Raw genomic sequence first — 230,686 nt, forward strand, 5'->3', positions numbered from 1 at the left:
AACCAATCTCGGCAACTTCAATATTGATTACACAGGCATTCAAGTTACCGAGGAAAAAAATGAAGTCGTTCAAAAACAACTTCGTTTCCAGCCTAGCAGCCACCATGGTCACATAATGAGAATCGATGCGGATACGAAAACAGGATCGGTGACAATCAAGCGACTAAAGTAATAGAATAGTCCTCTAGAGAACTGAAATAGCGCTTAAAGGATGTTGAATATGAGATGGATTATTGGAATTTTAATTAATGCGGTCTTATTTATTGCCTTGGCAGGTTATTTTGAGAATTCCTTCTATATTGAAAGTATTGGTGCGGCCATTGGCGCCAGCTTTATGCTCGCCATTCTTAATATTTTGGTGAAGCCCATTTTAATCATTTTAACTTTGCCTATTACGATTATCACCCTTGGTTTATTTTTGTTTGTCATCAATGGGGTAACGCTCCTTATAACAGAGGCACTCATGGGTGAGGCATTTCAAATAAATGGACTGGGAATGGCCATTCTCATTTCAGCAATCATGTCGATTATTAATCTCGTGATTCAAAATGTTATTTATGATAAGAAGAAAACAAGAAACTGAGCGACATCGTCATTTCATCATACAAAGAAGGACCATACTTTAAAGGGCGCAGCAAAAAATAAACGGATCTTATCAGATAAGTATATACTTTCCAGAAAATAGCACAGCTAAACTACATGAAACTGGATGACATATATGATTTTAGCAATCAAAAGAGCCAAACTAATTAGTATCAATTGTTTGGCTCTTACGATTTTGTATTATTTTATTTCACTTAAAAAATAAGGTGGGGTAAAAGTATCAACTCCTAACGAATTAAACTTAACAGAACATATTTTTAGTCTTTGCAAAACTGGTATTTTTACAACTCTTAAAAAATAGTCATTGTGCTTGTATTAAGGGTTAAATTGTATTATATTTAGTTTGTAATTAATCAATAAATAAACATAAATGAATGGGTGTAAAATATGGCAAGACCTAAAAAGGGAAATCGTAAGGAAGATATTCTTGAAGCGGGATTGGAAGTATTTGCAATAAAAGGATACTATAATACAACAACTGCACATATAGCAGAAAAAGCGGGAATATCACAGCCGTATGTATTTAAATTTTTTAGAACAAAAGAAGAGCTATTTATTGCAGCCTTAGATCGTGCGTTTGATAGAATCATTCAAACTTTTAAAAATGTTGAATCGAGCTCAGAACAACTCGTTAACAAGATGATCGAAGCTTATGAAGAACTGTCTACATTACATCCTAATGAAATTGCTTTGCAGGTAATTGGAATTTCCGTAACAGAAGAAGCAATACAGGAAGCTGCAAAGAATGGTCTGGCCCGTATAAGAAGTTACACTTTAGAAAGGTTTAACTCAGCTGGAATAAAAAATGCCGAAAGAGAAGTAACTACTTTTCTAGCTAGAGGGATGTTATGTAATATCTCCTATTTCTTAGATTTCCCTGAACTTATTGATAAAAATAAATAATCAAATGAAGTTGGTTATTTATGTAATAAATAGTTATTGATTGATTAATAATTAATTAATGGGGGTGAAAAGATGAAATTAAAAAGTTTTGATTATGTTTCTATCACAATTATTCTTATTTGCATCATTAGTTGGTGGGGTTAAAGAGTTATTGTGAAGTATTTTTTATGAGGAGGTGAGAATGATGAACGGAAATAAAAAAGAATCTTCTCTTTCCCCTTTGTCCATTGGACTAGGAATTACAGCTATAGTGATTGTCTTGTTTACGTTATGGGACTAACGTATTAATATTAGTTAGTGATTAATCAATAATTAATGAGCGAATCCTCTATATTATTAGGAGTAGCAGGTTAACTTATTGTTTTTCAACATTACTGGATAATATAAAAATTAATTAATCACTAACTTTGTACTGAAAATAGAACTGAAAGATTGAGAGGAGTTAATCTTATGAACCATTTAATTGTGTATGCTCATCCAAGAAAAGAAAGTTTTAACCATGCCATTCTGGAAGCTACCATCCGAGGTATTCGCCAAAAGGGACATGAATATGTAGTACGCGATTTGTACGCGATGAAGTTTCAACCAGTCGCAAGCAGCAGTGAAATTTTGGGTGGCATCGGCGAGGATATTGAACAGGAGCATCATTATCTGAAGTGGGCAGACGTCATCATTTTCATCTATCCGATCTGGTGGACAGGACTGCCTGCAATCGTCAAAGGCTATATTGACCGTGTCTTTACTTATGGGTTTGCCTACCGTTACGTGAATGGTGAACAAATGGGAATGCTGAAAGGAAAAAAAGCCTTAATCTTTAACACGCAAGGAAAATCGCATGCCCAATATGCGGCCATCGGCATGGATAATGCACTATTGTTGACTTCTGACACAGGTATATTTGAATACTGCGGCATAGAAGTGCTGCAACATGTTTTTTTCGAGTCTGTACCGAGCTCCGACAAGGCGACACGTATAGCTTGGCTGGATCAAATCGAGGTGATGGCAAGTCAATTATAAGTGATATTTTTATATGATTATCAAGAGCCATCTTTTAAACTTGGTTTAAACAGTATAAGTTTCTTGTCCCGAGTTGAGGAAAAGAACTGGTGCTGTTTACAGAAACAGCTAAGTATCTAAGATGGCTTTATTATGTAGTGAGTTAGTGAATAGGTGCTTTAGTCTAAGAGCAATCTTCAGCAATCAAGCGCGATTGTTGAATAAAACTTTATTTTACCAGCCACAACAGGACGGGGTATGTGTGTTGGAAGTATTTAATTTAAGTGACTTATTATTACCTTGACATTTCCTTATTTCGGGTAATGTTAGCTTCGCTGGTACTACCCCTAGTATGGATGTAGTGTTTTTTTGGGGAAAAGTTGCTCATATTGAAAAAGAACTCCAAGTTGCAACGGTGTTCCTTTTCAGCTTGCCTATGAGTTCATGTAAGTGAGCTCTTATTCCTCGCTAAAATCCAAATTAACCGGTTCCTTGGGCAATATTTCGGTTGTTAGCATATTAACCGTCTGCCCAGACTTTCCCTTTTCCATATAGTAATACACCAAAGCTAAATGGCCTTAGTTCAATATTCTTGGAACTAAGGCCATTAAGTCGTTTCGGGATTTTTCAAGACCATAGAAATTATGTATTCATCTATAGTCTAGCGTTTTATGTCTACGATTTTTATACTTAAACTGATGTGAAAAAAGAAGCTTCTCATGAGACAAATGAATTTTTTTAAAAAATCTGTCTACCGTAAGGGCATATCATCGTAATTTAATACCGGTTTTTTGAAATATTCCCTATAATTAGGTGACGCTTATTTAGATAACATATGGTTGAGTTGCTCTTCTTTTAATTCGAGAACGTTAACTACAGAGGGATCTAGATAACTGTTATATTCAACTGTATCCACTTCATATATATATTTTGGCGAAACTATATATAATAATTGATTGCTTTTAGAAGACATTTCTGATTCGATAGTGATCTCTTCATTGGGGTGGATAGTTATATCTTCCTTAAATGGTTTTCCATTTACAGTTATATTCGTAAATTCTAAGTGATGATTTTCAATTTGGAGATCTTTAAGGATGATATCTGATTCGGAATTATTTTTGATGCTATTTCTATATACATCAGAGGTATCAAAACTAAGAAAATGTACATCGCTTTGAGTTAGTAAATCATTCCTTTCAAGAGAAATAACTTTAAGTCTACCTATGTCATAATTTTTTGTTTTACCATTATTGTAAGAAATAATCACTTCGTTAATAATTTCTTCTGTATTTTCGTTAATGGAGCAATCCACTTCAATAGTAAAGATTTTTTTTCCTTGAAATTTTTCATTTGAAGTTGTTATGTTAAAACTATTAATCTCTAGCTGTTCGGTATTTTTAAAGTCTATTGACAATATATTCTCTTGAAGTTCTTTAATCGAATGCCCACTTATCCCTATCAAATTAATAATAAGTTGATTTTCCGGAACCGTATATAAAACACCATCCCACTCACCAAGATATAACTCTTCGTTATCACGATTAGTTATATAATAATATATAAAGATGCTAATAAATATGAGGCATAAAATAGTTATAATCGATATTTTTTTCATTTCATTAATCACCTTGCTATTTTGTCTTTTACTATAAAAGTAGAGGTCAAGAACAAAATTATTTTAGAGTCAATCTATTAAGTTATTGATATTGAAGACCTAAGATGGTTGTTATAGGCTCGTAAGCATTAGTGTAGGAAATTTCAGGATCTCTACCTAAGTATTCCTTAGTTATTTTGATTCTCTTGTTATACTGATCTGCATATTGAGCTACTCTAGCTCTACTTCCCTTGCTTTTATCGATGCTAAAAGTATAATTGGCAGAATAACTTCGTGATACAGAAACGGTTAAATTAAATTGTGATTTTGCCTTTTCTCTTATATCTGCAGTAACTCCACTTGAAAACGTCAAGGTCTTTGTTATTGTAGTTCCGTATTGGATTGTTTTTGCATCCGCAGTATATACCCAGTTAGTTTTTCCTGCTACAAAAACATTGTTCTGACGAGTTGTACTTACAAGTGATAATTTTGGTGGCTGAGCTATACAAGCTATACACTCTGGTTGAATTATGTCTTCATTTTTACTATCTAATAACTTTTCTTCTTCCCCATCATCAAATTGTGAATAATATAACTCTAATCCCTCTTCTGAATTGTAAACATCTTCTGAAACAGTATATGCAGAAACAGAAGGCACAATGATGCTAGTAAGTAGAATTAACGCAATAAATGTCATTAATGATTTTAACTTCAAATGTATATGCTCCTCTCAAAGAAAATATTATTTTGAACTTGACCTCTATCGAATAAATTCTACAAAATATGATCAATTCCTTCCTTTTTTTAGAAAAATTCCAAAAATTAAACAATTTTTGATTGTTAAGTAAATTTAACAGTCTAATGTCTTTTTATAATCAATCGAAGCACTTAAGAAAAAACCGTCTCTGAGATCACGTCATAACCATTCCTTTTTAAAAGAGCCGCGGTAACTCCGTTTCCAGCTATTTTCTCACCGTTAAAATGTCCGTTATAGATATTGGTACTGCCACAGGATGGGCTGTTTTCTTTTAGAACAATCATTGTTGCCCCCAGTTGTTGTGCCCTCTCTAGTGCTAAATAGGCACCTTTAATAAACGCTTCGGTGACATCCGAGCCCGATTGGGAGACTACTTTTGCCCTTCCGTCGAGCACATCTTCACCGCTGCCTCCGATAATTTCAGCAGGTTCCCTTGGGGTGGACAAACCGCCAAGTAGTTCGGGACAGACAGTGATCGCTTCCTTTTTCATTACTAATTCGCTAATCCGTTCGTTTAAACAATGTGTACCGTTGTATCTTACTTCTAATCCAGCTAAACAGGAACTGACTAAAATCATGATTCAAGTCCTCCATTACCTATAGTTAACGTTATTCTATCACATAAAAAGACCAAACCACCCGGTGATTTGATCCTTTGTCTGAGCTATTTTTCCGTTATCATACTTGCTTGAAAGCCCTCATCCTTTAACTTCATCATCAAATTTTCCGCTGTTTCCTTTTCAGAGAAAGGCCCGGCTACAATTTTATAGATTGGTGAGGGATTGCTTTTCTTTTCTGGAGCGGGAATGGCCACTTCCGGCTTTAATTGAAGCTGGTATTGTTCTCGCAAACCTTTGGCAATTGCCTCAGCACACGTTTTTCGATATAAATTTGAACGAAGGAGCTTAAGATCTTCTTTGTTTGTCATGAAGCCGCATTCTACCAATATGGCAGTCATTTTAGTTGCACGAAGCACATGGAAGTTGGCTCCTTTAACTCCCCGGTCTCGCAGTCCGGTTGCAACAACAAGATTTTTTTGCACCTTTTCGGCAAGTGCTGAGGCGATTTGGGGCTTCGACGTATAAATGTATGTTTCGATCCCGCTAACATCGTTCCATCCAGTCCCATAAGCATTGGCATGGATTGAAACAAAGCAGTCGACTGCTAATCGATTCGCTTTGTCAGTCCTTTCCAGAAGTGAAACATCCTTTGTGTCAGAGTGGGAAAAATAAATAATGACATCTTTATACGTTTCTAAAATAGCTTTCGTTTCATTTGCTACAACTCTGTTAAATTCATACTCTCGCATCCCATCGGGACTTCTTTTACCTGGTGTATTATAGCCGTGGCCTGCGTCCAACATTACTTTCATTGGTCCTTCGCTCCTTGTCTCCGGTAAAATTTCATTACATCCACGTACAATGTAGATTTATTCATTCTTATCATATGTTTAAGGATAAAAAAAGGAGATGCTACATTAATTTTATGCGAACGAATTTGGTTATTCGAAAAAAAGTGCTAAAATAGAGTGAAACTTTAACATCAACCAATATATATTGAGAAAAAATGATAGAGATAATCCATCAAGGAGGAGTTCCATTTGCAGAAGGTACGGACGAAGGATGTTATAGATAAGTTTAAGCTGGAGTTAATTAGTGGGGAAGAGGGGATCAATCGTCCTATAACGATGACCGATATTTCTAGACCGGGGCTTGAACTTGCTGGTTTTTTTGATTACTATCCTGCCGAGCGCGTGCAGCTGCTTGGAAAAACAGAATTAAAGTTTATTCAAAAACTCGATCCTGACATTCGTGCAGAGCGATTGGAACGTTTATGCACGGATATTACACCAGCGATTGTCGTAACAAGAGATTTACCTGTTCCTGATGAATTGATTGAAGCGTCGGAACGGGAGGCGGTTCCTGTTTTGCGCTCAAAATTTAAGACAACTCGTTTCTCTAGTCGTCTAACAAATTTTCTTGAAACAAGGCTTGCTCCGACAACAGCAGTTCACGGTGTCCTCATTGATATTTATGGTGTCGGGGTTCTCATTACCGGTAAAAGCGGTGTAGGAAAAAGCGAAACGGCATTGGAACTTGTCAAAAGAGGACATCGTCTTGTCGCGGATGACTGCGTGGAAATTCGCCAAGAAGATGATGATACATTGGTCGGAAATTCTCCAGAGCTTATTGAACACTTGCTTGAGATTCGTGGATTGGGAATTATCAATGTGATGACCCTTTTTGGAGCAGGTGCTGTTCGAAATTATAAAAAAATTTCACTCGTTATTCATTTAGAGCTTTGGGATCAAACAAAGCAATATGATCGTTTAGGCCTTGATGAGGAAACAATGCGAATTATTGATACATCCGTTACGAAGCTGACTGTTCCGGTTCGACCTGGGCGTAACTTAGCTGTAATCATTGAAGTGGCGGCGATGAACTTTCGCCTCAAAAAAATGGGTGTGAATGCAGCAGAACAATTTGCCAGTCGATTATCTGATGTTATCGAGGACGGAGATGTAGAGGATAGATAAAGAAATAGCTAAAGGAGAGAGTTAGATGGAAGAAAATATACAACCACTTGACCCAATTGCATTTTCACTCGGTCCGATCACTGTTCATTGGTATGGCATTATTATCGGGCTAGGCTTAGCTTTAGCACTTATTATTGCGATGAGAGAAGGTGAGAAGAGGGGCCTGCAAAAGGATTTATTTCCGGACTTAATGCTGTGGGCGATTCCGATTGCAATTATTTCAGCGCGCCTATACTATGTCATCTTTGAATGGGATTATTATGTTCAGAATCCGGGTGACATTATTAAAATTTGGAATGGTGGAATTGCGATCCATGGAGCGCTAATTGGTTCCGTCGTGACAGCTTATATATTCGCGAAGAAAAGAAATTTATCATTTTGGAAAATTGCTGATATTGCGGCGCCAAGTATTATTCTCGGTCAAGCAATCGGGCGCTGGGGAAATTTTATGAACCAGGAGGCCCATGGTGAGGAAGTAACACGTTCTTTTTTAGAAGGCTTGCATTTACCGGACTTTATCATTAATCAAATGTACATAAATGGTACCTATTACCATCCGACTTTTTTATACGAATCAGTATGGAACTTTTTAGGCTTTATTCTGCTAATATTGTTGAGAAGAGTTAATTTGCGTCGGGGCGAAATGTTCTTAACGTATGTTATTTGGTATTCCGTCGGCAGATTTTTTGTGGAAGGGATGCGAACAGACAGCTTAATGCTTACAGAGAGCTTGCGGATGGCGCAAACAATCTCGATTGCCCTTATTATTGGAGCAATTGCCATTTTGATTTATAGAAGAACGAAAGGGCATGCAAGGGAAAGATATTTGGATCAATCGGTTTCGTGATCAGGAGTTCTAAGAAAGAGGAGAAGGATTATGATAGTTCAATCGCTAACGAAAGGTTTAAAGGTCGGGCTGCAGACAGTGTGGTCGCTAGGAAAAATAATTTTTCCGGTCACATTGATTGTGACCGTTCTTCAGCATACGCCAATTCTTCCTTGGCTGAGCAAATTGCTCGCCCCGTTAATGAGTATATTTGGACTCTCCGGTGATGCGGCGATCCCCTTAGTGATCGGTAATTTTCTCAATTTATATGCAGCAATTGGAGCGATCCTTACGCTCGATTTAACAGTGAAAGAGGTTTTTATTATTGCTGTTATGCTATCCTTTTCCCATAATATGCTAGTGGAGTCAAGCGTCGTGACAAGGGTTGGAGTGAAGCTCTGGATTGCCCTTGTCGTTCGCATTGGGCTTGCACTGATAGCGGCGATTGTGATTAATCTTGTCTGGAAAGGCGGGGACCAGCTTGCACAGTATGGTCTTATTCAGGCATCGGAACAAGAAACGGTATCTGGAATATGGGGCATCGCTGTTGATGCGGTGCAAAAGGCAGGGCTTGGCATCCTTCAGCTTGCTATCATCGTCCTACCGTTAATGATCGTCATACAAATATTAAAGGATTTAAAATGGCTCGATAAGTTTTCAAAATGGATGGCACCGTTCACCCGAGTGGTAGGAATGAAACCAAATACGTCTACTACTCTAGCTGCTGGTCTTTTATTTGGCTTGGCTTATGGTGCGGGTGTAATGATTCAGGCTGTAAAAGAAGATGGGGTAAGCAAGAAGGATGCAACGCTTGCTGTTATTTTTTTAGGAGCCTGCCATGCGGTAGTAGAGGATACGCTTATTTTTGCCCCATTAGGAATTCCTATTTTGCCACTGTTGCTTATTCGTTTAGCAATGGCAGTCCTCCTAACGGCGGTCGTGGCATTTTATTGGAATCGACTAGAGATTGCGCGCAGAAAGGAAACCACATATGAATTCTAAGATCACAACATTATTATTTGATTTAGACGGGACATTAATCGATACAAATGAGCTAATTATTCAATCATTTTTACACACTTTAGAGCAATATTATCCAGGAGCTTATAAAAGGGAAGATGTTCTGCCTTTTATGGGGCCAACTTTAACGGAAACGTTCGCTTCGATGAATGCGGAAAAAGTGGAAGAAATGACTAATGTATATCGAACTTTCAATATTGCCCATCATGACGACCTTGTGACTGAATTTGAAGGCGTGCGAGAAACGGTTGCTGTCCTTAAAGAAAAGGGATTTAAATTGGGGATTGTTACAACAAAGCGCTTAGCAGTCGTAGAAAAAGGGCTACGATTAACAAAGCTTGAGAGCTATTTTGACGTCGTTGTTGCTCTTGATCATGTTACAAAGGCTAAGCCCGATCCAGAGCCCATTGTAAAGGCGCTGGCTCAGCTTGATTCTATACCAGAAGAAGCGATGATGATCGGCGATAATTTTCACGATATTGTCGGTGGGAAAAATGCTGGCACAAAAACTGCTGGTGTAGCATGGTCATTAAAAGGCAAGGCTTTCTTGGAACAGTATGATCCGGATTTTATGCTTGAGCATATGAGTGATTTATTTGAAATATTAGGAGTAAATGAGCATGCGTAAAACGACCCGTTATCCTGTCGAAGGAGCCAATTCCTTATGGCATGTCTATAAAACGGTTCCCTTTTGGAAGGTTGTGAAAAATTTCATCGTCATCCAATTAGCGCGCTATACCCCTTTTCTCGGAATGAAAAATTGGCTTTATCGAACTTTTTTACGCATGAAGGTTGGGGAGGAAACTTCTTTTGCTTTAATGGTTATGCTCGATGTTATGTTCCCAGAGAAGATCAGTGTTGGGAGAAATACAGTCATTGGCTACAATACAACGATTTTAGCTCATGAATATTTGATTAAAGAGTACCGTCTCGGTGAAGTCCATATCGGAAGCGAAGTGATGATCGGCGCTAATTCTACCATTCTGCCAGGAGTGACAATTGGAGATGGTGCCTTTGTCTCAGCAGGGACACTCGTTCATAAGGATGTTCCGGCGGGAGCCTTCGTTGGTGGAAACCCGATGAAGGTCATCTATACAAAGGATGAACTGGCCGAGAGATGGGCAGACGATCCAATTTACGGGAAGCAGCAAAAGTAGAAAAATGGTGTTCCGCACGTAGATCGATAAAACGTAATAAAGACCAATAAAATTAAATTTAGACCGATATCCGTCCAAACGACTTGTGCTGCATTTATCTTACCTCTAAAAAAGTGGTAACTTTCGTGCGAGAAGAGGTATTTCTAGTTATTTGCGCCAAAATTTTAGAGGAGTTTGTCTGTTTCGCCGGTAAATTGGTAAAAGCGCCGATAAATTTGATTTTTCGCCGATATAATCAAAAAAGCGCCGATATATTTCAGTTTTCGCCGATATATCAATTAAACCGCCGATATATGCCTTTTCAGGTAAAATTGACAAGACTCCACCAGCAGGTTGTATGGCTTAACCTGCTGAAATTCGACAAGAAGATGTCCTTTTTAAAGGGACATCTATTTTTTTCCTCTTTTCTCTCCTCTTTTAATCATTTGAACAATCACGTGTTGACGTGAAGGGACAGGAGGAGTAAACTACATATAACTTCAATTTGATAATACATTAGCGAACTAAAGCATCAGGAGCAAAAAGGTGGGAATGGGATGAGTCAACTGTTTATGTTTGAGAAGCCTTTGGGAATGCGAGATACCTTGCCTGAACTATATGAAGCAAAAAGTCAGGTGCAGGATGCGATTGAATCGGAAATGAAATTATGGGGCTATCAGTTTATGGATACGCCTGCGTTAGAATATTACGATACAGTTGGAACAGCATCAGCGATATTAGATCAACAGCTTTTTAAGCTTCTTGATAATCAAGGCCATACGTTAGTTTTGCGTCCAGAAATGACGACGCCGATTGCGAGAGTTGCAGCTTCCAAGTTATTGCAGGAGAATCTTCCATTAAGGCTTGCCTATTCAGCCAGTGTATTCCGCGCACAGCAGCGTGAAGGTGGAAGACCTGCGGAATTTGAACAAATTGGTGTTGAAGCCATTGCAGATGAGTCTGTCAGTGCTGATGGGGAAGTAATTGCTTTAATGGTGTCAGCTTTACGGGAAGCAGGCATTAAAAGCTTTCAAATTTCGGTAGGCCATATTGCTTTTGTGCAAGAATTGTTTCTGCAAATTCTAGGAACTGAGGAACGGGCACAAGCATTAACAAAATTTTTATACGAAAAAAATTTTGTTGGCTATCGAGAACATGTGAAGAGTTTAAATCTATCCTCGATCGATAAGCAGCGTCTATTGGATTTTTTGAAGCTTAGAGGCGGTGAAGAGGTAATAGAACGAGCGCTTTGTTTAATTGAAAACGAAAAAGGAAGAGAAGCGATTCAGAAGCTGAAACAACTGTGGGATATTGTCGTTGATTACGGTGAACAAGCCAATTTGAAACTCGATTTAACGCTCGTTAGTCATATGAGTTATTATACGGGGATTTTGTTTGAGGTTTATGCTGATAAGGTTGGATTCCCAATTGGAAATGGGGGAAGATACAATCTCCTCCTTGAGAAATTTGGCAAAACAACGGGAGCGACAGGTTTTGCCTTGAGATTGGATCGTATCCTTGAGGCGTTGGGAGAACTGAAAAAAGAGGTCACGACCGAGTGTGTTTTATTTAGCGGGGAAAGGCGCAAGGAAGCTTTTCAACTGGCTAAAGCTAAGCGAGGACAAGGAATTAAGACCCTTTTACAGGATATTCAAGGGGTTCGAAATATTGATGAATTTACCGGCCAATTCGCTGAAGTAACCTTTTTAATAGGAAAGGCTGGAAAGGGGTCGTGAAAATGGAAGATTTGATCACAATCGCCATGCCGAAGGGGAGAATTTTTGAGGAGGCAGCAGAGCTGTTGCGTCAAGCTGGTTATCAGCTACCACCTGAATTTGAGGATTCACGAAAGTTGATTATTGATGTGGAGAAAGAAGGTTTTCGCTTTATTCTTGCAAAGCCGATGGATGTACCTACCTATGTGGAGCATGGGGTTGCTGATTTGGGAATTGCCGGGAAGGACGTTATGCTCGAAGAGGAAAGAGATGTTTATGAATTGCTAGATTTAAATATTAGTGAATGCTATTTAGCGGTCGCAGGACTGCCGAATACGAAAATGAATGATGTTGCACCAAAGGTTGCGACGAAGTATCCAAATGTTGCTGCGCGTTATTTCAGAGAGCAAGGGGAGCAGGTAGAAATTATCAAGCTGAATGGTTCGATTGAGCTTGCCCCTCTAATTGGTCTCGCCGATCGCATTGTTGATATCGTTTCAACTGGGAGAACTCTTATTGAAAATGGCCTTGTCGAGTATGAACGAATGATGACTATCACATCGCGCTTAATTGTTAATCCAGTTAGCTATCGTATGAAGGACGAGCAAGTGAATGAACTGGTTGAAAGAATTGCCGAAGTCATTGAACGAAAAGGCTAGAGTGCTAGAGAAAGGAAGTAGCAGGATGAAAATAAAAAGAGTGTCTGAGTTTGTTTCTATTAAAAGGACCGTTGAAAACGGAACGGACGAACAGCTTCTTGCTGTCAAAGCAATCATCGGAAATGTAAAAAAAGACGGAGATTCAGCTATCCGCATCTATACACAACAGTTTGATGGAGCTTCTCTGGAGTCTTTTACTGTTACAGTTGACGAAATGGCTGAAGCCTATGGGGATATCGATAAAGAAATGGTTTTGATCATGCAGGAAGCTGCTGAAAACATTCGCTCTTATCATCAAAAGCAATTGCGCTCATCGTGGATGACGACAGAAGAAAATGGAACAATTCTTGGTCAAAAGATAACGCCACTTGATTCGGTTGGTGTGTACGTACCAGGAGGAACAGCTGCATATCCCTCTTCGGTATTAATGAATGTTATGCCTGCTAAAGTTGCGGGAGTCGAACGAATCGTTATGGTGACACCGCCGAATCAAAATGGGAAAATTCCAGCAGCTGTTTTGGTTGCCGCTCACCTAGCAGGAGTGAAGGAAATTTATAAAATTGGCGGAGCTCAGGCAATTGCCGCTCTTGCCTACGGGACAGAGACAATTCGTCCTGTCGATAAGATTACCGGCCCTGGAAATATATTTGTAGCTCTTGCGAAGCGTGAAGTCTATGGAGATGTTGATATTGACATGATCGCCGGGCCAAGCGAGATTGCCATTCTTGCGGACGATATGGCGAGAGCAAATGAGGTGGCGGCTGATTTATTATCACAAGCGGAGCATGATGAACGTGCTTCAAGCGTGCTGGTCACAACCTCTGAATCATTGGCGCAAAAAGTAGCGGCAGAAGTGGCAAAACAGCTTGCTGAGCTGCCAAGAAAGGACATCGCTGCTAAAGCGATTGCTGACTTTGGGGCGATCTATCTTGCCCGTGACATGAATGAGGCTGTAAAAGCGGTCAATGAGTTAGCGCCAGAGCATCTTGAAGTAATCACAGAAAATCCTATGGAATTGCTAGGTAAAATTAAGCATGCAGGGGCTATTTTTATCGGACGGTTCAGCTCTGAGCCGGTCGGCGACTATTTTGCGGGAACGAATCATGTTTTACCGACAAATGGAACAGCAAGGTTTTCGAGTCCTTTAAGTGTGGAAGATTTTCAAAAAAAATCGAGCATCATTATGTATAGTGAGGCAGCACTAAAAGAAAATGGGGCAAAAATTGCCACTTTTGCAAGAGAAGAGGGGCTGGAAGCACATGCTCGTGCTGTGGAGGAACGTCTGAAATAATGGAGGCGAATGAAAAAATGGACAGAATTTCAAATATTACGCGTAAAACGAATGAAACGAATATTGAGCTTGCTTTAAACATAGATGGACAGGGAATTTCTAAGCTTGAAACAGGCGTCCCTTTTATGAGTCATATGCTTGATTTATTTACGAAACATGGGCAGTTTGATTTACATATCCAAGCTGACGGTGATACAGAAGTCGATGATCACCATACAACGGAGGATATTGGGATTTGTCTCGGACAGGTATTAAAGGAAGCGCTCGGTGACAAAAAAGGGATTAAACGTTATGGAAATGCATTTGTGCCAATGGATGAAGCTCTTGCTCAAGTGGTCGTTGATTTAAGCAATCGTCCTCACTTAGAAATGCGGGCAGAATTTCCAAGTCAAAAGGTGGGAACATTTGATACAGAGCTTGTCCACGAATTTCTGTGGAAGCTTGCGCTAGAAGCAAGAATGAATTTACATGTGATCGTTCATTATGGTCAAAATACACACCATATCATTGAAGCGATTTTTAAAGCTTTAGGAAGGGCATTGGATGAAGCAACTACCATTGATCCGAGAATAAAAGGAATACCCTCGACAAAGGGGATGTTATAAATGATCGGCATTATTGATTATGGAATGGGTAATTTATTCAGTGTCAGCAAAGCGATGGAGCGGCTTGGAGTCGAATATTTTGTATCCGAGGATAGAAAGGAGTTAGCAGGGGCAGATGCTCTTATTTTACCAGGAGTCGGCTCTTTTAAAGATGCGATGGAGCGTTTAAATGAGACGGGTTTATCCGAAATGGTAAAACAGTATGCCGGTTCGGGAAAGCCAATGCTTGGCATTTGCTTAGGCATGCAGCTTTTATTTGCGCAGAGTGAAGAAAATGGGCTGACTGATGGGTTGGCGCTTCTTCCTGGAAAAGTGATTCGTTTTTCAGGGGAAAAAGCTGGCACGCCTTATAAAGTACCCCATATGGGCTGGAATCGCTTGCGTTTTATTAATAAGTCTCCGATTATCAGCGGAATTAGCGAGGATTTTGTTTATTTTGTCCATTCTTATTATGTCAGTACAGAGGAGCGTAAGGTTGTGATTGCTGACTGTGAATATGATGTCGACGTTCCGGCAGTGGTAGGTAAAGGCAATGTGTATGGGATGCAGTTCCACCCTGAAAAAAGTGGGGGCCTTGGCATGAGTTTGCTGCAAAATTTTATACAATTAGCGAAGGAAAGGACGATCCAGTCATGACTTTTATAATATACCCAGCAATCGATATGCGCGGTGGGAAATGCGTTCGACTCCTTCAAGGGGATTACGACAAAGAAACGATATATGGAGATTCGCCATTTAAGATGGCGCAACGGTTTGTTGAGCAAGGTGCCGCCTGGATTCATATGGTCGATTTAGATGGGGCAAAGGACGGCAAACGGATAAATGACCCGTTTGTACTAGAGGCAGCAAGGCTGAAAGTAAGGGTGCAAATAGGAGGTGGAATTCGCTCGGAATCAGATATCGTTCATTATCTTGAGAACGGCGTGGAACGGGTGATTATCGGAAGTGTGGCGATTTCCAATCCTGAATTTGCGATCGAAATGGTGAGAAAATATGGGCGCCAGATTGTGATCGGGCTTGATGCTAAAAACGGTTTTGTGGCAACACATGGATGGCTGCACACTTCAGAAATGAGGGCGGTCGATGTCGGAAAAAAATTTGCCGATGCTGGTGCGGAAACATTTATATTTACCGATATTGCCACTGATGGAATGTTATCAGGTCCCAATCTTGCTGCCGTTAATGAATTGGCACTAGAAACGAAAAAGGAAGTCATTGCCTCAGGAGGCGTGAGTCAGTTAGCAGATTTAGCTGCTTTAAAGGAATATGAAAAAAACGGGGTGCGCGGCGCAATTGTAGGCAAAGCACTTTATGAAGGAAAGTTTTCCGTGATAGAGGCTTTGCGGGAGGTGCAAAATTAGATGCTGACGAAAAGAATTATCCCTTGTCTTGATGTGAAAGAAGGGCGGGTTGTAAAAGGAATTCAATTTGTGGAGCTTCGCGATGCAGGGGATCCCGTAGAATTGGCGCGATTTTATGATCAACAAGGGGCAGACGAGCTTGTCTTTTTAGATATTTCTGCTTCCCATGAAGGAAGAAAAACAATGGTTGAGGTTGTAAACGAGGTCGCTTCAGAATTGGCTATTCCTTTTACAGTAGGGGGCGGCATCAATTCCTTAGCGGATATGAAACGGATGTTGCGAGCTGGAGCGGACAAAGTTTCATTGAATACGGCCGCTGTTTTGCGTCCTTCACTTATTACGGAGGGAGCGAGTTTTTTTGGTGCTCAATGCATGGTTGTGGCGATTGATGCAAAATTTGATCCGGAGCTTGGTTCATGGAGAGTTTATACTCATGGTGGAAGAAAAGCGACTGATTACGAGGTCATTGCCTGGGCGAAGGAAGCGGTACGTCTTGGTGCAGGAGAAATCCTGCTAACGAGTATGGATTGCGATGGTGAGAAGGATGGCTTTGATCTGGCCCTGACGAGAGCTGTCAGTGAAGCAGTCACTGTTCCAGTCATTGCCTCTGGAGGAGCAGGAAATGCAGCGCATTTTGTCGCAGCTTTTCGGGACGGATTAGCAGATGCCGCCTTGGCTGCTTCTATTTTTCATTATAAAGAAACATCGGTAGAAGAGGTAAAGACATTTTTAAAAAGTGAAGGTGTGAATGTGAGATGAATATCGATAACTTAAAGTTTGATGACGCAGGCCTCATTCCAGCAATCGTTCAGGACGCCATGACAAAGGAAGTTCTCACCCTTGCTTATATGAACCGGGAGTCTTTAAAGAAATCAATAGAAACGAAGGAAACGTGGTTTTTCAGTCGCTCCCGTCAGGAGTTGTGGCATAAGGGGGGAACGAGCGGAAACACGCAGACGATTACGGAGATTAAATTTGATTGTGATCAAGATGCTCTCGTCGTTCTTGTTGAACCGAAAGGACCGGCATGCCATAACGGGACTACAAGCTGCTTTGCTGAAAGTTTGTATGGAGTAACGCATGAGCCCTCTAGCACTCTTGCGGACTATCAAATTTTACACTCCCTTCAGGAAGTCATTCATCAGCGGGAAAAGGCACGTCCAGAGGGAGCTTATACGACGTACCTATTTGAAAAAGGCGTTGATAAAATTCTTAAAAAAGTGGGCGAAGAGTCGGCAGAAGTCATTATCGCAGCAAAAAATCGTGATACTGAAGAGCTGAAATGGGAAGCAGCTGACTTGATGTATCATTTGCTCGTTTTGCTGGAAGAACAAAAGCTCCCTTTTACAGAAGTATTAAAGGTCCTTCGCAAACGGCACGAAGGGACGGATAAATAGGTAAAAAAGAGCAAAGTAGGTCTCCTATTTATCATTCTTATCTACAAGATTTTCAGTCTGTTTTTCAATTACATCGACATATAACTATATTACTAATATAACAATGAGCAAATTATTATTTGAAAAAGGGAATTCAAGGGAGAAGAACTCATAATCTGTAAATTTTGGCAGTGCCTGTGAGGGATAAGTCTGGTAAACACCTTACCAAAAGGCTCGTTTGTATGATATACTTCTTTGGTATATCTTGAGATAGATGGAGGATTTCATGAGTAAAGACTCTAAAGCAACAAAAACAACAGGAACATTGCTGTCGTTCACTCCGACTGGTGAGTATTATTTTGCAAAAGGATTAAAGGCTTACCAACGTCGAGATCATCATAAGGCAATAAAATATTTAGAGCGTGCGATGGAACTTGAGCCAGGGGAACCGATGATTGCTTGTCAATTGGCGATTATTTTATCAGAAAATGCTCAGTATACAGAAGCTAATCGTCTCCTTCATATGATTTTGGAGGAATGGGATGAGCAGATGATCGAATGTCACTATTTTCTTGCCAATAATTACGCCCATCTCGGTTTATTTAAAGATGCGTTCAACCACGCTTCATTATATATGCAGTTAGAAGGGGATGGGGAGTTCGCAGAGGATGCGGAAGATTTGTTGGACCTTTTAATGCTTGAAGGTGAAGAATTGGAAGAGGATTTGTATGAGCAGGATGACTTAATTTCGAAGCAGGAGGAAGCAAGGGAACTGCTTGAAACAGGAGAATTTCAAAAAGCAGCAGTCCTTCTTAAAGAAGTGATTGAGAAGTTTCCAGAATATTGGTCTGCTTACAATAATCTTGCATTGGCTTATTATTATTTAGGAGAGCCGCAGAAAGCGGATCGCATCCTAGATGAAGTATTAGAGAAAAATCACGGCAATTTGCACGCTCTTTGCAACAAAGCGGTGTTTGCTTGCTACGAGAACGATTGGTATTCCGTGAAAAAATATAAAGAGGTTTTAGAAAAAATTAAGCCATTATCCTCGGAGCATCAATTTAAGCTTGGTACGACGTTTGCATTAATCGGCGATTACGAAATGGCCTATTCTTGGCTAAAAAGGCTTTATAAGCAGGGATTTGAAGGGGAGGGTCCTTTTTACTATTGGCTTTCATATTCTGCTTATTATACAGGAAGATTGCAAACGGCTGAAAAGAGCTGGCTGCGGGTTATTCAAATGAATCCGGAAAAAGAAGGTCAAGAGCCGTGGAATAATGAAACAAAACTCTATACTGGAGAAGCGATCAAAAAACAACTAGCAAGTGAACAACTGGAAGAAAGGCTTTTTGGGCTATTTTTAACATCGCTATCAGATGATAAAGAAGAGCTTCTGTCATCATACACTGGCACGACAACCTTAGAAAATGAATATGTACAGTACCTTTTTAAAGAGGAAGGTCGTGCCCCGCTAGCACATAATATAGCTAGTCAATTTTACAGCTTTCATCACCCTACAGATGAAGCTGATCTGTATAAGATGTGGTTTTCGATTGCAAGTGTGATGACTGAAAATCCATCTCTTCCGAAAAATGAGAAAGCCTATGCTTCCGCTGTCGATTATGTTTGGAGAAAGCTTCGTCAAGAAAGAATTTCTCAGCAAGCACTGGCAGAGCAATATGGCTTGTCTGTTACGACGATGAAAAAATACGTAAAAATTGTTACCCAGCTATTGGAGGAATTAAATCGGGCCTAAGGGACCGATTTTTTTCTATTTTCGAATCTCGGCTGACCTTGTTACCTCAGTTTGCATAGAAGAAATTGAGCATAAATATGGACGATGCCGCCATTATTTTATAGGATATGGTTAGTTAGGAAATACTATTCATGTTAATGGGATGCTACTTAAAGGAGTGGGATACTACTATGTCTGATGAAAAAATATATGATGTTATTATTATTGGTGCCGGACCGGCGGGAATGACCGCTGCTGTTTATACATCTCGTGCTAATCTTTCCACGTTGATGATTGAGAGGGGAATTCCTGGTGGTCAAATGGCGAATACGGAAGAAGTGGAGAATTATCCTGGCTATGACCACATTTTAGGGCCAGATTTATCAACGAAAATGTTCGATCACGCGAAGAAATTTGGGGCTGAATATGCCTATGGGGATATTAAAGAAGTGATCGATGGAGAAGAATACAAAACAATAAAAGCAGGTTCGAAAGAATATAAAGCTCGTGCTGTCATCATTTCTGCCGGAGCTGAGTATAAAAAAATCGGCATTCCTGGCGAAAAAGAGCTTGGTGGACGGGGAGTCTCTTACTGTGCTGTCTGTGACGGTGCGTTCTTTAAAGAAAAGGAATTATTAGTAGTTGGGGGCGGTGATTCGGCCGTTGAGGAAGGCGTTTATTTAACTCGCTTTGCTTCAAAGGTGACAATCGTGCATCGCCGTGACGAATTAAGAGCACAAAAAATCCTTCAACAACGTGCTTTTGATAATGAAAAAATTGATTTCATTTGGAATCATACAGTGAAGGAAATCCATGAGAAAGATGGGAAAGTCGGCAGTGTCACCCTTGTTTCAACAGAAGACGGAGCAGAGCGAGAGTTCAAGACAGACGGTGTTTTTGTCTACATTGGCATGATTCCTTTATCAAAGCCATTTGAAAACCTCGGAATTACAAATGAGAATGGCTATATTGTGACAAATGAAAAAATGGAGACAAGTGTGCCGGGAATTTTTGCCGCTGGGGATATCCGCGAAAAAATGCTTCGCCAAATTGTTACCGCCACTGGGGACGGAAGTATTGCAGCCCAAAGTGCACAGCATTATGTAGAAGAGTTGCAGGAATCTTTAAAAGCAAAAGCATAATACGGACTTTTGGGGAAAAATGGGGTTAATGGCGTTTCTTTCTTTTTAACAAACAAAAAAATCGCTATAACTTACCAAATGCGTCAGAATTTACAAAACGTTACTCCCTTTTAATTCTATTGTAACAGTAGTGAAATAAACATTCGTTATGATAAGAATAGAAATTGACCCCCTTTTAAAATATATACACTTGGACGGCACAAGGAAACTTGTGCTCTTTTTTTTTATTTGGCTTTGTTTTATGTGATTTTTTTCGATCATGATTCCATGAAAATGAAATCAGAGGATCGTTCAATGGAGCTTTTATCACTAAAACAATGCCTTAAATGTGACATGTTGCTTGTCTTTTTTGTTTGAGAACCCCTATTCATTGTGGGGATTTGTTAAAAATAGTATAATCAAGTGAAGGGATTGGATTGAGTAATTTTCACAGAGGTTGAGGGAAATTCATAATGATGTGGTGTGAAGTCAGAGGTGGAAAAAATGCAGCGGGTTACTAATTGTGTACTTTTAAAAGACAATAAAGTGTTGTTATTACAAAAGCCGAAACGAGGATGGTGGGTTGCGCCAGGTGGGAAAATGGAACCGGGTGAATCAGTCCGTGATTCCTGTATTCGTGAATTTAGAGAAGAAACAGGCATTTACTTAAAAAACCCTCATCTTAAGGGGATTTTTACCTTTATTATGAAGGATGGAGATCAGGTCTTATCGGAGTGGATGATGTTTACTTTTTTTGCGGAGAATGCAGATGGAATTCATTTAGAGGAATCGGAAGAGGGCAAGCTAGCATGGCATCCTCTTGAGGAAATCAAAAAATTACCAATGGCAGAGGGAGATTATCATATATTGGATTATATGGTGCAAGGGCAAGGGATTATTTACGGCACCTTTACTTATACAGAGGATTTTAAACTTCTGCAATACCGCTTAGACCCAAGCTAAAAGGAGAAATGGCACTATCCTTTTTAGCATTCTCAGCATATTTTATTAGAAATCGTGCTGGTCATTCCCTTCAACCGTTGTGAAATTTACTCAAAATTAATTCTATCGAAGTTAAGTAAAACTTTGTAGAAAACATAATCTATACGAGATAAACCTGAAAAATAGACTTACCATAACTACAAACGGCACTCGATTGAAAGAAGTGAATGGGGGAATGTATATGAGTACCGGAGCAGTTAATGATACACAAATGGTCATTATTACGGGAATGTCAGGTGCAGGAAAAACAGTTGCGATTCAAAGCTTTGAAGATCTTGGCTTTTTTTGTGTAGACAATTTACCGCCAACATTATTGCCTAAGTTTCTTGAACTAATGAAAGATTCGGGCAGCAAAATGAACAAGGTTGCCTTGGTGATGGATTTGAGGGGAAGAGAATTCTTTGACCATTTGTTTAGAGCGCTAGATGAACTAGCAGAAACCTCTTGGGTGGCGCCACAAATCTTGTTCTTAGATGCGGATGACAGCTGCCTCGTTCGAAGATATAAAGAAACTAGAAGATCCCATCCTCTTGCTCCATCAGGTTTGCCTCTTGAAGGAATTCAGTTAGAAAGAGAGCTGTTAGAAGAGTTAAAAGGGAGAGCTCAAATCATCTATAATACTTCAAAACTAAAGCCGAAGGAACTGCGTGAACGGATTATCCAAGAATTCTCTGCCAATAAAAAGTCAACTTTTACTGTCAATGTTATGTCTTTCGGATTTAAGCATGGGATTCCCATCGATGCAGATTTAGTTTTTGACGTACGTTTTCTACCCAACCCTCATTATATCGACCATATGCGGCCGAAGACGGGACTTGATGAAGAGGTTTACAACTATGTTTTAAAGTGGAATGAGACGAATAAGTTTTTAGAAAAGGTTACGAGCTTACTAAGCTTTATGCTCCCTCATTATAAACGCGAAGGAAAATCACAGCTTGTGATTGCAATTGGCTGTACAGGTGGACAGCACCGTTCTGTTGCCTTAACGGAATACCTGGCTCGTTACTTTGAAAAGGACTACCATACTCGTGCTTCTCACCGAGATATTGAAAGGAGAAAGGAAAAAACAACATGACCAAAAACGGACAGCCCAAAATTGTCATCATCGGAGGCGGAACCGGCTTGCCTGTGTTATTAAGAGGATTGAAAAAGTATCCCCTTGATATAACGGCTGTCGTGACAGTAGCCGATGACGGAGGAAGCTCTGGACGTTTAAGGGATGATTTGGATATCCCTCCACCAGGTGATATCCGCAATGTTTTAGCAGCCTTATCCGACGTAGAGCCACTGATTGAAGAGATGTTTCAGCATCGTTTTAAGACGTCAAATGAACTTTCAGGCCATTCTCTTGGCAACCTGATTCTCGCTGCCATGACATCGATTACAGGTAATTTTGTTCATGCAATCCAAGAAATGAGTAAAGTGTTAAATGTAAATGGACGGGTCTTGCCGGCGGCTGCCGAAAGTGTGATTCTGCATGCAGAAATGGAGGATGGAACGATTGTCTCAGGTGAGTCTAAAATTCCTTATTCAGGAAAGAGAATAAAGCGTGTTTTTTTAACTCCAGAGATTGCCCATCCATTGCCAGAGACAGTTCATGCGATTAGACAGGCGGACTTGATTATTATTGGTCCTGGCAGTCTGTATACGAGCATTTTGCCTAATCTTCTCGTACCTAAATTGGGACAAGAAATATGCCGAGCTAGGGCGAAGAAAGTATATATATGCAATCTTATGACCCAAGCAGGGGAAACATTAGATTATACGGCAAGCGACCATGTAAAAGCTTTATATGATCATATGAAGAGCAGATTTTTAGACACGATTTTAGTGAATAGTGAAAACATCCCGAGCTCGATTTTAGAGCGTTATAGCGAGGAGTATTCAAAGCCTGTTCACTTCGATTTTACTCAATTATATGAACTGGGGCTTGAAGTAGTGCAAGGCGAGATCATGACCTTGGAGAATGGTGTCATTCGCCATGATACGAAAGAAGTCGCCAATATTTTATATTCAATCTTATTAAATGAAACCAAAAAGAGATTTAAAGCGTAAATAAGTGAATCCGTGTTGATTCAGTTTGTTGTGCTTTAGGGGGTATAGGGATGTCATTCGCTTCAGAAACAAAGAAGGAGCTAACAAACTTAGAATTAAAGGATTGTTGTGGCAAGGCTGAATTATCAGCCCTGATTCGAATGAATGGCTCCTTATCCTTCTCCAATCGTAAGCTTGTTGTAGATGTTCAAACGGAAAACGCTGCCATTGCTAGAAGAATTTACACATTACTGAAGAAAAATTACAATGCACAAGTCGAATTATTAGTTCGAAAGAAAATGCGGCTCAAAAAGAATAATGTGTATATCGTAAGGCTTTCACAGCAAGCGAAAGAAATATTAGAGGATTTAAAAATTCTTCAAGAAGGGTTCGTATTTGCCCATGATATTTCCAAGGAATTAGTGAAAAAGAAGTGCTGCAAGCGCTCCTATCTCCGTGGTTCATTTCTTGCCGGAGGTTCTGTTAATAATCCGGAGACGTCTTCCTACCATTTAGAGATCGCTTCTTTGTACAAGGAACATAATGATGCCTTATGTGAATTAATGAATTCCTTTGAGTTAAACAGCAAAACATTAGAACGGAAAAAAGGCTATATCACCTATTTAAAGGAAGCGGAAAAAATTACGGAGTATTTAAATATCATCGGTGCTCATAATGCATTGTTAAAATTTGAGGACATCCGCATCGTACGAGATATGAGAAATTCCGTTAATCGTCTAGTTAATTGTGAAACAGCGAATTTGAATAAAACGATTGGAGCAGCGTTAAGGCAAGTGGAAAATATTCGTTTCATTCAAGAAACAGTCGGCTTAGATATTCTGCCAGATAAATTACGAGAAATTGCTGAACTGCGAGTTGCCTATCAAGATGTTACGTTAAAAGAACTGGGAGAAATGGTTTCGGGCGGTCAAATCAGTAAATCCGGCATTAACCATCGTCTTAGAAAAATTGACGAAATTGCTGAAAAGCTAAGAGCTGGTGAACCAATTCAATAAATGTTGAAGTTCATTTTTATATAGAGAAAAAAAGAGAGAGACTTTTCAGGGAGGAAGAAGGATATGGTAGAGAAAAAAGTCGAAGTCAAATTAAAGACGGGGTTGCAGGCACGTCCAGCTGCCTTGTTTGTCCAAGAAGCTACACGTTTCTCATCAGATATCTACATCGAAAAAGACGGCAAGCAAGTCAATGCTAAAAGCATTATGGGGCTTATGAGCCTCGCCATTAATTCCGGCGCAAATATTACCCTAATCGCTGAAGGCAGCGACGAACAAGAGGCGCTAGAAGCACTCGCCACATACGTGCAACAGGATTAAACACTTGATTGAGGGGTCTAAATAACGGAAAGAAGCTGCAAGAAGCGATGCTGACGGCAGCTTCTTTTTTGTGCAGCGGGCAGAAAATTAAACCGGCGAATCTCTGCAGCACAAGCACCCTGTCCCTGCTTTATCGCTCCCACAGCTCCCTTTACAATCCTATTTTCCGCCTGACGGAGCATTAATTAGTATTTGATTATGCGGAGAAAAGAATCGGAGTGTGTCTTGATGGAGCGTTCATGAGGATGTAATTAAGCGGAAAGTATCGGAGTGTGTCCTCATGAGGTGTTCAAGAGGACAAGAAAAGAGAAAAAAGGGAAAATGGTGTCCGCATGAGGTGTTCATGAGGACAGGAAAAGGGAAAAAGGGGAAAATCGTGTCCGCATGGAGCGTTCATGAGGACAGGAAAAGGGAAAAAAGGGAAGAGCGTGTCCGCATGGAGCGTTCATGAGGACAGAAAAAGAGGAAAAAGGGAAAATGGTGTCTGCATGAGTCGTTCATGAGGACAGGAAAAGGGAAAAAAGGGAAGAGCGTGTCCGCATGGAGCGTTCATGAGGACAGGAAAAGAGAAAAAAGGGAAAATGGTGTCCGCATGGAGCGTTTATGAGGACAAAAAAGAGGAAAAAAAGGGAAAACTCGTGTCCGCATGGAAAGGGAGAAGGGCTAATAGCGTCTGCTCCCTATCATGCAAAAAGCTGAAACGGCTTGAATACAAGACATTTTAGAAAGAATCATATATGAGGTTTTTATCAACGCATAAAAAAGACTGTTTCCATCAAGCGTAGTTTTAAATCGCTTAATGGAAACAGTCTTTCAATTACAAAGTTATTTTTTTTCGTTTAATGTGTTGCGAGTAATGATATGGTCTACTAGGCCGTATTCTTTAGCTTTTTCAGCAGTCATGAAGTTGTCGCGATCCGTATCCTTCGCGATAACATCAAGCGGTTGACCTGTACGCTCAGATAGAATCGTATTAAGTTTTTCACGAAGGAATAAAATGCGTTTTGCTGCAATCTCGATTTCCGTTGCTTGCCCTTGAGCACCACCAAGCGGTTGGTGAATCATGACTTCAGCGTTTGGAAGAGCGTAACGCTTACCTTTTTCACCAGCTGCTAATAGGAAAGCACCCATGGAAGCAGCCATACCGATACAAATTGTTTGCACATTAGGCTTTAAATACTGCATCGTATCATAAATCGCCATACCAGCAGTGATACTGCCACCTGGGCTGTTAATGTAAAGAGTGATATCCTTTTCAGGGTTTTCAGCTTCTAAGAAAAGTAATTGAGCAACAATGGAGTTAGCGACATTATCATCAATCGCACTTCCAAGCATAATGATGCGATCTTTTAAAAGGCGGGAATAAATGTCATACGCACGTTCACCACGATTAGTCTGTTCAATAACTGTAGGGATCAAATTCATTTTATGTTCCTCCTTTAAATGGTTATAAATTCTGTCAGAGAATCTGTAAAAACAAAAGTATGCACCTTTAAGACAAATACTACTGTTATGTAAGTTATGATACACTGATAGTCAAAAAAGGTCAAACAATTCGATTGGATCTTGAGCAAGATTTCTTCGACTTTTTTCACCATTAAAAAATATGTATTGTCCACTTCTCATCATAACCAAACTGAAATGATTTAAACACAACGGATTGTAAGGGCGATGAGAATTTTCTCACTTGAAAAACAGGCAGACATGGCATATAATAGGGAAGCGTCCAAAATTGGCGCATCGTTAATTTGCCCTCGTGGTGCAACGGATAGCACGTAAGATTCCGGTTCTTAAAATGGGGGTTCGATTCCCTCCGAGGGCGTACTGTATGTTTTAGAGAGTTAGATTAAAAAGCGTCAATCCCAATAGTATCAAGGGATTGACGCTTTTTTGCTTTTTGTGGAATCCTAATAAAAACATGAGTTTTCGAAATCATTTTGTATTTTTTGCATTTTTTCCATTTGATTTTTAAGCTTCAATCAGTTGTTCGGGTGAATAATACATCCAGTATTTATTTCACTGCTTATAAATTTTGATGGTGTTTGAAAAGAATTATGAAATAAAAAAATAGAGGAACTACCTCTATCCATTAATAAAACAAGTAATAAGGTTGATTTGCATAATAGGCATAACAATCAGGTCTACAGTTACAAAGTCTTGGTCTGCCAAGATCGTCATAACAAGTGTCGCAGCACCATTGCATGAAATGGTGGTGTAAAGGATGAACAAAAACCACAAGCAATCACCTCAATATATTTAATAGTTAATTAATTTTATGAATTTATTGAGGATCAAGTACTGTAGGTTCAAGCCTGTTTACAGAAAATCCGATAAAAATTAATAACACTCAGCGTTGGGTTCAATCGGTAATTGATCTGCTATTTTGGGTTCTACACAACAATGACGAAGCTAAACTTGTCTTTCGAAAATTATTTCCATCGTCAGACCTGACCAGCTGCAGCATAAGGAGGACTTATTAGTTATTTTTAGCCTCCAACTTTCCTTTGCATCGTTATGGATAATTGTATGGTCATCCTCTTTCTGTTTTCCAGTTGACTCACCTACATGTATAGCAAATTTATAAAAAATTACTTCTCACTGATGTTTACTAAAAAGCTTACTGACCCTATCGAAGTTTATTCGAACATGAGATGCTTATTTAATAAACATAATGAAAAAAGTTATATAGGTATAAATGCAATGTCAAGTATGAAAAGAATTGTCCTTGCTACGGCACAGATCATTCCAAGAAAATCCTTTTCAAAGGATATAAGCCGAGTTTTTATAACAAAGGTAAGCAAGGAGTTTCGCTATAGACACAAAATACAAAACTAAAATCCACCAATAAGCTTTATTTGATATAAAATTATTATTAACAAACTGGCCAGTTTTACGGAGGGATAACATGAAAAGAACTCTTTACTCTTTTTGTATAAAAGGGGATGTGAATGCAGCTTACGACTATTTACAAAACATAAATTCTAACAAAGAAACAGAAAAATTAAAGCAGAAATACTACAACCGCTTTTATTCAGGTAAACCAATCTTTCGATATAAGACAAAGGATACTTGGATTAAAAGTGTTATAAAGACTTATAACGAATATTTTATTTTCGTGTTAACGAATAAAAAAAGTAGAGTTGAAGCAGAGGAATCTTTGAGGGAAAACTTATTAAAACTACTATTAAACTACAATGGCGCAAAGGACATAGATTCCATTGAAGCTAGGCTAGCTCAGGAATTTAAATTAAGAGGGTATTATTTTTTAGGAGGAATTACCCCACCTTTTAGAGGTCCATACATATGGGGGAAAGAAGAAATCGTTGAGTATGAAGTAAATCTACCAGATAGGACGAAAAAAGTTAAAGTTCATTTTATGTCTGATTTTATCATGCTGAGTTGGTTGCATTTTGCCACATTTGGAGGTAGATCTGCTGGAGGCTGGGCAACCAATAACGGCTTATTTTGTGTAAAAGAGAGATATGAAAAGATTTTAAATAAGCCTGATTTTACTATCTCTTATCTTGCTCATGAAGCTCAACACTTAGCTGATTATGAGGATTATCCATCCCTATGCTCTAGAGATTTAGAATATCGAGCTAAGCTTGTTGAACTTATTTATCATCCTTTAAATCATAAAATTTTGATGAAAAAGTTTATAATGGATGCTGATAATAATAGGACTAACCCTCATCCATATGCAAACTTTATCATTTGTAATAATCTGTCACAGATGATATTTAATCAAAATCAAATGAGTGATCCGAAAGAATGGGCTAAAGTGGACCCAAATACACTTAGTTGCTGTGCAACGGAATTACTTCAAAAACACACAGACTCCTTAAATAATAAAGGAAAACAACAAGTGGTAAGTATCATATAATGATATTTGTGTCACAGTACGAAGATGTTATGCCGGAAATATAAAGTTGTCAAAATAGCAAGAGAGCGAAAGCGTTGTTCCCTTGTGGATTTTTACCAAAGTTCCCAACAATAAAAGCTTGTGGCACCACATGCATTAGGTGTAATTGTTGAGGGTGTAGCTGTAGAAGCAGGGACACTAGATGAGAAAGATGCAAGAAGAGTTAGTGCAAGACCAATTTTAATTAAGCTTTTTTTCATGAAATTGGTGACGATTTGCAAAAGGACCTTAAATCGAAAGAGGGAATAATATGACTTCAAAAATTATCTTTGCATCCAATAAACTAGGTACATTAGAAGATCAACAAATACAGGATATGCTAAGTAAGTTCAATTTGGGGAAGCTTGTTTCTTTTAAAAAAACTGACCATGGAGCAATGGGGCAAACACTGTTTGTAACATCGAATAAAGGAAATTATGTTTTTAAAGGGAACCCACTTTATGAAGGCCAATTGATAGAGGAAAGATACTTTATTAAAGAAATGGATAAGCGAACTGATACCGTTGTTCCAGCCCCTTACATCATTGATGACTCGAATGAGATTTTCGGCTGGAGTTATGCGATTATGCCAAAATTAAAGGGAGAGCATTTAAATTCCGAAATATTGAAAAATAGTCTAAAAAAAGAAGATAAATTAAAGATAGCTGAATCAATAGCTGAAACACTACGTTCATTTCACGAGTGGAGGGTTAATGAATGTGGAGAACTAAATGTTCAAGATTTTACTATTACTCCGTTTAGAGATTCTTATCCAAAATGGCTTTTTAATAGAATTCGCTACTGGTTAGACGATGCGAAAAAGTACTCAAAAATTTCCAATCAAGATATAGCTTGGGTGGAAAAATTATTAGTTGATTCTGAGGAAAACTTTAAGGCATTTTCCAGCCCTACATTCGTAATGGGGGACTTTAAACCAGGGAATTTTTTAGTAGATGGTGTGGATGACTGGAAAGTAAGTGGTGTTTTTGATTTTACGAATTCTTATTTTGCAGACCCTATTTCAGATCTAATCAAAATGATAACCTATTATACAGATAACGATGAAGAGGAACTAGCAAAACATTTAGTGGACACGTATTTTAATAAGGTGGAAAATAGGGAAGATATAATGAAAAGATTAAAAGTACATATGCTTCATCAAAGGTTATTAGATTGGGGGAGCGCAAAAGCGACGAAAATGGTGACGTGGGATGATGATTTACCATTTTTTATGTGGGTCAAAACATATACGGATTTGATCGAAAATATCGTAGAATAATGAATAGATGCCCTGTAATCGAATAAATGCACATGAATGTTATCTTATTGACTTGAAAAGAAAATAAGTAAACAAAAGGGGCTTTTCGACAGCCCCAAATGTGCGCTATCAAACTATTACAAAAACCACTCGATGCTTCCCAGTCGTTCCTTCAGCAGTGCAAATCCATCGACTTTATGCTTGTGAGTGAGCTCTAATCGGTAGCTGGCAAACTCCTCGGTAACGACAAAATGATCAGCAATATCGGAGATCAATACGGGTTCACTAACAGCAGCTGCATACACTTGCTTTAAAAAAATGGCAGGCATGAGCAAATAAGCGGCCATTCTTTTTGCTTGGTTTTCCATTTTTGAGATAGAATGCTTGTCCAAATTTAATTGTGAAGCATAATGTGAATAGCAGTGGCAAAATTCCTCAGCGAGCAGTATTTTTTTCTCGACAGCGTCTAACTCTGAGCTTATATAAATAATCCCTCTTCTTGCCTTTGGCTTCGGAATGGAAAAGGCTCTCAGATGTTTAATCGCATCAAAGTCTATTTGCGGCTCCAAAAATTCAGAACTTAAAGGTTTCACTGAGACACCGTGTCTCCAGCAAATATCATATATGTCGATTTCATCGGGACTCTGATAATTAAAGTGGGAAAGCACCTTATTAGCACGTTGTTCCCAGTCATCAGTCTTTGTGATGCCATTCGTTAGTTGCATATATTCAACCCCTTAAATTTGAAAAACAGTTCATTTTTACCATAAATAGTTAAAAAGATACACGACCACTAGATCGTGTTAATCATCGATGTCACCAAACCCTTCTCCATATTCTTCTGCGTCGTCTTCAAGAAACATTTTTTTCATTTTGTAAAGCTTTATGAGCTCTTTGACTTTTCCTTCTGGATCTGAAGCGAGTTCATTGAAAAGGATCGGATGCTTCTTTAATTCGGCAAAAACTCGGAGTTCGTCCTGAGATAAGTTTAGCTCTTGACCAGCGACATTAGCGTTTGGCAGTCCGATAATCTTCTTTTTATCAATATCTAAAATATTTTCCAAGCTTTTCATTTGTTCTGCTGTTACATAGACATGGCCTCGTTTAAATTCTAAATATTGCTCGTCAGACATATTTAATTCGTCTCTAATCTTTGTGTAGTCAATAGCTTTTTCTTCAATAAAATTTTGTAGCTTCTTTGCAGCTTCCCGATTTAAAAAATATTTTTCTTCATCTCTACCCAGTAAATGGTCTGTGGTAACTCCATAAAAATCAGCAATTTTTTGTAGAGTCACATAATCTGGCTGTCTTTTATTTATTTCGTAGTGGGCATATGTACCACGACTTAGATGAAGCCTCTTAGACAGTTCTTCTTGGGACAGTCCGCGTTGATTCCGCAACCTTTTTAATCTATCTCCAAGCATCGATATTCCTCATTTCTGCATCAATTACCATGATTGTAGCAAATGGCTACAAAAAAAGCAATGCGATAAAGGGTCTTGACTGTAGCGAAACGCTACTGTATATTAAAAATCACTTAGTAGCAAAACGCTACAATCAAGGGAGGTGTGCTGAAAAGTCATAAAGAGTTAGCTCATCTTGATTTAATCACGAGTTGCAGCCTCAATGGAACTCGCTTTTTTTAAAATGGAAATGTAGCGAATTAGAACAATTTATGAGCGCTTTTAGGAACATCAATGTCAGCATGACGGCAAACGTGCTTGGGTGAAGGTGAGGGGAGAACGTTTTTTGAAAATAATCTTTGTCAACTGGGAATTTAAACAAAAAAGCGCACATGGAAAGAAACATGGTTTCCTATTATAAAAATTTTTTTAGGAGTGGTTTCATGCAGAATTGGACTGATAAATTAATCCAGGAATACGCTGAAGGGAAGCGACAGTTGAATAAGCTTCATAAAAAATTGAATAGTGAGGTACCTGAAGAAAGTGAGAAGAGAAAGATTGTGAGCGGCATGATCGAGGATATGGATTTTGTCATTGAATGGCTCGAGACCGGGAGACAACCGGGAATCATGCGTGGAGTCGACAAAAGAAGCATCTATCAAAAGCATTCTCTAGAAAGCATGGATATTATTCCGGATATTGCAGAACAATTAACAGCAAATGATAAGCCTTTGAGCATTCCGGCAGAGCAAAAAAAGGTGCTGATTGAAATTCTATCATCATTTTCATTACGTGAAAGGCAGTGCTATATCCTCCATGTGGCACAGGGATTGAGCATGCAAGAAATTGCTGAAGAAATTGGCTTAAAAAAGAGAACCGTGCAACAGTATATTGATCGGGCAAAAAAGAAAGTGGAGCAAATGGTTCCATGACGTACAAGTTGACGTACAAAGTCACTATTTATGAAAGGGTTAATAAATGGACGATTTTCTCTCGCTCACTTTTTCAAAAAAACGATGAAGTGATCGCCGTATCAAAGTGAGGTGGCATTGTACGGTCATTATGTGGACTAACTATCGATTGCGTTATTTTGGAGGCAGAGTTTCGAACATTTATTTGTTGCTCAATCTTTATGAATGACAGGAAAGGGTGATTTCTCGCGAGAATCAGCAGAGATTGTTTTAATAGGGATTTGCCCTTAATGACTGCTTCGGCAAATGAATAGATTAATAGAATACTAATCTTTTCAAAAGCACGACTTTCGTCATTTTAGCATTTATGGACGTTAACTATTAAAGCTGACCGTGGACGTAACCACGTAAAATAATCGTAGTCATGGGAGGCAAAGGATATGAAAAGAGGATTTCTTAAAGGTCTAGATCTTGAGAGGGCACAAATCGATTCCATTATGGCCGAATATGGAAAAATGGTTACTTTTTATAAGAGTAAGCTAAAGGAGCTGCAAAGGCGCTATGATGAAGATGAGAGAAGCTTTGAGGCAAAGCTGGAAGAAGTTCAACTAGTGCATGCTTTAAAGCTTGCTCTTAAAGGCAAGGTACATGATGCTGAACTTGTCATTGATCTCATCGACAAAGCAAAAATTGAATTAAGTGATGATGGGATCATCTCTAAAGGACTTGATGAGCAGATCAAAGAGCTGCAAAAATCAAAGTCCTTTTTGTTTGTACCTTAATTCCATTCTACACAGACTGGCGGAACGATACGGAAATGAAAAGGTTACGCTCAATATCGATTTTGAAAGCAGTGACAGCCGAAGCATGATGCGGTTCACATGGAAAATTGAATAATAATTTTACGCGGTAATGTCAAGCTCTGTATGTTGAGAAATGTTGCAGCAGATTACGAGATTTGAGAGTGCTGGCTAAAGTTCTCTCTGTCAATGGGTTGGACTTTAAAAAATCTATGGACGGGCATCGTATTAAGACGTTAATGAAGTGTTTTGCGAATGCTCAGTGCCAGCTATGTTGCAGAACAAGCATTCTGTGGCAAAGGAACAAAATTTTAAAGCTTTATGGAGGGCTATAGCGATGCAGTTAAATGACGTAATAGATGCGATAGTGATGAAGCTGCACAATCGCTTTGGTGATGAGTACCCGATTCACACTGAGGGAGAGTCTGAAAGCATTGAGGGGCCTGCTTTTTTTATGGCTCCTTTAGAGATCACGGTGACTAAAAGGATGGGAAATCGCTATTTTGTTACTCTTCCTTTTGACATTCGCTATTTTGCTTCGGGGAATAGGGAGGCATATGCCATACTGGCAAGACTGTGGACAGAAATGGAATTCATTACTTGCCCGAATGGTGATTTACTTCGTGGAACGAAGATATCCGCTCGTATAGAGAATGGCGCTCTACATTTTTTTATTAATTATGATTACCATATTTTAAAAGTAATGGAGCCAGAGGATGCGATGCAAGGACTATCAGTAGAAGGCTCCATAAGAGGTGAATAAGATTGGCAAATAAACATTCAAGTAAAGCTGCTACATTTTCAAAAACGCAAATTCTCTCATCTGTAAAGTTCAAAGAGCGAAGGGATTTATTAACAGTGCTCCTAAAAGATGAGCACAAATATTCGCTCAAGGAAGTGCATGAAGAAATGGAAAAATTTATGAAGAAGAGGGTGAAGTAGATGGCATTAGGTGGCGGAACATTTACATTGCAAAATAAGGTGCTTCCTGGTTCATATATTAATTTTATTAGTGCGGCTAGAGCATCATCGACTTTATCAGAACGGGGAGTCGCTGCATTTCCCATTTTGCTGGACTGGGGGGTGGAAAGAGAAATCTTTACTGTTAAGGCAAAGGATTTAGAAAGACATTCTTTGAGGATGTTTGGATATCCATATGATCATGAAAAATTAAAGGGGATTAGAGATTTATTCCGCAATAGCCATACGGCCTATTTGTATAGATTGAATTCAGGTACTAAGGCCGCAAATACTTTTGCTACAGCATTATATGGTGGAATTAGAGGAAATTCCTTAAAAACGGTAATTACTGTTAATCTTGATGATCCTGAAAAATTCGATGTTACAACATTACTTGACGCGACAGTAGTAGATACCCAAACGGTAGCAACAATGGACGAGTTAACCGCCAATGAATATGTTGAGTGGAAAAGAGATGCGGAACTGGCGGAAACAGCGGGTACTCCATTTACTGGGGGGAGCAATGGCGCAGAGCCGACTGGTGAAGTATATCAACAATTTTTGGACACGATTGAATCGCACCAATTTAATGCATTAGGATGCCCGGCAAGGGATCCTATGATCAAGTCATTATTCGTCGCTTTTACAAAGAGAATGAGAGATAAAGTAGGGGCGAAGTTTCAAACTGTGGTATATCGTTCGCCAGCAGATTATGAAGGGGTCATATCTGTTGAAAACCAAGTGCTAGAAGAAGGTGTTCCGGAACAATCCTTAGTTTATTGGGTTACCGGAGCAGCGGCAGGCTGTGCTGTAAACCAGTCTAATACGAATAAGCGCTATGACGGGGAATATATGGTTGATGTCCCTTTTACCCAACAGGCTTTAGAGGATGCTTTGCGGGCGGGAAAATTTGTTTTTCACAAGGTTGGAGACGAGATTCGTGTCCTTGAAGACATTAACTCCCTTACAACTTATACCGATGAGAAGAACAGTGATTTTAGCAGCAACCAGACCATCCGTGTCTTGGATCAAATTGCTAATGATATCGCTGTGCTTTTCAATAATAAATATCTGGGGAAAATTCCAAACAATGAATCAGGAAGGGTCTCATTTTGGAACGATGTTGTGAGTCACCATAAAGAACTCGAAACATTGCAGGCCATTGAAAATTTCAATGCCGACGATGTACTCGTAAGTCAAGGTGAAGGAAAGAAAGCTGTTGTTGTCAGTGATAGGGTAACGGTTGTTAATTCAATGAGTCAATTATATATGACGGTAACAGTATATTAAGAAGGGAGTGTTGTAAATTATGGCTCAAGCAATGAATGCTAAAGATGCAGTAAGTGCTTCTCTTGCAGAATGTTATGTAATAATTGAGGGAAATCGTTATAATTTCATGCAAGCAATTAATCTTGAAGCGTCAATCGAAAAACAAAAAAGCGAGGTGCCGATTTTAGGGCGTACCGGCAAAGGCAATAAATCAACTGGTTGGATCGGGAGTGGTTCTGCTACCTTCCATTACAATACATCTATTTTCCGTGAACTCCTTTACCGGTTTAAAGAAACGGGTGAAGATATTTATTTTGATATCCAAGTAACGAATGAGGATCCAACTTCTTCTGTCGGCCGGCAAACGGTTATTCTTAAGGATTGCAATATTGACGGGGGGATCATTACCAAGTTTGATGCAGATGCAGAGTACTTGGATGAGGAAATGGAATTTACATTTGACGACTTTGAAATTCCGGAAAAGTTCAATTTGCTTACGGGTATGTAATGAAGTTCGGAGCCTACTTAAGTAGGCTCTTTGATTAATAAAAAGGAATGGTGAAAAATATGAGCAGCTTACAAGCTTTTTTTGCACAGAACGTAGAAAAATCAACAGTGAAAGACGTAATAGTGTCGACACGATTTAAAGGGGAGGATGGACAACCCATTAAGTGGAAGGTGGCCCCGGTTACGGCAGATGAGGATGCTGCTTATCGAAAGAGCGCAACAAAGCGCGTTCCGTTACCCGGCAAGAAAAATGTTTACCAGCCTGAGACGGACTATGATTTATACGTACTAAAGTTAACGGCTGCTTGTGTGAAATTTCCCGATTTGCATAATGTCGACTTACAAAACAGCTATGGCGTCATGGGTGCCGAGAATTTACTTAAAAAAATGCTCCTTCCTGGTGAATATGCAGAGTTAACAAAGGTTATTCAGGAAGTTAATAATTTTGATGTTTCGATGGACGATTTGGTGGAAGAGGCAAAAAACTAATAGAAGACGGCGACTCCGAGGCGAATGTTGCACATTACTGTTTACACAAGCTTAAGAAGTGGCCGTCTGAATATATAAGCTTGCCTAAAGAAGAAAAGGCCTTTGTCATCGCTTCAGTGCAAGTAAAAATTGATGCGGAGAAAAAGCAGCAGAAGGAGGCGGAGAGAAAGGGCAAACGGCGGCGTAAAAGATAAAACATTAAAATTTAAGGAAGGCTGCTCTATTCAACACAAAAAGAATATATTTGAAATTTACGCTAAAGTATGCTGATTATGTATCCTTCTCATTTTGCATTTACATGTTTCAATAAACATGATGGCAGTTAGATAACTCATTGACTCCATCTAAGTTTAATGAGAAGGTCATCGATTGACCATTGCTCCGGATTATATTGGTGATAATAACATTTTATTTTTGAGCTGTAAGAGATGTTTTATGTACTGGATTAAAAGGGTTAGATCTTCAAGTACAAACAGGGTTCCGGAGAACAGAAACAGGAATCATAAATTTAAATGAATGTAAGGAGCCTTTTTATGTGGCTTTTTATTTTGCGAAAAAGGTGGTGAAACGAGTGGCGACAATTAGAACAACCATCCAAGTACAGGACAGCATGTCACAAGCGCTTCGATCGATGAGCAGTACTATGCAAATGGTTATGACTGGTTTTGAACATTTGCATCGCTCATCGAGTAATGCAGTTGATACCACGGCGATACAATCTGCAAGGCTTAGTTTATCTTTAGTAGAGTCTGTCTTCGATAATATAGAACAACGCATTCAAGAGACAAATCAGCAACAACAGGAGCTTAATCATAATATGGAAGAAGGAACTAATGCTGCGAACGGATTTCTGACAAAGATTGGCGCGATCGCAGGTAAGTATCTATCCTTTCAAACAGCGGGCGATATCATCCAATTATCTGACACAATGGCAGATTCAACTGCTAGACTTCAACGAATGAACGATGGGTTGCAAACGACTAAAGAATTACAACGAATGATATTTGACTCTGCACAACGAGCGAATCGTTCTTATCTTGATACAGCAGCAACGGTCTCGAAGTTAGGAATGATCGCTGGAAAATCCTTTTCAAATAACGAAGAGATGATTCTATTTACTGAGTTGATGAATAAGAATTTTGCGATTGGTGGTGCGAGCATTCAAGAGCAAACGGCTGCGATGAATCAGTTGATAAATGCGATGGCTGAAGGTAAATTGCAAGGAAATGAATATAGTTCCATCATGGCAAACGCACCGCTCTTGGCACAGGCAATAGAGGAACAAATAAGCAAAGTGGACCCCGGAGGAAGTATGAAAGAGTGGGCTGCTGAAGGAAAACTTACGGCAGATCTGATTAAAGGTGCCTTATTTACTGCAGCCGATGACATTAATGAAAAGTACGAGTCCATGCCGCTAACATTTTCGCAAATATGGACCAATTTCAAAAATGAAGCATTGTGGGCATTCCAAGGGATATTGGAAAATTTGAATAATATTGCCAATAGTGACCGTTTTAAAGGTTTTGTTGATGGGCTTGTACAGTCTTTGTATGTGCTCGCAGAGGTGATTTCGTATGCTTTTCAATTTATTGTTGGAATTGGTGCTATTATCTATGATAATTGGGCGATCATTGGTCCAATTGTTTTTGGGATAGTCGGGGCATTAAGTGTGCTTATCGGTTATATGATGATCGTAAGAACATGGGCAATGTTTGTGGCTGCTGCTTTATGGATGTGGAATCTGATCATGGCGGCGAACCCTTTAAGTCTCGTAATTGCGAGCATCGTTCTCTTAATTGGCCTCTTTTTCGCTTTAATCGGGGCAATCAATATGAGCGCTGGAACTTCTTTAAGTGCAGCTGGAATGATCGCAGGGGCTTTCGCGGTGTTGGGCGCCTTTATTTTTAATATTGTTGCCTATTTATTGAACCTTTTTATGTCCTTTGCAGAATTTTTCGTGAATGTATGGAGGCATCCGATTTATTCTGTAAAAAAATTGTTTGCAAATATGGTGATGAATGTATTGGATATGGGGATATCAATGACGAAAGGCTGGGATCGTTTTGCAACTAGTTTTGTAAATGCCATTATCGACGCTGTGAATGGTGCGATTAGAGCTTGGAACTGGTTTATTGACTTACTCCCAGATAGTGTTACAGGAGCTCTTGGACTTTCTAAAGGGACAGAGTTTAAGCATCGAACATCAATAACAAGTGATTTAGAAGGTTTTAAATCTAAAATTAAAAATTGGGTTGGAGAAGCACCGTCAGATTATTGGGAAGCACCAAAAATGAACATGAAATCAATTGGCGGAGCTTGGGACGCAGGATATTCATGGGGATCGAATTTATTTAAATTTAAAGCCTCAGATGATGATGATAAGAAATCTGCAGGAGATAAAATGCAGGATTTATTTACTGGCATGGACGGCATCAAAGATTCAGTAAATAACACGGATATATCTGGAAAAGATACAGCTGGCAATACAAAAAGGATGGCTGAATCAATGGATATGGCAGAAGAGGATCTCAAGTATTTGAGAGACTTGGCGGAACGAGAAGTCATTAACCGCTTTACTACGGCTGAAATTAAAGTCGATATGAGCGGCATGAGCAATCACATCAATAATGAGATGGATCTGGATGGAGTAGTAAGTTATCTCGAAGGAAAAGTCTATGAAACGATGACCATTGCCGCAGAGGGGGAACATCATTAATGTACACTGTATATTTAGACGGTGTGCAGTTACCCGTAACACCGTCAGAAATGGACATGCAAATCAACAATCAAAATAAAACGATTTCTCTCATCAATGATGGCGAAGTGAATATTTTAAAAACAGCCGGTCTGACGGACATTTCCTTTACTGCCTTGATTCCTCAAGTATTATACCCATTTGCAGTGTATAAGGATGGATTCAAAGACGCGGCTTTTTTTCTGGACAAGATTGAAAAGTTGAAGGTTGATAAAAAGCCGTTTCAGTTTATTGTTTCTAGGGTATCTCCTGCAGGGAATTTGTTGTTTGATACAAATATGAGTGTTTCGATTGAGGAATATTCAATCAATGAGAATGCCGATAATGGCTTAGACTTAGAGATTGATATTGATTTAAAACAATATCGTGCCTACGGAACCAAAAAAGCGGTGATTAAGCAAGCGACAGCGGCGAAGAAGACCGTTAAGGCAACAAGCAGTCGTCCAACAAACAAAACCCCACCTAAGATCCATACAGTCGTTCGTGGAGACACCTTGTGGGCGTTGTGTAAAAAGTATTTAGGAAATGGGGCAAGATACCCTGAAATCGCCAAGCTTAATAAAATTCCCAACCCCAATCTGATTTATCCTGGGCAGGTGATTAAGTTTGGCTAATGTCGAGATTGCAATTCAAAATGGTCAAAACATATATTATCCTGCGGTGGAAGAAGGTGTCACGTGGGAAACGGAGCGAAAGGGAGTACCGGGAAAGGTTGTCTTTACAGTTTTGAAGGATGCGAACATCGCTTTTCAAGAAGGAAATGCCGTCATGATTAAAGTAGATGGAACCAAGTTGTTTTACGGCTTTGTTTTTCAGAAAAAGAGAGATAAGCAACAACATATAGAAGTAACAGCCTATGACCAGCTGCGCTATTTTAAAAACAAAGATACCTATGTTTACAGTAATAAAAGGCTGGACGAATTGATTAGGATGATTGCATCTGACTTTCGTCTCAATGTCGGAACTGTTGAAAATACAGGTTTTAAGATTCCAAGTCGCGTTGAGCAAAATAAAACCTTATTTGATATTGTGCAAACAGCCCACGACATTACTTTAGAAAATCGCAAAAAGATGTATGTTCTTTACGACGATTACGGTAAGCTCACGCTTAAAAATATCGAGTCGATGAAACTCGATCTTCTAATCGATGAAGAGTCAGGAGAGAACTTTGATTACTCTTCTTCCATTGATGGTGAGACATATAACAAAATTAAGCTTTCCTATGAGAATGAAAAGACGGGAAAGCGCGAAATCTATATCGCGCAGCATTCAAAAAATATGAATGATTGGGGCGTGCTGCAGTACTTTGACACGATTAAAGAAGGAGTCAATGGAAAGGCGAAAGCAGATGCGCTTCTCCAGCTTTACAATCAAAAGACTCGGAATTTAACGATTAAAAAAGCCTTTGGCGATCTACGGGTGAGAGGTGGTTCTGCCGTAGTTGTCGGTCTCAATCTTGGCGATATCATTGTTCAAAAATACATGATGGTGGAGAAAGTGAAACATACCTTTGAAGAAAGCGAGCATTGGATGGATTTGACGTTAAGGGGTGGTGAGTTTATTGCCTAGTCTTGTTGAACTGATTCAGAAAATTGCCAAGCGAGCAGTGGAGGAAGCCCAACCAACATCGATTGAATATGGGACCGTAGTAAGTGCGAATCCTTTAAAGATAAGCCTTGAACAAAAACTCACGTTAGATTCAACGCACCTTATCTTAACTAACAACGTCAAGGATTTTGAGGTAGAAATGACGGTGGATGGCGTCCGAAAAAAGTACACCGTCCACAATCAATTGAAAAATGGCGATAAAGTAATTCTGTTTAGGCAGCAGGGAGGGCAAAAATTTGTTGTCTTGGACAAGGTGGTGACGACATGATTCCGGTTGTAAATGATGACTTAGTAAACGATTTTGAACTTGAACAGGAGCCAAGTAGAACGTACAAGCTTCACTTAGAGAAAAAACGTATTTCCGGATATATCGATAACTTGGAAGCAGTCAAACAAGCGGTCTATGTCATCTTAAATACGGAGCGCTATGAATATCTTATTTATTCATGGGATTTCGGGGTTGAACTCAACGATTTATATGGCCAGCCAATTGCGTTTGTTATACCAGAATTAAAAAGAAGAATTACCGAAGCATTGACACAGGATGATCGGATCGAGAGTGTTGATGCTTTTCATTTTGAGACGAGTAAGGGGAAAGTGCATGCTACCTTTACTGTCCATTCCAGTTTTGGAGACTTTGAAGCAGATCGTGTGGTGAATATTTAATGTATGAGGAGATTACCTATGAGGATTTGCTTCAGCAAAAGCTGGATCAAATCGATGCGGATATTGATAAACGAGAGGGTTCCATTGTCTATAATGCATTAGCTGGTAATTCGGTTGAAGCGCAGCTGCTTTATATTGCTTTGGATTCCATCCTAAACGAAACCTTTGCGGAAACAGCGACACGGGAAAACTTAATTAAGCGGGCAGCCGAAAGAGGTCTCACTCCGGAACCGGCAACAAGAGCTAGGTTGAAAGGTATATTTAATATCGATGTGCCGATTGGTAGCCGATTTTCTTTAGATGACATGAATTATGAAGTAATAGAGAGGATTTCACAAGGAGAATTTGTTCTTGAGTGTGAAACGTTCGGGAATGAAGGGAATCTCTATTTAGGTCCGTTAGTGCCAATTGATTATATCGACGGCCTTACTTCTGCCGAATTAACGGAGGTTCTTATTCCTGGAGAAGATGAAGAAGAAACCGAAGCATTGCGGAGACGGTATTTCAACTCCTTTAACTCACAGGCCTTTGGTGGAAATCGACAAGACTATAAAGATAAGGTCAATAGTTTGCAAGGTGTTGGCGGCGTGAAGGTGTATCGGGCGTGGAATGGCGGTGGTACGGTCAAACTGGTGGTGATTAATTCCCTTTTTCAGAAACCTTCCCAAACCTTGATTGATACGCTACAAAAAACGATTGACCCTATCGGGGAGCAAGGTGAGGGCGTCGGACTTGCCCCTATGGATCATGTCGTTACTGTGTTCGGGGTAGATGAGTCCACAATCAATATTGCTTCAAACATCACGTATCAAGATGGATGGTCTTGGCCGGAGGTTGAACCCTATGTGCTTGAAACGATAGATAGTTATTTTGCCAGTTTAAATGAAACATGGGCTGAGCAGGACGCGCTTGTTGTGCGAATCAGCCAAATCGAAACGCGCCTGTTGAATATCCCGGGAATCATTGATATTGCAGACACGACACTCAATGGAGAGCAGGAAAACATTGTTCTGCACCCTGATGCCATTCCGATAAGAGGTGTGGTAAATGGATAGAGATATTGATGTATTAAGCTATCTGCCACCTGTTTTACGAGAATTTAAAGAGAATCAAGAGATTGCGAAGGTGGAGAATCCACAGATTGTGCGATTATGGCAAGCAACTGAGCAAGCCATGAATGACCAATTTATCGAAACGTCAACAGAGTATGGAGTAAGCCGTAGAGAACGCATGCTTCATATCTTCCCAGCGGGGACGGATACTTTGGAAACGCGTAAATTTCGCCTGCTTACTCGATATAATGAGCAGGCGCCATACACACGAAGGGTATTGCGTAATTTAATGAACTCTCTTTGCGGGGAGGACGGATACACCTTATCGATCGACGTCGCCCAAAAGGTGATTAGTGTAAGGGTAGAACTTACAGTAAGAGGAATGTTTGATGCGGTTGTGGACATGCTTGAGCGCATTACGCCCGTTAACATGGTGATGGATGTTCAGCTACGTTTCAACCAGCAAAGTAATCTCTCAAAGTATACGCATGCTCAGTTGTCTCAATATACGCATGACCAACTTAGGAATGAGGTGATTTAATGGCGACACACACACCGAATTACGACTTAATAAAGCCGGCTCCGGATGACTTTTACAATGTAGCCGACCAAAATGAGAATATGGATAAGATTGATTCGGCTTTGAAAGGGGTTAGTGATGACCTTACATCACAGCAAGCTGATTATATGTACCAAGTACCCAACATAGTCGGCACACAGATACGCATCAATAAATTGTCCAACACCAATCGCTTGTTTTTCCGGTTAGATGACAATTTAACTGGAAACATTACCATCTCAACGGATGGCGGAGCAACATCAAAGCCATTGCAGGACATAGATGGAAGCCAAATAACGCAACTTGATAAAGGATTCGTGGAGGTGGTAGCTGACGCGAATTTTTTTATTTTGCGGAATAGGGGGTTAGGTGGTGCGGACAAGCAGGCGTTAATTGATATTGTTAACGAAGCGGAACGTAATGAAAGTGATGTTAAAAGTAATTTAATTAATGTCATTAATGAGAAGGTTGGAAGCACGTTGCTGCCTAATGCTCCTTGGATAGAGATTCAGAATGCGATTGGTGGGATGACGAATAAACGGTGGGCGACAGGTGCGGTTATGGCATCAACTGGTAATAATGCGATCACGGTAACAGGTTTGGACTTTAAGCCATCTATCGTAATTGCAAAAGCTAAAATAGTACCAACAAGCGTATATGACAAATATAATGATGTATCTTTACACGCAGATTTAACGGTATATGGCGCATCCCATCCAGCATCGTTTTGCACTAATATTATCGGTAATGTTAGTAGTCCTTCAAATATGTTTACACCTTATGATGATGGGTTTTATATTAGGGTCGGGGATTTAAAAGAGTACGTATGGATCGCATTCGAATAGAAAGGAGGTAAACCATGCCTTTAGATAATACAGCATCCATAAAAGACATTATTACCTCCTTGCAAAATTTGGAGGGTATCAATGCAAAAGCAGAGTTAGCAAGTGTTATCGGCAGTCCAGTGACGGATGAGGATACCATGTCAACGATGGTTAATCAGATACAGACTTCGAAAAATGAACTTGCAGGGAAAATTGGTGAAGGCACAGAGGGAACAGAGCCGTTGCAGTCGCTTGTTGATAAAGTGTTTGTTGGAAAGAAGTGGGCGAATGGATTAACTCCAACTACAGGATCTGGAGTTTTTGAGATAGCAAGGAATACAGCAACAGTAACGATGAATAAATTCATTTTTGAAGGATTATCATTCAGGCCAAGCTTTATTGTAGCAAAAATCTTTGATGGTAGTATTAAGACATCGATTACAACTTATTTAGTTGGTGGAGATACTTACTATCAAGATACTGTTAAAGTAGCTACATTTATTGATGGGAGTTCAACTGAAACTACTTTTAACTTAAAAGTTGGAGTGCGAGATGCTTATGTTTCAGCAAGTGGATTTTGTTTGCCTGTTTTATATGCAGGAACAGTTGAATGGTATGCATATGCATAAATAAAGGAGGGATAGAAATGGGACAAACACTAATCGTCCATGATGAAAAAGGCTATATACTGTCAGTTATTAACGGACAGCCAGAGCCAAGAGAACCACAAGGAGCGCCCTTTTTATGGGTGGACATCCCCGAAGGTAAACGATTAAAGATTACTGATGGAATCGGTGTAGATGTATCAGTAACACCGCCACAAGCAATATTAGAGGATATACCACCAAGTGAGACTGAATTAATAAAAGAAGAAAACTTAACCCTTAAACTAGCGATTGCGGAGTTGGCAGAAACTCAAGAACAAGCTAAACTTGAAACGCAATTAGCACTTGCTGAATTAGCAGAATCTTTACATGGAGGCGATGAATAATGGTAAAAGTTTATTGCGATTTAATCAACGCTGGATTGCGCGTAATCGACCAGGTACCATTATTGTGGCGAGAAGATGTTCGTTCAGAATTAGAAAATGAAGGATAAGACGCAGCATAAGCTAGCGTTATTTTTATGCCTAAATATCAGTATGCCCCGAACCGATCGGGGCTATTTATTTTGAATCCGGAGAGTGAGACATGTTTAATTTAACAGAAGTTTTTCAAAAAATGCTTTCGAATCATAGTATTAGCTTTGGATTTATCGCTGCATCTATTGGAGCATTTGTAGATGTGATGTTAAATGCCAAAGGGTTTATTGACTTACATGCGTATATCACAGCCATTTTGCTGATTATCATCGCACTTGATTTTACAGTAGGAGTAAGAGCAGCTAAGAAAAATGGAAAGTATCAAAGTAATAAAGGCATTGATGCAGTCATTCGAGATGGAATCATATTAGCTGTAGTGGCAGTTGGATGGATAATTGACCAGATGTTAGGTACAGGTGCATTTGTCTTTAGTGTTCTTGCACTTGCGTTTACCTATCATAATTTCCAATCGTTTTGTGCGAACTTATATGTCCTTGGATGGGACAAATATTTTCCAATGTGGGCATTTAAGATTTTAGAGTCAGAGATTACAGCGAAGGTAAGAAAATATACGGAAAAGGGAGTTGGAAAGTGATGGGGCAAGTAACTGAATGCGTAGTGTGTGGAAAGGAAATCGAATGGAATCAGGAACTATTTGTTAAAGGCGAACATGGGGAGCCAGTTTGCTCCGAATGCGAGGAGGAAAAATAGTGCTTAAAATTTTTATCGATCCGGGGCACGGAGGAACCGATCCAGGAGCTACGGCAAATGGATTATTAGAAAAGTATCTTACCTTAGCAATTTCTTTAAAAATAAAATCCTTATTGTCTCAATATGAAAATGTTCAGGTTAAATTAAGCCGTGAGACAGATAAATATCTGTCCTTATCGGAACGTGCAAGGATGGCCAATGCTTGGGGAGCCGATTATTTTATGTCCATCCACATTAACGCAGGCGGCGGTACAGGATTTGAAACGTTTGTCCATACCAATGCGAGTAGCGTGTCAGTTGCTAATCAAAACGTAATTCATCCCGAAATCTTAAGTTCTTTGGATTTTAGGGACAGAGGTAAAAAACGTGCTAATTACGCAGTGTTACGTGAGACGAAGATGCCTGCCATCCTCACGGAGAATGGCTTTATCGACAATGCAAGTGATGCTGCAAAATTAAAACAATCAGACTACATCGATAAAATTGCTCAAGGTCATGTGAATGGTCTTGCTTTTGGACTTAAGAAAAAGTCGCAATCGACACAACCGAAGAAACAACCAAATACACCTGAAAGGAAGTTGAGCGGAATGAAACCAAACTGGAAAGATTGGCAATGGAAAGAAGCTGCAGAAATCTACAAAAAAGCAAGAGTAAAGGGTATTCTTTCATCTGATGAATGGGAAAAGAAAGCTGCAGCTAAAAATCTGACGTTTGATGAGATTGAGTTTCTAAATCTTGTGGTAAACGGACGATTATGATTAAAGGAAAACTTGAAAATGCAAAATAAAAAAGACTTCTGCAAGTTAATATCCTGAATGTAAATCTGCCTTTTCATGATATTTTTAGAAAAGGCTACAAATTTTTAATATCAATTTTTAGGAACCTTTAGTATAAGCTAATTTATTCGAGCAAAAAAGAGCCCTGTCATTAGCCAGGGGCTTTTTAAATGTTGTTCTTGTTACGAATCACTTTTTCGACTGCGCTTTGATATATATAGATCACAACGGCTAACATGATAGTGAGAAATGAATACATAGTAGGACTCATTTTCTTAAATTTAAAAAAGCCTATTTTTTTCCACATTCCAGCAAATGGGAAAGCGTTAATAAAATCAAATATCGTGTTTACTAATAAATATAACGGAAAGGAACCATAGGTTAGCTTAAAAACCCATAGAGTGGCAACAAAATGTGCGCCAAGTATATATGTAAAATCAATCGGAACATTTGGAGTTAGTGGATTTTTATTTCTCCACCATTTTTTTTTATTTGCAATTACGCTAAGTATAATCATGCATAAATTAGCCAAACTTGCTGCTGGAAAAAAGCGGATAAATGCTTTTTTACCTAGTATTGGAACAGTTAACCATGGAAGAAATAACATGCATAAAGCAGCAACCTTTTTTTTATCCATAAAATTTAGCCCCTTTTTGATCTAAATTCTATAAATATGTTGCCGCAGTTTTATTAAAGTATGCATCTTATATAAGGAGTTATCTATATCTGCCCTTGAGACCTATGAGACATTTTTCCAATAAGCCTTCATAGCTCCCCAATGAGTAAAACATGAAGTGGATAAAGCTTTTATCTCTTCTTGTTTTATAAATTTTATATGTCACCTGTTTAATCTATCTTCCATGTAAAAAACGAGCTTACAGAATTTTAATTAGTAATTGGAGTAATGATTATTAATATTTTATTTTTCGCTCTTTTGTTCTACATGAAAATCGATCCCCCTAAACAGAAAACCCCCTCAACATTAATGAAGGGATCTTTCAAAAATTAGTTCAAAATAGGCAGCTGAACCATAACCCTTGGTTGAAGGAGCAAATATTTGGATGAATCTCCAGCCTTCTGCTGCATGTTTATGAATCACATCTTGGTAATCTTCTTTCGGTTTGCTTTCAAACATACTCATACCTAGGTCAACCTTAACAAATTTATATTCGTACATTCGTTTTACCTCTCGATTATTAGTTCATTTATGGAGCGGAAGGATTGTGTTTTTAAGCTAATGGAGATTGAGATAAAAATAGGGTTCTTATTGTTTATTTTTAGGACGGTCAAAATACAATGTCACGAAAACACAAATGGCGATTGGAACCCAGAGGATTAAATCCATATATACACATCCTTATTTATAGCGTATATAATATATATCGATTAGGAACAGAAAAAGTTTCATTTATTAAAAAAACATGGTGGAAGACAGTGATATTCTGATAATATAAACTTTTCAAAAGGAAGATTTAAGTGAAGAATAAATTTTCAATTGGAGAAATGGCCAAGCTTCATAATACGATAAGTTTCATTATTTGACTCAACCTCTCATCTCAACATAATAATATTTCAATTCACCAATCCCCACTATTTAAGGTAAAATAACAGTAAGGGGGGATATGAGATGGATTTGAAGCCTGGTTTATGGCAGCAGCAAACTTTGAAGTTGACGATGACGCAAGAATTATCTCAGGCGATTGCCTTATTGCAATATTCCACACAAGAGCTGACTTCTTTTTTGGAAGAAAAGGCGAATGAGAATCCCCTGTTAAAAATTGAATCTGAACATGTTCGGACGATGGATCCACGGAAGGATCGTTCTAAGAGAACGACGATGAAGGTGGAGAAGGATAAGCAAAGCTGGATCGAACAGATTGGAACAGATAATAAATCATTGGACACGTATTTATTGTCGCAAATAAATATAAAGCAAGTCGATGAACAAAAACGACTTATTATTCAAGAAATGATTTTTTACATTGATGCAAATGGCTATCTTTGTGCGACAGTAGATGAAATTGCTGAAGATTTGCGCAGTACAAATGAGGAAGTAGCATGGTGTTTAAGTATTTTACAAAGTTTAGAGCCGGCTGGAATTGGAGCAAGGGATTTAAAGGAATGCTTGTTGCTGCAACTGCAAAGGCTTGAAAAAAGAGATGAATTGGCAGAAACCATTGTGAAGGAGCATTTTGCGCTTTTTGCTGAAAAAAAGTGGAAGGAGCTTGGAAGGCTTTTAGCGGTTACACCCGGAGAGATTCAGCAAGTGTTTGATTTTATTCAAACATTGAATCCGCGACCAGCGCTTGCTTTTCAGAATGATAAAGCGATTTATATAACACCGGATGTAGTGGTAAAGCGTGAGGGAGAGGCGTTCGCGATTAGTATTTTTGATGAGGTACTGCCTAAAGTAAGCTTTAATGAGGAGTATTATAAGCAATTTTCTTCCTATAAAGACAAGCAGGTCAATCGCTTTTTGCAAGAAAAACAGCAGGATTATTTTTGGATTGTCAAGGCGTTGGAACAGCGAAAAGAAACGCTCACAAAAGTAGCGATAAAAATTGTAGAAAAGCAGCATGACTTTTTTATGAAGGGGCCAGCCTATTTAAAGCCGATGACAATGAAGGATATAGCTGAGGAGATCGGTGTCCACGAATCAACGGTCAGCCGCGCTGTAAGGGAAAAATATGCACAAACTCCATTTGGTTTATGTGAATTGAAGTATTTCTTTTCAAGCACGATCCAAACAACTTCCAGTGAAAATGCCTCGTCACAACAAGTAAAGGACATTATCTCGAAGCTCGTCGCCGAAGAAAATAAGCAAAAGCCGTTGTCCGATCAAGAAATTGTCAAAGAGCTCAACAGCAAGCACGGAATAGTCGTCTCTAGAAGAACGATTGCAAAATATCGCGATCAATTGAGCATTCCTTCTTCTTCAAAAAGAAAGCGCTATGAAATATGAAAATTATGAAAATAAGGGGATTAAGGTGAAAACAATTGTAAAACTATACACAAGAAATGGCTGTCATCTTTGTGAGAAAGCGAAGGCGATTCTTTTAAAATTGAAAGAGAGATATGATTTTCATTATATTGAAGCCGATATTGACAGCAGTGACGAGTTGACGGAAAAGTACGGAATCATGATTCCAGTAGTAGAAATTAATGGAGAAGAGATTCAGTTTGGGCAAATTGATGAACTTTTTGTTGAACAAGTATTAAGGAAAAATAATTCAAGCTATTTAAGTTGAAATCTCAGATCACCTCTGCTAAAATGAAAGCGTGGCAAGGGTGATTTTTTTTGACTCAAGCGGGACATTATATGTCCATAGGGGACAAAAAAAGACCACTCGAAAAAAAGGAGCAAATCATGAAATATTCATTGATTGACATTCAAAAAAGATTATTACCTGATTTACTTCCTGTTATGCAAAGAAGATTCGACATCTTGCAGTACATAAGTTTGATGGAGCCGGTTGGGAGAAGGAGTTTATCCGTAAGCTTAGGGATAACGGAAAGAATTCTCCGGGCTGAGGTTTCGCTGCTGAAAGAGCAGAATCTTATTCGTATCGCTAACGTGGGGATGAGCTTAACTACTGAAGGAAAAAAGGTATTAGAGGGACTCACGAATACGATGAGAGAGCTTAAAGGTCTGAATTCATTGGAGATTCAAGTGAAGAAAAGCCTTGGTGTGGGAAAAGTCATCATTGTATCAGGAAATAGCGATGATTCCCCTTGGGTCAAAAGTGAATTGGGCAGGGCATGTGCCATTTGTATGAAAGGCATACTTGCAGGAGAAAATATTATTGCTGTTACTGGGGGTACGACCATGGCTGCTGTTGCAGAAATGTTGACTCCTGAATTAAGCAAGGAAATGGTTTTTGTCCCTGCAAGAGGTGGGATTGGCGAAGATGTACAAAATCAAGCTAACACCATTTGTGCGAAGATGGCTGAAAGAACACAGGCCAAACACCGTGTTCTCTATGTTCCTGATCAGGTAAGCAGTGAAATGTATCAAACGATTGTGAAAGAACCGCTTATTCATGACGTACTAACCTTAATTAAATCAGCTAACATTGTTTTGCACGGGATTGGAGATGCTATTACAATGGCGGAACGTCGAAAGACAAGTCCTGAGGATCTGGCGAAGCTGATTGAACGTAAAGCAGTTAGTGAGGCATTCGGTTATTACTTTAATGAAGCGGGGGAAATCGTTCATAAAGTCCATACAATTGGAATGCAGCTGGACGATTTAGCAAATGTTGAACATGTCATTGCGGTAGCTGGAGGAGCTTCGAAGGCAAAAGCGATTCGCTCCTATATGAAGCAAGTGCGGCCAAATACGATTTTAATAACGGATGAGGGCGCAGCAAAGGAATTATTGAATATGTAAATTTCACAATGTGAATTTTACTTAATCGGGCTAAAATTTTAGCCTAATTTATAAATTTGAGGAGGAAAAAATAATGGCAGTAAAAGTTGGTATTAATGGTTTTGGTAGAATAGGTCGTAACGTATTACGTGCAGCTTTAAAAAATCCTAATGTTGAGATTGTAGCAGTTAATGACTTAACTGATGCAAACATGCTTGCGCACCTTTTAAAATATGATTCCGTACACGGAATTCTTAACGAAGAAGTTTCTGTTGACGGAGATTCTTTAGTAGTAGGCGGCCACAAGATTAAAGTTCTTGCTGAACGCGATCCGGCTCAACTTGGCTGGGGCGACCTAGGCGTTGAAGTCGTTGTTGAATCTACTGGTCGTTTCACAAAGCGTGTAGACGCTGCGAAACATTTAGAAGCAGGTGCAAAGAAAGTAGTTATCTCTGCTCCAGCATCTGATGAAGATATTACAATCGTTATGGGTGTTAACCATGATAAGTACGATGCAGCAAACCATCATGTGATCTCTAACGCATCTTGTACGACAAACTGTTTAGCTCCATTCGCTAAAGTTCTTAACGATAACTTCGGCATTAAGCGTGGTATGATGACAACTGTTCACTCATACACAAACGACCAACAAATTCTTGATTTACCGCATAAAGATTACCGTCGTGCACGTGCAGCTGCTGAAAACATCATTCCTACAACAACTGGTGCTGCAAAAGCTGTATCTTTAGTATTACCTGAATTAAAAGGTAAATTAAACGGTGGAGCAATGCGTGTTCCAACTCCAAACGTTTCTTTAGTAGATTTAGTTGCTGAGCTTGATAAAGACGTAACGGTTGAAGAAGTAAATGCTAAGCTTAAAGAAGCTGCTGAAGGCGAATTAAAAGGAATTCTTGGTTACAGCGAAGAGCCACTAGTATCTGGTGACTACAACGGTAACCCTAATTCTTCAACAATCGACGCTCTTTCTACAATGGTAATGGAAGGCAGCATGGTAAAAGTGATCTCTTGGTATGACAATGAGTCTGGTTACTCTCACCGTGTTGTAGACCTAGTAGATTATCTTGCACAAAAAGGTCTATAATTTAACCATTTTTTCATAAAGTTCTTGTCAAAATGAATTGGATATTCACATTTGTAGTCTATAATGGTAAGGGAAAGGGTGCATAAATTTTCCACCATTTGTGCATGGCTATAAAGTGTTAATAGGCCGAATAACGAAAAAGCGGGGAGCGGGGAAGATTCCCCCTCTCCTTTTTCTATGTAATCCCCGATAACAAGGAGGTCTCAAAATGAACAAGAAGAGTGTCAAGGATATTGATTTAAAAGGGAAACGCGTTTTTTGCCGAGTGGATTTTAACGTGCCGATGAAAGATGGGCAAATTACCGATGAAACTCGCATTAAAGCGGCGCTTCCGACGATTCAGTACTTGGTTAATGCAGGTGCGAAGGTCCTGTTAGCGAGTCATTTAGGTCGTCCAAAAGGTCAAGTCGTCGAAGAGCTGCGCTTAACTCCAGTAGCGAAGCGTTTGTCTGAATTGCTTGGCAAAGAAGTAAAGAAAACGGACGAAGCTTATGGTGAAGCAGTTCAAGCTGAAGTAGCAAAGTTGAACGAGGGCGATGTTCTTCTTCTTGAAAATGTTCGCTTCTATCCTGGTGAAGAAAAAAATGATCCGGAATTAGCGAAAAGCTTTGCTGAGCTAGCAGATGTGTACGTCAATGACGCATTTGGTGCTGCTCACCGTGCTCATGCTTCTACCGAAGGAATCGCACACCATTTGCCAGCAGTTTCAGGCCTCCTAATGGAAAAAGAATTAGACGTACTTGGTAAAGCGTTGTCTAATCCTGAAAGACCTTTTACAGCGATTATTGGCGGAGCGAAGGTTAAAGACAAAATCGGTGTCATTGATAATCTTTTAGAAAAAGTGGATAACTTAATTATTGGCGGAGGGCTTGCTTACACATTTGTAAAGGCTCAAGGCCATGAGGTTGGGAAATCTCTTTTAGAAGCGGATAAGATTGAGCTAGCGAAAGAGTTCATGAAAAAGGCTGAAGATAAGGGCGTTAAATTTTTAATGCCAGTTGATGTGATCGTAGCAGATGACTTTTCTGAGGATGCTAATACAAAGGTTGTTCCAATTGAAGAAATTCCTGCAGACTGGGAAGCACTTGATATCGGACCAAAGACAAGTGAACTTTATGCAAAAGTGATTGAAGACTCAAAGCTTGTCATTTGGAACGGACCGATGGGTGTATTTGAATTGAATAAATTCGCTGGTGGTACAAGAGCGGTAGCAGAAAGCTTAGCTGAAGCAAACGATACATATTCTGTAATTGGTGGAGGCGACTCTGCAGCTGCAGTTGAAAAATTCCATCTTGCGGATCGCATGAGCCATATTTCTACAGGCGGTGGCGCTTCCTTAGAATTTATGGAAGGGAAAGAGCTGCCGGGTGTTGTTGCTCTTAATGATAAATAAGAGGGCTCTTCTCTTGTTGCTATTTAAAGAAAATTAGTTCGATCTGGAGAGTCGATTCGAGAGCTTCAAATCAATCTTTAGCGTTAAAATCGGCTACTGAGTGTTTATGAAAATAGCCAATAAGTTGAAAGGATGAATTCTTTTGCGTAAACCAATTATTGCAGGAAACTGGAAAATGCATAAAACGCTCTCTGAAGCGAAAAGCTTTTTGGAGGAAGTAAAAGGCTTAGTGCCAGCAAAAGAAAAAGTGGACTCTGTTATTTGTGCACCTGCGTTATTTTTAGATAGTTTAGTTGAACTTTCGAAGGAATATGATGTGGAAATTGGTGCTCAAAACATGCACTTTGAAGAAAGCGGTGCTTATACAGGCGAAATCAGTCCTGTGGCCTTAGCTGATCTAGGCGTAAAATATGTCATTCTTGGACATTCAGAACGTCGTGAAATGTTCAATGAAACCGATGATGCTGTAAACAAGAAAACATTAGCTGCGTTCAAGCATCAGTTAACACCAATTGTTTGCTGTGGTGAAACATTAGAAGAGCGTGAAAATGGGCAAACAAATGAGCTTGTTGGAAATCAGGTGAAACAAGCGTTAGTTGGGTTAACGGTAGAGCAAGTGAAGCAAACGGTTATCGCCTATGAGCCAATTTGGGCAATTGGAACAGGTAAATCTTCGACTGCAGAGGATGCCAACGAAGTATGTGCGCATATCCGCACCGTTGTCGCTGAACAATTTTCTCAAGATGTGGCGAATGCTGTCCGCATTCAATACGGCGGTAGCGTAAAGCCTGCTAATATTAAAGAGTATATGGCACAGCCTGATATTGATGGGGCCCTCGTTGGGGGAGCAAGCTTAGAAGCAAGCTCATTCCTTCAATTATTGGAGGCAGGCCAATATGAGTAAAGCACCTGTAGCATTAATTATTTTGGACGGGTTTGCTTGTCGTGATGAGGTAAAAGGGAATGCCGTTGCTCAAGCAAACAAGCCCAATTTTGATCGGCTTTGGAAGCAATTCCCCCATTCTCATTTAACGGCTTCTGGTGAGGCTGTTGGTTTGCCTGATGGGCAAATGGGGAACTCGGAAGTAGGGCACTTAAACATAGGGGCTGGACGAATCGTCTACCAAAGCTTAACTCGCGTAAATTTGGCCATTCGCAACGGAGAATTCGGCGAAAATGAAACCTTTAATGATGCGATTAACCATGTGAAAAAAAATGGCACAAGTCTTCATCTTTTCGGGTTGCTTTCTGATGGCGGAGTGCACAGCCATATTCAGCACATGTATGCTTTGCTAAAGCTAGCGGCAGATAAGGGAGTAGAAAAGGTGTATGTTCACGGCTTTTTAGATGGCCGTGATGTTGGACCACAAACGGCACCTACATACATTAAGGAAGCTCTCGAAAAAATGAAAGAGTATGGAGTCGGTGAGTTCGCAACGATTTCTGGTCGTTACTACTCTATGGACCGCGATAAGCGCTGGGAGCGGGTTGAAAAATCATACCGAGCCATGGTGTATGGTGAAGGTCCAAGCTATACGGACCCATTACAATTAATCGAGGATTCTTATGAAAAGGGAATCTACGACGAATTCGTTCTTCCTTCTGTGATCACAAAGGATAATGGCGAGCCGGTCGCAACGATTGAGGATAATGACGCTGTGATTTTCTATAATTTCCGTCCTGACCGTGCGATTCAAATTTCCAATACGTTCACGAACAAGGATTTCCGTTCTTTTGATCGTGGACCGAAGCATCCGCATAACCTTCATTTTGTTTGTTTGACTCATTTTAGTGAAACAGTAGATGGTTATGTTGCATTTAAACCAACAAACTTAGATAATACTCTTGGTGAAGTGTTATCGCAAAACGGGCTGAAGCAGCTTCGTATTGCCGAAACAGAGAAATATCCCCATGTAACGTTCTTTATGAGTGGAGGGCGTGAAGCGGAATTTCCTGGTGAAAAGCGCATCTTAATCGATTCACCAAAGGTTGCTACATATGATTTGAAGCCAGAAATGAGCGCGTATGAAGTAACAGATGCTTTATTGGCTGAAATTGAAGCTGACAGTGTTGATGCGATTATTTTAAACTTTGCGAACCCTGACATGGTAGGGCATTCTGGAATGCTTGAGCCAACGATTAAAGCTGTGGAAACAGTTGATGAGTGTCTTGGTCGCATCATGGATTTAATTTTACAAAAGGGCGGCGCCGCGATTATTACGGCTGACCACGGAAATGCCGATGAAGTCATTACGATGGAAGGCAATCCGATGACTGCCCACACGACTAACCCCGTTCCGGTTATTGTGACGAAGGAAGGATTAGAGCTTCGTAACGATGGTATTCTTGGAGACTTAGCTCCAACGATGCTTGATTTATTGAATTTGCAAAAACCTGCCGAAATGACTGGTACGAGCTTAATTAAAAAATAACTTTTTTAGGAGAGATGAATATGCCTTATATCCAACATGTATATGCACGTGAAGTGCTAGATAGCCGTGGTAATCCAACTGTAGAAGTAGAAGTATTAACTGAATCTGGTGCGTTTGGTCGCGCTTTAGTACCATCTGGTGCTTCAACTGGTGAATACGAAGCCGTTGAGCTTCGTGACGGTGACAAGTCACGTTACCTTGGCAAGGGAGTTCAAAAAGCAGTGGATAATGTGAACAACATTATTGCTGAGGAATTAATTGGTTTAGATGTAACAGACCAAGTGGGCATTGACCGTTTAATGATCGAATTGGATGGTACTGAAAACAAAGGAAAGCTAGGAGCAAACGCCATTCTTGGCGTATCTATGGCTTGTGCTCATGCAGCAGCAGATTTCGTAGGTCTTCCATTATACCGTTACCTTGGCGGCTTCAATGCGAAGCAATTACCAACTCCAATGATGAACATCATCAACGGTGGTTCTCATGCTGATAACAACGTTGATTTCCAAGAGTTCATGATTTTACCTGTTGGTGCGCCAACTTTCAAAGAAGCAATCCGTATGGGTGCTGAAGTATTCCACGCATTGAAAAAAGTTTTATCTGGCAAAGGTTTAAATACTGCTGTTGGTGACGAAGGTGGATTCGCGCCAAACCTTGGTTCTAACCGTGAAGCACTTGAAGTTATTATCGAAGCAATCAAAGCTGCTGGCTATGAGCCAGGAAAAGATATCTACCTTGGTATGGACGTTGCTTCTTCTGAATTCTTCAACAAAGAAACGAAGAAGTATGACCTAGCTGGTGAAGGCCGCACAGGCTTAACTTCAGCTGAAATGGTTTCTTTCTATGAAGAGCTAGTAAATGAATTCCCAATCATCTCAATCGAAGACGGTTTAGATGAAAACGACTGGGAAGGTCACAAACTATTAACTGAGCGCATCGGCGGCAAGGTTCAATTAGTTGGAGATGACTTATTCGTAACGAATACGAAGAAGCTTGCTCAAGGGATTGAACAAGGCGTCGGTAACTCAATCCTTATCAAGGTTAACCAAATCGGTACCCTTACTGAAACCTTTGATGCAATCGAAATGGCAAAGCGCGCTGGTTACACAGCAGTTGTCTCACACCGTTCTGGTGAAACAGAAGACGCGACAATCGCTGACATCGCCGTTGCGACAAACGCTGGTCAAATCAAAACAGGTTCCATGTCTCGTACAGACCGTATCGCGAAGTACAACCAATTACTACGCATCGAAGACGAGCTTGGCGATTTAGCTATCTATGATGGGTTAAAGAGCTTTTATAATTTGAAGAAGTAAAATTTGATGAGGCGATCCCTTTGGAGGGACCGCCTTTTTGGTGGGTTTTTGTGCTATTTAGACGTTTCGCCGATATATTGATTTTTTCGCCGATAAAACCTATTTTTCGCCGATATATTCTGATTTTCGCCGATAAAACTTATTTTTCGCCGATATATTTAAATAATCGCCGATATATCTATTTACGCAGTCTTTAGTTTCAAGGTTTGAGATACTTTCTACCTTTATTAGCTCCTTTTGTTGGTAGGTTCAAAGATTTTAATAGTCTTTTTGCAGTATCCTCGGACTCCAAATGCACAAAATCTCGAAATTGTTTATTGGTTATGGACGCACCGAACAAATGAAAATAATCCTCTACAGCAGAGACATGCGCATTTTTGTCTTTTGTTCTACACTCGCTGCAAAACCATGTCCTGTTTTTCCTTATCATAGGTATCCGTTCGCATTGTGGACACCGGACTCCAGTTAAAATTTCACTCTTCCTCAGCCTGTACTTCTCCAGTGCATCAAATTCCTCTTCCACATGACTTTTTAACAGCCGTTTGCCTAAATTTCGTACCTCTTTTGGATCAAATAATTCAGTTTGGAACATGCGATCTGCTTCAGCTATTTTATCCAATAAACTATGCCCATGAATGACTTTTTTCAGAGCTTGGCGGTTCTGTGGATTTGTTTTCACGATCGTGGAGGGATTACTAATGACGACAAAGTAATCGGTAGGTAGAGAAATGTTACGGGAGTGAAAAAAACTTTTTAATTGCTGCTGATGCCATTTTGCTTGAGAGATGGGATCTTGAAAGCCTTCTTCTTTTTCGTTTGCGATGCGGATCATTTGATTGAAGGAGTCATCGAAGAAAAGCGTTCCGAAGAAGTTTTTACATTCGAGGATGAGGGCGAAGCGCGTTGTGAGGAGAAGGTGATCCATTTGAAAATGGGACTTTCCACTAGGGAGACGGAGAGAATGAAAGAGATAAAACTTTTTATCTGGTAAAAAATTAAGGTAGTAGGCGACAGCTTTTTCTCCTCGATACCCTTTTAAGAAACGGGCATAGTCCGCTTCAATTTCGGAATATTTTGGGTGGGATTCGTGTAGCCGTCGGAGCAAGCATTCAAGAGCAACAACTTTAGCGGGGATCATCAATTTTTTAATCTGCAATAGCAACACTCCTTTTTATTAAAGTATTCGCCAACTGGATTTAAACTCCTCTATTGTTCAAAAATTTAAAGTATGATAAAATATAAGATACTGTGAAATGTTCGTTTCAGGAGGTGGACTTCATGCATACTCTATTTATTACATTATTAGTTATTGTATCAATTGCTTTAATTGCTGTCGTACTTTTACAATCAGGAAAAAGTGCAGGCCTTTCAGGTGCCATCTCTGGTGGAGCGGAGCAGCTTTTTGGAAAGCAAAAGGCACGTGGACTTGATTTAATTCTCCACCGCGCTACCATCATTTTATCTGTGTTATTTTTCATTTTAACATTTGTTGTCGCTTATTTAGGAGTTTAGAAATATTTAAAACCTGACCATCAACAAGTTGGTCAGGTTTTTTCGTGGGGTTCAACGTTGGGGTTAAAGCTCGACGCTTTGCTTGGTGGCTTAACCTCAGCGGATAGCAAAAAAATATTTACGATTAGCACGACATATATGCGATGTTCCGTTTAGTATTGCTCAAATCGTCGAAAGCGCATAGTTGCCAGGAGTAGGCATAATATCGTTAAAGCACTTGTTGTTAAAATGACGGTTAAGCTATTCTCTAACAGCTTTCCGTCCATTAGGATGGCGGCAGCATGTGCCCTGAGATTGGTTGGACTCCAGGCGGTAAATTTGCTGAAAAGGTTGCTTATAACGGAAAGCCCGCCTACGGTCAAAACACTAACTGCTGCGATTCCGCTTGCAGACTTGAGCAGCGTACCGGTTAAAATCGTTACAGAGATGAGAAAAATGATCCAAAGACTATAGATGAGAAAGCTAGAGAAGAGGAATTCCCATCTGACTGGCTCAAATAACAGGTTTGTGTAATAAAAGGTAAGCCCGTAGCTTAATACAAACGCAATAAGAGCAATCAATATTTGACCTGTCCATTTGCTAGCTATATATTGAAAGGCAGAAACTGGGCGAACCATAACGAGTGTTAACGCTCTGCTTTGGCGTTCATTTGCGATCACACCCATAGCTGCAAGAACGAAGAGCAATGAGCCGACCGTTCCGAATTGACTTAAAGTAGCTGCTAAAACTTCTGAGCCCGGAGGAGTAGGAATTTCGATCACGGTGCCTTCAGGTAGATTTCCCGCGCTTTCCAAAATTTGTGGCATATAATAGGTCGTGATTGGCTGTGAGATGCCGATTATCATAAAGGCAATCGGAAGCCAAATCCATTTTCCGTTTCGGAAGTTTTCCATTAATTCTTTCTGTAGTAGTGTTATAAATGTTCTCATTGGTTCATCACCTTCATATAAGCGTCCTCTAGGGAATCCTGCAAACGTTCAAAATGTACAAGGGTGCGCTTTTTTTCCATAAGTCTTTGCAAGAGTAGATTGGTGTCAAAAGCAGGGGCTGGAAAAAGGGTTACCGTGCTTGTGTCAATATACTCAACCATGACAAGATCCTCGAATACATTTTCCAAGCTTTCTGCTGTTTTAATTTGAACGGCCGAGGAGGCCTGACTATTTTTGAGCGAGTCTAAGCTTCCGTCCCACATAATGCTTCCTTCTTTCAGGATCATGACCGAATCGCAAACTTGCTCGGCGTCATGAAGAACATGGGTTGAAAAAAGAATGGTCATTTCGCGCTTTAATTTGCTTAAAATTTCAAGAACGTCTCGTCTGCCATTGGGATCTAGAGCGGATACAGGTTCATCCAAAATTAAAAGATCTGGCTCATGCAAGAGTGCCTGAGCAAGTCCAAGCCTTTGCTTCATCCCACCTGAAAAACCACCGATCCTTTTGTTTCGAACATCTTTTAAACTGACGAATTCTAGCGTCTCCGTAATTTTGTCTTCAAGCTTTAATTTTGAGAGCTGTGATAGCTTTCCGGCAAATTGTAAAAATTCTTTGGCAGTCATCCATGGAAAAAAAGTAGGATGCTGAGGAAGAAAGCCAATTCGCTGTCTGAAATCGGTAGATGCAGCTTTAGCAAATTGGATTTTCCCAGAAGTGGGAGCTAGTAATCCCGCTAGCATTTGCAAGGTCGTTGTTTTACCGGCTCCATTTGGACCGAGTAGTGCTACACATGTCCCTCTTTCGATTTGAAAAGAGATTCCTTTAACTGCCTGATGTTGTTTATATGTTTTCGTTAAGTTCTGAATATTAACTAGCATGATTTTGGCTCCTATTCTATTCTTTTTTTGGTCCTATAATGAAATAGAGTATCGGTCCAAAGATGCTAATGGAGACAATGATCATACACCACATCCATTTCGGCCCGGTCGTTTCCTCCTGTTTGAGACAGTTCACTAAAGCTGCAATTGCAAGGATCGCTTGTAAAATTAGCAAGGGCGTCACAATAGCCCAGTTGATTTCTCCCATTTTAATCACTCCTATTTTGTTTTCTTTTGTTAGGAAGGATGACGAATAAGAAATAGAACACGGTTGGCATCGGGATTTGGATGAGCCCCCATATTCCCCAAAACCATGGATAGCTTCTTCTTTTTTTGGCGTCAATAAAGAGCAGAATGCTTTGTGCTAAAACGAAAGGTAAGAGTAATAACAAGATGAATAATGTTTGTTCATTCATGATAAAATTCTTCCTTCCGAAGGGTCTTTTTTAAAAAGAAGAAAAGTATGGGGGCTCCAATGAGTGCAACAATTTGTGTCAGAATAAAAATGACAGGTGCTTTAAGTACAGCCACCGTGAAGATGCTCAAAATAAACAGTGCAGTCAAAATAAAGAGACTTAGTTCTTTGCGGAATGCTCTCCTTTGTTCCATTTTGGCGATGATCAGCTGTTCTTTAAGCTCATGAGTGGACGGAGTCGAATGGTTGCTAAGTTTATCGAGCTGCTCCCAGTCTTCTTTTAACTGTGTGAAGCGTTCTTTTTCATTCATCGTTCCCACTCCTTTCGTAAACGTTGTATTCCAATGTGGACCCTTGATTTGACGGTGCCTGTACGAATGCCAAGCATCCTGCCAATCTCTTCATAGGTATAGCCATAGTAATGGTGAAGTAAGATAGGTGTTCTCACATCCGCATCGAGTTGGTTGAAATCTGTAAAAGTGTCACTCCACTCAACAGCTCTAGAATTGGCGACCCAGCTTAACTGACGTGAGAGGCTTCGTTCGATACGGTCTATCTTTTTCCGTTCTCTTTCTTGCTTGCGGATAGCATCAATGTAGAGACGGGATGCAATCGAAATCAACCATGTTGAAAATTTTGCTTTCCCTTTAAAGGAAGAAAGATTGGTATAACATTTAATCATCGTTTCTTGAGCCAGTTCTTTGCTTGCTTCTTCGTTTAAGGTAAGCTTTAGTAAGTATTTAAATAAAAAAGAATAATGCCGATGAAAAAGAAGGGCGAATGCCTCGTCGTTTCCCAGCTTTGCTTTGTGTATGAGGGATATATCATCATCTTGCTCCACGTAGATGCCTCCTTTCTGTCTGCACATCTATAAGACGATGGATTCTTCTCTTGCGTTCATTTTTTTTTCAAATTTATTTCATCATGGCATAGATTCACCCAAAAAACGAATCTTGCTTTGCGCTAATAAGAACGAGTCACCATGCTAAACCTGAGTCCTTTCAGTGGATTGAACCGACTTCGATTGTTTAAACTAAGAGAGGAATGTTTGTGATAAAGGAGTATACACATATGAAAATTTCTCAACCAAAGCCCTTTCTATTTGAAAGAGGAAAAAGAGCAGTTTTATTTTTACATGGTTTTACCGGAAATAGTGCTGATTGCCGTATGATGGCTCGTTTCCTTGAAAAAAAAGGTTATACTTGTTATGGACCGCAATATAAGGGGCATGGTGTTCCGCCAGAAGAACTTGTCCATACTGGACCAGATGATTGGTGGCAGGACGTCATGGAAGGATATCATTTTTTAAAAAATAAAGGCTACAATGAAATGGCCGTTGTGGGGCTTTCACTAGGTGGCGTATTTTCTTTGAAATTGGGTTACACTGAGCATATTAAAGGAATTGTACCGATGTGTGCACCGATGTTTCTTAAGAGTGAAGAAGTCATGTACAAAGGAGTTCTAGAATACGCCCGCGAGTATAAAGAGCGGGAAGGAAAATCAGCGCAACAAATCGAGGAAGAGATGGAACAATTCCAAAAGACGCCAATGAAGACGTTAAAGGCGCTGCAAGAATTGATTGCTGAAGTCAGAAAGAACATCGATATGATCTACGCACCAACTTTTGTTGTCCAAGCACGCCATGACAAAATGATCAACACGGAAAGTGCTAATATTATCTATAACGAAATAGAATCGCCAGAAAAAGAAATCAAGTGGTATGAAGAATCTGGTCATGTTATTACCTTTGATAAAGAGAAGGATCAGCTTCATGAGGATGTGTTCAGGTTTCTAGAATCACTAGATTGGGAAGAATAATGATAAGAGGAGGGATATAATGGATGATCCGATAAAGCAGCATATAGACAAGCTTCTTCATTATATGGAGGATGAAGCGTATAAGCCACTGACCGTTCAGGAGTTGGAATCTGCGTTTGGAATTGCCGATTCTACTGAGTTTAAAGAATTTGTCAAAGCCCTTGTGATTATGGAAGAAAAGGGTCTGGTCGTACGGACGCGCAGCAATCGCTACGGTCTTCCTGGAAAGATGAACTTGATCCGTGGAAAGCTGACAGGCCATGCGAAGGGATTTGCCTTTGTTATTCCTGATGAACCAGGACTGGATGATATTTTTATTCCACCGAATGAGACGAATAACGCTGTTCACGGTGATACTGTTTTGGCAAGAGTATCAACAGAAACCTCCGGTCAAAGACGTGAAGGAACGATCGTGCGAATCATTGAGCGTGGGATTAAACAAATTGTTGGTACATATACCGAGAGCAAGCATTTTGGCTTTGTCATCCCCGATGATCAAAAATTTGCCAGTGATGTCTTCATTCCGAAGGCTGCTTCGAAGGGAGCAGTAGAAGGCCATAAAGTGGTCGTCAAAATAACGACGTATCCCGAAGGAAGAAAAAGTGCGGAAGGAGAAGTAATTGAAATTCTTGGTCATAAAAATGATCCAGGAGTCGATATTCTTTCTGTCATCCATAAGCACGGGCTTCCCGGGCCATTTCCAGATGATGTCATCGAGCAAGCAAATGAAACTCCTGACTCTATCGATGAAGAAGAGATAAAAAATCGTCGCGACTTGCGAGACGAAATGATCGTCACAATTGATGGTGCAGATGCAAAGGATTTAGATGATGCCGTAACTGTGACAAAGTTGGATAACGGAAACTTCAAGCTTGGCGTTCATATTGCCGATGTTAGCTATTATGTGGAAGAGGGTTCCCCGATTGATAGGGAGGCAGCTGATCGTGGGACAAGTGTCTATTTAGTAGACCGCGTCATTCCGATGATTCCGCACCGTCTATCAAATGGAATTTGTTCTCTCAACCCAAAAGTGGATCGGTTGACACTATCATGTGAAATGGAAATATCGCCTGATGGTCAAGTCGTGAATCATGAGATTTTTCAAAGTGTCATTAAGACGACGGAACGGATGACGTATAGTGATGTGAACAAAATTTTAACAGACAAAGATGAAGAACTGATCGAACGCTACAAGCCGTTAGTGCCAATGTTTGAACTTATGGAGGAGTTGGCACAAATTTTACGCGATAAAAGGATGCATCGTGGAGCGATCGACTTCGATTTTAAAGAAGCAAAGGTTCTTGTCGATGAGGATGGGAAGCCAACAGATGTCGTTCTGCGTGAACGTTCCGTTGCTGAACGCCTCATTGAAGAATTCATGCTTTGTGCAAACGAAACGGTGGCCGAGCATTTCCACTGGCTCGATGTTCCATTTATTTATCGCGTTCATGAGGACCCGAAAGAGGATAAGCTGAGAAGATTCTTTGAGTTTATTACGAATTTTGGCTACATTGTCAAGGGAACGGCTAATTCGGTTCATCCTCGCGCATTGCAGGAAATCATTGAAGAGGTGCAAGGGAAACCGGAGGAAATGGTTGTCTCTACCGTGATGCTACGTTCAATGCAAAAGGCAAAATATGATCCGGAGAGCTTAGGTCATTATGGCTTGTCGACTGAATTCTATACGCACTTCACATCGCCGATTCGCCGCTATCCTGATACGATTGTCCACCGTTTGATTCGTACCTATTTAATCGAAGGAAAAATGGATCAGGCAACCCGCGAAAAGTGGGATGCACAGCTGCCAGAAATCGCTGAGCATACTTCGAAAATGGAACGCCGAGCAGTGGATGCGGAGCGGGAAACAGACGAGCTGAAAAAAGCGGAGTACATGGAAGATAAAATTGGACAAGAATATGACGGAATTATCAGCTCCGTCACCAATTTTGGCATGTTTGTCGAGCTCCCGAACACGATTGAGGGACTTGTCCATGTTAGCTATATGACCGATGATTATTATCGTTATGATGAGCGTCATTATGCGATGATTGGAGAAAGAACCGGCAACGTATACCGCATTGGTGATGAAATTACCGTTCGTGTTGTCAAAGTGGACAAGGATGAGCGTTCGATCGATTTTGAAATAGTCGGTATGAAAGGAACTCGACCAAGACGTCCAGAAGAAGGCGCTCGCAAGGTTTTCAAAACAGGAAGCTCTGAAAAGAAACCACGCAAGGGCTCTGGAAAACCAGATGGACAAAGAAAGAAGAAAAAGCATTACGAAAATGCGCCAAAAGCCAAGCGGAAAAAGAAAAAGTAAGGGGAAGGAGCCAATTAATTGGCTCCTTTTCCGGTTGATTTTGTGGATATCGGCGATTTTTTTTATTATATCGGCGAAAAATGAGATTTATCGGCGATTTTTGCAATATATCGGCGAAAACCGTGTTTTATCAGCGAAAAAATGAGTAAATCGACGAACCCCATTTTTCCGCCTCGCATTTGAGACTGCGCCGCTTTTTTGTTAAAATAAAGAGCAGTATGTTAGGGGGAAATCATATGCCTAAAGGCGCCGGTAAGGTTATTGCCCAAAATAAAAAAGCGTATCACGATTATTTTATCGAAGAAACCTTTGAAGCAGGAATTGTATTGCAGGGCACGGAAATTAAGTCGATTCGTGCAGGAAGAGTCAATCTGAAAGACTCCTACGCTCAAATTAAAAACGGAGAAATGTTTTTAATGGGAATGCACATCAGCCCATACGAGCAAGGCAATCGTTATAATCACGATCCGCTTCGCACAAGAAAGCTACTGCTTCATAAAAAGGAAATTAATAAGCTAATCGGGGAAACGAAGGAAGCTGGGTATTCGATTGTTCCCGTTAAGCTTTATTTAAAAAATGGTTATGCGAAAGTATTGATTGGTCTTGCTAAGGGTAAGAAAAAGTTTGATAAACGTGAGGACTTAAAAAAGAAGGAAGCCAAGCGTGATATTGAGCGTGCGTTCCGCGAAAGACAAAAGATGTAAGGTTAGTCAAAACATTTTTTACAGAACCTTACAATTGATTTAGAGCATGTTTGTGATATAATAATAACTGTCACCAAGAGTGACGCAAACTGATAGCTCATCTATTTCGAGCATTCCGTTTCATTCCAGCGTCTTGTTTGTGTGAAAGACCACAAGCAGACATTTAATGTTTAGCGCAGGCTCAGGAACAATCCGTCCGAAGGTTTAACAACAAACCTTCATGTCGGTGCACGTGCCGAGAAAGGGAGCCTTCCGCTTCTCTAACATGGGGACGCTACGGATTCGACAGGGGTAGTTCGAGCTTAGGTTGCGAGTCGCGGGGATCGGCCGCGTACCAACGTCAAAGCCAATAACTGGCAAACAACAAAACAACTTCGCTTTTGCTGCTTAATTAGCGCATAGCGGTTCGCCCCTCCATCGCCCATGTGGTAGGGTAGCGGACTCAACTTTAGTGGGCTACGCCGGATCCCACCGTCTGAGGGAGAAGGAAGAGAATAACCAGACTAGCTGACCGGGCGCCAGTCGATAGGCAGATGGCTCAGCGAAACACGAATATATCGACTACACTCGTAGATGCTTAAGTGCCGATATCTTTGGACGTGGGTTCGACTCCCACCGTCTCCACCAAATACATATTTGGTGGTTTTTTATTTTGTTTCGTGTGACTTGAACCATAATTTTGCCGTTTTGGCAACGATATGCTTCAATATACTCTAGGTAAAATTATGCTTCAATAAAGATAAAGTTTTCGGAATAACTGTAGTGTTGCTTAAAGCATAGGTGACAAACTTAAGCTTTAAAAAAAATAACAAGATTATTTACTTTCTTTATATTATAGATATAAGTATTACCTTTTCTGTAATTGCAATGTATATTTTTAATGAATATCACTATCATAAAATGAGTATTGCAAATTAATCATCTCTCCTTAAATGATATTTTTGAAGGGAGATGATTTTTAATTTGGAAAATTATAATAATGTTATTTTCAGATTGTGAAGAAATGTACTTACGCTTACGGGCAGAAAAGTTAAATAAGGCGAACATTAAAAAAGTTACTCCTGATTTTAATAGTGGATTAGTAAAAAAATAAATATTTTAATTATCATCTTGATACATAGTTAAAATTTCTTCCGCTTGTTTACGTAATCCCACAATTAATTCCTTTGGTTCTAAAATTCGTGCGTGACTTCCCAGTCTTAAAAATAGTGATGTTATAAAATTAAGTTCACCTCTATCTATGATTGTATCTATATATCCAGTTCCATCTTCGTGCGTGACTACAAAGCCCTCAAAATAAGGAACACTTTTACATTGACGGATACCTTCCATAGTTAAATGCACATGCAGTCGAATTGGGTTTTTTATTTCAATAAAGTTGAACCATTCTTTTAAATTCATGAATTCATCTTCGTTTTCTTCAGTTGATAAAATGGAAAGAATACGATCTACACGATACAGTAATATTTTTTTCTTATGATAATCGTAAGCAGGCAAATACCATAATCCATCATGGGCATATACACCGATAGGACGGATGTGTTTTTTCCTTATACCTGATTTAGATTCATATTGAATGTGTAAATTTCTATTCTCAATAGAATACTTTAAAACATCGTTTAAAAGGGGGGTATCAATCGTTCTTTTGGGGTTCCAAAAAGCAATATAAGACCGAATTTTATCTATTTTTATTTTAGCTTCACTCTGGAGTGAACTATATAATTTATGTTCGACCGAGGAAATTTCAGTATCAAATGGCAAGTTTCGATAGTAATTTAGAGATTGAAAAGCATAGAAAATAGAAACAGCTTCTTCTTCTGTAAATAAAATTGGAGGAAGAAATCTACTCGTTAATACTGTATACCCACCATTACGTCCTTGTTCTGAGTAAATGGGCAATCCCATATCAGATAGATCTAATATGTATCTGTGTACAGTACGAATGGATATATGAAATTCATCAGCTATTTCTTGTGCAGTAAACTTTTTCTTAGTCGTAACAAACATAAGAATATCTAACAGACGCTTGGCTTTTGACATTTTTTTCACCTTTTTCATTTAATCATGTCATTACTTGTCATGTTTTACGTATAGTATAGTTTATACCTTATGATTTTAGCAATTAGGGGAAATTCTATAAGATAAAAGGAGATAAAAATATGACAATTAACGAGAGAGCAAGAAGAGTGATTTTAGATTTAGCAGTTACTTTAGATGGATTTATTGAAGGGCCGAATGGAGAAGTTGACTGGTGCATTATGGACCCTGATATGGATTTCAATAAATTTTTGAATCAAATTGATACTATACTATATGGTAGAAAAAGCTATGATATATGGGGGCAATATATTCCAAGAAATGAAGACTCGGATACCGATAAAGAAATGTGGAGATTGGTTCATAGCAAAGAGAAGTATGTGTTTTCCAGAACACAAAAGGAAACTGATAATCGAGCGATATTAATAAATGATAACATTGTGGAAGCAGTTAATAAATTAAAGAAAAATCCTGGTAGGGACATCTGGCTATATGGTGGATCAAGTCTTATTACAACTTTTATCAATTTGGGACTTGTTGATGAATTTAGATTATCTGTTCATCCAATTATTTTGGGAGAAGGAAAACCTTTATTTATAGATATAAACAAGAGAATAAATCTACAAATAGTTGAAACCAAAAAGTTTTCTTCTGGCGTTGTTCAATTAACTTATAGATTGAATTAAACAAAGGGTACATTTCAATGAGTTTATTGTCACTTTGTTCTACTAAAGGGTGCTTTAGTTGAAGAAAACCAACATATAAAGTTAAACGCTTAGGTGTTTGAATACCCTAAGCGTTTTCGTGTTCTAAATATACTTTGCCTTTTAGATGATAGTTACAAGTACCTCTTTTTTAGCTACAACATTTCTGTTTTTTACGATTCTAACAGTCATTGAGTGGATTCCTTTATATACAGTTCCTTCCCAATGGAAGCTACCTTCGTAATATTGGTATTTGGTTGAATGCCCTAAGTCGTTAATATCTTGCTCCTCGTCACTCTTGTTGTTAACCTTCCACACAATTTCATACGGAGCAGGAACATTATGAACAGCTTCAAATAATAAACTACATCTTTTCGGACTAAGCCTTTCGTTTTTTCTATTAGTTCTATAAGTAAGTTTGGTAGATTTGGTTTGGTTATATAGTTCGTATCTAACATCCAAAACGTTAGCAAGAGGGTATTGTGCTTTCTGTTGTAGTAGATTTAGAAATTTTTTCAGGAGCCCAATATCATGGTTAAAAAATTTCTTCCATGCTTTTTTTCCTTTTTCAACTGTACACTCATCTTCAAATAGAACAGCTAGATAAGAAAGTTTGTCATCTAGATAGTCTATTCATCTCGTTACCTTTTTTGTGATTTTCTTTTGGTGTCAAAGAAAGGGATGGCTTTTAGGGTTGTTTACATTATTGGATAAGTTAATGCTATGCTTAATAGCAACCACGTAGATTGACTTATCATCTCTCTCATTGTTGGGAACATAACTTTCATTTACCAATGTAGATAGAATAACTTCTCCTGGCAAACTCCAATTAACGGGAACGAGAAAACATCTTTAAAAGTCGAATGATTCTCCTCATTTGATTTTTCTATACAGTTACACTTTCATCATCTTCATTTGGGCTTTTATCTCTAATTTGCTGATTAAAATAATCCCTAATACCTCTGGGATGTCTCGAAGTCCATGAAGGTCCTGCGTGTTCAAAAACAAAAACCTCGTCTTCATCGTTTTCTTTGTATCTTCTATACACAGCAAAATCTATGTGATACCCAGCTTGATATTGAACTCTTACTGCATTCTTTAGGGCTATCGATCAGTAAGAAATCATCGAACATCATAAAGGCAATATATGGGCAGAAAGTGTGCAAGGAAAAGGAACTACTATTTTCTTTACTTTGCCCATTGTAAATATTTTAAAAGTGATTCATTAAAAGTAATATATGACTACGAAGAATTTGAAAGAGGGTACTTGGTAAGAAATAAACGAAAATAAAAGACAAGGCATAAATAGATATGAAAAGGCATTTGCTTTAAAACGCAAGTGCTATTTTATTTGTAAATCACTCTAATTATTTTTCGAGTAAAACCTCCTCCATAGGATCATTTTTTGCGCAGTACAACGATACTATGCAATAAGAGAGGATAGTCCACAATCTGGCATGATGATTACGGAAAGCCAATAGCCTAATTCCTCGGTAAAATTGGAGGATTAGGCTATTTCAATTCAATCTCTCTAAAAATTTTCTATTGGTAAAAGCGTTGACAGCAAGTGGTAATTTCCGTGGCAACTGATGGTACAAAACATGGCAGAGGTGATAAATCAATTAATTTGTAAATGTTTAATAAAGTGCGAAAAATATCAATTGAATCGTAGGATTGTAGCATATCATTTCCTAAAATAGGGAATCATAATTCTTCTTAGAGCTACTAAATACAAAGGTTTGTATTCCCATCAGTAAAAAATCAACTGGAATTTTTATCTACAACTTTAAAAAGCCCTTTTGGATTGCTTTATATAGAAGGTTTGGAAAAGATATGGTTCATAATCGAAAAAAATATAAGTCAAGTCACAATTTTGTATGTGACGTAAAGCATAAAATTTCCGTTTGGAAACTTTATGCTTTATTTTTTAACAAGTGTAGTGGACTACCATTTTATACACAGTATTTTGGAGTATGATTCCTGTTCTAAATATAGATGGGAATTAAATTTTGTTTATATTAGAAACGGATAAGCAGAAAATAAAGAGTTTTTTATAATTGCCTAGTAAAAGTAGTTCGAGTCATTGTATTATTTAAAACAAATAATGGACAGAAATAAAGTAATATAAGAAATTGAGTTTGGTCGTACCTCTTAAGTATTAAATATTTCCTCTATTCGAGGAAAATCATTATACCCAAATGATTATGGAAACGCTTTACAATAAAAATAAAGAAGGGAGGGGACTAATGTGAATGCTCGACAACAACAGATATTAAAGGTGCTACTTGAAGGGAAACCCGTTACGGGTGATCAGTTAGCACTAAACATTCAAGTAACCTCTCGAACAATTCGAAGTGATTTAAAAGAAATTGATCAACTGTTAACTGATGCTGGTGCAAGAATCAACTCGGTTAGAAGCCAAGGATATCAGCTAGAAGTACACGATGAAGAGAAATTTAAACATTTCATAACAAAATTCATAGATATAGATGAGAATTTCCCGATTGAACCTGAAGATAGAGTTCATTTCTTGGTAAAAAAATTTCTTCTAACCCCGAACTATTTAAAGGTTGAAGATCTGGCTGATGAACTATATGTAAGCAGATCTACTTTGAAAAATGATATAAAGGATGTCAAAGTTGTCTTACAGCAATACAGTTTGAATTTAGCTCAGAGGCCTAAGTATGGGTTAAAACTTACAGGAACTGAAAGAAATATACGTTTTGCTATCTCAGAGTTACTGCTTCAACGTCCTATAACGGTTAAAGATGATTTGGAGCATCAATCGTGGCTGTTACCAGAAGAAAACATGGAGCTAATTCATGAATCAGCATTAAAGGAGCTAAAATCTTTTAATCTCAACTTATCGGATATTGCTTTGCATAATTTAGTTGTACATATTGCCATCGCCTGTAAGCGAATAGAAAATAATCAATATGTAGAAAGTTTGAATGGGATTGAAGATGATATCCGAACTAAGAAAGAGTATGAGGTAGCAGAAAGAATTATAAAAAGTATAGAGGAACAGTTAAACGTTACATTCCCTGATGTGGAGATTTTATATGTAGCCATGCATTTATTAGGGACAAGGCTGCTATTGGATAAAAATCAGTCGGATTTATTTAATAGCTTTGACCATGATATTTTAAAAACAGTAAAGCGTTTGATAACTCAAATTGAGGAACAGCTAAGTCTAGGTATTTCAGAGGATAAAGAATTATTTGCAGCAATTGCACTTCACTTAAAGCCTGCAATCCATCGTTTTAAACATCATATGAACATACGAAACCCAATGCTAGAAGCGATAAAAGTAAATTACCCCGTCGCCTTTGATGCTGGAATTTTAGCTGGAAAAGTTATTGAAGAAGACTTTGACATTGAAATCAATGAAAATGAAGTTGGTTACATTGCATTACACATTGGTGCGGCTATTGAGAGAACTAAGTTAAATACAAAACCTAAAAGATGTCTGATTGTATGCACAACAGGGCTTGGTAGTTCACAACTATTACTGTATAAAATGCGGGCGAAATTCGGTAACAAATTGACGATTATAGGTGTCACCGAATTACATAACCTTTCAAAATACAGGGAAGATGATATCGATCTTATTGTTAGTACAGTTCCGTTACCTGAAACGATAACGATCCCTCACTTAGTAATAAGTACGCTGCTAGGGGATAATGAACTTACTAAATTGGAACAAATAATTGGGAATCACAGAATTTCTGTCATTGATAAATATTTAAAAGAAGATTTAATTTATACCCATCTAACTTGTGAAACTCCTGAAGAAGTAATTGAGTATTTAGGTAATGAACTTATTCGAAAAGGAATAACTGAACAAGGGATCGTACAAACCGTATTGGAAAGAGAGCGTGCTGCTTCAACAAGTTATGGTAACCTTGTAGCAATCCCACATCCATTACAGGCTAAATCTCCTCATACGTTTTGGACGATAGCAACTTTAGAAAAGCCGATTGATTGGGGTAAAAACAAAGTGCAGTTTGTGTGCTTACTTCATGTTGCTTATGAAAATAAAGAAGAGTTAAAACCGATGTATGATATTTTATTTAGATTTATTGATGACCATGATATTGTCCAACAACTTATATCGGCGCAAAATCCGTCTGCAATTATAAATATTATTAAGAGAATGTAGTTTCATTACTACATCTTTTTTTTGTAAACCTATAACTAATTTATGTATAAGATCTTTCCATTCTATATGGAAAAAGGTTGGCTTTAGATGAAAACGTTTTAGTTGTATAGTTTTGTTAAGGAACAAAGTTAACAAAGAAGAAGGTGCTAATTTGGAAAATCAAGAGATCATTATGGGGATAATCATTCATGGTGGTAATGCGAGAAGTTCTGCTATGAGGGCAATTGCAGAAGCCAAAAATGGAAATTTTGAAGCTGCAGAAAAGTTGATGGAAGAATCTAAAGCAGAGCTAAACAAAGCTCACCGTGTTCAGACGGATTTGATTCAAGCAGAATCACGTGGTGAAAAAACTGAAATCTCATTACTTATGGTTCATGCACAAGATCATTTCATGAATGCTATGACTGTTAGAGAGTTGTCAGTAGAAATCATTGAGTTAATAAAAAAACTTTAAATTTGTAGGAGGAAAATAAGATGAAGAATATTTTATTAGTTTGTGCTGCAGGAATGTCTACGAGCATGCTTGTAAACAAAATGGAACAAGCAGCAATAAACAGTAATGAAGAAGTTACTATTAGAGCTACCTCCGGTGGGGATATACAAAAATACATTGGTGAAGCAGATGTTCTATTATTGGGTCCCCAAGTTTCATATTTAAAAAGTGACTACAAAAAACAATATGAATCACAAGGTATTCCGGTAGAAGTAATTAATAGTGTTGATTATGGAACAATGAATGGCAAAAAAGTTCTTGATTGGGCATTAGAATTGATAAATTCTAAATAAAGTTTTCAAAGTATTCTTTTATTTTATAGATTTTTTTAAAAAGAAAGGAGTGTAATTATGAGTGCACGAACAGAAGCTATACAAGGGAATTTACAACGTATAGCAGGAAAAATCGGAGAAAATAAGTATTTAAAATCAGTATCAGAAGGCTTGCTTCTAGCATTACCGGCTATCATTATAGGTGCTCTCTCGACTTTAATAGCAAATATTAACTTGGAAGCGTACCAAAAATTTATTACAGAAACAGGCTTGAAGTCCGTATTATCTCTACCTTCTTCTGTTACTATATCAATCATTGCATTATATGCTGTATTTTGTATAGCCTACAGGCTTGCGTCCTTATTTAATCATGACGGGGTAGTTGCTGGTATTATTTCATTAATTTGTTTCTTGGCAGTTACACCTTTTGCGACTTTAGATGAAGCAAGCGTGATACCAGTGAAATTCCTTGGTGCTCAAGGACTTTTTGTTGCAATTATAGTAGGATTGTTATCTGCTAGACTCTACGTATATATTGTGGATCATAACTGGACGATAAAAATGCCTGCAGGAGTGCCACCAACTGTAGAAAAAACATTTGCAGGATTGTTACCTGGTATCGTAATCGTAGTAATCTTTACTATTATAAGTGGTTTGTTTAGGTTAACAAGTTTTGAAAGTGCGCACGAATTTGTTTATTCATTCATCCAAGCTCCGCTTCTAAATCTTGGTGGTGGTTTCTGGTCAATGGTAATACTCGTATTAGTTATCCATACGCTCTGGCTTTTTGGTATCCACGGTACTTTATCTATTTTGCCAATTCTGTATGGAGTATGGATACCTCTTGGATTAGAAAATTTAGAAGCAATTGCAGCTGGGAATCCACCAGAAAACATTGTAAACACAGGGTTCTTAATTGTAGTCGTTATTATTGGTGGAGCTGGTGCTACGCTATCCCTTGGCTTACTTCTAACATTTTTTACTAAGAGTCAAAGATATAAAACTTTAGGTAAGTTAGCTTTACCACCTGTAATTTTCGGTATCAACGAGCCACTTATCTTTGGTTTACCTATTGTTCTAAACCCTTATATGGTTGTACCATTTATTGTTGCTCCTTTAACGAATGCAATTATTTCCTATATATTGATGGACATTGGAATCTTCCCATTAGTTAACGGACTTCATATCCCACTAGGTACTCCAGTGTTTGTAAATTCTGTTTTGGCAGGCTCCGCATTTTTAATTATATTGCAAATTATTTTAATTGTATTAAATATGTTGATTTACTATCCATTCGTAAAATTATTAGATAAAAAGGCTTTAGAAGAAGAACATACAAATCCAGCATAATTAGAAAATATTAAATTATTATCATAGACTTAAAATATATTGGGGTGTGTGTGCGTGGTGAATACAAGTAGAACGTTTCCAAAGGATTTCCTTTGGGGTGGTGCTATTGCAGCGAATCAAGCTGAAGGTGCTTGGAACGTGGATGGTAAAGGTGTTTCAATCGCTGATGTAGTAAGAGGTGGGATAATCTCAGGAGTGGCTGATAAAGAGATTGATTCAAATAAGTATTATGCAAGCCATGAAGCGATAGATTTTTACCACAAATATAAACAAGATATAGCATTGTTTAAAGAAATGGGTTTTACTTTATTCAGAACATCGATTAACTGGACCAGGATTTTTCCGAATGGAGATGAAAAAGAACCTAATGAAGCTGGTTTAGTATTCTATGACAACTTATTCGACGAGTTAATAAAAAATGGTATCATGCCTATGGTAACTATATCTCACTATGAAACACCAATTCATTTAGTTAATGAGTATGGTGGGTGGGAGAGCCGGAAATTAATTGATTTCTTTAGTCGATATTGTGAAGTAATCTTTAAGCGATATAAAGATAAAGTAAAATACTGGATGACATTCAATGAAGTAAACAATATGCATAAAATCCCTTTCGCTGCCGGAGCATGTCGAATTGAAGACGGACCAAATAAGTTACAAAGAGTTTATCAAGCAAGTCATCATATGTTCGTGGCAAATGCCATGGCTGTTAAATTGGCTAAAAAAATCATGCCTGAAAATGAAGTTGGATGTATGCTTTCTTTAAGTGCTTTCTATCCAAATACGTGTCACCCAGACGATGTTTTTGGTGCGTATGAATATAGAAGAAGATCTTTATTCTTTTCTGATGTAATGTTACGAGGGAAATACCCATCTTATATAAATAGGATTTTAAAAGAATATAAGATTAAGATTGAAAAAGAAGAGAATGATGAAGAACTGATAAAAGATCATACGTGTTCATTTTTAGCATTTAGTTATTATTTAACTTCTACTTATAAAGCTGGTACTCCTATCTTTGAATCAACTGGTGGAAGTATGGGATACGAGAACCCTTACCTAATTATTTCAGATTTTGGATGGCCGATTGATCCAAAAGGATTAAGGTATGTATGTAATGAACTATATGATAGGTATCAAAAACCATTGTTTGTTGTTGAAAATGGTTTGGGAGCCAAAGACACAATATCTGAAGATGGCAAGATACATGATAATTATAGAATCGAATATGTAAAAAAGCACTTAATCGAGTTACATGAAGCCATTGAAGATGGTTGTGAGATTTTAGGATACACTTACTGGGGACCTATCGATATCGTTAGTGCAGGTACTGGTCAAATGCAAAAAAGATATGGTTTTATATATGTAGATAAAGATGATGAAGGTAAAGGGACTTTGGAGAGAATGAAGAAGGATAGTTTTGACTGGTACAAAAAAGTAATAGAATCAAACGGTGAGGAACTATATAGCTAATAATTAAGTGGTGGTCACGAACGCTCATCTAATAATGATGTTTCGGGGGCAACCACTCATAATAGGCATATTGAACCATATTAAAAACTCATTGAGGAGAGACAGAAATGGTAAAATTAGTATTAACTATAATAGATGAAACAGGAATTCATGCACGCCCCGCGACTTTATTAGTAAATAAAGCAGGTTCCTTTCAATCTGATATTACAGTTGATTTTGATGGGAAATCAGCAAATCTCAAATCAATTATGGGTGTTATGTCATTAGGTATTCCTGTAAATGCTAAAATCACAATTAAGGCTGAAGGTTCAGATGAACAAGAGGCAATTGACACGATTTATGAAGTACTAAAAAAAGAAGGAATAGCTATTAAAAATTAAATGTAATCAGGTATAAAATAAAGGATATAAAAAGGCACCTTCGGTATGATTAATTTAAAATTCGAGGAGGTGCCCTCGTTTGAAAGAGTGGTCAATCAGCCTATTAAATAAGTGTATTGGCTAAGAGTGGCCCTTCTATTGATTTTTTATTTTAAAGTAATGAACCACTATTTTTGCCAAATAATGTAGCAACTTTCAGTTTAATAATTCTTCTTATTTTGAGCAAAAAAGATAAAACATAATCAAAGTGATCCATCCATTTGGACAAACGTATTGATAAAGAAACCAGCCACCAATTGTATCAATAGCTTCAGTTTCTATATTAGTTACAAGTGAATGGTGAACATCCTTAAGGATAAAATGCTCCTCACTTGCTTTGCAAATCTCCGGGATTTCATCTTCCTCACAAATTTTTCTAAAATATCTTCAACTGTTACCAATCCTAATATGACGCCATACTCATCGATTAAAATAGCGATATGTGTGCGTTCTTCTTGCATTTTTAGAACATTCTATTGTTGATTCTTTTGTCATATCTCAAGGCATGCAAATAGGGGATTAATCGTTTTTGATTTTTTTAGTGGCCATTTTAACAATTGGAATAAAACTAACAACGTTATTTCGATTAGAAATTAGTGCTTTGCTTCATAATGGCAAGGCATTTTGGATCTACTTTATGAAACTTTGCACAACTTTTAATCGTATATGATTTATAAAATAGTAACGGAGGGAGTGTTTATATGTCAGATCCATTTTTTATGGATGATACGATGTTTCAAATCGTCCCTATTTTTATAGCAGTTATTTTTGTAATCGTTATCGGTGGTATTTTGTTTTCCGTTTTCAAAGGGATTGGACAGTGGCAAAAAAATGAACAGTCTCCAAAGCTAAACGTGCAAGCTCTAGTTAAATCAAAAAGAGCGGATGTTTCCGGTAGTTCAAATATGCATCTTGATCAAGATCACCACATTCATTCATCAAACACACATACGACATATTTCGTTACTTTCGAGTTCGAAAGTGGTGATCGTTCGGAGTTCCATGTTTCTGGTAAAGAGTATGGTTTACTTTCTGAAGGGGATATTGGGATATTAAACTTTCAAGGCACTCGATATTTAGGCTTCGAGAGGGAAAAATGAAGAAAGAGAAATTTTAATAAATCGAAATCTCGCAAAAAATGCTCTCTTCAGCTATCATGTTTTTTATGAAAAATTAGACCAGCGTTAGGGAACGCTGGTGCTTTAATGTAGCTGGAAATTTTTTAAAACGAATTTTAAATTTTAGTAATTTGGCTATTATTTAGCAAACAGTTCTTTGTTATTCCAGTTTCAAAGGTTTATATAAATATGTGATTTAAAAACATCTCGTCATCATTTTAGTGGGAGATATTTTTTTATTTTACGCTGTTTTCATAATGATTGTTTCTAGAATCGAAATGGGATTTCCTCAAATAATATTTGCTTCAATCATTTCTATTTCAAGTTATTACTTAATGATAGTTGGTCAAAATCTGATGTTCAGTGTAGACTCTCTATACTTTTTTCATCATCAATGGATTGTAACCTTTAGTCCACCGGTAAAGGAGGAAATATAGTGTCAGTAGATGCAATTGTAAGACGCTAAAGTTAAGATAAATAAGAGGTGAAATGTTATGTTTAATTTATTGATTGTACTTGGAATGATTGTTTGTATATGGCAATTTTCCTTGGCGAAAAAAAGGAAAGCAAGGACTTCTTTATTTATCGTAATTTTAACCGGTATGATAGTGGTGTTCATGATTTTAGGCATGCTGGCTGTTCTGAAATCATTTGTCATTGTAATTGCCATTATTTTATCGATATTATTTATGTGGGCATTAATAAAGAGGTAAGGGATGCTGGAATTAAAAAAGTTGGGGCCGGCTTCAATCTCTTTTGATTTTTCAAAAATAGGAATCTACCGTATTGACAAATTTGAATAACATAGTTAGAATCAGTAACAATTAATATCTGCATAACGAAGATTTGTTTAAAACATTTCGGAGTATAAGAACAAAGGCTATGATAAGAAAGAGTAGCAATCATGTAAACAGACAGAAAGTGACCGGTTGATGAGAGGTGCATGTTGAACGATTGTGAATACATCTTGGAGCTGTATACCGAACAGGAAACAAAGAATTGTTGATAACCAGCCCAATTACGAAATTGAACGGCAGTAATATTATAGCGCTCACTTTTTAAGTTAGCGTCTTATTTGTGCTACCTTGTAAGTCCGCTATGGGTGTTAGGATATGAAATTATGAACGTCTGAGGTGACGTAAAATTTCAAATCTATAGTTGGACTAACGAGGAGTAAGGAGCGAATTTATATTCTCCCATTTGTAAATTGCTAGATTCAATTCGTCTCCTTGAATCGTAATCTTCGTTGTTTCGCAATATTGAGCACCTAGTTTTTCATAAAACAATCGGGATTTATTGTCTTCCAATACCTCTACAAATATTTTTTTGTAGCCAAGTTTTTTGAAGTGCTCAGATAATTTGCCAACAAGCTTTTTTCCAATCCCTTTTCCTTGGTATTCTTCGAGAATGTAGATGGCGGTCAAATCCCCTGAATGCTCAATAAGATTGGATTCTCTTTTTCCTCCGTCAGCAAATCCTACTATTTGGCCATCATCATTTTCTGCTACAACTACATAATTATCCAGTCGTTGTATATTTTCGATCCAGGATTCAGTTCTTTTTTTATAAGACAGTTGTTCAAGAAAGACATCGGAGACGATTCCTTTGTAAGTGGTTCTCCAGCTATCAACATACACTTTCGCTATGCCTTCAGCATCGGACAATGTTGCTTCCCGAATGATCATCATAAAAACCCCTCTCTTTTTAGGATAAAAAAACACAAAAGGCCTGTCGCCTCTAAAGAGACGATAGGCCTTACCTAACGTGGTACCACTCTTTTTCGTTTGCCAAAACAAAAGTAAACCTTCTCATCAATTTATAACGGATTTGCTCCGTTTAGACCTACATGTCAGTCTAACCACTCCTAGGCGAGTTGGGGAAGCTCATTGACTGCCTTTCAGCAACCGGCAGTTTTCTGGACAATTCACCTTCCTTACTACTCCTAATCATTGTGTTGTGATATGAAAATCTTTTATTTACAGTAACAAAATTACAATTATTTTGTCAATTAAGTAGCATTAAATGAAAAAGGGGATCTTCATGATTCGCCTTTCAATAAGCGTTTCAAATGTTGAAGCCAATTATCGGAAAGTGATGGATTAGTGATTAATTGCTGAAGTGCCTCTTCATCTACGATTTGCCGAAAATAGATTTGATGTGCCTTATATACGGTTACCTCATCTTCATTTCTGGAAATGATGCTGATGCTGTCGTCGGAACGAACTTTTCCTTCTTTAAGAACTTTACCAAAATACCCTGTGTAACCAGTTTCTATCATTTTTTTGAATTGCTTCTCCATACCGGTTCTTCTGTCAATGGTTTTACACGGCACACGACCTTCTGTAATTTGGACAGTCGCTTCACCGATTTGAAGGATATCACCAATACAGATGGTACGTTCATCTAATCCGGAAATCGTAATGTTTTCTCCAAATGCGGCTGAGTCTAGAGTTTTCCCATAATCAGCTTCCCAAAAGGAATAGTGCTCAGCAGGATAAAAGCAAACGGCACGATCAAGGCCACCATGGTTAACTAAATCTGCCACACCATCACCGATAAATCCTTCCTTCATTAAATAAGCTTCTTTTACCATTTCCTTTTGAATGGCCGTGTTCAATACCTTCTCCTCTGAACCGTAACGCATCTCTTTTGGTTTTCCAATGGCAAGGTTAATAAGTTGGATAGTTTGTGTTTGCATGCATTTGTGTCACCTTTCTTAATAATGTTATCGTTTTGTTGGAGACGATAAGCCTTATGTTGAACTAACTGGCGTTTGTACAAAGGTGAGAATGAACCTTTGCTATCGTTTTGTTAACCATGATCTTCTAGTATTGAAGAGTAAAATTAAAAACTGCTGGAATGAAAAAGCTGTTGATCAGATTAGTTCAGCTCCTTAATTGTTGCACCATATTATTACGAGCTCTTTGATGGGGAGCTATCGATTTCCCCATTCACATATCGCACTTAATACAGGGATATATGATCTCCTATCATTCTACTTTAAGAGGTCTTATTAAATATCAATCTTTTTACAAGGCAATTTTTTTCTAATGGTTTTAACTGATCGGTTAAAACCTTTTGGGTAATTGATTAAAATATCGTACTCTATTGTTTTGACAGGATCCTTGACTAAGAAAATAGAATGATCCCTTTCCATTTTCACCTGCAACCTGCATGAAAATTTATTTCCTGTATTTATAGTTTACCAAAGGCTGTCCCTCCAAAATAGGCATAAAAATGTGGATTTCCCACAATTTTATGCATTATTTCTTAAATATTACCGCTTATTATAATAGAAAATGGTTTTGTTAAATAGAAGTGTTGTTAAAATGATTACAAAATTCAAAAATTATTTGATTTAGAATTTACAATATATTGAAATCTGTTATAATGACATTCGAAAGGTTAAATTTGGATTTTGAGTAAAAAAAAGGAGGTATTATTAGTGAAGAAAAAATTGTTTAGTAGTTTAGCAGCTGTACTTGGTCTATGTTTAGTGTTTAGTGTTAGTGTATTTGCCAACCAAGATGAAAGTGATTCAAATAATAGTACAGAGAATGTCGTAGCTGCTGCTGTTCCTACATGTATTTTTACTGTACCTAATGGTCCACTTACCGCTGGGCAAAGATATGATTTTAAAGTTGGAACAACATCGACCAATGGGCCGCATGTATTTTATTTTACTCCAGGTGATGGGACTTCAAGACAACGCTATGATGGTAGGGGGGGTGAACAGAATAGAATTTTCTACCATAGCTATCCAGGCTATCAGTATCAAAAATCTTATACTGCAAGTGCTCAAACCCAAGATCAGTTAAATATCTCACGTGTAGTTAGTAAGAGTATCATCGTAAAAGCATGGTAAAAATGGAGAACTACCAATATTTTTTACTCTGATTTTTATTGAATCAGAGTATTATTTTATATTGAGGGGAATGCCATGAAAATCACTCTTTCTAAAAAAAGGAAAATAATGCAATTGATTTTTCTATTATTTATCATTTTTATTCTATTATCTTGCTCGATGTTCTCATTAAATTCTGCAAATAAGACTATACAACAGGATATTTATGATTTCTCAAGAGGCGATTACGATATTTTGCTACGCCCAAGGAATAGTCAAACTCCAATCGAGAAAAAATTAGGGCTAGTGGAAGAAAATTATTTAGGTGTTGGCGATGGTGGGATTTCTATTGAACAATGGGAGAGTGTAAAGAATCGAGAAGACGTTGAAGTGGCAGCACCAGTTGCGGCAATTGGACTTTATACCGCCAGTGCCATTAACTATTCTTTACCTGAAAGAGGCGACTCGGTCCGATATACAGTAAAATATTCGACGACAGATGGAGTCAATACTTATGATTTAGGAGAGACATATACGGCCTACTCATTTCTAGATCCTAATAGGTTTTCTGATTACTCTACTATAACCGATGATTCACTAGTCAATGTATTTTGGGGAGAGTATCCGTCATTTCTTTTTCCACTAACTTATCATCAAGTAGTAGCAATAGATGTAGAAGAAGAGAAAAAATTGACCGGCGAGGATTATTCAAAGCTAGAAGTGAGTTCTTCAGGGTTAAACCCTGATTTTGATGAAATTCCAATCCTCGGATTAAAAGATGCCAATGTTCCATTAAAAGCTTCGATAAAGATTGAAAACATTGACCTAAGTGAGGATGATATACGGGAGCTCAAGCATAAATATAAAATTGATTCAGATAATGGTGTTGGCTTTGAGGCATTGTCATATCGGGATAAAGAATTACATACCCAATTAATGAAAGAAATGGCTGAAAAAACATCAATCTCGACAGAAATATATGAACTGGATTTTTCGAAAGCAATATCTCCATTCTATGATAATTATTTGTATGCGGATAAGGATTACCATTTGTTGAATTATGAGGAGCATCCAACAGGGGAAGAAATGTGGGGTACCATTGACTCTGGTAGTCAAAAGACCTATTATAGCGTTGGTCCTGTTAATTATCAATTTTCAGGTAATGAAATATCCATTAAACAAATTGGAAAAGATGAGAAATCAGATATCCCTCTTTATCGTGATATACAAAAAGAAATCAATTTTGTTACTGAAGGTCCAAATGTGATAGAGGGTGAGGGACTTTACTTTAAACATGTCGGATATTTTGAAGTAGATCAACATGAAGAGGAATTAGCCGCATCCCCACTAGGTATATATGGGATTCATCCTACCTATTTAGCTAAAGACAAGGAAACTCTTTTACAACCTACATCATTGCCAGGGAGTTTTATTACAACTCCGGCACATGGACTCATCTCTATAAATTGGGCAGAACGATTGAAAACAGATACGCCTATTGATGCCATTAGAGTCAGAGTAGCTGATATTTCTGGATACGATAAATCTGCAGCCGATAAAATTAAAAATATGGCTGCGGAATTTGAATCTGAGGGATTCACAGTTGATATTGTTGCAGGTGCATCCAATCAATCATTGACCATTAATGTAGAAGGAATTGGTGAGGTTATTCAACCTTGGACAACCTTGGGCGCAGCAGATACAATTCTAAAAAGCTGGGATATTAGCAAAATTATTCTAGTTACTTTTTTTATGATGGTTAGTCTTGTCTATATCATTTTTAGTTTCTCGAACTTAATAAAGTCTCGTCGAAATGATGAATTACTTCTAATGAGCTTTGGATGGAAGAAAGAGCACATTAAAAGACTGCGCTTTAATGAGTGGTCTCTGATATTAGGCAGCCCCTTTATGTTAGCTTTTATTATGATGTTAGTGGCTAGTTTTATTATGAAAGAAACCTTATTAATTATTAGTTTAGTTATTGTTTTCATTATCGTTTGCTTATCTATGTTTCTAATTGAAAAAGTTCACAAATTAAATGTCAAACAGGAGTACTCTCCTGCGAGAAACGGGACAATTACTTGGAAAAACACTTGGTATTATCGCAGTCATATTACTTTTTCCATGTTTCAAACCTGTATAATGACAATTGTCTCAATATTTTTAACATTAGTAATGGTACTGCAAGAAAAGCAAACTACGCAAACGACGTTAGGTATATATGTCCATGGACAAATGGAGTGGTTTTATAGTGTCTTGCTAATTTTTCTTTATTCGCTAACCATTTTAACCTTGATAGAATCATTGCTTTCCCTATGGCAACAACGCTCAGATGAAATAAACACTTTCCATCATATTGGATGGAATAAAAAACAATTGTACAGTTTTTATTTAAAAGAAGTAGCGTTATGGTCAGGAATATCTGTTTTTATAGGTGTCCTTATAAGTGTAATTAGCTATCAAATATTATTTGGTAGGATCGAAGATTCACTAATATGGGTCGGAGGAATTGCGGTCATGCTTTTCACCATAATTTTATTAGTTTCTTTGTTCGTATTGTCCAATGTCCTCCATAAGTCAATTAATCTTGGATATAAGAAGGTGCGCTAAATGCAATTAAATGTGGTGAATCTAAATAAAACGTATAAAACAGCAAGCGGAGAAATTCAAATATTAAAAGATATTACATTTAATCTGGAAGAAGGTGAGTGGATCACCATTTTAGGTAGATCGGGCTCAGGTAAAACGACATTACTACAATGTTTGGCAGGTCTCCTCCCCCCGGATGAAGGGAGCCAGATACAATTTAGTAATATATCCATAAGTGAAGCAAATGAAGATGAACTGCAAAATTATAGACAAAAATATTTAGGGTTTATCTATCAAGATTTTAAATTATTTCCTCAATTTAATTGCTTATTGAACGTCATGCTACCTTTGCTTCCTTTTGAGAACAAGAATAAAGTGAAAGAAAAGGCTCTTCATCTTCTTGAAAAAGTAAATTTATCTGATCGATTAGAACATTTTCCATCACAACTTTCAGGAGGTGAGAAACAAAGAATAGCAATTGCAAGAGCGCTTATAAACGACCCGAAACTATTAATTTGCGATGAACCGACTGGTAATCTAGATGAACGAAGTCGAGATGAAGTCATTCAACTCATAGTAGATTTGAATAAAGATGGTACAAGTGTCGTTTTAGTAACACATGATCGAGAATTAATGAATTTGGGACAACAAATATTAGAATTGAATTGAGAAAAGAACGTACTATCATGCGATCAAAGCGCTCGTAACCGAGATTGCTACGGTCAAACACATACATGTAGTCCTTGTTCCTCTACCCTGATTTCAAGCTGACCTTGATCGTGTTCTGTTGCTTTTGTTATGCCTGCCTTTTCAGAGGCGGATTCGCTTTTTTATAATGAAAATGTAAATTTATACCTGCTTTTGTTTTACGGAACTTAGCACAGCTATATTTGGTCAAATTAAGTAGTAATGATAAGGACTAATAATTTTTAAAGCATTACAGGTTTTGTGTTTAGTGTTTTGGGATGAACTTGCTCTAGTAAATAAAAAAAAGCCAATGAAATAAATCTGATGGCAGGGTTATAGGTAAAGGTCAACTTGGTGAACAAACATTAACTATTATGAGTGAATTTTGAAAAAATAATGTTGCATATTGAAAAAGGAAGGTTTAACGTCAATGGTTGGAGTTAAGGCTACCTCGCTTCGCTTGGTTGCCTTTCATATGATGATGGATGCTACATCCATCATCATATGAAAAGGATATTTGCTATCCTCCACTATCCGATATGAACTCCTATTCTTTTATACTTATGTGTTAGTAGTATTTTTGCGGAAATCTCAAAGCATCTATAACCAAAAGCATTTCGCTTTATGACTTTTGTCAGGTTATTGATCCTTTCTAAAAATCCATTTAAATAGTTATAGACAAAACTATTTAGGATTTCAGTCTGCCAGTTCCTAAAGGTTTGTATCGCCCTACTTATTTTTGGTAGACCAGTTTCTTCCACTCGTTTGATGTTGCCAGTATAGGCTAAGAAGGTAGAGTGGGCGTCTAGTGACACAAAAGCATATTAAATAAGAAAATAATGGGGAAGATAAAGAAAATGAGTGAATTATTTTTACACAAATGTAAAGTCATATGAGTTGGTGGGGATAAATCATTGAGAACAAAATACAATCATTTACTTTTATTATGTTTCTTTAGTTTGGCTTTTTTTATCTTTTTAGCAATGGTATATGATTCTGATTTCGTAGAAAATATTGATCTACAACTAATAAAGAGTATTCAAGGGTTAGAACATCCAACATTCACTTATATCATGAAGTTTTTAAGCTATATCGGTGATAAAGTTCGAGTAATTGTGATTTCAATTATTATCGTATTGATTTTATATAAGGTATTTCATCAACGAATTGAAATCATTCTCTTTATTATAGTCCTAGTTGGTTCCGCGATTTTAAATGTGCTACTTAAATTTTTTTTTCAAAGAGAACGACCTAACTTTTATAGAATGATTGTTCAAGATGGGTACAGTTTTCCTAGCGGACATGCAATGGCAGCACTATCCTTGTATGGCATTATTACCTTTTTGTTATGGAGACATATTCCTAAGGAAAGCGGCCGAATCATCTTGATCTGTACTAGTACTTTATTTATTACCCTTATTGGAATAAGTCGTATTTACTTAGGGGTGCACTATCCAAGTGATATTGTCGGTGCCTATTTAATAAGTGGGAGCTGGCTTCTTCTCACAATATGGGGATTTATTCAAGTAAAGGGAAAAGATTGAGTGTTTTTTTGAGATGGTGTCCTTTCCAGGCGAACTCCTAAGTTTTGTCAGAAAAAAGAGGATGATCTTGTTTAGCTTTCGATTGCCTTGAGAAATGAAACCTTAACTAAAGAATGAATTTCAGGGAGAAGTATTACCGAATGGGAATCGTCTTAACTCCGAAGTAGAATCATGGATTCCAGTAAATTAAAACCACTAGTTCGAAATGAACTGGTGGTTTTAAATTAGAGTCGTCAACTTGTAAGCCATAAATATATTTGCAGTCATTTTGCGGGGCTATTGGTCGTGTATTTTGATAGTCGCCAGTGAAGAATCATCCTTGGTATCTTTCCTTCTGAAGTTACCATATTTTATTGACATCGATTTTTTTGTCCTCACTTATTCAATGACAAATGTAACTATCGGGGGAGAATGGACTTTGGAATAATGGAGGTAATAAGTTAAGAAAGGATGAACAATATGATGATTGCTTCTATGCAAGGTGTTGTGAAAAGGTATGGATCACAGCTTGTACTGGATTATATAGATTTAGATATTCAAGAAGGAGAAATTATCGGTTTGCTTGGTCCGAACGGAGCGGGAAAAACAACATTAATTCAGACGTTAACCGGAATTACTGCTTTTGAACGGGGGAAAGTGGAGCTTTTTGGACAAACAGAAAATCCGTTTTCCAATCAAAATAAGGAAAAAATAGGTTTAGTTACGCAGGAAATTACGGTATTTGAAGAATTAACAGCAAAGGAGAACTTGCAATTTTTTGCAGGGGTTTATGGGTTAAAAGGAGAAGAAAAGAAAAAAAGAGTAGCAGAGGCATTGGAATTTGTTGGTTTGGCAGATAAGGGAGGAAAGATGCCAACAAAGTTTTCTGGTGGAATGAAGCGTAGATTAAATATTGCTTGTGCCCTGACACATCGACCAAAACTATTGATTATGGATGAACCGACGGTCGGAATTGATCCCCAGTCAAGAAATTATATTTTAGAAGCGGTAAAAAAATTGAGAGATAGTGGTACGACGATTTTATATACAACCCACTATATGGAGGAAGTTCAATCCATTGCTACTAGAGTGGTGATTATGGACCAAGGTCAAATTATTAAGGAAGGTACAGTAAATGAACTCATTCAAACGGTACAGCACGAAGAAAAAGTGAAAATGGATGTGACTGATCCTGAAAGTGTCCCCATTCATAGCTTAGAGAAGATAGCTGGAGTTAAAAAGGTTATCGTATCTGGAAGCCAAATCACCGTTATTTCAGCTGTTCATTCGGGCAATTTAGACCGGATTATCTCCATTGTGAAGGAGTATGCAGGGGTGCTTGGAATCCAGGCTGATAAACCTAATCTTGAAGACGTCTTTCTAACATTAACTGGAAAGCATTTAAGAGACAAGGGGGGAGAATAATGCGGGTACTTTCAACCGTGAAATTTACGGCATTAAGAATGTTGAGAAGCTACATTGTTTTATTACTCCTGCTTGTCGTTCCCATCATTTTACTTACAGTATTTTCTTTTATCCTTTCAGGAGCTGTCCCAGAATCAGGGGTCCCATATATTAACGAAACTTCAATGACTCAGGTACTTGTTTTTCAGTTGTTTGGCGGTTCAATTGTCATGTCCCTTATCTACAATGATCTATTTACAGAAAATAAAATAAGAATGTATGCTTTACCTTTTAATCAAACAATGTATGCTTTTTCGATTATGATGTGTGGTGCGTTATTTTCCACTCTATTAGGCGCTCTACTAATGGTTTATTCTCAATTTGTTCTAGGTGTAATATGGCAGAATTGGCTGTGGATGATTTATATTATTTCCTTGATGGCGGTTTTATCGATCATTGTTTGCTTGATTTTCACGTTCTCAGTAAAAAATTTCAAAATTGCTGAACGATTAAGTGAAGTGTATGGGATTGGTTTTGTAGTTTTAGCTGGGTTATTTTTCCCGATGCCCGAAAATGGCTTTTTCGATTTTTTAGGGTCATATGGAAATCCATTGACTTTATCGATGGGTGCAATTCGCGATATGGGAGAATCTAATATCGGTGATGCTTGGTTCCAAGCGAATATTCTCTTAGGAGCAATTATCATCTTATTTGTGGTGATGCTCATTTTAGGGAGGAGGAAAATAGGGTGACCATTTTTAAATTTGCTTTAAAAAGAAGTTTCAGTAACACAACTAATATAATTTTTCTTACCCTTTTCCCGATCGCTTGTATTTTTTTGCCGAATGGAGAAGAGTGGCCTTTTCTTCCTTATGGTTATCAGTATTTTGGCTTGTTAATTTTATTTGTCGGCATACGATTGGCAACCATTATTCTTGAGGATCGCGAAAAAGGCGTGGTTAAACGTTTAGCCGTAGCTCCAATAAGTCATTTTCAGTATTTAAGTCAAAATTTACTGGCTTATTCAATAATTCTAATTCTGCAATGTATTATTGTTGTATATGGTGGTGTCCTTCTTGGAAAAGAGCTTTATCAGCCAGACAGGCTTTTACTGCTATATATCTCCTTTAGTTTTGTCTCGCTAGCTCTTGCTTTGGCATGGATTTCAATTTACCGTAAGAAAGATGTAGCTTTTCTCGTTTATATGTCTTTCATTTTTATTGTGGTGATATTAGGAGGATTAATGATTCCAATCGAGATATTTCCCGATTTATTAAAGCGGATTGCAGTTATATTCCCAACCTATTGGCTGGCTGAAGGTTTAAAATGGATTGTTTTTAGTGAAGAGATCCTCGATTTTTTATTGATTAATGGGGTGCTATGGCTTTATACCATTGTATTTGTCATTGTGGGAAGTATAAGAAAAATTAATTAAAGAGGTTGATAAGGATGAAAAAGCGAATGGAACCGCTTCTATTTGTAAATAGCTGGCGTTTTTTAATGATGGGTGCCTTTATTCATTTATGGGTGCTAGGCGACTCACAGATTAGTTCATTTATCCTTATCCTCCTGCTCCTGCTTATGACTTGTCTACGCTGGCGTTTTGCATTGCCAGTTTGGTTTGTACTAGTAGATATTCTTATTTGTTTTTTCTATTTTCCATATACGGATATCGCTTATTACGGTTTCGCATTGCCTATTTTTGAACTTGCTTTAAAGGGAAAAGGCTTGTTTTCTCTTTTCCTATGCGCAGGTGTATTTTTTGCACAGGCATCATCATCCTTCTTATTTTGGTTTTTTTTCCAGGCATTCTTCTTTGGAGTCTTTTCATTTATTTTCTTGAAAAATCAAGAAATGTATAGGGTAGACATAGATGAGCAACGTAAGGTTCGGTACGAACTGGAACGAATAAAAATAGATTTGCTGGAAGCGAATCAATCGGTTTCCCATCAGGCGGAACTAATGGAAAGATATCGGATAGCAAGAGAACTTCATGATCACTTAGGACATGATTTAACAGGTGCAACACTCGCCTTACAAGCTTATCAATATGTTCAGGAACCGGAAGAAGCCAAGAAAATTCTTCAGGAGGTTAAAAATCGTTTAGAGCGTAGTACGAAAAGTTTAAGGGAAACTGTCCATAATATGACACCAATGACACGAATCGGTGTGGAAAGCTTAGAGAGCGTTGTGCGGAATTTCCAACAAAAGGATATTGAGTTTAAAAGGTCAGGAAATATGCTCTTGGTTCCGGCTCATATATGGAGTCTGTTAGAATCGTGTGTGAAAGAAACTTTAACGAATGTTGCCAAACATAGTAATGCTACAAAGGTTGAAGTGGATTTACAGGTGACAGAATCGATTGTGCGTCTATCAATCAAGGATAATGGCACAGCTAAAAAGCTGAGCCATACAGGAAGTGGGTTAAGAAGTTTGCAAATGCGCTCCCGCTCCATGGGAGGCAGCTTATCTATCAGTCATGAAAATGGCTTTTTAGTCGTTTGTGTTATTCCTTTGGATAAGGAGATGTTAAATGGATGAAGGTTTTAATTGTAGATGACGATCCGCTTGTTTGTCAAAGCTTACAGTTACTGCTTGGAAAGGAACATGATTTGGAAGTCATTCATATAGCAGTGAATGGACAAGAAGCGATGGAATTATGCCAAAATGAACAACCGGATGTTATTTTAATGGATATACAAATGCCAGTTGTCAATGGAATTGAAAGTACAAAAAGAATAAAAGAACAATGGCCTTCTATCCAAATTATGATGTTAACGACGTTTCGGGATGAGAAGAATATTAGATTGGCATTAAAAGCGGGAGCGGCAGGGTACTTGCTAAAATCGGCATCAATTGAAAACATGGCTCAGCAAATTAGGGCATTAAAAGCAGGCTCCACAATATTATTGGATGCAGATGTTTTAAAAACAATTACGGAACCAGAAAAAGCAGCCTTGGAAGGTTTAACGGAACGAGAGACGGATATCGTAGAGCTAATAGCTCAGGGATTTTCGAATAAGGAAATAGCTGAACAGCTTTTTTTGAGTGTTGGAACTGTCCGAAATATGCTATCTGTTATTTTAGACAAATTAGAATTTCGTGATAGAACACAGTTAGCCATTTATTACTGGCAAAGGAAACAGGAGTGAAAAAAGGGAAATGAGTTAGGGTGATAGAGATGTCCTTTAGCGGCACTGATGCCTCATAGCCTGCGGTTTGGAAGTAGGAAAGAGACAGTCTCAGGTTATATAATAGCCCTCGAGTCAGTCTCTTTTCCTGAATTGTCATTTTAAGTAATTGATGGGAATAAGCTTTAAGCGTTCAAGCAACTAAGGGATCACAAGTTAAATTCCAAAGTGATATCCTGTTTTTTTAGCAGGTTTTGCATCTTTTTATTTAGATAGAGATATACTTTCCGGTAACAGATTGTGAATTTTCTTTTAACTCTTTCGGAGTTCCAGTAGCAATAACTTCTCCACCTTCAATTCCACCGTTTGGTCCCATGTCAATTATATAGTCGCTTGAAGAAATCATTGGAATATTGTGCTCGACAATAATCACTGAATTGCCTGCATCTACTAGACGATTTAGCAATTCGTGCAGATGTGTAATATCTGAAGTGTGGAGCCCGCTCGTTGGTTCATCTAGTAAATAGAGTGTGTGTCCTTTTTGAGAACCGCTTAATTCTTTTGCCAGTTTCAGGCGCTGCCCTTCACCGCCAGATAAGGTGGTAAGCTGCTGTCCCAAAGTAAGGTATCCCAAGCCAACATCGACAAGTAAGTTTAATCTTGTTTGCGCTTTTTTCCCAGTTATATGCTTTAGCGCATCTTCCACATTCATTTCTAAAAAGTCTGAGATCGTATATCCATTAACTGTTATCTCCAGCACTTCTTCTTTAAATCGTTTGCCTTTACATTCTGGACAAGTTACTTGTGTATTGGAAAGAAAATGTAGATCAACGTCCACTTTCCCCATTCCTTCACAGCGATCGCAGCGTCCCCCAGTTGTGTTGAATGAGAAAAATTTAGCTGTGAGTCCCAGTTTTTTAGCATGCTCTTGCTCGGCAAAGAGCTTGCGCAAATCCGTATAGATATCGAGATAAGTGGCAACATTAGACCGTGCCATACGAACCAGTGGACTTTGTCCAATATTAATAATTGAATCGATTTCTTCCATTCCGGAAATGCTGTCACACCCTTCTTGAGTGGCTAAAACATCGAAAATTAATGTCGACTTTCCTGAGCCTGAAACACCCGTTATAGCTGTGAGGGTTTCAAGAGGCAGGTCAACAGAAACTCGTTTCAAATTGTGCTTTGTAGCATTGTTGATTGTTAATGCTTTCCCATTTCCTTTACGAGCTTTGGAAGGTAAGGTAATATCTTTTCCAAGAGTGCGACCAGTGATGGAGTTTGGATTTTTCATAAGATCTGAGGTCGTTCCAACCCCTATAATCTCACCCCCAAGTCGTCCAGCACCTGGACCAATATCAATTAAATGATCCGCTGCTTCCATGACCGTTTCGTCGTGCTCAATAACAAGAACGGTGTTTCCTAGATCACGTAAACTTTTCATGACAGCAATTAATCCATCTGTATCGCGGGGGTGCAATCCAGCTGTTGGTTCATCTAAAATATATAGTACACCGGTTAATCCGGAGCCTAAGATTGAGGCAAGGCGTAATCTTTGTGCTTCTCCCCCTGATAAAGTGATGGCTTGCCGATCCAGTGTTAAATAGCCTAGTCCGACTTGTAAAATTCGGGCAAGTCGTTCATGTAAATCATGTAGAACAGTGGCTAAAATCTCATCTTCCTCGTGAGCAAATAGTTCACTGGTGTTTTGTACCCAACGTAAAAGTTCATTTAAGGGAAGAAGTGAAAGTTCGGGCAATCTTTTTTTGTTTACACGAACGGAACGAATCTCTTCGAGCAATCGTTCACCGTGACAGTCTGGACAAGTTTCGGATTTAAAAAAATCTGCCACTTGTGAACTTTCTCCATTTTCTTTATAGGAACGCCACATAGCACCTAATACTCCAGCAAATTTTCCTTTTGCAACAGTTTTTGGTGGTTTGATATTAGGAAAGTGACGTGTGAAGCGTTCATCCTCAGCACCATAGTAAAGAAAGTCCAGCTCTATTTCTGAGAAGTCCTTGATAGGTTTGTCCGCAGTAATAGATAAGCCGTAGTACTCGCTTCCAGCAGTAACCACATTTGTATTGTATTCTCCCCATGAACCAGTCCAAATGCTTACTCCTTCATTAATTAATGATTTATCTGGATTAAAGAGTCGTTTTAAGTCAATTTCCTTTGCAACACCTAATCCCGAACAAGTAGGGCAGGCACCGGAAGGTTTATTGAATGAGAAATCAGCACGTGTCAACCGGTTGTGGGCTTTCTGACAGTTTTCACACACTATAATTTTCTCATCTGCCCCGATTGGTAGTGAAGGCAGGGTTTTACCACAAGCTGAGCATGGACGCTCACCTTTCTGTTCAAAGAGCTTCCGCAAGTAAGAATAGAGATCAGTTACGGTTCCAACTGTTGAGCGAGGATTACGATTGGTTACATGTTGACCAATTGCAATGGAGGGGGAGAGACCGCTGATTCGTTCAACCTTTGGCCGTTCAAATACATCAGTTGATAGCCCACTTGATTCTAAAAATTGACGATTACATTCACGTTCCAATATATCAAAAGCAAGGGTTGATTTTCCAGAACCGGATGGTCCAGTAATGACCACCAGTTGATTTCTGGGAATATCCAAAGTAATATTTTTTAAATTATTTTCTTGTGCTCCTTCAATACGAATGGTCTCTAACATATAAATATCCTCCTATTCTATTTTTTTTAAAAGCTGAGGTTGTCCTCATGAACCCAGTATGAGGACAGGCTTAGCACAGAATTCCTTTAATGGAGAACTCTTTCTTTTTTTTGGGAACTTCAGGCTAGAGCGGTGTGTACCAAAAGTTAAACTTGGCACTGCTTTTTGAAAACTTGAGGAAAAACGAATTTTTTGAGAAGCCGCAATACTTTTGGGACTTTCCCACGAATTTTGGCTCATTGCGTATGAAATCAAGGTTTCACACTGCTGATAGGTCCAAAAATCATCACCGACATATATTGAGGTCTTTTTAAAAAGGAAGTTGTACACATAGTTGCTGCTGGGTGCTATATCAGCTTTGGACCTGCTCTTCCATCATACAACTTTGATGCAATCCCCCTACTTTTAGTGAATGTGCAATTGTTCTGATAGGAGAAGATTTTTAAAAGTTTAGCATGTTCTTGAAGGTTGTACTTTAAGGGTGAATTAGGGATAATGAAGAGTAAAGGGATGGTGTATAGGGATGAAGGGTATTGAAATAGCGAGGCTTTGTAATGTGTCAACAAGCACGTTGAAGCATTATGAAGAATGGGGGCTTGTTCCAGAAGTACCCAGAGCTGAAAATGGCTATCGAAAGTATACAAACATCCATGCAGCTTATTTTCAATGTATTGTAAAGATGAATATTGGTTTTGGGATGAAGTTCGTTCGAGAGATCATGCCGTCGATTCAAAAAGGAGAAGTTATGCAGGTTCTGTGGAGAATTAACGAGGTCCAAACTCTGCTACAAAAGGAAAGACATCAAGCAGAACAAGTTGTAGAGATGCTCGATGTGGAGGAAGTTGAATGGTTTCAGCGAAGTCGTAAGAAAAAGGATTATTATACGATTGGGGAAGTAGCAGAAATTGCGGGGATAGCAGCATCAGCCATTCGGCATTGGGAGCTGGAGGAGCTTATTCATCCTATTCGTCATCAAGAGAGCGGGTATCGCTTGTATTCACCAGCAGATGTCAGACGAATCCTCATTATTCGAACAGTTTCTCGTGCCGCGTGGTCATTGGATATTGTTAGAGAAGTATTATCTGAAACAGAAAATCAACATCTTAAACGGGCAAAAGAAATGGCTATTCACTCATTGGAATATATTGATCAAAAGTTGATTGCCCGTATGAAAGCGATCACTGCTTTAAATGAGCTATTGGATCTCGTCTCAAATGAGGAAGATATCTGGAATGAAGAGCCGCGTGGATATATGGATAAGTTATTTTAAGAAATATGTTATTGCTCATTGCTGCAAAAACTTTCACCATTAGGACCGGAAAACGACTTTTTTATTTTGTGAGGAATATTGTTCAAGAACCATGTCGTTTGGCTGGTAAGAATCAAAGTTCGTAGGAGTCATTCCCTTCGATTATCTGTAGGAGTAGTTGTTTAGATGCACTTTCAGTATTATAAAAGATCCCATTACGAACGTACAAATTTCGGGATATTACGAACCAAAAAAGACCGGGGGTTTGACCCGGCTTTTTTGGATAGCGATAAGCACTAAGGAAAAAGGCTTTAATTTAACGTCGCAGGAACAATTCGAACTTTCATTGTTCCGAAGGTGCGTGCGCTTTTCTTACATTGATTGTTATTGTGTTGAGAAAATATATTCAATGTCATCCAACATGATATTGGCTGCTAGTACACCGCCAGCTGTGTTCCAGATAATGTCACTTACTTTATGGGCATTTCCTTTCTTGACAACTTCTAGGTTTTTCCATAACGGATCGTTTGTCCATTCTTCTTCGACCGCAACGGAATCTGCATAAGTGAAGTAGAATAGAACATCTGCATCCATTTCAGGGATTAATTCTTTATCTACCTCTACGGCAAAGTTCCCCATTTTATTGTTTTCAGTAAATAATTTTGCTTGATGGGCTGCTCGTTTAAAGCCAATTTGCTCAAAGATCACACCTGAGAAAGAATCCGTGTAGTAAATACGAGTTGGACGAGAACTAAAACGTATAACCGAAACTTCTTGATTTACCTTATCACCAAGCGCAGTTTTTAATTTTTCAACTTTATGATCATACTGAGCCAATATTTCTTCTCCTTTTTTATCTAAATTTAGTGCCTTTGCATATAATTCAAAGTTTATTTTCCAATCACCTGCTAAATCTTCTGAAAAAACAGTTGGTGCAATAGCTTTTAATTGCTCATAAATTGCTTCTTGGCGAATTTTATTGCCGATAATTAAATCAGGCTTTAGTTTGGCGATTTTTTCAATATTTACTTCGTTTTCATCTCCAACAACCTCAACGCCTTCCATATCGGCACTGATGTGTTCGTACCAAGGATCCTGCCCCCATGACATCACGGCTCCCACTGGCTTAACTCCAAGTGCCAATAATGCTTCCGTACCTTCATTTGTTAAAATAACAACGCGTTCTGGTGTTGCCGGTATTTCTGTTGTTTCCATGGCGTGTTTTACTGAATAACTAGTATCTTTTGTTTTCGTTGCTTCTTCAGGTTTATTTGCAGCTTCTTCGTTGGTATTTCCACAACCTGCTAATAAAAAAAGTGATAGAATGGTAAAAATCGGTACTAATAACCTGAATTTCCTTTTCAATTCTTTCCCTCCCGGTGCAAAATAAATGAATTTGATAATCATTATCAATTAGTATGGCTGTTTTTATTCTACTTGAAGGAAGAATTGCAGTCAATAACACATTGAAAATAATTATCATTATCATTGACTGAGTTTTTAATATCTTCTAAACTAGCAATATAAATAATTAGGATGGACAGTCAAATGAATGGGATATTTGAATGGAAGAATTTAGGTAAAGTTGCAGTGGCAATCGTTTTTCTCGCTTTATTTATTGGGATGAGTATTATTTTAGGTTATACAGATACATCGATTCAATTGGCTTACGAAGCCTTTACATCATTTGATGGAAGGAATGAGCATTTAATCATTCAATCGGTTCGTTTGCCAAGAGCATTAATTGCAGCTTGTGTAGGTGCTTCTCTTGCAATAGCAGGAGTTTATATGCAAACTCTGACTAAAAATCCTTTAGCATCTCCTGGAATATTAGGAATAAATGCAGGAGCTAGCTTTGCAGTAGTTTTTGTTCTCTCTTTTTTTGAAGTTTCAAGCCTTAACATCTTTACTTGGGTGGCTTTTTTAGGTGCAGCTATTGCAGCAATGGTGGTTTATTTTGTAGGCGGAGTTGGTAGAAAAGGATTAACCCCAATGAAAATAACTCTTGCTGGAGCTGCAGTTACAGCGTTGTTTTCTTCTTTTACTCAAGGGATTTTGGTAACAAATGAAGCTGCACTTGATGAAGTGTTGTTTTGGCTTTCCGGATCTATTCAAGGGAGAAAGCTTGAATATTTAACATCTGTATTCCCTTATTTATTGGTCGGCTGGACAATGGCGCTTGTTGTGGCTCCAATGATGAATGTCGTTGCTATGGGTGATGATATAGCTAAAGGGCTGGGATTAAAAGTTGGATTGCTAAAGCTAACGGTAGGGATAATAGTGATATTACTTGCGGGTGGATCCGTCGCTATTGCAGGGCCAATTGGATTTATTGGAATCGTTATTCCGCACATTGCTCGACGTTTAATAGGTAACGATCATCGTTGGTTAATCCCTTTTGCAGGCCTATTAGGAGGAGTGCTCTTATTAGCTGCTGATATAGGTGCTAGATACATTGTAATGCCTCAAGAAGTTCCTGTAGGAGTGATGACTGCTCTTTTTGGCACTCCGTATTTTATTTATATTGCAAGAAAGGGGTTTAACAAGGGATGAAGGGATATCGAAGTGTTCGCTTAGGTAAGGATCAGGTGTCCCTACTATTAGACAAAAACACGATAGTAAAGTTAGTCATTCTAATTATTTTCACTTTCGGCATTTTCATTGTAAGCGCTAGTTTGGGTGACCTTAGAATCCACCCGTTAACAGTGGTTAATCTCCTGTTTTGGGGGAGCGGAACAGAGCTGGAACAACTCGTAATCTATCAGTTTCGATTACCACGAATATTTGCTTCAATGTTGGTTGGAATGGGATTAGCGGTAGCGGGAGGAATTCTCCAAGGAATAATCCGCAATCATTTAGCTGCTCCAGATACAATTGGAATAACTGCGGGAGCGGGCATGTCAGTAATGATTTTTTTATGGCTTTTTAGTGATGAAAATTATTCGTTAATGGTTAGTATAAAATGGTTGCCCGTTGCAGCATTTATAGGAGCTTTGTTAGTGGCCATTTTTGTCTATTTTTTATCATGGAAGGATGGAGTAACCCCTGTACGACTTATACTTATCGGAATAGGTGTTTCCGCTCTGATGCAAGCTGGTACAACAATATTTATGGTTTTAGGTCCAGTCTATATGGCAAGCCAGGCGAATATTTGGATTACTGGTAGTGTAAATAGTGTAACTTGGTCAGACGTTCGTGTGCTTCTGCCAGTGACAATTGTATTGTTGATGATAGCATTTATTTCGGCACGCAATGTTAATGTTCAATCACTTGGTGAAGATATTGCAACAGGGGTTGGAAGTCGGGTTCAGCGCCAACGTTTTATACTTCTCCTTATTAGTACGGGTTTAGTAGGAACTGCAGTTGCTTTTGCTGGAGGAATTGGATTTGTGGGACTTATGGCACCTCATATTGCCCGAAAGCTAGTCGGTTCTTCGTTCGGTTCATTATTACCTGTTGCAGCTTTAGTAGGTGCTATTCTCGTAATGTTAGCGGATTTAATGGGTAGAACATTATTTTTACCATCTGTCGTACCAGCAGGTGTATTTACGGCCACTTTAGGTGCTCCCTATTTTATATACCTTCTAATGAAAACTAAAAATAGTTAATTGCTGGAGGAAGTAATGATGACAAGTATTTTGCAGACGGAAAAGCTTACTCTTTCATACGGTGATACAATTATTATTAAAGAGTTAAACTTAACGATTCCGAAAGGTGAAATTACAATATTTATTGGTGGCAATGGGTGTGGGAAATCTACGCTCCTGCGTTCCATTGCCCGTCTTTTGAAGCCTGAAGAAGGAATGGTATTGCTTGACGGTAAAAACATTGCAAAGTTACCAACAAAGGAAGTGGCTAAAAAATTATCAATACTGCCACAGGCACCAGATTCTCCAGAAGGACTTTCCGTTTTGCAGTTAGTAAAACAAGGGAGGTATCCATATCAAAATTGGGTGAAGCAATGGACAAAAGAAGATGAATGGCATGTAATGAATGCTCTTGCTTCAACTTCTTTAATCGAATTTAAGGATAAGGCCATTGACGAGTTATCAGGGGGACAAAGACAAAGGGCATGGATTGCCATGACATTGGCACAAAACACTGATATTATATTGCTGGATGAACCAACAACTTATTTAGATATGGCGCATCAAATTGATATCCTCGACCTTTTGTACGACTTGAATGAGAAAGAGAAAAGAACGATCGTGATGGTATTACATGATATTAACTTGGCTTGTCGCTATGCGCATAACCTGGTGGCGATACGTAATCAACAGATTATTGCACAGGGAAAACCTAATGATATTGTGAATGCTAAACTTGTTCAACACGTTTTTGATATGCAGTGTGTGGTTACAGTTGATCCTATTGTAGGGACACCGCTTTGTATCCCGTACGGGAAAAGTCGCTCCAAGGTTAATTTTAAAGCAAATTGAAGTTTGCTGAAAAGAAACTGAAAATGAGCAATTTTTATTTTGTTTTAACCTAATATTAGGGGAACCTTGATATATGATGTTATGAAATTATGTCATTTGAAAGTGCTTAATCTTCCATTGTAACAGTTTCCCCAGAAGAGAGTGCCATGGTAATATTATCTGTCACAAGCTTAAAAACAAAATTTCTGGTAAAAAGAAGGGCACTTGTTAGCAGAGAGAGATCATTTTTAAAAATTTCAACCATTAGGACTAGATTCACTGTCAGCAATACAATAATCGCTATGTCACTTTCACCTTTGAATAGTTACTGGTGGATGGTATTTAAATTTGGTTTACCTCTGCTACTCCGAGGGCGAATTGCTTCCAGAGAGTGCTTTCTACACATTCTTTCTGAAGGTGGTCGCATTCAACAATGAGAACAACTTCTGAATTTTTCCGTTTTAATAAAAACTGTTTCCGTTGAGAAATTTTTTTCATAAATAAATCAATGATGAAACCTATCAAGAATCCGCTTCCTGCTCCGATTAACCCCCAAATAATGGGTCCCCATTCGAGTTCAAACCCTTTGCTGGCGCCTACTGTTGAAAAGAGAAAAGCCAGTATCATTCCTTTTGAGATGAGAGAAACTCCGTCAGAATGATGAATGCTGTCAAATATCCTGCGCTCCTCTGTTCTATTGTTTAAAGGAACAGCTAAAATGTTTGTGATTCCGTATTCCTCCAATTCTGTCATTGCCAGCTCAAGATAGGTTGAATGTTCAAAAGTGGCAAAAATGAGCACGTTATTCACCCTGCTTCCTTTCTGTAAACTAAATCTATATTTTTGATAATGACTTCTTAAATATTTCCTTTGCTCATATTCAAATAATTTATTGTTTTCGACAGTGCTTACATAAGAATCAAAAATCGTAAAAAAATAGAAAGAAGGTAAATATAAAAGCCATTGAGCATCGAGAACCGCATTTGACTTATCAAGATTTCCATTTAGTAAGTAAATAAGTGCTTCGAGGAAATGCGAGTAATACATAAAAACAGCAGTCCAAATAAGTGTAAAACCAGCGAGGATAATTCTGTGTGCGTAAAGTTGACCCACGCTGGGAATAGTCATTGACCAAAGGAGCGCCATTATAGGATTCCTTTTATCCAGATAGTTAATTTCAAAGGCTCCTATTGAAAATGAATTAAACCGAGCATCCTCTCTTTTGGCAAGGGTATAAATATTATTCAAATCCACAGTGGTGCGGTAACTGTCCAGATTGCAAAAAGATACACAGGTATATACATTAGAACCATTTTTAAATCCAATACTTCTTTTGCTGCATCAAAGTTACCTGTGAATGAATAAACCATGGCTTGATTTAGCCTTGTTGCCTGGTTGATATAGATTTCCCATATAAATAAAGAAAAAGCTCTAAAATACTTATTTAAGAGAAAGTGTCCAAATCCAGGGAATGCAATGGACCACATGGCTATAGTCCAAGGGTTCCTTAAATGAATCTGTGTTGTTCCAAAAATACTTACATAAGCCTTATAGCGCCTTGACTTGTTTGTATTTTGGAAATTTTCCATGCTGTTCCTCCAATAATTTTTTATGAAGGTAGTATCTGCTTTTAGTCTCAGATTTATCCTTTTTAAAGGATTTGGTTATGAAGCGGTGGGAGGGGATTATGATTGAACGAAACGGTTTTTTAGGAAATCTTTTTTTGGTGGAGAATTATTCTTCAACTTTTAAGTAATACTAACCTAAAAAATATTTAGGAGGGTTGTACTTGAACTCGGAAAAAAAACAAGCAAATATTGAGTTATCTTGTACGGAGATTGGTGGTCTCTGGGGCGTTTATTTTCAAGAAAGCATGAGTTCTTGTTTTCTTACATATTTTTTGCATCACCTACAAGATAAAGAAATCATTCCACTCGTAAAAGAATCACTGCAAATTTCACAAACTCGATTAGAAAAAATAAAAGAAATCTTCCTTGTAGAAAATTTCCCTGTACCTTCCGCTTTTTCAGAGGGAGATTTAAATTTGGCTGCACCTCCATTATTTCATGACATATTTGCCTTAAGCTATGTTTATATGATGAATCGGTTAGGAATGATTAATTTTAGTTTTACTGCTTCAAACAACGTGCGTCTCGATGTCCTTGATTTTTTTACCGAATGTATACATACTTCGACTGAACTGTTTGGGAGAGCGGTTAAGATGATGCTGTCAAAAGGTATTTATGATCGTCCACCTAAAATGAACTATCCGAAAGAAATTGAGTTTGTGAAAAAGGAGTCCTTTCTTTCGGGGATTATTGGAGATAAACGCCCTCTAAATGCAATAGAACTATCTGAAATTTTCTTTAATATCGAACGTAATTACTTTTCCGTCCTAATCATGCTTGGATTTGCTCAAGTAGTAAAAGACAAAAATTTAAAAAAACATATTCTTAAAGGCAAAGATGTTAGTGAAAAACAGATCTCACTTTTCAATAAGTTACTGATGCAAGAAGAGCTTCTTGGAACGGTGACAGTAAGTATGGAAGTAACAGATTCCACTTTGTCACCGTTCTCAGACAAACTCATTTTTTCAATGATTAATATTTTGAATTCAGTAGATATTAGCTTAATCTCACATGCAATGTCAGTAACAATGAGAACAGACCTTACAGCCCAATATAGCAAAATCATTGCGGAGGTAATGCTTTACGCCAAAGAAACATTTGATATTGTCGTCGAGAGGCAATGGATGGAACAACCTCCACTTGTAACGAATAGAAAGATGTTGATTCGTAACAATAATAATTAGCTGATTTGTGAGAAGTAATATTGTGAGGTATTATGCGTGGATCCTTCAATCATGAAGGATCATTTTTCTTGCGCTTGTTTTTAAAAATGGGCTTTGTGAAATAGAATTGTTGTTAAAATGATTTTGGGCTCATTGCATGGAATCAAAGAGAAAATGAGCCAAAAATCAACACCGATATATAACAGAGCCTAAAAATTAAATAACTAAAAAAGCATGCTGCGGTTTTCGGCGCAATTTCAATCTGAAAAATACTGCTCCTGTAACGGAATACAACAAAAAATGGAATCAGAGTGAAAAATCTTGTTAATGAAGATTATATTTCATATAATAAAACTATAACGTTTTAGTTTAGGAGGAATTATTTTGGGGCTGAAAAATTAAAAATTGGTGAATTAGCTGAAAGAACAAATGTTACAAAGAGGACAATTGATTATTATACACATCTTGGATTATTGGAAGCGGAACGTTCTCCTTCTAATTATCGATATTATAACCACTCATCTATTGATCGAGTTCATTTTATTGAAAAGCGAAAAAAAGAAGGGTTATCTTTAGAGGAAATTAAGCAAGAAATTATTGAGACTCGCTCACAAGAGGTTGATGTATTAGAGTTAAGATCGAAAATGACGGATTTGGAAAAGGAAGTTTCGGGCATTCTTACTCATCTTGAAAAAACAGATCAAAAAAAATGTGGGGAAATTAAAGAGAAAATTTCTCGCGAGAGCTTGTCTCTAATTCAAACATTGCTTTTATTTCTAAGCTAGAACCATCGTTAATATAGTTAGATGGAACGTTCTGTTTTTATCTTCATCAAGAGGTAATGATTTGATGCCATAAAACAATTGAGACTGTTTTACTATTTTTGGAGGTGAATCCCTCAGGGAGAGGGAAATAATTGGACATATACACGATTTCAAACATTTTTTTATTGATAATTTTACTTGCGTTGACGGCATTCTTTGTTGCTGTTGAATTTGCCGTTGTGAAAATCCGAATGTCAAGGATTGATCAATTGATAGCAGAAGGGAACAAGAAAGCTGTAGTAGCAAAGAAGGTTGTTACGGATCTTGATTATTATTTATCTGCCTGTCAGCTGGGGATTACGGTTACGGCATTAGGACTTGGTGCTTTTAGTAAGCCCTTTGTGAAACAATTGATGTATCCTGTGTTTGATTGGTTAAATGTATCTGATGGAATTGCTTCAGTCATTTCATATGGGGTATCACTGGCTGTAGTCACATATCTTCACGTCGTAATAGGAGAAATGGCACCAAAAACACTTGCGATTGAGTTTTCTGAGAAAGCAACGCTGCTTCTAGCGGGTCCACTATATTGGTTTGGAAAGATTATGTATCCGTTTATCCAAATTTTGAATGGTACATCTCGAGTACTCCTACGCATGGTTGGTGTTCCGGCAGCAGCACATGAGCAGGCTTATTCGGAAGAAGAACTTAAAATTATTATGGCTCAAAGCTTCCAGGGTGGGGAAATTGACCAGACCGAGCTGAATTATATAGAAAATGTTTTCTCTTTTGATGAGCGTGTTGCAAAAGATATTATGGTACCGAGAACAGATCTTGTTACGATTGATAAAGATATGAGCTATGAAGAAATTATTAAAATTCTGGATGAACATAACTATACACGTTACCCAGTTGTTGAAAATGGCGATAAGGATCGGATTATTGGAATTGTCAATGCTAAGAAAATGTTGAGTCATATCGTTGCTGGTAGAAAAAGTAAGCTTGAAGAATTTATCCTTGATGTACCACATGTGGTTGAGGCAACAAGTATTCAGGACATCTTTTTAAAAATGCAACAGGCCCAGGTTCATATGACTGTTGTCATGGATGAATATGGTGGAACAGCTGGTGTTATAACACTTGAGGATGTTTTGGAAGAGCTTGTCGGTGAAATACGGGATGAATTTGATGGAGATGAGGTAGCAGATATTCGTTCGGCTGGCGAGAATAAGTATATCATCAATGGCCGTGTACTCCTTTCTGAGCTTGAAGAAAAGTTCGGTTTGGAATTTGAAGATAGCGAAGATCTTGATACAATTGCCGGCTGGATTCAGTTGAAAAATCTCGATGTTGTAGAAAAAGGTGATGAAATCGTACATGGCCGCAATGTTTGGACAGTCGATCAAGTGGATAACTATCAAATAAGACAGGTTATTTTTCATCTGAATAATGAGCAAGAATTAGCTGAAGAGAAGAAAGCTTCTCTACCATTAACGGAAACATCTTGGAGGTGAATCCCTCGGGGAGAGGGAAATAATTGGACGAATTGATAATGTTAAATTTATTTTTGATTGCACTATTCATCCTGCTAACAGCATTCTTTGTTGGAGCGGAATTCGCCATTTTAAAGGTTAGAATGTCTAGAATCGATCAATTGATCGCTGAAGGAAATAAGAAGGCAAAGTTAGCAAAGAAAGTAGCAAAGGAACTGGATTATTATTTATCTGCTTGTCAGTTGGGAATTACCATTACAGCTCTTGTATTGGGTGCTTTAGGTGAACCAACTGTACAAAAAATATTACAGCCTTTGTTTGAAGAGTTTCAAGTCCCAACAGCAGTTGCTACGATGCTTTCATATTTCATTGCATTGTCTATAGTTTCACTTCTGCACGTTGTTATTGGTGAGCTTGCACCGAAAACATTAGCTATCCAATACGCAGAAAAAATGACGTTATTATTGGCGCCGCCGCTTTATTGGTTTGGCTTAGTTATGGGACCGGTCATTCGGCTCCTAAACGGATCTGCCAGACAGCTTCTTAAATTATTTGGTGTGAAGCCATCCGGTCACGATTCGGTTCATTCTGAGGAAGAGTTGAAGCTGATTGTTGCTCAGAGTTATGAAGGTGGAGAAATCAATCAAACAGAGCTTGCGTATTTAAAGAATATTTTCGCATTTGATGAAAGACAGCTAAAGGATATTATGATTCCCAAGGCTGATATGATTACGCTTGAAAAGCATCAATCCGTAGATGATATGATTGAAGTGATTGATAAGTATGATTACACACGTTATCCAATAAATGATCTGAGTAATCAAGCAGACGATTTTATAGGATTTATCAATACGAAGGAAATGCTTACAAGTATTGCTGCTGGAAGGAATGGTAAGATTGATGATTTCATCCACGAGATTCCACGGTTCAAGCAATCAATTTCAATTAAGGATGTTTTTCTCAAGATGCAGCAAACCCGTACACACATGGCTATTGTGACGGATGAAAAGGGTGTTTGTGTTGGTCTTGTTACGATGGAAGACATTTTATCTGAAATTGTTGGGGAAATAAGGGATGAATTAGATGGAAATGAAATGTTGGCAACAACAAGTTAACGATTAACGATAAGAAGTGAGAATTCAGGAAAAGAGACTGACTCAATTTGATCGCTCCCTTCGAGGAAGACAGATTAAAAATAAAAATCTGTTTTGCCTTCGAGGGAGCTTTTATGTGCTCAATCATAACAGCTAATCAAAATGATGATTGGGCTTGAGAGTTAAGAAACATGTTTAAACAAGAACGGGCCATTTAAAGAATTTTCAGGAGCTGCAGAGGAGACATCAAAAGAAACTAAACGGCTTTAGTCCCTTGAAATATGGGCTAAAGCCACTTTTACACTTTGTATTCGTCCGCTGACTAGCTATAAGTTATTGTGCTTTAACTTTTCTTCTTTTTACAATTAGCCATATGATGAACAGTGCAATTGGTATTAACAAATAGTTGGCATATTGTCCAAATAATTCACCAGCCTTTTCCCATTGAGGTCCAAGACTGTAGCCTAAATAAACATAAATCGCTGTAACTGGGAGCATGGCTAAGTACGTATAAAAAATAAATTTCCACACGTTCATTTTCGCTATTCCACACGGAATTGAAATAGCTGTTCGAACACCTGGAACAAATCGCCCTAAAAAGGCAACACTCCCACCATATTTTTCGAAAAATTGATCTGATTTATCCATATGCTCATCTTTTATGAAGAAATATTTTCCAAATTTTAATATGGCCACTCGGCCACCGTAACGACCTAATGCATATAAAGTAAGCGGACCAAGTACTCCACCGATTGAACCTGCAAAAATCGCTCCAAATAAATTCATTTCTCCTTCATATACCCAATAACCAGCTAACGGTAGAACAAGTTCAGCTGGGACAAATTCAAATGTTAACGCAAGCATTATGCCAAAATATGATAGATCCTTAAAAGCCTCCATCATTTGTAAAATCAGAGCTTCCAATGAGGACTACCTCCTTTACACAATATTATAACTTAGGAAAAAAGCATATATATACTCTAAACAGAGAAAATCCTCCTTCATTTGCATAGGTTAGAGAGAATCACAAGGCTGAACTATTAGAAAGGAGATCACTTAGATTTATTATTACTGTAATGGTAGTCAAAGAATACTTTGTTGCTTTGAAACAATGACGTTTCATTAAAAGGGCAAAATATTGGAAGCATACCATTATTTCATATTTTAAATTTCCGTTTACCGTTAGTGTAGTAAAATTAAAAAGAAAAAAGGGCAGTGATTGGAGACGTCCCTTTAACCATATTCTAATAAAACTCCCAAATTTTAATTTTACTATCTTTTTCATTCCTCCTTTATTCTTTAAGTTTCAATATTTTTCTTAAATACCTGTTTATGTGATTACGAGAAAGTTCGTCAAAGGTGCCTTATACGTTTTTTAAAATTTCTTAAACACAAACAGGGTACCTTTATATTGAATCTCTTTTTCATTAATAAAGTCAATTAAAAACTAATCATGGCTAAATAAATCTGATTATGTTCCCTGATCCATGACAGTTTTTTAGCTTTTCATTGTCAAATTTGTAGTGTTGCTGACAATGATTCTTAAAAGATATTAAAAAAGGGATTACCAAAAAATCAGAGGATTCTGCATATTGATCCCCTGATAGTAATCTCTTGTTTTAAAAAACGACTTGAATGGATACATTAGCCAAAAGATCGTTTTCCTTTAAACGTCCTACGGACTTCCTAAAATGGTTATTTATTCTTTTGAATTTTGGATAATTCATTATGTATCTTATCTATTTTCCTGCTTAATTCCAGTACTTTTTTGTTATCTAATCCAAATATCTTTCCCAGCTTATTCATTTCTTTTCTAAGCATTTCAAATTCTTCCAGTAATTTTTTCTGATCCATGTTTGCTATGTTCCTTTCTTGGTAATAACATGTTCTAACCACGTGTAAAAGGAAAATTCCAATAAGTGCTGTGATAAACTTGACAAGATCTAATGATTTTTTCCTTTTCTTTTTATTATAATACAAAAATAGTCCTTACAAGAACAGAAATAGTAATATTGTCACTAAAAATGCCTGCACAGACTTCTCATGATTGTCTAAAATTTGGTTAAAGTGAAGGTGTTTTATTATGTATAATAATGATGTATCAACTGCAAAGTCACTTGGTTTCAGGATACGTGAGTTGAGAAAGCTACGTAAAATGACACAAGAGCAATTAGCGGAAGCAATCGATTCAACAGGAAGTTATGTAGGTCGTTTGGAACGTGGAGAAACGAATGTGCAATTACATACGCTAGAGAAAATAGCTGAGGCGTTAGAGGTTAATGTATCCGCTTTATTTGATGAGGAGCTGCAACAGGTCTTCAAGAATGAAGTGATTAGGGAAACGGTATTACTTATGTCAGAGCAGAATGAAAGCCGTCAAAAGAAAGCTCTGAATATCTTAAAGGAACTATACAAACCTGATTCCTAATGTGGCAGCGGAACTTAAAACAGTTTAAATAAGGAAAGGATGGTCTTTTTTGATAAGTACTATCCTTTCCTTATTTTAGTGTAACAAAACTTGTTCTTTTTATTCGAACACTCTGGATTCTATTACCATCCACTAAGCCATTCTCAGAAATAAGCAATCAAAGAAAGAAGGAATTTCAGCTGAAAAAAGAGAAGAATAATCTATAAAAATAAGAAAAGGAAAGAGGCTATTATGGAGAGAGAAAGTGTTATAGTGAGTTATTTTCAGTCTTGGATCAACAAGGACAGTTCAAAATTAACCGAGATATTCTCTGCAGATATTACTTACATTGAATGTTATGGTCCTGAATATCAGGGAGTTGAAATGATTAAGAGATGGTTCCATGATTGGAATCAAAAAGGTACTGTATTGCAGTGGGACATAAAACAATTTATCCATCAAGACAATGTAACTGCTGTTGAATGGTATTTTAAGTGTGAGTATATGGGAAATGTCAGTGATTTTGATGGGGTTTCATTAATAGAATTTGACCAAGACAACCGTATTGTCAACGTAAAAGAATTCCAATCAGAACTTCCGCATTATTGTCCTTACGAGTAATGTGGACAAGATAGGAATGATTACCATAAGCAGAGCTTAAAGATAAAATCTCTCTTTTTTATAAAGAAAATTTTTCCAGTTTTTGAGTGTGTTGAAAGAGGGAAAGGGGAATAAATGGATAAAATAAATAATCTCGAATTGAAACATTTTGCACACGAGTATATGGATGCACCTGAATGCTTTTGAGCTACCTGAAGAGCAAGCTCAATTTACATCGCTGCCAAACTGTTATCACGAAGTAACAGATGGTCAATACCGGATTGTTATTCTTAAAGTCCAAAAGCCAGTAGGCTTCTTTTTATTACATTCCACCAATAGAGTAAAGGAATATTCAGAGAACCCACATGCTATGCTGCTGACTGCGTTGTCCATCAACTTTGTTGACCAAGGAAAAGGCTATGGAAAAGGTGCGATGTCACTATTAAAAGAGTTTGTTAGTAAGGAATTCCCGAGCTGTAACGAAATTGTTCTTGCTGTTAACCACAAAAATATAGCTGCTCAGCAAATGTATCGTAAAGTTGGTTTTCAAGATACAGGAAAAAGGAAAACTGGCCCGATTGGTAAGCAGTTTATTATGATGAGTTTAAGGGTGTAATATTAAAAGGCTATTTAGCTATTGAGAGCTGAAAAAGACTGTCTGTGCTAAGCAAATGCACCTCAATTTGTAACGACTGTTGTTCGATAAAGGTGTAAAAAAGATTTACTAAAAGTTTTTTGATTCTATGCTGTTAAGCAGCAGCTAGAAGAAAAAATGTTCTGATTCATGACAATATTGCCGAAGTACAACGACCTATAATAATGCTCTTACCCGTTCTTTAACCTCAAACGGCAATGGCTGGTTTAAGGCTTGTTTAAAGATTTCAGGATGCTTGACACCTGTTTTTTTTAAGAAATCTTCAATAAGTAGTGCTTTATACTGCTTATTAGGAATAAGCCAATATAAAATATACCAATCTTCTAGTGAGCAGAGCGGGATACTTACTCCATTTATAGTCTTGCTATCGACGATTGAATGGGTATTGAAAGCAATTTTATAGATGCCCTCGTGATGTTGAATGGCAAATCCCCCCATTACATCAACATCCATATTTTCAATTAGATATTTGGAGAAAGAGGTTGTTCGAAAGGGGTCAGAACTCACGGCTTCCTTACACTGTCCGATGGTTGATAACATTTGATTCAATTTATATGTGCTGTTTTCCTCTACCAAAATATCAATATCATTTGGATTGTCCTCTAGATTATAAAAACTTAGTAAGAGTGAGCCACCAAGTCCCCATGTTATCTTCTGATCATTTATTTTGCCACCAATAGCTGTTAACGCATTTAACATGTCAATTCTCCTAACAATTTTTTCAATATTTTTATATATAATATAACATCCTAAGATGAGTCTCTTGTACAAAGAAGGCATATTTTTAAAAAAAGTACAGCGAATTTAAGCCTTCATTCTTGTAAGTAATAGGATAATTCCAGATCTATATTAGTTGTTGTTGACAAAATACGACGTGTGTTGACAAAATGTCAACATGGAGATATATTGGTCAAAGAAAGTAGATGAAGGGAATAAGAGACAATGGTTAAGGTTAATAGAGATGATGATGAACTGTGCGAGCTATTAAAAGAGATGCTGGAAGAGCGCTCATGGTCACTGCGAAAATTGAGTGAACGAACAGTGATTGATAAAGCAACGATTTCCAAAATATTGAATGGCAAAAGAAAGGCAAACCTTAACCATTTGCAAAGGTTTGCCGATTGTTTTGAAGTCCCATTACATAAGTTGCTTAAGGCTGCTGGGTATGAAGTTGAAAAGAAAGATAGCAAAGTGTTTTCCGAGTACCATGCCTTTTTGAAAACAATGAAGCCTTTCTTTGAAGAGAATCAATTACCGAAGAAAAATTTAACTGTAGAAGATATTCAACAAGAATTAGCAAAATATGAACAATTTGCGCAAACAAAAGAGGGAGAAAAGACGATTGTTAATGGATTCGCAGAAAAGCTAAAAAAGGTCGATAGTATCGGATCAGCTATTAATCATCTGAAAGATTTTTATGAAAAATTCCGATTGAAAAAAGGGTCGGTTAAAGAACTTTCGTTGATGGGGGGAGCTTTGCTCTACTTTATTTTAACTATAGACTGCATCCCGGATTATTTATTCCCAATTGGCTATGTGGATGATGCGATTGCAGTTCAGGTTGTAGTAACAATATTAAAAAAATAGCGAATAATAGATCAAGATTTTCATAGACAATAGCAAGAGCGAAAGGAGAGAGTATGGAACGAAAAGAGCCACAAATTGATTCACAACTATTATTTATTTTGTTCGGAATATTTATTTTTAGTTTGGTTGTTGTTTATAGCGCTTCAGGTCAGTACCAGGCAGATGATCCATTTTATTTCGTCAAGAGGCAAGTGGTTTGGTATATTATTGGTTTTATTGCTATGACAGTAGTGATGCACTTTGATTACGAGTTGTTAGAAAAATGGGCTCTCCCATTATATGCAGTCGGAATGGGGTTATTGTTGTTAGTTCATTTTTTTGGAACATTTAAAAATGGTTCGCAACGCTGGATCAGCTTCGGCCTCTTTGAACTTCAGCCGTCAGAGTTTATGAAGATCTTTTTAGTCCTTTTGCTAGCTTATTATTTAAGTAGAGTGGGGGAAAAAAGTTTAACGTTTATACAAAGCATTCCAATAACTTTTAAGTTACTCTCTTTCACGATGGTCCCCTTTTTTCTCATCTTAATTCAGCCTGATTTAGGTTCTGCACTAGTAATTGCTGCTGTCCTATTTACATTAATTGGTGTCTCCGCTATTTCCTATAAAATAACGCTCCTTTTATTATCTGGATTTGCCGCTTTAATTACCTGTTTAGTTTACCTGCATAATCATTTCTTTGATATTTTCATTAAGATCATTAAACCGCATCAACTTGAAAGAATATACGGCTGGTTAAGCCCGGATCATTTTTCGTCGAGCTATGGTTATCAGTTGACTCAATCTATGCTTGGGATTGGTTCAGGACAAATGACGGGTTCAGGGTTTAATCAGGGTAGCCAAGTCCAAAGTGGCAGGATACCGGAGGCTCATACCGATTTTATTTTTGCTGTTATAGGGGAGGAGTTTGGATTCGTCGGTGCCTCGATTTTAATTTGTTTATATTTGCTACTAATCTTTCGAATGGTTCATATTGCTTTGCGTGCTAATACATTATTTGCTGTCTATATCATTGCGGGTATTATTGGTTTAATTGCCTTTCAGGTATTCCAAAATATCTCCATGACAATAGGGTTGATGCCGATAACCGGACTGGCATTGCCGTTTATCAGTTATGGAGGAAGTGCCCTTCTCACGAATATGATCGGTCTTGGGCTGGTGTTAAGTGTGCATAAAAGATCAAAGCATTACATGTTTAGTAAAAAATAGATGCGGTTCTGTAGGTGATGGCATGATTTTTAGAGCGCTTAAAAAGTTCGATTATATTTTGATTATCACCACAATCATATTTGGTTAAGTCATGGTTTATAGTGCTGGTTATCCGTTAGCACTGGAAAACTACGGAAATGAGAGATATTTTTTTTCGAGACAGCTTAAATCTTTCGCTGTTGGCTTTGCTTTGTTTGTGGTGCTGGCTTATATTCCGCATCAGTTTTATAAAAATTTTAGCCCGCTCTTTGTGGTTGCCTCACACGCTCTTAGTCATGGTATTAATTCCCAGTATTGGAGTCGAAAGAAATTACTCTCAAAGATGGGTGAGAATCGGTTCTTTTATGTTTCAACCGTCAGAAGTGGTGAAGCTTGGTATGATTCTGTATTTTGTCGCTATGTATGCAAAGAAATAGAGGTATATTACTGATTTTCGTAAGGGTGTACTGCCGCCATTGCTGATTTTAGCTTTCGTTTGTATGTTGATTCTACTACAGCCAATTTTAGGCACCGCTGTTATCAAATTGGTGCTGTGAAGCTTTAAGAAAAACTCTGACTGGCTAAACTAGTACAGCTTAGCACCTAAATAGAAATATATTGCAACTATTTAGGTGCTAATGGTATTCCGCATTAGCTGACCTTAAGCGGTTCGCTTTTCGGATGTGGTAGTCCCTTTTTCCTTTAAGGATAGTAAGATGATCATTCCAATAATACATGCAGAACCACCCCATTGGAAAGTTCCAAAAGGTTCTTTAAGCCAAAACACCGTGGTGATAACAGCAGCTAACGGCTCAACACTGCCTAAAAGGCTCGTCTCTTTAGGCGACAGACTTTTGAGGCTTTCGATATAAAACCAAAAGGCAAGCATGGTACCAAATAGGATTACAAAGAGCAAGTATAAATAGGCTTCTACAGGCAAGTTCAATAGATGGATCCGCCAAGGGGGGTGGATAAAACTCAAGGCAAAACTGCCGATAATCATCGCCCATCCAACAATGACAAGTGAATCATATTGTTTGAGGAGCGATGCTGCATATAAGGTATAGAATGCAAGAGCGACTCCAGATAGTATCCCCCAGACAATCGCCGGCAGCGGCACAGATAATTGTGAAAAGGTGCCGTTTGTTAATAAGAAAAAGGATCCGATTAATGCGAGGGAAACAGTCAGTAAATCTCTCCGTGCTAGCACGGTTTGTTTGCGGACAATTAAGTAGATGATGATCATAGCCGGTGCTAAATATTGTAAGAGAGTTGCTACTGCCGCATTTCCGTGTTTTATGGAAGCCATATATGTATATTGGACTGCAAGCATGCCAAGTAAACCGAAGATCACTAATTGAATCGCTATTTTTCGGTTTTTCCATACAGCAAAAATTTGCGACCGTCCTTTATTAAAAAATTGAATAAATAAAAGCAATAATCCTGCTATCAGCAATCGAGTCGTTACGAGCCAATTTACTTCAATGTGATATTGTTGAAAAAGCTTTTGCGAAGCTGTACCACCGATTCCCCAAAATATTGCGCCTGTTATGACAAGTACTATTCCCTGCCATCTATTCATTTTTTTCTCCACCTTCAATATAAAAATAGTGCTACAATATAATCAATAATAAGCTGTAAACCCTTAAAAAAATACAAAAATCGAATGTAAAAATATAAATATATTGAGGTTATGCGATGCAAATTAAGAATTTTAAGATCGATGGCACTTTAAAAGAATTAACGGAGCATCGAATGCGTGAATTACCACTGGCATGCTATGAAACTACGATTCACGATAATATCCATGGATATATACCGCTACATTGGCATAATGAGTTTCAATTTGTGTACCTTGTCAAAGGGGAAGCCATGTTTCAAATTAATGAGATAAATATCAAGGTTGAAAAAGGGGAAGGGCTCTTTATTAATAGTGGTTGTGTCCATATGGCAAGAGAGGAGAATAATTCTGGCTGCACCTATATTTGTTTAAATGTCGCTCCTAATTTCGTTTTATCGCAAGAACTTTATACAACTCTTGTCGCACCATATGTCGAGGCTACAAATATCCCATTTTTACACTTACTTCCAACTAAGACTTGGGCCAATAATATATTGACTTCCTTGTTGAAGATCAATCAAATAATAAAAAGCTGCCCGCCATTCTTTGAGATCGACATATGTGTGCAGCTTGCATTCATTTGGAAAAATCTCATTATGAATGGAATCACATTAGAACACGAACAGAAAGAAATGCGAAAGAATCAACGAATAAAGCAGATGCTAAATTGGATTCATCTTCACTATGATGAAAAGATTCTTTTAGATGATATCGCCGAAGCAGGGAAGATAAGCCGTTCCGAATGTTGCCGTTATTTCAAGCGAATGTTAAATACAACGCCGTTAACATATGTGAGTGAATATCGGATTCAAAAAAGTTTAATTCTACTGCAGCAACCGGATTCTAATGTTACTGACGTGGCATATCAGGTGGGATTTAACAGCACAAGTTATTTCATTGAAAAATTTCGTAAATGGATGAATATGACCCCATTAGCATATAAAAAATTGAAAAATCATTGAACATTGAAACCATTGAGTTCTGGATGATTTTGTATATCTATTTAGCCGACAGCAAAGAAAATCGCTTTTTTTTTCTTTCTGATAAGAACTTGTTACAATGATATTAGATATTTTTTACAAATACATGCTCAACATGAAAGGACGGGTAATATGTCGATAGCGGTGATTTACGGTGGTGCACGGCAGAACGGAAATACAGAGCAACTAACTGAATATGCGATTGAAGGATTGCAGAGTGAGAAAATTTATTTGCGCGATTATCATATTCTTCCAATCGACGATCAACGTCATTCTGAAAGGGGCTTTCAAGATCTAGGAGATGACTATAATAGTGTTATTAAACGAGTCATAGCACATGATGTTCTGATTTTTGCCACCCCGATTTACTGGTACACGATGTCTGGTCTTATGAAGAATTTTGTCGATCGCTGGACTGAAACGTTGAGAGATTCTGAGTTCCCTCAGTTCCGTCAAGAAATGGGAAGCAAGAAAGCTTTCCTGATTGCGGTGGGTGGTGATGAACCACATATAAAAGGTTTACCCCTAGTTCTTTCGTTTCAGCATATAATGGGTTATTTTGGTGGGAAATTGGATGGTTATATTTTAGGAAAGGGAAGTAAACCAGGAGAGATCTTACATGATAATGCTGCCTTGACAGCAGCTGAGCAATTACGCAAGAAATTAAGTCAGAACGGGAACTAGCTGAGATCGAGCTGTCTGAAAAGTTCCAATCTAAAAAAACAAATGAAGAAAATAACTCATTTTTCTTCATTTGTTTTTTATTAGACAGAACTATACAAAATGATTCTATACAGGAACGTAATGGTTTATGGCGCTATGGTTATTAAATTATTATTCAATAAAAATGTAAGATTTTACATAATGGCGAAGCGATTGCTTATTGCATTAACAGAGCAGTAATGTTGAATAGGGTTTAGTTTTCGGTTTGGGAAGGTGTCAAAATGAATATGGCAGAGGAAATCATAATTACTCCATTAAAGAATGAATTAATTGATGACATCAATAAAACAAATGATGATTTTAAAGTGTTTGGTAAGGTTGTACCCAGTTTTCAATCAGGAAAATGGTCTTTTGAAGAGAATCTATTCGATGAAACAAAAGAAATTCGTTTCCCAGATGATAAACTTGATTGGAGCCAATATATAAACCGGGAAGATAAGGCTCTTTTTTTAGCCTATAAGAATAATCATTGCATTGGGCAAATTAGAATCATTAAGGATTGGAATCGCTTCTGTTATATTGAAAATATCGCGACCAAAAAAGAATTTAGAGGATATGGAATCGGGAAGTTGCTCTTAACTAAAGCGGAAGAGTGGGCAAAACAAAGAAAGCTTATCGGAATGTCACTAGAGGCTCAAGATGATAATCTTGGAGCATGCAGATTTTATGTGAAACAAGGATTCATCCTAGGTGGAGTTGACACAATGAAACAGTCCTATAATCCAAATATAGTGACCACTTTGTATTGGTATAAGTTATTCAAGTAACAGGGTGCAATCGTTTAATGGAGCAACCAGTTATTAAAACAAGTTGCTTAATAGAGTATTTCTTTATTCCACAATCGGGCAAGCTCGTGGAATAACTTACTTTCGATTATAAAGAGTTTTGATGTTTTAATTTTCAATAATGTGTATGAAAAAAGTACTAGCGTTAATCAGAAATGGGTCTATCTTAATTAAGGGCGTTTTATTAAGGAATCTCAGATATAAAACGTGCAGATCAGTTGAATGATAAATTTAATTGGTCTGTAAATTAGTAGTAGATACTAATAGCAAGTGTTATAATCATTAGCACGGGAGAATGAATAGCTTATTCCTACTGTGCATTATAACGCCCAAAATATATCTCTAAAGGAAGGTTCACATTCTGGGATAACAGTTAAACCTGATTTGATAATAATCCTGAATAGAATTTACACCTCACTAAAACATATTTCCAGTTTTCACTAACGGGTGTTTTCGTATTATAGAGTTAACCAGATTTTACTGGTTGCTCTTTTTTTTATAGGACCTATTATTTCAGTAGCCAGGGTAGAACGTACGGGTGCGTGGGAGTTAGATCTCGTCAACTAAACTGTTCACCCCCTACTTGTAGAATGATGTTTGAGGCTGGTTGGGACAAATGATCTCGTATAACAAGCGAAGCTATGTAACTACAGGAAGGTATAGGGGTTACTGGTGAATAAAACTAGAGGAGAGATATTAATGAATCCAGTCATTGGCTTAGATGTAGCCAAAGGAGAAAGTGAGGTACAGGCTTTTTTGGATAAAGACAAGCCATTCGGGAAAAGTTTTAGTGTAAAGCATACCAAGGAGGATTTAGATTCGCTTATTTCTTTTTTGAGAGAGATAGAGAGAAATACTGGGGTTAGACCAGCAGTTATTCTTGAATCTACAGGACATTACCATACACCAATTATTCAATGTCTTGAAGGAAGTCAGTATCTATACATCTTGGTTAATCCAATTATTTCTTATCAAGCTAAGAAAACAAGCCTTAGAAAGGTAAAGACTGATGCGATTGATGCATATCAACTTTGTGTTCTTTATTACAAGGAAGAATTTGAGCCGTATAAGAAAAGAGGACTGAGACTTCTAAATCTGAGAACATTGTCAAGGCAATATGAAACCGTTACGAACCTTTACATCCAAGCAAAACTTCAGTTCCATACCCTTCTTGATCAGATATTTCCTGAATACAGGGGAGTTTTCGGGGATTTATTTTCGAAAGTTTCTCTCAAAATATTAAAAGAGTTTCCGACATCTGAAGATATACTGATGGCAGGGGAAGAAAAGATAATGTCACGAATTGAGGAAATGCGTATTAAACGGTCCCAAAGTTGGATGACGGAGAAGGCAGCTAAATTAATGGCTTCAGCTAAGCGGAATCCTTTCCAACAAGGTGTTTATGAGAGCCAGTTGTTCAGTTTGGATATGTACATCAATATGCTTCTTCAATACCAGGAACACCTATCCAGCTTGGAGAGACAGATAGATGTCCTGGCAGAAGAAATTGAAGAATGTAAGATAATCCAGTCAATTCCGGGTATAGGAGAAAAAATCGCGGCAACGATTATTTCCGAAATCGGAGAAATTGACCGGTTTAATCACCCTAAGAAACTTGTAGCTTACGCAGGAATAGATCCAAGTGTCCATTCATCAGGTAAGTTCACCGCTACGATAAATCATATTACCAAACGAGGTTCAAGCCGATTACGGTACGCTTTGTATATGGCCGTATTATGCGGTATAAGAAGCTCCAGGAACAAGAAGCTAAAAGAGTATTATGATCGGAAACGAAAAGAAGGAAAGCCTTCAAAAGTAGCGATGATAGCTTGCGTAAACAAGCTTTTACACTGGATTTATGCAATCCTAAAAAGAAATGAGCAATTCCTAGATTTGGCTTAATCAACAAGAAAAAGCAACTAATGAAAAACCTACCAAACGGAATTTGGAGGGTTATTTGGCGTGCCTTCAAAAAGTATAACACGGTAGAAAAAATATTTTAATAAGAAGTTCTTGACTCCTATTAGCTGGTTTAGTAAGATAAGATCCATAATCAGAAGCCCTTCTATTAAAAGGGCTCTTTTTGTTTGCCGGCAGGTTTACGAGCTAGGTACCATGTCGACTTCTAACGTGTACATTCTTTAAAAATAAATCCTCTGTTACGCCTTTCTTTTTATTTACTTATCTTTTCGTATTTCTCTATGAATTTTACGAAGTGCTTTTTTTGAACCTCGTTCAATATCATGATTTAGTTTTCTGGTTTTATAATCAATGAATAAAGTGTCTAAATCATAGCCCTCTGGATATAATTCTGTAGCTTTTAATTCTAAAGACAGTCGTTTTTCATTTATCTCAATAAATTGATTTTGATAAAACACAGTAACGTTATAGTACTTGTCCCTTTCTTTGTACACAATTCCGAAGTCGTCATAGTCAAGTAGTTTGACACGATCCCCTTTTTGGTAATTGATAATATTCTCTGCTTTTTCAACAACTATATTTGGCTTTTTGATTTTGCTTTCATTTAGTTGTTCCAATCGATATTCTTTCTTTTTCATATAATCTTCGGCTCTTTTTAGAACATTTTCCGGAATGTTCATTCTCCGTGAGATCCATAATGCATTACTATCTCCGGATTTTCCGATGAGAAGCTTATATAATGGTTCCAATGTTTCATTATCAAATTGCATGGCAGCGTTCATAAAATCACTATGCATTTCGGAAAAACGTTTTATTTCTCCATAATGCGTTGTGGCAACAGTAATACATCCTTTTAGATAAAACTCTTCTAATAGGGAGATTGCTAAAGCTGCCCCTTCGTTTGGTTCTGTTCCACTGCCAATCTCATCAAATAGTAAAAGTGTATTGTTGTTAACCGATTGAAGTATCTCTGATATGTTTTTCATGTGTGAAGAGAATGTACTTAGTGCATTTTCTAAACTCTGATTGTCACCGATATCTACAAAAATATGGTCAAATACTGCAATTTCCGATTCTTTAGAAGCTGTAATATGGAACCCGGACATAGTAGCTAAAGTAACAAGACCAATTGTCTTCAGTACAATTGTTTTTCCTCCCGCATTAGGTCCAGTAATGATCAAGCTTCGATAACTGCCTCCAATCTGAAATTGAAGCGGAACAACATGACCTGATAATAATGGATGCTTGCAATTGATTAAGTTCATCTTTCCAAAATTATTGATTTTTGGCTCAATTCCATCAACATGCTTGCTGTATTTAGCTTTGGCAAAAGTCATATCGTAAAGGGAGATAAGCTCGATATTAATTTTAATAAGCTGGAGATTTTCTGTCACTAGCCCCGTTAAAGTGGCTAGTATTTGATATTCCAACATAGCTTCTTCAGATTTTAAAGTTGCTAATTCACCACTTAATTTTCCGACCACATTAAGTTCCATAAAGACTGTCGAACCTTTAGAAGATATTTCAATAACGGTTCCCTGTACTTGATTTTTGTATGAGGCTTTTATAGGTATTGTATAACGGTCATCTTTTATACAAATCATGAATTCCTGAATATATTTTCTATTTACGCTGCTGTTTAAGAATTTATTTAAACGTTCTTTTATTTTTTGTTCAGTTGTTGTGATATGGTCGCGAACACGTTTGAGTTCTTTGCTGGCGGACGAGTCAACCTGATTGTTTTTAATCGATAAATTAATTTCCTCCTCTATCTCCATGAATTCTGTCATGGAATTAGCATAGGACGCTAATGTAGGTGCAGAAAATTCTTTATTGATCATGAAATGTTTAATCTTTCGGCATCCCCGTAAAAAGTCGGAAATACTTATAAGCTCTGTTGGCTCTAAAATGATGCCTTTTTCCAATTTAGCGATAATGTGTTCAATGTTAGAAACACCTATAAATGGTACGTTTCCTCCTGCATCAAGTATAACCCGTGCTTCAGATGTTTCGGTTAAGCGCTGCTTGACAATTTTTAAGTTAGAGCTAGGCAGTAATTTATCAATTAGTTGTTTGCCTAATCCACTAATGCAATAATTTTTTACGATCTCTTTTAATTCGTTGAATTGTAATTTTTCAAAAGTACTTATATTCATGTTTTTACTCTCCTCAATGTGATTAGTTTATCAGCAATGAAGATACCTAGCGTCAGGATTTCAATGAGTTGTTAACAAATAAAAAAAGCTGAGGCAGATACCTCAGCTTTTACGTTTACAAGGAAATAGTAAAATACATAAATAAAACTATCAATGGGATAGTTCAAATTATGAAATTACGCGCTTGTTTTTAAAGTAGGGTAGGTATCTTCATAGGCGGAAATAAGTCCAAAACAAAATAAGGGGTAAATCCCCCGTTATTAAAACATCCTTATTTCCTTTAATTTTTTATCCTATTTAGAAACTACCGCACTCACAAAACGCACCTCTTCTAATATGAATGATATGCTCATTGAAATCGAGTTTATAGAATTGATTATAATCTGTGGAGCTGGAAATGTAAAGGCTGGCATATATCTGGTTCACCTGAAACTATAGACAAATGCATTTTTGGTTACGGAAGGTGCCCTAGATCATCGAAATGAATGGGTGCCAAGTGGATATATTCCTTATGGATCTTTGAGAAAGTCTTGGTAAAAAGTCGTGTGAGATCTGTTAAAGAAATGGTTTCCTGAAAACCAAAGTGTTCTTAATCTGATTAATGAACGGTATCAACGATATTCGAAAAGATTCTATGTGAATGAACAAAAGAAAATGAAAGACGCTAAGGGTGCAGCAAAGAACATCGGTAGATATTTGGCAAGACCAGCGATAGCTGAGTATCGGATTGTCCTCATTGTCATAGAGAGATGGGCTTAGTTGAGATCTGGAATACAGATTATGGATTCTAGTATCTGAGGATAGGGAATCGATCAAAACGATGAGGAGGATCAACTGTGGGCAAAAACAAAGAGCAGGATGAATGTTTGAAATGGTTTGATGAAGAAGATCCATTCGAGTTGAATGAAGAAATGAAATTCATCATTTTAATTTTAGAGACTGTGGCAAAGAAGATGAAGCTCCAGATTATGTAGTGGAGGAGTTTCATTTTTATTTAGAAGAAAATGAAGAAGTAGTTTGTCCTTTTTGTAATGGAGCGATGATACAGGCGAGGAAAGACCCAAGGGAGTAATCAACACTTGGGTATTAATTGAGTTGCGTTAGCGATTTTGTTCTTTTCGGTTTTCTTTTACAAAGTGGAATAGCACCGAGGTAAGTAAGTCTGCATAAAGGGCTCATGAGGAGAAACGAAGTCCAAAAAAAGCCAAGTGTGTCCGCATAGGGAGTTCATGAGGACAAAGAGCGTCAAAAAAGAGCATCCCGTGTCCGCATAAAGGGTCCATGAGGACAAAGATCATCAAAAAAGAGCATCCTGTGTCCGCATGAAGGGCTCATGAGGACAAAGAATGCCAAAAAAGAGCCCCCCGTGTCCGCATAAAGAGCCTATGAGGACAAAGATCACCAAAAAAGAGTCAAGCGTGTCCGCATGAAGGGCCCATGAGGACAAAGATCGTCAAAAAAGAGCAAACCTTGTTCTCATAAACGACACATGAGGACAAAACCAGGTCAGTCTCAAGCGTTATCTGTCCCCACGAATCAGAAACTTTCAGACAAAACCAAGTAATGCAAGTGAATGAGCCTCACTTGCTTTTTTTAAGGGATTTTTCCGACAGTTTATTATTTTGCAATTCTTTAAAGTGCAATATTAACAAAGGAATTTGTCTTATAGAGGCAACGGGGGATCGTTCTGGTCAAACTTCCCTTGGACTAAGGGGCAACACTTTTACATCATTTCCGGATTACTTTATAATAGGCTTTTTTATTATCTGCTTTTTCAATTGTTATATTGTTATAAAAATATCATGAAGATTTAATATCTTTGAAATCGCTACTAAGGGTACAATGTGAATAGAGTGTTTTATCTAAAGGCTTTGTTATATGTCGGTGTTGATATTTGGCTTATTTTCTCACATCGCTTCATGGAATCAGAAGACTTTTCAGTATAACTGAAAGGCGTGTGAAACTAAGGTTTCACACGAAATGTGCCAAAAATCGTTTAATCAACCATAGAGTTTAACAAAGCTTTTTTAAAAGAAAGCTACACGGAAGGATAAAGAAACCAAGCTTAATTACGAGAAGTGTTAAATAAATCGTATTGGTTTCGAATATAGTGAGTCTTTTGTCATGTAAAATATGCTAATATAGGTCATAGGTAATAATTATAGGAAAATGGATTTTTTACTTCTGGATAAAATAAGGTTTGTGTCTGAAGATTTTGCACAAAATTTTTGTGCTGATTTAAATTACAAACATGGGGAATGGAAGTATGAATAAAAAACTAAAACATTTAAAAAATTTAAATCGATTTAGTAAAATAACCTTTATGATTTTAACCATTGTTTTAAGTGTAAATCTGCTTTCAAATTCTACTGCTTATGCAAATGAACTACTGGATGAGCCTACAATTGCAAGTGAAGCTGCCATTTTAATAGAAGAGGGCAGCGGTAGAGTTTTATATGTAAAAAATCCGGATGTACTTATGTATCCTGCTAGTTTAACAAAGGTAGCGACTGCCATATATGCAATCGAAAACGGGGACTTAGAGGCGATTGCTACGACGAGTGAAAAGGCCAGACAAGTTGATGGCACTAGAGTGTATTTAGAGGTGGGAGAAAGAGTCTCATTAAAAAAGCTTATTCAAGGTTTGCTGATTAATTCCGGAAATGATGCGGGTGTAGCGATTGCGGAACATTTGCATGGGTCTGTGCAAGAATTTGCCCATGAATTAAATGCTTATTTAAAAGAGATAGGCTTAAGGAATACGAATTTTATCAATCCTCATGGTTTATTTGATCCGGAACATACGACTACAGCAAGAGACTTGGCTTTACTTACCCAATACGCCATGAAAAATGAAGTGTTTCGCGAAATTTTTGGAACGAGAGAATTAGATTGGGATGGTGAAAGTTGGGATACGACGATCTACACGCATCACCGTTTGTTGTTAGGGCGGCCATATGATGGAGTTACTGGCGGAAAAAATGGTTATGTTAATCAATCAGGCCAAACGTTAATTACGACGGCAAAAAGAGGGGAGATGTCAGTAATTGCTGTCGTTTTAAAGGGAGCCACGCAAACCGAAATCTACAATGATACAGTAGAATTACTTGATTATGCTTTTGCCAACTATCATTTTGCTTCTATTCCTAAAGGGAAAGAATTTACTTTAGGTGAGCGAATCTTTGTCACAAAAGAAGAATATAAATTTCCGCTTGTACAAAACGAAGAATTTAACGAAGAAATGACAACGGATGGTCTTTTAAGAATTAAGAATCAATATGGAGATGAAATTACATCATATCCGATTCATGAAATAGAAATACCTGAAATACAAACAACAACAGTAGATGAACCAAATTTAGTTGAAAAAAAGGACGATTCCAAGAAGTTAAATGCTTTTATGATCATTTCGTTTATGATGATTTTTGCTGGAATTGCAGTCTTGAAAAATCGAAATCGTAAACGCCACCATATGAAAAAGCTTTGAGCTTAAAAATAGAGAAAGGATTGGTATTAAGGGGAACCAATCCTTTCGTTTTTTAAGGTGATGAGGATGGGAGTCATTTCATCCACATTGTAAACATCATTCAAAGTGGTCTGCACTTGCCAAACGACTAACTTTTGTTTCATTTTTCTTATAAAGATATTGTGGATCAGGTATCATCTAGGACTAGTGAATTTCGAATAATTTTGAGTGTACCCATACAAAGTCAGCGGCTTTTTCTAAATGATTTCTTAAAGGTTAAATAGATGAGATAGATAAATAAGATAACAACCCCAACCAAAATTTGCCATTCAACCCCGAGGGTTAAAAAATAAACAACGGAGTATGCTTCTATCATAATAGCGGGAATTTTGCCAGCTGTACTGGCGATAGAGAAAGGCAATACCTTCAATTTACTTATGGCTGCAGTAAGTGTGACAATGCCAGAAGGTACGAAGGGAAGCACTCTTAGGAAGATAACAATAAAGAAAGCATGAGCTCCATCTGACTCCTTTAATTTGCTTAAATAGCGATTTTCTAGTTTGTTGAAGCGAGGAAATGCAGATAATTTTTGCAGTCCTTTTCTGTATAGGGTGAAGCTAATAATGGCACCAGCTGCTTCACCAATGATTAATATGATAATGGCGAAATTTAAGTTTAAAGCACTAACTGTTCCAAGCGTTACGAAAGTGCTAGGCAGTATCCCTGCTATCGCAATAATGATATTAAGAAGGATGCTTATGAGACTTATTATAATTGGATAAGGTGCAAACAGATCAAACATCATGTTTTCTCCCAAGCTAAGTGTCTAGTTAATGGTCATTAACAGTGCTGAGCAGTCATGCTCAAGCGAAAATGAATTTTTTCGTTTATTGTATGCAGAACTGTAGTTAGTAATGCTAGTTTTCGTGGCTTCCGTTGAACTTTTAGGATAAATGCAACCAAACTTTTGGGAAATATGAGTAAGGAAGCCCAAGCTACGCATTTTGCCTGGGCTCCTTAAAGGTTTTTCTTCTATGTCACTTTTCTCAATGACCATAAAAAATACAATGTGGGAATAATCAAGATCGTAGAAGAAGCCATCCCAACTTGTACAGATGTATAAAGGGCAATCATTCCCACTAAGCAGTCAAAATAGTTGCTTGAACTGAAAATAAAGCGGCAACCAGAAGGCTGGCAATGATCCCGCTAAACCTTCCAATTGAACTGTATTGTGCCCCTTTTAGGAAAACCTGCTCCAATTCTTTGCTTTCCAATTCGTCAGAAATCCATGCCTCTTCTGTTCCGCTAATAAACGTCCAACCTAGTCCCCATAAAATAGCCCCAATGGCAATTGCCCAAAATTCTGGAAAACTCCCTTCAAGTAGATGGGCAGCTTGAACGTCCCGACGACTAAGGATTTTTTCCTTCCAAAAAAGTCAGCCACTAGTCCCGTTGGCATTTCAAATAGTAAAATGGATAATTCCATAATAGTTCCGACTAACACTAGCTGAAGTGGATTTAACTCAGCCTGAGTTACATAGTAAATAGCATTCAATGTAAATACCATTTGGATCATAAATGCACGTGAACTAGTTACTAAATAATAGATATTTTTGATCTTCAATGTTTTTCCTCCGATTTATGAGATTTGGATACTCAAATCGGAGAATAGGTTTACAAAAATAGATTTTAAGCTAACATACTCTCCGATTTGCTTGTGAAAGTAAGTGTTAAGCTTTTCATATTCATCGCTCCTTTATAAAGTTATATTAAGTATAATGAATGTTATTTGAATTGTCATTGAAAAAAGGGAGTATTGGGTAAGTAGCCTCTTTTTAGAAAGTCTGAAACAAAATGTTCAGAAACACTTTGGATGATTATGGTAATATGGAGAGGTGCTATTTAAAAAGGAGGAGGAAGCTGTAATGGAAATTCCAATTGGAAATGGAGCTCTTATGCTACCACCGTTACATATTACGATTGTCGGACTTATTATCTTATTTTTCTTAATGCGGTGGAGTAGGCAATTGGAGACTGGACGTTATAAAGTTTTCTTATATTTTTTAATTGGTACTTATGCTGCGCCTATATATTCTCAAAGTACGGAAAAAGGTCAATTTCAACTATGGATTCCGCTAGGATTTATCATTCTTTTCTTGTATTTGTACCGCAGTAAAAGCAATCATCCTTCAAAAATGAAAGCAAGTCTACTAGGACTTTCTATCGCAATTTATCAGATTATTGTCCACTATCTTCGTTAGTTCTTTAAAGGTAAATATTTGGCAAGTCTAATCTGACTTTGGTTAATATGAGCCAAGGATTTACTCTTTTGAGCGAAGGAGTGCCTCCAGATTAACAGGCCCTCGTTAGCACAACGCATTATTTAAAAATTGAATCGGTATGAGTATAATTGACTCTGCAGTTATTGAGCAGTTTTCTAATTTTTGAATCTTGATGCGAACGAGAAATATATCAAGAAAGCGTTACAGTATGCATAACTGAAGTTGGGCAAACTATATTTATGCTCAACAATCTATAATGTTAACATGAGAAAAGGTGGAATACTGCATGATTTGTGAGTTAAGCAAGGAAGATTTTCATAAATGTAAAAGCATTATAAATGGAGCTGGTCAATTAGAAGTGAAAGCCATTGTAGAAGGAATTAATCCTGGGCGAATATTTGTGGATCATCCTATATCACCGACTACTGGGCTGGTTTTGGTTAGGCAATAATGATGGTTTCGTATTTATTGGTAATGAGCATAATGATGCATTTAATTATGAAATAAACGGTTTTTTAGACCTTGTGATTGCACCGGAGGCAAGGAAGGTAGGTTTAGAATGGTTTGAAGGATTAGGGAATCATCAAGGATGGGATACAGTAATCGAGAAGTTATTTACTTCTCGAAATTTAAAGTCCTGGAATCAAAAGGTATACACGTTATCAAAAACTACTGATAAGGAAAAATCGTATTCAATCGAACCAGGCTATACCGTGACAAAAATCAGCTCTTAACTTTTAAAGGATTCTTCCATAAAAAATATGGATTTTTTACGTTTGAAAATTTCTGAATTTTGGACTTCTTCTGATTATTTTTTGAATAATGGTAAAGGTTACTGTGTGTTATTCAATAATATAATTGTTAGTATTTGTCTTTCAGGATTTGTCGTTGAAAACATTCACTGCATCGCAATTGAAACCCTCCAAGGGCATAGAGGCAGAAAACTAGCGCAAGTAATTGCCCATTATTTTGTAAAAGATTGCTTAGAGAATGGTAATATTCCTTATTGGGATTGCATGGAAGAGAACTGGCCGTCTGTAGCGATTGCGGAGAATTTGGGATTTGAGAATGTGTTTAATTATAAGGGATACTATTTCAAACTAAGAGATTAGGAAACCATTATTTTTTAAAAAAGGAGAAAGTTGAAATTGAAAAATGTTCTTAAAATCCTAACGGTTGTGTTTATTTTTCTTGTCCTGTTTAGTGTATATGCTATACATGAGGTGAAAACTGTATTTAATGAATTCGTTCACAATTTAGTTAACGAAAGAACATTAAATCCCATAAATATGGAACTATTTACTGAGAATATAGAAGGTCTGGAGATTAAGTTTGAAAAAGAAGACAGGACATCGGTGGAAATGATAAAAGCGATATATCCAAAAGCAAAAGCGGAGTTAAATAAATTATATGGCAGTCATTCTGATGCACTGACTGTTATCGTGTATGCTAATGAAGAGGCTTTTCATGCTGCCTCTTCCTCTGAAAAATCAGGTGGATATTACCTTCCATTAAATGAATCTATCCACCTTAAGAGTGAAATTATGGTATCAGGCTCTCAATTCGAGAATTTATTTCATCATGAGTATGCCCATTACAGAACGGATCGATTTTTAGAGGAGCATGGGATCTCTGGTGAAAGCATACCTACTTGGTTTAACGAAGGAATAGCCGAATTAATGAGATACAGGAATACTGAGGTTGATATCAACCAGATAGAAAAAGTGGATTTTGAAGAATTAATGACGAACACATCCTTTTATAAGGAAAGAGATGGGAATGCTGATCCATATCTCCAAAGCTATTTTGTTGTAAAAGAGCTCGTCGATCAATTTGGAATGGCGGCTATCCCTGAGATTTTAATAGCTTTAAAGGATATGGATTTAGAACAAGCTCTTAGTAAAATAGTAGGGATGAATAGTGAACAATTATTGAGTAGCTATTTAGAAAGGAGAGAAAGTATTAACAAATTAATCGCTCAAGCCGAGGAGTACCAAGTTAAGGGAGATTATAGGTTGACTCAGAATATTTATGAAGAGGTGCTTCGATTAGAGCCAAATAACTTTTTTGTAAGTAGATCTATGCCTCATGTATTGGTTAAGCAATCGCAGTTTTTCGAGGCAAAAGCGATGTTAAAGAAGAGAGAAGATTTAGAAGGATATGAGCTTGAATTGTTGGCTGAACTTTCACTACTGAGTGATTTGAACGAGTCTCTAAAATATGCGGAAATGTCCGAAGAGAAGATTGGAGCGAATATCGATGATCATCAGTTTACATCCCCTTTTGGAAATGCCATTCGGCAAAATATTGCTGATCCAGTGAATATTTATCTAAAATTAATAAACGGAAACCTACTAACTTACCGAGAAATTGCTGATCAATTAAAGATAAACATAAAGGAAATGTATCCAAATGATCCGCGTGTTCAAAACCTATAAGGAAAGGTGTTTAATCTTAAAAGGTAAAAAAAGTCTCGAGGCGCATTAAGAAATTAAAGAATTAGAACCGGATCTGAATGGAAGTGTACTAAGGGTGAACGTCGAGATTGCTATGATGTGTGGCAGAATTTCGAAATGATTGAAACGATCCTTCGAGCAGATAAGGTTGTAGATATGAAGTGGGCAACAAGAGCTGAATTAGATAGGATGTATCAAGCAAACTGCATTGTCCCAACTTTAAGCTATTTATAGAAAGTCTTTTTAAAACGGGGAGAAGAATTTTGCTACTTGGGAGGATATCGATGTTCAAAAACATAAACTATTTGAAAAAGGGAAATGAAAAACAAAAGAGAGCTTATGAGGCAATTGAAGTTTTAGGAGTTATGGAACAACTCTCTGAGTATGATCCTACTCTTTGTGGGACATTGCCGATTGAAATTGATATTGCAGGTTCGGACTTAGACATCATTATGGAAGTTCATGATTTACAACAATTCGAGAAGGCGATAACGGAACTTTACCATGATAAAGAAAATTTTCAAATAAAAAGACGTTTCATGAGAGGCATTCCGGTTGTGAAGGCTAATTTCCTTTTTGCCGGGTTCGAATTTGAATTATTTGGCCAACCGCAGCCAGTAGAAAAACAGAATGCCTACCTCCATATGATAATAGAACATGCGCTTATTATGGAGTTCTCCCACGTAAAAGCAGACGTGATTACCCTTAAACAACAAGGCTTTAAGACAGAAGCGGCGTTTTGTAAAGTTCTTGGATTAGACCTTGAAGATCCTTATGAGAGTCTTTTAACGTATGGCAAAAAAAGAGGGTTCATTTAAAGGGTCCTGTCCAAACTTAAAAAGACTATAGTACAGTTATTTATGCGAAAAACATTCGCAGACCAATAATAATCAATAAAACAGAGAGCATTTGCATAATCATTTTACTAGGAATTCGCTCGGATAATCGTGTCCCAATTTGGGAACCGATCATGACCCCAATTCCTCCCCAAAGAACGGTCAACCAATCGATGTTGTTATAAACGAATTGTGCAGCAACTCCAATTATTGAATAAAGAGCAAGAGCAAAAATCGAAGTAGCTGTTGCGTAATGTGTTGGGACTTTAAAAAAGTAGATTAAAACTGGTACAAGAAGCCAACCTCCTCCGATCCCGAGATAACCTGACAATACTCCCATGAGAAAACCAAGTGGCAACAATCCTTTTAGTGGAAGGGGCCGTGTTTCCATTTCCAACGCACTATCGGAAGTGTTTGCCTCCATATTAATGCTAGTATCCCTTTGACTCTGAAGAATTTTAAAAGGGGAATTTTTTGCAAACAAAAAAATCCCTAGCGCCACTAGAATGGTGGCGAAAATAATATAAAAGTAACTGGATGAATATAGCTGCAGCAACCAAACTCCAAGTATGGAGCCAGGAAATGCCCCGATCCCGATGAACATTCCCGTTCGATAGTTAATTTTATTTTGCTTGGCGTAGCCAACCACTGCGGATAGAGAGTTTATAAAAACAATGACAATGCCTGACGCAGATGCACTTACAGGATCGATATGCAATAAAAGAAGCAGTGCCGGTACAAATATAAATCCTCCGCCTGCGCCAACAATTGTTCCGTAGCCCCCAGCAATCATGCCTACTGCGAGAATTAGCAGTCCAGTCGCTATTTCCATGTTTTGTTCTCCTTTATCTCTGTTATCTTTAAATTATCAGATAGAAGAGGTGCTGCATATTGATAATATTTTATAGCCTATAAATAAATGTAATACCTGTTGAATTGAAGGACATACTTAGTGAAAAATGAAGTAATTGGCAAGGCTTCGACGATAGAGTAGAGAAATTGAATAGATAAATAAAAAGACAAAGCTTTCGTTTTAAATTAGTGGTACATTTTATTCATAGAAAACAAATAGTTTAGGGTGAAAAGCAAAGGTGGAATTTATACCATGAACCTTGATAGTTTAAAAATGTTCTGCGCTGTAGTTGAGGAAGGAAGTATAAGTAAAGCGGCGCGAATCAGCTTTGTTACACAGCCAGCGGTGACAAGACAAATACATCAATTGGAAGAACTCTATGGAACATTATTATTTGAACGAACAGATGGAAAGCTTGTACTCACTGAAGCGGGAAAAGCACTGTATCCTTTTGCAAAGGAAATGGTCGAATATATTAAAAGGTCACATGAAGCGATAAATGAAATCGTTGGAAATCAAGAAACCTCTCTACATGTAGGCGCGAGTCAAACGATTGGAGAATATTTATTACCTGGCATACTAGGAAGCTTTAGAAAACAACACCCAGCAATCAAATTAAATTTAACGATTGCCAACACACCGACGGTTTTAGAGAAATTAGACAATAATGAAATAGATATTGCTCTTGTAGAGGGAACAGTGAAGAATGGCCGTTTTAACATCGAGAAGTTTGCGGAAGATGAACTAATTTTAATCGTTCCTATTAATCACCACTGGAAAAATCGAAACATGATTGAAATTCATGAACTGCTCAACGAGAGAATGATTTTGAGAGAAGAAAATTCAGGCACGCGATTAATTGTGGAAGAAGCGTTAAGGGAAATGGGGATTTTTGAGGAAATTGAAATTTCACTCGAGCTTGGCAGTATGCAATCTATTAAGAGCGCTGTAGAAGCAGAGCTAGGTATCACTATTCTTCCAAAGCTAACCGTTTTAAAAGAGCTGAAATATGGTACACTTCGTGAAGTGAAAATCGCTGATTACCAAATTACAAGGGAATTGTGGTTAGTGCAGAAAGAACATCGTTTTCAAAAAACAGGATTAAGGTATTTTATTGAATACATCCGCAAGAAGTAAGATTGGCGAACCGATTAAAATGACGATAGCAAAAAGCGTAACAGCTATTTAGAACCTTTTGCACAAAATTTGTGAATTATTTTATGAATATCATTTAATTTACCTTCTGCCTATTTCGTTTTGCTATTATTGAAGGCAATAAACTAAGAATAAGAGATATCAGCTAAATTATTTGATATCTCTTAAATTGTGGAGAAAGCAGTAGAAAACTAGAAGTATAAAAATATCGACCACATATAAAATCTAATTTTTCAATACAAGTGGCAAAATTCATTTGCAAAGTGTATGTATTTTTAAATTCGTGAATAGATCATAATTTATGAAGTCACAGTGATGCCCCGGAATCGGGATCTGATTCTATATCCCACCAATCTGCCATCTGCTTTCTCCATTCGTTTGCTTTTTGCTGGTTTCCTACTTTTTCATAAAGTGTTATGAGTGGTTGATATAGATCGATGGCACCGATTGCAGAAATGGTTTTACTTAGTTGGTGAATAGCAATAGCGTACTCCCCTTTGCGTACAAGTTGTTCAGCATTCCAAAGAACAAGGTCTGCGATTCTTCCCTCAGCTTGTGTACGTAATTGAATAAACCATTCATCGTGATGTGTCTCTAAGAAATTTGTTGGTAATTGCTGAATAAGCTGATTTACTTTCTGTTCTTTTCGATCTGGAGATAATTCCTCTAAAGCATTTTCGACTTCCTTTAAAAAAGTTTTCGCATCGCATACTAGATTTCCTTTAATCATGACACGCTCTCGATCGACCACTAAGTATTCTTCACTCGCCAGCTGTTTGCGCAAATATGATAAGCATACACGAAGATTTGTTTTAGCTTTAGCAAGTGGTATTTCCGGCCAAAGAGTTTCACAAATTTGTTCTCTTGATACGGCACCGTTAAAAACAAGAAACAGTAGAAGGGACTTCGCAAAGCGCCTATTCCATCCAGTTGTAATCTCCTTCCCATTTATGAACACTTGAAACTGTTGTAATAAGTTCACTCTCAACTCATTTGAGCGTTCAGAATTTTTCAGACTCTCCTCCTGTATTTTTACAACATAGTCTAAAATTTGGTTGTCCATTGATTGAATAAAGGGGTCTTCTATCTGATTTTCGCTGCGAGACTCTTCAATAAAATCGAGAATCATTTCAGCTATTACTAGTGGCTGGTCCAACACAATTAAACTGGAAGCATTCAGTACGGTGATAAAACGGCAATGTCGCAAATGCAAGGTTTGGTGCTGTAAATAGTGGGATGGGAACAATGCGTCTTTCACACCAGATAGAATAAGAATAGGACAGCTTACTTTTTCAATATCTGAGATAGGATCAGCACTAACTGTTAAATCCATCACCTTTTTATAAAGATCAAAGGAAATGGTCTCGGCGTAGTTTCTAAGTTTTATCAACTCCGAATGTCCTTTTGGTAACGTGGTAGCATGGGTGTCTAAGTATTCATGTGGAATTTGCCTCTTTCCCGTTCCTAATTTACTTCGGTGTTCTCTTATTTGTTCTATCGTGTGCGGAGGATGGCAAGGCATAGCCATAAGGGTCAGTGACAGAACATGGTCAGGATATTTTGAGGTGTAGCGAGCTCCTATAAGCGCCCCCATCTGCCAGCCAATAAGATGTACTTTCGTTAATTTTAAGTTCCGCAGAAGTGCTTCTAGATCGGTGACGAAGTGGGAAATAGCTAATTCTTCAATAGGGGTGTCATTGTCACTCATACCATAACCTCTTAGGTCATAGGTTAAAATATTAAACGAATTGGCCTAAATAAGGAAGTATACAATCAAATGCGCGCAGATCAACAGCATTTGCATGAATTAGTATTAGTGTTTTTGAATTTCTTTCACAAGCTGGATGAAATACATAGTGTATCTTTCGATCATTAATGTTAAGAAATGCCATAGTATCTTCCCTTTCTCTCTATTTGTGGAGCCTGTTGCGTTTGTGTAACGCTTTATTTGGTATACTCTATTTTGATTTTGCGATAGGTCATAAGTCCTTAGAAGAAGAGAGCTATAGATGGTCTTTCCAGTTCAATGAAAGGAGTGTTAGAAGAAGGTAAAAAAAGGGTAAGTGGAAGGTTTCAACACTCATATAAATAGGCACAGCTATTATATTAATCTACTATATGTACCGTATTAAACTGAATTTCGAAATCAGTAATCGTGAGCACAGATTTTATTATAACAAAAGATTTTGTTAAACAATATTGTCTCTTGTGAAATCCTGTTTCACAAGCCATTCACTTATATTGAAAGATCCCAGAGGGAAATGAGACAAAAATCATAAACAAAAAAATAATCATAGAAAGTGAGGAATCATTAATCAAGTATGGGACAAACACAACATAAACTCATCACTGCTTTTGTTGTATCGTCATTGGCTGTTTCAACTATATCCCCCATGCAGGGACTAGCTAGTAATTTTACTGATGTGTCAGATCTTCACTGGGCAAAAAAAGCGATAGATTACATGAAAGAAAAAGGAATTGTCCGTGGGTATACAGATGGTACATACAAGCCAGAAGCATATATTACTCGTGGAGAACTGAGAGTAATGTTGGCTAACTCCCTTCAACTAAATATGGATGGTATAGAAAAGCAATCATTTATAGATATACCTGAAAACTCATTTGCCTTTTTGCATGTGGCTGCTTTACAAAAACACTTTCCCCATATATTTAAGGGTAATGGTGGATATTTTCATCCAAATCAAGTAATAGATCGGCAAACATTGGCACATTTAATTGCCAAAACTTATGAAGTGGAGATGAACCGAGAAAATCAAATGATATTTACTGATGTGGATGATTCACATCCTTATTCTGAGGACATTCACATTTTGGCTAGTAATGGAATTGTTGTGGGGGATGGGAATGGCCGTTTTAAACCTCGAAATCCTGTTACACGTGCTCAAGCAGCACAGTTTATTTATAATGTCCATCATTATGAAGGACCAGAAAAAATTGAGAGGATTAAAGCAATTAGTAATACTTCTGTTGAGATAACGTATAAAACGGATGTTGATATTGAAAAATTAAATTTCTTGATAACAGATTTACAGATTGTTCATATTGAAAAAACAGATAATCATACGGTTGTTTTGACCACTTCCTCTCAAACTGAAGGCAAGAAATATGTTTTAAAAGAGAGTGGGCGAATAATTGGTGATTTTATCGGCTATCCAAAAAAGGAAGAGAAGCCACCTTCTCACGGTGGTGGGTCTACACCTCTAACTCCCCAGCAGCAAGTAGATGCTGCAATTCGAAATGCTGTGGCGAGAGGAAATGACTTTGTCGTTGTCAAGGCGAGAGGTGGCGGAGATATAACCGTTACCACTGATTCGAAGATGGATATTTATGTAGAAGTAGATACAGTAAGGGATTTAACAATTAAGGGATCGAATATAGAAAATGTCAAGATTCGCAAAGTGGGTTCGGAGCAAGGATTAATAACTGGAGACTTAGTTGTTGATACTCCTAAAGCAGATGTCGAGTATGAAAACCCTGTAAAATTGTTAGGCACATTGTATATAAAAGATGTTTCAGGAAATTCTTTCGTAAATTATGGAGAACTAAATGATGTGGATATCTCCGACTCAAATATTTCTCATTTTGTGAACCATGGGAGAATGGGAATTTTAACGATCAGCAATAATGGTAATATCACAATTGATGGTTCCAGTTTAATTGACCTTGTCAATGTTCAAGATGCCGCAGAAGTTTCAATCCCGAATAACGCTAAGGTAAAAAAAGTAGTTGTCATGCACAGGAATGCCAAAGTTTCTGCCCACTCGGAAGTTGAGGTTGTATATGCCTATGAAGTAAAGCCAATAGAGAATGTAAGATTTAATGATTTAGATCCAGGTGTGGACATAAAAGGAGAAATTATATTTACTGCTACTGAGGCCATCCACTCAGGTGCTAATTCTCTTCAAATTGATGTGAACAACATTCATGTCAAATCCATTCCATTAAAAGGATTAGAAGATGAAGAGATTACATACTCTATGGCAGATATTGATTTACAAGAGGACGATACTATTACATTATCCACAATAAATGAGTATGGTGTTGTTTCAGCTCCGATTGAAGTAAAAGTTGTCAATAATATTAGGGGAAAGTCCCCTGCTTTGACAGGAAAATTATTGAATGGACAACTATTCGAAGTCACTTTTGAGGAACAGCGTGACTGGAGAGAAAGCATTACTTCCATTGTCAATGAAACAAATGGTTCATCCATTCCACTTTCATATGTCGATACAAGTAATCCCGGAATCATCATCATGGATCTTTCGAAAGTAGATTTTACGCCGGGTAACCATACAATCCGTGTAGATGCTGAGGGATATGAACCTGCGAAGTTTATAATAGAAATACTAGAGCCAGTATTAATTCCACCTAATTTAACGGGCGAAGTACTTAGTCCGCAACAGTTTCAAGCATCTTTTGCTGATGCCCCAAACTGGAGAGAAAGTATAACAGATGTTTGGGATATAGCTAATGAGAGATGGATTGGAAAAACAAAGCTTACCACAACAGAAGTAGGCAAATTGATCTTGAATGTGGAAGGCAGGATCTATCAACCGGGCACCTATGAATTTTTAATTAAAGCAGAAGGTTATGAGGATGCAGTCCTTACTGTAAACGTACCAAAACCAAAGGATGCACCTGAAGTACGAGGCTATGTCACAGGTATAAATCAATTTGTTATTGAATTTGAAGATGATCCGGCTTGGCGTGAAAAAGTGAGGTATGTATACAATGAAACCAAAAAACAAACTATATATATGGGTGAAGTCGATACAAGCCAGGAAGGAAAAATCACGATAAAACAAACTGGATATGTTTATGAGACGGGCGTCCATATATTCCGAATAGAAGCAGCAGGCTATGAGCCTGTTAGGATAGCGATTGAAAAGCTAGAATCTTTCACACCACCATCACTAACTGGTGAGGCAATTGGCCCAGAACTATTTCAAGCCACTTTTTCTGATGATCCGAAATGGAGAGAGAGTATAGTAGATGTTTGGGATATAACAAATGAAGAATGGCTAGGAAAATCAAAGCTTACCACAACAGAAGAAGGCAAATTGATCTTAAATGTGGAAGGTAAATCTTATGGGCCAGGAAGGCATGGGTTCTCTGTTGACGCTAGTGGGTATGAACGGGCAGTTTTTTTTGTGGAAATACCCGAGTATGACTTGCCACCTAATGTAGTATCTGCCTATGTGACAGAAAGCAATGAAATTGTCTTTGAATTTTATGATAATCCGGACTGGAGAAATAGTATAACTCAAGTGTACGATAACACAAACGGTCAATACTTTCTTCGTACTAAATTAGATGTCAGCCAGCCGGGGAGAGTGATTCTAAAACTTGGTTCGACATCTTTATCAGGAAAGGTAAGTTTCTTTCTTCAAGCCCCAGGTTACGATAATGTATCAGTTGAGGTAGAAATACCAGAGCCTGAAATACCAGAGCCCAAATCGCCTGAATTAACTGTGGAAATCGTTGAACCAAATATATTCGATTTCATTTTCCCAGATAATGCAGAATGGAGAAATAACATCACTAATGTATATAATGAAACAACTGGGACTCCCATTCATCTAAGTGAGGTAGATAGAAGTATACCGGGAAAATTACGCATAAACTTAAAATCCTACTATTATGTTCCAGGTACTTACGCTCTTTCTTTTCATGCAACTGGATACCCACCGGCAATGGTATTATTGGAAGTTCCAATGCCCCCTCAACCTCCAGTTTTAACAGGAGAAGTTATCGGAGTGAATATATTCCAAGCAACTTTTGTAGATGACCCAAAATGGCGTGAAAGTATTACGGATATTTGGGATATGACACATAAAAGATGGCTTGGGAAATACAAGCTCAATACGATAGAAGCAGGCAAGATCATATTGGATGTTGAAGGACGTGATTATCCACCTGGAATTTACGAATTCTCCATTGCAGCAAACGGATATGTTAGGGGAACACTTTTTGTAACAGTGACGCAGTGATGTCTGTTTTAGTGAGCAAGGAATCGTTTCTTTGACTCATTTTGAAATGATTCAATGAAGGTTTTAAACAGTCTTTGTAATAAGCAAGAGTGAATTTGACATTAACCATTTTTTTGAAATGCATTCCAATTGATTTTTGTCGAGGATATTCTTTTGGGTTACGGAGTAAGCTGAAGCAGTTAATAGAATTCAAGTATACCTAATAATATATTATTTCAACTTTTGCTGTACAAATATCAATTGAATGCCGGATTATATAAGGAATAAGCAGCAGTAAAGTGTACCCATTCTAGCAATTTTGCGCAAAGTTTGTAAAAAAACGTAAGAAATAAGGCGGAGTTTTGTTCATATAGTCTTTATGAAGCCATAAATATATCTCTATACTAGTTTAACATCCCTTTTCTAGAATACAGTTGAATACAAATTCTAGATAGGAGATGGTTCACTTGAGTAAAAAATGGTTGATAGGGACAGGGGTTGCGTTGACATTGTTTTTGACCCCATTTAGTCAGGCTTTTGCAGATGGCATAACAGAAGGGGAGAGAAAAAAGGTCGATAATGTTGCACATCGTGGTGCATCAGGCTATGCCCCTGAAAATACGATTGCTGCTTTCGATTTAGCAGTTGATATGAAGGCGGACTATATCGAAATCGACGTGCAAAGAAGTAAAGATGGTGAACTGGTATTGATTCATGATACAACTGTGAACCGCACAACAAATGGAACGGGAAGAGTTGGAGAATTAACTTTGGAGCAGCTTCGCAAACTTGATGCAGGAAGCTGGTTTGGATCAGAATTTGCGGGAGAGTTAATCCCGACTTTCGATGAAATTCTCGATCGTTATCGTGGGAAAATTGGAATTTTAGTAGAATTGAAGGCACCTGAGCTTTACCCAGGAATTGAAGCACAAGTAGCCGAGGCATTAAAAAAGCGTAACATGGATAAATCGAAAAATAATAAAATCATCATTCAATCTTTTAATTTTGAATCGGTAAAGAAGGTGAATGAGCTTCTCCCACGAATTCCGATTGGTGTCTTAACATCTAATCGTGCAGATACGACGGTCGAAGCTTTGCAGGAGTTTTCAACCTATGCAGACTGGTTTAACCCAAGCTACGGCATTGTAACAAAAGAATTGGTAGAGCAAGTGCACTCCCTTGGAATGAAAATTGGTTCATGGACAGTACGGACGCCAGAAGCGGCAGATTTCTTATTTGAAATGGGCGTTGATGCGATCATAACGGATTATCCAGATTATGTTGATCCGCGTAATTAATGGGGCTGATACTTGAGAAGACCTCTCGCTTTTATGCGAGAGGCCAGAGTGTAAACAAACTTGAAGATTTTCGAGTTTGTCTACACTCTTTTTTCTTTTATAATAGAATTAACTAAATTGCGTAGGTTGATTTCCACTTCGGGTGGCGCGGGCGGGGTTTGCGGATGCGATGGACAACCCTACGAGGTCTTAAAAATAATTCTATGCAGACGATGCTTACGTTTGCTACCATGAACTTAAAGAACATTGCCATTTGGACTTGGCAACCTGCTTGAGGGGTGCCAAACGAGTTGATGGAAGCGGAAGACGCTTAACTTGGGGAATAGCGGGACGGCACTGGAAAACCTGAAGTGAACATGAAAACCCCGGTAGGTTTTCCGAGATTTTTCGTTAATTTTCCTGTTTTTGTAAGTGGATCGTGGACCTTGAACACTTTAGAGTTGAGAGCTACACAACATCTTGTGTCAAAGTATTAGTTGATTACAAGATGTTGCGGTCTCCCTTTGTGTGAGGGAGTGGATTGAAATTCCGTCTCTAGTTTTTTGTACGTTGGTGCTGAGTCTCCCTTTGTGTGAGGGAGTGGATTGAAATTAAAAAAATTGATAGTTTACAGCGGCTTTAATAGCGTGACAGCCGAGACCCCACACGAGCATCCGTGAGGAGGAGGCTCGGCGCACGCCCCCCGGAAAGCAAGCATCTGGAGAGGAAATCAACGTTTTTAGCGCAATTTCAATCCAAAAATGATAACATCCATCGATAGGGAGCCCTTTCGATGGATGTTGTCGACAGTCTGAACCTTCCATTTAAAATGGAAGGCTTTTTTTTGTTAGAATGCCTTTTTGACTGGTAAGGCAGTAAAATATATAGTAGAAAATAGATAAGCATATAGTGCATTTTTCAGCAAATTTATCATGACAAAGGGGCTAGTTTTTTATGAGGGAAAGTATGAAGATATTTGAAAAGTATTTAGCAGGTATTGATCATCCTGAGCATCGAGAACGAACTGAAGCTATTTTAACATGGATAGCAGAAAGATTCCCTAATTTAAAACCGGAATTCAAGTGGAATACACCGATGTTCTCTGACCACGGCACCTACATCATTGGTTTATCAATAGCAAAGAAGCATCTGAGCATATCACCTGAAGAAGCAGGTATAGAGCGATTTGCGGATGATATTGCACAGGCCGGATATAGTGCTACAAAAGGTTTGTTTCGAATTCAATGGACTGAGCCTGTTCATTACGAGCTATTGGAGAAAATGATTGAATTTAATATAGAGGATAAAGCTGATTATACTAAATTTTGGCGATGAACAGTCTGAGTCTCTTAACTAGAAAGAAGAGGGGTGTTTCGACATGACAACTCGTAACCCAAAGGTTGATGAGTTTTTGAGTAAAGCTACACAGTGGAAGGAAGAATTTGTGAAGTTGCGAGAGATTGCTCTTACTAGTGGATTGAGAGAGGATTTTAAGTGGATGCACCCTTGTTACACGCTCAATGGAAAGAATATCTTTTTATTCCATGGATTCAAGGAGTATTGTGCAATTCTTTTTCATAAAGGGGCTCTATTGAAAGATAAGCACGGCATCCTGATCCAACAAACGGAGAATGTGCAGGCTGCACGCCAGCTTCGTTTTACGAAGCTTCAAGAAATTGTTGAATTGGAGCCTATCATAAAAGAGTATATAAATGAGGCGATTGAAGTTGAAAAGGCTGGATTGGAAGTAGCCTTAAAGGAGAAAAACGAATTTAGCGTCCCTGAAGAATTGGAGAAAAAATTTGCTGAAATGCCTGATTTGAAAGCTGCTTTTGCATCTTTAACTCCTGGACGACAAAAGGGGTATCTCCAGTATTTTTCTCAAGCAAAGCAATCGAAAACTCGTGAGACAAGAATTGAAAAATCGATGGAACGTATTCTTATGGGAAGAGGCTTAAAGGATTGCATTTGTGGATTATCCAAAAGAATGCCTAATTGTGACGGCTCCCATAAGAACGCTTGATAAAAAAGCAAGAAGGGCTGACATCCAATTAATATGCTCTCCCTTAGATAGACAAATAAAAACCTATTTTACCTTAAGGGGAGCATATCATATCTATCAAGTAAGCCCATTCTTACTTTTAAAAAATGAGGTTAACCAGTTAGAACATCCTCACTAGGGTATTTTATTTTTTCAATTTCCGGTTGCGCTAGAGAAAATGCGAGAGTAAGTGGACCTAATTTACCAAAAAACATAACAAAAATAATGATCAATTTTCCAATCGTTGATATATCTCCTGTGAATCCCATCGATAGACCTACAGTCCCGAAGGCGGAAATGACTTCAAACAGTAATTTCAAAAAAGGCAGCGGTTCAGTTATATTTAAGGTAACGATGGCTAAAAAAATAAAGCTAGCACTGATGGTTAAAATAGCCAAAGAGCGAAAAACCACCTTTTCCTTAATGGCTCTTCTCCCTACCGTTATATTTTGCTTTTCTCTTATAAAAGTAATAACAGAGAGTATGATAACTATATTATTTTCAGAGATGTTTGCTTTGTTCTTTCCTTTTTTGGCACCCTTACAATGAGACTAGGTTCGGGATACCGAGTGTTGTTAGTATGTTTTGAAGCCTCCATTGAAAAGAGAAAAAAATAATCCTTAGTTGTTGACAATCGGTGAATAAATGCTTAAACTTTTTTATATATTCAACGTTGAATAAACAAAGGAGTATTTCCAGTGACAAAACTATTAGTATTAGCTATGCTCAGTATACAGCGAATGTCAGGTTATGAAATTAAATCGATGCTTGAACTGAATGATGCACAAAGATGGGCTGGGGTATTGCCAGGCTCGATTTACAATGCTCTCAAAAAGCTTGAAAAAGAGGGGTATATTGAAGTGGCCAGTATTGAAAGTAGCGGTCACCGACAAAAAGCTATTTATAAAATTACCCCTAGTGGAGAGGCCTATCAAAAAGAATTAGCTTTAGAGTGTCTTGGCAGTTCAAAGGTGAATTATCCCACTGATTTATATTCTGGGCTTTCTCTTGCTTATCAACTTCCTAAGGATGAAGCGATTGAACAACTAACGAAAAATAAGGAAAAATTAATCCTTGAATCTCAAGCTGTCAAAAGTGGTCTAACAGAGAAAGAAAAAGCATTGCAAGGAGAAATTCCACAATTAACTAATGTGGTGTTTAATCATATGTTTGAAATGATTGAATCGCAGATTAAGCTTATTGAGGCTACTATTGCCATTATTGAACAAAAATAACAAAGCCATTTATAGTGGCTTTGATTTTCACTAAATAGTCAAAGTTGATTATACAAAGGAGAGTATGTATGAAGCTAATTGAATTTATAAATGTTGAGAAAAGCTTTAAAGGCAGAAAAGTAATCAATGAATTGAATTTTTCGATTTATTCTAACGAAATTATTGCATTAATTGGTTCTAACGGTTGTGGAAAAACGACCACGATTCGTATGGTCTTGGGGATAACTGAACCTGATAAAGGAATGATTAAGAGATGGTCAAAAGACTTTAATAAAAAAGTCGGTGCACAGCTGCAAACAACACCTTTTTTTGAAGGCTTTAGTGTGGAAAACAATTTAAAGCTGTTTAGTACTTTTTATCAGTCAAGGCTGACAAATGAAAAGATTGCAGAGATATTGAAAAATTATAGTCTATTGGATGTAAAGAATACGTTAGCTTCCAAGTTATCACTAGGTCAACAAAAAAGGTTGGCTATTAGTATCACAACGCTGCACAACCCAGACTTGGTAATTCTAGATGAGCCTACAGCAGGTCTTGACCCAAGCGGACAGCGAGAGGTTCAAAACATGATTCGTCGTTTAAAGTCGCAAGGTAAAAGTGTTTTATTCTCCTCCCATGATATGTTAGAAGTCCGTAATACAGCTGATCGAATCTTAATAATGGATCGAGGGAAGTTGTTGGAAGATGGGGGACTGGAAACCATCCTTAAGAAACATGGTGTATCAGGTTTTGAAGAACTATATTATCAATTAATCAAAAAGGAGAATCAAAATGGCTAATATTATTCGGATTTCACTTGAAAAGGATATAAAGGATTTCTATCTCTTATTCTGGTCCATTTTTTTACCATTTGCTACACTTGTGTCCTTGGCTATCTTTGAAGTAAATGTAAATGAAACTATATTAGTTGGTCTCATAACGATGAGCATCTTTTTCTATTGTTGTACAACGAACTCATTTTCCATTTTTGCGCAAAGGAAGCGTGGTGTTTTTGATTTATTGACGATCACTCCTTTTTCTTTATGGAAATACCTTAGTAGTATTACCATTAGCCAGACTGTCATTGCTTGCACGGTTTCGACTCTGTTGTTGTATAGTGAAAATAGCATATTTGATTTGAAAATATCAGCATTACAGTTTGTATTGTTTATACCCTTTTTCTTTATCGGCTCCGCCATATTTACCTTAATGGGCTTCATACTTTCAAGCTTTCCTAAAAATGAAGGACAATTAAGCATTGGTTCGAATCTCGTGATGATTCCTCTTTTTCTCTGCAGCAGCATCTTTTTTAAGCTTGGCAATTCTCCTATGGTGGTTCAATGGCTTAGCTGGATTAACCCTGTTGAGTGGCTACAAAACGGTTATCGTTCTATCTTAGCGACTAACTATGCTGATTATTTAGTTTCCGTTGCGGTTCTTTTCGTATTTTTAGTCATCACTCTTATAATCTCGATCAAAACTTTTCGAATGAAGGAGACTTGAGTTTGCCATTTAGGAGGAGTTCAAAGTAGCTTATAAAAATGTATTTTACAACAAAGATTGAATTCCGCTCCGCAAATTGATATAGTAATTTCAAATATGTATTCAATGATGTGATCAAGTAAATAAGGATTGTGAACCAGAAAATATAGCCTTGGCTGAAAGCTATATCACCTCTCCTTATTGAAACCTACCACGGAGAAGTTAGTAAACCTAACCGAGTCGTTTCGTTAAAAACGTTAGAGGGCATAAAATTTTTATGTCGAACTAAGGTGGTACCACGTCTATAAGCGTAAAGACGTCCTTATATAGGACTCTTTATGCTTTTTTTAGGTCATATTATTTTTTCAGGAGGAAAGAACATGTCTCAAAAAACAAAAGATTTTTCAAAATGGTATATTGACACCATCCAAAAAGCGGATTTAATGGATTATACACCTGTTCGTGGCTGTATCGCGTTTAAGCCAGATGGCTATGAATTATGGGAACATATCCAGGCTGAAATGGACAGACGTTTCAAAGAAACTGGTCATCGCAATGCCTACTTCCCAATGCTAATTCCTGAATCGTTTTTCCAAAAGGAAAAGGATCATATCGAGGGCTTCTCACCAGAATTACCCTGGGTAACGGAAGCGGCAGGAGAGAAATTAGAAGAGCGTTTAGCGCTTCGTCCAACTTCTGAAACGATGATTGGTCACCTTTATTCTGACTGGATTAAAAGTTATCGCGATCTACCAGTTTTAATCAACCAATGGGCAAATGTGTTCCGTTGGGAGAAAAAGACACTGCCATTCATTCGTACGTCTGAGTTTTTATGGCAGGAAGGTCATACGGCACATGTCGATGAAGAAGATGCTCGTAAAGAAACAATGCAAATGCTAAATATCTATAAGGAAGTCGTAGAAGGACTGTTGGCCATCCCTGTTTATGATGGTCAAAAGACACCATCAGAGCGTTTTGCTGGTGCTGTTGACACCTATTCCATCGAAGCGATGATGCAGGATGGAAAAGCTGTACAAGCTGGTACTTCCCATTATTTAGGGACAAAGTTTGCAGAAGCATTCGATATTAAATATTTAACGAAAGAAAATAAACACACATATGTTCATACAACGTCTTGGGGGACATCGACTCGTTTAATTGGCTCCGTTATTATGGTCCATGGCGATGAGCAAGGACTTGTATTACCACCAAGAATTGCTCCAACGCAAGCAGTGCTTATTCCTGTAGGTCCTTGGAAAAAGAATCCTGCTATTATGGAGAAATTAGATGAGATTTTTGCAGCTCTAAAAGCAAAAGGAATTCGCGTCCGTCTTGATGACAGCGATCAATCACCAGGGTTTAAGTTTAATGAGTGGGAATTAAAAGGAGTTCCGGTACGAATTGAGCTTGGCCCACGTGATTTAGAAAATAATCAAGCCTTAATGAAAGCACGTGATGAAGGGGATAAAGTTTCTGTCCCGTTAGAATCTGTCGTTGAGGCGGTTGAAAAAGAATTGGAGACGATGCAAACACGCCTATTCGAAAAAGCAAAAGCTTTCCGTGCGGCGAACTCGCATACACATATCGATACGCTTGAGCAGTTAGAGCAGCATTTAGCCGAATCTGAGCAAAATGAAACAATTCCTGGTTGGATCTTAGCTGGTTGGTGTGGGGATGATGCTTGTGAAGAAAAGGTGAAGGAACAAACGAAATTCACAACTCGTAACATTCCATTTAACCCACCGACAACAAAAACCACTTGTATCTGCTGTGGACAAGAAGCGAAACATACCGTCTGGTTTGCCCGTGCGTATTAATCGGAAAATGAAAAGCCAACTTCTTTCGTAAAGAGGTTGGTTTTTTGTCGTCCAATTATGGAATAATTAAATTTACATATATCTCCGTCCCTTGGTATGATAATGATGTGGGTGAAGCCCTATAATTGTATGTAACAGGGAGTTATCACTATGATTATTCAGTTCATTCGTTATAGATAAGAAGAGGTATAGATAGTTTATGGACCCAAATTTTGTTTTTTTTGAAAACGAAAAGAGGGTTTATTTGTCTATGCCTTTTTCATTTATTGAATACGAATGAATGAGGTGAATTCTTTGTTACCAAAAAATAAAAGAATGATGAGTGCGGAGTTTGTAAGCAAGCATCTATTTCTGTTTGCTTGTCCCATTTGTCATTCTTCGATGAAGGTTTTCGAATTAAAAAGTTTAGTTTGTTCCAATCAGCATACTTTCGATTTTGCAAAGCAAGGGTATATTAATTTAACGACGGGTCAAATAAAAACGAAATATAGTAAGGAACTTTTTGAAGCGCGAAGAACACTAATGACAGAATCAACATTTTTCAAACCGGTAGTCGAGACGATAGCAAAACTAATCAATAAAGAGGGAATTCAAGTAAAAAAAGAGCTGTCCATTATTGATATGGGCTGTGGAGAAGGTTCCCATCTTGCTAGTATTTGTGATTTAGTATCAGCCAAGGGTAATAAAAAAGTGGTAGGAGTAGGTATTGACTTAGCGAAAGAAGGAGTTGTGGTTGCTGCTAAAAATTATTCTGAAAATAAGTTATGGGCTGTGGCGGATTTAGCACGTACTCCTTTTATTAACAAGCAATTCGATGTGATTCTCAACATCTTATCTCCCTCTAATTATGCTGAATTTAATAGATTGTTGAAGGAGGACGGACTTGTCATAAAAGTGATCCCTCAAACTGATTATTTAAAAGAGTTAAGGGATTATTTCTTTCTTGAAACAGAAAAGCAAACCTATTCAAACGAAGAGACTGTGGAAAGATTTCAAGATAGTTTTCGTTTTGTGGACAGCTCAAGGCTGCGTTATCGTGTTCATTTAAATGGACCGTTAATCTGGCCATTAGTTCAAATGACGCCTTTAACATGGGGGATAACAGATAAGCAAGCTGCATCTTTTTTAGAAAAGGAAAGTATAGAAGTGACCATTGATCTAGAAATTATGATTGGCAGAAAGTAATTGAATTTAAAAAACTTTTAAGGAGGGAATATTGCCTTAAAGTTTTTTATGTACGATGGTGTAATAGAAAGAAGTAAATGGAGGAATAAATAATGACTGCAGAACTGATTGTAAGAGATGAAGTACTTATTGATGCACCCCCTGCAAAGGTCTGGAAGGTCCTGATTACCCCAAAATATGTGGCACAGTGGGATGAACTTCCTGAGGATTATCCGAGTGAGGATATGTCGAAGGGAAGTGAAGTTGTTTGGGAACATAACGGTGAGAAAACAATAACGACGATTATAAAAGCAGAGGAAATGAAGGAACTGCAAATTGCTTTATACCAATCTAATTGGGAAGTGCAGCCGGATGAAGGGGACGTAGCGTATCGCTACAACTTAGAAGAACGAAATGGCAGTACACTTTTAAAAATCGAAATTGGTGATTTTTCACTTATCGAAAACGGCCAAATGTATTATGATGCCTCCGTTGAATTTGCATCGAACTCAAAACATGTGATCAAAGGACTAGCAGAAAGTCTATAACTGTCATTGCACTCAAAAAAACTTGGAATCATGACATGCTCCCTTAAGGGTAGATAGATTTAAAAATAAACATCTGCTTACTTTAAGGGGGTAAGATTTTTAAGAAATAGTACGAAGCGAAAGACCGCCATTCAAAGATGGTCTTTCGCTTCGACCGTATTCTTATTTAGAAGCAGGCATCTTGTAATCCATAATCGACGCTACCGCTGTTTTCCAGCCTTCATACTTGCTTTCTCGTTCTGTGTCTTTCCAGTTAGGGAAATATTCCTCTTCCATTTGGTAAATTTGGTCGAGGTTTTCTTCTGTCCAGAAGCCTATCCCTAAACCACCGGCGTATGAGGCACCGAGAGCTGACAGTTCTGCGGCCTTTGTCGTAACAACGGTTTTCCCTAGAAACTCCGATTGAAGCTGCATCAGCATTTTATTTTTTGAGGCACCGCCGTCTGCTCGTAATTCATATAATTTGATTCCTGTTTCATGACTCATCAGGTCAACCACATCACGAATTTGATAAGCGATGCTTTCTAAGCAGGCCCGGAGTATGTGAGAGCGGGTTGTGGAACGGTTCATTCCCAAGATGGCAGCTCTGGCATTCGGTCTCCAGTAAGGAGCGCCAAGACCAACGAAGGCAGGGATCACATAGACTCCTTCTGTATCTTGAATAGAAGAGGTTAACTGTTCCAGCTCTTCGAAGGTCTGAAACAGGTTCATATTATCGCGTGCCCATTTAATCGTATCTCCACTTGTATGAATAATTCCTTCTAGTGCATATCGGGTTTCGTTTTTCAGTTTCCATGCCAGTGCTGACACCAGTCCGTGTGTGCCTGTAACTGGTTCCGAGCCAACGTTCATGAGAACGGAGGAACCTGTACCATATGTCGCTTTCCCCATACCGGTCTCTGTGCAGCGCTGGGCAAATAGGGCGGCCTGAGAATCTCCCATGACCCCACAAATAGGTAGTGAAATCCCTGCTTCAACTAAATCGGGATCTGTGACATAGCCGAAAAGGTCATCAGATGCTCGTACTTCTGGTAAAAGCAATTCCTCTAATTCAAACAGCTGAATAAGCTCTGGGTCCCATTGAAGGGAATGGATATTAAACAATAAGGTTCTGCTGGCATTTGTGTAATCAGTTGCATGAACAGTTCCGCCAGTTAATTTCCAAATGAGCCAGCTATCAATGGTACCTGCCCTCCACTGACCGTTGATTTCTTGGTTCTTAATAAGGTTTAAGAGCCATTTCCACTTGGTTGCTGAAAAATAAGGATCTAAAAGCAACCCTGTTTTAGAAGTAATAAGAGGTTCTTGGCCGGATGATTTATATGCTTCGCAGATATCAGCAGTTCTTCGGCATTGCCAAACAATGGCTCGGTGTATAGGCTGCCCTGTTTCAGCATCCCAAATTAAAGCTGTTTCTCTTTGATTGGTAATAGTCAAGGCTGAAATCTCTCCGAAGGATACGCTAGCTTCAGCTAGGACCTTTTTTATAAGCTCTTTCACATTCTCGTAAATTTCGTTAGGGTCATGTTCTACCCAACCAGCTTGTGGGTAAAACTGTTTATGAGGCTTGGAACTCTTTTTTACAATTTGTCCTTCTTTATTAATAAGAAGAGCCTTTGTTCCAGATGTACTTTGATCGAGTGCTAGCAAATAGATTTGCTTCAATGCTTATCCCTCTTTTCTGAGGCCTTCTTCAATGATTGTTGCAACATTCCCAGCACTAATTCCGTAATGGTTGAATACTTCAGCCGTTTTTCCAGCAATTGGCGGTTCATCTGGAATTCCGAGAATTTTCAATGGAACTGGGCAATGCTGGGAAGTAGTCTCTGCTACCGCTGCTCCAAGCCCGCCATAAATACTATGCTCTTCTAAAGTGACGATAAAGCCAGTTTCTTTAGCAGCTTTAATGATTTCTTCAGTATCAAGTGGTTTAATGGTGTGCATATTGACAAGACGGGTACGAATTCCCCTTTGGGCAAGAATAGCACATGCATCTAGTCCGACCTTTACGGTTTCACCACATGCGATAATCGTGGCATCAGTTCCTTCATGTAACCGTACTGCCTTGCCGATTTGAAAATCATAGTCATCTGATTCATATACATCCTCTACAGGATTGCGACCAATTCGCATATACACTCCACCGTCATAATGCACGAGTGCTTCGGTCATTTTTTTTGTTTCATGGCGGTCAGCAGGGAGCATAACGGCAAGACCTGGGATCGCCCGTGTTACGGCGATATCCTGTAAGGAGTGGTGAGACATCCCTAAAGCTCCGTAACTAACTCCGCCACTGATACCTACAAGTTTGACATTCGTACCAGAGTAGGCTACATCCACTTTTATTTGCTCGATACTTCTCATGCTCAGGAAACAAGCTGGTGAAGTGATGAACGGCTTTTTCCCGCTATGGGCTAACCCTGCAGCCACTCCCACCAGATTCTGCTCGGCTATTCCCATTTCAACAAATTGATTTGGGTATTTTTCGGCAAACGGACCCATCGCTGCAGAACCACGAGAATCACTTGCAAGAACGATAATATCTTGGTTATTCTTAGCTAAATGCATGAGTGTATCACATATTACTTGGCGGTTTGCAATTTTATTCATGTGGTTGCCCCTCCTTAGAGACCAAGCTCTCGATCTGCTCTGTTAGTTCTTTTATGGCAAGAGCTAATTCTTCATCACTAGGAACGCGATGGTGCCAACCAATCGCATTCTCTGCAAAAGAAACCCCTTTTCCTTTTACCGTATTGGCAATGATCAGAGTTGGTTTTCCTTCTGTATATGGAATAGAGTTGAAGGTTTCCATCAAGGAAACAATATCATTTCCATCAATGGACACGACATGCCAGCCGAAGGCCTCCCACTTTTTATCAAGAGGGTCCAGTCCCATCACATTTTCCGTGTTTCCGCTAATTTGCAGGCTGTTACGGTCGATGATCCCTACTAAATTATCAAGCTTGTAATGGGAAGCGGACATGGCAGCTTCCCAAATGGAGCCTTCCGCCTGTTCTCCATCTCCCATTAAGCAAAACACGCGATAATCTTTATGATCTCTTTTGCCAGCTAGAGCCATGCCCACTGAAATTGGAAGCCCGTGTCCAAGAGCACCTGTATTCATTTCAATTCCAGGAACTTTATTATTCGGATGTCCGATTAATCTAGTTCCAAATTGAGAAAACGTTTCTAATTCACTTTTTGGAAAGTATCCAAGGTCAGCCAAAATACACCATAAAGATTCAACAGAGTGCCCTTTACTAGCGATAAATCGATCGCGTTCAACCCATTTTGGCTCTTGTGGGTTATGGCGCATCGTGTGGTAGTAAAGAACGGTTAATATATCGGTGTTACTAAGGGATCCGCCAGTATGGCCAGCTTTAGCATTATGAATCATTTGAAATAGGCGAATGCGAATTTCGGCAGCCTTTTTCTTTAAGTCAATGATGTCCATCACTTTAAATCACTCCCTCTTAACCATGCTTTAATTTCTTCCTCGGTCGGGTCAACTGGGTCAGGATTCAAACCGGGAATATAGTTACATGCTTCGTATAAAGCTGGAATCACATTTGCGTGTATTCCAACAGAATGGTGGACGTATGGCCCTTTTACCAACTTTTCTTCCCAAAGAGGCCAATCGTTTACTTCTACCCAAACGTAGGAACCTCTTGTGTAAGGACCTTCGATTCCTTTCGCTTTGCCTAAGAAAATAGAGTATTCACCGTGATCACCATCAAAGCGGGCGAGAGTCATCGAACCACCGCGGATTTCTCCTTCATGTGTACCAGGTGAATGGTCATCAAATAAGAAATGTCTTCTTAATTGCGGCTTATCTTCCACGCTCAACGATACAGGGAAGTTACCGCAATGGAAGAGCAGCTCTCCGTTATCATTTTCTGGGTGTCTAATCGTTAAATCAGCAAAGAAAGTTGGACAAGTATTGAGTGTAGCTGCCTGAACCATGACAGAAGTGATTGCCCCATGAATATCCGTTTCACAAGTAACTGGAATCTGTTCATCTGTTAAAATAGCATTTGCTAAGCAAGGCATGATTCCCATTGAATCCTGGAGGGAAGACCAGCATTGGATGGCAATGGCTGTACACTTGTTTTCTGTTGCGATGGTTTTCATCGCTACTTTTAAGGATGCGATTCTTCTAATATCTTCATCACTTACATCAATGGCATCCAAATTCGTTTTAATATATTCAATCGCTTCAGCTAGTTCAGGAGTGTCTTTCTTTTCGACCTTCTTGGAGGCTCTCTTTATATCTTCTAGTGTAATAGGGTGGAGCTCAATTCCGAAACGCTCCAATAGTTCTCCTTCATTGCACATCATCGTCCAGAAGGAAGTAGGGCGTGGTCCAATTTGCAAGATTCGTAGAGAATTGAAAGCCTTTACAACATTAGCTGCAGCAATGAAGTTTTTAAATCCACGTTCAAAGATGGGATCGTCAACACGACAGTTTGTAATATATGTGAACGGAACATTGAATCTTCTGAGAACTTTGCCGGTAGCAAACAAACCGCATTGTGTATCCCTTAGTCGCATTCCATCTTCAAGTGGTGCTTCATCCCGAGGTCCCCATAAAAGCACAGGTTTACCTAATTCTTTTGCCACGCGAGCAACCGTATCTTCAGTTCCAAAGTTGCAATGAGGGAAGAAGACCGCATCTATATTTTCTTCTTTGAAACGTTTAAGGATTTCTTCTGAACCAATTAAATCGTTATACAATAAGCCTTCGGAGTTTATTCCCTCTAAATCAACAATATCGATCTCTAAGCCAAAAGACTCCATTTTTTCGCGAATTTGTACCTTATAACGATAAGCATCCTCTGCACTAAACGTAAAACGTCTAGTTGGGGCATAACCTAATTTTAATTTAGCCACCTCTATTTCCTCCTTGTGTGTTGATTTAATCAAATCGTAACACCGTAAAAATTCGACGTCAATAAAATAATTTAGTATTTTTACTAAATTATTTTATAATCAACTTAATTTTTGAACATTGAAATAAGCTGCTAGACCTTGATGTAGCTAGGTAAGCCTGCAAGGCAGTACTGTAGTTGATATTGGATGAGCTTTGCCTCTTTTTGTTACTTTTTTTAGGACTATTGGAGAATTTAGGGTAACAGTCCGGAGTGAAACCCTCAATGGAGCTCATAAATCACTTCGCAGAGATCATAAAAGCGACCACCTCATATCCGTTGGTCTGTGTAGTTTGATTTTCCATAATCAGCCCTCATGAGTCACTTAGCTGTATGGCTTTGTAGTTTTAGTCAAAGCAACGTTACTAAACGGAGGGGTGTTTTTTTAGGTGTTAATCACCATTTTTGAACAACATCGGCGGACTGCTGCTGATAGAACTCATCACCCAATTATCGATGTGAAAGTTGAGTAATGGATTAGTAAAGATGGTATATTCAATTTACTATAAACTTGGTTATGACTTGTACATATCGAAAAATGTGAGTAAACTAAAATTGTTTATGAAAACAGTTAGTATTGTTCACGGCAGGCATACCGTAGAATTTTGTTCTTTTGGAGAGGACTTAATCATATATCTTTGGGAATTGCAAATATTGTACGGGTGGAAGTAATAATTTAAAAAAATGATGTAACGGACGGTGGCAAAGTAATGAAATTAGATGATATAGCAAAAAAAGCTAACGTATCGAAGTCGGCTGTGTCCCTTGCTCTTAGCGGGAAACCAGGAATTAGCTCAGAAACTAGGGATAAGATTTTACGAATTGTAAAGGAGACGGGCTATATACCCCGTTCAATGGTTAAAGCGGAGCAAGTTTATGGGAGCACAAAAAAGATACTTCGTTTTTTAGTATTTTCAGATGCACGGTTTATTGGCTTGCAATATCATAAACAGCCATTCTTTATGGAACTCATACATTATATTGAGGAGCATTGTAGGAAATTGGGGTATTCATTAATGTTTTCGACAGTAGATATAAGTCAGTTTGATAAGGATATTGCTAAACTAAATGATGAAGTTGAACATAGTGGCATTATTTTACTAGGAACGAACTTAGAAAAAAAACAAATAGAAAAGATATCGAAAAATAACCCCAATTTAGTAGTATTAGATACTTACGTACATGAGTTAAATGTTGATTTTGTTGTGATGAATAATATTATGGGTGCCTACCAGGCAAGTGCTTATTTAGTTGAGCAAGGTCATAAACATATAGGATATGTTCAATCGGAATACAGAATGCATAATTTTGAAAATAGAAAGCGGGGATTTCAAAAAGCCAAGGAAGAATATGGCTTTGTTTCAAAGGAGGAGGATGTGTTTTTTATGTCTCCAACCGTGTTATCCTCTCAAGAAAGATTCCAAAAAGAAATACAAAAGAAAATGGAGCAAAAAGAAACATTGCCGACTGCTTTGTTTTGTGAGAATGACTACCTAGCCATTAGTGTAATTAAATCGTTGCACGAAATCGGTCTTCACGTTCCGGATGATATATCGGTGATTGGATTTGATAATATAAAGGAGTCTGTGGTTATCTCTCCGGAGTTAACGACTGTTCATGTAGATAAGGAGACATTGGCATTAAAAGCAGTTGAACAGCTTATTCGGCTTATTGAAGAGAAAGATAAAATGGGGATCAAAACAGTTGTCGACACAAAAATAATTGAGAGAAAATCGGTAAAAAAGTTTAGTAAATAATATTTTCCAGGAGGATGTGATCCTCCTTTTTTTATGTATTTATACCTTTTTATACAGTATTAACCAGTATTAATTAGAAATAGTTTGAAAAAACTTAAAACTATCCATTGACACCTAAACTAAAATATTTTAGAATCTACTCATGGAACATGTTTCATAGTTCAATCAACCTGTTTATTAGTGTAATTTATACTAAAATAATTTAGTGTGGTATTCACTCTTACCTTAAATTACAGTAAAATGTTTACTCGGATTATTGAACTAGTCAACTGTTCTTTATTTTTACGTATAGATGAAAACGCTTACCCTTGTAGGGAACTTTGCCAACATTAAAGGGGTGAGGGATTATGACAAACATGCGGAGAATTGCCAAGGAGGCAGGTGTAGGGATCGCTACGGTCTCTCGTTATATCAACAATACAGGGTATGTAAGTGATGAGCTAAAGAAAAAAATCGAAGAAGCGATTGAAAGAACGAATTATCGACCTAATGAACTGGCGAGGGCTATCTTTAATAGAAACTCCAAAATCATTGGTCTTATCGTTCCTAACATATCAAATCCATATTTCAACGAGCTTGCTCTCATTATTGAAGAGGTTGTAAGTAAAGCGGGTTACTCTATTTTTCTTTGTAATACGAACGACGAGCTGGAAAAGGAGCAACATTATATTAACGTCTTGCAAGGCCATCGGGTGGCCGGAATTATTACGGTGAGAAGCCGGTGCAAGGAAGAGTATACATTTCTTGGTGTTCCAGTTGTTTCCTTTGAAAGCGTTATCTCCGATGAAATTGTTACTGTTGCGACTGATAATGTTAAAGGGGGAAAGCTTGCTTTTAATCATCTTTATGAATGCGGTTGCCGGGAAATTGTTCATGTATCCGGTCCAATTTACTCCAGTGCTATTACAGACCGATGCAATGGCTTCTTAAAAGAAGCCGATAAGAAACAGATAACAATCGACCTTCTTCAATTTGATACAGATTTTCAGCGGAAAATGCTAGAGTCCAATATTCGGGCACTTGAAGATATTGAGAAGTATGATGGAATTTTTGTTTTTAATGATATCGCTGCAGCAACAGTCATCCGATATTGTCAACTTAAAAAGGTAAAAATTCCTGAAGAAGTCCAAGTAATTGGATACGACAACAGTTATATTGGGGAATTTTTATACCCATCGCTAACGACGATAGAGCAATCTGTACAAGAAGTAGGTATAACATTGGCCGATGTGGTTATTCGTCTGATAAGAGGCGAAGAGGTTCAAGAACAACGTATATCAATAGAACCAAGGCTAATAAAAAGGGAAACCACTAAATTACAAAATAACTCTGTTCAGGGGGTGTGACCATGGAAATAAGAATGACGGACATTAATAAAAGCTTTGGGGATGTCCAAGTTTTAAAAAATGCTGGGGTCCATGTTAAAGAAAAAGAAATTCATGCCCTCATGGGGGAGAATGGTGCTGGTAAATCAACCTTGATGAAAATTTTAACAGGGGTCTATATGAAGGATTCCGGTAAGATCGAAATCAATGGGGAAGTTCAAGAAATCGAAAGTATTCGAGATGGTGAAAATAAGGGAATTGCTTTTATCCACCAAGAATTAAACGTTCTGAATGAAATGAGCATTGTGGATAATATGTTTTTGGGGAAAGAAATCAAGAATAAATTCGGATTAGTAGATAAGACAACAATGGCAAAGCTTGCGAAGGAAAAACTTTTATTACTTGGTTTGGATGTTGATCCAAACACATTAATAAAGGATATTTCCGTAGGAAAGCGCCAGCTTGTGGAAATTGCGAAAGCGCTCTTAATGGAAGCAGAGTTAATTATCATGGATGAACCGACAGCGGCATTAACGGACAAAGAAATTGATCTGCTTTTTAAAATCATTAGAGATTTAAAAGAAAAAGGTGTTTCATTTGTATATATCTCTCATCGCATGGAAGAAATATTTGAGTTATGTGATGAAATCACAATCATGCGTGACGGGGAATTCATTGGTCAGAAAACGATTGCAGAAACAAACTTTGATGAAATTGTCAGCATGATGGTAGGGTATGACCTAGACGACCGATTCCCAAGAGTTGATGTGGAACCAGGAGAAGTAGTGTTATCGGTTAAAGAATTAACACATAAAGGCAAATTTGAGGATATCAATTTTGAGGTACGTGAAGGTGAGGTTCTTGGTTTCTCTGGATTAATGGGTTCAGGCCGTACAGAAATCATGCATGCGATATTTGGAAATATTCCTTTTGATTCTGGAACAGTGTATATCAACCAGAAGGAAGTTAAAATTAACTCTCCTATTGTTGCACAAAGATTAGGAATCGGTTTCATTACCGAGGATCGAAAAAATGAAGGGTTAATACTCAGTTTTTCAGTAGCTGAAAACACGGTGATGCCTTCTTTAAGAACCTTTACGAAAAACAAACTTATTCAAAAAGGGCAGATTTCAGAGGTCGTCGCGGAGTATATAAGGAAGTTAAATGTACGGACCCCTAATCAGACAATAAATGTTGGAAACCTTAGTGGGGGAAATCAACAAAAGGTTGTTATTGCGAAATGGCTCATCACAAAACCCAAGCTTCTTATCCTTGATGAACCGACAAGAGGCGTTGATGTTGGTGCCAAAAAAGAAATCTATGAAATTATTAATGAATTAAAAAAAGAAGGAGTTGCTCTTATCGTCGTATCGAGTGAACTTCCAGAAGTGCTTGGAATTTCAGACCGTATAGCGGTTATGCATGAAGGAAAACTTAAGAAAATTTTCGATATTAAAGAGGCGACTCAAGAAAAAATCATGGAATATGCAACAGGTGGGGGGGTATAAGCATGGAGAAGTTAGGAAGTATATACAACAGATTCGGTACAATCATTGTTTTGCTTGCGCTGATGCTGATTGTAACCATTATTAATCCGCAATTTTTAACTATGTATAATATTTTGAATATCTTTAAACAAGTATCCATAAACGGACTGATTGCACTTGGCATGACATTCGTTATCTTAACCGGAGGTATTGATTTATCAGTTGGGGCGATATTGGGGTTTTCAGGGATGATACTTGGCTTGATGATCACTGGGGGAACACCAGATTTACTAGCAATCCCAGCTGTATTAGCGATCGGTGCTTTACTCGGATATTTTAATGGATTTTTTATCTCTAAGCTGAAGCTACAGGCTTTCATCGTCACATTAGCAACAATGACGATGTTTAATGGACTTACGTTGATTGTTTCAGATGGGATTCCAGCTTCCGGTGTAACGAAGGATGCGCCTGTACTAGATTTCTTTAGCCAGGGAAGTATACTGGGGATTCCATTTCCAATGATTATTTTTGTAGTAGCTTTTCTTATTCTATTAATTTTATTGCAGAATACAGTTTTCGGCCGCGGTGTTTATGCGATAGGAGGAAATGAGGAGGTTGCTAGGCTTTCCTCTATACCGACCAATAGGATAAAGACATGGGTTTATGTCATAAGTGGTATGATGTCAGCGTTAGCAGGTGTTGTATTAACATCTCGCTTAAGCTCAGCACAGCCCACTGCAGGAGCAGGCTTTGAACTAGATGCGATTGCGGCAGTTGTTATTGGTGGCACAAGTTTAGCAGGTGGTAGAGGGAGATTGTTTGGAACCTTTATTGGGGTTCTCATTATTGGGGTCTTAAATAATGGCCTTAATATTATCGGAGTTTCAGCTTTCTTCCAGCAATTTATTAAAGGGCTAGTTATTCTCCTTGCGGTCATTTTAGATCGCAAGAGTGCTAGATAAGTAAGAAAAGATATTAGGAGGGGCAAACAATGAAAAAATTTTCTTTAGTCTTACTGGCTGTATTCCTTTTCATTTTAGGAGGATGCAGCAGCAATGAAAGCGGTGGAGAGGCAAATGGAGGAAATGGAGGAGAAAAGAGTGAAGGTTCAGGTAAAATCGCTTTACTTATGGCGGATTTAGGCAATCCCTTCTTCCATGTTCTAAGTGATTCTGTAGTGGCACAAGGTGAAGAATTAGGGTATGAAGTGCTGGTTTATGATGGTCAAAATGATGCTTCTAATCAGCCATCTCAAGTTGAAGATGCAATTCAAAAGGGTGTAGATGCCATAATTATCAACCCTGCCGATGAATCATCAACAGCCAATGCATTAAAAGAAGCTATTGCTCAAGATATTCCGGTTGTAACAGTTGATAGAGCAGTGGATGTGGATGGCGTATTATCTTATTTAGTAACAGATAATCTTAAAGGTGGAAAACTTGTTGGTGAATGGTTACAAGAGAAGTTGCCTGAAGGTGGCAAAGTTATTCACATAGAAGGTGTTATGGGGACAGCTCCGCAACGTGAACGTGGAGGTGGATTCTTAAGTGTCATCGATCCAAAGGAAAATCCTGACAGCAAATTTGAAATTATAGATACAGCTGTAGGTGACTTCTCTATGGCACCAGCTGAAGCAGCAATGTCAGATTTATTAGCTAAGCATGATGATATTGATGTGGTTTTCGCTCAAAACGATACAATGGCTGTTGGTGTAGTACGTGCTATCGAAACAGCTGGCAGACAAGATGATGGTATCATTGTGATTGGATTTGACGGAGCTCAGGAGGCATATGATTTAATTGATGAAGGAATAATGGCGGTAACAGCAGTACAAGATTTCGAATTTATCGGAGCAGAAGCTGTAAACTACGTTGATGCCTATCTTAAAGATGGTACAAAGCCAGAACCTGAAGTATTAGTTGACGTTTATATGTCAGATTCAAAATAATCATTAAGTAATAAGAAAAGGTGCCCCTTTATGTAAGATAAATAAAGGGGTATTTTTTTACACGTTATATAAGGAGATGCTGATGTATGGCACGTATAGCAGTAGTGGGTAGTATCAACATGGATCTTGTCGTAGAAACAGACATTATGCCAAAGAAGGGTGAAACCGTACTCGGAAACCATTTTTTTACAGCTCCAGGTGGAAAAGGAGCCAACCAAGCTGTTGCGGCAGCAAGGCTTGGTGGAAATGTTACGATGTTTGGCTCGGTGGGCATTGATCAAAATGGAGAGAATTTGAGAGCAATATTAAAAGAGGAAGGAGTAGAGACAGCTTTTATTAATATCGTGGAGGGCATAGCAACAGGTGTGGCGATCATCGAGATTTGTGAACATGATAATCGCATTATTGTGGCATCAGGAGCAAATCAATATACCAATTTAGAGTATTTAACAAATGTTTCGAAGGAATTGTTAAATTATGATGTCATCTTGTTGCAGCATGAAATCCCGTTGGAAAGCATTGAATACATTGCGAATTTTTTATCAATATATAACAAAACGATCATCTTAAATCCTGCACCAGCTTTTGCATTATCTGATGAAATATTAAAATGCATCACTTATATTACACCTAATGAACATGAATATAAGATGGTCCTGAACACATCAGATCCCATGGATGAAGTATTAAAAAGGTATCCAAATAAATTATTAATTACACGCGGTGAAGAAGGAGTGACCTATTGTGATGGGACAAACATTATAACGGTTCCTTCGATTAACGTGGAAATTGTTGATACAACAGGAGCAGGAGATACATTTACTGGTGCGTTTGGTGTTGCTATTTCCGAAGGGCAGGATTTAATAGAGGCCATTCATTTCGCGAACTGCGCTGCTGGGCTTTCAATTACAAAAATGGGAGCACAAAAAGGAATGCCTACCCTTGATGAAGTTTTGAAAATACGGTAGTGGGGGATGTTTGTCATCTCCCTTTTCTTCTCGTTTAATGGTTGAAACGGTTTTGAGCATGCTTGTTACATCGCCCATCGCCTAAGAAGTTACGAAAAGTAAGAGTGTTCTTTATGGGGGATCAGTGGTAAACTAACGGGGGTGTTTCTAAATGGAACCTGTGAAATAATGATAGTAAGAAATGATGTTAGGAGTTTAATAATGCAAACCGAACATGATTCAACCTACATTTCTTTTTCGAGAGAAGAATGGGCTAGTTTACATCCTAGTTCACAAATTAATTTAACCCAATCAGAAATTAATCATATACAAGGGCTCATTGGAAATTTAACAAATGAGGAAATCTCTAAAATTTATTTGCCGCTCATTGAGTATTTGTCTATTAATATGGAAGCTGCTAAATTCTCACATCATGTAAAGAATCAATTTTTAAAAAAGGCCACAAAGAATCCACCATTTATTATTGGAATTGCTGGGAGTGTTGCCGTAGGGAAAAGTACTACATCGCGAATTCTTCAATCTCTCCTTCTGGATTTACCAGCTCGACCAAAGGTGGATTTGATTACGACGGATGGGTTCTTATTTTCGAATAATGTTCTCAAAGCAAAGGGTCTTTCTGAACGAAAAGGATTTCCTGAAAGCTATAATATAAGAGCGTTAATTGATTTTTTATCAGCAGTTAAGTCAGGAGAACCTTGTGTCCAGGCTCCTGTCTATTCTCATTTATATTATGATATTGTTCCTGGGCAATACCACCAAGTTTGTCAGCCAGACATTGTCATTATTGAAGGAATCAATGTACTGCAAACACCAAAGCAGGTCGGAAGCAGCATTCCTAGTAGAGTTGTGTCTGACTTCTTTGATATTTCCATTTATGTGGATGCCGATGAAAGCCATATTTTAAAATGGTATGTTGAAAGGTTCAAATTGCTGAAAAAGACAGCATTTACGAAGCCGGAATCATACTTTAAGCGTTTTGCTGAACTTTCGGATGTGGAAGCAGAAGGTGTCGCTACAGATATTTGGAATCGAATTAACAAAGTTAATTTAGAGGAGAATATTTTGCCGACTAAGTATCGGGCCGATCTCATAATTGAAAAAAGCTCCAATCATCAAGTTGATAATATTAGAGTGAGAAAAAATTAGCTGAAGGTATAGTTCCAATTTAAGATTGGAGGTAATTTTGCATGCAGCAGTTAAAATTTGAAGCCTCTTGGGATAGAGCGCTAGCTACGAAAGATCGACAGTTGATTGGAAAAATTTCCAATTCTACACATCAATTTGATCATTGTAAGAGAAAATGAGCCAAAAATCAACACCGACATATAACAGAGCCTATTAAAAGAAGCCATTAATCATAAAGAGGAGTTGCTCGTTACTGCACTAGTACATAATTATATGGATTGTCCACTTGTTTTTGAGAATGTTAGAGTGCTTTACAGTATCGAGGGGAAAGTTTTAGCCATAATCTGCTCTTGTGATTTCACCGCATGTGAGTATGCCATGGACGTTTATATTTCCGCAGGATCGTTACATCCTAAGATCTTCTTTGGAGAATGGACGATTGGTAATATATCGTCCATTCTAAATATTTTTATAAGCAAGCTTTAACAACATGATTTAATTAAATCCACCGTTTACACGAATAGTTTGTCCTGTTATCCATCGCCCTTTGTCGCTAACAAGTAATTCAATGGCATTTGCAATATCTTCAGGTTCACCAAGGCGACCGAAAGCGTTCAACTTTCGAAATGAATCTATCAATTCTTGTGATTTTCCGTGTAAAAATAGCTCGGTTGCTACTTGACCTGGTGCGATACAATTAATAATGATTTCCTTCGGACCAAATTCTTTTGCTAATTGCCGAGTTAGTTGTTCAATCGCCCCTTTTGTAGCAGCGTAGACGCTATAGGTCGGCAGCATTGCTCCTGACACTGAAGTCGAGAAATTGATGATTGTTCCACCTCGCGACATATGTTTCATTGCCTGTTGACATGCAAAATAGGTGCCTTTTACATTGATGGCAAAATGGCGATCAAACAATTCTTCAGATACATCAGCAAGGGCTTTACATTCCATGATCCCTGCGTTATTAATGAGAATGTCTATTTGTCCAAATTGTTTAAGTGTTTCCGAGAATAACAGGTCAACCTCAGTCACTTTGCTTACGTCGGCACGTATTGCTATAGCTTCCCCGCCGGATTGTTCAATCTCCTGTACAACTTCATTTGCTTTCCGTTCACTCGCAGAGTAATTGACCACGACTTTTATACCTTGGCTTGCTAATTGGAGGGCGATTTGTCGTCCGATCCCTCGTGATGCCCCTGTAATAATCGCTACTTTTTCATATGAACTCATAACGAATTCGCTCCTTTTTGTAACTAATTGGTTAAGCCTTGTATAATCATTATATTGAAGCATTGTTTGTAGTCGTTAGAACATATCTGTTCAATTCTTGCCTATTTCTCTTTAGCCTTGCTACCATCAAAATCAATATCGTATTAATAGAAAGGAAGGTTAACATGGATGAATCCCATCGTATAAAACAGCGTTTGCAACAATTGGCACAGTTGATTGTTCGTCATGCTCCCGCAAACGGTACTCATGATACAGCCATTCCAACTTTATCCCTAATGCACGCAACCGAGTTAACTGAGCCGTTGGAATCTGTATATAAGCCATCTATTTGTGTAGTGGCTCAAGGAGCAAAGACAGCTACGTTGGCTGATAAAACTTACATATATAATCCATCTGTTTACCTAGTAACATCTGTAGAATTGCCGATTATTGGAGAAATCATTGATGCTTCGCCTGAAATTCCATATTTAAGCTTGAAACTAAGTTTTGAAGCTGACATAATTCTAGATATCGTGAAAGAAATGAATGCTCCTGTTCCTTCACTCTCATTAGAATCTAACCAAGCGATAACAGTGAATCGTACATCGCCTGAGCTACTAGATGCGATCATCCGGCTTTTAAGTCTATTAGATCATCCCGGTGACATTTCGGTTCTAGCTCCACTGTTTATTCGAGAAATTTTGTATCGGGTACTTCAAAGCGAGCAAGGCGCGGCTATTCAACAATTTGCTATGATCGGCAGTTATGCATACAACATTGCCAAGGCTATTCAGTTGATTAATCGCAAATACGATCGTCCGCTCGCGATCGAACAACTTGCGAGCTCAGTCAATATGAGTACATCTGCGTTTCATAAACATTTCAAACGAGTCACAGCGATGAGTCCTTTGCAATATCAAAAGACAGTTCGTTTGCAGGAGGCGCGGCGTTTAATGCTAACGGAAACATTACAAGCTGCTGATGCTGCCTTTCGAGTCGGCTATGAGAGTCCATCTCAGTTCAGCAGAGAATATGCCCGAAAGTACGGGCGGCCACCGAAATTGGATATAAAAGAGCTGCGAGGTTCGATTAAGTAAAGCTTTTAGTGAAGTGTCCCACTTTTATACGCGTTAGTTCAATGTCTTTGTCGGGGTACAAACCCTTGCTGAATAAAGTTAAAGCCCAGATGTTGGCAATAATTTTGTAGATACGAGACAATTTTGGGAAATATCATTTTCTTCAAATGCAATGAATCTATTAAGAAAGTGGAAGTGTTTTGATTATGAACGAGATTTTAACGTCAGATTGTGAGCATTGCTTTGGGTTATGCTGTGTTGCTTTACCCTATGCCAAGTCGGCTGATTTTCCATTTGATAAGGATGGTGGAAATCCTTGCCGCAATTTATTATCAGATAATCGTTGTAAAGTACATCATGAGTTAAGGGAAAAGGGGTTTCGAGGTTGTGTTTCGTATGAATGCTTTGGGGCAGGACAGCATGTGTCACAAAAAATGTTTGGTGGGCGTGATTGGCGAAGTCATTCAGATCTTAGCAAGGAAATGTTTGCTGTCTTTCCATTAATCCAGCAGGTGCATGAGATGTTATGGTACCTCACGCAAGCGCTAAGCCTGAACGAAACTGAACCGATTCATGCTGACCTTAAGAAGCTATATGAGCAAACGGTTGAACTCACTTTAAAGGCTCCCAATGAAATAACTCAATTAGGGATCGATATGCATAGAAGCAAAGTGAATAAATTATTAATAAAAACAAGTGAATTATACCGCGGCAACCAAGCAAGTAAGCCTGAAAAGAGATGCTTTGATTATATGGGCGCAGATTTAAGGGGAAGGAATTTTCGCGGCAGCAGCTTTCCAGGAGTATTATTGATAGCTGCTAATTTAAGCTATGCAGATTTAAGAAAAGTAGATTTTATTGGTGCGGACTTAAGAGATGCAAATCTGGAGTTTGCAGATTTATCAAATGCACTTTTTCTCACGCAAGCGCAGATTAATTCTGCTAACGGAAATATCGCTACAAAAATACCAGACTTTTTAGAAAGGCCACCGCATTGGTTTGCACAATCAGACAAGTAAGATGATGCAAAGGAGGAGCAGGAATGTTAGAAAAAGCAAGACAAGGAATTGCTCGTGTCGAAGCGGTTAGTATAAGTGATAAGCATACTTTCAGCAAAGAGAATAAAGACAGCATTCATTTAGTTGCAGGATTAGGAGTGGAAGGCGATGCCCATTTTGGTGCTACAGTTAAGCATCGTTCGAGAGTCGCAAAAGATCCAAACCAACCTAATTTACGGCAAGTACATTTGCTTCATAAAGAATTATTTGCAGAATTAAAGGAAGATTTCACAATAAAACCTGGTCAAATGGGGGAAAACATCACGACTTCAGGAATAGAATTGCTTATGCTACCTAGGGACACAGAGTTACATATAGGGGAAACTGCCATTGTAAAAGTGACTGGTTTACGTAATCCCTGCGCGCAAATTGATCATTTTCAACCGGGCTTATTGAAGGCGGTTTTGGGCAAGGATGCAGCTGGAAATGTCGTAAGAAAGGCAGGAATTATGGGGATTGTTCTACAAAGTGGAGTAGTGAAAGGCGGTGATGCTATCCGAGTGGTTCTGCCTAAGGGACCATTTAAAAAATTGGAGCGTGTATGAAGTTTCTCTAACCTAATGGAGCAACCCACACTGTTGCAGAGTATCGGATGGAATTAAATATACTGATAATATAGGCCGTGCTTTGTATCGTACCATAAGAACATGTCGTGGTTTTCGTTTCGACAGCCGTGTTTGTAAATTCCACTTTGGATACTGTTGTCCCTGCTCTCCTGTAGCAAAAGCGATAAAGGAAATATAATGTTCTTTTTCCATCGAGTTCTCACTTGAAATAACCCACTCTTGGTCGACTTCGGACCACTTTTTTTGCTTCTAACGGTTCTAATTTCTTTCCACAGCATGAGATGTCCATACTTCCTCTTGTTATGACATGCAGGACATACACATATTTCCTCCAATAAATTCATTTACTGATCGTTCGCAGTGTAATCTATATTCTATATTTACGCCAAGCAGAATGGACAAGCTTGGTAACAGTGAAATATCCGGGCAACGGTAGCCAATTCTCGTTTTGAAATGGTTCGATCAGTATATTCATTTTCTCGGCTAATTGTTTTGGTGTTTGCCCTTTTTCCTTCCTTAATTGGAGAATGAGCTTTCCAACTTTTGGATTGTCCAGATTTTCTCTTCCCAATCTACTGTCATCATATGTGATTCATTGCGCGTTAGCAACAAATGATCGTAGAGTTGGGAGAAGGAGTTATGTTTTTTGGGGAAAGAGGGAAAGAAATGTAACTATAGTGCGAAAAATGGTATCTTTATGTTATATTCACCCTTATATTTATTTAAACTTATGAAACAGGAGTCTATCTCTATGAAAAAATTCGAAAATCAGATTACAACGACGATGAATATGGGTTTGAAATCGATGCTCAGCATGTTGAAAGATGCTGTTATAGGTAAAGAGAATCGCAAGCCTGCCGTGCCCATTCAGGTAGAGGAGTTTAAAGCCGATGAAATGATTTCCCATGCAGCTGCTCCACGAATTACATGGTTTGGACACTCAGCTTTTTATTTAGAAATTGAAGGAAAGAAGCTTTTATTTGATCCAATGTTTAGTTTACGACCGTCGCCACTGCCATGGGTTGGAACAAAACGATACACGGGGAGTCTGTTACGGAAGCTGGATGATTTTCCAATGCTTGATGCCGTTATTATTTCGCATGACCATTATGACCATTTGGACTATCCATCTATTGTACGGTTAAAGGATAAAACAGCCCGCTTTATTGTTCCGCTAGGCGTACGTAAACGTTTAATAAAATGGGGAATTTCTGCCGAAAAGATTACAGAACATTCTTGGTGGGAGGAGCTTCAATATCATAATCTTACGTTAGCTTGTACTCCATCAAGACATTTTTCAGGAAGAGGATTACATGATCGCAACGCAACGTTATGGTGTTCATGGGTGATTAAAGGTCCGGAATGGCGGATCTTTTACAGTGGAGACAGTGGATATGGCCCCCATTTTAAAGAAATCGGAGAAAAGTATGGGCCGTTTCATTTAACGATAATGGAATGTGGTCAATACGATGAACGGTGGGCAGCCATTCATATGAAACCGGAAGAAACGGTGCAGGCGCATCTTGATTTGCAAGGAGAAACTTTACTTCCTGTCCATTGGGCAGGTTTCACGTTAGCCTATCATGAGTGGACCGACCCGGTTGAAAGAGCGATTGCTGCAGCATTAAAAAATGAAGTGAAGATAATAACGCCTAAAATCGGCGAAACCGTAGCCGTTACTGCAGAGAACGTGCCTACTCAGCCATGGTGGAGAATTTAGGTTGGAGTGACAAGAGATTGGGAAAATTATTGCTCTTCTGCCAGCTTTCTTTATTTACTTGGTCATATTTTCATTAATCACTATGTAGAACATCTTAATTTTAAGAGTAAAATAGTATTCTTGAGTATAGAACATTCAGATGAAAGTCAGAAGCGCTGAGGCTGCTTTTAACTAAGAATTTATCTTATAAGGGGGAATTTATTATGGCAAAGCTTTATTCATCTATCCTTCCAAAACATGAGGAATTTATAAACAAACAGCAGTTGTTTTTTGTTGGTTCAGCTCCACTAACGGGAGAGGGTCATGTAAACATTTCCCCAAAAGGACACGATGTGTTAAGGATTTTAACCCCCAATAAAGTAGCGTATTTAGATTTAACGGGGAGTGGTAACGAAACAAGTGCCCATTTGAAAGAAAATGGACGAATTACTTTTATGTTTTTGTCATTTGAGAATGCGCCTTTGATTTTACGATTATATGGTAGAGGAAAAGTGGTTTTACCTGAAACGGATGAGTGGGATGAACTGGCGCCGAATTTTTCCATTTTGCCAGGTGCCCGCCAAATTATTTATGCAAAGATAGACACTGTAAAAACGTCATGTGGCTTTGGTGTGCCGTATTATACATATGAAGGAGAGCGTAACACGCTTCATCAATGGACAGATAAGAAGGGTGAAATAGAATTAAGGGAGTACCGTAAAAAGAAAAATTCCATAAGTATGGATGGAATTGTGACGCCAATTGGAGAAGCTTTTGAAAAGGAGTGAAAGAAAATTTCTTCGAAAAGGCCCACAGCAGCTTATCTACCTAATTACTGTGACGGAAAAATCAATATGAATCTTCCCTTATCAAAGATACAAAAAAACCGTAGTAACTAGGTGAGTTTGAATTTGCTACGGTCATTGATTTAAAATGTTTAAAGATAGATATTAGCCTATATAATGATGAAAGATGGATATCGACAGAAATGAGTCGAATCGGGTGAAAAATTCTTGTAGTACAGTATATGCCAGGGAGAAAGACAATAGTGTTAAGAGTCTTTGTAGATGTTAATTTCTGTCCCAGGATAATAATGCTTGAGAATTTCTTTGTATGTTTTCCCTTGTTCAGCCATTTTGCTTGCTCCCCACTGGCTCATTCCAACCCCATGGCCGTTTCCTTTGCCGCTAATCGTATAAGAAGTAGGGTGATTTTCAAAGGAATTGATTAAATAGCTTTTGAAATGAGACCCACCGATGATCGGCCTGATTTTTTTCAATTCGACATTATCGTAGGAGAGCTTTTCGAATAAAATCGTCCCATCAAACAATCTTCTCATAAATTCAATTTGAATCGAACCAGTGATCGAACGCGATGATTCATTTTTGACTTTTTCAATTGCAAAACGAGGGATGCTCAAAATTTTTATATCTCCTATATATCCATGGCGTTGAAGCCAATTTTTCATGGAAGATGTAAGGTCCATATCCTTTTCCTCTAATTGGTCCCACCAATTTGGCTCATTCCAATTGATCCTGTCGATATCAATTTGTGTTTTATGAATTGTGAATGTCCATGGCTGTACCGGATCATACGGATCGCGCTTAACTGGGAAATAAGGGGTTGGTGCACCGCCCCAAACATTTTTATTGCTTTCCGTTATTCCGCCATTACTTGCTGAGTAAAATGTGCTTATTGGTTTATTTTTAAATGTAATGATTTCACCCTTTGTCTCATTGACAGCTTTTTTTGTGTTAGTAAATTGATTGTAGCCTCCGTAGACTTGATAATGGATTGTATCGTCAAGCTCAGCATCCTTATGGAGAAGGGTATACGTACGAGCCGCTAATGTTTGCGCCTTCAAGGCTTCAATATCCCACTCAGGGAAAACTTCAAAAGGTACAACACCTTTTAGATAATCTTCTAAAAGTAATTGATTGACAGGCCTAATGTAGTTTTCTTTATCAATTTGGAACTCAAATGCCCCCATATAAGGTCGATCGTCAATATAGACCAAGTGCTCTTCATCATATCCTTTAGGATATAAAACAAAAGGCTTAGCTACTGTCATTTTTTCTTTCCCATGCTGAAGAATCAGCCTTTTCCCTTGTATGAAAAGTGTATAGTCAACCCCTTCTGTTAAATTCAATGTTGGATCTAGCGAAAAATACTCCCCTTTTAAGCGCAATCTAATTTGGGAGGTGTCGCCAAGATAGTTTTTCAATTTTACGGTGATTAATGCTTCGGCGACAGCTTCATTGGCACAAGTTAACAACAGGATTATCAAAATAAAAGGCATTAGAATTTTCATATCATTTATTATTGATGATGTCGTTTTTGATTATGCGTCCAGAGAAATCACTGAGAATAAAATGAACGATTAGCGGAAAAATAGTGCTAAAAATAGCACAACTTAATGGGGGCATTCAATGATATACATATATTATGACTTTGGTGGCACTCATTCCACATCATTGGCGGCAGCTTATCATCTTAAAATGATTAATGAACCATCCGAAGTCCTTGAAAAAGAGGAAGTATTGTCTATCCCTTATTTCAATAAATTAAAAAAACGTGATGCGGGAAAATTTATTTATCATGGTGAGGATGATGAAGGCAATCCAGTTTATACGCTTGGAAAACGCTCTTCAAAATTAGTCATTCCTTCACTTTATCAATATAGTCTCCTTTTGAGTGAACAGGTTGGGTTGCAAGAAAAGATCATTTTCTCCAATACCTCTCCTGTTGTGCCCCTCGCTATGACATTAGGAGGATTTTTTTCGAGGGGCTTGGGATGGGATGCTGTTGGGGTACCGCTGCTTATTAAAGGGGCACAGAAATGCTGTAAAAATGTTTATCAACTCGTCGAAGAAACAAAACGTATAGCGAAGGAAAAGGAGAATGAACTCGTCATTACGATCGAAAACAAAAAATATCAGGCTTAAGAAACTGCTTAACTGCTTGCTTATCTTTCGGTTTAGCAGTTTTTGTATTTTTTCAGGGATTTTTCGGTGCCATCTGTCATAATTTTAAAATATGAGGTGGGAAATGGGTGGTGAAAACTTATGTTATCAACACTGAAAGTTTTGGAATCCATTCAAGAGGCAGCTGAGAAATGTATTTTGGCAACGATCATCCAAGTAGAAGGCTCTGCATATTTAAGGGAAGGCACCTTCATGATCATAAAGGAAAATGGAGATAAGGCAGGACTCCTTTCCCCGGGTTGCTTGGAAGAGGATTTGATTTTAAGAAGTAAAGAAGTATTTAAAACAGAATTACCACAAACGGTGTTGTATGATACGAGTGCCATAGATGATGCAGGGTGGGGGCAAGGAATGGGCTGCAATGGAATGATGCGTATTCTATTGGAGCCGATCACCGAAACGTTGCATGCTAGCCTATTGAGTGTGAAAGAGGCGCTTGTACAAGGTTATGCCGTTTACCATGAAAAAGAATTATTCGCTGATTATACACTGAAAAAAAGCTCATTTGAAATTGTAGATGAAGACCTCTTATCGAACATCTCCTGTAATCTTTATAGAACGGAAGAAGGGCATCGCTTTACGTATTACTTCACGCCACCGCCAATTATGGTTGTGTTTGGTGCCGGAGAGGATGCGAAACCATTAGTTGAACTCGCTGTGAAAATTGGATTTATTGTCAAACTTTGTGATTGGAGACCAGCGCTTTGCAACGAAGAAATCTTTCCGAATGTCCACGAATATTATATTGGCTCACCTAGTCAAATTGTCAATTTACTCCGTATTTCCGAAAGTAACTTCATCGTCGTAATGAGTCATAACTTTTCTAAAGATCAAGAATTTTTAACTGCGGTGGAGAAATATAATGCTGCTTATATTGGCGTTTTGGGATCGAAGGAGAGAACGAGACGTCTGCTTCGCAATATGGTAAATCAAGAGCAAGTGACCTTTCCGATTGGTCTTCCGATTGGAGCACAAGACCCTGAAGAAATTGCTGTCAGTATTATGGCTGAAATCATTCAGAAGTATAGACAGTATGATGGCAACTGACTTACATATGGTTGGGGTCTATCTTGCAGCGGGCAGCAGCAAAAGGATGGGGGACAATAAATTGGCACTTCCATTAGGTAATTTGATTTTAGGAGCGCATGCACTGCACACAGCTTTACAGACAACTATTTCCCATATCATTGTTGTCACGAATGAGAAATCCTCAATTGATTGGGAAACCTATGCTCGAGAAAAACTAACTGTTGTAACATGTAAAGAATCGAAGCAAGGTTTGTCTTATTCTCTAAAAGAAGGGGTACGAACGGCACAAGAAATGAATGCAGACGCGGCCATGCTTCTTTTAGCTGATCAACCGTTTATTCAAGCCTCAATGTTAAATGAGTTAATTTCTGTGTTTTCTAAAGGAGAGGTTGAATATGTGGCATCTAGCTACCAGAATATCATCAGACCTCCTTTGTTGATGGGAAAATCTATTTTTCCGATCGTTGACGAGTTAAACGGCGATAATGGAATAAAACATCTATTGATGAAACGCCCGCATATAAAGGGTAGGATTGTACCGTTTGAAGATAAAAGATTATTTCTCGATATTGATACAAGAGAAGAGTATCGAGAAATAAATGATAAATTAAGATGAAAGAGGGCCACTCCATGCATATTATCGGAAAAGGCATTATGCGTAAGGATTCCCTTGAAAAAGTAACGGGTCATGCAAAATATACTGCGGATTTTGAGTCAAAAAAAATGCTTTATGGACGATTGGTGACAAGCCCACATGCACATGCGAACATTAAACAGATTGATACATCTAGCGCAGAAAAGATCAATGGTATTCGTGCGATTATTACTGGCGAAAATTTGCCGCTCACAGGAGAGGAAATGAAGGATCGATACCCGATTGCAAAGGAGCGAGTCCGCTATTATGGAGAGGTTGTAGCCGTTGTTGTTGCGGATACCCCTTTTCAGGCCATGCAGGCGGCAGAGGCAATCAAAGTCAATTATGAATTTCTCCCTGTCGTCAATTCACCATCCGAGGCATTAAAGGCAGATGCTCCACTATTGCATCCCGACCTCGAAAATTACGAAAAAATAAACATGGTTTACCCTGTGCCAGGTACAAATATTGCTAGCAAAACGAAAATTCGCAAAGGCAACTTGGAAAAGGGCTGGCAGGAAAGTGAGGTGATCGTTGAAGAGGCATTTGCCTTTAGACCTTCTGATCATGCTGCGATGGAAACCCGCGCTGTTTTTGCACAAATTCATCCTGATGGAATGATAGAATTAACGGCTTCCTCACAAGCACCTTTTATGATTAAAAGATTAATAGCTGATTATTTTAATGTTGAATTAGGGCGTATTATTGTGAATACCCCTTTGGTCGGAGGTGCTTTTGGAGGAAAGGCATCGGTTCAGCTTGAACTATTAGCTTACCTTGCCACAAAGGCGGTAAATGGAAGATTGGTGAAAATCGTCAATGAGCGTGAAGAAGATATGGTCACCTCGCCTGGTCATATCGGTTTGGAGGCGCAGGTAAAGTTAGGTTGTACAAAAGAAGGTATTCTTAAAGCGGCGGAAATCCTTTTTTTATGGGATGGGGGAGCGTATTCGGATAAAGCGATTGATTTAAGCAGAGCAGGGGCTGTTGATTGCACAGGCCCTTATCATATTGACAATATTTGGTGTGATTCCTTGTGTATGTATACAAATCATCCATTTCCCGCACCTTTTCGGGGGTTTAGCCATTCAGAGGTTCATTTTGCCTTTGAACGAACGATGGATGTATTGGCGCAGAAGCTGAATATGGATCCGCTTGAATTGAGAGCGCGCAATGCCATTCTGCCAGGACATACCACTCCCACACAAGTTGTGCTAAATTCCAGTACGGTTGGAAACTTGCCAGAATGTATTCGGAAATTGAAAATGTTGCTCAATTGGGAGGAAGGCCAAGTTATTGATGTTGGTCCAAACAAGGTGAGGGCAAAAGGAGTTAGCTGTGTATGGAAAACATCAACGATTGATCCAGATGCTAGCTCAGGTGTTATTTTAACTTTTAATAAAGATGGCAGCATTAATCTCATTTCTGGTGTTGTGGAGATTGGAACCGCAACGAAAACAGTTCTTGCTCAGATTCTAGCGGAAAAGTTAAAAATGGATATAAATGAAATTCATGTGCAAATGGGTGTGAATACGCAAAGTACACCAGAGCATTGGAAAACCGTTGCAAGCCGAGGAACGTTTATGGCAGGGAGGGCGGTATTGACAGCGGCAGAGGATGTCATTAAACAATTGAAGAGTTTGGCTTCCTTTTTGTTAAGAGCATCGACGGAGGATTTAGAAGTAGGTTATGGAAAAGTGTATGTTAGAGAAGAACCTAAGCAATACATCCCGATAAAAGAAATCGCCTACGGATATTCCTTTCCGGAAGGTTTGTCGATTGGAGGGCAAATGATTGGCCGAGGAACTTATATTCTTCGAGGCATGACCCATTTAGATAAAGAAACAGGTGCGGGAAGACCTGGTCCGGAATGGACGGTAGGTGCTGAAGGAGTAGAAATTGAGTTGAACACGAGAGACTATACGTATCGGGTACTTAAGGCAGTTGCAGTTATTGATGTAGGCAAAGTGTTGAATGAAAAAACGGCGCTCGGTCAGGTGAAAGGTTCAATGAGTATGGGTTTATCTTTTGCTGCGAGAGAAAGCTTTCGATTTGATCGAGAAGGAAGAGTTCTGAATCCACAACTTCGAACCTATCGTCCCCTTAGATTTGGAGAACATCCGAAATATGAAGCTGCTTTTGTAGAAACTCCACACTTAGATGCCCCATACGGAGCGAGAGGTGTGGGTGAGCATGCTCTTATTGGCATGCCAGCTGCACTTGGCAATAGCCTTTCAACAGCTCTCTCAGTAAAGATTAATTATTTGCCAATGATTCCTGAAGTGTTGTGGAAGATGAAAGAAAGAGGGAAATAACGTGCTGGCATTTAATCTTGAGTATTATAAACCAAAAACGATTGAAGAGGCAGTGGAGTGTTTCTTTTTGTTAAAAAAAGAAAATAAACGTGCCATCTATTATTCAGGAGGCACCGAAATATTAACACTTGGTCGTCTGAACCTTCTTCAGATGGATGCTGTCATTGATATAAAATCAATATCTGAATGTTTGGAATTTAATTTCGAGCACAATCAATTAATCGCAGGTGCGGCACTTTCATTAACCTACATTGAAGAGAGAAATTATTTTCCACTATTAAGTACGGTTGCTAAGGAAGTTGCTGATCATACGGCGCGCAATAAAATTACTCTTGGTGGTAACGTCTGCGGGCAAATTTTTTATCGGGAAGCAGTGCTGCCTTTTCTTCTTTGTGACAGCAATGTGGTTATTGCCGGCGAGGGTGGGAAAGAGACTGCTTCGATTCATCAAATTTTTAATGGAGCGTTCCAACTGGAAGAAGGACAGTTCCTTATTCAACTTTTAACGGATCAAGAATATATAACAATGCCGTTTGCCAGTCTGAAAAAAAGGCAGCAGTGGGAAACAGGTTATCCCTTAATAACGGTTTCCTCGATAAAAGTCGATAACCGCCTACGTTTTGCTTTTAGTGGTCTATGTTCATTTCCGTTTCGCTCGACAGAGATGGAGGACGCATTAAATCAAGCGAATAAGTCATTACACATCCGAATTCAACAGGCGATTGATCATATTCCAGCTCAAGTATTGGATGATATTGAAGGCTCCCGTGAGTATCGCTTGTTTGTGCTACGGAATACGCTCGAAGAAATAATTACTGAATTGGAGGGGGAAGGATGACGGAGAAAATAGCGATCCCATTAAACGTTAATGGCGAGATTAGGGAGGTCGTCATTCGTCCAGCCGATACCCTGCTCGATGTCCTGCGAAATGAACTTTCATTAACTGGCGCAAAGCCGGGCTGCTTAAACGGGGACTGCGGAGCATGCTCTGTGATTGTTGGCGGAACCGTGTATAAATCATGCATTATGCTGGCAGTTGAGGCAATAGATTCAAAAATCACAACAATTGAAGGTTTAAAAAATTCACCAATACAGGAAGCCTTCATAAAGCATTTTGCTTTTCAATGTGGATATTGCACGCCAGGTTTTATTATCAATATTCAGGCGTTGCTTGAGAAGCATTCCAATCCCACTTACGAAACGATAAAAGAATGGCTTTCCTCAAATATTTGCCGCTGTACATCGTATGAGGAAATTGAAGGAGCGGTATTTTCAGTAGTGGAAAAAAGTTCGGATGAATAGGAGTGAAACGGACTGAAAAGCTCCGTAAAAAAGGCTAGTAAAAACACATGAGCTTTTTTGGTAGTTTAGAATGAGGTCTTTGAAAAGAAGGATTGAATTCATTCATAGGATAACTTTAAAGGGTCCAGCAATAATTTCAGTTATGCGAAATCGAATTAAGCATTATAGAAAATTTTTAGATGGCGACTGAGAAAATTTTTGAGCATTTTAAGAGTTTATTAAAGATATATCTTGAAAAAATGAGTAAGGGTTATTGCCAACCTTGCTCATTTTTATTTGTTAGTCCTTATTTTGCGGGATTAACATAAAGCAATAACCATTCCAGGGTCGACTAGGATACAAAATTACTATCTGCCTTTTTAACAATTCTGTGAACTATATATATTTCTAATTTATATATGTTATGTTTAATTATATTTAATTATAAATAGTTATATCTAATTATAATTAAATCTTGTAATTAAATATTGTCTCCGAATCTATTTATCTAAGGAAATCATTCTATGATGGGTAGATCCGGGAAATGCCCGCGGGGTAAACATAGAAATGTGTGTGCCTGCCATATGCAAAGGAGACGTGAAGCTTTTATGAGTAAAAGTTCCAATGCGTTTTTTTTTGCATTGGATTTTTTTATTGTAGTCTATGCAAACAATGTTTATTTGCGACGTTTGCGAAGGCTTCTATGCTTTGCTGGAAAGGTAAGTTTTTTCTCCATGAAGCATTTGGAAGATGACTTAAATGGCGAGGGAGGAAGAATGAATAAGATTTTTGTAAAGGGGTGAAAAATTGAAGGATTTCCATTCATCAAAGCATCGAAAGCAATACAAAATGCAATTATTTTTATTGTTCTGCTTTTTAATAATTTGTTTTGTCGTTTCTTTTCATGTAGGAAGATATCCCATTCATCCTATTGACCTAGTAAAAGTATTATTCTCAAACATAGTTCCGATTGAGCAAGGGTGGGATCCTTCAATCGAAACGGTGCTGTACCAAATCAGAATGCCTCGTGTGATAGGAGCAGTCTTAGTTGGGGCTGCATTATCTTGTGCAGGTGCAGTCTATCAAGGTCTATTTCAAAATCCAATGTGTTCTCCAGATCTGCTGGGGGCTTCGTCTGGAGCAGGTTTTGGCGCAGCGCTGGCCATTTTATTTCATCTTGGATTTTTGGGGACAACCTTGTTCGCATTTTGTTTTGGTGTGATTACGGTGTTAATGGTTTATTTATTAAGTCGTCGAGTTAAAGGTAATCCAACCCTTGGCTTAATTCTTACGGGAATTATGGTTGGTTCTCTTTTTTCAGCAGCAATCTCGTTTATTAAACTAGTAGCGGATCCGAATGATACACTTCCTGCTATTACTTACTGGCTGATGGGCAGTCTTTCTGGAATTGGACAAAAGGAGATTTGGTTTTGTTTTATTCCAATATTAGCAGGAGTAGTTCCACTCCTATTTTTACGATGGAAGCTGAATGTCATGACGATGGGGGAAGAAGAAGCAAAGGCAATGGGAATCAATACAAAATTCATTCGATTGATCGTGATTATTTGCGCAACAATGCTTACATCTGCAAGTGTTGCTGTTAGCGGCATGATCGGATGGGTCGGTCTTGTCATTCCTCATTTTACAAGAATGATCACGGGACCGGATTTTCGAAGACTGATCCCAGCATCGATGATATTAGGTGCGAGTTTTATGCTCATTGTCGATAATTTCTCAAGAATGTTAACCACGCAGGAAATTCCACTAGGAATTTTGACTGCTTTTATTGGTGCCCCATTTTTTATCTATCTAATTATGAGAGAAGGGAATAAATCCTAATGTTAGAAGTAAAGGAGCTTTCATTTGACTATCGTGAGAGGGAAATTTTAAAGGACATTAGTTTTACAGCAATGGCTGGCGATTTTCTTTGTATATTAGGACCAAATGGTGCAGGGAAAAGTACATTGTTCCGCTGTATTCTTGGCTTACATAAAAGATATAATGGCATCGTTTCCATTCACAATGAAAATATTAAAAACATGAGTCAAGTTAAACTTGCTAAAAAAATGGCTTATATTCCGCAATCTCATTATCCAACTTTTAATTTTAAGGTATTAGACATAGTAGCAATGGGATTAACCGTTCATTTAGATAAGTTAGCAAGCCCAACTGGAGAGCATGAAAAATTAGCGTACGAAGCATTGGAGCAATTGGGGATCTCTTACTTATGGAATAGGGGTTATGGAGAAATTAGCGGAGGTGAAAGACAAATGACATTAATTGCAAGGGCGGTTGCACAAAAGTCATTTATATTGTTAATGGACGAGCCCACTGCAAATTTGGATTATGGGAATCAGATTCGTGTGCTGGAAAAGGTTAGAGAGTTGGCTCAGGAAGGTTACACAATTATTATGACAACACATAACCCAGAGCATGCTTTTATATATGGCAATAAGATGTTGATGATGCAGAAAGGAGAGATCACTTGCGCAGGATGTCCGACGATAGAGTTGACAGAAGAGTTGATCCAAAATGTTTATGGTGTAAGCGTAGAAATACATGAAATTTACAATGGGGATGTTGATACTAAAGTGATTGTCCCAAAATTAAAAGGAGATTATGGAAAAAATGTTTCTATGGACAGAAGAGAGTATTCGCTTTTATGAACAAGCAGCTATTTTTAGTAGATTTCACGAGTGTATTGCAAAAGAAATTTCCGAGTTTATAACAGATGAGGATCATGTTGTGGATTTGGGATGCGGATTAGGTTTTTTAAGTCTGCAGTTATCAAAGCTGTGTAGGAATGTTACAGCAGTTGACTGCGATCAAAACGTTTTGGAAGCTTTAAAGGTGAACATGCTAGAAAACGATATTCGGAATATTCAAATACAGCATAGCGATTGGCATAAAATAAGGAAGATTCCCAAATGGGATATTGTTGTGGCAAGTTTCTTTGGAAGATCGCAGGAAGATATGGATTCTTTTCTTCGACTATGCAGAAAGAAAGTAATTTTTATATTTCCAAACGGTGAATCAGAGGGTTTTTTACCGAAAAAAAGTGAGTATACAAAGAGAGAAACCGTTAAAGAGACAGAAGTGTCTTTGAGAGCTAAATATAAAATAAGTTATTACAAAGAGCTGGAGTTAGAGTTTGGTCAACCCTTTCACACTATGGAGGAAGCTTTTAGATTTGTTCGTAATTATCGCAAGGATGCTGGGAAATCAGTTATTAGAAAGCATTTAGAACAATATCTTATTCCAGTGGAAAATCAAAAATTCTCCTATTATTTACCAAATAAAAAGCAGATAGCGATTTGTGTGTTAGAAAAATAATCTTTTGAAACTAGTTAAACACAAAATAATGGAATTAATAAATAAATGAAGTGGAGCTGGAGAAATGAAAAAAAATGTTGTTTTATTTTGTATTGCGATACTAATGATGAGCCTTTTATTCGCATGTAGTAAATCGGCGACAAATAATATTGAAAATAGGGAGAATCAGAATGTAAAAACTGAAAAAACAGGAGAGGCAGGCTCTGAGACTTTTCAGTTTACTGATTCTGTTGGAAGAAGTGTAGAGTTACCTGCAAACATTGAGAAAATTGTTCCTTCTGCAGGCTTGGCCCAAATGGTCTTGTACACAATTGCTCCAGAAAAGCTAGCTGGGCTTGCGACAGCACTGTCAGATGAACAAAAGGAATTTGTCAATGAGGAATATTGGAGTTTACCAGTATTTGGCCAGTTCCATGGTGATAATTTTAATTTAGAGGCGATCGTTTCAATTGACCCGGATGTGATTATTGATATCGGTGAAGCCAAGTCTGACATTAAGGAAAGTATGGACGAAATTCAAGAAAAGACAGGAATTCCAACCATTTTTATTGAAGCTACGCTGGATTCTACTCCGGAGATGTATAAGACTTTAGGAAAATTACTTAAAGAAGAAGAGCGCGCTGCAAAATTGGCAGCATTTACAGAGGAAATTTTAGATTTAGCAGAAACCAATAAGGGGTTAATTACAGATAAAAATCGTGTTTCTTTATATTACGGTTCCGGTGATAAAGGGTTGAATACAAATGCAGCAGGATCGTTTCATTTAGAAATCCTTGATTATTTAGGAATTGAAAATGCAGCAGTACTGGATGAAATCGCCAGCAAAGGTGGAGGAAATGAAATATCGATGGAACAGCTTATGATATGGAATCCAGATATTATCTTACTCAATGACAAAAATGTTTTTGAAAATGTCGCTTCCGGTAAAGAACCAAGCTGGCAAGAGTTGACGGCAGTTCAAAACGGACAAGTTTATTTAGTGCCGAATGCTCCTTATAATTGGATTGGTTTTCCGCCATCTGTTAATAGAATTATAGGGATGAACTGGTTGGGGAACTTGGTTTATCCAGAATTATATGCATACGATTTGAAAGAAAAAGTAAAGGAATACTATTCTTTATTTTATCACTATGAATTGACAGATGAGGAGGCCAAGCAATTATTGGATCAAGCAACAAAAGGGGATTAAAAGTAAGGCAGTAAAGGAGGGACTGATGTGAGAACTTTTGAAGAAGATTTGCAAAAAGCTTTAAATTTTCATGGTCATCTTTGTATTGGGCAAGTATTGGGTACGAGAATTGCCCGTCTCGGTTTAATGCAGTTCGGTATTACTGAGCCAGAGAAGTACAAGGATTTAATCATATATGTTGAATCGGATCGCTGTCTTGCAGATGCTGTCAGTGCGGTTTGTGGCTGCAGTCTTGGCAGGAGGCGTTTAAAGTGGATTGATTATGGAAAGATGGCAGCCGTTTTTTATGATATTCAAACAAAATGCTCCTATCGAATTTTTAATCATAAGCGTATTACGCCAGAAAAAGGAGAAGACATCCTAGCATTTTATAATCAATATTCAGATGAGGAGCTTTTTAGTATTCAAGAAGTCAAACTAAATATTACCGAGTTTGATTTACCAGGGAAGCCTATCATCAGTGTTTGCTGTGAAGGATGTAAAGAAAAAGTCATGGATAATCGGCATGTGACATTAGATGGGAAAAACTATTGCAGGCATTGTGCTGATCGTTCGAAATATTACCGAGTATTAAGGGTGGAGTAGCTAAGATGTGGTCAATATACGATAGGTTAATAGATGGAATTGTAACAGATATAGTTGTAACAGAAATTCAAGAGAATGAGCACTGGATCGTAGTAAATAGTGAGGATTCTCTTCAAAATCAGTATGCTGGAATAGCTATGTCGATGAAAGGTGGTCAAACAACGAGAAAACTAGACAATCGTAGCTGTACAGGAATGACTCTGAAAGAATTGGCTCATTATGTGAAATCATGGAATTTTTCAGATGCATCCATTGGCATGGCGGCAATTAATACTTATTACAATCAAATTGCACAAGTGAACGAGAAAATGCGTTGGCTGGATGAAAATGATAAAGATGCCTTTACTGTTTTTAAGGAACAAATCAAAGGGAAAAATGTGGCAGTAATTGGTCATTTTCCAAATGTAAAAAGTCTGGCTCAAGAGTGTAATTTAACCGTGTTGGAAAGGAATCTGGTTGGCGATGATTTGCCAGACAGTGCATGTGAATATGTCCTTTCCTATCAAGATTATGTGTTTATTACAGGAACAACCTTGACGAATAAAACATGCCCCCGGTTATTGGAATTAGCCAACAATCGTTTTGTAGTAATGATTGGTCCTTCTGTTCCAGTAAGTAATATTTTATTTGAGTTCGGCGTTAATTGTATCGGGGGAAGTATTATTAATAATCACATGAAATTGAAAAAGGCAATTGCAGGAAATACAGATGATATTTTTTAGTGAAGGAATGTTACGTGTTCAATTTATCCCTTATCCAAGCTTTACAGAGAGGTAAAGCCCTACAATGCCCAATATTCTATTAACCGGAAACAAACAAGTTGGAAAAAGTACAATCATCAATAAAATTATTGAGGATTATCCAGGTGGAGTTTGTGGATTTAAGACAGTAATGAAGCAAACTCCTCGGCGCCAATTCTTTATCTCCGAATTTCAAAAAAGTGCAGCAATAATAGCAAATAGTGTGGAAAGAACAAGAAGCTATCCGTTGCCGCCAATTTCTTCAACCTTTGATAATGAAGGAGCAACGATTTTGAAGAGATGTTTTATTCAATCTCCTGAACTGATTATTATGGATGAATTAGGTCTCTTTGAAAATAGAGCATTTTATTTTCAAAAACTTGTGCATAGGGGCTTAAATTCGGATATTCCTATTTTAGGTGTCCTAAAGGACAAACCTTCCCGTTTTCTTAACTCTATTAGAGATAGAGAGGATGTGGAAATAATTCGGGTCTCTGAAGAAAATCGAAATCAACTTGTTAAAATTGTAATGAGTAAATTATTAAATGATTGACCGCCTAAAGACAATTTCAAGTAATTGTAGCTGCGAAGTGATACCGGTTATCCGAATTCATCAGTATAAATAGAGCTGCTCATATACATAAAACCGAGCAGCTCTATTTATGATTTTTTCAGCTGATTAATATTTAATAAATTGAGTAATTGCCTCGACATATAAGTAGATGAATGGGAATAGTCCTTTTTTATCCAGTCCAGTATTAATCCTAGCACACCCTGTGCATGGTAGGTTACGTATAAGTCCATATCGATGTCAGTATTGAGATTGCGCATCTTTAAAAGTTCTTTTTTAAAAGCTAATGAAAACTTGTCAATAAACATTTCTTGAATATTTGGGATCGCTTCCGATGTTTTCCAAAGATTAAAAAAATCCTTCTTTTTATAAATATGCTCAAAAATGACAATATCGGCAGGTGTCATATTCTCAATCCCTTTTTTAAAATCATCAAAAAAAGCAGCAATGAGACCATTAACCATACTTTCATTAAGCTCCTCAACTAATTCTTCTTTATATTTATAATGAAAGTAAAAGGTGCTTCGATTGTAATCGGCTCTTTCGACAATATCGGTTACGGAAATATCTTTGTATTCCTTTTCATAAAGAATGTCTATAAATGCTCTCTTGAGCATTCTTTTTGTTCGGCGAACTCTTCTGTCCTCACGATTCTCATCTGAAAGCATCATATTCCTCCTTTATGATATCCAATCCCGATGATTAAACATGCGATGTTTCGAGGTTCAAAATATGACAAATTACAACAAATAAGCATTAATTTGCAATAGAGCACAAGCTCTCTAAGTAATTAAATTATATACCATATCCATAAAAATTTTTGATGTTTCCGACAATATTAAAAAAAATGTTGGTTTTTTAGACATTAACAAATTTTTTAGTGATTGATGAAAAATTTGTCTAACCATAAGATGAAATTAAGATAAGCTTATCTGAATTAGACATTTTTCGTAGATTTTCTGATGTAGTTAAGTTTTTTAACTGTTTGGAGGTAGCAATGTTTAACTCTTGTTCAAAAAAAGGCGAAAAGATGAAAACGTAATCAAGTCGCCGATTGAAGGTGAAGTATTGCCATTGAGTAATGTCAATGATCCGGTCTTCTCGACAGAAATGATGGGGCAGGGTGTAGCAATTTTGCCGAAAAGAGGCAGAGTCGTATCCCCTGTTAATGGGAAAGTGGTGTCCGTGTTTGAAACTAAACACGCCGTTACCCTTACTTCCGACAACGGAGCGGAAATATTGATCCACGTAGGCCTGGATACAGTTAGTTTAAACGGGCAATACTTTGAGGCACTTATTTGTTCAGGCGAAAAAGTAAAAATAGGGGAACCTTTGCTACAGTTTGATATCGATAAAATCAAAAGACAAAGTTTTGATCTTATATCACCGCTCATCATTTGTAATACCGCTTCATTTAAAGAAGTGGTAAGTTTTACTGGCAAAGAGGTCGAAGAATTGGAAACGGTCATTGAGCTTATTGAAAATTAATTTGCACAACAGAGAAAGGGGGACTATGCGTTATGAAAGAATTCCCAGCAGATTTTTTGTGGGGAGGCGCCATTGCCGCTAATCAATCCGAGGGGGCCTATAATGCGGATGGCAAAGGACTGTCGATCCAAGATGTGATGCCCAAAGGGTTTAGCGGCCCAATTACAGAAGAGCCGACTCCAGATAACATGAAACTGGTAGGTATTGATTTCTATCATCGATACAAAGAGGATATAAAATTATTGGCAGAAATGGGATTTAAGGCATTTCGCATTTCCATTGCCTGGTCAAGAATCTTCCCGAATGGAGATGAAACAGAACCGAATGAATTAGGTCTACAGTTCTATGACCGTGTATTCGATGAGTGTAAAAAATATGGAATTGAACCGATTGTCACTATTTCTCATTATGAAACACCATTGTATTTATCAAAAATGTATGATGGCTGGCTCAACAGAAAGCTAATCGATTTTTTTATCCGATATGTAGAAACGATTTTTACGAGATACAAAGATAAGGTGAAGTATTGGTTAACATTCAATGAAATCAATTCTATTCTCTATGAGCCCTTTTGCAGCGGAGGCATCTACACTGATAAAGATAAATTAACGAAGCAGGATTTATATCAGGCGATTCATCATGAGTTGGTCGCAAGTGCCATGGCGGTAAAATTAGGGCACGAAATCATGCCGAACGCAAAAATTGGCTGCATGATTTTGGCTGTACCGATATATCCCCTTTCTTCTAAGCCTGACGACGTGATCGCCACAATGCAAAAGCAAAGGGAAATTGTCTTTTTTGCAGATGTGCATGCAAGAGGTGAATACCCAGCATATATGCGACGTTTTTTTAAAGAACATAATATTGAAATCAAAATGGAACCTGAAGATAGGGAAATACTAACCCACACAGTCGACTTCATTTCGCTCAGCTACTATATGAGTCTATGTGAAACTGCTGATTCTGCGCAAAAGTCTAATAGTAAGGGGAATATTTTGGGAGGGATAGCTAACCCATTTTTAGAGGCTAATGAATGGGGCTGGCAGATCGATCCACAAGGGCTTAGATATATGCTTAACGAGTTATATGATCGATATAAATTGCCTCTTTTCATCGTTGAAAATGGTGTTGGGGCGAGAGATGTTTTAGTAGAAGATGAAAATGGACAGAAGACGGTGCTCGATGATTATCGAATTGATTATTTAAGAGATCATCTTCTCCAAGTAGGAGAAGCGCTTGAAGACGGTGTGGAAGTAATGGGCTACACAGCTTGGGGATGCATCGATCTCGTTAGTGCTTCCACTGCGGAACTAAGAAAACGATATGGCTTTATTTATGTCGACCGTCATGATGATGGTTCCGGAACTCTTGAACGTTATAAAAAGAAAAGTTTTTATTGGTATAAACGAGTAATTGAATCAAACGGGAAGTCGTTAAGTGAGGGAATGTAAGCGTTTTATTACCGAGCTGTATTCATGCATTTAAAATGTCCGGAGGAGGATAAATGAATGAATTATGAAAATGTTGCTAATGAAGTCTTAGCTTCGCTAGGAGGAAAGGAAAATATTAAGACATTAACCCATTGTGCTACTAGATTAAGATTTTCCTTATTTGAAAGTAGTAAATTGGACAAGGATGCTATAGAAAAAAACCCAAATATTTTAGGCCTTGTTGATAAAAATGGAAACTATCAACTAATAATAGGTACGGAAGTGTCACATGTATACAAAGCTATTACAAATTTAACAGGCGAAGTGAATTCTGAGAGAGAAGATTCAAGTGCTGAGAGCAAGGAGAGTAAAAAAGGCAGCTTACTTGATCGTTTTTTAGCAACGATCTCTGCAATTTTTACGCCGTATATTCCTGTATTAGCAACTTCAGGAATTTTGATTGGTTTAGTTGCTATCGCTGCAAACTTTGGCTGGATTTCGGAAGAAAGTACGACTTATATTACCTTGAATGCAGTAGGGAATGCGTTATTATACTTCTTCCCAATATTACTAGCGTATACTGCAGCCAGTCGATTCGGTGCAAATCCTTATATCGGGGCTACGATTGGGGCGGCATTAATGCATCCAGATTTAAGTGCAATACTAATTTCAGGAGAAAGATTAACTTTGTTAGGAATTCCCTTTACTGCGATGAACTTTGCCAATACGGTTATCCCAATTATCGTTGCAATGTGGGCTTTTAGTTATATAGAAAAATTTCTCAAGAAATATTTAGCAAAGCCATTGCAATTTATGCTTGTTCCTTTATTGTCCATCGTATTAATGGTGCCCCTTTCTTTATTGGTATTTGGGCCGATTGGAAATATATTAGCTCAAGCAATAGCGGATGGATATCAATTTTTTGTTGATGGAAATGTTTTTATTCTTAGCTTAATCTCAGGAGCATTTTTTATCTTTGTGATTATGCTAGGGCTGCATTGGATCATTTTGCCGATACAATTGCAAATTCTTTCTGAGCAAGGATTTGAATATTCCTTAGCAGCCGGTGGCATGGGAGGCTATGCTCTATTAGGTATAACCTTGGCAGTTCTGCTTTTTAATAAAGATAAAAAGATTAAAGAAGTTGCTGGATCTGCAGCATTTGTCAATATGATATCGGGGATTACGGAGCCAGGATTATATGGTATTTGTATGAAGAACAAGCGATATTTTTTAGCCTTAATATTAGGTGGTGCAGCAGGTGGGTTAGTATGTGGAATTTTTCAAGTATATGTAAAAGCTTTTGCTTTCGGAGGAATTCTTGGTCTACCAGCGTTTGCTGCTGCGACAGAAGTCTTTCCATTCTATATGCTTAGCGTTTTCTCTTCAATTGCCGTAGGTTTTATTGTTACATTCCTAATGGAAAAAGGAAAATTTTTAACAACTAAATCTGTGTAGGCTTCAGCAAAATTCGATAGAGGCAGTTGACAGTATGACTGCTTCTATCGAATCTCATTTAAAACCATATCTCTTAATCTAGTTGGTCATCTTTTTTTCTACTTCCCCGGGGACATTTTATAAAAAAGCTTTGTTAAACGATTTTGTTGATTTTTGGCTCATTGTCTGAGACTTCATATGTAATTGAACCAAAGTTCAACATCGAACTTATAACAAAGCCAAAAAACATAATGGAAGGTGGAAAAAAGTGAAATTTCCTAATCTGTTTAAACCGTTGAAAATAAAAAACACTGTATTTACAAATAGAATAATAGCAACTCCAGCAGGTGCTTATAATGATAAAGCAATTGGCGGAGCGGGAGTCATTATTGCTGGTAGCGCAAACGTTAGTAGAAAGAGAGCGAGTTATTCACATCCGGATGATCCTTATATATTTGATAAGTATGAACGAGAAAAAACAAAGGAACGAGTGATTGTCGCTAAGCAAGCTGGAGCAAAGGCATCTTTAGAATTGATCCATGCCGGTCAATACGCCCGAGTAGATGACTATGCTCTTGGCCCAATCAGCTTTACTCGGAATGATGGTACAAAGGTAAAAGCAATGGATGAACAAGATATGATGGAGGTAGCCAATGATTGGGCTGAAACTGCTAAAAATGCAAAGGAGTTCGGCTTTGATCTAGTCATGCTCCACTTCGGGCATGGTTGGCTTCCTGCAGAATTTTTGTCTCCCTTGTTTAATAAAAGAGAAGATCATTATGGTGGTAGTTTGGAAAATCGAATGAGATTTCCCAAAATGATAATTGACCGTGTTCGGGAAGCAGTTGGTCCTGATTTTATTATAGATATGAGAATTAGCGCTTCAGAATGTGTTGAAGGGTCAATTCAATTTGAGGATGTTCTTCAATTTATAAAAGAAATTGAAGATAAAATTGATATGGTTCACATATCCGCTGGATTGGATATTGATCATGAAGGGAATGTTCATGCGGTTCCAACCATTTTCAAAGAACATATGCCAAATGTGGATTGGGCTGCGGAAGTGAAAAGAAATGTAAAGATTCCTGTGACGGTTGTCGGTGCTATTATGAGTCCAGTTGAAGCAGAGTCTATTATTGCAGAAGGTAAAGCAGACTTTGTTGCTTTAGGTAGACCTTTAATTGCTGATCCATTTTGGCCGCAAAAGGCAAAAGAAGGTCGCGATGAAGACATTGTTCCATGTTTAAGATGCCAATACTGCTATCATATTTCAACAGACAGAAAAAATGTGGGCTGTTCCGTGAATCCACGCTATAGAAGGCAGCATTTAGTTCCATTGGAGTTGGATACTGCAAAGAAGAAAAAGAAAGTAGTTGTGATTGGTGGCGGACCGGCAGGAATGAAGTCAGCGATAGTGGCGGCAGAACGGGGACATCAAGTCGTACTAATTGAAAAGTCTTCTGAGCTGGGTGGTGCGTTAATATATGCAAAATACGAAGAGTTAAAGGTAGATTTATATAACTATATGAAATATTTAATTACTCAAGTCAATAAATCGACAGTTTCAGTCCAGCTAAACACGGAAGCAACTCCTGAATTAATAAAGGAGCTACGCCCCGATGCGATCATTATTGCTGTAGGGGCCAATCCCTTTACGCCGCCAATAAAAGGTGTCAACCAGCCCCATGTTTTGCAAGCATTAGAGGTTTATGGACAAATGGAAAAGCTTGGCCAAGAGGTTGTCATAGTTGGCGGTGGCTCTACAGGCTGTGAACTCGGCATTGAGTTAGCGAGAAATGGGAGAAAAGTGACGATTTTAGAAGGCTCCGGGCAATATGCAGCTAACGGAAATCTCCTTTATCGGATTGGATTACGGCAGACGATGGAAAAGGAGAAATGCTTGCACTGGGAATTGAATGCATTTTGTCAAGAAATTAAAACAGATGGGGTCGTTTATATACAAAATGGTGAGGAAAAATTTATCACTGCTCAGTCCATTATTTTATCAACCGGAATGAGAGTTAATTCTAAACTTGTCGAATCCTTTTACGGCATTGTACCAGATACATTTGTCATTGGTGATGCCTATAAAGTAAGAAACGTGATGGATGCAACGAGGGAAGGGTACTTTATTGCTAAAAATCTTTGAGCAAACATAGGGAACAACCCTCTGGAAAACAGGGAACTCTGTCCTTTTTTCCAGAGGGTTAAAACGCAAATTGAAAGAAATTGGCAGGTGAAAAAAGTGAAATTTCCCAATTTATTTAAACCGCTTAAAGTAAAAAATATTATCTTTCATAACCGAATTATTGCAACTCCAGCAGGCCCATATCATGATAAAGCACTGGGAGGTGCAGGAACAATCATTACTGGCAGTATAAATGCAAGTAGAAAGAGAGCAAGCTACTCAAGTCCAGATGAGCCATATGGCTTTGATAAATATCAACGGGAAGCAACAAGAGAGCGAGTTATTATTGCCCATCAGGCTGGTGCCAAAGCATCTCTAGAAATTATTCATTCCGGACAATATGCACGTGTAGACGACTACGCAATAGGGCCAATTAGTTTTACTAGGGAAGATGGTACAGAAGTAAGAGCGATGGATGAGCAAATGATGGATGAAGTAGCTAATGATTGGGCAGAAACTGCAAAAAACGCCAAGGAATTTGGTTTTGATCTAGTTATGCTCCATTTTGGCCATGGGTGGTTGCCGGCAGAATTTCTATCACCGTTATTCAATAAAAGGACGGATCAATATGGAGGAAGTTTTGAAAATCGAGCGAAATTTCCGAAGATGATTATTGATAGAGTAAGAGAGGCAGTCGGACCAGATTTTGTTATAGATATGCGTATAAGCGCTTATGAATGTGTAGATGGATCCATTGAATTTGATGAGGTGCTCCAATTTATTAAGCTCGTAGAAGATAAACTAGATATGGTTCATATTTCAGCTGGCCTTGACATTAATCATGAAGGAAATGTCCATATGGCTCCAACCATATTTAAAGAGCATATGCCTAATGTGGAATGGGCTGCCGAAGTGAAGAGAAATGTCAATATTCCAGTTACAGTTGTCGGGGCGATTATGACGCCTGAGGAAGCAGAATCAATTATTGCTGAAGGCAAGGCAGACTTTGTTGCTTTAGGAAGACCGTTAATCGCAGATCCTTTCTGGCCACAAAAGGCGAAAGAAGGGCGTGAAGAGGATATTGTTCCCTGCCTTCGCTGCCAATATTGCTATCATATTTCAACGGAAAGAAAAAATGTTGGCTGTTCCGTGAACCCTCGATATGCAAGATCACATTTAGTTCCATTGCACTTGCAAAAAGCAAAAAAACAAAAAAGAGTGGTCATTATCGGCGGTGGTCCTGCTGGAATGAAAGCTGCTCTTGTTGCTGATGAGCGAGGCCATGAAGTCATTCTCCTTGAAAAAAGGGCAGAACTTGGCGGTGCGTTATCGTATGCAAAATTCGAGGAAATAAAAATAGATTTATATCGATATTTAATTTATTTAACAACTCAAATCAATAAATCCAATGTAAAGGTAAATTTGTCAACTGAGGTCACTCCAGAATTAATAAAGGAAATAGGACCCGACGCTATCATTATTGCGGTAGGAGCAGAGCCTTTTTCCCCGCCAATAAAAGGGGTTGACCAGCCCCATGTTCTGCAAGCATTGGATGTGTATGAACAGTTAGAAGAGATCAGTCAAGATGTAGTTCTTATCGGCGGCGGCTCTACAGGCTGTGAACTGGGGCTCGAGTTAGCTCATAAAGGCAGAAATGTAGCGATTTTACAAAGCGGCAGCGAGTATGCTCCTAATGGTAATATGCTCTATCGAATTGGTTTGCGGCAGACTATGGAAAAGGTTGAAACGCTAAAATTGTATTTGAACTCCTTTTGTAAGGAAATTACTAAGGACGGAGTCATTTTTGTACAGGAAGGTAAAGAAAAGTTTATTCCGGCAACGACGGTAATATTATCCACTGGCTTTAAACCAAAACAAAGTGTAGTTGAACAATTCTATGGAATCGTACCAGATACATTTGTTATCGGTGATGCAAAACAAGTAAGAAATGTGATGGATGCCACGCGAGAAGGGTACTTTGTCTCAGCGAATCTTTAATATTTGTACGTACACTGATCTTATGGGGATACGAGCGTTTTCTCTATTTTTCTGAAAAGTAGCTAGTGGTTTGACTGGTTCAGGAAGGTTGTTAGAGCCATTTGCAATGGTCAAGTTTCCAAACATACATGCAACTTGTACCGGGACCATGGACAATACAGTTGGGTCAGAGCTAAAGCATTCATTATGCAGCGATTCTTTGTTTGGATTTTCAATCCAGGATGGTCCTCGTAAAATTTTTATGAGGACCATTTTTTGGAGTTGGGTGAGTTCTGTCCGCATCAGTCTTGTATGAGGACAGGGTTCGCTTGAATTAGGAGATCTCTGTCCGCATGAGCCCATCATGAGGACAAACTAAGCACGATATTTTGCGTTTCCTTGTCCCAATAAGCCTTTTTATACGGACAAACTTGAACGGTATGCACTTCGAAGCTCAATTTGTCCCATTCAACAAATGCGTTGCTTCCGACTTCAGGTTATGAATACGGAAATTCTCCTGATATCAAAGTGTAATTACAAGCTGCAAAATTCGCGGTATCAGATATGGATATCCGTTGTGAAAAATCCTGTTTAATAAGTAAATAATTCAAAACACTTGAAATTTATAAATAATAGTGTTATGGTAAAAATGAAAGCACTTACAATAATAAAATGTTATGATGAGATTGTGACTTTCGCAAAGTATGAACTTTGACGTCAGGCAAGACTCAAGACAAACGAACTGTTTGTTTTGGGTCTTTTTGTTTTTTACAAGTGAATCTTTCGTACTAGAGAGAAATTGAACTGATAACGAAAGAAAATAGAAATGGTCAAAAGCATTGGGGAAAACAGCGCCTAATTTTTGAGGGAAATTTAAGAAAAGCTGCGAAAAGAATAATGAGGTGAAAGACTATGAAAAAATTATTTTCAAAGAAAAAGACAGCTATGACAGATAAAATACAAGTTTATTCACCAATCGATGGAAAATGTGTTCCGCTTGAACAGGTAAAAGATCCTGTTTTCAGCGATGGTAGCATGGGATATGGTTGTGCCATCATTCCATCTAGCAATGAGATCTATTCACCGATTTCAGGAAAGATAGCATCAATATTTCCAACTAATCATGCGATTGGGATAGTTGGAGATAACGGAGAAGAATTGCTATTACATGTAGGAGTGAATACGGTGGAATTAGAGGGAGTTGGTTTTATCCCCTATGTTAAACGAAATGAACATGTAGAAATGGGCACACTACTATTAAAAATTGATTTGGAACTAATCAAGCAGAAAGGATATGATCCAGATGTTATCTTGATTCTTTTAAACTCTAATCGCTATGAGCAGATTGAAGTAGTTCCGAAAATGACTAAGCGTGGCGAAGCTTTATTTCCTCTTAAATTAAAGACTTAATAATTTAAGGAGTGATTGCTCTTGATTATTTCTAGAATAATGAATAATAATGCGGTAGTGGCGCTCGATGAAAACGGGGATGAAACGATTTTACTAGGCAAAGGAATCGCCTTTCAAAAAAAGGTTCATGATCCTGTTGAACGTAGCAAAATCGAAAAAAAATTTATTTTAGAGTCAAAAAATGAAATGAAATATGTGGAAGAATTATTCCGTTCAATTCCTCCTTCCTATATTAATGCGACAAACGAGATCATTGAAACAGCGAAAAACACCATTGGTACCAACTTTAAAGAAGGAAATTTATTTATTTCTTTGGTCGATCATATTGCATTTGCCATTGAACGAAAAATTTCCAATGAAATGATTGAAAATCCACTTTTAATCGAAATAAAGAAGTTTTATCCGAATGAGTTTAAAGTGGGTGCGCTCGCATTAGAAATTATTGAGAAACACACGGACATTAAGTTGGATGAAGACGAGGCGGGCTATATTGCATTCAATTTGATTAATGCGACTCTTAACTCTAATAAAACGAGCATAAAAGAGATAACGATAATCATAAAAAACCTTATTTCTATTATTGAGTCCAATTATAATGTCAAATTGGATGATAACTCTACTTATTATATACGTTTTATCACTCATTTAAAGTTCTTTTTATATCGATTATCTTCCAATAAAGTAAATAATAATGATGAATTTCTATACAAAATTGCGAAGGACAAATTTAAAAAAGAATACGAATGTGCGAAACAAATCGCTGCATATATAAATGATTATTATAATTTCAGGGTCCCAAATGAAGAACTGGGATATTTAATGATTCATATCAATTCTATGATTCTTCACAATAAAAAGTAGCAATAACAGCTGAATTGCGCATAGGCTGTTTTGTATAAAGATTGACGTCAATCCAATAAAAATAATGAAAATTGGAGAGAGAGGTGGCACAAGTGTTAAAAACAGAATTAGCAGAAAAAATAGTTGAACTTGTTGGTGGAGAAGGGAATATTTCCTCTCTGACTCACTGTATGACAAGATTGCGTTTCGTCATAAAAGATAGCACAAAGATAAGGGAAGAGGAGTTGAAAAAGCTTCCTGAAGTTATCAAAATTATGGATTTTGGTGGGCAATATCAAATTGTATTAGGGGCTATCGTGGAAGATATTTACCAAGAAATTTCCGAAAAGTACAATTTTTCTAACAATAATAATGATGAAAGTATAAAAAAAGACGAAAAAGATCAGCATGAACAGAAACAAAATGTACTAGATAGATTAATAGGAACACTTTCAGGTATTTTTACTCCACTGATACCAGCAATGCTGGGGATGAGCTTTCTCAAAGTACTTTGCATCATTTTAGAAGTCTTCTTTGAAATTAGTGACACGAATACGACTTATGCGATTTTAATTGCCTTGTCAGATACGTTTTTCTATTTTCTTCCTATATTGGTGGCATGGTCAGCAGCAAGAATGTTTAATGCCAATATTGGCGTGTCATTAATGGTTGTTGGGCTCCTTATTCATCCTAGTTTTATAAATCTCTTAGGTGAGAATGGCGAAGGAATTACTTTTTTAGGGATACCAGTAACTGAAGTGTCTTATGCAAGTTCAGTGCTTCCTGCCATCTTAGCTATACTTCTACTGTCAAAAGTTGAAATACTATTAAAAAGAATAATCCCAAAAGCATTAAACTCACTTTTTGTCCCATTTTTTAGTCTATTAATTGTAACACCGATAACCATTTTAATTCTTGGTCCAATTGGAAACTGGGGAGGAACTTTTATTACATCTGTTTTCACTTCCCTTTATGATTTCAGTCCGATTTTAGCTGGAGCACTCATAGGAGGTACGTGGCAAATATTAATCATCGGTGGCATGCACATTGTCATTTTATCGTTAGTAACCGTTCCGAATATTGCTAGTTTTGGTAGAGATACCGTCATTGTTACGCATGCCCCAAGCTTAATGTGTCAGTATGCTGCAGGATTAGCGGTTGCGGCCAAAACGAAGAATCCTCAAACAAGGAAAACGGCTTTGTCCTTAACATTAACGGGATTTTTTGGAGGTAGTATCGTTGAACCAATCATGTATGGCATTAACTTGAAGTATAAAAAACCATTTTATTTTGTATTAGTGGGAGGAGCAATAGGGGGAGCCATTGCTGGTGGAAGTTTCGCAGGTGTAACTGCCCCGGTTGCATTAAGTATTTACTCTTTACCAGCCTATTTTGGAGTAGGATTTGTTGGTCTTTTAATAGGTGCCCTAGTTGGAAGTTTAGCAACATTTATTTTAACTTATATGTTTGGAATTGATGAAGCAAAAGAATAGGCAGTTTATTTTGTACCAATTCTATAGGCTATGTTAAACAGAATTGTGATAAAGTTCATTTCCTGTGAAGCCTCACAAGCTTTTAAGTAGAACTGAAAGGCACTCTGATTTCCATGAAACGGGAGGAGCAATCTCGTTTCATGGAATCAGAAAGAGGATTAGTGGCTTATACAAATCGCCACTGTACTGATGAGCGCAGCCACAATTTTAATATTTCTGAAGGCGTATTCGCAAAAAATATACGAGAGGAAGTCATCGATGCTAAAAGTTAATGATATTCGTTTTGAGTCAGCAGAACATGTTATTCAAGAAATAAGGAATATGAATGTAAAAGGGGGAAGTCCTTTTGGTAGAGCAGCAGCTTGGGCATACAAGTTGGCATGTGACCAAGAAGTCTTCTCTAATCGAGAAGAATTACAAAATCGTCTTGATTATCTTTCTTCTGAAATGCTTGAGCTTAAGCCAACAATGGCGACCATTTATAATTCAAAAAATCTTGTTTATGCCTTATTGGAGGCAAATATTGATGCAGAGGTGCTCGAAATTCAGGAGAAAATCAGTAAATTGTGTCAAAAAATCATCGATGTTTCTTTGGAAGCAGTTGAAAAGCTTGGTCAGTTCGGAGGAAACATCATTCAGGATGGGGAAACAGTATTCATGCATAGTTACAGTAGTGCATTAATGAGTGTTTTTATACATGCTGCTAAACAGGGGAAAAGGTTTACTGTGATCTGTACAGAATCACGCCCATTAAGGGAATCGAGATTGGCAGCTCAAATTCTCCAAAGCTATCAAATTTCAGTAATTTATATTACAGATGCAAGCGCTTGGGAGTTTATGCCAAAGGCCGATTATATCATGGTTGGTGCAGATACGATTACTTTTGACGGTAGTGTTGCTAATAAAATGGGCACAGCTTTGATCAGTAAGCTGGCAAAAATGTGTAATAAAAAGGTGTTTATTGCAAGTGAGATTTACAAAATCGATTTAAGGACAAAAGAAGGTTATCAAGTTAGATTGGAAAGACGTACGATTGAGGAAATGATTCAAAAGGGCGATTTTGATTCTTTAGATGGAATAGAGGTAATTAATCAATTTTTTGATTTGACTCCAGCCGACGATATTCACTCGATTATTTGTGAGTTTGGTGTCATCCATCCTTCAACAGTGGGAGAATATTGGGGAAAACTTGAAAAGTTTATTATGGAAGCTGCTCGTTAAGCATTTATGGTGAGAATTCAAGTAAAGGATGTGGAGTAATATGAACAGGTATTTGGAATTATCGGAAGAAGTCTTAGCGGCAAAAGAAAATGGCAAAGCGATCGTTGCCCTTGAATCAACCATTATTTCGCATGGGATGCCCTATCCCCAAAATCTAGAGATGGCCAATAAGGTTGAAACCATAATTCGCAAAAATAATGCGGTACCCGCAACAATCGCATTAATGGATGGAAAAATTAAGATTGGTTTATCTCCACAAGAACTGGAGGCTTTCGCAAAAAGCGAGAATGTTGCTAAAGTCTCAAGAAGAGATATTGCTGTCATTGTTGCAACAAAGAAAATGGGGGCAACTACTGTTGCATCAACCATGTATTGTGCTCAGTTAGCTGGTATCCGTATTTTTGTAACTGGTGGAATTGGAGGGGTTCATAGAGGGGCAGAGACTACAATGGATATTTCTGCAGATCTTGAGGAACTGGCCCAAACAAACGTAGCTGTTGTCTGTGCTGGTGCAAAATCTATCTTAGATTTAAATTTAACGATGGAGTATCTAGAAACGAAAGGAGTTCCTGTTATCGGCTACCAAACAAATGTGTTGCCGAGCTTTTTCGCCCGTACTAGCGAAATTAAACTGGATTATTCCCTGGATGAACCGAAGGAAATCGCAGAAGTATTAAAAGTAAAATGGGATTTAGGAATAGAAGGTGGCGCGGTGATTGCCAATCCAATCCCGGAACATTCAGCTATGTCCGAAGTTGAAATCAATTATATTATAGAAACAGCATTAACGGAGGCTAGCAGGCAGGGCATAAAAGGAAAAGAAGTTACTCCTTACTTACTAAAAAAGGTTGTAGAGATGAGCAACGGTAAAAGTTTAGAAGCAAATGTTGCATTAGTTTATCACAACGCATTGATAGGCGCTAAAATCGCGACCGCATTACAGGAATTATCTTGATTTTGACTTTTGAGAAAGAAGGAGTGGTGTCATTCCTTCTTTTTTTATTGCATACAAAGTTGCGAAGCTGCTCAGATTCATGAACCCAAGTAAAGCTGCTGTTAACAAACAGCAGTTAATTGACGAAAGAGGAATATATGATGCTTTGTAGAATAAGAGTAATAGTCTTCATAAAATTTAGTTTTGGAGTGAGAAGCCAATGAGATTATCTATTATTAATACTGTGAGAACAAATAATTTTAATGATGAGCAGTTGATGGAGAAAATTGCAGAGCTGTGGAAAGAGGCATCTAAAAGCTTAACCAATCAAAATACGATAATCTATGGTGTCTATTATCATTATGAGAGTGACTATAAAGGCGATTATACGTTAAGCATTGCTGTTGAAGATAACGAAAGAGAACCTTCTCTGGAAATATTGAATACAGCAAAATATGAAATTTTTAATGTCGATAAAACTGAAGAACAAGGTGTCATAAATACTTGGAAACAGATTTGGAAACGAGAGGATTCAGGTACATTGAAGAGAGCGTATACATATGATTTTGAGAAATATTATCCAAACGGAGAAATTGAGATTTATATAGGAATCAAGTAATTCAAGATGGAATTTTTTATGATTAATCAGGAGCCAATAATGATTGGGTCCTTTTTGTCTAAGATAAAAACGAATTGTCGATACGTAATGTTTGTCTTCTTTGCTTTTGAAAGAGTACCTCGAGTTCATTTTTTTACTATGATTGTCCTTTATTTATTAATAAAATGCCTCCCAAAAAGATCTCCAATAAACCAATTGCAAAAAAGAACGGCTGCAGAATACTGATCAATCCAAGCCAGTATACTTGGGATCCAATCCAAATGATCAGGATTACGCCGAGACTTATTGTTGCAACACTGGTCAAATGATGACGCTTTAAGGATAGAAAACTACCCACTAAACTGCCAATCCCATTGAACGTTAGGAGAACGATTCCGGGAATTAGGAAGTTTTGAAAAGGAGACTTGCTTAATAGCTCGACTGACATACCTAAATTGCTGCCATCCGGCTCTAACATCAATCCGATCCTGCAGAAATCGCACCGAGGGCAACGATCAATAAGAGGGCACCAGTTCCATAGAATAGTATTTTGCTTCTCTTCATCATTTATCGCATCCTTTCATGTCTAAGTATACTCTTTAATATTTTTCAACTTTTTGTGATAAAGTGAACATTTCATTATGGATAAAGAAACCATTTTAGTCAAATATTCAAATGAATGTTTGACTATTATTTGAAACTTGCATACACTAATAATCAAATAGGGATTTGAATAAGAGGTGAGCTCAATTGAAACACGATGTTTGTGAAGTGACTTGCTATGATGAAATAAAAGTAAAGAGAGTAAAAGAATCCATATCAAAGCATAATACGTTTTCAGTATCAAAAATGTTTAAGGCATTAGCGGATGACACAAGACTGAAAATTGCTTTTGCTTTAAGTGAAGAAAAAGAGTTATGTGTCTGTGATGTTTCTCAAATTGTCGGCTGTTCTTTAGCAACTGCATCTCATCATTTACGATTGCTTCGTAATATGGGCTTAGCTAAGTATCGAAAAGAAGGGAAATTAGTCTTTTACTCTTTAGACGATGACCATGTTAGGCAACTCATTCAATTGGCTCTTACTCATGAAAAGGAGGGGAAAATACTTGAACCAAGCAACTAAACAATCAATGGAAAAACAAGTATATCGTGTTCAAGGCTTTTCCTGAGCAAGCTGTGCCAATACGTTTGAGAAAAACGTAAAACACCTGGATGGTGTTGTTGATGCAAATGTAAATTTTACTGCTTCAAAGCTTACTTTATATGGGAATGCAACCATTGCTGAACTTGAAAAGGCGGGTGCATTTGAAAATTTAAAAATCATTCCTGATAAAGAAAAATTTACGGAAGCAAAGGAACCATTTTTAAAGAAGCATGCAAATGTCGTGATCTCGGCTATTTTCCTGTTAATCGGGTGGCTCTTGGGTGAAGGACATGTTATGAGCACGATTGCTTTTGGAGCTTCGATTATAATAGGTGGATATCGTTTATTTCAAACAGGAATTAAGAACCTGTTTCGCTTTACCTTTGATATGAAAACATTAATGACGATAGCTGTAATCGGAGCAGCAATTATCGGTGAATGGGGTGAAGGGGCTACGGTTGTCATCCTTTTTGCCATTAGTGAAGCTCTTGAAAGATATTCAATGGACAAAGCTCGTCAATCCATTCGTTCTTTAATGGAGATTGCGCCAAAAGAAGCACTGATTCGTCGCGGTGAGAAGGAGATGTTGGTGGAAGTTGAAGATATCGAAATTGACGATATTATGATTGTGAAGCCAGGTCAAAAAATTGCCATGGATGGAGTGGTGATAAACGGGACTTCAGCCGTCAACCAAGCTGCCATTACAGGGGAATCTGTGCCAGTGATGAAGGTAAACAATGATGAAGTGTTTGCGGGCACGTTAAATGAAGAGGGGCTTCTAGAAGTAAAGGTAACCAAACGTGTGGATGATTCGACAATTGCTAAAATTATTCATCTTGTCGAGGAAGCGCAAGCGGAGCGTGCTCCATCTCAAGCGTTTGTTGATCGCTTTGCCCAATACTATACCCCGCTTATTATGTTAGTCGCTTGTGGTGTCGCAATCATTCCGCCACTTCTTGGTGGAGAATGGAGTACATGGATTTATCAAGGCTTGGCAGTTTTGGTCGTTGGTTGTCCATGCGCCCTTGTTGTATCGACACCAGTTTCAATTGTGACTGCGATCGGAAATGCAGCACGAAACGGGGTGTTAATCAAAGGAGGAATTCATTTAGAAGAAATGGGTGCCATTAAAGCAATGGCTTTTGATAAAACCGGCACTCTTACACGAGGAGTTCCAGTAGTAACAGACTTTTTCCCGTTACAGCAAGGTATGGATAGAGCTCCCCAATTATTAAAAATAATCGCTGCTTTAGAAAAGCGTTCCCAGCATCCTTTAGCTTCTGCCATTTTGAAAAAAACAGAAGAGGAAAAACTCGATTATGAAAGTGTTAAAGTGAATGAGTTTTCTTCGATAACAGGAAAAGGGGTCAAAGGGCTCATCGCTGGTGAAACCTATTTTGTGGGCAGTCCACAATTATTGGACGAGACCCTTAGTAATGGACTAGCTCAGGAGATAAAAGAGAAAATTAATGCCCTACAAATTCAAGGAAAAACAGTGATCGTAGCAGGTTCACGAACAGAAGCGCTGGCAGTGTTGGCTGTTGCTGATGAAGTAAGAGAAAATAGCCGACTTGTAGTGGAGAAACTTCATTTCCTTGGTTTGAAAAAAACAATTATGCTGACGGGAGATAATAAAGGGACGGCCCAAGCAATTGGACAGTATGCAGGTGTTTCTGAGATAAAGGCAGAATTGTTGCCGCAGGATAAGCTTACTTTTATTAAAGAGCTGCAGAGGAAATATGAGCGCGTTGCAATGGTCGGAGATGGAATTAATGATGCGCCTGCTCTAGCGGCAGCGAATGTAGGGATCGCAATGGGTGGAGCAGGTACAGACACGGCATTAGAAACAGCCGACGTAGCGCTCATGGCTGATGATCTTGGCAAACTGCCATTTACCGTTAAATTAAGCAGAAAAACATTGCAAATTATTAAGCAAAACATCACGTTTTCATTAGGAATTAAACTGATTGCATTATTACTGGTAATTCCAGGTTGGCTGACTCTCTGGATTGCTATTTTTGCCGATATGGGGGCCACTTTGCTTGTCACTTTAAATAGTTTAAGGCTCCTTTTAGTGAAGGATCAGAAGTAGAAGGGGTGAAGAGTTAATTCGTTATACGTGCTGCCCTTTAATTGTTTTTTGTTTTTAAGTTTGAAGGGCAGTACAATGTCTTACCCTAGTCACCTTTAATTAATTGCCTACGCAATGGTAGCAGTTTAAAAGCTAGCGGTCGTTCATTTTGCTACAAATTTTGTTCGTATGAAGGTCTCATGAGGACAAATAGCGCCAAAAAAGAGCTCGTGTTGTCCGCATAAAGTGTTCATGAGGACAAATAGCGCCAAAAAAGAGCTTGTGTTGTCCGCATAAAGTGTTCATGAGGACAAATAGCGCCAAAAAAGAGCTTGTGTTGTCCGCATAAAGGGTTCATGAGGACAAATAGCGCCAAAAAAGAGCTTGTGTTGTCCGCATAAAGGGTTCATGAGGACAAATAGCGCCAAAAAAAAGCTTGTGTTGTCCGCATAAAGTGTTCATGAGGACAAATAGCGCCAAAAAAAAGCTTGTGTTGTCCGCATAAAGGGTTCATGAGGACAAATAGCGCCAAAAAAAAGCTCGCCATGTCCTCATAAAGGGCTCATGAGGATAAAGACTGCCAAAAAAGAGCTTGCCTTGTCCTCATCAAAGGGCAAAAGAACAAATTCAACAGGCCTCAGAGCAAAGGAAATTCTCATAACAGGTCTGTCGAGGGCCACTATTCGAATGAAAGTAAAACTGGAACCCGTTGAACTTTAATTGTTTCGAAGGTAATCCGTGTCTTGGCTTTTAAAGCAGCGTCTATTTGGTGCTAGCTTGTTTTTTATTTTTAGGATTTTCAAAAGTGACCATAAAGGTGGTGCCTTCATTTAAGCGACTTTGAACTTGAATTTTCCCTTTGTGGTTTTGGATGATTTTGTAGCTAACCAAAAGGTCTAGGCCATTGCCATTTTTTTTCGTTGTGAAAACGGGTTCTCACAATTTTTTGATCTGGTCCAAATCCATTCCGATTCCTTCATCCTTTACAATGAAGGCTATTTTTTCAGTGCTTTTTTTAAAGAAAATATAGATCGTTCCCCCAGTAGGAATTGCTTCAATCGAATTTTTGATTAAATTTAAAAATACCTGTTTCAGTTGCTTTTTTTCTCCAGAAATGTGCATACTTTCATGAGAAGTCTCGAAATTAATAGCTACATTTTTTAAAGTTGCTTCTGGTTCAAGAAATTTAACGACACTGGTTAAAATCTCATTCAAATTACAGCTGCTGAATTGGAGTTGATGCGGTTTTGCAAAGACCATGAATTCATTGACGATAAAATTAATTCGATCCATTTCAACGAGGATTGTCTCCACATTATAAGAATCAATTTGCCTTTCATTTAATAGTTGTGTTGTACAAAGCCTCGAATCGTAGTTAACGGATTTCGTACCTCATGGGCAATTCCTGCAGCTAGTTCACCAATTATAGCGAGTTTCTCTGTTTTACGGAGCGTGTCTTCTGTGTTTCTTTTTTCTGTAATATCATACTGAATTGAAATATGCTTATAACGCTCACTATTAGCATCTACAAACGGGATGATAGTTGTGCATAACCAGTATTTTGTTCCGTCTTTTGCTTGATTGAGAATTTCTCCTCTCCACACCTCGCCGCCTTGGATCGCTTCCCATATGTCATCAAAAAAAGAAGGAGGATGATAGTTGGATGAATAGATATCATGCTTCTTGCCTTAATAGTTCATCTTGTGAATATTTATAAAGTTGGCAAAAATTATCATTTAAACTTTTGAGGAGGTTACTACAAAGTTTAAACTCTTTGGGAACCCCCTCTAACATTCTTATATGGAAACTTCCAACCTTTAAACTGAAACTGGCGAAAAGGTTCTTCATAAAAAGTACATGAGGATAATCTCGGGTGGAAATTGAGCAAGAAATAACAATCCTCTAGCTTAAAATATTTAATTAATCTGCCCCTTTTAAAGAGGTCACCATGTCGATATCCTTCACCTTTCTACTCATTAACATATTGACGATAAAGGAGCACAGCAGTGTTAAACCGATGGCTGTTAAATAGCTAGTGAGCTTGATTTCAGGAAATAACATCAGCCCTTCATTCATATTTGCTTGATCTAACAAATGAATCGCTCCCCACCCCGCTGGTAGTGCAAGAATGATGCCAATCGTAGTGAGGAAAAAGCTTTCTTGGAACAGCAGGTTGCGAATTTCATGGTGATTAAAGCCAAGTACCTTCAATGTAGCAAATTGTCTCGACATTTCCGTCAAATTAATGAGACCAAGACTATAAATAACAGCAATACCAAGGAAAATTGCTGCAATGGTAAGCCCTGCGGCAGAAGCAAGAACGCCTTCGTTTAATGTACGATTCGCTTCCTTCATATCTGCTTTGGCAACGATCTGAGTGACAGGATAGTGTTCCTTAGCGAATTGCAGCGCTGCTTGATCCCCTAACAATAATACATTAGGGACAAAAATCTCCCCGTGCTGCTGCCATGCTGCTTCAGATACAAAAATCCGATCTGCAACCGGCGCTTGTATGGTCTGAGCTACAATCATTTCTTTCCACTGGCCTCCATCAATTCGCAGTGAAACAGTACTTCCTGCCTTTACTCCTAACACATCCGCCATTTTTTGAGACAACACAACTCCAGTTTCAGGTACAGGCATTACATCTGGACTTGCGACATCGAGGTTAATGTAATCTCCACTTCCAATGATCGTAACCGGCAAATTGCGCTGTGCAGTTGTAGATTTAACGACAACTCTTCTTTCCTGAATAGGCTGAATCCCTGCTTGATTCCAATTCATGCTTTGTGCTTGCTCAGCATTCAGTGCTAAGAGATCTGCCTTGTACTGGTACAAATATTGACGATCAAATTCTACCTCGATTGATTTATTGCTTGTATCGATATTGGCAAAGCCAAAAAGAATCAAAAAGGCACAACCAAATGAACCAAAAATCCCCATCGCCCCTCGGACTTTGCGAGAACGTAAATTCCGCAGCAGCCACAACCGCTGAAAAGAAAACTTAGCTTTAGAATGAAAAATAGACTCAAATAGTGATTTTTTGGGTCTGGAAGGAGCCTCACCCTTCAACACTACAGCAGGTAATGCATTTAATTTGCCCCCACATGCAAATAACACAGCAAGTATACAGCAGCCACAGACCGCCGCAATAGACCACAATGTTTCAATTGGAAATGAGTCTGACCACTTCGGCAATATAAAGGATTGATGTAAGGTTCCCATAAAAATCGCAGGAATAACATAATACCCTGCAATTAAACCGATTACACCACCTGTAATACCTAGAAAAAGACCATATGACAAGTAATGCCATTTAATTTTTCGAATATGGATACCAAGAGACATTAATGTTCCAATCTGAACTCTTTGATTCGTAATAAGCCGACTCATAGTACTAATGACAACAAGGATTGCTAGTAGGAAAAATAACATCGGCGTCACATAACCGATCGTCTTAAACTGTCCAATTTGATTCGCTGCACCTGATGTACTTGTATGTTCCTCATGGGTGAGACTGTTCATATATTTTTGCCCTAAGACTTGCTCAACACTTGTTAATTGTGTTTGAATATTTTTCTCTGACTTCATTTTTATTAAAAGTTGGTTCATGCCAGAAAAGGAAAACGTATGGTGTGCAGCAGTTTCCCCCATATAAGCGTACCCATACAAATCATGTCTTGTAGACAATGTTTCCGACGACACATCGATTAACTTCTCAGGACTTAACACAAGCCCTTGAATTATGACAGGAACAGATTGTCCATTGCCTGTATGAATCCGAATTGTATCCCCAATACGAAATCCATTTGCTTTTGCAAACTCCTGATCTAGCCACAATCCTTCTTTCTCACTTTCAAAAGGCTCACCTGTAGCTAAATATGGCTTAGACAATACATTTTCATTTAGAACAAACAAATCCAGCACACGGTTATCCGAAAAAACCTTCATCACCGTTCTACCTTGCGCCGCTTCAATTCCAGGAAGCTTCCTTATTGCATCCACATCTTTGGGGGTAGCCCCCTCTACATTTACCCATACATCATTTATGTCAGCACTTTTGTAAAATTGATGTACGCTTTCTTCTAATCTGCTTCCCACCGTAATTGAACCTACAAAAGTAAATACACCACAAGCAGCGATAATAATAATGGTCAAAAACTGTGCTTTTGCATGCTTAATATCCCGTAACATTTTTTTGAACAATATCATTACCAAGCTACCTCATTCATTGGAAGTGGATTTTCATTGATTTGTATATCAATGACCTTACCATCCTTGAGACGAATGACCTTATTTGCCGTATCTGCAATCGCTGCATTATGTGTAACTACGATAACAGTCTGATTATATTTTTTGCTAATATCCCATAGGACAGACATAATTAATGCACCAGTGTTGCTATCAAGCGCTCCTGTTGGTTCATCACATAGTAGCAGCTTCGGTTTTTTACATAGTGCTCTTGCAATAGAAACTCTCTGCTGCTCTCCGCCTGACAATTCAGCAGGGAAATGATGAAGACGCTTGGCAAGACCAACGGCTTCGAGCATTTCTGTACTATCTAAACCATCTTTGCACAGCTTACGTGAAAGATCCACATTTTCCTTCGCTGTTAAATTAGGAATCAAATTATAGAACTGGAATACAAAACCAATATCACTACGACGATAACGGCTTAATTCCTCAAGTGAATACTGCGCAATATTGTTACCTTCTATTAAAATGGTGCCTGAGGTTGCCTGATCCATGCCGCCCAACAAATTAAGCAAAGTGCTTTTCCCTGATCCGGAAGGGCCAAGTATAACCACAAACTCACCTTGTTCAATTTCAAACTCCATGCTATTCACTGCAGCTACCTCATTTTCACCAACTTGGTAGGTTCGCAATAAATTATTGATTTGAATAAATGATTTCATACAATGACTCCAGTCTCTTTATAGTTTAGTTATCATGGCGAAATTGTCGCCCCCTCTCCCAGCAAATAGAGAAGGCTATGTGCTAATGCTGAAGTAAGTGCCATTTCATTTAAGGAAATTTTGGCGCCATCATCCGGTAGAGCATAGCATTTAGCAAGAACTAGATCACGCACCATGCCATCATAGGACACGACCGCAAAAGAAAATATGTCCTCGAGTGGCATGATCGGTTGCAAAACTCCCTTTTCTACCTTCTCCTGAAGGTAATGCATCGTTACCTGCATTAGCTTGTCAAACTCAGTGACCTCTGTGATATTTCCTTTTTTCTCCTCATATAACTTGGGATTAGTTAAAAATTTGGTGTTCATTTCGTACGTGAATTTGCCCTCCGCAGGTATGGAATCGATTAAATGCTGTCCTAAAACATGAAATATGCTAAGCAACACATCACGTACGCTTAGATCCTCCGCAAATAATGGTTCACATTTCTCCCATAGTCGATACTCACTCTGATTACGATTAGACAAGCTAATAAAAATATCATCAATATCACGAAAATAACGATACACACTACCTATACTTAGATTGGTCTGACGAATAATATCACGCATAGTAACTTCATAAGCTGGTTTCGTTTTACAAACTTCTAGGGCTGCATCTAAAATAACATTGCGCATTTTATCTTCATAATCTTTAGGAACTTTGGGCATACTGCTCTCCTTCCTCCGTATATTTAAAAATGACACACCCGTCATTTTTAAATATACAAAGCTAATTTTTATTTGTCAATAATATAAGACAGTATAATGTTAATATATTTGTTGGTCAGGAGGGTATAGAAAATTAATCCACATTCAACATCTGTATATTCAAAACTATAGTGACATCAAAGACTTGCATCTTTAAAATTAATATTGAACTACTGGAGAACGTTCTTACACTTACTAAAGTTTTACGTTATGCACTAATATTCAGTATTCGGGGATGGAATTAGAAGGGTGTTAACGGTTGCCAATGAATTCATTTAATCGAAGATGGTGTATTGCGTATAGATGAAATTGAAACAGCGATTCACGCTCAATTGTTTAATACATATCTCATCATGAGCAAGAGCGAACTCTGTCTTTTTATTTTTTTGTAAAGGAAATTACTTAAAATGCTCATTGTGAGTAATATGCAAAGCATTGTCCAAAAGTGATGTTGGCAAAATTTTATGAATCCTTTGTGAATAATAGGATGAGGGCTTTGAACTTCCTGTTCAATTAAATGAAGAAGTAATGCTCGTGACAAAACAAGGGGATCCATTCATTATCCATACAAATTTAGGCCAATATGTTGCTAAAAATATCATTATTGCAACAGATCCTTTTCTAATTCCTCATATTCCAGTTATTGCGAAAGAACTTTCTAACAACGTAATCCAGCTTCATTCTTCACAATATAAAAACAACCGTCAATTAGTAGATGGGAATGTGTTGGTAGTTGGTGGGGGAAATAGCGGAGCGCAAATTGCTACTGAACTTTCTGGTGAGAGGGAAACTTATATTGCTGTCAGCAAAAAGCTGAATTATTTTCCATTGCTCTTATGTAAACGAAGTATTTTTTGGTGGTTGATAAATTAGGAAATTTAAATGCTGGCAGCGATTCCTTTCTCGTAAGCTCATTCAGTGCAAAGGCGATCCGGTATTCGGTTTTGATTTAAAAAAGAAAGTTAAGAACAAGAGGGTAAAAGTAAAGGAGAAAGTGATTGAGGTAGAAGGAAATCAGGTGACTTTTGTTGACGGAACAACACTTGAAGTAAGAAATATATTTTGGGCAACAGGCTTTAAAATAGAGTATCCATGGTTACATATTAATGGTGTACTAGCTCCAGAGGGAAAAGTACCCATCGTAACGGAGTATCAAATATAGAAGGACTGTATTTTATTGGTTTACCGTGGCAATCAAAACGTGGTTCTGCTTTATTGCAGGGGGTAGGTGATGATGCAAAATATATTGTTGGGAAAATAATTTCAGTTCACTTGCCAAGGAGGAGGGTAGTTATTTTTGTAAGGAGTTGAATTGGGTCGGGCAATATGTAATAATACGTTAAAGAACTGGATAAAAATAGGAAAACCTAGCCGTAGGGAGTGGAATGTTATGGGCAATGCGATACTTATTATTATCATCACTTTAACGATACATTCATTCATCCTCTATTTTGTCATAAAAAATGCTATGAATAATTCTGAATTAAATAATAGAATCACAAACTTAGAAGCAACGCTTAATACGCTAATGGAAGAGATAAAGAAAAAAGAGCGTGATCAATAGAAGTTTCATAGAACAACAATTGGTATGGCAATAGTACGGAAATCATTTTGTAAACAAGAAAAGCAGTGTACTTAAAAATTAGTACTAGATATTAATAGTAAGTGATAAAATAATAGTGTTGGATTAGCTTTTTCATAACATGAACAACGAAAGAGAGTGATCGAATGTATTATTTTGTTGCGAATATTATAAAATTCTTTTTGCGTTTGCGAGGGAAAATAGCGGTTTACAATAAGCAATATTTGCCTAAACAAGGTCCTTATGTGATTGCGTGTACACATACTGGATGGGTCGACATCTTTTATCTTGGAATCGCCCTTTTGCCCTCAAAAATTCATTATATGGCAAAAAAACAACTTTTTGAGAAAAGAATGCTGGGGTGGCTCCTTAAGAAGTTAAATGCTTTTCCGGTTGATAGAGATAACCCTGGGCCAAGTGTATTGAAAGTTCCGAAACGACTGTTATCAAACGGAGAAATTGTCGGAATTTTTCCAAGCGGAACAAGGACGAATGAGCAAATTGCTTTAAAACAAGGGGCAATCACAATTGCTCAGCGCTCAGAGGTGCCGATCATTCCAGTAGTTTATAATGGTCCAAATAATTTTAAGGAACTTTTTACTCGGAGAAAAGCGCATCTTATATTTGGGGAGCCTATTTATCTCACCTCAAAGGAGAAAGATTCAAGAACTTATTATACGGGGGTTTTAGAACAGAAGCTTGCGGAGTTGGAATCGCAATTATTGACTAGACTTAAGTAAGTTTAGCAATGTGTTTATTTTTATATTTGCAAAAAGCGAAGGGGAGTAAGTATTTTTTGATTCCAATCGAATTAATTGTTCAAAAACTAAAACATTTAGTAGATGATGATTGTCATGGTCAGAGAAAATTTATCCATGCTGATATTGAACTGTTAAGTAAGGCACTGTTTCTTAGTGATTTACCCGACGATATAATGAACTCTTATAAATGAACGGAATAATTGGGTCCACCAGGGTATTGGCGGACTCTTTTAGTTCATTTATTCATTTTGCGCAGGGCTGTACTTGGCGATAAGTGAAATGGTGGAGATGTGGCCATGAGTGGTTTATGAAAAGATACGCGATGGGAACCAGACTCAAACTGCTTGTTCGAATTTTAATAGTTTCGAAGATTGTCCTATGCTCTTGCTCCTTCTCAAGAACAATAAACGATATATGATTGATAGTTTAATCGGTAAGGAGTTATATTAGGAGAACTGATTTTGGTGAACAGAAAGATAAAGCGGTTGGCAATAGAACAGTCAAATCCTATTTACAGGTGGAGAAATAATGGGAAAAATATGAAACATATAAAACGATCTCTCGTCTAATAGAAGAGGTGATCGTATGCTGTTCAGTCTAATGGGACTGACCTTCGTTATTCATTTAATTGACACCCTAGCCTACTCTGTTCGTTTAAATTCAGTGAAAAGTGGGAAATATGCATTATCCTTATCACTATTTAACATATTTGTATTGGTGTCAAGGACAGCAAATATGTTTCAAGCTCCTTTAATCGGACTGCTTATCGGCATGAGTATCGCTAATCAAATGGATCCTATTAAAGAGATTAGGTTCGTTTTAGCGTCTGCAACGATGGGCACTTTAGTAGGTGTTGGTCTGATCCCAACTTTTCTAAAGCTGTTTTCAAAAGCAGTGGATAGACTTGAGGTTAAAGGTTCAGTTCCTTCAATTGTCGTTGAAGCACTAAGTGTTTCAAATATAAAGCGGATAGTAAAAAATACAACGAGACCGAAGAAAAGAATGATTAACAGCTTGCGATATCGAGAAATTCCCAAGCGATTTTTACTTTTAAATACTTTCATTACAGCGGTTTATACGATAGGAGTTATTTCAGCCTATTATGCAGCCTTCTTTGTAGGAGAAGACTATCGTTTGTCTGCCTCTGCCTCATCCGGAATGATTAACGGTATCGCTACGATTCTGCTTACTTTACTAGTAGATCCACAGGCAGCGATTATTACCGATCAGGCATTGAGGAAAAAGCGTCCCTATGGGGATGTCAAAGCGCTTGTCGTTTTATTAATTGCTACAAAGTTTCTGGGAACCATTTTAGGACAAGTATTAATTTATCCCGCTGCAATGATTATAGCTAGTTTTTACCATTAAGCGGTCGCCACAAGTTTGCTGGAAGAAAGGATTGAATTTATGGATGGTACAAGTTTGATGATGATGGCTTTTGTATGGGGAAGCTTGTTAGTATATTTCCTGATTCCCTTTGAAGCAAAGCGAAGAACATATTCAGATGTTAAAGAGAGTTTTGCCACTTGCTTAAAGCAGAGTTTTGTTGAGATTACATTTCACAAAAAAGCACTTTTTGCCTTTTTTTTAATAGCGATTACCGTCTTCGTTACTTCGTGGTCACAAAGCCAAGATCAGTTGTACAATGATTTACACGGAATAAGCCCTCAAACAAAATCCATTAACTATACTTTGGGAACTATTTTATACGCAGCGTGTATATATTTATTCATAATAGCTAGAAGGGCGCTAAAACATTTTAGAAGCACTGATTAACAAAGTTAGAGTGAAAACGATACTTCAATCGAACGTCTTAGGATAATGCAGATTAGGAGCGATCGATGTTGATTTTTGGCTCATTTCGTGTGAAACTTTGATTTCATACGAAATGAGCCTACCATAGCCTCGGCAGAAAAGCTTAACTATACTTGCTTGCAAACGGGATTAAATGCAGTGTCATTAACACAATGAGCCCAATGCCGGCCCCTAATTTTCCTAAAAATATAGTCTCGATGAACGTGGATGGAACAGAAAGAATGGAAGGTGAATGCAGATTTTAACATGGAAAACACGGGAAATCGCCGAAAAAGCATGTTGAAAATGAGATTTTACTTTCCCCTTAAAGTAATAACAATATTAGTATAAAATTTAGCATGGCGAAACAAACTAAAATTAAAAACAATAAAAGGAGTTCGCCATGTCAGATAAGACAAGTATTTCCGAACCATTAACATCAGTGGAAATGGGTAAACTATGGGCAACGTATATGGGAAACAATATGGCGCAATATATATTAACTTATTATCTTCAACATGTTGATGACAAGGACATAAAAAATTTATTGCAAGAGGCGTTAGGTCTAAGTGAAGAATTTGTAAAAACGGTTACGGAGATTTTTATAAAGGATCATATACCAATACCAAATGGTTTTTCCGAGGAAGATGTCAATTTAAATGCTCCTCGCTTGTTTCAAGATGAATTTTATGTACATTATTTAAAATACACTTCAAAAGCGGGAATGAGTATTTATAATGTGGCGATCCCACTTGTTTATAGAAAGGACGTTCAAGAATTTTTTAGGTATTGTATGGATTGCACTCTTGATTTAATAGAGAAAATAAAACATATTGCACTTGACAAAGGCTTCACAAAGAAACCTCCGCTCATCCCGACGCCTGAGAAGATCGAATTTGTTCATGAGGATTTTTTAAATGGATTTGTTGGACATGTGAGACCGATGCATGCGTTAGAAATTACCCATCTTTATGATTTAATTGAAAGTAATGTAACCAGTAAAGCATTAATTAGTGCCTTTTCTAAAGTAACAAAGGATGAAGAAATTCGAACTTTATTTGAAAGAGGAGAAAAAGTCACCACTAGGAATATTGAAAATTATATGAAAAAATTGCATGAAGAAAATTTACCTTCCCTTCCTTTTTTAAACGATTTGGTAACATCTTCTGCTTTTTCTCCTTTTTCAGATAAAATTATGCTGTACCATAAAATTGATATGTTTACGATAAAAATTAGAGCCTTTGGTAATGCCGTTGCTGTCAATGGAAGAAGAGATATTAGTATGATGTATACGAAGGCTTTATTGAGAAATGCAGCTTTTTTACAAGATGCAACGAAAATAATGATTGAGAAGGGCTGGTTTGAGAAGCCGCCAAGTTTGAAAGAGAAGGATAGCCCGAGCGCATAATGTTATAATCCATGGCAATGTGGAAAGCTGAAAAAAGAGTGCCTTTCCCTTTTCTAAAAATAAGGGTAAGGCATTCTTTTAAGGCAGATCTTCGAGTTTAATTGGGGTTACAATTTTATTTTCCCAATCCTTTCTAATTATGGCATAGCATAAGGAATCTGAAACACTTCCATCACTGTTTTCATTAATATCATGAATAGAAGGACTTGGATTTGGATGATATGTCCAATGATTTTCTGTCATGAAGTTGACTAATTCATCGTACTCATTGTTAAATATTCTAAAGGTATGTACATCCAATTTAATCCTTCCTTTCATAAATTTAGGTAAACTTAATTTGGAAAATTATCCGTTTTGGGAGAGAATTATAGGTATTAATTAATATGAAATTTTGTACTCATGGATCCAGTCAAAAAAGTGGTGTGAATTGCAAAAATGTTACCCTAATCCATTCTTTTAGTATTAATTATTTGCATTTTTTTACTTGGCCAGAATAAAAAGGGGAGTCTCGTTCTTCATTAACAACACTAAATGGATTACCATCTAAGTCAAAGAAATCAAAACTTTTCATTCCGCCAAAATCTTTAATTTTGGCTGTAGTGACTCCGTTATCGGTAAGTAATTGATATGCTTCATCAATATTGTCGACTACGAAGTTGAAGTATCCATTTTTCTCTTTACCTTTGATCACAAATTCAGAGGGTTGAGGAGATTCAACTTCCACCAATGCTAGCTGAGTTGAACCATTAGGAAAGTAGAAGCCCACCCCATCTTCCCAACGAGCCATTTTTTTTACCGCGAGATTTTTTTCAAACCAGTCAATCGACCTATCAAGATTTGTCACAGGGATAAAAATACTTCCTATTCTAAACATAGCAATCGCTCCTTTAAAATGATAAAGTTTAGTAAATATTAATTCGAATATTCGGTAAAGTAATTATCAAATTATTATAGTATTTCGATCAGGTGATCGATTTACTAGATGGATGTCCATGGAAATATATTTTGAAAAAATTATCGACCAGTTATATGAAAAAGGAGACGTGAAAAATATTGAATAATACAGAAGAGTACGATGACCCGATTCTATATGATAAGGAAAATGAATCTTATTTACCGGAGCTTCCATTTTTATTGAAATGGGCTTCTAAATCAACTGGACCAATTATTGATTTGGCTTGTGGGACAGGAAGAATCACGATTCCATTAGCGAAAAATGGTTATGAGCTAGTTGGAGTTGATATACATAAAGGAATGTTGGATGAAGCAAAAAGAAAATCAAACAGTCTAAATTTAGCGATTCAATGGGTACAGCAGGATTGCACAGAATTAGACTTGGGTTTAACGAGTACATTCATCTATTCAGTTGGGAATTCATTTCAACATTTCCTCACGAATGAGGAGCAAAATCATCTCCTTTCCTCCATCAATAAACATCTAAAGCATAATGGCATTTTTATTTTTGGGACAAAATTTCCAAATGCCGAAGAATTGCTGCAGCCAAACACGGAGGAGTATTGGCGAAGCTATATAGATAAGGAGACTTCCTATAAAGTTGATATGTACACAATCAGTAGCTATGATTCTCTCAAACAAGTTCAACATTATACGACCATTCGAAAATACTATGGTACAGATGGAAGCATAATCGATGAAAAAAGAACGAATATTAGCTTAAGATATGTTTTTCCCAAGGAAATGGAGAGATTGCTCTCCACTCATGGATTTGAAATTGTACACCTTTATTCAGATTGGAAAGAAACTCCGATCAGTCAGAATAGTGATGGAATGATTTATGTTTGCAGGAAAATCTTTTGACAAGAGGGGGAGCAGGAAATGATGATAAGACAAATAACTCCTACTGATGCTGAAAGCTTTGTCAATTTAATTCATCAAGTCGAGCGTGAATCCCCGTTTATGCTGTTTGAAGCTGGTGAACGAAATGCAAAGTCAGAAGATGTAAGAAAAAGAATTGATGCAATTGATAAAACCACTAATTCAACGATTTTTGTTGCCGAAGTGGATCAAGAATTAGTCGGTTATTTAATGGCAGTTGGGGGAGAACCTAAGCGAAAGAAATACTGTGTATATATAGTCGTCGGGATTTTAGCGCAGCATCAGGGAAAAGGAATTGGGAAACGTTTGTTTGAAGGTTTGGAGGGCTGGGCCAAAGAACAAAATATTCGTCGCTTGGAGCTAACCGTTATTACTCAAAATGAAGCAGCTATTGGTTTGTATAAAAAAATGGGTTTTGAAATTGAAGGAATAAAAAGAGACTCGTTGTATGTGAACGGAGAATTTGTTGACGAATACTATATGTCCATGCTTCTCTAAAAACGAATGGAGGGTACAAGTAGTTTAATCTAAAACAATGAAAAGATGATTAATAAAAAAGCCAATGGTTTCTATGCTTGAGGAGACATTGGCTTTTCAGGTTGTTCAAGGCCTCCAATTCATGGAGGTCTTAATTTTTGTCAAAATTATAAACAAATTAATTTTCTCATAGTAAAAGTTGACATATGTGTTATTAGTGTATATAGTATCTATGTACACTAATAACGGCTTGAGGGGTAAAAAGTGAATATAATAATATCAAATTTTTCGGGTGAACCCATTTACTTACAAATCGTAAACCAATTAAAAGAGCTCATAATAAAGGGAGTATTGGAGGAATCACAAAAACTTCCGTCAATAAGAAATTTAGCGAAAGAGCTTAAAATTAGTGTTATTACAGCTCAGAGGGCCTATGACGAACTTGAAAGGGAAGGGTTTATCTATACAGTCGTTGGTAAAGGTTCTTATGTTGCTTCAATTAACAAAGAAATGTACCGAGAAACCAAAACAAAAATAGTAGAAGAAAAATTGAGTGAAGCTATCAAACATGCAAAGCAAGCAGGGCTTACTGAGGAAGAGCTAAAAGGCATACTTAATCATTTAATTGAGGGTGATAGGGTTGAATAAAATTTTAGAAATTACAAACCTATGTAAAAACTACAAAGACTTTTCCATAAAAAATGTGAATTTCTCTCTTGAGAGAGGTTATATTATGGGTTTCATCGGGCCTAATGGAGCCGGTAAAAGTACAATCATCAAACTAATTATGAACCTAATCAAGAGAGACAGTGGGAATATTAATATATTTGGGCTCGATAATAAGAAAAACGAAATTGCGGTTAAGGAAAGAATTGGGTTTGTATATGATGAAAATCATTTTTATGAAGATTTAACAGTTCAAGAAATGAAGAATATTATTCGTCCATTTTACAGTCAATGGGATGAAAATTTATTCAAAAGATATGTGAAAGACTTCGGATTGCCTTCAAAAAAACAAATCAAACATTTATCAAAAGGGATGAAAATGAAATTTTCCTTAGCGATTGCCCTTTCTCATAATGCCGAATTGTTGTTAATGGATGAGCCGACTTCTGGTTTGGATCCTCTAATTAGAAGTGAGTTATTAGATGTTTTACAGTCATTAATGCAAGATGAAAACAAATCTGTTTTCTTTTCCACTCATATTACATCTGACCTAGATAAAATAGCGGATTACATTACTTTAGTTAACAATGGTGAGGTTATTTTAAGTAAAACGAAGGAAGAACTTTTGGAGGAATATTGTGTGGTAAAAGGCAGTAAAGATAAACTTGATTCAAACATAGCAAATCGTTTTATTGGAATTAAGGAAAATCAATATGGTTTTGAAGCGCTATCACAAAATAAGGATGAGATACTTCAATACCTTGGAGATTCGGTTATCATTGAAAAACCAACATTAGAAGATATTATGGTCTTTTCCACAAGAAGGAGTGATCAACATGTATCATCTTATTAAAAAAGACGTGATCATGCAAAAAAGAGCAATCGGATTATCCTTGCTATTTATTTTCTTTTTTACCTTCACTTTATCGGAAATTGGCCCTTCCGGATTGGTAGTAAACATCTTAGCAGTAACATATATGTTGGCTCTAGGAGCAAGCGCAGTGGAAGACAAAAATAATAGTGATCTTATGTTAGTTAGTCTCCCGATCAAAAAAGATACTATTGTTTCTTCAAAATATATTTCCGTATATATTTTTGCTCTTTACGCAGCTATTGTGAATTATTTAATTTATTTGATTGTGAATCAATTAAACCTGCCTATAAAGGTTCTTCCTTTTACTTCTGGCGGATTTTTCTTTTCCCTTGTTGCGGTAAGCTTATTTTGCTCTATTACTTTGCCGTTAATATTTAAATATGGCTTTCTGAAATCGAGAGTGATAAGTATTATTTTGTTCTTCGTATTTATAGCGGGAGGGTCAACTTTAGTTGATAATCTTAGTAAAAAAGAAGATTCGATCCTCATTCAAAAAATTTCAACTTTATTTCATTCATCATCAGATGCTCAAATAGCTCTGTTATTATTTATTCCAGTTGTAATCATTCTATTCATTTCGTATCTCATTTCACTTAACTTTTACAAAAATCGAGAGTTTTAAAAGGGAGTTATATGAAATAATTGGGTAGAGTGATGAGTCTGACGGCAATTATATAAAAACTGAACGATCGCAAGTGTAAGAAAATCTCTTTTAATTGGTTAGTCAAAAAGAGGAGATTTTCTTCTTTTTTTAATTGGAACAACCCTTGCGGGAAAAGCGAAGAGGCCAGTGAAGCTCCCTTCATTTTGGGACAACCTCTTTTAATTTTGCTTTGTTATATGTCGATGTTGACTTTTGTCTCATTTTTATTTTTAAAGGATATCCCACCTTCTATCTAGAAAAATAGAATGAGAAATTATTTGAGGAGAATTGTAGAATGATGAATGATATTGAGCGAATTATTTTGGACTTAGAACAGGTTAAACTAAATCAGTATTGGCCAGGTTTTGAAAAGGTTGCCTATGCATTATACGATGAAACCAGTGCCTATATTTTTAACCATCCTAACTTTGACAATCAGCAAGTGGTGGATAAAAAGGAACAATTTCATGCTTGTACCCTCATCATGTATGAAGGCTACCCAACAGCGATTGTTGATCTCAGGCTGTTTAAACATTACGAAGACTTGTATTCGATCCTTGTTCATGAATTATTTCACGGCTATCAACATTTAAAGGGAGAAAAACGATTTCCAGATGAACTGATGGGAATCTCCTATCCTATAACGGTGGAAAACGTGGAATTGCGAAATCAGGAACGATTGAGTCTTTTTCATGCTTTAATGGAAAAGGAGCCGCTAACAAAGAAAGAGTACCTCAATACATTTATCGCTCGCAGACAACAAAGAGAATTACAGCTTGGGGCGTACCTTGAGTATGAGAATTTAATAGAAACGATAGAAGGCCCTGCATGGTATGTGGAATTTCATGCTTATTATGAAACGAGTCAACTTGAATTTTCTACAGTTTTACAAAAGTATGGTGAACCATTGATAAATCAATATCAATCGACGGTAAACATTCGCCGCAGCTGCTATAGTTCTGGCTTGTTTATGTGTCTATTGTTGGATGAGTTATCACCAGGATGGAAGGAAAACTTTTTTAGTACGGAAAAAACCATCTATCAATACGTGAAGGAGCTTAGCGTTTTTGACGCTCCCTTTCGGACTATTGAAGTCAGTTCTGACACAGAGAGGGTTGTTCATGCTGTTTTCCAAAATAAGGAGGCTGAATTTACCATGTTTAACGAGGAAGAAGGCATTCATCTCATGATTATTGGAAAGATGGAGGCAACCTCTTTTGACCCCATGAATATTGTGATGTTTGCGGGCAAAGTTTTACATAAAAATTTCCTCAAAGTTAAAATCCAAGAAAGAGAATATTTATTCGCTCAACCAGTCGTTGCATACGGTGAGAAACTTCGACAATTTGATAAACTTCAACTCAAATTAGAGCAAGAACCGATAGAGCGAGATTCCTCTCTTTTTATCGAGGGGATTGGTGATATTAAAGGGACGGTTGAGAAGAAGGGAAATCAGCTTTACTTATACATTGAGGATTGACTGTCCCCTTAGGGATTGGCTTATGATCCTGATGAGGTGATGAACATGTTGATCAATGAAGTGTGTAAAGAATGTTCTTTAACAAAAAAAGCGATCGAATATTATGAAAAGCAAGGGCTTATTCGCCCAAAGATTGAAGAAAACGGATATCGGAACTATAGTGCTGAGGATGTTTTGGTTTTAAAAGAAATATTCGTTCTCCGGAATTTAGGGCTCGGCATCCCTGAAATCAAAGATATCATTTCAAGTAGTGATAAGCATGCAGCATTATCCAAATATAAGTATTTGAAGGAATTGGAGAAGCAAAGAATTGATAAGCAACAAAAGGGTCTTGAATTGTTAATAGAAAATTATCAGGTCGAGCCGGTCAAGCAATATATCGAGGAGCAGCTTAGCCCCCTTTTAACTATCAAGGAAAAACTCGCTCAGTCCTTCCCAGGTGGTTATGGAATTTACCTCTCGGTTCATTTCGGAAGATTTTTAAACGAAACGATTAATAGTAATGAGAAGAAAAGGGCCTATCAAGAGATTCTTAGCTTTCTCGATCATTTAGAAATCAATGAGGAAATCGAGGAGTTCTTAAAGAGCTCCATGGCTCTTTTTGAGCAGGAAGACTTAGAGAACATGGATACGGTTCTTTTTACTGCAGTTGAGAACATTGAGGAGTATATGGAAACAAATAAGCAAAGGATTGAGAAGTACATTCGTTTTCGCGAATTTGAAGAATATAAGTCTACAGATGCATATAAAATGCAGCAGCTCCTATTAGAATTTCAGAAACAAAGCGGGTACACCGACATATTTATCACTAATTTAAAAATTTTAAGCGACTCTTATCGTGATTATTATAAAAAGTTAGAAGAGGCAAATGAGCGATTTATTAAGAGCTTTCCGCAAATGAGCAAAGGGGAGGTTCCTTGATTATATGGAAATAGAAAAGGATTTGTCTTAAAGTAGCACAAATCTTGAAGCAGCTTAATAGGCTTTGTTATATGTCAATCTTGATTTTTGATTTATTTCATGTGAAACTAGGGTTTCGCATAGCATATTTATAAAGTTGAAGCACTCTTTTAGTATAGGCTCAGCCATGTTTATGAAAAAAAATAAATATCTCCTTGACTTTCAAACTGTATTAACCATATAATACATATATCGGGTGTATTATATGGTTAATACATAAGCAAGGGACGCAGGTTTCTTCCATTTTTTTGTTGATGGTGTATTAACCGAATGATACAGTACTTTTTAAACTTTTTGTTTGAATGAGCTGAGGAAAAAAATTTTGCTACCACTGTATTAATCGTTTGATACATATGATTTTTTTGCCCAATCTGTATTAATCCATTAATACATCATTTTCATGGAATCACACATTTTGTTATTAGGAGATGGATCTATTGAAAATTAAGTTTAACAACCGGGATCCTGTATACGTGCAAGTTATTCGACATTTTAAGGAGCAAATGGCGACAGGGATTATTGAACCAGGTCAGGAGATTCCTTCCAGAAGAGAGCTGGCGAATCAATTGAAGATTAATCCAAACACAGCGCAGCGGGCGTATAAAGAAATGGAGGAAGAGGGCTTGATTTTTACTGAAGGAAATTTACCAAGTCGGATGACGACAGACGAAAAAGTGTTCCAGGCGGTACGAAGCGAATTAATTTTAGAAGCAGTGGATGCTTTTGTCAATGCAGTTAGAACGATAAATGTGCCATTAGATGAAGTTTTGCCAATCATCGAGCAAAAATATAAAAAAGAGTGTAATGAATAGGGGGGATTTGACTGTGATTGAACTAAAAAATGTAACGAAAAAATTTGGCAAGAAGCAGGTTTTAAAAGGTGTTTCGTTTACAGCGGAGAAAGGAAAGATAACTTGTTTAATTGGAATTAACGGTGTAGGGAAAACAACGATTATGAAGGCAATTATGGCTCTTACTCCGATAGATAGTGGCGAAATACTGATTAATGGAGAAAAACTTAATAAAGGCAGCTATGAAAAAGTCACTTTTATTCCTGATGCGATTACAATGTTGCCAAGTATGAAAATTAGTGAAGCTTTTACATTCATGGCAGATTTCTATAACAGCTGGAACATGGAAAGGGCAAAGGAGCTTCTGAAGTTTTTTAACTTGAATGAAACGGACCGTATTTCTGAACTTTCAAAAGGGAACACCGCAAAAGTAAACCTTATTCTTGGATTGGCCTTGGATGTTGATTATATCTTAATGGATGAGCCTTTTTCTGGAATTGATATATTTAGTCGAGAGCAGATTGCTGATGTGTTTACAAGTCATTTAACTGAAGATCGAGGAGTTATTATTACAACGCATGAAATCAATGATATTGAGCATTTAATCGATAAGGCGGTGCTGCTTGATAATGGTGTGATTTTAAAAGAATTCGATACGGAAGAGATTAGGGAAACCGAGGGGAAATCTGTTGTTGATGTGATGAGAGAGGTGTATCGAGGATGAACCGTTATTTGAAGCTAGTGAATTTTGAGTTTGAACGCTTTTTTCGCTTTTATCTTATTTTAATAGGGATTACAATCCTTTCAGAAATAATTGGAATTATCGTAAAATCAAAAGCTTATTTGAATCAGGCTCACCAAGAAATTAATGTGAATTTAATGCCGCAAAGCGAGTTTATTGAGCAATTCGGGAGAATGTCTATGTATAATTTTTCACAATCGGGCTGGTTTATGGGGCCAATTGCTCTCTGTATCGTGACTTTATTAATTTATGTGTTTTTTATTTGGTATCGTGACTGGTTTGGAAAAAACACATTTAGTTATCGCTTATTTATGCTGCCGACGGAGCGGATTAATATTTATTTTGCAAAAGCAACAACGATTATTTTGTTTGTTTTAGGTCTTGTTGCACTACAGATTCTATTATTCCCGATTGAAAGCCAATTGTTAAAATGGCTCGTTCCATCCGAGTTTCGCATTGATATGACTGTGCCTGAAATTACTGAAAATCTATATTTCTTATATTTATTATTTCCGAAGACACTGATTGAATTTATCCTCTATTATGGAACGGGAATAATTGCCTTATTTGTTATTTTTACAGCTATCCTATTTGAACGTTCGTACCGTTTAAAAGGCATCTTCTATGCCATCATTTATGTTGCTGTTTCCATTCTCGTCTTTTTAGGACCTGCATTATTTGATGCGTTTGTTCTTAAAGGATATTTCTATACAATCGAATTATTCTTGCTAGAAATTGGGGCAGCCTTGCTCGTTTTAGCTGGTGCTATATGGGTAGGGAACAAGCTCATCAAGCATAAAATTAGGGTATAAGGGAGTGAGTTAGATGAAACGTTATTGGAAAATTAGTTTAATTTCAATCGTAATGGTCATTGTGCTGGGAACATATTTTATACAATCAAGCTTAGCTGCGAAAAATGATGTGAATATCAACTTTGAAAAAATAAGTGGCGATGACGCTGAATTGAATGACTTAATTATATATGGTGATTATCAACTTGGCGATATGCTCCAATCTTTTAAGCAAGTCTCAAAGGAAGAAACAGTCATCTTCAATAATCAATCTTTTCTGGAACAATTGCTTCATACTACTGCTAATCCGGTTTTACTAAAATTAATTGATGAACACCGAAATTTTATGAGAGGAAAGGATTTAATAACAAACAATTTTTATGAAGATGAGAATTTATTAGCTTATGCGACAATAAAGAGCAAGAATCCTTTTTCTTCAGTTAGAAGCTTCTCTTTTGAAATGGAAGTATTAAATAAAAAATCAAACAAGACAATCAAAGTTGAGTATGATATTCCCGAAAAAGAACGGGTTAGCTGGATTGAGATCGTAAATGTCGAAGTAATCAATGAGCAAATAAAGGTCATGTCACAAACCTCTCTCCTCGATGGTGGAAGCGAATTAAGTGTGTATACTTTTGATCTGAAAGCGAAAAATTTCGTAAATAAAGAAGAAATTCTCTCAACATCACATACCGAGAATAGGTGGGAAGGTTTAAGAGTGGTTCGAGATTATTCTTCTATAGGAGGAAAGAACTATGTCTTGATGTTGAAAGAGAATTCCGAAATTAAACAGGTTGAGGAAAATGGCTATTACTATCAGGAAGAGGAACTGATTGCAAAGGAACAATATGTGCTGAACGTTGAGACAAATGAATATAAAGAAATTAAAAAATCAGATGAAGAACTCCGCTTTGACTCAGCAGTGATCGTTGGTTCCTCCATCTTCGTTCCAGTTCTGTTGGAAAAAGGCTTCGAATTGCATCAATATGATATTGAAAAGGACGAATGGAGCGCGAAAGAGGTATTTAATCGACCTGATATGAAAAATGGTTTTGAATCCAGCTTCTTAAAGTTGATGAATGGAAAATTTTATTTAACGTATTTATCAAATGACGGTCACAGTCTTTTTATTGGGGATATGGAAACAGGCGAAACCTTATACGAAGGAAAGCTAAAAGTCGATAGTGCAAATTACAGCGAAGACAGTCTTAATATACATGATATTGAGTAATGATCGACGTTTGAAGAAAGAACGAGAAGGAAATTTTATTTCATTTCTCTAAAAAGATAGGTTTTGGTGATGAAGATGAGAGAGAATCTTAATGGTATTCAATTTGAAGAAATCGTGAATATGTATAGTCTTGAGTTAAAAAAATTAGCGTGGAAATATGTAATGGACTCATATCTTGTGGAAGATATTGTTCAAGAGGTTTTCATAAAATGTTATCTCCATCAGGAACAATTAGAAAGCTTCCATTCGATTAAAGGGTGGTTATACACAATAACGAGAAATCAATGTATGGATCATTTAAGAACAAGTTATCACCAAAGAGTGGTACCAACCTCCGAATTCTTTATTGCCAATGAACAGACACCAGAATCAGAAGTGATGACTCAACAGCTTGGGGAGGAAGTTCATAAGCAAATGAACAGCCTCCCTGACAAATATCAAGAAATTTTATATTTGGCGTATATGAAAGATTTGAAAATGAAAGAGATCGAACAATATTTGAATATTAACATCTCGACTGTAAAAACAAGACTTTTTCGCGCAAAACGTCTATTAAGGCAATCAATGAACTAAAAATCCAAACAGCGGGGTTTGGGTTTCTTTTTCAAGCAAATTCCGCTAAATTTCTAACAAACTTTAGTCGGTCATTAAGATATTTTCATGAAGGAAGCCCCTTCGATTAATCCTCGCAGAACAATTCGACCTTCAATTGTCCTGCGATTTAATTTGTCTGGGCAACCGAAGCATTTGCAATTAGAAGGTTGATGAATATCCATTATGCTTCCTTTGCAAACCTTCTTTTATTGCGTAACAGCTTCCATCTAACTGATACATACTATTGTCGATACTGAAAATAATACTTGTATGGTTATCCTTTTCTAACGGAAGGAGTGAACACCTCTAACTGCTATTAGAGGATATATAATGAAAAATATCGCTGACATGGTTCATATAGGTGAGTTAATAGCTGTTTCTCAAGTTTTTCAACTAAATCCTTTTCAGATGGTAACTTCAATAGAAAAGGGCTTGGTAGAAGTATTTGAAACAAAGGAAGATTTTTTAGCTAAATATGGAGTTAAAGAAACGTATGATGAATTAGATGATTGGTGTGAGTTAAACAATGGTAAGCTTTTTACTAAATTAAAGTAGAAGTCAGTGTATCCAGGTGATGATTGCTCCATTAACGTCATTATCCGTTTCATTAGTTACAGCCGTTTTTAAGCTCAATAAAAACTTAAAACAAGAAATTGTTTTTTGCCGAGTTTAGACGTAAGAATCAAAGTGTTGTAAGAATGATAAGGCGCTTAATTTTTCCTCTTTTCAGCTCGAAACGCTGGAATGCTCCTAATAAAAGAGTAATGTTGGTCACCCTTTGCTTTTGGAGCTGTTGCGTTTTCGTTGTGAATTTTGATATTGTTCACAAACGATGATCAATGAACCAGTTATTAATAAAATGATGCTTAATGTATAAGGAACCCAGCCAATGATTTCCCCTAGTACTATTGCAAGTTTGCCAGGCGGATCACTCCAACCTGATAAATTAGGAATGTATAAAGCAATTGCCAGATGCATGATGCCAAATAATATGATTCCTGTAAAAAATAAAAAGTAGCCTAAACGGGTTAAGTCTTTATTCATCTAATCTCTCCTATAGTTTATCGAAATAAACAATTAAGTACTTTTATTATCATATTTGTTAAGCTGGGAACTGAGCGGCGTGCTCATTAAAAAAGGATTATTCCATTTGTTCTATACTTTTTCGGACGATTTCCACCATATCATCTTCGGCGCCGAGACTAAAGTTAAAGAAAACACCACTTCCTCCGCCAGCGCCAATTGCTGATATGAAAATAGTATTGTGAGAACCGACTACAGTAAGGCTTAAGCTAGCCCTGTTGCCATTTCTCATAAAATATTTATCATAGACTCGAACGGCTATTTTAGTATCTTCAATCGTGTAGTTGCTTTCTGCGACTAACTTCATACTTATTCCACTGTTGTTAATATCATTTTGCAATTGGTTGATTACCTCTTCAAACTTACCATTAATCGTTTTTTCATACTTTGCCATATGGACACCATCCTACCTATAGTCTTTCTAATTCTATGGAATTAGAGGCTTTATATTAAAAAGGCCTGAAAATCAAGGCTGTACACGAAATGAGCCCAAAACCGCTTTATCAACCATTCTGATGAACAAAGTCATTACTTTTAATATACATTTTTATTGCTGTTTTTCAAACTTATTTAGAAATAACGCGAATGAAATATCAATAGAAAATTAGCTTTACAGTGAGAAGTTTTGTTTTGGGAGAAGGATTCTAGCCTTTTGTATGGAAGTATTGAAGAAACAAAACTTTTTTGGATTGGAGAAATGGATGCAGACTAGATTGCTTGAAAAAATAAAGAATGTGCAAAATGAGAATGAATTTTCTGGTTCTGTCTTGGTTGCAAATGAGATGGAGCAGATAATAGAGCTAAGCTTTGGCTATGCAAATCGCTCCGAGCAACTAAAAAATCATTATGCTACACGCTTCGGAATTGCATCAGGGTGTAAGATATTTACAGCCGTTGGCATTTGTCAATTAGTGGAGAAGGGAAAACTATCATTTTCAACAAGATTGGATGAGTGTCTCAATGTTGAATTTCCTCATTTTGATAAGAGAATAACGATTCATCATCTATTAACACATACTGCAGGAATTCCCGATTACTTTGATGAGGAAGTGATGGACGACTTCGAAGAATTGTGGCTTGATAATCCAATGTATAAAATAAGAAGCTTGCGAGATTTTCTGCCATTATTTCAGAATAAGCCAATGAAATTAAATGTTGGAGAGAGATTTCACTATAATAACGCTGGTTATATTTTATTAGGTTTGATTATTGAACAAGCAAGTGGTCAGGCCTTTTCCGATTACATTCAAACAAACATTTTTCCTCAAGCTGACATGATGGAATCAGGTTATTTTGAGTTTGATGCACTTCCGTCTAACACGTCAGTTGGTTATATTGATTTTCCTGATGGAACATGGAAAACCAATATTTATTCGTTACCTGCCAAAGGCGGTTCAGATGGCGGTGCATATGTGACCGTAAACGATATGGGGAAGTTCTGGAATGCCCTTGTGAACGGACATATCATTAGGAAAGAAACACTTGAGCAAATGCTCACCCCACACGCTCAAGCAGATGAAGAAGAAGATCATTATGGCTATGGTGTTTGGATTGAGAAGAAAGGGAAAGAGGTGCACAAATATCACGTGATGGGTTATGACCCTGGTGTAAGCTTTCATTCTGCTTTTTATCCTAGTGACTGTATAACTGTGGTTGTTTGTTCCAATAAATCTGAAGGTGCATACGGGGTGATGAAAGGAATTGAACAAATTATCTCAGAAGAAAGAAACAAGTGAAAGCTTTTCAGCTTAGAATTGGGTGAGTGAATGAAAGGATGGAAGAATCCTATTTTGCTAATTTTAGGAATAGGGATTTCTTATTTGGGAAATTGGATCTATTTAATTGCTTTAAATTTATCCATTTTAGAGTTAACCGGTTCGGCGGCTGCTGTGGCAGGCTTATATATTATAAGACCGATTGCTATTTTACTGACAAACACTTGGGCTGGGAGTGTTATAGACAGGGTAAACAAGCGAAGATTAATGATAATGATTGATCTGGTCAGGGGTTTGCTTGTATTTTGCATTCCGTTTATCGGCTCATTGTTGATCATTTACGCGTTACTATTGTTGATTAATATCGTTGGAGCTTTCTTTGGACCAAGTTCAACAGTATATATAGCAAAATTGGTTCCTCAGGAAAATCGAAAAAGATTTAATTCAATCATGAGTATGACCAATTCAGGCGCCTTCCTGTTAGGTCCGGCGATAGCAGGTGTTCTCATTATGTACTTCGGAACCGAATTGTGCATGATGATTAATGCGGTCACTTTTTTAGTCTGTGCGTTTTTTATATTTCTTCTTCCGAATGTTGAGGAAGGACAGCATCGTAACAGAGAGCGTGTAGGCTGGCAGCTATTAATAAATGATTGGCGGACAGTGACAACCTATGTAATGAAGGCGAAGTTTTTTATGATTGTTTATGCCTTATTTCAAACTGCGATGTTAATTGGTTTTGCCCTTGATTCACAAGAGGTTACATTCATTAAACAAATTTTGCAATTATCAGATTGGGAGTATGGGGTGATTGTAAGTATTACTGGCGTTGGGGCATTAGCAGGTGCTTTTGTTTCTGCAGTAATCGCTAAAAAAGTACCCTTGAAATGGTACTTAGGAGCAGGGATGTTTTTAACATCGGTTGGATATGCGTGGTTTTATTCCTCGAACAGCTTTATAACAGCAACGGCAGCCTTTGTTTTTCTCGGTTTTTTTATGGCCTTTGCCAATGCGGGCTATGCAACCTTTTTCCAAAACAATGTCCCTGTAAGCATTATGGGGCGATTTGGAAGCATGGCCGATATGCTGCAAGGTATCGTTCAAATTGGTTTTACCCTAATTTTAGGTTTTCTTGCGGAATGGTTTTCTTTACAACTAGTGTGCCTAATCTTTTCGGTTGTCGGGGCTTGCTTCGCACTGGCACTTCTTATCACAGTTTTGCTGCCCTTAAAGCAAGGAAATGCTTTAAGGGATTAGCGCATGAATTTTTTAAGCTTTTTGCAACTTCATGTGATATTCTATCTTTGCTTAATATTAAAGTGCAGTTTTTTATTTAAGGGAGGATAAGCGAAAAATGGAGTACATAAGAATAACAAGTATAGATGATCCGCTGTTTGAGCAAATGCATCAGCTAATGCAAAATATTTTTCCACCAGAAGAAGTATTGGAGTTTGAGCTATGGAGGGAGCCGTTAGAAGATCCGGGAATTAGGGTTTTTGTTGCTGTGCACGAAGGAAAAGTGGTTGGAGCAACAGAATATCGCTATTATGAGAATTTTAATGTCGCAATGACAGATTTTACGATTATCGGCGAAGCCGGACTTGGTATCGGCCCTTTTTTAGCCAATAAGAGAGCAGACGATTTAAAAGCGTTAGCGGAAACAAATGGAAAACAGCTATTTGGCATGTTTGCAGAAATTTATGATCCATATCGGGTCGAGCACTATGAATTTGGTGGCGTCAAACCGATGGACCCTTATGTGCGCCGTGAAGTGTTGTCTCATTTAGGCTATCGCCGTTTAGATTTTCCATATGTGCATCCGTCTTGGAATAATGATGGAGAAGCAGTTAAGGGGTTAGACCTTTCTTTTTTAACGATAGACCCTGAAGTGAATGAAATCAAGGCAGAGCTCGTGGTGGCATTTTTAAAAAGATATTACACCGTGTTACCAAACAAGCCTCAGAAGTGGTTGGATATGATTGCAAACTTAGAAACGGAAGAAACCGTTGCGTTAAAACCATTTTAATAGGTTGAATACTGAGTTTCGCCGATATATTGTTTTTTTCGCTGATAAATTTGCTTTTTCGCCGATATATTTTTTAAAACGCCGATATAATCCAAGTTTCGCCGATATATGAAAAAAAGCGCCGATAAATATATGTATGGATAAAAAGTGTTTAAGCAAGTGATAAGGAGCTAGGACATAATAGCTTCAAATCATGAGAAAGGTGAATTTGAGTACGCTCAAATTCACCTTTCTCTATTTTGTTCTTCTTTATTTATGATGTCTTGAACGATATCTTCAATCGTGACACCGCTCAAAACCTTTTCCAGAGCTAATTGAGCGGTTGCTAAAATAGGGGCAATCGCATCTTGAATGTTCCGACCGACAAGGCATTGCGGATTTGAATTTTCATGGATGTTAAATAATTCGTTGTCCTGAACGACATCAACTGCTTTGTACACATCCAATAAAGTAATTTCCGATAAGTTTTTAGCAAGCTTTGCTCCCGCAATTCCTGGATGGACCTCCACTAGTTTAGCTTTTTTTAACATGCCGACAATTTTTCTTATTAGTGCGGGATTTGTATTCACACTGGCGGCGATATATTCTGAAGAGCTAACTCCTTCTTTATTAAACTCAATCAAGGTTAATATATGAACGCCTACAGCAAAACGGCTGCTGATCGACATAGAGAATCACCAACTTTATGAGAGTTTTAAGGCTATTATACGATATGACTATTATTATACTAAATAGAAAGCACTACATGAAATAGGTAATGATTGTGTAAAATTCTTGACAGGATTTATGGTTGTAATTAAAATGGTTACAGGTAATCATAAAAAATTGATCGGGGGAAAAGAAGATGAAAATGTTAGTAACTGGAGCAACCGGGAAGCTTGGCAGCAAAATAGTGGAAACTTTGCTACAAACAGTACCTGTAGAACAATTAGCAGTCAGTGTTCGTGAGCCAAAGAAAGCAGAAGGACTGCTGCAGCGTGGAGTCGAGGTCCGTCAAGGGGATTTTGACTATCCAGAAACATTGGATTCAGCTTTTGCAGGAATTGAGCGTTTGTTGCTGATTTCAGCCGATGGTGATAATGATACAAGAATTCGCCAGCATTTCAACGCAGTAGCTGCAGCGGAACGGGCTGGAGTTCGCTTTATTGCTTATACGAGCATTGCCAATGCACAGGAAAGCACGAATTCCATGGCACCGGTGCATAAAGCAACCGAGGAAGCAATTTTGAAGACAGGGATTCCCTACTCCTTCTTGCGCAATAACTGGTATTTGGAGAATGAAATTCCAAGTATTCAAGGTGTTGTAGCTGGTGCCCCGTGGGTAACTTCAGCAGGAGAGGGAAAGGTTGGTTGGGCGCTGCAGCAGGATTATGCGGAAGCGGCTGCTAAGGTGCTTGCTGGTGAGGGACATGAAAAAACGACCTATGAACTTTCTGGACCACTCTTATCACAGCAGGAACTTGTCACAGCAATTGGAGAAGTATTGGGTAAAGAGGTAACAATGCAAAAAGTGGATGATGCTACTTATGGTGAAATCATGAAGAGTGCTGGACTGCCAGATTTCCTCATTCCAATGCTGGTCAATATTCAAAAGGACATACGTGAAGGCTCACTAGCAATAGAGAGTGAAGATTTCGCTAAAGTTCTTGGTCGGTCAACAACACCAATAAAAGAAGCACTTACGCAAATTGTCAATGGGATTGAAGCAGAATAATAAATAAAACCGGCTTCCTTTTGGAGGTCGGTTTCGTTGTCAATATTAGTGATTATCGTTCAATCTCCTTAATGATTTTTGCGGGATTACCACCTACAACAACGTTGTCTGGTATATCCTTCGTCACGACTGCCCCGGAAGCAATAACGGCATTATTTCCGATTGTGACGCCAGGATTAATGATCGCATTGCCGCCAATCCACACATTATTTCCAATTGAAATCGGCTTTGCATATTCTTTTCCTGAATTACGTTCATGGGGATGAAGTGGATGTGTCGCTGTATAGATTTGTACACCGGGGGCAAGCATGCAATTATCACCAATGCGTACTTCACATACATCTAGAATGGTACAGTCAAAATTAGCAAAAAAATTCTCTCCGACATGGGTGTTATACCCGTAATCAAAACGGATATTCGGTTCCATATAGATATGATCACCTGTTGATCCAAGCAATTCTTTTAATAAACTGGTTCGTTTTTCTCCCTCAGTTTCTAACGTTTGATTGTAAATTCGAACCTTGCGTCTTGCCTCCTCACGTTCTTTTACTAAAACTGGATCGGCTGGATTGTACATTTCACCTGCTAGCATTTTTTCTTTTTCTGAGCGCATAATTGTTGCTCCTTTCCTGAATATATTATTGCGTTTTGTAATATGCCGTTTTTTGAGTCATTACGTGTGAAACCTTGGTTTCGCATGAGGAGAACCAAAAGTCTTTAGTAAAAAAACGTTAAAAAGACGGGGGTGTAACAGAAAATAAGATGGAAGCTGTTTGTTCAAATATATTTTCCCATTTATGACGCATATGTGCGGGGATTTTAACGCTATCGCCCGTTTCTAATATATACTCCTCACGATCTAAATAGATTTTGATTTTCCCTTCAAGCACATAGGCGATTTCCTCCCCTTTATGCTCCAGCAGCTTTTCAGACGATACGGTTTTCGGAGGTATATTCATAATGGCTGTAGCCAATGTACCTGTGAAATTTGGGGAAATGAGTTCGTATGTTAAGCCATCGACAATCATTTCCTTGCGCTGTTTCGATCTTACCACTAAATCGGCAGTAGGGGTATCCTCAAGTAAAAAACTAAAAGTAGGTACATCAAGAGCCTTCGCGAGTATCTTTAACGTTTGGATCGATGGATTAGCTAGGCCGCGTTCTATTTGACTTAACATGGATGGAGTTATCTCAGCTGTCTTGGCCAACTTCCTGCTACTCAGCCCCTTCTCTTCGCGATACTTCTTCACTTTATTACCGATATTTATATTTTCCATGATTCCTCCGCCTTTTTGTTTACATTAAATTTAATGGTCATTAAAAAATTACTAAACAACAATATCATTCTATGTTAAGTTATATTTAATATAATTAAATTATATTTTGTGTAGAGTTTTATTTCAATGAGTAGGGGTGTTTAAAATGAATGATTTCTTGACCTTTTTATTGTTATCACTTTTTGTTGTCATGAGTCCAGGGATAGATACGGCGCTGATTACAAAAAGAACGATTTCAGATGGTAGAAAAGATGGCTATAAAATGGCGCTAGGAATTACGACTGGTTCATTGGTTCATACAGTGGCAGCAGCTTTTGGTCTTTCGGCAATCCTCATGCAGTCCGCTCTTGCTTTTGAAATTGTAAAATATATTGGTGCTATTTATCTTATCTATCTTGGAGCATCTTCTTTTATCAAAAAGGAGAAGGATAGCAAGTCCGACCTTGGGGAAAATGGAAGGAAATCACCTTACACGCAAGGGCTGTTATCGAATGTTCTAAATCCAAAAGTGGCGATGTTTTTCATCACTTTTCTTCCCCAATTTGTGAATGGTTCAGGCAATGTAACGATACAACTTATTACAATGGGAGTTGTGTACACGATTTTATCGATTATATGGTTTTTTGTTTATGTGTTTTTCATCAATTATTTGCGAGAATGGTTAATGTCAGCGAAGGTTCAAAGAATCATGGACAAAACAACAGGGCTTATCCTCATAGGGTTCGGCTTGAAGCTAGCGTTCGAGAAAAGGTAAGGTGAGTGCATGAAGGAAAATTGAATAATGAGCTTTCGGTTGCAAATGGTATGCAGAAAATTGGAGATAAAGTAAGCCGTCAAGGTAAAAAAAGCAATTATGACTTACTCAGCAAAGTTTTTATTCTTGTCTTCATGAGAGGAGAAAAAGTTTGGCTATGCACTCACTCACTAAAAAGGACGGAGGCATATCCAAACTTTTTTATAAACAAGATTGAGGTCATTTGTCCACATTGAACAGTTCATCTTTTCTGTGGGCACAAAGTAGTGACTGTTGACATTTAAATTAATCAGCCAGTTAGATTTTTCCATCGAAGGTTTGCAATGTTATAGTTTGGAATAAGGTGAAATTCTTGTTTATCTTTTACTTTTGAATGGTGTTTCTCTCTTTCAATCACATTTTTCAACAGTGACTTAAATTATGCTTGCTCGTCGTCTTTAAATGCTGTCACTATTTGCCATGTAATACCGAATTGATCAGTCAATTGAGCATAAGCGGGGCTGTAACTGGTAGCGCTTAAAGGCGTGTCAATTTCTCCTCCAACAGAAAATTTCTCAAATAATCTTTTCGCATCCTCTACTTCTTGTAAATCAATCATAATGGTAATTGTTGAGCCTGCTGTAAAATCTTGGCCTGGCAAAGCATCAGCAAGCATTAACTGTGAAGTGCCAATGTTAATGTGTGCGTGCATGACATTTTCTTCATAACCTTCTGGAATCCCATTTTCAAATTCATGAGGCCAATCTTTTAAAAGCTCCATACTTTCCACTTCAGCTCCAAAGGTATCTGCATAGAAGGTAACAGCTTCTTTCGCATTTCCGTTTAATAATAAATAAGGGGTTAATTTTATTTCCATAATAACGACGTCCTTTCATTATTAATTAATTTAAAGCATTTTGAATCTCAATTTTCCATCAGTAAAGCAATCCATGTCAGGCATTAGTTAGAGCGCTCACTTTCTTTTAAAAGTCTCGCATCTCTACCATGGGAGTCCAAACACATTACCTGAATACTCCGTAACTATTTTTAAGTGATTTCTCACATCTGATCACAAATCATATCTGTTCTTTTTCAGCATCTTTTAAAGCTTTCACGGCGATTGGATAATTGCTGCTTCTCATCTTTTGCTGCGGTAAATAAATAATAAAAGCACGATTGTCTCCTCCTTTTGTTATGTTTTCAATTATATTTTGGCACAAAGGAGGAGGAGGTACTTCTTATAGATTGCGGAATGGAAAAGAATCGGCTAATAATTTAGGCAAATTAATTAAAATCGGAGGGTCTTCAGGTAAAGGAGGGCGTAAGTGCACCTCTACATGGGAATGTTCGGAGGATGGAAAGTGTAAAACTTCTTCCACTTTTCCTCGTAAACACTCATTAAGCACAAAATAGCGCAATGGATTCATTGTCTTTTCGATAGAACAGACCAATAGATAGTAGTCTCCATCTGGAATATGAGTAAAGGTATGTCTATTTGTTTGAGTTAAAGCAGTGCCAACAATGGGTTTGTGGTTAGGGATAGGACTACGGAACAGGCCGGCAAACGTGATACTTGATTCATAATTCTCAGGATAATGGATTGTTAAAGAGAGCTGGTTATTTTTTTCG

At 37.7% G+C, this 230,686-nt stretch carries 232 protein-coding genes, 1 tRNA gene, 1 other RNA gene, 7 pseudogenes, 1 riboswitch and 2 other annotated features (2 of these 244 cut by a window edge); of the genes and pseudogenes, 181 read left to right on the forward strand and 60 right to left on the reverse strand.

Annotated elements, in window-relative coordinates; all coding sequences use genetic code 11:
* From NST02_RS04725 to NST02_RS04740, 4 genes are all read left to right on the forward strand, one after another.
* A protein-coding gene (locus NST02_RS04725) for a DUF4097 family beta strand repeat-containing protein (RefSeq protein WP_137744380.1) crosses the window boundary here: on the forward strand, positions 1 to 172 show its 3' portion. 935 nt of this gene lie to the left of the window's left edge; only the last 172 of its 1,107 coding nucleotides appear in the window; the start codon falls outside the window, past its left edge; its stop codon occupies positions 170 to 172.
* A gap of 48 nt (positions 173 to 220) precedes the next feature.
* On the forward strand, positions 221 to 583 hold the full coding sequence (locus tag NST02_RS04730) for a phage holin family protein (RefSeq protein ID WP_137744379.1): 363 nt from the start codon (positions 221 to 223) through the stop codon (positions 581 to 583).
* 407 nt (positions 584 to 990) lie between these two features.
* Complete coding sequence (locus tag NST02_RS04735; RefSeq protein WP_137744378.1) at positions 991 to 1,506, forward strand: TetR/AcrR family transcriptional regulator; 516 nt, start codon at positions 991 to 993, stop codon at positions 1,504 to 1,506.
* 450 nt (positions 1,507 to 1,956) lie between these two features.
* A complete protein-coding gene (locus tag NST02_RS04740) occupies positions 1,957 to 2,523 on the forward strand; it encodes an NAD(P)H-dependent oxidoreductase (RefSeq protein ID WP_137744377.1) in 567 nt (188 codons plus the stop codon).
* 799 nt (positions 2,524 to 3,322) lie between these two features.
* Here the strand turns inward: NST02_RS04740 and NST02_RS04745 are convergent.
* The 4 genes from NST02_RS04745 to NST02_RS04760 form a co-directional block, all read right to left on the reverse strand.
* On the reverse strand, positions 3,323 to 4,117 hold the full coding sequence (locus NST02_RS04745) for a hypothetical protein (protein WP_137744376.1): 795 nt from the start codon (positions 4,115 to 4,117) through the stop codon (positions 3,323 to 3,325).
* A gap of 82 nt (positions 4,118 to 4,199) precedes the next feature.
* Entirely contained in the window at positions 4,200 to 4,811 is a 612-nt protein-coding gene (locus tag NST02_RS04750) for a hypothetical protein (RefSeq protein ID WP_340948212.1), read from the reverse strand.
* A 173-nt stretch (positions 4,812 to 4,984) separates the two neighbouring features.
* Positions 4,985 to 5,431, reverse strand: coding sequence for a DUF523 domain-containing protein (locus NST02_RS04755; protein ID WP_137744374.1), 447 nt, complete (start codon positions 5,429 to 5,431; stop codon positions 4,985 to 4,987).
* 86 nt (positions 5,432 to 5,517) lie between these two features.
* Entirely contained in the window at positions 5,518 to 6,225 is a 708-nt protein-coding gene (locus NST02_RS04760) for an N-acetylmuramoyl-L-alanine amidase (protein WP_137744373.1), read from the reverse strand.
* A gap of 228 nt (positions 6,226 to 6,453) precedes the next feature.
* Between NST02_RS04760 and hprK the strand changes: the two genes are divergently transcribed.
* From hprK to NST02_RS04860, 20 genes are all read left to right on the forward strand, one after another.
* Positions 6,454 to 7,389 carry an HPr(Ser) kinase/phosphatase gene (gene hprK, locus NST02_RS04765; RefSeq protein ID WP_212933733.1) on the forward strand — a complete coding sequence of 312 codons (936 nt, stop codon included), beginning with the start codon at positions 6,454 to 6,456 and terminating at the stop codon, positions 7,387 to 7,389.
* Between the two features lie 25 nt (positions 7,390 to 7,414).
* Positions 7,415 to 8,236, forward strand: coding sequence for a prolipoprotein diacylglyceryl transferase (gene lgt / locus NST02_RS04770; RefSeq protein WP_340948216.1), 822 nt, complete (start codon positions 7,415 to 7,417; stop codon positions 8,234 to 8,236).
* Positions 8,237 to 8,266: 30 nt separating this feature from the next.
* Positions 8,267 to 9,217, forward strand: a complete 951-nt coding sequence (locus NST02_RS04775; RefSeq protein ID WP_137744370.1) for a nucleoside recognition domain-containing protein — start codon at positions 8,267 to 8,269, stop codon at positions 9,215 to 9,217.
* A complete protein-coding gene (gene ppaX / locus NST02_RS04780) occupies positions 9,207 to 9,863 on the forward strand; it encodes a pyrophosphatase PpaX (RefSeq protein ID WP_137744369.1) in 657 nt (218 codons plus the stop codon). Before NST02_RS04775 ends, ppaX begins: the two co-directional genes overlap by 11 nt.
* On the forward strand, positions 9,856 to 10,392 hold the full coding sequence (locus NST02_RS04785; protein ID WP_137744368.1) for an acyltransferase: 537 nt from the start codon (positions 9,856 to 9,858) through the stop codon (positions 10,390 to 10,392). The genes ppaX and NST02_RS04785 overlap by 8 nt, the downstream gene beginning before the upstream one ends.
* Positions 10,393 to 10,928: 536 nt before the next feature.
* Positions 10,929 to 12,107: an ATP phosphoribosyltransferase regulatory subunit gene (locus tag NST02_RS04790; RefSeq protein ID WP_212933729.1), complete on the forward strand. Its 1,179-nt coding sequence runs from the start codon at positions 10,929 to 10,931 to the stop codon at positions 12,105 to 12,107.
* Between the two features lie 2 nt (positions 12,108 to 12,109).
* A complete protein-coding gene (gene hisG / locus NST02_RS04795) occupies positions 12,110 to 12,745 on the forward strand; it encodes an ATP phosphoribosyltransferase (protein ID WP_137744366.1) in 636 nt (211 codons plus the stop codon).
* Between the two features lie 25 nt (positions 12,746 to 12,770).
* Positions 12,771 to 14,036, forward strand: coding sequence for a histidinol dehydrogenase (hisD, locus tag NST02_RS04800; protein WP_137744394.1), 1,266 nt, complete (start codon positions 12,771 to 12,773; stop codon positions 14,034 to 14,036).
* 17 nt (positions 14,037 to 14,053) lie between these two features.
* Complete coding sequence (hisB, locus tag NST02_RS04805) at positions 14,054 to 14,641, forward strand: imidazoleglycerol-phosphate dehydratase HisB (protein ID WP_095310507.1); 588 nt, start codon at positions 14,054 to 14,056, stop codon at positions 14,639 to 14,641.
* On the forward strand, positions 14,642 to 15,277 hold the full coding sequence (gene hisH / locus NST02_RS04810) for an imidazole glycerol phosphate synthase subunit HisH (protein WP_137744365.1): 636 nt from the start codon (positions 14,642 to 14,644) through the stop codon (positions 15,275 to 15,277).
* Complete coding sequence (hisA, locus tag NST02_RS04815) at positions 15,274 to 16,002, forward strand: 1-(5-phosphoribosyl)-5-[(5-phosphoribosylamino)methylideneamino]imidazole-4-carboxamide isomerase (RefSeq protein WP_137744364.1); 729 nt, start codon at positions 15,274 to 15,276, stop codon at positions 16,000 to 16,002. Before hisH ends, hisA begins: the two co-directional genes overlap by 4 nt.
* A complete protein-coding gene (gene hisF, locus NST02_RS04820; RefSeq protein WP_137744363.1) occupies positions 16,003 to 16,761 on the forward strand; it encodes an imidazole glycerol phosphate synthase subunit HisF in 759 nt (252 codons plus the stop codon).
* A complete protein-coding gene (gene hisIE, locus NST02_RS04825; protein WP_137744362.1) occupies positions 16,758 to 17,399 on the forward strand; it encodes a bifunctional phosphoribosyl-AMP cyclohydrolase/phosphoribosyl-ATP diphosphatase HisIE in 642 nt (213 codons plus the stop codon). The genes hisF and hisIE overlap by 4 nt, the downstream gene beginning before the upstream one ends.
* A gap of 265 nt (positions 17,400 to 17,664) precedes the next feature.
* On the forward strand, positions 17,665 to 19,134 hold the full coding sequence (locus NST02_RS04830) for a tetratricopeptide repeat protein (RefSeq protein WP_137744361.1): 1,470 nt from the start codon (positions 17,665 to 17,667) through the stop codon (positions 19,132 to 19,134).
* A 170-nt stretch (positions 19,135 to 19,304) separates the two neighbouring features.
* Positions 19,305 to 20,255, forward strand: coding sequence for a thioredoxin-disulfide reductase (trxB, locus tag NST02_RS04835; protein WP_137744360.1), 951 nt, complete (start codon positions 19,305 to 19,307; stop codon positions 20,253 to 20,255).
* Between the two features lie 483 nt (positions 20,256 to 20,738).
* Complete coding sequence (locus NST02_RS04840; RefSeq protein WP_137744359.1) at positions 20,739 to 21,197, forward strand: NUDIX hydrolase; 459 nt, start codon at positions 20,739 to 20,741, stop codon at positions 21,195 to 21,197.
* A 220-nt stretch (positions 21,198 to 21,417) separates the two neighbouring features.
* The gene (gene rapZ, locus NST02_RS04845) at positions 21,418 to 22,311 is read left to right on the forward strand and encodes an RNase adapter RapZ (RefSeq protein WP_137744358.1); all 894 of its coding nucleotides are present in this window, start codon (positions 21,418 to 21,420) and stop codon (positions 22,309 to 22,311) included.
* Positions 22,308 to 23,291 carry a gluconeogenesis factor YvcK family protein gene (locus NST02_RS04850; protein WP_137744357.1) on the forward strand — a complete coding sequence of 328 codons (984 nt, stop codon included), beginning with the start codon at positions 22,308 to 22,310 and terminating at the stop codon, positions 23,289 to 23,291. Before rapZ ends, NST02_RS04850 begins: the two co-directional genes overlap by 4 nt.
* 50 nt (positions 23,292 to 23,341) lie before the next feature.
* Entirely contained in the window at positions 23,342 to 24,286 is a 945-nt protein-coding gene (gene whiA / locus NST02_RS04855) for a DNA-binding protein WhiA (protein ID WP_137744356.1), read from the forward strand.
* 63 nt (positions 24,287 to 24,349) lie between these two features.
* Positions 24,350 to 24,604 (forward strand): HPr family phosphocarrier protein, encoded by a 255-nt coding sequence (locus NST02_RS04860; protein WP_095310398.1) that lies wholly within the window; start codon positions 24,350 to 24,352, stop codon positions 24,602 to 24,604.
* Between the two features lie 825 nt (positions 24,605 to 25,429).
* Here the strand turns inward: NST02_RS04860 and clpP are convergent.
* Positions 25,430 to 26,059, reverse strand: coding sequence for an ATP-dependent Clp endopeptidase proteolytic subunit ClpP (gene clpP / locus NST02_RS04865; protein WP_268951605.1), 630 nt, complete (start codon positions 26,057 to 26,059; stop codon positions 25,430 to 25,432).
* A gap of 295 nt (positions 26,060 to 26,354) precedes the next feature.
* On the opposite strand from clpP, the gene NST02_RS04870 reads away from it, so the two are divergent.
* The 3 genes from NST02_RS04870 (at position 26,355) to NST02_RS04880 (ending at position 29,784) form a co-directional block, all read left to right on the forward strand.
* A tRNA-Arg gene (locus NST02_RS04870) sits at positions 26,355 to 26,426 on the forward strand.
* 1,083 nt (positions 26,427 to 27,509) lie between these two features.
* Complete coding sequence (locus NST02_RS04875) at positions 27,510 to 28,487, forward strand: hypothetical protein (protein WP_340948228.1); 978 nt, start codon at positions 27,510 to 27,512, stop codon at positions 28,485 to 28,487.
* A 289-nt stretch (positions 28,488 to 28,776) separates the two neighbouring features.
* Positions 28,777 to 29,784 carry an aminoglycoside phosphotransferase family protein gene (locus NST02_RS04880; RefSeq protein WP_340948229.1) on the forward strand — a complete coding sequence of 336 codons (1,008 nt, stop codon included), beginning with the start codon at positions 28,777 to 28,779 and terminating at the stop codon, positions 29,782 to 29,784.
* A gap of 116 nt (positions 29,785 to 29,900) precedes the next feature.
* Here the strand turns inward: NST02_RS04880 and NST02_RS04885 are convergent, their stop codons facing one another.
* Together NST02_RS04885 and NST02_RS04890 are read right to left on the reverse strand one after the other, a co-directional pair.
* A complete protein-coding gene (locus tag NST02_RS04885) occupies positions 29,901 to 30,488 on the reverse strand; it encodes an ImmA/IrrE family metallo-endopeptidase (RefSeq protein ID WP_340948230.1) in 588 nt (195 codons plus the stop codon).
* Between the two features lie 78 nt (positions 30,489 to 30,566).
* Positions 30,567 to 31,187 (reverse strand): helix-turn-helix domain-containing protein, encoded by a 621-nt coding sequence (locus tag NST02_RS04890; RefSeq protein WP_340948231.1) that lies wholly within the window; start codon positions 31,185 to 31,187, stop codon positions 30,567 to 30,569.
* 422 nt (positions 31,188 to 31,609) lie between these two features.
* Here NST02_RS04890 and NST02_RS04895 point away from each other — a divergent pair, with 422 nt between their 5' ends.
* From NST02_RS04895 to NST02_RS04990, 20 genes are all read left to right on the forward strand, one after another.
* Positions 31,610 to 32,098 (forward strand): sigma factor-like helix-turn-helix DNA-binding protein, encoded by a 489-nt coding sequence (locus NST02_RS04895; protein ID WP_212933717.1) that lies wholly within the window; start codon positions 31,610 to 31,612, stop codon positions 32,096 to 32,098.
* A 419-nt stretch (positions 32,099 to 32,517) separates the two neighbouring features.
* The gene (locus tag NST02_RS04900; protein WP_340948232.1) at positions 32,518 to 32,859 is read left to right on the forward strand and encodes a phage scaffolding protein; all 342 of its coding nucleotides are present in this window, start codon (positions 32,518 to 32,520) and stop codon (positions 32,857 to 32,859) included.
* Positions 32,860 to 33,214: 355 nt separating this feature from the next.
* Complete coding sequence (locus NST02_RS04905) at positions 33,215 to 33,640, forward strand: phage tail terminator family protein (RefSeq protein WP_340948233.1); 426 nt, start codon at positions 33,215 to 33,217, stop codon at positions 33,638 to 33,640.
* 2 nt (positions 33,641 to 33,642) lie between these two features.
* Positions 33,643 to 33,819 carry a hypothetical protein gene (locus NST02_RS04910; RefSeq protein WP_340948234.1) on the forward strand — a complete coding sequence of 59 codons (177 nt, stop codon included), beginning with the start codon at positions 33,643 to 33,645 and terminating at the stop codon, positions 33,817 to 33,819.
* The gene (locus NST02_RS04915; protein WP_340948235.1) at positions 33,820 to 35,127 is read left to right on the forward strand and encodes a phage tail sheath family protein; all 1,308 of its coding nucleotides are present in this window, start codon (positions 33,820 to 33,822) and stop codon (positions 35,125 to 35,127) included.
* A gap of 19 nt (positions 35,128 to 35,146) precedes the next feature.
* Positions 35,147 to 35,614 (forward strand): phage tail tube protein, encoded by a 468-nt coding sequence (locus NST02_RS04920; protein WP_340948236.1) that lies wholly within the window; start codon positions 35,147 to 35,149, stop codon positions 35,612 to 35,614.
* Positions 35,615 to 35,673: 59 nt separating this feature from the next.
* Complete coding sequence (locus NST02_RS04925) at positions 35,674 to 36,102, forward strand: phage tail assembly chaperone (protein WP_340948237.1); 429 nt, start codon at positions 35,674 to 35,676, stop codon at positions 36,100 to 36,102.
* Positions 36,103 to 36,673: 571 nt separating this feature from the next.
* Positions 36,674 to 38,818 (forward strand): tape measure protein, encoded by a 2,145-nt coding sequence (locus NST02_RS04930; RefSeq protein WP_340948238.1) that lies wholly within the window; start codon positions 36,674 to 36,676, stop codon positions 38,816 to 38,818.
* Positions 38,818 to 39,471 carry a LysM peptidoglycan-binding domain-containing protein gene (locus NST02_RS04935; protein ID WP_340948240.1) on the forward strand — a complete coding sequence of 218 codons (654 nt, stop codon included), beginning with the start codon at positions 38,818 to 38,820 and terminating at the stop codon, positions 39,469 to 39,471. The genes NST02_RS04930 and NST02_RS04935 overlap by 1 nt, the downstream gene beginning before the upstream one ends.
* A complete protein-coding gene (locus NST02_RS04940; RefSeq protein ID WP_340948241.1) occupies positions 39,464 to 40,426 on the forward strand; it encodes an XkdQ/YqbQ family protein in 963 nt (320 codons plus the stop codon). The genes NST02_RS04935 and NST02_RS04940 overlap by 8 nt, the downstream gene beginning before the upstream one ends.
* On the forward strand, positions 40,419 to 40,733 hold the full coding sequence (locus NST02_RS04945; protein WP_340948242.1) for a DUF2577 domain-containing protein: 315 nt from the start codon (positions 40,419 to 40,421) through the stop codon (positions 40,731 to 40,733). The genes NST02_RS04940 and NST02_RS04945 overlap by 8 nt, the downstream gene beginning before the upstream one ends.
* A complete protein-coding gene (locus tag NST02_RS04950) occupies positions 40,730 to 41,131 on the forward strand; it encodes a DUF2634 domain-containing protein (protein ID WP_340948243.1) in 402 nt (133 codons plus the stop codon). The genes NST02_RS04945 and NST02_RS04950 overlap by 4 nt, the downstream gene beginning before the upstream one ends.
* The gene (locus tag NST02_RS04955; RefSeq protein ID WP_340948244.1) at positions 41,131 to 42,186 is read left to right on the forward strand and encodes a baseplate J/gp47 family protein; all 1,056 of its coding nucleotides are present in this window, start codon (positions 41,131 to 41,133) and stop codon (positions 42,184 to 42,186) included. The genes NST02_RS04950 and NST02_RS04955 overlap by 1 nt, the downstream gene beginning before the upstream one ends.
* On the forward strand, positions 42,179 to 42,724 hold the full coding sequence (locus NST02_RS04960) for a putative phage tail protein (RefSeq protein WP_340948245.1): 546 nt from the start codon (positions 42,179 to 42,181) through the stop codon (positions 42,722 to 42,724). Before NST02_RS04955 ends, NST02_RS04960 begins: the two co-directional genes overlap by 8 nt.
* Positions 42,724 to 43,587 carry a hypothetical protein gene (locus tag NST02_RS04965; RefSeq protein WP_340948248.1) on the forward strand — a complete coding sequence of 288 codons (864 nt, stop codon included), beginning with the start codon at positions 42,724 to 42,726 and terminating at the stop codon, positions 43,585 to 43,587. Before NST02_RS04960 ends, NST02_RS04965 begins: the two co-directional genes overlap by 1 nt.
* A 14-nt stretch (positions 43,588 to 43,601) precedes the next feature.
* Complete coding sequence (locus NST02_RS04970; RefSeq protein WP_340948249.1) at positions 43,602 to 44,195, forward strand: hypothetical protein; 594 nt, start codon at positions 43,602 to 43,604, stop codon at positions 44,193 to 44,195.
* A 17-nt stretch (positions 44,196 to 44,212) separates the two neighbouring features.
* A complete protein-coding gene (locus NST02_RS04975; RefSeq protein ID WP_340948251.1) occupies positions 44,213 to 44,557 on the forward strand; it encodes a hypothetical protein in 345 nt (114 codons plus the stop codon).
* Positions 44,557 to 44,664: a CD1375 family protein gene (locus tag NST02_RS04980; RefSeq protein WP_340948252.1), complete on the forward strand. Its 108-nt coding sequence runs from the start codon at positions 44,557 to 44,559 to the stop codon at positions 44,662 to 44,664. Before NST02_RS04975 ends, NST02_RS04980 begins: the two co-directional genes overlap by 1 nt.
* Positions 44,665 to 44,756: 92 nt before the next feature.
* Complete coding sequence (locus NST02_RS04985; protein WP_340948254.1) at positions 44,757 to 45,242, forward strand: phage holin family protein; 486 nt, start codon at positions 44,757 to 44,759, stop codon at positions 45,240 to 45,242.
* A 115-nt stretch (positions 45,243 to 45,357) separates the two neighbouring features.
* Positions 45,358 to 46,116, forward strand: coding sequence for an N-acetylmuramoyl-L-alanine amidase (locus NST02_RS04990; protein ID WP_340948255.1), 759 nt, complete (start codon positions 45,358 to 45,360; stop codon positions 46,114 to 46,116).
* Positions 46,117 to 46,300: 184 nt separating this feature from the next.
* Here NST02_RS04990 and NST02_RS04995 read toward each other — a convergent pair whose 3' ends face one another.
* Both NST02_RS04995 and NST02_RS05000 read right to left on the reverse strand, forming a co-directional pair.
* Entirely contained in the window at positions 46,301 to 46,771 is a 471-nt protein-coding gene (locus tag NST02_RS04995) for a hypothetical protein (RefSeq protein WP_340948256.1), read from the reverse strand.
* A 345-nt stretch (positions 46,772 to 47,116) separates the two neighbouring features.
* The gene (locus NST02_RS05000; protein WP_340948257.1) at positions 47,117 to 47,311 is read right to left on the reverse strand and encodes a DUF4177 domain-containing protein; all 195 of its coding nucleotides are present in this window, start codon (positions 47,309 to 47,311) and stop codon (positions 47,117 to 47,119) included.
* A gap of 450 nt (positions 47,312 to 47,761) precedes the next feature.
* On the opposite strand from NST02_RS05000, the gene rpoN reads away from it, so the two are divergent.
* The 8 genes from rpoN to eno all read left to right on the forward strand — a co-directional run bounded on the left by rpoN (position 47,762) and on the right by eno (position 56,746).
* Complete coding sequence (gene rpoN / locus NST02_RS05005) at positions 47,762 to 49,096, forward strand: RNA polymerase factor sigma-54 (protein WP_340948259.1); 1,335 nt, start codon at positions 47,762 to 47,764, stop codon at positions 49,094 to 49,096.
* Between the two features lie 25 nt (positions 49,097 to 49,121).
* On the forward strand, positions 49,122 to 49,382 hold the full coding sequence (locus NST02_RS05010; protein ID WP_244988920.1) for a glutaredoxin family protein: 261 nt from the start codon (positions 49,122 to 49,124) through the stop codon (positions 49,380 to 49,382).
* 119 nt (positions 49,383 to 49,501) lie between these two features.
* Positions 49,502 to 50,524 (forward strand): sugar-binding transcriptional regulator, encoded by a 1,023-nt coding sequence (locus NST02_RS05015; protein ID WP_137744351.1) that lies wholly within the window; start codon positions 49,502 to 49,504, stop codon positions 50,522 to 50,524.
* A gap of 73 nt (positions 50,525 to 50,597) precedes the next feature.
* A complete protein-coding gene (gap, locus tag NST02_RS05020; protein WP_137744350.1) occupies positions 50,598 to 51,605 on the forward strand; it encodes a type I glyceraldehyde-3-phosphate dehydrogenase in 1,008 nt (335 codons plus the stop codon).
* A 208-nt stretch (positions 51,606 to 51,813) separates the two neighbouring features.
* Complete coding sequence (locus NST02_RS05025) at positions 51,814 to 52,998, forward strand: phosphoglycerate kinase (protein ID WP_212933711.1); 1,185 nt, start codon at positions 51,814 to 51,816, stop codon at positions 52,996 to 52,998.
* 142 nt (positions 52,999 to 53,140) lie between these two features.
* Complete coding sequence (gene tpiA / locus NST02_RS05030) at positions 53,141 to 53,902, forward strand: triose-phosphate isomerase (protein WP_340948261.1); 762 nt, start codon at positions 53,141 to 53,143, stop codon at positions 53,900 to 53,902.
* Positions 53,895 to 55,430 carry a 2,3-bisphosphoglycerate-independent phosphoglycerate mutase gene (gpmI, locus tag NST02_RS05035; protein ID WP_137744348.1) on the forward strand — a complete coding sequence of 512 codons (1,536 nt, stop codon included), beginning with the start codon at positions 53,895 to 53,897 and terminating at the stop codon, positions 55,428 to 55,430. The genes tpiA and gpmI overlap by 8 nt, the downstream gene beginning before the upstream one ends.
* 20 nt (positions 55,431 to 55,450) lie before the next feature.
* Positions 55,451 to 56,746, forward strand: coding sequence for a phosphopyruvate hydratase (eno, locus tag NST02_RS05040; protein ID WP_137744347.1), 1,296 nt, complete (start codon positions 55,451 to 55,453; stop codon positions 56,744 to 56,746).
* 199 nt (positions 56,747 to 56,945) lie between these two features.
* On the opposite strand, the gene NST02_RS05045 is transcribed toward eno, so the two are convergent.
* Positions 56,946 to 57,902, reverse strand: a complete 957-nt coding sequence (locus NST02_RS05045; RefSeq protein ID WP_137744346.1) for a nuclease-related domain-containing protein — start codon at positions 57,900 to 57,902, stop codon at positions 56,946 to 56,948.
* Between the two features lie 122 nt (positions 57,903 to 58,024).
* Here NST02_RS05045 and secG point away from each other — a divergent pair, with 122 nt between their 5' ends.
* Positions 58,025 to 58,258 (forward strand): preprotein translocase subunit SecG, encoded by a 234-nt coding sequence (gene secG, locus NST02_RS05050; protein WP_137744345.1) that lies wholly within the window; start codon positions 58,025 to 58,027, stop codon positions 58,256 to 58,258.
* A gap of 152 nt (positions 58,259 to 58,410) precedes the next feature.
* Here secG and NST02_RS05055 read toward each other — a convergent pair whose 3' ends face one another.
* Genes NST02_RS05055 through sigY form a run of 6 tightly spaced genes read right to left on the reverse strand, consistent with a single transcriptional unit; the run spans position 58,411 to position 61,324 of the window.
* Positions 58,411 to 59,187: an ABC transporter permease gene (locus tag NST02_RS05055; RefSeq protein ID WP_340948268.1), complete on the reverse strand. Its 777-nt coding sequence runs from the start codon at positions 59,185 to 59,187 to the stop codon at positions 58,411 to 58,413.
* Complete coding sequence (locus tag NST02_RS05060; RefSeq protein ID WP_340948269.1) at positions 59,184 to 60,068, reverse strand: ABC transporter ATP-binding protein; 885 nt, start codon at positions 60,066 to 60,068, stop codon at positions 59,184 to 59,186. Before NST02_RS05060 ends, NST02_RS05055 begins: the two co-directional genes overlap by 4 nt.
* Positions 60,069 to 60,084: 16 nt before the next feature.
* Complete coding sequence (locus NST02_RS05065) at positions 60,085 to 60,276, reverse strand: PLD nuclease N-terminal domain-containing protein (RefSeq protein WP_137744342.1); 192 nt, start codon at positions 60,274 to 60,276, stop codon at positions 60,085 to 60,087.
* 1 nt (position 60,277) lies between these two features.
* Positions 60,278 to 60,484, reverse strand: coding sequence for a transcriptional regulator (locus NST02_RS05070; protein WP_137744341.1), 207 nt, complete (start codon positions 60,482 to 60,484; stop codon positions 60,278 to 60,280).
* Positions 60,477 to 60,794 carry a YxlC family protein gene (locus NST02_RS05075; protein ID WP_137744340.1) on the reverse strand — a complete coding sequence of 106 codons (318 nt, stop codon included), beginning with the start codon at positions 60,792 to 60,794 and terminating at the stop codon, positions 60,477 to 60,479. Before NST02_RS05075 ends, NST02_RS05070 begins: the two co-directional genes overlap by 8 nt.
* On the reverse strand, positions 60,791 to 61,324 hold the full coding sequence (sigY, locus tag NST02_RS05080) for an RNA polymerase sigma factor SigY (protein WP_095310160.1): 534 nt from the start codon (positions 61,322 to 61,324) through the stop codon (positions 60,791 to 60,793). The genes NST02_RS05075 and sigY overlap by 4 nt, the downstream gene beginning before the upstream one ends.
* Positions 61,325 to 61,554: 230 nt before the next feature.
* Here sigY and NST02_RS05085 point away from each other — a divergent pair, with 230 nt between their 5' ends.
* The 4 genes from NST02_RS05085 to ssrA all read left to right on the forward strand — a co-directional run bounded on the left by NST02_RS05085 (position 61,555) and on the right by ssrA (position 65,952).
* Positions 61,555 to 62,301 carry an alpha/beta hydrolase gene (locus NST02_RS05085; protein ID WP_137744339.1) on the forward strand — a complete coding sequence of 249 codons (747 nt, stop codon included), beginning with the start codon at positions 61,555 to 61,557 and terminating at the stop codon, positions 62,299 to 62,301.
* Between the two features lie 19 nt (positions 62,302 to 62,320).
* Positions 62,321 to 64,621, forward strand: coding sequence for a ribonuclease R (gene rnr, locus NST02_RS05090; RefSeq protein ID WP_137744338.1), 2,301 nt, complete (start codon positions 62,321 to 62,323; stop codon positions 64,619 to 64,621).
* 236 nt (positions 64,622 to 64,857) lie between these two features.
* Positions 64,858 to 65,325: an SsrA-binding protein SmpB gene (smpB, locus tag NST02_RS05095; protein ID WP_095310152.1), complete on the forward strand. Its 468-nt coding sequence runs from the start codon at positions 64,858 to 64,860 to the stop codon at positions 65,323 to 65,325.
* 267 nt (positions 65,326 to 65,592) lie between these two features.
* Positions 65,593 to 65,952: a transfer-messenger RNA gene (gene ssrA / locus NST02_RS05100) on the forward strand.
* A 471-nt stretch (positions 65,953 to 66,423) separates the two neighbouring features.
* On the opposite strand, the gene NST02_RS05105 is transcribed toward ssrA, so the two are convergent.
* The gene (locus tag NST02_RS05105) at positions 66,424 to 67,365 is read right to left on the reverse strand and encodes a helix-turn-helix transcriptional regulator (RefSeq protein WP_212933702.1); all 942 of its coding nucleotides are present in this window, start codon (positions 67,363 to 67,365) and stop codon (positions 66,424 to 66,426) included.
* Between the two features lie 119 nt (positions 67,366 to 67,484).
* Here NST02_RS05105 and NST02_RS05110 point away from each other — a divergent pair, with 119 nt between their 5' ends.
* Complete coding sequence (locus tag NST02_RS05110) at positions 67,485 to 68,048, forward strand: dihydrofolate reductase family protein (RefSeq protein WP_137743937.1); 564 nt, start codon at positions 67,485 to 67,487, stop codon at positions 68,046 to 68,048.
* A 141-nt stretch (positions 68,049 to 68,189) separates the two neighbouring features.
* Here NST02_RS05110 and NST02_RS23725 read toward each other — a convergent pair whose 3' ends face one another.
* Positions 68,190 to 68,699: a nucleotide-binding domain-containing protein gene (locus NST02_RS23725; RefSeq protein ID WP_445678164.1), complete on the reverse strand. Its 510-nt coding sequence runs from the start codon at positions 68,697 to 68,699 to the stop codon at positions 68,190 to 68,192.
* A gap of 1,615 nt (positions 68,700 to 70,314) precedes the next feature.
* Here NST02_RS23725 and NST02_RS05115 point away from each other — a divergent pair.
* The 6 genes from NST02_RS05115 to NST02_RS05140 all read left to right on the forward strand — a co-directional run bounded on the left by NST02_RS05115 (position 70,315) and on the right by NST02_RS05140 (position 76,196).
* Positions 70,315 to 72,228, forward strand: a complete 1,914-nt coding sequence (locus NST02_RS05115; RefSeq protein ID WP_212933700.1) for a BglG family transcription antiterminator — start codon at positions 70,315 to 70,317, stop codon at positions 72,226 to 72,228.
* Between the two features lie 151 nt (positions 72,229 to 72,379).
* Positions 72,380 to 72,682, forward strand: a complete 303-nt coding sequence (locus tag NST02_RS05120) for a PTS lactose/cellobiose transporter subunit IIA (protein WP_280526670.1) — start codon at positions 72,380 to 72,382, stop codon at positions 72,680 to 72,682.
* A gap of 20 nt (positions 72,683 to 72,702) precedes the next feature.
* Positions 72,703 to 73,014, forward strand: a complete 312-nt coding sequence (locus NST02_RS05125) for a PTS sugar transporter subunit IIB (RefSeq protein ID WP_212933699.1) — start codon at positions 72,703 to 72,705, stop codon at positions 73,012 to 73,014.
* Positions 73,015 to 73,071: 57 nt separating this feature from the next.
* Positions 73,072 to 74,343, forward strand: coding sequence for a PTS sugar transporter subunit IIC (locus tag NST02_RS05130; protein WP_212933698.1), 1,272 nt, complete (start codon positions 73,072 to 73,074; stop codon positions 74,341 to 74,343).
* 54 nt (positions 74,344 to 74,397) lie between these two features.
* Positions 74,398 to 75,816 (forward strand): glycoside hydrolase family 1 protein, encoded by a 1,419-nt coding sequence (locus tag NST02_RS05135; RefSeq protein ID WP_212933697.1) that lies wholly within the window; start codon positions 74,398 to 74,400, stop codon positions 75,814 to 75,816.
* Positions 75,817 to 75,923: 107 nt separating this feature from the next.
* Complete coding sequence (locus tag NST02_RS05140) at positions 75,924 to 76,196, forward strand: phosphocarrier protein HPr (protein WP_212933696.1); 273 nt, start codon at positions 75,924 to 75,926, stop codon at positions 76,194 to 76,196.
* 273 nt (positions 76,197 to 76,469) lie between these two features.
* Here the strand turns inward: NST02_RS05140 and NST02_RS05145 are convergent.
* Positions 76,470 to 76,705 (reverse strand): annotated as a pseudogene (locus tag NST02_RS05145) (hypothetical protein); the annotation flags it as partial.
* A 231-nt stretch (positions 76,706 to 76,936) separates the two neighbouring features.
* Between NST02_RS05145 and NST02_RS05150 the strand changes: the two are divergent.
* Positions 76,937 to 77,335, forward strand: coding sequence for a DUF2500 domain-containing protein (locus NST02_RS05150; RefSeq protein ID WP_340948281.1), 399 nt, complete (start codon positions 76,937 to 76,939; stop codon positions 77,333 to 77,335).
* A 512-nt stretch (positions 77,336 to 77,847) separates the two neighbouring features.
* Positions 77,848 to 78,066, forward strand: a complete 219-nt coding sequence (locus NST02_RS05155; protein WP_340948283.1) for a hypothetical protein — start codon at positions 77,848 to 77,850, stop codon at positions 78,064 to 78,066.
* Positions 78,067 to 78,516: 450 nt separating this feature from the next.
* On the opposite strand, the gene NST02_RS05160 is transcribed toward NST02_RS05155, so the two are convergent.
* The 3 genes from NST02_RS05160 to NST02_RS23730 all read right to left on the reverse strand — a co-directional run bounded on the left by NST02_RS05160 (position 78,517) and on the right by NST02_RS23730 (position 80,440).
* Entirely contained in the window at positions 78,517 to 79,041 is a 525-nt protein-coding gene (locus NST02_RS05160; protein WP_340948285.1) for a GNAT family N-acetyltransferase, read from the reverse strand.
* A 50-nt stretch (positions 79,042 to 79,091) separates the two neighbouring features.
* Positions 79,092 to 79,312 (reverse strand) — a binding site (T-box leader).
* A gap of 79 nt (positions 79,313 to 79,391) precedes the next feature.
* Positions 79,392 to 80,051, reverse strand: coding sequence for an MOSC domain-containing protein (locus NST02_RS05165; RefSeq protein ID WP_137743933.1), 660 nt, complete (start codon positions 80,049 to 80,051; stop codon positions 79,392 to 79,394).
* Positions 80,052 to 80,353: 302 nt separating this feature from the next.
* Positions 80,354 to 80,440 carry a hypothetical protein gene (locus NST02_RS23730; RefSeq protein WP_408014800.1) on the reverse strand — a complete coding sequence of 29 codons (87 nt, stop codon included), beginning with the start codon at positions 80,438 to 80,440 and terminating at the stop codon, positions 80,354 to 80,356.
* 358 nt (positions 80,441 to 80,798) lie between these two features.
* On the opposite strand from NST02_RS23730, the gene NST02_RS05170 reads away from it, so the two are divergent.
* The 3 genes from NST02_RS05170 to NST02_RS05180 all read left to right on the forward strand — a co-directional run bounded on the left by NST02_RS05170 (position 80,799) and on the right by NST02_RS05180 (position 84,455).
* Entirely contained in the window at positions 80,799 to 81,218 is a 420-nt protein-coding gene (locus NST02_RS05170) for a hypothetical protein (protein ID WP_137743932.1), read from the forward strand.
* A 75-nt stretch (positions 81,219 to 81,293) separates the two neighbouring features.
* Complete coding sequence (locus tag NST02_RS05175; protein WP_340948290.1) at positions 81,294 to 83,807, forward strand: ABC transporter permease; 2,514 nt, start codon at positions 81,294 to 81,296, stop codon at positions 83,805 to 83,807.
* On the forward strand, positions 83,808 to 84,455 hold the full coding sequence (locus tag NST02_RS05180; RefSeq protein WP_137743930.1) for an ABC transporter ATP-binding protein: 648 nt from the start codon (positions 83,808 to 83,810) through the stop codon (positions 84,453 to 84,455). It begins immediately after the preceding gene.
* Positions 84,456 to 85,003: 548 nt separating this feature from the next.
* Here the strand turns inward: NST02_RS05180 and NST02_RS05185 are convergent.
* Positions 85,004 to 85,288, reverse strand: coding sequence for a transposase (locus NST02_RS05185; RefSeq protein WP_268951591.1), 285 nt, complete (start codon positions 85,286 to 85,288; stop codon positions 85,004 to 85,006).
* 99 nt (positions 85,289 to 85,387) lie between these two features.
* Between NST02_RS05185 and NST02_RS05190 the strand changes: the two genes are divergently transcribed.
* The 6 genes from NST02_RS05190 (at position 85,388) to NST02_RS05215 (ending at position 90,552) form a co-directional block, all read left to right on the forward strand.
* On the forward strand, positions 85,388 to 86,017 hold the full coding sequence (locus NST02_RS05190) for a phosphatase PAP2 family protein (RefSeq protein ID WP_340948296.1): 630 nt from the start codon (positions 85,388 to 85,390) through the stop codon (positions 86,015 to 86,017).
* A 459-nt stretch (positions 86,018 to 86,476) separates the two neighbouring features.
* A complete protein-coding gene (locus tag NST02_RS05195) occupies positions 86,477 to 87,421 on the forward strand; it encodes an ABC transporter ATP-binding protein (protein ID WP_137743928.1) in 945 nt (314 codons plus the stop codon).
* The gene (locus NST02_RS05200; RefSeq protein WP_340948299.1) at positions 87,421 to 88,152 is read left to right on the forward strand and encodes a multidrug ABC transporter permease; all 732 of its coding nucleotides are present in this window, start codon (positions 87,421 to 87,423) and stop codon (positions 88,150 to 88,152) included. The genes NST02_RS05195 and NST02_RS05200 overlap by 1 nt, the downstream gene beginning before the upstream one ends.
* Positions 88,149 to 88,835 (forward strand): ABC transporter permease, encoded by a 687-nt coding sequence (locus NST02_RS05205; protein WP_340948301.1) that lies wholly within the window; start codon positions 88,149 to 88,151, stop codon positions 88,833 to 88,835. Before NST02_RS05200 ends, NST02_RS05205 begins: the two co-directional genes overlap by 4 nt.
* Positions 88,836 to 88,849: 14 nt before the next feature.
* Entirely contained in the window at positions 88,850 to 89,941 is a 1,092-nt protein-coding gene (locus tag NST02_RS05210; RefSeq protein ID WP_340948304.1) for a sensor histidine kinase, read from the forward strand.
* Positions 89,938 to 90,552: a response regulator transcription factor gene (locus NST02_RS05215; protein WP_340948306.1), complete on the forward strand. Its 615-nt coding sequence runs from the start codon at positions 89,938 to 89,940 to the stop codon at positions 90,550 to 90,552. The genes NST02_RS05210 and NST02_RS05215 overlap by 4 nt, the downstream gene beginning before the upstream one ends.
* Before the next feature lie 247 nt (positions 90,553 to 90,799).
* Here the strand turns inward: NST02_RS05215 and uvrA are convergent, their stop codons facing one another.
* Complete coding sequence (gene uvrA, locus NST02_RS05220; protein WP_340948307.1) at positions 90,800 to 93,223, reverse strand: excinuclease ABC subunit UvrA; 2,424 nt, start codon at positions 93,221 to 93,223, stop codon at positions 90,800 to 90,802.
* A gap of 523 nt (positions 93,224 to 93,746) precedes the next feature.
* Between uvrA and NST02_RS05225 the strand changes: the two genes are divergently transcribed.
* Positions 93,747 to 94,493: a MerR family DNA-binding transcriptional regulator gene (locus NST02_RS05225; protein WP_340948310.1), complete on the forward strand. Its 747-nt coding sequence runs from the start codon at positions 93,747 to 93,749 to the stop codon at positions 94,491 to 94,493.
* Positions 94,494 to 94,856: 363 nt separating this feature from the next.
* Here NST02_RS05225 and NST02_RS05230 read toward each other — a convergent pair whose 3' ends face one another.
* Positions 94,857 to 95,837, reverse strand: coding sequence for an ABC transporter substrate-binding protein (locus NST02_RS05230; protein WP_235879480.1), 981 nt, complete (start codon positions 95,835 to 95,837; stop codon positions 94,857 to 94,859).
* Positions 95,838 to 96,020: 183 nt separating this feature from the next.
* On the opposite strand from NST02_RS05230, the gene NST02_RS05235 reads away from it, so the two are divergent.
* From NST02_RS05235 to NST02_RS05245, 3 genes are read left to right on the forward strand one after another with little or no spacing between them, the layout of a single operon-like run.
* Positions 96,021 to 97,025 carry a FecCD family ABC transporter permease gene (locus NST02_RS05235; RefSeq protein ID WP_212933688.1) on the forward strand — a complete coding sequence of 335 codons (1,005 nt, stop codon included), beginning with the start codon at positions 96,021 to 96,023 and terminating at the stop codon, positions 97,023 to 97,025.
* Entirely contained in the window at positions 97,022 to 98,080 is a 1,059-nt protein-coding gene (locus tag NST02_RS05240) for a FecCD family ABC transporter permease (RefSeq protein WP_212933687.1), read from the forward strand. The genes NST02_RS05235 and NST02_RS05240 overlap by 4 nt, the downstream gene beginning before the upstream one ends.
* A gap of 18 nt (positions 98,081 to 98,098) precedes the next feature.
* Complete coding sequence (locus NST02_RS05245; RefSeq protein ID WP_212933784.1) at positions 98,099 to 98,911, forward strand: ABC transporter ATP-binding protein; 813 nt, start codon at positions 98,099 to 98,101, stop codon at positions 98,909 to 98,911.
* A 321-nt stretch (positions 98,912 to 99,232) separates the two neighbouring features.
* Here NST02_RS05245 and NST02_RS05250 read toward each other — a convergent pair whose 3' ends face one another.
* Positions 99,233 to 100,036: a hypothetical protein gene (locus NST02_RS05250; RefSeq protein ID WP_340948314.1), complete on the reverse strand. Its 804-nt coding sequence runs from the start codon at positions 100,034 to 100,036 to the stop codon at positions 99,233 to 99,235.
* A gap of 98 nt (positions 100,037 to 100,134) precedes the next feature.
* Positions 100,135 to 100,479: a hypothetical protein gene (locus NST02_RS05255; protein WP_340948316.1), complete on the reverse strand. Its 345-nt coding sequence runs from the start codon at positions 100,477 to 100,479 to the stop codon at positions 100,135 to 100,137.
* A gap of 200 nt (positions 100,480 to 100,679) precedes the next feature.
* On the opposite strand from NST02_RS05255, the gene NST02_RS05260 reads away from it, so the two are divergent.
* From NST02_RS05260 to NST02_RS05275, 4 genes are all read left to right on the forward strand, one after another.
* Positions 100,680 to 101,702 carry a DUF3231 family protein gene (locus tag NST02_RS05260; protein WP_212933686.1) on the forward strand — a complete coding sequence of 341 codons (1,023 nt, stop codon included), beginning with the start codon at positions 100,680 to 100,682 and terminating at the stop codon, positions 101,700 to 101,702.
* 425 nt (positions 101,703 to 102,127) lie between these two features.
* Positions 102,128 to 102,466, forward strand: coding sequence for a MerR family transcriptional regulator (locus tag NST02_RS05265; RefSeq protein WP_340949990.1), 339 nt, complete (start codon positions 102,128 to 102,130; stop codon positions 102,464 to 102,466).
* A gap of 131 nt (positions 102,467 to 102,597) precedes the next feature.
* Positions 102,598 to 103,959: a hemolysin family protein gene (locus NST02_RS05270; RefSeq protein WP_095310830.1), complete on the forward strand. Its 1,362-nt coding sequence runs from the start codon at positions 102,598 to 102,600 to the stop codon at positions 103,957 to 103,959.
* A gap of 23 nt (positions 103,960 to 103,982) precedes the next feature.
* Entirely contained in the window at positions 103,983 to 105,053 is a 1,071-nt protein-coding gene (locus tag NST02_RS05275; protein WP_095310828.1) for a hemolysin family protein, read from the forward strand.
* A gap of 312 nt (positions 105,054 to 105,365) precedes the next feature.
* Here NST02_RS05275 and NST02_RS05280 read toward each other — a convergent pair whose 3' ends face one another.
* Entirely contained in the window at positions 105,366 to 105,956 is a 591-nt protein-coding gene (locus NST02_RS05280; RefSeq protein ID WP_235879479.1) for a DedA family protein, read from the reverse strand.
* A gap of 771 nt (positions 105,957 to 106,727) precedes the next feature.
* Positions 106,728 to 107,012 carry an aspartyl-phosphate phosphatase Spo0E family protein gene (locus NST02_RS05285; RefSeq protein WP_095310824.1) on the reverse strand — a complete coding sequence of 95 codons (285 nt, stop codon included), beginning with the start codon at positions 107,010 to 107,012 and terminating at the stop codon, positions 106,728 to 106,730.
* Between the two features lie 103 nt (positions 107,013 to 107,115).
* Between NST02_RS05285 and NST02_RS05290 the strand changes: the two genes are divergently transcribed.
* The 3 genes and pseudogenes from NST02_RS05290 to NST02_RS05300 all read left to right on the forward strand — a co-directional run bounded on the left by NST02_RS05290 (position 107,116) and on the right by NST02_RS05300 (position 108,655).
* Complete coding sequence (locus tag NST02_RS05290) at positions 107,116 to 107,460, forward strand: helix-turn-helix domain-containing protein (protein WP_095310822.1); 345 nt, start codon at positions 107,116 to 107,118, stop codon at positions 107,458 to 107,460.
* Positions 107,461 to 107,712: 252 nt separating this feature from the next.
* Positions 107,713 to 108,060, forward strand: coding sequence for a nuclear transport factor 2 family protein (locus tag NST02_RS05295; protein ID WP_340948318.1), 348 nt, complete (start codon positions 107,713 to 107,715; stop codon positions 108,058 to 108,060).
* A gap of 114 nt (positions 108,061 to 108,174) precedes the next feature.
* Positions 108,175 to 108,655, forward strand: a pseudogene (locus NST02_RS05300) (GNAT family N-acetyltransferase).
* A 195-nt stretch (positions 108,656 to 108,850) separates the two neighbouring features.
* Here NST02_RS05300 and NST02_RS05305 read toward each other — a convergent pair.
* Complete coding sequence (locus NST02_RS05305; RefSeq protein ID WP_095310819.1) at positions 108,851 to 109,393, reverse strand: hypothetical protein; 543 nt, start codon at positions 109,391 to 109,393, stop codon at positions 108,851 to 108,853.
* A gap of 243 nt (positions 109,394 to 109,636) precedes the next feature.
* Between NST02_RS05305 and NST02_RS05310 the strand changes: the two genes are divergently transcribed.
* From NST02_RS05310 to NST02_RS23740, 4 genes and pseudogenes are all read left to right on the forward strand, one after another.
* On the forward strand, positions 109,637 to 110,281 hold the full coding sequence (locus NST02_RS05310) for a DUF1232 domain-containing protein (RefSeq protein WP_137743922.1): 645 nt from the start codon (positions 109,637 to 109,639) through the stop codon (positions 110,279 to 110,281).
* Positions 110,282 to 110,334: 53 nt separating this feature from the next.
* On the forward strand, positions 110,335 to 111,486 hold the full coding sequence (gene rodA / locus NST02_RS05315; RefSeq protein ID WP_137743921.1) for a rod shape-determining protein RodA: 1,152 nt from the start codon (positions 110,335 to 110,337) through the stop codon (positions 111,484 to 111,486).
* Positions 111,487 to 111,574: 88 nt separating this feature from the next.
* Positions 111,575 to 111,625 (forward strand): annotated as a pseudogene (locus tag NST02_RS23735) (hypothetical protein); the annotation flags it as partial.
* Positions 111,624 to 111,902 (forward strand): FtsW/RodA/SpoVE family cell cycle protein, encoded by a 279-nt coding sequence (locus tag NST02_RS23740; protein WP_445678151.1) that lies wholly within the window; start codon positions 111,624 to 111,626, stop codon positions 111,900 to 111,902. The pseudogene NST02_RS23735 and the gene NST02_RS23740, both read left to right, overlap by 2 nt.
* 224 nt (positions 111,903 to 112,126) lie before the next feature.
* Here NST02_RS23740 and NST02_RS05320 read toward each other — a convergent pair whose 3' ends face one another.
* Positions 112,127 to 113,047: a DMT family transporter gene (locus NST02_RS05320; protein WP_095310812.1), complete on the reverse strand. Its 921-nt coding sequence runs from the start codon at positions 113,045 to 113,047 to the stop codon at positions 112,127 to 112,129.
* A 122-nt stretch (positions 113,048 to 113,169) separates the two neighbouring features.
* On the opposite strand from NST02_RS05320, the gene NST02_RS05325 reads away from it, so the two are divergent.
* From NST02_RS05325 to NST02_RS05340, 4 genes are all read left to right on the forward strand, one after another.
* On the forward strand, positions 113,170 to 114,048 hold the full coding sequence (locus NST02_RS05325; protein WP_340949991.1) for an AraC family transcriptional regulator: 879 nt from the start codon (positions 113,170 to 113,172) through the stop codon (positions 114,046 to 114,048).
* Positions 114,049 to 114,198: 150 nt separating this feature from the next.
* Positions 114,199 to 114,750 carry a flavodoxin family protein gene (locus NST02_RS05330; RefSeq protein ID WP_340948327.1) on the forward strand — a complete coding sequence of 184 codons (552 nt, stop codon included), beginning with the start codon at positions 114,199 to 114,201 and terminating at the stop codon, positions 114,748 to 114,750.
* A 260-nt stretch (positions 114,751 to 115,010) separates the two neighbouring features.
* Entirely contained in the window at positions 115,011 to 115,556 is a 546-nt protein-coding gene (locus NST02_RS05335; RefSeq protein ID WP_095310806.1) for a GNAT family N-acetyltransferase, read from the forward strand.
* Between the two features lie 717 nt (positions 115,557 to 116,273).
* The gene (locus NST02_RS05340; RefSeq protein WP_340948330.1) at positions 116,274 to 117,476 is read left to right on the forward strand and encodes an IS110 family transposase; all 1,203 of its coding nucleotides are present in this window, start codon (positions 116,274 to 116,276) and stop codon (positions 117,474 to 117,476) included.
* 275 nt (positions 117,477 to 117,751) lie between these two features.
* On the opposite strand, the gene NST02_RS05345 is transcribed toward NST02_RS05340, so the two are convergent.
* Positions 117,752 to 119,650 carry an endonuclease MutS2 gene (locus tag NST02_RS05345; RefSeq protein WP_212933682.1) on the reverse strand — a complete coding sequence of 633 codons (1,899 nt, stop codon included), beginning with the start codon at positions 119,648 to 119,650 and terminating at the stop codon, positions 117,752 to 117,754.
* 597 nt (positions 119,651 to 120,247) lie between these two features.
* Here NST02_RS05345 and NST02_RS23745 point away from each other — a divergent pair.
* The 3 genes from NST02_RS23745 to NST02_RS05355 all read left to right on the forward strand — a co-directional run bounded on the left by NST02_RS23745 (position 120,248) and on the right by NST02_RS05355 (position 123,137).
* The gene (locus tag NST02_RS23745) at positions 120,248 to 120,409 is read left to right on the forward strand and encodes a transposase (RefSeq protein ID WP_445678165.1); all 162 of its coding nucleotides are present in this window, start codon (positions 120,248 to 120,250) and stop codon (positions 120,407 to 120,409) included.
* 77 nt (positions 120,410 to 120,486) lie between these two features.
* Positions 120,487 to 120,624 (forward strand): hypothetical protein, encoded by a 138-nt coding sequence (locus tag NST02_RS05350; protein ID WP_170943596.1) that lies wholly within the window; start codon positions 120,487 to 120,489, stop codon positions 120,622 to 120,624.
* A gap of 1,292 nt (positions 120,625 to 121,916) precedes the next feature.
* Complete coding sequence (locus tag NST02_RS05355; RefSeq protein ID WP_340948331.1) at positions 121,917 to 123,137, forward strand: D-alanyl-D-alanine carboxypeptidase family protein; 1,221 nt, start codon at positions 121,917 to 121,919, stop codon at positions 123,135 to 123,137.
* Between the two features lie 223 nt (positions 123,138 to 123,360).
* On the opposite strand, the gene NST02_RS05360 is transcribed toward NST02_RS05355, so the two are convergent.
* Positions 123,361 to 123,921, reverse strand: a complete 561-nt coding sequence (locus NST02_RS05360; protein ID WP_244988919.1) for a TVP38/TMEM64 family protein — start codon at positions 123,919 to 123,921, stop codon at positions 123,361 to 123,363.
* A 516-nt stretch (positions 123,922 to 124,437) separates the two neighbouring features.
* Positions 124,438 to 124,740, reverse strand: coding sequence for a hypothetical protein (locus tag NST02_RS05365; RefSeq protein ID WP_211344120.1), 303 nt, complete (start codon positions 124,738 to 124,740; stop codon positions 124,438 to 124,440).
* A gap of 301 nt (positions 124,741 to 125,041) precedes the next feature.
* Between NST02_RS05365 and NST02_RS05370 the strand changes: the two genes are divergently transcribed.
* The 4 genes and pseudogenes from NST02_RS05370 to NST02_RS05385 all read left to right on the forward strand — a co-directional run bounded on the left by NST02_RS05370 (position 125,042) and on the right by NST02_RS05385 (position 128,672).
* Positions 125,042 to 125,377: a hypothetical protein gene (locus NST02_RS05370; protein WP_137743915.1), complete on the forward strand. Its 336-nt coding sequence runs from the start codon at positions 125,042 to 125,044 to the stop codon at positions 125,375 to 125,377.
* A gap of 307 nt (positions 125,378 to 125,684) precedes the next feature.
* Positions 125,685 to 126,510: pseudogene (locus NST02_RS05375) on the forward strand (GNAT family N-acetyltransferase).
* A gap of 36 nt (positions 126,511 to 126,546) precedes the next feature.
* Positions 126,547 to 127,836 (forward strand): collagenase, encoded by a 1,290-nt coding sequence (locus NST02_RS05380; protein WP_340948336.1) that lies wholly within the window; start codon positions 126,547 to 126,549, stop codon positions 127,834 to 127,836.
* A gap of 302 nt (positions 127,837 to 128,138) precedes the next feature.
* Positions 128,139 to 128,672, forward strand: coding sequence for a DUF4269 domain-containing protein (locus NST02_RS05385; protein WP_095310790.1), 534 nt, complete (start codon positions 128,139 to 128,141; stop codon positions 128,670 to 128,672).
* A 40-nt stretch (positions 128,673 to 128,712) separates the two neighbouring features.
* Here NST02_RS05385 and NST02_RS05390 read toward each other — a convergent pair whose 3' ends face one another.
* A complete protein-coding gene (locus tag NST02_RS05390; RefSeq protein ID WP_340948339.1) occupies positions 128,713 to 129,522 on the reverse strand; it encodes a sulfite exporter TauE/SafE family protein in 810 nt (269 codons plus the stop codon).
* A 273-nt stretch (positions 129,523 to 129,795) separates the two neighbouring features.
* On the opposite strand from NST02_RS05390, the gene NST02_RS05395 reads away from it, so the two are divergent.
* Positions 129,796 to 130,680, forward strand: coding sequence for a LysR family transcriptional regulator (locus NST02_RS05395; RefSeq protein ID WP_340948340.1), 885 nt, complete (start codon positions 129,796 to 129,798; stop codon positions 130,678 to 130,680).
* Positions 130,681 to 131,005: 325 nt separating this feature from the next.
* On the opposite strand, the gene NST02_RS05400 is transcribed toward NST02_RS05395, so the two are convergent.
* A complete protein-coding gene (locus tag NST02_RS05400) occupies positions 131,006 to 132,436 on the reverse strand; it encodes an alpha/beta fold hydrolase (RefSeq protein WP_340949992.1) in 1,431 nt (476 codons plus the stop codon).
* Between the two features lie 583 nt (positions 132,437 to 133,019).
* On the opposite strand from NST02_RS05400, the gene NST02_RS05405 reads away from it, so the two are divergent.
* The 5 genes and pseudogenes from NST02_RS05405 to NST02_RS05425 all read left to right on the forward strand — a co-directional run bounded on the left by NST02_RS05405 (position 133,020) and on the right by NST02_RS05425 (position 139,988).
* The gene (locus NST02_RS05405; protein WP_340948342.1) at positions 133,020 to 136,709 is read left to right on the forward strand and encodes a hemoblobin-interacting domain-containing protein; all 3,690 of its coding nucleotides are present in this window, start codon (positions 133,020 to 133,022) and stop codon (positions 136,707 to 136,709) included.
* Between the two features lie 446 nt (positions 136,710 to 137,155).
* Positions 137,156 to 137,986, forward strand: a complete 831-nt coding sequence (locus tag NST02_RS05410) for a glycerophosphodiester phosphodiesterase (protein WP_095310781.1) — start codon at positions 137,156 to 137,158, stop codon at positions 137,984 to 137,986.
* A gap of 146 nt (positions 137,987 to 138,132) precedes the next feature.
* Positions 138,133 to 138,261 (forward strand): annotated as a pseudogene (locus NST02_RS05415) (hypothetical protein); the annotation flags it as partial.
* A 670-nt stretch (positions 138,262 to 138,931) separates the two neighbouring features.
* A complete protein-coding gene (locus NST02_RS05420; protein ID WP_095310887.1) occupies positions 138,932 to 139,300 on the forward strand; it encodes an iron chaperone in 369 nt (122 codons plus the stop codon).
* 43 nt (positions 139,301 to 139,343) lie between these two features.
* Positions 139,344 to 139,988 (forward strand): YdeI/OmpD-associated family protein, encoded by a 645-nt coding sequence (locus NST02_RS05425; protein WP_340948350.1) that lies wholly within the window; start codon positions 139,344 to 139,346, stop codon positions 139,986 to 139,988.
* Positions 139,989 to 140,119: 131 nt separating this feature from the next.
* Here the strand turns inward: NST02_RS05425 and NST02_RS05430 are convergent, their stop codons facing one another.
* Complete coding sequence (locus NST02_RS05430) at positions 140,120 to 140,515, reverse strand: potassium transporter TrkG (protein ID WP_095310777.1); 396 nt, start codon at positions 140,513 to 140,515, stop codon at positions 140,120 to 140,122.
* Between the two features lie 189 nt (positions 140,516 to 140,704).
* Here NST02_RS05430 and NST02_RS05435 point away from each other — a divergent pair, with 189 nt between their 5' ends.
* The 6 genes from NST02_RS05435 to NST02_RS05460 all read left to right on the forward strand — a co-directional run bounded on the left by NST02_RS05435 (position 140,705) and on the right by NST02_RS05460 (position 146,231).
* Positions 140,705 to 141,241 carry a PadR family transcriptional regulator gene (locus NST02_RS05435; protein WP_095310775.1) on the forward strand — a complete coding sequence of 179 codons (537 nt, stop codon included), beginning with the start codon at positions 140,705 to 140,707 and terminating at the stop codon, positions 141,239 to 141,241.
* 68 nt (positions 141,242 to 141,309) lie between these two features.
* Positions 141,310 to 142,020, forward strand: coding sequence for an ABC transporter ATP-binding protein (locus NST02_RS05440; protein ID WP_095310773.1), 711 nt, complete (start codon positions 141,310 to 141,312; stop codon positions 142,018 to 142,020).
* Positions 142,013 to 142,723, forward strand: coding sequence for an ABC transporter permease (locus tag NST02_RS05445; RefSeq protein ID WP_340948353.1), 711 nt, complete (start codon positions 142,013 to 142,015; stop codon positions 142,721 to 142,723). Before NST02_RS05440 ends, NST02_RS05445 begins: the two co-directional genes overlap by 8 nt.
* 96 nt (positions 142,724 to 142,819) lie before the next feature.
* Positions 142,820 to 143,029: a binding site (T-box leader), on the forward strand.
* A 53-nt stretch (positions 143,030 to 143,082) separates the two neighbouring features.
* Positions 143,083 to 144,519: a proline--tRNA ligase gene (gene proS, locus NST02_RS05450; protein ID WP_340948355.1), complete on the forward strand. Its 1,437-nt coding sequence runs from the start codon at positions 143,083 to 143,085 to the stop codon at positions 144,517 to 144,519.
* Positions 144,520 to 144,813: 294 nt separating this feature from the next.
* A complete protein-coding gene (locus tag NST02_RS05455) occupies positions 144,814 to 145,704 on the forward strand; it encodes a putative RNA methyltransferase (RefSeq protein WP_244988918.1) in 891 nt (296 codons plus the stop codon).
* A gap of 92 nt (positions 145,705 to 145,796) precedes the next feature.
* Positions 145,797 to 146,231: an SRPBCC family protein gene (locus NST02_RS05460; RefSeq protein WP_095310768.1), complete on the forward strand. Its 435-nt coding sequence runs from the start codon at positions 145,797 to 145,799 to the stop codon at positions 146,229 to 146,231.
* Positions 146,232 to 146,393: 162 nt separating this feature from the next.
* Here NST02_RS05460 and glpK read toward each other — a convergent pair whose 3' ends face one another.
* The 4 genes from glpK to NST02_RS05480 are packed head-to-tail and all read right to left on the reverse strand — an operon-like array spanning position 146,394 to position 151,121.
* Positions 146,394 to 147,896 carry a glycerol kinase GlpK gene (glpK, locus tag NST02_RS05465; RefSeq protein WP_340948362.1) on the reverse strand — a complete coding sequence of 501 codons (1,503 nt, stop codon included), beginning with the start codon at positions 147,894 to 147,896 and terminating at the stop codon, positions 146,394 to 146,396.
* Between the two features lie 3 nt (positions 147,897 to 147,899).
* Positions 147,900 to 148,841 (reverse strand): transketolase family protein, encoded by a 942-nt coding sequence (locus NST02_RS05470; protein ID WP_212933673.1) that lies wholly within the window; start codon positions 148,839 to 148,841, stop codon positions 147,900 to 147,902.
* On the reverse strand, positions 148,834 to 149,685 hold the full coding sequence (locus NST02_RS05475) for a transketolase (RefSeq protein WP_137743943.1): 852 nt from the start codon (positions 149,683 to 149,685) through the stop codon (positions 148,834 to 148,836). Before NST02_RS05475 ends, NST02_RS05470 begins: the two co-directional genes overlap by 8 nt.
* On the reverse strand, positions 149,685 to 151,121 hold the full coding sequence (locus tag NST02_RS05480; RefSeq protein WP_137743903.1) for an L-fucose/L-arabinose isomerase family protein: 1,437 nt from the start codon (positions 151,119 to 151,121) through the stop codon (positions 149,685 to 149,687). The genes NST02_RS05475 and NST02_RS05480 overlap by 1 nt, the downstream gene beginning before the upstream one ends.
* 748 nt (positions 151,122 to 151,869) lie before the next feature.
* Between NST02_RS05480 and NST02_RS05485 the strand changes: the two genes are divergently transcribed.
* The 7 genes from NST02_RS05485 to coaA all read left to right on the forward strand — a co-directional run bounded on the left by NST02_RS05485 (position 151,870) and on the right by coaA (position 159,790).
* Positions 151,870 to 152,916: a substrate-binding domain-containing protein gene (locus tag NST02_RS05485; protein ID WP_212933671.1), complete on the forward strand. Its 1,047-nt coding sequence runs from the start codon at positions 151,870 to 151,872 to the stop codon at positions 152,914 to 152,916.
* A gap of 347 nt (positions 152,917 to 153,263) precedes the next feature.
* Positions 153,264 to 154,262 (forward strand): LacI family DNA-binding transcriptional regulator, encoded by a 999-nt coding sequence (locus NST02_RS05490; protein WP_137743901.1) that lies wholly within the window; start codon positions 153,264 to 153,266, stop codon positions 154,260 to 154,262.
* Positions 154,263 to 154,264: 2 nt separating this feature from the next.
* Positions 154,265 to 155,749: a sugar ABC transporter ATP-binding protein gene (locus NST02_RS05495; protein ID WP_137743900.1), complete on the forward strand. Its 1,485-nt coding sequence runs from the start codon at positions 154,265 to 154,267 to the stop codon at positions 155,747 to 155,749.
* A gap of 2 nt (positions 155,750 to 155,751) precedes the next feature.
* Entirely contained in the window at positions 155,752 to 156,690 is a 939-nt protein-coding gene (locus tag NST02_RS05500; protein ID WP_137743899.1) for an ABC transporter permease, read from the forward strand.
* Between the two features lie 29 nt (positions 156,691 to 156,719).
* On the forward strand, positions 156,720 to 157,676 hold the full coding sequence (locus NST02_RS05505; protein WP_137743898.1) for a sugar ABC transporter substrate-binding protein: 957 nt from the start codon (positions 156,720 to 156,722) through the stop codon (positions 157,674 to 157,676).
* An 86-nt stretch (positions 157,677 to 157,762) separates the two neighbouring features.
* On the forward strand, positions 157,763 to 158,644 hold the full coding sequence (gene rbsK / locus NST02_RS05510) for a ribokinase (protein WP_340948367.1): 882 nt from the start codon (positions 157,763 to 157,765) through the stop codon (positions 158,642 to 158,644).
* Positions 158,645 to 158,845: 201 nt separating this feature from the next.
* The gene (gene coaA, locus NST02_RS05515; RefSeq protein WP_137743896.1) at positions 158,846 to 159,790 is read left to right on the forward strand and encodes a type I pantothenate kinase; all 945 of its coding nucleotides are present in this window, start codon (positions 158,846 to 158,848) and stop codon (positions 159,788 to 159,790) included.
* 474 nt (positions 159,791 to 160,264) lie between these two features.
* On the opposite strand, the gene NST02_RS05520 is transcribed toward coaA, so the two are convergent.
* Positions 160,265 to 161,002 (reverse strand): SDR family oxidoreductase, encoded by a 738-nt coding sequence (locus tag NST02_RS05520; protein WP_137743895.1) that lies wholly within the window; start codon positions 161,000 to 161,002, stop codon positions 160,265 to 160,267.
* Positions 161,003 to 161,166: 164 nt separating this feature from the next.
* Here NST02_RS05520 and NST02_RS05525 point away from each other — a divergent pair, with 164 nt between their 5' ends.
* The 3 genes from NST02_RS05525 to NST02_RS05535 all read left to right on the forward strand — a co-directional run bounded on the left by NST02_RS05525 (position 161,167) and on the right by NST02_RS05535 (position 163,660).
* Positions 161,167 to 162,078 carry an AraC family transcriptional regulator gene (locus tag NST02_RS05525; protein ID WP_137743894.1) on the forward strand — a complete coding sequence of 304 codons (912 nt, stop codon included), beginning with the start codon at positions 161,167 to 161,169 and terminating at the stop codon, positions 162,076 to 162,078.
* Between the two features lie 185 nt (positions 162,079 to 162,263).
* Complete coding sequence (locus NST02_RS05530) at positions 162,264 to 163,076, forward strand: pentapeptide repeat-containing protein (RefSeq protein ID WP_340948369.1); 813 nt, start codon at positions 162,264 to 162,266, stop codon at positions 163,074 to 163,076.
* Positions 163,077 to 163,099: 23 nt separating this feature from the next.
* Positions 163,100 to 163,660: an MOSC domain-containing protein gene (locus NST02_RS05535; protein WP_137743892.1), complete on the forward strand. Its 561-nt coding sequence runs from the start codon at positions 163,100 to 163,102 to the stop codon at positions 163,658 to 163,660.
* Positions 163,661 to 164,048: 388 nt separating this feature from the next.
* On the opposite strand, the gene NST02_RS05540 is transcribed toward NST02_RS05535, so the two are convergent.
* Positions 164,049 to 164,252 (reverse strand): hypothetical protein, encoded by a 204-nt coding sequence (locus tag NST02_RS05540; RefSeq protein ID WP_244988917.1) that lies wholly within the window; start codon positions 164,250 to 164,252, stop codon positions 164,049 to 164,051.
* A gap of 180 nt (positions 164,253 to 164,432) precedes the next feature.
* Here NST02_RS05540 and NST02_RS05545 point away from each other — a divergent pair, with 180 nt between their 5' ends.
* On the forward strand, positions 164,433 to 165,401 hold the full coding sequence (locus NST02_RS05545; RefSeq protein ID WP_340948373.1) for an MBL fold metallo-hydrolase: 969 nt from the start codon (positions 164,433 to 164,435) through the stop codon (positions 165,399 to 165,401).
* Positions 165,402 to 165,604: 203 nt separating this feature from the next.
* Positions 165,605 to 166,168: a pyridoxamine 5'-phosphate oxidase family protein gene (locus NST02_RS05550; RefSeq protein WP_137743890.1), complete on the forward strand. Its 564-nt coding sequence runs from the start codon at positions 165,605 to 165,607 to the stop codon at positions 166,166 to 166,168.
* Positions 166,169 to 166,431: 263 nt separating this feature from the next.
* Here NST02_RS05550 and NST02_RS05555 read toward each other — a convergent pair whose 3' ends face one another.
* Positions 166,432 to 167,679 carry a SpoIID/LytB domain-containing protein gene (locus tag NST02_RS05555; RefSeq protein WP_340948374.1) on the reverse strand — a complete coding sequence of 416 codons (1,248 nt, stop codon included), beginning with the start codon at positions 167,677 to 167,679 and terminating at the stop codon, positions 166,432 to 166,434.
* A 130-nt stretch (positions 167,680 to 167,809) separates the two neighbouring features.
* On the opposite strand from NST02_RS05555, the gene NST02_RS05560 reads away from it, so the two are divergent.
* From NST02_RS05560 to NST02_RS05620, 13 genes are all read left to right on the forward strand, one after another.
* Positions 167,810 to 168,325, forward strand: a complete 516-nt coding sequence (locus NST02_RS05560; protein ID WP_137743889.1) for a DUF3189 family protein — start codon at positions 167,810 to 167,812, stop codon at positions 168,323 to 168,325.
* A gap of 120 nt (positions 168,326 to 168,445) precedes the next feature.
* On the forward strand, positions 168,446 to 169,411 hold the full coding sequence (locus NST02_RS05565) for an XdhC family protein (protein ID WP_340948377.1): 966 nt from the start codon (positions 168,446 to 168,448) through the stop codon (positions 169,409 to 169,411).
* Positions 169,398 to 170,009 (forward strand): NTP transferase domain-containing protein, encoded by a 612-nt coding sequence (locus NST02_RS05570; protein WP_137743887.1) that lies wholly within the window; start codon positions 169,398 to 169,400, stop codon positions 170,007 to 170,009. Before NST02_RS05565 ends, NST02_RS05570 begins: the two co-directional genes overlap by 14 nt.
* A gap of 14 nt (positions 170,010 to 170,023) precedes the next feature.
* Positions 170,024 to 172,342 carry a xanthine dehydrogenase family protein molybdopterin-binding subunit gene (locus NST02_RS05575; RefSeq protein ID WP_340948378.1) on the forward strand — a complete coding sequence of 773 codons (2,319 nt, stop codon included), beginning with the start codon at positions 170,024 to 170,026 and terminating at the stop codon, positions 172,340 to 172,342.
* Position 172,343: 1 nt separating this feature from the next.
* A complete protein-coding gene (locus tag NST02_RS05580) occupies positions 172,344 to 173,180 on the forward strand; it encodes an FAD binding domain-containing protein (RefSeq protein ID WP_137743885.1) in 837 nt (278 codons plus the stop codon).
* Entirely contained in the window at positions 173,177 to 173,644 is a 468-nt protein-coding gene (locus NST02_RS05585; RefSeq protein ID WP_137743884.1) for a (2Fe-2S)-binding protein, read from the forward strand. The genes NST02_RS05580 and NST02_RS05585 overlap by 4 nt, the downstream gene beginning before the upstream one ends.
* A 459-nt stretch (positions 173,645 to 174,103) precedes the next feature.
* Positions 174,104 to 174,234, forward strand: a riboswitch (molybdenum cofactor riboswitch).
* Positions 174,235 to 174,430: 196 nt separating this feature from the next.
* Positions 174,431 to 175,462: a FecCD family ABC transporter permease gene (locus NST02_RS05590; protein ID WP_340948380.1), complete on the forward strand. Its 1,032-nt coding sequence runs from the start codon at positions 174,431 to 174,433 to the stop codon at positions 175,460 to 175,462.
* Positions 175,462 to 176,289, forward strand: a complete 828-nt coding sequence (locus NST02_RS05595; RefSeq protein ID WP_137743883.1) for an ABC transporter ATP-binding protein — start codon at positions 175,462 to 175,464, stop codon at positions 176,287 to 176,289. Before NST02_RS05590 ends, NST02_RS05595 begins: the two co-directional genes overlap by 1 nt.
* A complete protein-coding gene (locus NST02_RS05600; protein WP_212933663.1) occupies positions 176,243 to 176,956 on the forward strand; it encodes a methyltransferase in 714 nt (237 codons plus the stop codon). Before NST02_RS05595 ends, NST02_RS05600 begins: the two co-directional genes overlap by 47 nt.
* A gap of 64 nt (positions 176,957 to 177,020) precedes the next feature.
* A complete protein-coding gene (locus NST02_RS05605) occupies positions 177,021 to 178,145 on the forward strand; it encodes an ABC transporter substrate-binding protein (RefSeq protein WP_137743880.1) in 1,125 nt (374 codons plus the stop codon).
* 27 nt (positions 178,146 to 178,172) lie between these two features.
* Positions 178,173 to 178,730 carry an FmdE family protein gene (locus NST02_RS05610; RefSeq protein WP_212933662.1) on the forward strand — a complete coding sequence of 186 codons (558 nt, stop codon included), beginning with the start codon at positions 178,173 to 178,175 and terminating at the stop codon, positions 178,728 to 178,730.
* 5 nt (positions 178,731 to 178,735) lie between these two features.
* Complete coding sequence (locus tag NST02_RS05615; RefSeq protein WP_340948384.1) at positions 178,736 to 179,452, forward strand: DUF364 domain-containing protein; 717 nt, start codon at positions 178,736 to 178,738, stop codon at positions 179,450 to 179,452.
* Positions 179,453 to 179,516: 64 nt separating this feature from the next.
* Positions 179,517 to 180,023 carry a nucleoside-triphosphatase gene (locus NST02_RS05620; RefSeq protein ID WP_340948385.1) on the forward strand — a complete coding sequence of 169 codons (507 nt, stop codon included), beginning with the start codon at positions 179,517 to 179,519 and terminating at the stop codon, positions 180,021 to 180,023.
* 107 nt (positions 180,024 to 180,130) lie between these two features.
* Here NST02_RS05620 and NST02_RS05625 read toward each other — a convergent pair whose 3' ends face one another.
* Positions 180,131 to 180,712 carry a TetR/AcrR family transcriptional regulator gene (locus tag NST02_RS05625; protein ID WP_137743877.1) on the reverse strand — a complete coding sequence of 194 codons (582 nt, stop codon included), beginning with the start codon at positions 180,710 to 180,712 and terminating at the stop codon, positions 180,131 to 180,133.
* Positions 180,713 to 181,049: 337 nt separating this feature from the next.
* On the opposite strand from NST02_RS05625, the gene NST02_RS05630 reads away from it, so the two are divergent.
* From NST02_RS05630 to NST02_RS05685, 12 genes are all read left to right on the forward strand, one after another.
* Positions 181,050 to 181,529 (forward strand): PTS sugar transporter subunit IIA, encoded by a 480-nt coding sequence (locus tag NST02_RS05630; protein ID WP_340948387.1) that lies wholly within the window; start codon positions 181,050 to 181,052, stop codon positions 181,527 to 181,529.
* 32 nt (positions 181,530 to 181,561) lie between these two features.
* On the forward strand, positions 181,562 to 182,980 hold the full coding sequence (locus NST02_RS05635) for a glycoside hydrolase family 1 protein (protein ID WP_137743875.1): 1,419 nt from the start codon (positions 181,562 to 181,564) through the stop codon (positions 182,978 to 182,980).
* 57 nt (positions 182,981 to 183,037) lie between these two features.
* Entirely contained in the window at positions 183,038 to 184,417 is a 1,380-nt protein-coding gene (locus NST02_RS05640; protein ID WP_340948388.1) for a PTS transporter subunit EIIC, read from the forward strand.
* Between the two features lie 247 nt (positions 184,418 to 184,664).
* Positions 184,665 to 186,545, forward strand: coding sequence for an oxidoreductase (locus NST02_RS05645; RefSeq protein ID WP_340948390.1), 1,881 nt, complete (start codon positions 184,665 to 184,667; stop codon positions 186,543 to 186,545).
* 96 nt (positions 186,546 to 186,641) lie between these two features.
* Positions 186,642 to 188,522 (forward strand): oxidoreductase, encoded by a 1,881-nt coding sequence (locus tag NST02_RS05650; RefSeq protein WP_212933656.1) that lies wholly within the window; start codon positions 186,642 to 186,644, stop codon positions 188,520 to 188,522.
* An 891-nt stretch (positions 188,523 to 189,413) separates the two neighbouring features.
* A complete protein-coding gene (locus tag NST02_RS05655; RefSeq protein ID WP_137743871.1) occupies positions 189,414 to 189,911 on the forward strand; it encodes a PTS sugar transporter subunit IIA in 498 nt (165 codons plus the stop codon).
* Positions 189,912 to 189,932: 21 nt separating this feature from the next.
* Positions 189,933 to 190,772: a PRD domain-containing protein gene (locus NST02_RS05660; protein WP_137743870.1), complete on the forward strand. Its 840-nt coding sequence runs from the start codon at positions 189,933 to 189,935 to the stop codon at positions 190,770 to 190,772.
* Positions 190,773 to 190,864: 92 nt separating this feature from the next.
* Entirely contained in the window at positions 190,865 to 192,244 is a 1,380-nt protein-coding gene (locus tag NST02_RS05665; protein WP_340948393.1) for a PTS transporter subunit EIIC, read from the forward strand.
* Between the two features lie 140 nt (positions 192,245 to 192,384).
* Entirely contained in the window at positions 192,385 to 192,516 is a 132-nt protein-coding gene (locus tag NST02_RS05670; protein WP_268951589.1) for a hypothetical protein, read from the forward strand.
* Positions 192,503 to 193,465, forward strand: a complete 963-nt coding sequence (locus NST02_RS05675; protein ID WP_340948394.1) for a translation initiation factor eIF-2B — start codon at positions 192,503 to 192,505, stop codon at positions 193,463 to 193,465. Before NST02_RS05670 ends, NST02_RS05675 begins: the two co-directional genes overlap by 14 nt.
* Positions 193,466 to 193,505: 40 nt before the next feature.
* The gene (locus tag NST02_RS05680) at positions 193,506 to 194,420 is read left to right on the forward strand and encodes a pseudouridine-5'-phosphate glycosidase (RefSeq protein ID WP_095310699.1); all 915 of its coding nucleotides are present in this window, start codon (positions 193,506 to 193,508) and stop codon (positions 194,418 to 194,420) included.
* A gap of 199 nt (positions 194,421 to 194,619) precedes the next feature.
* Positions 194,620 to 195,018 carry a GyrI-like domain-containing protein gene (locus NST02_RS05685; RefSeq protein ID WP_095310697.1) on the forward strand — a complete coding sequence of 133 codons (399 nt, stop codon included), beginning with the start codon at positions 194,620 to 194,622 and terminating at the stop codon, positions 195,016 to 195,018.
* 136 nt (positions 195,019 to 195,154) lie between these two features.
* Here the strand turns inward: NST02_RS05685 and NST02_RS05690 are convergent, their stop codons facing one another.
* Positions 195,155 to 195,475: a hypothetical protein gene (locus NST02_RS05690; protein ID WP_340948397.1), complete on the reverse strand. Its 321-nt coding sequence runs from the start codon at positions 195,473 to 195,475 to the stop codon at positions 195,155 to 195,157.
* A gap of 272 nt (positions 195,476 to 195,747) precedes the next feature.
* Between NST02_RS05690 and NST02_RS05695 the strand changes: the two genes are divergently transcribed.
* The gene (locus NST02_RS05695) at positions 195,748 to 196,122 is read left to right on the forward strand and encodes an ArsR/SmtB family transcription factor (RefSeq protein ID WP_095310695.1); all 375 of its coding nucleotides are present in this window, start codon (positions 195,748 to 195,750) and stop codon (positions 196,120 to 196,122) included.
* A complete protein-coding gene (locus tag NST02_RS05700; protein WP_445678152.1) occupies positions 196,085 to 198,235 on the forward strand; it encodes a heavy metal translocating P-type ATPase in 2,151 nt (716 codons plus the stop codon). Before NST02_RS05695 ends, NST02_RS05700 begins: the two co-directional genes overlap by 38 nt.
* A 741-nt stretch (positions 198,236 to 198,976) precedes the next feature.
* Here the strand turns inward: NST02_RS05700 and NST02_RS05705 are convergent.
* The 5 genes and pseudogenes from NST02_RS05705 to NST02_RS05725 all read right to left on the reverse strand — a co-directional run bounded on the left by NST02_RS05705 (position 198,977) and on the right by NST02_RS05725 (position 203,840).
* Positions 198,977 to 199,507: pseudogene (locus NST02_RS05705) on the reverse strand (ATP-binding protein).
* 47 nt (positions 199,508 to 199,554) lie between these two features.
* Entirely contained in the window at positions 199,555 to 199,818 is a 264-nt protein-coding gene (locus tag NST02_RS05710; protein WP_235879545.1) for a histidine kinase dimerization/phospho-acceptor domain-containing protein, read from the reverse strand.
* A gap of 316 nt (positions 199,819 to 200,134) precedes the next feature.
* A complete protein-coding gene (locus tag NST02_RS05715) occupies positions 200,135 to 202,426 on the reverse strand; it encodes an ABC transporter permease (RefSeq protein ID WP_340948402.1) in 2,292 nt (763 codons plus the stop codon).
* Positions 202,426 to 203,130, reverse strand: a complete 705-nt coding sequence (locus NST02_RS05720) for an ABC transporter ATP-binding protein (protein WP_095310691.1) — start codon at positions 203,128 to 203,130, stop codon at positions 202,426 to 202,428. Before NST02_RS05720 ends, NST02_RS05715 begins: the two co-directional genes overlap by 1 nt.
* Before the next feature lie 32 nt (positions 203,131 to 203,162).
* Positions 203,163 to 203,840 (reverse strand): TetR/AcrR family transcriptional regulator, encoded by a 678-nt coding sequence (locus NST02_RS05725; protein ID WP_170211356.1) that lies wholly within the window; start codon positions 203,838 to 203,840, stop codon positions 203,163 to 203,165.
* A 546-nt stretch (positions 203,841 to 204,386) separates the two neighbouring features.
* Between NST02_RS05725 and NST02_RS05730 the strand changes: the two are divergent.
* The 8 genes and pseudogenes from NST02_RS05730 to NST02_RS05765 form a co-directional block, all read left to right on the forward strand.
* Positions 204,387 to 204,752 (forward strand): annotated as a pseudogene (locus tag NST02_RS05730) (NAD(P)-binding domain-containing protein); the annotation flags it as partial.
* Between the two features lie 145 nt (positions 204,753 to 204,897).
* On the forward strand, positions 204,898 to 205,041 hold the full coding sequence (locus NST02_RS05735) for a hypothetical protein (RefSeq protein ID WP_340948403.1): 144 nt from the start codon (positions 204,898 to 204,900) through the stop codon (positions 205,039 to 205,041).
* Between the two features lie 228 nt (positions 205,042 to 205,269).
* Positions 205,270 to 205,443: a hypothetical protein gene (locus tag NST02_RS05740; protein WP_170211359.1), complete on the forward strand. Its 174-nt coding sequence runs from the start codon at positions 205,270 to 205,272 to the stop codon at positions 205,441 to 205,443.
* 164 nt (positions 205,444 to 205,607) lie between these two features.
* A complete protein-coding gene (locus NST02_RS05745; protein ID WP_095310686.1) occupies positions 205,608 to 206,201 on the forward strand; it encodes a lysophospholipid acyltransferase family protein in 594 nt (197 codons plus the stop codon).
* A 56-nt stretch (positions 206,202 to 206,257) separates the two neighbouring features.
* Positions 206,258 to 206,413, forward strand: coding sequence for a hypothetical protein (locus NST02_RS05750; RefSeq protein ID WP_170211360.1), 156 nt, complete (start codon positions 206,258 to 206,260; stop codon positions 206,411 to 206,413).
* A 394-nt stretch (positions 206,414 to 206,807) separates the two neighbouring features.
* Entirely contained in the window at positions 206,808 to 207,590 is a 783-nt protein-coding gene (locus tag NST02_RS05755) for a lipid II flippase Amj family protein (RefSeq protein WP_095310685.1), read from the forward strand.
* 39 nt (positions 207,591 to 207,629) lie between these two features.
* Positions 207,630 to 207,998, forward strand: a complete 369-nt coding sequence (locus NST02_RS05760) for a hypothetical protein (RefSeq protein ID WP_095310683.1) — start codon at positions 207,630 to 207,632, stop codon at positions 207,996 to 207,998.
* A gap of 421 nt (positions 207,999 to 208,419) precedes the next feature.
* The gene (locus tag NST02_RS05765; RefSeq protein ID WP_095310681.1) at positions 208,420 to 209,424 is read left to right on the forward strand and encodes a DUF3231 family protein; all 1,005 of its coding nucleotides are present in this window, start codon (positions 208,420 to 208,422) and stop codon (positions 209,422 to 209,424) included.
* Between the two features lie 78 nt (positions 209,425 to 209,502).
* On the opposite strand, the gene NST02_RS05770 is transcribed toward NST02_RS05765, so the two are convergent.
* A complete protein-coding gene (locus NST02_RS05770) occupies positions 209,503 to 209,724 on the reverse strand; it encodes a hypothetical protein (protein ID WP_340948408.1) in 222 nt (73 codons plus the stop codon).
* A 166-nt stretch (positions 209,725 to 209,890) separates the two neighbouring features.
* Positions 209,891 to 210,298, reverse strand: a complete 408-nt coding sequence (locus NST02_RS05775) for a VOC family protein (RefSeq protein WP_340948409.1) — start codon at positions 210,296 to 210,298, stop codon at positions 209,891 to 209,893.
* 179 nt (positions 210,299 to 210,477) lie between these two features.
* On the opposite strand from NST02_RS05775, the gene NST02_RS05780 reads away from it, so the two are divergent.
* From NST02_RS05780 to NST02_RS05840, 13 genes are all read left to right on the forward strand, one after another.
* Complete coding sequence (locus tag NST02_RS05780; protein ID WP_340948410.1) at positions 210,478 to 211,242, forward strand: class I SAM-dependent methyltransferase; 765 nt, start codon at positions 210,478 to 210,480, stop codon at positions 211,240 to 211,242.
* A gap of 18 nt (positions 211,243 to 211,260) precedes the next feature.
* On the forward strand, positions 211,261 to 211,758 hold the full coding sequence (locus NST02_RS05785; protein WP_137744453.1) for a GNAT family N-acetyltransferase: 498 nt from the start codon (positions 211,261 to 211,263) through the stop codon (positions 211,756 to 211,758).
* Between the two features lie 243 nt (positions 211,759 to 212,001).
* Positions 212,002 to 212,385: a GntR family transcriptional regulator gene (locus NST02_RS05790; protein ID WP_095310673.1), complete on the forward strand. Its 384-nt coding sequence runs from the start codon at positions 212,002 to 212,004 to the stop codon at positions 212,383 to 212,385.
* 1 nt (position 212,386) lies between these two features.
* A complete protein-coding gene (locus tag NST02_RS05795) occupies positions 212,387 to 213,256 on the forward strand; it encodes an ABC transporter ATP-binding protein (RefSeq protein ID WP_211344136.1) in 870 nt (289 codons plus the stop codon).
* The gene (locus tag NST02_RS05800; RefSeq protein ID WP_340948411.1) at positions 213,240 to 213,899 is read left to right on the forward strand and encodes an ABC-2 transporter permease; all 660 of its coding nucleotides are present in this window, start codon (positions 213,240 to 213,242) and stop codon (positions 213,897 to 213,899) included. Before NST02_RS05795 ends, NST02_RS05800 begins: the two co-directional genes overlap by 17 nt.
* Before the next feature lie 316 nt (positions 213,900 to 214,215).
* Positions 214,216 to 215,400 (forward strand): hypothetical protein, encoded by a 1,185-nt coding sequence (locus tag NST02_RS05805; RefSeq protein WP_340948413.1) that lies wholly within the window; start codon positions 214,216 to 214,218, stop codon positions 215,398 to 215,400.
* 45 nt (positions 215,401 to 215,445) lie between these two features.
* Positions 215,446 to 216,321 carry a MerR family transcriptional regulator gene (locus tag NST02_RS05810; protein ID WP_212933648.1) on the forward strand — a complete coding sequence of 292 codons (876 nt, stop codon included), beginning with the start codon at positions 215,446 to 215,448 and terminating at the stop codon, positions 216,319 to 216,321.
* A 476-nt stretch (positions 216,322 to 216,797) separates the two neighbouring features.
* Entirely contained in the window at positions 216,798 to 217,172 is a 375-nt protein-coding gene (locus NST02_RS05815; protein WP_340948416.1) for a GntR family transcriptional regulator, read from the forward strand.
* A 13-nt stretch (positions 217,173 to 217,185) separates the two neighbouring features.
* Positions 217,186 to 217,875 (forward strand): ABC transporter ATP-binding protein, encoded by a 690-nt coding sequence (locus NST02_RS05820; protein WP_340948418.1) that lies wholly within the window; start codon positions 217,186 to 217,188, stop codon positions 217,873 to 217,875.
* Complete coding sequence (locus tag NST02_RS05825; protein ID WP_340948419.1) at positions 217,872 to 218,705, forward strand: hypothetical protein; 834 nt, start codon at positions 217,872 to 217,874, stop codon at positions 218,703 to 218,705. The genes NST02_RS05820 and NST02_RS05825 overlap by 4 nt, the downstream gene beginning before the upstream one ends.
* Before the next feature lie 13 nt (positions 218,706 to 218,718).
* Positions 218,719 to 219,915, forward strand: coding sequence for a hypothetical protein (locus NST02_RS05830; RefSeq protein WP_340948421.1), 1,197 nt, complete (start codon positions 218,719 to 218,721; stop codon positions 219,913 to 219,915).
* Positions 219,916 to 219,990: 75 nt separating this feature from the next.
* On the forward strand, positions 219,991 to 220,488 hold the full coding sequence (locus NST02_RS05835) for an RNA polymerase sigma factor (protein ID WP_170211361.1): 498 nt from the start codon (positions 219,991 to 219,993) through the stop codon (positions 220,486 to 220,488).
* A 351-nt stretch (positions 220,489 to 220,839) separates the two neighbouring features.
* Positions 220,840 to 221,064, forward strand: coding sequence for a hypothetical protein (locus NST02_RS05840; protein WP_137744458.1), 225 nt, complete (start codon positions 220,840 to 220,842; stop codon positions 221,062 to 221,064).
* Positions 221,065 to 221,280: 216 nt separating this feature from the next.
* Here NST02_RS05840 and NST02_RS05845 read toward each other — a convergent pair whose 3' ends face one another.
* A complete protein-coding gene (locus NST02_RS05845; protein WP_137744459.1) occupies positions 221,281 to 221,553 on the reverse strand; it encodes a hypothetical protein in 273 nt (90 codons plus the stop codon).
* A gap of 97 nt (positions 221,554 to 221,650) precedes the next feature.
* A complete protein-coding gene (locus tag NST02_RS05850) occupies positions 221,651 to 221,986 on the reverse strand; it encodes a DUF6054 family protein (RefSeq protein WP_137744460.1) in 336 nt (111 codons plus the stop codon).
* 307 nt (positions 221,987 to 222,293) lie between these two features.
* Between NST02_RS05850 and NST02_RS05855 the strand changes: the two genes are divergently transcribed.
* The 3 genes from NST02_RS05855 (at position 222,294) to NST02_RS05865 (ending at position 225,333) form a co-directional block, all read left to right on the forward strand.
* Positions 222,294 to 223,328: a serine hydrolase domain-containing protein gene (locus NST02_RS05855; RefSeq protein WP_137744461.1), complete on the forward strand. Its 1,035-nt coding sequence runs from the start codon at positions 222,294 to 222,296 to the stop codon at positions 223,326 to 223,328.
* A gap of 30 nt (positions 223,329 to 223,358) precedes the next feature.
* Positions 223,359 to 224,564 (forward strand): MFS transporter, encoded by a 1,206-nt coding sequence (locus NST02_RS05860; protein WP_137744462.1) that lies wholly within the window; start codon positions 223,359 to 223,361, stop codon positions 224,562 to 224,564.
* A gap of 97 nt (positions 224,565 to 224,661) precedes the next feature.
* Positions 224,662 to 225,333 carry a GNAT family N-acetyltransferase gene (locus NST02_RS05865; RefSeq protein ID WP_340948426.1) on the forward strand — a complete coding sequence of 224 codons (672 nt, stop codon included), beginning with the start codon at positions 224,662 to 224,664 and terminating at the stop codon, positions 225,331 to 225,333.
* A 224-nt stretch (positions 225,334 to 225,557) separates the two neighbouring features.
* Here the strand turns inward: NST02_RS05865 and NST02_RS05870 are convergent, their stop codons facing one another.
* Positions 225,558 to 226,001: an Rrf2 family transcriptional regulator gene (locus NST02_RS05870; protein WP_095310629.1), complete on the reverse strand. Its 444-nt coding sequence runs from the start codon at positions 225,999 to 226,001 to the stop codon at positions 225,558 to 225,560.
* 176 nt (positions 226,002 to 226,177) lie between these two features.
* Between NST02_RS05870 and NST02_RS05875 the strand changes: the two genes are divergently transcribed.
* Positions 226,178 to 227,047, forward strand: a complete 870-nt coding sequence (locus NST02_RS05875; RefSeq protein WP_095310627.1) for an SDR family oxidoreductase — start codon at positions 226,178 to 226,180, stop codon at positions 227,045 to 227,047.
* A gap of 52 nt (positions 227,048 to 227,099) precedes the next feature.
* On the opposite strand, the gene NST02_RS05880 is transcribed toward NST02_RS05875, so the two are convergent.
* Entirely contained in the window at positions 227,100 to 227,660 is a 561-nt protein-coding gene (locus NST02_RS05880; RefSeq protein WP_095310625.1) for a sugar O-acetyltransferase, read from the reverse strand.
* A 118-nt stretch (positions 227,661 to 227,778) separates the two neighbouring features.
* Positions 227,779 to 228,324, reverse strand: coding sequence for a helix-turn-helix domain-containing protein (locus NST02_RS05885; RefSeq protein WP_137744464.1), 546 nt, complete (start codon positions 228,322 to 228,324; stop codon positions 227,779 to 227,781).
* Between the two features lie 145 nt (positions 228,325 to 228,469).
* Between NST02_RS05885 and NST02_RS05890 the strand changes: the two genes are divergently transcribed.
* Complete coding sequence (locus NST02_RS05890) at positions 228,470 to 229,078, forward strand: LysE family translocator (protein ID WP_095310621.1); 609 nt, start codon at positions 228,470 to 228,472, stop codon at positions 229,076 to 229,078.
* A 418-nt stretch (positions 229,079 to 229,496) separates the two neighbouring features.
* On the opposite strand, the gene NST02_RS05895 is transcribed toward NST02_RS05890, so the two are convergent.
* Both NST02_RS05895 and NST02_RS05900 read right to left on the reverse strand, forming a co-directional pair.
* Positions 229,497 to 229,934, reverse strand: a complete 438-nt coding sequence (locus tag NST02_RS05895) for a VOC family protein (RefSeq protein ID WP_340948433.1) — start codon at positions 229,932 to 229,934, stop codon at positions 229,497 to 229,499.
* 361 nt (positions 229,935 to 230,295) lie between these two features.
* Positions 230,296 to 230,686, reverse strand: partial view of a helix-turn-helix transcriptional regulator gene (locus NST02_RS05900; RefSeq protein ID WP_340948434.1) — the 3' end only. It continues 395 nt past the right edge of the window; only the last 391 of its 786 coding nucleotides appear in the window; its start codon lies off the right edge, out of view; it ends in the stop codon at positions 230,296 to 230,298.

The sequence above is a fragment of the Robertmurraya sp. FSL W8-0741 genome (assembly GCF_038004005.1).
Lineage (GTDB): Bacteria > Bacillota > Bacilli > Bacillales > Cytobacillaceae > Robertmurraya > Robertmurraya siralis.

What these genes read in the sequence shown, in the direction of transcription:
- NST02_RS04730 (WP_137744379.1), top strand. Translation starts at nt 221, where the DNA reads ATGAGATGGATTATTGGAATTTTAATTAATGCGGTCTTATTTATTGCC.
- NST02_RS04735 (WP_137744378.1), top strand. Translation starts at nt 991, where the DNA reads ATGGCAAGACCTAAAAAGGGAAATCGTAAGGAAGATATTCTTGAAGCG.
- NST02_RS04740 (WP_137744377.1), top strand. Translation starts at nt 1,957, where the DNA reads ATGAACCATTTAATTGTGTATGCTCATCCAAGAAAAGAAAGTTTTAAC.
- NST02_RS04745 (WP_137744376.1), bottom strand. Translation starts at nt 4,117, where the DNA reads ATGAAAAAAATATCGATTATAACTATTTTATGCCTCATATTTATTAGC.
- NST02_RS04755 (WP_137744374.1), bottom strand. Translation starts at nt 5,431, where the DNA reads ATGATTTTAGTCAGTTCCTGTTTAGCTGGATTAGAAGTAAGATACAAC.
- NST02_RS04760 (WP_137744373.1), bottom strand. Translation starts at nt 6,225, where the DNA reads ATGAAAGTAATGTTGGACGCAGGCCACGGCTATAATACACCAGGTAAA.
- lgt (WP_340948216.1), top strand. Translation starts at nt 7,415, where the DNA reads ATGGAAGAAAATATACAACCACTTGACCCAATTGCATTTTCACTCGGT.
- NST02_RS04775 (WP_137744370.1), top strand. Translation starts at nt 8,267, where the DNA reads ATGATAGTTCAATCGCTAACGAAAGGTTTAAAGGTCGGGCTGCAGACA.
- ppaX (WP_137744369.1), top strand. Translation starts at nt 9,207, where the DNA reads ATGAATTCTAAGATCACAACATTATTATTTGATTTAGACGGGACATTA.
- NST02_RS04785 (WP_137744368.1), top strand. Translation starts at nt 9,856, where the DNA reads ATGCGTAAAACGACCCGTTATCCTGTCGAAGGAGCCAATTCCTTATGG.
- NST02_RS04790 (WP_212933729.1), top strand. Translation starts at nt 10,929, where the DNA reads ATGAGTCAACTGTTTATGTTTGAGAAGCCTTTGGGAATGCGAGATACC.
- hisG (WP_137744366.1), top strand. Translation starts at nt 12,110, where the DNA reads ATGGAAGATTTGATCACAATCGCCATGCCGAAGGGGAGAATTTTTGAG.
- hisD (WP_137744394.1), top strand. Translation starts at nt 12,771, where the DNA reads ATGAAAATAAAAAGAGTGTCTGAGTTTGTTTCTATTAAAAGGACCGTT.
- hisB (WP_095310507.1), top strand. Translation starts at nt 14,054, where the DNA reads ATGGACAGAATTTCAAATATTACGCGTAAAACGAATGAAACGAATATT.
- hisH (WP_137744365.1), top strand. Translation starts at nt 14,642, where the DNA reads ATGATCGGCATTATTGATTATGGAATGGGTAATTTATTCAGTGTCAGC.
- hisA (WP_137744364.1), top strand. Translation starts at nt 15,274, where the DNA reads ATGACTTTTATAATATACCCAGCAATCGATATGCGCGGTGGGAAATGC.
- hisF (WP_137744363.1), top strand. Translation starts at nt 16,003, where the DNA reads ATGCTGACGAAAAGAATTATCCCTTGTCTTGATGTGAAAGAAGGGCGG.
- hisIE (WP_137744362.1), top strand. Translation starts at nt 16,758, where the DNA reads ATGAATATCGATAACTTAAAGTTTGATGACGCAGGCCTCATTCCAGCA.
- NST02_RS04830 (WP_137744361.1), top strand. Translation starts at nt 17,665, where the DNA reads ATGAGTAAAGACTCTAAAGCAACAAAAACAACAGGAACATTGCTGTCG.
- trxB (WP_137744360.1), top strand. Translation starts at nt 19,305, where the DNA reads ATGTCTGATGAAAAAATATATGATGTTATTATTATTGGTGCCGGACCG.
- NST02_RS04840 (WP_137744359.1), top strand. Translation starts at nt 20,739, where the DNA reads ATGCAGCGGGTTACTAATTGTGTACTTTTAAAAGACAATAAAGTGTTG.
- rapZ (WP_137744358.1), top strand. Translation starts at nt 21,418, where the DNA reads ATGAGTACCGGAGCAGTTAATGATACACAAATGGTCATTATTACGGGA.
- NST02_RS04850 (WP_137744357.1), top strand. Translation starts at nt 22,308, where the DNA reads ATGACCAAAAACGGACAGCCCAAAATTGTCATCATCGGAGGCGGAACC.
- whiA (WP_137744356.1), top strand. Translation starts at nt 23,342, where the DNA reads ATGTCATTCGCTTCAGAAACAAAGAAGGAGCTAACAAACTTAGAATTA.
- NST02_RS04860 (WP_095310398.1), top strand. Translation starts at nt 24,350, where the DNA reads ATGGTAGAGAAAAAAGTCGAAGTCAAATTAAAGACGGGGTTGCAGGCA.
- NST02_RS04875 (WP_340948228.1), top strand. Translation starts at nt 27,510, where the DNA reads ATGAAAAGAACTCTTTACTCTTTTTGTATAAAAGGGGATGTGAATGCA.
- NST02_RS04880 (WP_340948229.1), top strand. Translation starts at nt 28,777, where the DNA reads ATGACTTCAAAAATTATCTTTGCATCCAATAAACTAGGTACATTAGAA.
- NST02_RS04885 (WP_340948230.1), bottom strand. Translation starts at nt 30,488, where the DNA reads ATGCAACTAACGAATGGCATCACAAAGACTGATGACTGGGAACAACGT.
- NST02_RS04890 (WP_340948231.1), bottom strand. Translation starts at nt 31,187, where the DNA reads ATGCTTGGAGATAGATTAAAAAGGTTGCGGAATCAACGCGGACTGTCC.
- NST02_RS04895 (WP_212933717.1), top strand. Translation starts at nt 31,610, where the DNA reads ATGCAGAATTGGACTGATAAATTAATCCAGGAATACGCTGAAGGGAAG.
- NST02_RS04900 (WP_340948232.1), top strand. Translation starts at nt 32,518, where the DNA reads ATGAAAAGAGGATTTCTTAAAGGTCTAGATCTTGAGAGGGCACAAATC.
- NST02_RS04905 (WP_340948233.1), top strand. Translation starts at nt 33,215, where the DNA reads ATGCAGTTAAATGACGTAATAGATGCGATAGTGATGAAGCTGCACAAT.
- NST02_RS04915 (WP_340948235.1), top strand. Translation starts at nt 33,820, where the DNA reads ATGGCATTAGGTGGCGGAACATTTACATTGCAAAATAAGGTGCTTCCT.
- NST02_RS04920 (WP_340948236.1), top strand. Translation starts at nt 35,147, where the DNA reads ATGGCTCAAGCAATGAATGCTAAAGATGCAGTAAGTGCTTCTCTTGCA.
- NST02_RS04925 (WP_340948237.1), top strand. Translation starts at nt 35,674, where the DNA reads ATGAGCAGCTTACAAGCTTTTTTTGCACAGAACGTAGAAAAATCAACA.
- NST02_RS04935 (WP_340948240.1), top strand. Translation starts at nt 38,818, where the DNA reads ATGTACACTGTATATTTAGACGGTGTGCAGTTACCCGTAACACCGTCA.
- NST02_RS04950 (WP_340948243.1), top strand. Translation starts at nt 40,730, where the DNA reads ATGATTCCGGTTGTAAATGATGACTTAGTAAACGATTTTGAACTTGAA.
- NST02_RS04955 (WP_340948244.1), top strand. Translation starts at nt 41,131, where the DNA reads ATGTATGAGGAGATTACCTATGAGGATTTGCTTCAGCAAAAGCTGGAT.
- NST02_RS04960 (WP_340948245.1), top strand. Translation starts at nt 42,179, where the DNA reads ATGGATAGAGATATTGATGTATTAAGCTATCTGCCACCTGTTTTACGA.
- NST02_RS04965 (WP_340948248.1), top strand. Translation starts at nt 42,724, where the DNA reads ATGGCGACACACACACCGAATTACGACTTAATAAAGCCGGCTCCGGAT.
- NST02_RS04970 (WP_340948249.1), top strand. Translation starts at nt 43,602, where the DNA reads ATGCCTTTAGATAATACAGCATCCATAAAAGACATTATTACCTCCTTG.
- NST02_RS04975 (WP_340948251.1), top strand. Translation starts at nt 44,213, where the DNA reads ATGGGACAAACACTAATCGTCCATGATGAAAAAGGCTATATACTGTCA.
- NST02_RS04980 (WP_340948252.1), top strand. Translation starts at nt 44,557, where the DNA reads ATGGTAAAAGTTTATTGCGATTTAATCAACGCTGGATTGCGCGTAATC.
- NST02_RS04985 (WP_340948254.1), top strand. Translation starts at nt 44,757, where the DNA reads ATGTTTAATTTAACAGAAGTTTTTCAAAAAATGCTTTCGAATCATAGT.
- NST02_RS04995 (WP_340948256.1), bottom strand. Translation starts at nt 46,771, where the DNA reads ATGGATAAAAAAAAGGTTGCTGCTTTATGCATGTTATTTCTTCCATGG.
- NST02_RS05000 (WP_340948257.1), bottom strand. Translation starts at nt 47,311, where the DNA reads ATGTACGAATATAAATTTGTTAAGGTTGACCTAGGTATGAGTATGTTT.
- rpoN (WP_340948259.1), top strand. Translation starts at nt 47,762, where the DNA reads ATGGATTTGAAGCCTGGTTTATGGCAGCAGCAAACTTTGAAGTTGACG.
- NST02_RS05015 (WP_137744351.1), top strand. Translation starts at nt 49,502, where the DNA reads ATGAAATATTCATTGATTGACATTCAAAAAAGATTATTACCTGATTTA.
- gap (WP_137744350.1), top strand. Translation starts at nt 50,598, where the DNA reads ATGGCAGTAAAAGTTGGTATTAATGGTTTTGGTAGAATAGGTCGTAAC.
- NST02_RS05025 (WP_212933711.1), top strand. Translation starts at nt 51,814, where the DNA reads ATGAACAAGAAGAGTGTCAAGGATATTGATTTAAAAGGGAAACGCGTT.
- gpmI (WP_137744348.1), top strand. Translation starts at nt 53,895, where the DNA reads ATGAGTAAAGCACCTGTAGCATTAATTATTTTGGACGGGTTTGCTTGT.
- eno (WP_137744347.1), top strand. Translation starts at nt 55,451, where the DNA reads ATGCCTTATATCCAACATGTATATGCACGTGAAGTGCTAGATAGCCGT.
- secG (WP_137744345.1), top strand. Translation starts at nt 58,025, where the DNA reads ATGCATACTCTATTTATTACATTATTAGTTATTGTATCAATTGCTTTA.
- NST02_RS05055 (WP_340948268.1), bottom strand. Translation starts at nt 59,187, where the DNA reads ATGAGAACATTTATAACACTACTACAGAAAGAATTAATGGAAAACTTC.
- NST02_RS05060 (WP_340948269.1), bottom strand. Translation starts at nt 60,068, where the DNA reads ATGCTAGTTAATATTCAGAACTTAACGAAAACATATAAACAACATCAG.
- NST02_RS05065 (WP_137744342.1), bottom strand. Translation starts at nt 60,276, where the DNA reads ATGGGAGAAATCAACTGGGCTATTGTGACGCCCTTGCTAATTTTACAA.
- NST02_RS05070 (WP_137744341.1), bottom strand. Translation starts at nt 60,484, where the DNA reads ATGAATGAACAAACATTATTCATCTTGTTATTACTCTTACCTTTCGTT.
- NST02_RS05075 (WP_137744340.1), bottom strand. Translation starts at nt 60,794, where the DNA reads ATGAATGAAAAAGAACGCTTCACACAGTTAAAAGAAGACTGGGAGCAG.
- NST02_RS05085 (WP_137744339.1), top strand. Translation starts at nt 61,555, where the DNA reads ATGAAAATTTCTCAACCAAAGCCCTTTCTATTTGAAAGAGGAAAAAGA.
- rnr (WP_137744338.1), top strand. Translation starts at nt 62,321, where the DNA reads ATGGATGATCCGATAAAGCAGCATATAGACAAGCTTCTTCATTATATG.
- smpB (WP_095310152.1), top strand. Translation starts at nt 64,858, where the DNA reads ATGCCTAAAGGCGCCGGTAAGGTTATTGCCCAAAATAAAAAAGCGTAT.
- NST02_RS05105 (WP_212933702.1), bottom strand. Translation starts at nt 67,365, where the DNA reads ATGTCAAAAGCCAAGCGTCTGTTAGATATTCTTATGTTTGTTACGACT.
- NST02_RS05110 (WP_137743937.1), top strand. Translation starts at nt 67,485, where the DNA reads ATGACAATTAACGAGAGAGCAAGAAGAGTGATTTTAGATTTAGCAGTT.
- NST02_RS05125 (WP_212933699.1), top strand. Translation starts at nt 72,703, where the DNA reads ATGAAGAATATTTTATTAGTTTGTGCTGCAGGAATGTCTACGAGCATG.
- NST02_RS05130 (WP_212933698.1), top strand. Translation starts at nt 73,072, where the DNA reads ATGAGTGCACGAACAGAAGCTATACAAGGGAATTTACAACGTATAGCA.
- NST02_RS05140 (WP_212933696.1), top strand. Translation starts at nt 75,924, where the DNA reads ATGGTAAAATTAGTATTAACTATAATAGATGAAACAGGAATTCATGCA.
- NST02_RS05150 (WP_340948281.1), top strand. Translation starts at nt 76,937, where the DNA reads ATGTCAGATCCATTTTTTATGGATGATACGATGTTTCAAATCGTCCCT.
- NST02_RS05155 (WP_340948283.1), top strand. Translation starts at nt 77,848, where the DNA reads ATGTTTAATTTATTGATTGTACTTGGAATGATTGTTTGTATATGGCAA.
- NST02_RS05160 (WP_340948285.1), bottom strand. Translation starts at nt 79,041, where the DNA reads ATGATGATCATTCGGGAAGCAACATTGTCCGATGCTGAAGGCATAGCG.
- NST02_RS05165 (WP_137743933.1), bottom strand. Translation starts at nt 80,051, where the DNA reads ATGCAAACACAAACTATCCAACTTATTAACCTTGCCATTGGAAAACCA.
- NST02_RS05175 (WP_340948290.1), top strand. Translation starts at nt 81,294, where the DNA reads ATGAAAATCACTCTTTCTAAAAAAAGGAAAATAATGCAATTGATTTTT.
- NST02_RS05180 (WP_137743930.1), top strand. Translation starts at nt 83,808, where the DNA reads ATGCAATTAAATGTGGTGAATCTAAATAAAACGTATAAAACAGCAAGC.
- NST02_RS05195 (WP_137743928.1), top strand. Translation starts at nt 86,477, where the DNA reads ATGATGATTGCTTCTATGCAAGGTGTTGTGAAAAGGTATGGATCACAG.
- NST02_RS05200 (WP_340948299.1), top strand. Translation starts at nt 87,421, where the DNA reads ATGCGGGTACTTTCAACCGTGAAATTTACGGCATTAAGAATGTTGAGA.
- NST02_RS05210 (WP_340948304.1), top strand. Translation starts at nt 88,850, where the DNA reads ATGAAAAAGCGAATGGAACCGCTTCTATTTGTAAATAGCTGGCGTTTT.
- NST02_RS05215 (WP_340948306.1), top strand. Translation starts at nt 89,938, where the DNA reads ATGAAGGTTTTAATTGTAGATGACGATCCGCTTGTTTGTCAAAGCTTA.
- uvrA (WP_340948307.1), bottom strand. Translation starts at nt 93,223, where the DNA reads ATGTTAGAGACCATTCGTATTGAAGGAGCACAAGAAAATAATTTAAAA.
- NST02_RS05225 (WP_340948310.1), top strand. Translation starts at nt 93,747, where the DNA reads ATGAAGGGTATTGAAATAGCGAGGCTTTGTAATGTGTCAACAAGCACG.
- NST02_RS05235 (WP_212933688.1), top strand. Translation starts at nt 96,021, where the DNA reads ATGAATGGGATATTTGAATGGAAGAATTTAGGTAAAGTTGCAGTGGCA.
- NST02_RS05240 (WP_212933687.1), top strand. Translation starts at nt 97,022, where the DNA reads ATGAAGGGATATCGAAGTGTTCGCTTAGGTAAGGATCAGGTGTCCCTA.
- NST02_RS05245 (WP_212933784.1), top strand. Translation starts at nt 98,099, where the DNA reads ATGACAAGTATTTTGCAGACGGAAAAGCTTACTCTTTCATACGGTGAT.
- NST02_RS05250 (WP_340948314.1), bottom strand. Translation starts at nt 100,036, where the DNA reads ATGGCGCTCCTTTGGTCAATGACTATTCCCAGCGTGGGTCAACTTTAC.
- NST02_RS05255 (WP_340948316.1), bottom strand. Translation starts at nt 100,479, where the DNA reads ATGGAAAATTTCCAAAATACAAACAAGTCAAGGCGCTATAAGGCTTAT.
- NST02_RS05290 (WP_095310822.1), top strand. Translation starts at nt 107,116, where the DNA reads ATGTATAATAATGATGTATCAACTGCAAAGTCACTTGGTTTCAGGATA.
- NST02_RS05305 (WP_095310819.1), bottom strand. Translation starts at nt 109,393, where the DNA reads ATGTTAAATGCGTTAACAGCTATTGGTGGCAAAATAAATGATCAGAAG.
- NST02_RS05310 (WP_137743922.1), top strand. Translation starts at nt 109,637, where the DNA reads ATGGTTAAGGTTAATAGAGATGATGATGAACTGTGCGAGCTATTAAAA.
- rodA (WP_137743921.1), top strand. Translation starts at nt 110,335, where the DNA reads ATGGAACGAAAAGAGCCACAAATTGATTCACAACTATTATTTATTTTG.
- NST02_RS23740 (WP_445678151.1), top strand. Translation starts at nt 111,624, where the DNA reads ATGAGAGATATTTTTTTTCGAGACAGCTTAAATCTTTCGCTGTTGGCT.
- NST02_RS05320 (WP_095310812.1), bottom strand. Translation starts at nt 113,047, where the DNA reads ATGAATAGATGGCAGGGAATAGTACTTGTCATAACAGGCGCAATATTT.
- NST02_RS05330 (WP_340948327.1), top strand. Translation starts at nt 114,199, where the DNA reads ATGTCGATAGCGGTGATTTACGGTGGTGCACGGCAGAACGGAAATACA.
- NST02_RS05335 (WP_095310806.1), top strand. Translation starts at nt 115,011, where the DNA reads ATGAATATGGCAGAGGAAATCATAATTACTCCATTAAAGAATGAATTA.
- NST02_RS05340 (WP_340948330.1), top strand. Translation starts at nt 116,274, where the DNA reads ATGAATCCAGTCATTGGCTTAGATGTAGCCAAAGGAGAAAGTGAGGTA.
- NST02_RS05345 (WP_212933682.1), bottom strand. Translation starts at nt 119,650, where the DNA reads ATGAATATAAGTACTTTTGAAAAATTACAATTCAACGAATTAAAAGAG.
- NST02_RS05355 (WP_340948331.1), top strand. Translation starts at nt 121,917, where the DNA reads ATGAATAAAAAACTAAAACATTTAAAAAATTTAAATCGATTTAGTAAA.
- NST02_RS05360 (WP_244988919.1), bottom strand. Translation starts at nt 123,921, where the DNA reads ATGATGTTTGATCTGTTTGCACCTTATCCAATTATAATAAGTCTCATA.
- NST02_RS05370 (WP_137743915.1), top strand. Translation starts at nt 125,042, where the DNA reads ATGGAAATTCCAATTGGAAATGGAGCTCTTATGCTACCACCGTTACAT.
- NST02_RS05385 (WP_095310790.1), top strand. Translation starts at nt 128,139, where the DNA reads ATGTTCAAAAACATAAACTATTTGAAAAAGGGAAATGAAAAACAAAAG.
- NST02_RS05390 (WP_340948339.1), bottom strand. Translation starts at nt 129,522, where the DNA reads ATGGAAATAGCGACTGGACTGCTAATTCTCGCAGTAGGCATGATTGCT.
- NST02_RS05395 (WP_340948340.1), top strand. Translation starts at nt 129,796, where the DNA reads ATGAACCTTGATAGTTTAAAAATGTTCTGCGCTGTAGTTGAGGAAGGA.
- NST02_RS05405 (WP_340948342.1), top strand. Translation starts at nt 133,020, where the DNA reads ATGGGACAAACACAACATAAACTCATCACTGCTTTTGTTGTATCGTCA.
- NST02_RS05420 (WP_095310887.1), top strand. Translation starts at nt 138,932, where the DNA reads ATGAAGATATTTGAAAAGTATTTAGCAGGTATTGATCATCCTGAGCAT.
- NST02_RS05425 (WP_340948350.1), top strand. Translation starts at nt 139,344, where the DNA reads ATGACAACTCGTAACCCAAAGGTTGATGAGTTTTTGAGTAAAGCTACA.
- NST02_RS05440 (WP_095310773.1), top strand. Translation starts at nt 141,310, where the DNA reads ATGAAGCTAATTGAATTTATAAATGTTGAGAAAAGCTTTAAAGGCAGA.
- NST02_RS05445 (WP_340948353.1), top strand. Translation starts at nt 142,013, where the DNA reads ATGGCTAATATTATTCGGATTTCACTTGAAAAGGATATAAAGGATTTC.
- proS (WP_340948355.1), top strand. Translation starts at nt 143,083, where the DNA reads ATGTCTCAAAAAACAAAAGATTTTTCAAAATGGTATATTGACACCATC.
- NST02_RS05460 (WP_095310768.1), top strand. Translation starts at nt 145,797, where the DNA reads ATGACTGCAGAACTGATTGTAAGAGATGAAGTACTTATTGATGCACCC.
- NST02_RS05470 (WP_212933673.1), bottom strand. Translation starts at nt 148,841, where the DNA reads ATGAATAAAATTGCAAACCGCCAAGTAATATGTGATACACTCATGCAT.
- NST02_RS05475 (WP_137743943.1), bottom strand. Translation starts at nt 149,685, where the DNA reads ATGGACATCATTGACTTAAAGAAAAAGGCTGCCGAAATTCGCATTCGC.
- NST02_RS05485 (WP_212933671.1), top strand. Translation starts at nt 151,870, where the DNA reads ATGAAATTAGATGATATAGCAAAAAAAGCTAACGTATCGAAGTCGGCT.
- NST02_RS05490 (WP_137743901.1), top strand. Translation starts at nt 153,264, where the DNA reads ATGACAAACATGCGGAGAATTGCCAAGGAGGCAGGTGTAGGGATCGCT.
- NST02_RS05495 (WP_137743900.1), top strand. Translation starts at nt 154,265, where the DNA reads ATGGAAATAAGAATGACGGACATTAATAAAAGCTTTGGGGATGTCCAA.
- NST02_RS05500 (WP_137743899.1), top strand. Translation starts at nt 155,752, where the DNA reads ATGGAGAAGTTAGGAAGTATATACAACAGATTCGGTACAATCATTGTT.
- NST02_RS05505 (WP_137743898.1), top strand. Translation starts at nt 156,720, where the DNA reads ATGAAAAAATTTTCTTTAGTCTTACTGGCTGTATTCCTTTTCATTTTA.
- rbsK (WP_340948367.1), top strand. Translation starts at nt 157,763, where the DNA reads ATGGCACGTATAGCAGTAGTGGGTAGTATCAACATGGATCTTGTCGTA.
- coaA (WP_137743896.1), top strand. Translation starts at nt 158,846, where the DNA reads ATGCAAACCGAACATGATTCAACCTACATTTCTTTTTCGAGAGAAGAA.
- NST02_RS05520 (WP_137743895.1), bottom strand. Translation starts at nt 161,002, where the DNA reads ATGAGTTCATATGAAAAAGTAGCGATTATTACAGGGGCATCACGAGGG.
- NST02_RS05525 (WP_137743894.1), top strand. Translation starts at nt 161,167, where the DNA reads ATGGATGAATCCCATCGTATAAAACAGCGTTTGCAACAATTGGCACAG.
- NST02_RS05530 (WP_340948369.1), top strand. Translation starts at nt 162,264, where the DNA reads ATGAACGAGATTTTAACGTCAGATTGTGAGCATTGCTTTGGGTTATGC.
- NST02_RS05535 (WP_137743892.1), top strand. Translation starts at nt 163,100, where the DNA reads ATGTTAGAAAAAGCAAGACAAGGAATTGCTCGTGTCGAAGCGGTTAGT.
- NST02_RS05545 (WP_340948373.1), top strand. Translation starts at nt 164,433, where the DNA reads ATGAAAAAATTCGAAAATCAGATTACAACGACGATGAATATGGGTTTG.
- NST02_RS05550 (WP_137743890.1), top strand. Translation starts at nt 165,605, where the DNA reads ATGGCAAAGCTTTATTCATCTATCCTTCCAAAACATGAGGAATTTATA.
- NST02_RS05555 (WP_340948374.1), bottom strand. Translation starts at nt 167,679, where the DNA reads ATGCCTTTTATTTTGATAATCCTGTTGTTAACTTGTGCCAATGAAGCT.
- NST02_RS05560 (WP_137743889.1), top strand. Translation starts at nt 167,810, where the DNA reads ATGATATACATATATTATGACTTTGGTGGCACTCATTCCACATCATTG.
- NST02_RS05565 (WP_340948377.1), top strand. Translation starts at nt 168,446, where the DNA reads ATGTTATCAACACTGAAAGTTTTGGAATCCATTCAAGAGGCAGCTGAG.
- NST02_RS05570 (WP_137743887.1), top strand. Translation starts at nt 169,398, where the DNA reads ATGATGGCAACTGACTTACATATGGTTGGGGTCTATCTTGCAGCGGGC.
- NST02_RS05575 (WP_340948378.1), top strand. Translation starts at nt 170,024, where the DNA reads ATGCATATTATCGGAAAAGGCATTATGCGTAAGGATTCCCTTGAAAAA.
- NST02_RS05585 (WP_137743884.1), top strand. Translation starts at nt 173,177, where the DNA reads ATGACGGAGAAAATAGCGATCCCATTAAACGTTAATGGCGAGATTAGG.
- NST02_RS05595 (WP_137743883.1), top strand. Translation starts at nt 175,462, where the DNA reads ATGTTAGAAGTAAAGGAGCTTTCATTTGACTATCGTGAGAGGGAAATT.
- NST02_RS05600 (WP_212933663.1), top strand. Translation starts at nt 176,243, where the DNA reads ATGGAAAAAATGTTTCTATGGACAGAAGAGAGTATTCGCTTTTATGAA.
- NST02_RS05605 (WP_137743880.1), top strand. Translation starts at nt 177,021, where the DNA reads ATGAAAAAAAATGTTGTTTTATTTTGTATTGCGATACTAATGATGAGC.
- NST02_RS05615 (WP_340948384.1), top strand. Translation starts at nt 178,736, where the DNA reads ATGTGGTCAATATACGATAGGTTAATAGATGGAATTGTAACAGATATA.
- NST02_RS05620 (WP_340948385.1), top strand. Translation starts at nt 179,517, where the DNA reads ATGCCCAATATTCTATTAACCGGAAACAAACAAGTTGGAAAAAGTACA.
- NST02_RS05625 (WP_137743877.1), bottom strand. Translation starts at nt 180,712, where the DNA reads ATGATGCTTTCAGATGAGAATCGTGAGGACAGAAGAGTTCGCCGAACA.
- NST02_RS05635 (WP_137743875.1), top strand. Translation starts at nt 181,562, where the DNA reads ATGAAAGAATTCCCAGCAGATTTTTTGTGGGGAGGCGCCATTGCCGCT.
- NST02_RS05640 (WP_340948388.1), top strand. Translation starts at nt 183,038, where the DNA reads ATGAATTATGAAAATGTTGCTAATGAAGTCTTAGCTTCGCTAGGAGGA.
- NST02_RS05655 (WP_137743871.1), top strand. Translation starts at nt 189,414, where the DNA reads ATGAAAAAATTATTTTCAAAGAAAAAGACAGCTATGACAGATAAAATA.
- NST02_RS05670 (WP_268951589.1), top strand. Translation starts at nt 192,385, where the DNA reads ATGGAATCAGAAAGAGGATTAGTGGCTTATACAAATCGCCACTGTACT.
- NST02_RS05675 (WP_340948394.1), top strand. Translation starts at nt 192,503, where the DNA reads ATGCTAAAAGTTAATGATATTCGTTTTGAGTCAGCAGAACATGTTATT.
- NST02_RS05680 (WP_095310699.1), top strand. Translation starts at nt 193,506, where the DNA reads ATGAACAGGTATTTGGAATTATCGGAAGAAGTCTTAGCGGCAAAAGAA.
- NST02_RS05685 (WP_095310697.1), top strand. Translation starts at nt 194,620, where the DNA reads ATGAGATTATCTATTATTAATACTGTGAGAACAAATAATTTTAATGAT.
- NST02_RS05690 (WP_340948397.1), bottom strand. Translation starts at nt 195,475, where the DNA reads ATGTTAGAGCCGGATGGCAGCAATTTAGGTATGTCAGTCGAGCTATTA.
- NST02_RS05715 (WP_340948402.1), bottom strand. Translation starts at nt 202,426, where the DNA reads ATGATATTGTTCAAAAAAATGTTACGGGATATTAAGCATGCAAAAGCA.
- NST02_RS05720 (WP_095310691.1), bottom strand. Translation starts at nt 203,130, where the DNA reads ATGAAATCATTTATTCAAATCAATAATTTATTGCGAACCTACCAAGTT.
- NST02_RS05725 (WP_170211356.1), bottom strand. Translation starts at nt 203,840, where the DNA reads ATGCCCAAAGTTCCTAAAGATTATGAAGATAAAATGCGCAATGTTATT.
- NST02_RS05740 (WP_170211359.1), top strand. Translation starts at nt 205,270, where the DNA reads ATGGGCAATGCGATACTTATTATTATCATCACTTTAACGATACATTCA.
- NST02_RS05745 (WP_095310686.1), top strand. Translation starts at nt 205,608, where the DNA reads ATGTATTATTTTGTTGCGAATATTATAAAATTCTTTTTGCGTTTGCGA.
- NST02_RS05755 (WP_095310685.1), top strand. Translation starts at nt 206,808, where the DNA reads ATGCTGTTCAGTCTAATGGGACTGACCTTCGTTATTCATTTAATTGAC.
- NST02_RS05760 (WP_095310683.1), top strand. Translation starts at nt 207,630, where the DNA reads ATGGATGGTACAAGTTTGATGATGATGGCTTTTGTATGGGGAAGCTTG.
- NST02_RS05765 (WP_095310681.1), top strand. Translation starts at nt 208,420, where the DNA reads ATGTCAGATAAGACAAGTATTTCCGAACCATTAACATCAGTGGAAATG.
- NST02_RS05775 (WP_340948409.1), bottom strand. Translation starts at nt 210,298, where the DNA reads ATGTTTAGAATAGGAAGTATTTTTATCCCTGTGACAAATCTTGATAGG.
- NST02_RS05785 (WP_137744453.1), top strand. Translation starts at nt 211,261, where the DNA reads ATGATGATAAGACAAATAACTCCTACTGATGCTGAAAGCTTTGTCAAT.
- NST02_RS05800 (WP_340948411.1), top strand. Translation starts at nt 213,240, where the DNA reads ATGTATCATCTTATTAAAAAAGACGTGATCATGCAAAAAAGAGCAATC.
- NST02_RS05805 (WP_340948413.1), top strand. Translation starts at nt 214,216, where the DNA reads ATGATGAATGATATTGAGCGAATTATTTTGGACTTAGAACAGGTTAAA.
- NST02_RS05810 (WP_212933648.1), top strand. Translation starts at nt 215,446, where the DNA reads ATGTTGATCAATGAAGTGTGTAAAGAATGTTCTTTAACAAAAAAAGCG.
- NST02_RS05825 (WP_340948419.1), top strand. Translation starts at nt 217,872, where the DNA reads ATGAACCGTTATTTGAAGCTAGTGAATTTTGAGTTTGAACGCTTTTTT.
- NST02_RS05830 (WP_340948421.1), top strand. Translation starts at nt 218,719, where the DNA reads ATGAAACGTTATTGGAAAATTAGTTTAATTTCAATCGTAATGGTCATT.
- NST02_RS05835 (WP_170211361.1), top strand. Translation starts at nt 219,991, where the DNA reads ATGAGAGAGAATCTTAATGGTATTCAATTTGAAGAAATCGTGAATATG.
- NST02_RS05840 (WP_137744458.1), top strand. Translation starts at nt 220,840, where the DNA reads ATGAAAAATATCGCTGACATGGTTCATATAGGTGAGTTAATAGCTGTT.
- NST02_RS05845 (WP_137744459.1), bottom strand. Translation starts at nt 221,553, where the DNA reads ATGAATAAAGACTTAACCCGTTTAGGCTACTTTTTATTTTTTACAGGA.
- NST02_RS05850 (WP_137744460.1), bottom strand. Translation starts at nt 221,986, where the DNA reads ATGGCAAAGTATGAAAAAACGATTAATGGTAAGTTTGAAGAGGTAATC.
- NST02_RS05855 (WP_137744461.1), top strand. Translation starts at nt 222,294, where the DNA reads ATGCAGACTAGATTGCTTGAAAAAATAAAGAATGTGCAAAATGAGAAT.
- NST02_RS05860 (WP_137744462.1), top strand. Translation starts at nt 223,359, where the DNA reads ATGAAAGGATGGAAGAATCCTATTTTGCTAATTTTAGGAATAGGGATT.
- NST02_RS05865 (WP_340948426.1), top strand. Translation starts at nt 224,662, where the DNA reads ATGGAGTACATAAGAATAACAAGTATAGATGATCCGCTGTTTGAGCAA.
- NST02_RS05870 (WP_095310629.1), bottom strand. Translation starts at nt 226,001, where the DNA reads ATGTCGATCAGCAGCCGTTTTGCTGTAGGCGTTCATATATTAACCTTG.
- NST02_RS05875 (WP_095310627.1), top strand. Translation starts at nt 226,178, where the DNA reads ATGAAAATGTTAGTAACTGGAGCAACCGGGAAGCTTGGCAGCAAAATA.
- NST02_RS05880 (WP_095310625.1), bottom strand. Translation starts at nt 227,660, where the DNA reads ATGCGCTCAGAAAAAGAAAAAATGCTAGCAGGTGAAATGTACAATCCA.
- NST02_RS05885 (WP_137744464.1), bottom strand. Translation starts at nt 228,324, where the DNA reads ATGGAAAATATAAATATCGGTAATAAAGTGAAGAAGTATCGCGAAGAG.
- NST02_RS05890 (WP_095310621.1), top strand. Translation starts at nt 228,470, where the DNA reads ATGAATGATTTCTTGACCTTTTTATTGTTATCACTTTTTGTTGTCATG.
- NST02_RS05895 (WP_340948433.1), bottom strand. Translation starts at nt 229,934, where the DNA reads ATGGAAATAAAATTAACCCCTTATTTATTATTAAACGGAAATGCGAAA.